The 226,962-nt window shown below is 61.0% G+C and carries 228 protein-coding genes, 1 tRNA gene and 4 pseudogenes (2 of these 233 cut by a window edge); 105 read left to right on the plus strand and 128 right to left on the minus strand.

Features of this window, described 5'->3' with window-relative positions:
* Positions 1–758, minus strand: partial view of a glycosyltransferase family 2 protein gene (locus JI748_RS14595; protein WP_201632216.1) — the 5' portion only. The gene continues 94 nt to the left of window position 1, outside the view; the window shows 758 of its 852 coding nt (coding positions 1–758); it begins with the start codon at positions 756–758; its stop codon lies beyond the left edge, outside the window.
* 118 nt (positions 759–876) lie between these two features.
* Here JI748_RS14595 and JI748_RS14600 point away from each other — a divergent pair, with 118 nt between their 5' ends.
* The 3 genes from JI748_RS14600 (at position 877) to trmB (ending at position 2,488) form a co-directional block, all read left to right on the plus strand.
* Entirely contained in the window at positions 877–1,296 is a 420-nt protein-coding gene (locus tag JI748_RS14600; RefSeq protein ID WP_201632219.1) for an Hsp20 family protein, read from the plus strand.
* A gap of 44 nt (positions 1,297–1,340) precedes the next feature.
* A complete protein-coding gene (locus JI748_RS14605) occupies positions 1,341–1,622 on the plus strand; it encodes a DUF1150 family protein (RefSeq protein WP_164533045.1) in 282 nt (93 codons plus the stop codon).
* A 161-nt stretch (positions 1,623–1,783) separates the two neighbouring features.
* Positions 1,784–2,488: a tRNA (guanosine(46)-N7)-methyltransferase TrmB gene (trmB, locus tag JI748_RS14610; protein WP_201632222.1), complete on the plus strand. Its 705-nt coding sequence runs from the start codon at positions 1,784–1,786 to the stop codon at positions 2,486–2,488.
* Here trmB and JI748_RS14615 read toward each other — a convergent pair.
* Positions 2,475–3,731, minus strand: a complete 1,257-nt coding sequence (locus JI748_RS14615) for a sensor domain-containing diguanylate cyclase (RefSeq protein WP_201632225.1) — start codon at positions 3,729–3,731, stop codon at positions 2,475–2,477. The genes trmB and JI748_RS14615 overlap by 14 nt on opposite strands.
* Before the next feature lie 233 nt (positions 3,732–3,964).
* On the opposite strand from JI748_RS14615, the gene rimP reads away from it, so the two are divergent.
* The 6 genes from rimP to JI748_RS14645 all read left to right on the plus strand — a co-directional run bounded on the left by rimP (position 3,965) and on the right by JI748_RS14645 (position 11,146).
* Positions 3,965–4,618, plus strand: a complete 654-nt coding sequence (gene rimP, locus JI748_RS14620; RefSeq protein WP_201632229.1) for a ribosome maturation factor RimP — start codon at positions 3,965–3,967, stop codon at positions 4,616–4,618.
* Positions 4,619–6,220, plus strand: coding sequence for a transcription termination factor NusA (gene nusA / locus JI748_RS14625; protein ID WP_201632231.1), 1,602 nt, complete (start codon positions 4,619–4,621; stop codon positions 6,218–6,220).
* Between the two features lie 44 nt (positions 6,221–6,264).
* Positions 6,265–6,936 carry an RNA-binding protein gene (locus JI748_RS14630; protein ID WP_201632234.1) on the plus strand — a complete coding sequence of 224 codons (672 nt, stop codon included), beginning with the start codon at positions 6,265–6,267 and terminating at the stop codon, positions 6,934–6,936.
* Positions 6,937–6,941: 5 nt separating this feature from the next.
* Positions 6,942–9,815 (plus strand): translation initiation factor IF-2, encoded by a 2,874-nt coding sequence (gene infB / locus JI748_RS14635; protein WP_201632237.1) that lies wholly within the window; start codon positions 6,942–6,944, stop codon positions 9,813–9,815.
* A 66-nt stretch (positions 9,816–9,881) separates the two neighbouring features.
* A complete protein-coding gene (locus tag JI748_RS14640; RefSeq protein ID WP_201632240.1) occupies positions 9,882–10,502 on the plus strand; it encodes an HAD-IA family hydrolase in 621 nt (206 codons plus the stop codon).
* An 80-nt stretch (positions 10,503–10,582) separates the two neighbouring features.
* On the plus strand, positions 10,583–11,146 hold the full coding sequence (locus tag JI748_RS14645) for a DJ-1/PfpI family protein (protein ID WP_201632242.1): 564 nt from the start codon (positions 10,583–10,585) through the stop codon (positions 11,144–11,146).
* A 3-nt stretch (positions 11,147–11,149) separates the two neighbouring features.
* Here JI748_RS14645 and JI748_RS14650 read toward each other — a convergent pair whose 3' ends face one another.
* From JI748_RS14650 to JI748_RS14660, 3 genes are all read right to left on the minus strand, one after another.
* Complete coding sequence (locus JI748_RS14650; RefSeq protein WP_201632245.1) at positions 11,150–11,506, minus strand: DUF4189 domain-containing protein; 357 nt, start codon at positions 11,504–11,506, stop codon at positions 11,150–11,152.
* A 196-nt stretch (positions 11,507–11,702) separates the two neighbouring features.
* Positions 11,703–12,350 (minus strand): L,D-transpeptidase, encoded by a 648-nt coding sequence (locus JI748_RS14655; protein ID WP_407644925.1) that lies wholly within the window; start codon positions 12,348–12,350, stop codon positions 11,703–11,705.
* Positions 12,351–12,500: 150 nt separating this feature from the next.
* A complete protein-coding gene (locus tag JI748_RS14660; protein ID WP_201632258.1) occupies positions 12,501–13,088 on the minus strand; it encodes an alpha/beta hydrolase in 588 nt (195 codons plus the stop codon).
* 66 nt (positions 13,089–13,154) lie between these two features.
* Between JI748_RS14660 and JI748_RS14665 the strand changes: the two genes are divergently transcribed.
* On the plus strand, positions 13,155–13,718 hold the full coding sequence (locus JI748_RS14665; RefSeq protein ID WP_201632261.1) for a hypothetical protein: 564 nt from the start codon (positions 13,155–13,157) through the stop codon (positions 13,716–13,718).
* A 54-nt stretch (positions 13,719–13,772) separates the two neighbouring features.
* Here JI748_RS14665 and pnp read toward each other — a convergent pair whose 3' ends face one another.
* The 4 genes from pnp to JI748_RS14685 all read right to left on the minus strand — a co-directional run bounded on the left by pnp (position 13,773) and on the right by JI748_RS14685 (position 18,584).
* Positions 13,773–15,911, minus strand: coding sequence for a polyribonucleotide nucleotidyltransferase (gene pnp, locus JI748_RS14670; RefSeq protein ID WP_201632264.1), 2,139 nt, complete (start codon positions 15,909–15,911; stop codon positions 13,773–13,775).
* A gap of 283 nt (positions 15,912–16,194) precedes the next feature.
* Complete coding sequence (rpsO, locus tag JI748_RS14675) at positions 16,195–16,464, minus strand: 30S ribosomal protein S15 (protein WP_201632271.1); 270 nt, start codon at positions 16,462–16,464, stop codon at positions 16,195–16,197.
* Positions 16,465–16,619: 155 nt separating this feature from the next.
* Positions 16,620–18,338: a sensor histidine kinase gene (locus JI748_RS14680; RefSeq protein ID WP_201632274.1), complete on the minus strand. Its 1,719-nt coding sequence runs from the start codon at positions 18,336–18,338 to the stop codon at positions 16,620–16,622.
* A gap of 51 nt (positions 18,339–18,389) precedes the next feature.
* A complete protein-coding gene (locus JI748_RS14685) occupies positions 18,390–18,584 on the minus strand; it encodes a hypothetical protein (protein WP_201632288.1) in 195 nt (64 codons plus the stop codon).
* Positions 18,585–18,673: 89 nt separating this feature from the next.
* Here JI748_RS14685 and miaB point away from each other — a divergent pair, with 89 nt between their 5' ends.
* Positions 18,674–20,083: a tRNA (N6-isopentenyl adenosine(37)-C2)-methylthiotransferase MiaB gene (gene miaB / locus JI748_RS14690; RefSeq protein WP_201632291.1), complete on the plus strand. Its 1,410-nt coding sequence runs from the start codon at positions 18,674–18,676 to the stop codon at positions 20,081–20,083.
* Positions 20,084–20,210: 127 nt separating this feature from the next.
* On the plus strand, positions 20,211–20,522 hold the full coding sequence (locus JI748_RS14695; protein WP_201632294.1) for a hypothetical protein: 312 nt from the start codon (positions 20,211–20,213) through the stop codon (positions 20,520–20,522).
* Between the two features lie 72 nt (positions 20,523–20,594).
* On the opposite strand, the gene JI748_RS14700 is transcribed toward JI748_RS14695, so the two are convergent.
* Both JI748_RS14700 and JI748_RS14705 read right to left on the minus strand, forming a co-directional pair.
* Positions 20,595–20,679, minus strand: a tRNA-Leu gene (locus tag JI748_RS14700).
* 58 nt (positions 20,680–20,737) lie between these two features.
* Positions 20,738–21,100, minus strand: a complete 363-nt coding sequence (locus tag JI748_RS14705; protein ID WP_201632297.1) for a GFA family protein — start codon at positions 21,098–21,100, stop codon at positions 20,738–20,740.
* A 124-nt stretch (positions 21,101–21,224) separates the two neighbouring features.
* Between JI748_RS14705 and JI748_RS14710 the strand changes: the two genes are divergently transcribed.
* Positions 21,225–22,232: a complex I NDUFA9 subunit family protein gene (locus tag JI748_RS14710; protein WP_201632299.1), complete on the plus strand. Its 1,008-nt coding sequence runs from the start codon at positions 21,225–21,227 to the stop codon at positions 22,230–22,232.
* A 217-nt stretch (positions 22,233–22,449) separates the two neighbouring features.
* On the plus strand, positions 22,450–23,190 hold the full coding sequence (locus tag JI748_RS14715) for a PadR family transcriptional regulator (RefSeq protein WP_233280544.1): 741 nt from the start codon (positions 22,450–22,452) through the stop codon (positions 23,188–23,190).
* A gap of 107 nt (positions 23,191–23,297) precedes the next feature.
* Here JI748_RS14715 and JI748_RS14720 read toward each other — a convergent pair whose 3' ends face one another.
* Positions 23,298–23,984, minus strand: coding sequence for a TetR/AcrR family transcriptional regulator (locus tag JI748_RS14720; RefSeq protein ID WP_201632302.1), 687 nt, complete (start codon positions 23,982–23,984; stop codon positions 23,298–23,300).
* 243 nt (positions 23,985–24,227) lie between these two features.
* Between JI748_RS14720 and JI748_RS14725 the strand changes: the two genes are divergently transcribed.
* From JI748_RS14725 to JI748_RS14735, 3 genes are read left to right on the plus strand one after another with little or no spacing between them, the layout of a single operon-like run.
* Complete coding sequence (locus JI748_RS14725) at positions 24,228–25,352, plus strand: Gfo/Idh/MocA family protein (RefSeq protein WP_201637393.1); 1,125 nt, start codon at positions 24,228–24,230, stop codon at positions 25,350–25,352.
* Positions 25,353–25,361: 9 nt separating this feature from the next.
* Positions 25,362–26,531: a dihydrodipicolinate synthase family protein gene (locus JI748_RS14730; RefSeq protein WP_201632305.1), complete on the plus strand. Its 1,170-nt coding sequence runs from the start codon at positions 25,362–25,364 to the stop codon at positions 26,529–26,531.
* Complete coding sequence (locus JI748_RS14735) at positions 26,528–27,352, plus strand: sugar phosphate isomerase/epimerase family protein (protein ID WP_201632308.1); 825 nt, start codon at positions 26,528–26,530, stop codon at positions 27,350–27,352. The genes JI748_RS14730 and JI748_RS14735 overlap by 4 nt, the downstream gene beginning before the upstream one ends.
* A 65-nt stretch (positions 27,353–27,417) precedes the next feature.
* Here the strand turns inward: JI748_RS14735 and JI748_RS14740 are convergent, their stop codons facing one another.
* The 13 genes from JI748_RS14740 to JI748_RS14800 form a co-directional block, all read right to left on the minus strand.
* Positions 27,418–27,801 (minus strand): DUF2147 domain-containing protein, encoded by a 384-nt coding sequence (locus tag JI748_RS14740; protein WP_201632311.1) that lies wholly within the window; start codon positions 27,799–27,801, stop codon positions 27,418–27,420.
* A gap of 95 nt (positions 27,802–27,896) precedes the next feature.
* Entirely contained in the window at positions 27,897–29,093 is a 1,197-nt protein-coding gene (locus JI748_RS14745; protein ID WP_201632314.1) for a class I SAM-dependent RNA methyltransferase, read from the minus strand.
* A gap of 152 nt (positions 29,094–29,245) precedes the next feature.
* Positions 29,246–29,812 (minus strand): NifU family protein, encoded by a 567-nt coding sequence (locus JI748_RS14750; protein WP_164533014.1) that lies wholly within the window; start codon positions 29,810–29,812, stop codon positions 29,246–29,248.
* A 244-nt stretch (positions 29,813–30,056) separates the two neighbouring features.
* On the minus strand, positions 30,057–30,530 hold the full coding sequence (locus JI748_RS14755; protein ID WP_164533013.1) for a universal stress protein: 474 nt from the start codon (positions 30,528–30,530) through the stop codon (positions 30,057–30,059).
* A gap of 9 nt (positions 30,531–30,539) precedes the next feature.
* On the minus strand, positions 30,540–31,571 hold the full coding sequence (gene trpS / locus JI748_RS14760) for a tryptophan--tRNA ligase (RefSeq protein WP_201632317.1): 1,032 nt from the start codon (positions 31,569–31,571) through the stop codon (positions 30,540–30,542).
* 146 nt (positions 31,572–31,717) lie between these two features.
* A complete protein-coding gene (gene murJ, locus JI748_RS14765) occupies positions 31,718–33,280 on the minus strand; it encodes a murein biosynthesis integral membrane protein MurJ (protein WP_201632319.1) in 1,563 nt (520 codons plus the stop codon).
* 126 nt (positions 33,281–33,406) lie between these two features.
* Complete coding sequence (locus JI748_RS14770; RefSeq protein WP_201637395.1) at positions 33,407–36,208, minus strand: [protein-PII] uridylyltransferase; 2,802 nt, start codon at positions 36,206–36,208, stop codon at positions 33,407–33,409.
* Complete coding sequence (gene mutS, locus JI748_RS14775; protein WP_233280545.1) at positions 36,189–38,888, minus strand: DNA mismatch repair protein MutS; 2,700 nt, start codon at positions 38,886–38,888, stop codon at positions 36,189–36,191. Before mutS ends, JI748_RS14770 begins: the two co-directional genes overlap by 20 nt.
* An 82-nt stretch (positions 38,889–38,970) precedes the next feature.
* Entirely contained in the window at positions 38,971–39,792 is an 822-nt protein-coding gene (locus JI748_RS14780) for a DUF2189 domain-containing protein (protein WP_201632322.1), read from the minus strand.
* A 141-nt stretch (positions 39,793–39,933) separates the two neighbouring features.
* On the minus strand, positions 39,934–41,577 hold the full coding sequence (locus tag JI748_RS14785) for a glycoside hydrolase family 43 protein (RefSeq protein WP_201632325.1): 1,644 nt from the start codon (positions 41,575–41,577) through the stop codon (positions 39,934–39,936).
* Between the two features lie 170 nt (positions 41,578–41,747).
* Complete coding sequence (gene xylA / locus JI748_RS14790) at positions 41,748–43,055, minus strand: xylose isomerase (RefSeq protein WP_201632328.1); 1,308 nt, start codon at positions 43,053–43,055, stop codon at positions 41,748–41,750.
* Positions 43,052–44,512 (minus strand): xylulokinase, encoded by a 1,461-nt coding sequence (xylB, locus tag JI748_RS14795; protein WP_201632331.1) that lies wholly within the window; start codon positions 44,510–44,512, stop codon positions 43,052–43,054. The genes xylA and xylB overlap by 4 nt, the downstream gene beginning before the upstream one ends.
* Before the next feature lie 159 nt (positions 44,513–44,671).
* Entirely contained in the window at positions 44,672–45,715 is a 1,044-nt protein-coding gene (locus JI748_RS14800) for a LacI family DNA-binding transcriptional regulator (protein WP_201632334.1), read from the minus strand.
* Between the two features lie 119 nt (positions 45,716–45,834).
* On the opposite strand from JI748_RS14800, the gene JI748_RS14805 reads away from it, so the two are divergent.
* Together JI748_RS14805 and JI748_RS14810 are read left to right on the plus strand one after the other, a co-directional pair.
* On the plus strand, positions 45,835–46,845 hold the full coding sequence (locus JI748_RS14805; protein ID WP_201632337.1) for an aldose epimerase family protein: 1,011 nt from the start codon (positions 45,835–45,837) through the stop codon (positions 46,843–46,845).
* A 41-nt stretch (positions 46,846–46,886) separates the two neighbouring features.
* Positions 46,887–47,591, plus strand: a complete 705-nt coding sequence (locus JI748_RS14810; RefSeq protein WP_201632340.1) for a helix-turn-helix transcriptional regulator — start codon at positions 46,887–46,889, stop codon at positions 47,589–47,591.
* Positions 47,592–47,641: 50 nt separating this feature from the next.
* Here the strand turns inward: JI748_RS14810 and JI748_RS14815 are convergent, their stop codons facing one another.
* The 4 genes and pseudogenes from JI748_RS14815 to JI748_RS14830 all read right to left on the minus strand — a co-directional run bounded on the left by JI748_RS14815 (position 47,642) and on the right by JI748_RS14830 (position 51,942).
* Entirely contained in the window at positions 47,642–48,283 is a 642-nt protein-coding gene (locus tag JI748_RS14815; protein ID WP_201632343.1) for a DUF1294 domain-containing protein, read from the minus strand.
* 57 nt (positions 48,284–48,340) lie between these two features.
* Complete coding sequence (locus tag JI748_RS14820; protein ID WP_201632346.1) at positions 48,341–48,793, minus strand: NUDIX domain-containing protein; 453 nt, start codon at positions 48,791–48,793, stop codon at positions 48,341–48,343.
* A pseudogene (locus tag JI748_RS14825) lies at positions 48,790–49,416 on the minus strand (ATP-binding protein); the annotation flags it as partial. The gene JI748_RS14820 and the pseudogene JI748_RS14825, both read right to left, overlap by 4 nt.
* Positions 49,417–49,683: 267 nt before the next feature.
* Positions 49,684–51,942 (minus strand): UvrD-helicase domain-containing protein, encoded by a 2,259-nt coding sequence (locus JI748_RS14830; protein ID WP_201632351.1) that lies wholly within the window; start codon positions 51,940–51,942, stop codon positions 49,684–49,686.
* A 108-nt stretch (positions 51,943–52,050) separates the two neighbouring features.
* On the opposite strand from JI748_RS14830, the gene JI748_RS17520 reads away from it, so the two are divergent.
* The gene (locus tag JI748_RS17520) at positions 52,051–52,179 is read left to right on the plus strand and encodes a hypothetical protein (RefSeq protein WP_267911596.1); all 129 of its coding nucleotides are present in this window, start codon (positions 52,051–52,053) and stop codon (positions 52,177–52,179) included.
* A gap of 51 nt (positions 52,180–52,230) precedes the next feature.
* Here JI748_RS17520 and JI748_RS14835 read toward each other — a convergent pair whose 3' ends face one another.
* From JI748_RS14835 to JI748_RS14865, 7 genes are all read right to left on the minus strand, one after another.
* The gene (locus JI748_RS14835; protein ID WP_201632354.1) at positions 52,231–54,108 is read right to left on the minus strand and encodes a hypothetical protein; all 1,878 of its coding nucleotides are present in this window, start codon (positions 54,106–54,108) and stop codon (positions 52,231–52,233) included.
* Between the two features lie 158 nt (positions 54,109–54,266).
* Positions 54,267–56,165: a TniQ family protein gene (locus tag JI748_RS14840; RefSeq protein WP_201632357.1), complete on the minus strand. Its 1,899-nt coding sequence runs from the start codon at positions 56,163–56,165 to the stop codon at positions 54,267–54,269.
* Positions 56,162–57,118, minus strand: a complete 957-nt coding sequence (locus JI748_RS14845) for an ATP-binding protein (protein ID WP_201632360.1) — start codon at positions 57,116–57,118, stop codon at positions 56,162–56,164. The genes JI748_RS14840 and JI748_RS14845 overlap by 4 nt, the downstream gene beginning before the upstream one ends.
* A gap of 53 nt (positions 57,119–57,171) precedes the next feature.
* A complete protein-coding gene (locus JI748_RS14850) occupies positions 57,172–59,517 on the minus strand; it encodes a hypothetical protein (protein WP_201632362.1) in 2,346 nt (781 codons plus the stop codon).
* Between the two features lie 89 nt (positions 59,518–59,606).
* On the minus strand, positions 59,607–60,131 hold the full coding sequence (locus tag JI748_RS14855) for a TnsA endonuclease N-terminal domain-containing protein (RefSeq protein ID WP_201632365.1): 525 nt from the start codon (positions 60,129–60,131) through the stop codon (positions 59,607–59,609).
* 526 nt (positions 60,132–60,657) lie between these two features.
* The gene (locus tag JI748_RS14860) at positions 60,658–60,882 is read right to left on the minus strand and encodes a hypothetical protein (RefSeq protein ID WP_201632368.1); all 225 of its coding nucleotides are present in this window, start codon (positions 60,880–60,882) and stop codon (positions 60,658–60,660) included.
* Positions 60,875–62,836, minus strand: coding sequence for an AAA family ATPase (locus JI748_RS14865; RefSeq protein ID WP_201632385.1), 1,962 nt, complete (start codon positions 62,834–62,836; stop codon positions 60,875–60,877). Before JI748_RS14865 ends, JI748_RS14860 begins: the two co-directional genes overlap by 8 nt.
* A 367-nt stretch (positions 62,837–63,203) precedes the next feature.
* Here JI748_RS14865 and JI748_RS14870 point away from each other — a divergent pair, with 367 nt between their 5' ends.
* The 3 genes from JI748_RS14870 (at position 63,204) to JI748_RS14880 (ending at position 70,833) form a co-directional block, all read left to right on the plus strand.
* Positions 63,204–64,169 (plus strand): hypothetical protein, encoded by a 966-nt coding sequence (locus JI748_RS14870; RefSeq protein ID WP_201632387.1) that lies wholly within the window; start codon positions 63,204–63,206, stop codon positions 64,167–64,169.
* Positions 64,170–64,184: 15 nt separating this feature from the next.
* A complete protein-coding gene (locus JI748_RS14875) occupies positions 64,185–64,535 on the plus strand; it encodes a hypothetical protein (RefSeq protein WP_201632389.1) in 351 nt (116 codons plus the stop codon).
* A gap of 298 nt (positions 64,536–64,833) precedes the next feature.
* Positions 64,834–70,833 carry a DUF4011 domain-containing protein gene (locus JI748_RS14880; protein WP_201632391.1) on the plus strand — a complete coding sequence of 2,000 codons (6,000 nt, stop codon included), beginning with the start codon at positions 64,834–64,836 and terminating at the stop codon, positions 70,831–70,833.
* A 465-nt stretch (positions 70,834–71,298) separates the two neighbouring features.
* Here the strand turns inward: JI748_RS14880 and JI748_RS14885 are convergent, their stop codons facing one another.
* The 7 genes from JI748_RS14885 to JI748_RS14915 form a co-directional block, all read right to left on the minus strand.
* Positions 71,299–71,676, minus strand: coding sequence for a DUF6527 family protein (locus JI748_RS14885; RefSeq protein WP_201632394.1), 378 nt, complete (start codon positions 71,674–71,676; stop codon positions 71,299–71,301).
* Between the two features lie 2 nt (positions 71,677–71,678).
* Positions 71,679–73,073 carry a ThiF family adenylyltransferase gene (locus JI748_RS14890; protein ID WP_201632397.1) on the minus strand — a complete coding sequence of 465 codons (1,395 nt, stop codon included), beginning with the start codon at positions 73,071–73,073 and terminating at the stop codon, positions 71,679–71,681.
* Between the two features lies 1 nt (position 73,074).
* Entirely contained in the window at positions 73,075–73,941 is an 867-nt protein-coding gene (locus JI748_RS14895; RefSeq protein ID WP_201632399.1) for a multiubiquitin domain-containing protein, read from the minus strand.
* Between the two features lie 86 nt (positions 73,942–74,027).
* The gene (locus JI748_RS14900) at positions 74,028–77,432 is read right to left on the minus strand and encodes an ATP-dependent helicase (RefSeq protein ID WP_201632402.1); all 3,405 of its coding nucleotides are present in this window, start codon (positions 77,430–77,432) and stop codon (positions 74,028–74,030) included.
* A gap of 1 nt (position 77,433) precedes the next feature.
* Positions 77,434–77,982, minus strand: coding sequence for a hypothetical protein (locus JI748_RS14905; protein ID WP_201632405.1), 549 nt, complete (start codon positions 77,980–77,982; stop codon positions 77,434–77,436).
* Complete coding sequence (locus tag JI748_RS14910) at positions 77,979–78,773, minus strand: RNA polymerase sigma factor (RefSeq protein WP_201632407.1); 795 nt, start codon at positions 78,771–78,773, stop codon at positions 77,979–77,981. The genes JI748_RS14905 and JI748_RS14910 overlap by 4 nt, the downstream gene beginning before the upstream one ends.
* Before the next feature lie 197 nt (positions 78,774–78,970).
* On the minus strand, positions 78,971–79,219 hold the full coding sequence (locus JI748_RS14915; RefSeq protein ID WP_201632410.1) for a hypothetical protein: 249 nt from the start codon (positions 79,217–79,219) through the stop codon (positions 78,971–78,973).
* 176 nt (positions 79,220–79,395) lie between these two features.
* Between JI748_RS14915 and JI748_RS14920 the strand changes: the two genes are divergently transcribed.
* On the plus strand, positions 79,396–80,019 hold the full coding sequence (locus JI748_RS14920; RefSeq protein WP_201632413.1) for a hypothetical protein: 624 nt from the start codon (positions 79,396–79,398) through the stop codon (positions 80,017–80,019).
* A gap of 8 nt (positions 80,020–80,027) precedes the next feature.
* On the opposite strand, the pseudogene JI748_RS14925 reads toward JI748_RS14920, so the two are convergent.
* A pseudogene (locus JI748_RS14925) lies at positions 80,028–80,225 on the minus strand (hypothetical protein); the annotation flags it as partial.
* A gap of 134 nt (positions 80,226–80,359) precedes the next feature.
* Complete coding sequence (locus JI748_RS14930; protein ID WP_201632416.1) at positions 80,360–80,665, minus strand: hypothetical protein; 306 nt, start codon at positions 80,663–80,665, stop codon at positions 80,360–80,362.
* A gap of 135 nt (positions 80,666–80,800) precedes the next feature.
* Between JI748_RS14930 and JI748_RS14935 the strand changes: the two genes are divergently transcribed.
* Genes JI748_RS14935 through JI748_RS14945 form a run of 3 tightly spaced genes read left to right on the plus strand, consistent with a single transcriptional unit; the run spans position 80,801 to position 84,171 of the window.
* The gene (locus tag JI748_RS14935) at positions 80,801–82,360 is read left to right on the plus strand and encodes a recombinase family protein (RefSeq protein ID WP_267911597.1); all 1,560 of its coding nucleotides are present in this window, start codon (positions 80,801–80,803) and stop codon (positions 82,358–82,360) included.
* The gene (locus JI748_RS14940; RefSeq protein WP_233280546.1) at positions 82,361–83,257 is read left to right on the plus strand and encodes a plasmid partitioning protein RepB C-terminal domain-containing protein; all 897 of its coding nucleotides are present in this window, start codon (positions 82,361–82,363) and stop codon (positions 83,255–83,257) included. It begins immediately after the preceding gene.
* On the plus strand, positions 83,254–84,171 hold the full coding sequence (locus JI748_RS14945; protein ID WP_201632419.1) for a plasmid partitioning protein RepB C-terminal domain-containing protein: 918 nt from the start codon (positions 83,254–83,256) through the stop codon (positions 84,169–84,171). The genes JI748_RS14940 and JI748_RS14945 overlap by 4 nt, the downstream gene beginning before the upstream one ends.
* 13 nt (positions 84,172–84,184) lie before the next feature.
* Here the strand turns inward: JI748_RS14945 and JI748_RS14950 are convergent, their stop codons facing one another.
* The 6 genes from JI748_RS14950 to JI748_RS14975 form a co-directional block, all read right to left on the minus strand.
* Positions 84,185–84,745 carry a hypothetical protein gene (locus JI748_RS14950; protein ID WP_201632422.1) on the minus strand — a complete coding sequence of 187 codons (561 nt, stop codon included), beginning with the start codon at positions 84,743–84,745 and terminating at the stop codon, positions 84,185–84,187.
* Positions 84,732–84,989, minus strand: a complete 258-nt coding sequence (locus JI748_RS14955; protein ID WP_201632425.1) for a hypothetical protein — start codon at positions 84,987–84,989, stop codon at positions 84,732–84,734. The genes JI748_RS14950 and JI748_RS14955 overlap by 14 nt, the downstream gene beginning before the upstream one ends.
* Positions 84,983–85,507, minus strand: a complete 525-nt coding sequence (locus tag JI748_RS14960) for a thermonuclease family protein (RefSeq protein WP_201632428.1) — start codon at positions 85,505–85,507, stop codon at positions 84,983–84,985. The genes JI748_RS14955 and JI748_RS14960 overlap by 7 nt, the downstream gene beginning before the upstream one ends.
* A 67-nt stretch (positions 85,508–85,574) precedes the next feature.
* Positions 85,575–86,522 (minus strand): toll/interleukin-1 receptor domain-containing protein, encoded by a 948-nt coding sequence (locus JI748_RS14965; RefSeq protein WP_201632431.1) that lies wholly within the window; start codon positions 86,520–86,522, stop codon positions 85,575–85,577.
* A 75-nt stretch (positions 86,523–86,597) separates the two neighbouring features.
* Complete coding sequence (locus tag JI748_RS14970) at positions 86,598–87,842, minus strand: PDDEXK-like family protein (protein WP_201632434.1); 1,245 nt, start codon at positions 87,840–87,842, stop codon at positions 86,598–86,600.
* Positions 87,839–88,426, minus strand: a complete 588-nt coding sequence (locus tag JI748_RS14975) for a metallophosphoesterase (protein WP_201632437.1) — start codon at positions 88,424–88,426, stop codon at positions 87,839–87,841. Before JI748_RS14975 ends, JI748_RS14970 begins: the two co-directional genes overlap by 4 nt.
* Positions 88,427–88,516: 90 nt before the next feature.
* On the opposite strand from JI748_RS14975, the gene JI748_RS14980 reads away from it, so the two are divergent.
* On the plus strand, positions 88,517–88,813 hold the full coding sequence (locus JI748_RS14980) for a hypothetical protein (RefSeq protein ID WP_201632440.1): 297 nt from the start codon (positions 88,517–88,519) through the stop codon (positions 88,811–88,813).
* Between the two features lie 52 nt (positions 88,814–88,865).
* Here the strand turns inward: JI748_RS14980 and JI748_RS14985 are convergent.
* Positions 88,866–89,156, minus strand: a pseudogene (locus JI748_RS14985) (ATP-binding protein); the annotation flags it as partial.
* A 512-nt stretch (positions 89,157–89,668) separates the two neighbouring features.
* On the opposite strand from JI748_RS14985, the gene JI748_RS14990 reads away from it, so the two are divergent.
* From JI748_RS14990 to JI748_RS15005, 4 genes are all read left to right on the plus strand, one after another.
* On the plus strand, positions 89,669–90,196 hold the full coding sequence (locus tag JI748_RS14990) for a hypothetical protein (RefSeq protein WP_201632443.1): 528 nt from the start codon (positions 89,669–89,671) through the stop codon (positions 90,194–90,196).
* 109 nt (positions 90,197–90,305) lie between these two features.
* Positions 90,306–90,764, plus strand: a complete 459-nt coding sequence (locus JI748_RS14995; protein WP_201632446.1) for a hypothetical protein — start codon at positions 90,306–90,308, stop codon at positions 90,762–90,764.
* A 79-nt stretch (positions 90,765–90,843) separates the two neighbouring features.
* Positions 90,844–92,556, plus strand: a complete 1,713-nt coding sequence (locus JI748_RS15000) for a recombinase family protein (protein ID WP_201632448.1) — start codon at positions 90,844–90,846, stop codon at positions 92,554–92,556.
* A gap of 922 nt (positions 92,557–93,478) precedes the next feature.
* The gene (locus JI748_RS15005; RefSeq protein WP_201632450.1) at positions 93,479–93,808 is read left to right on the plus strand and encodes a hypothetical protein; all 330 of its coding nucleotides are present in this window, start codon (positions 93,479–93,481) and stop codon (positions 93,806–93,808) included.
* Between the two features lie 180 nt (positions 93,809–93,988).
* Here JI748_RS15005 and JI748_RS15010 read toward each other — a convergent pair whose 3' ends face one another.
* The 3 genes from JI748_RS15010 to JI748_RS15015 are packed head-to-tail and all read right to left on the minus strand — an operon-like array spanning position 93,989 to position 94,940.
* Positions 93,989–94,408, minus strand: coding sequence for a class I SAM-dependent methyltransferase (locus JI748_RS15010; protein ID WP_325166880.1), 420 nt, complete (start codon positions 94,406–94,408; stop codon positions 93,989–93,991).
* Between the two features lie 26 nt (positions 94,409–94,434).
* Positions 94,435–94,617, minus strand: coding sequence for a hypothetical protein (locus JI748_RS17575; protein WP_325166881.1), 183 nt, complete (start codon positions 94,615–94,617; stop codon positions 94,435–94,437).
* Positions 94,617–94,940 carry an ArsR/SmtB family transcription factor gene (locus JI748_RS15015; RefSeq protein ID WP_201632453.1) on the minus strand — a complete coding sequence of 108 codons (324 nt, stop codon included), beginning with the start codon at positions 94,938–94,940 and terminating at the stop codon, positions 94,617–94,619. Before JI748_RS15015 ends, JI748_RS17575 begins: the two co-directional genes overlap by 1 nt.
* A gap of 109 nt (positions 94,941–95,049) precedes the next feature.
* Here JI748_RS15015 and JI748_RS15020 point away from each other — a divergent pair, with 109 nt between their 5' ends.
* The 5 genes from JI748_RS15020 (at position 95,050) to JI748_RS15040 (ending at position 97,976) form a co-directional block, all read left to right on the plus strand.
* Positions 95,050–95,373, plus strand: coding sequence for a YeeE/YedE family protein (locus JI748_RS15020; protein ID WP_325166882.1), 324 nt, complete (start codon positions 95,050–95,052; stop codon positions 95,371–95,373).
* Between the two features lie 104 nt (positions 95,374–95,477).
* A complete protein-coding gene (locus tag JI748_RS15025; protein WP_201632456.1) occupies positions 95,478–95,915 on the plus strand; it encodes a YeeE/YedE family protein in 438 nt (145 codons plus the stop codon).
* 17 nt (positions 95,916–95,932) lie between these two features.
* Positions 95,933–96,847, plus strand: a complete 915-nt coding sequence (locus tag JI748_RS15030; RefSeq protein WP_201632459.1) for an MBL fold metallo-hydrolase — start codon at positions 95,933–95,935, stop codon at positions 96,845–96,847.
* Positions 96,848–96,850: 3 nt separating this feature from the next.
* The gene (locus tag JI748_RS15035; RefSeq protein ID WP_201632462.1) at positions 96,851–97,174 is read left to right on the plus strand and encodes a TIGR01244 family sulfur transferase; all 324 of its coding nucleotides are present in this window, start codon (positions 96,851–96,853) and stop codon (positions 97,172–97,174) included.
* Between the two features lie 13 nt (positions 97,175–97,187).
* Positions 97,188–97,976 (plus strand): sulfite exporter TauE/SafE family protein, encoded by a 789-nt coding sequence (locus JI748_RS15040; RefSeq protein ID WP_201637403.1) that lies wholly within the window; start codon positions 97,188–97,190, stop codon positions 97,974–97,976.
* Between the two features lie 59 nt (positions 97,977–98,035).
* On the opposite strand, the gene JI748_RS15045 is transcribed toward JI748_RS15040, so the two are convergent.
* From JI748_RS15045 to JI748_RS15070, 6 genes are all read right to left on the minus strand, one after another.
* The gene (locus JI748_RS15045; protein WP_201632464.1) at positions 98,036–98,704 is read right to left on the minus strand and encodes an MBL fold metallo-hydrolase; all 669 of its coding nucleotides are present in this window, start codon (positions 98,702–98,704) and stop codon (positions 98,036–98,038) included.
* Positions 98,705–98,779: 75 nt separating this feature from the next.
* Positions 98,780–99,220, minus strand: a complete 441-nt coding sequence (locus JI748_RS15050; RefSeq protein WP_201632467.1) for a CHRD domain-containing protein — start codon at positions 99,218–99,220, stop codon at positions 98,780–98,782.
* Positions 99,221–99,305: 85 nt separating this feature from the next.
* The gene (locus tag JI748_RS15055; RefSeq protein WP_201632470.1) at positions 99,306–100,457 is read right to left on the minus strand and encodes a TDT family transporter; all 1,152 of its coding nucleotides are present in this window, start codon (positions 100,455–100,457) and stop codon (positions 99,306–99,308) included.
* 122 nt (positions 100,458–100,579) lie between these two features.
* Positions 100,580–101,113, minus strand: coding sequence for a uracil-DNA glycosylase (locus JI748_RS15060; RefSeq protein ID WP_201632473.1), 534 nt, complete (start codon positions 101,111–101,113; stop codon positions 100,580–100,582).
* 17 nt (positions 101,114–101,130) lie between these two features.
* Positions 101,131–101,538, minus strand: coding sequence for a hypothetical protein (locus tag JI748_RS15065; protein WP_201632476.1), 408 nt, complete (start codon positions 101,536–101,538; stop codon positions 101,131–101,133).
* An 89-nt stretch (positions 101,539–101,627) separates the two neighbouring features.
* Positions 101,628–102,485 carry a LysR family transcriptional regulator gene (locus tag JI748_RS15070; protein ID WP_201632478.1) on the minus strand — a complete coding sequence of 286 codons (858 nt, stop codon included), beginning with the start codon at positions 102,483–102,485 and terminating at the stop codon, positions 101,628–101,630.
* A 144-nt stretch (positions 102,486–102,629) separates the two neighbouring features.
* On the opposite strand from JI748_RS15070, the gene JI748_RS15075 reads away from it, so the two are divergent.
* From JI748_RS15075 to JI748_RS15090, 4 genes are all read left to right on the plus strand, one after another.
* Entirely contained in the window at positions 102,630–103,055 is a 426-nt protein-coding gene (locus tag JI748_RS15075) for a nuclear transport factor 2 family protein (protein WP_201632481.1), read from the plus strand.
* A 57-nt stretch (positions 103,056–103,112) separates the two neighbouring features.
* Positions 103,113–103,619 carry a sigma-70 family RNA polymerase sigma factor gene (locus tag JI748_RS15080; protein WP_407644926.1) on the plus strand — a complete coding sequence of 169 codons (507 nt, stop codon included), beginning with the start codon at positions 103,113–103,115 and terminating at the stop codon, positions 103,617–103,619.
* Positions 103,619–104,374: an anti-sigma factor family protein gene (locus tag JI748_RS15085; protein WP_201637407.1), complete on the plus strand. Its 756-nt coding sequence runs from the start codon at positions 103,619–103,621 to the stop codon at positions 104,372–104,374. Before JI748_RS15080 ends, JI748_RS15085 begins: the two co-directional genes overlap by 1 nt.
* A 61-nt stretch (positions 104,375–104,435) precedes the next feature.
* Positions 104,436–105,011, plus strand: coding sequence for a thioredoxin domain-containing protein (locus JI748_RS15090; protein WP_201632483.1), 576 nt, complete (start codon positions 104,436–104,438; stop codon positions 105,009–105,011).
* A gap of 61 nt (positions 105,012–105,072) precedes the next feature.
* On the opposite strand, the gene JI748_RS15095 is transcribed toward JI748_RS15090, so the two are convergent.
* The 5 genes from JI748_RS15095 to JI748_RS15115 form a co-directional block, all read right to left on the minus strand.
* Entirely contained in the window at positions 105,073–105,222 is a 150-nt protein-coding gene (locus JI748_RS15095; protein WP_201632485.1) for a hypothetical protein, read from the minus strand.
* Positions 105,223–105,314: 92 nt separating this feature from the next.
* On the minus strand, positions 105,315–106,091 hold the full coding sequence (locus JI748_RS15100; RefSeq protein WP_201632488.1) for a substrate-binding domain-containing protein: 777 nt from the start codon (positions 106,089–106,091) through the stop codon (positions 105,315–105,317).
* Positions 106,092–106,392: 301 nt separating this feature from the next.
* Entirely contained in the window at positions 106,393–106,827 is a 435-nt protein-coding gene (locus JI748_RS15105) for a DUF2270 domain-containing protein (RefSeq protein ID WP_233280547.1), read from the minus strand.
* A gap of 578 nt (positions 106,828–107,405) precedes the next feature.
* Entirely contained in the window at positions 107,406–107,864 is a 459-nt protein-coding gene (locus JI748_RS15110) for an RrF2 family transcriptional regulator (RefSeq protein WP_201632491.1), read from the minus strand.
* 51 nt (positions 107,865–107,915) lie between these two features.
* Complete coding sequence (locus JI748_RS15115) at positions 107,916–109,097, minus strand: hypothetical protein (RefSeq protein WP_233280548.1); 1,182 nt, start codon at positions 109,095–109,097, stop codon at positions 107,916–107,918.
* 67 nt (positions 109,098–109,164) lie between these two features.
* Here JI748_RS15115 and JI748_RS15120 point away from each other — a divergent pair, with 67 nt between their 5' ends.
* Complete coding sequence (locus tag JI748_RS15120) at positions 109,165–109,701, plus strand: DUF305 domain-containing protein (RefSeq protein ID WP_210338810.1); 537 nt, start codon at positions 109,165–109,167, stop codon at positions 109,699–109,701.
* 33 nt (positions 109,702–109,734) lie between these two features.
* Positions 109,735–110,184, plus strand: coding sequence for a universal stress protein (locus tag JI748_RS15125; protein ID WP_201632496.1), 450 nt, complete (start codon positions 109,735–109,737; stop codon positions 110,182–110,184).
* A gap of 494 nt (positions 110,185–110,678) precedes the next feature.
* On the opposite strand, the gene JI748_RS15130 is transcribed toward JI748_RS15125, so the two are convergent.
* Positions 110,679–111,437 (minus strand): LysR family transcriptional regulator substrate-binding protein, encoded by a 759-nt coding sequence (locus tag JI748_RS15130; protein ID WP_233280549.1) that lies wholly within the window; start codon positions 111,435–111,437, stop codon positions 110,679–110,681.
* Between the two features lie 47 nt (positions 111,438–111,484).
* Between JI748_RS15130 and JI748_RS15135 the strand changes: the two genes are divergently transcribed.
* Both JI748_RS15135 and JI748_RS15140 read left to right on the plus strand, forming a co-directional pair.
* Complete coding sequence (locus tag JI748_RS15135; RefSeq protein ID WP_233280550.1) at positions 111,485–112,204, plus strand: hypothetical protein; 720 nt, start codon at positions 111,485–111,487, stop codon at positions 112,202–112,204.
* Positions 112,205–112,804: 600 nt separating this feature from the next.
* Positions 112,805–113,761 carry a tyrosine-type recombinase/integrase gene (locus JI748_RS15140; RefSeq protein WP_201632499.1) on the plus strand — a complete coding sequence of 319 codons (957 nt, stop codon included), beginning with the start codon at positions 112,805–112,807 and terminating at the stop codon, positions 113,759–113,761.
* 529 nt (positions 113,762–114,290) lie between these two features.
* Here the strand turns inward: JI748_RS15140 and JI748_RS15145 are convergent.
* Positions 114,291–117,386 carry a DEAD/DEAH box helicase gene (locus JI748_RS15145; protein ID WP_201632501.1) on the minus strand — a complete coding sequence of 1,032 codons (3,096 nt, stop codon included), beginning with the start codon at positions 117,384–117,386 and terminating at the stop codon, positions 114,291–114,293.
* A gap of 197 nt (positions 117,387–117,583) precedes the next feature.
* On the opposite strand from JI748_RS15145, the gene JI748_RS15150 reads away from it, so the two are divergent.
* The 3 genes from JI748_RS15150 to JI748_RS15160 all read left to right on the plus strand — a co-directional run bounded on the left by JI748_RS15150 (position 117,584) and on the right by JI748_RS15160 (position 122,812).
* Positions 117,584–117,958 carry a hypothetical protein gene (locus JI748_RS15150; protein ID WP_201632504.1) on the plus strand — a complete coding sequence of 125 codons (375 nt, stop codon included), beginning with the start codon at positions 117,584–117,586 and terminating at the stop codon, positions 117,956–117,958.
* Positions 117,951–121,574: a DEAD/DEAH box helicase gene (locus JI748_RS15155; protein ID WP_201632507.1), complete on the plus strand. Its 3,624-nt coding sequence runs from the start codon at positions 117,951–117,953 to the stop codon at positions 121,572–121,574. The genes JI748_RS15150 and JI748_RS15155 overlap by 8 nt, the downstream gene beginning before the upstream one ends.
* Positions 121,575–121,888: 314 nt before the next feature.
* Positions 121,889–122,812: a DUF4238 domain-containing protein gene (locus tag JI748_RS15160; protein ID WP_201632509.1), complete on the plus strand. Its 924-nt coding sequence runs from the start codon at positions 121,889–121,891 to the stop codon at positions 122,810–122,812.
* Positions 122,813–123,202: 390 nt separating this feature from the next.
* Here JI748_RS15160 and JI748_RS15165 read toward each other — a convergent pair whose 3' ends face one another.
* Positions 123,203–123,958 (minus strand): hypothetical protein, encoded by a 756-nt coding sequence (locus JI748_RS15165; protein ID WP_201632512.1) that lies wholly within the window; start codon positions 123,956–123,958, stop codon positions 123,203–123,205.
* A 100-nt stretch (positions 123,959–124,058) separates the two neighbouring features.
* Between JI748_RS15165 and JI748_RS15170 the strand changes: the two genes are divergently transcribed.
* On the plus strand, positions 124,059–124,403 hold the full coding sequence (locus JI748_RS15170) for a helix-turn-helix domain-containing protein (protein ID WP_201632515.1): 345 nt from the start codon (positions 124,059–124,061) through the stop codon (positions 124,401–124,403).
* A gap of 126 nt (positions 124,404–124,529) precedes the next feature.
* Here JI748_RS15170 and JI748_RS15175 read toward each other — a convergent pair.
* Positions 124,530–125,174 (minus strand): annotated as a pseudogene (locus JI748_RS15175) (magnesium chelatase domain-containing protein); the annotation flags it as partial.
* 163 nt (positions 125,175–125,337) lie between these two features.
* Between JI748_RS15175 and JI748_RS15180 the strand changes: the two are divergent.
* From JI748_RS15180 to JI748_RS15195, 4 genes are all read left to right on the plus strand, one after another.
* Positions 125,338–126,189, plus strand: a complete 852-nt coding sequence (locus JI748_RS15180; RefSeq protein WP_407644927.1) for a glycoside hydrolase family 25 protein — start codon at positions 125,338–125,340, stop codon at positions 126,187–126,189.
* A gap of 84 nt (positions 126,190–126,273) precedes the next feature.
* Positions 126,274–127,266 carry an SPFH domain-containing protein gene (locus JI748_RS15185; protein ID WP_201632520.1) on the plus strand — a complete coding sequence of 331 codons (993 nt, stop codon included), beginning with the start codon at positions 126,274–126,276 and terminating at the stop codon, positions 127,264–127,266.
* A gap of 7 nt (positions 127,267–127,273) precedes the next feature.
* Entirely contained in the window at positions 127,274–127,723 is a 450-nt protein-coding gene (locus tag JI748_RS15190; RefSeq protein WP_201632523.1) for an NfeD family protein, read from the plus strand.
* Positions 127,724–127,822: 99 nt separating this feature from the next.
* Positions 127,823–129,082 carry an outer membrane beta-barrel protein gene (locus JI748_RS15195; protein ID WP_201632525.1) on the plus strand — a complete coding sequence of 420 codons (1,260 nt, stop codon included), beginning with the start codon at positions 127,823–127,825 and terminating at the stop codon, positions 129,080–129,082.
* Here the strand turns inward: JI748_RS15195 and galU are convergent.
* On the minus strand, positions 129,079–129,963 hold the full coding sequence (gene galU, locus JI748_RS15200) for a UTP--glucose-1-phosphate uridylyltransferase GalU (protein ID WP_201632528.1): 885 nt from the start codon (positions 129,961–129,963) through the stop codon (positions 129,079–129,081). The two genes, JI748_RS15195 and galU, sit on opposite strands and share 4 nt — an antisense overlap.
* A 96-nt stretch (positions 129,964–130,059) precedes the next feature.
* Here galU and galE point away from each other — a divergent pair, with 96 nt between their 5' ends.
* From galE to JI748_RS15215, 3 genes are all read left to right on the plus strand, one after another.
* Positions 130,060–131,043: a UDP-glucose 4-epimerase GalE gene (galE, locus tag JI748_RS15205; protein ID WP_201632531.1), complete on the plus strand. Its 984-nt coding sequence runs from the start codon at positions 130,060–130,062 to the stop codon at positions 131,041–131,043.
* A gap of 2 nt (positions 131,044–131,045) precedes the next feature.
* Positions 131,046–132,242, plus strand: coding sequence for a lytic murein transglycosylase (locus JI748_RS15210; RefSeq protein ID WP_201632534.1), 1,197 nt, complete (start codon positions 131,046–131,048; stop codon positions 132,240–132,242).
* Between the two features lie 73 nt (positions 132,243–132,315).
* Positions 132,316–133,518 carry an SGNH/GDSL hydrolase family protein gene (locus tag JI748_RS15215; RefSeq protein ID WP_201632536.1) on the plus strand — a complete coding sequence of 401 codons (1,203 nt, stop codon included), beginning with the start codon at positions 132,316–132,318 and terminating at the stop codon, positions 133,516–133,518.
* Between the two features lie 18 nt (positions 133,519–133,536).
* On the opposite strand, the gene JI748_RS15220 is transcribed toward JI748_RS15215, so the two are convergent.
* From JI748_RS15220 to rph, 7 genes are all read right to left on the minus strand, one after another.
* Positions 133,537–134,166 carry a MarC family protein gene (locus JI748_RS15220; protein ID WP_201632539.1) on the minus strand — a complete coding sequence of 210 codons (630 nt, stop codon included), beginning with the start codon at positions 134,164–134,166 and terminating at the stop codon, positions 133,537–133,539.
* Positions 134,163–135,107, minus strand: a complete 945-nt coding sequence (gene gshB, locus JI748_RS15225) for a glutathione synthase (RefSeq protein WP_201632542.1) — start codon at positions 135,105–135,107, stop codon at positions 134,163–134,165. The genes JI748_RS15220 and gshB overlap by 4 nt, the downstream gene beginning before the upstream one ends.
* A 4-nt stretch (positions 135,108–135,111) precedes the next feature.
* Positions 135,112–135,501 carry a YraN family protein gene (locus JI748_RS15230; RefSeq protein ID WP_201632545.1) on the minus strand — a complete coding sequence of 130 codons (390 nt, stop codon included), beginning with the start codon at positions 135,499–135,501 and terminating at the stop codon, positions 135,112–135,114.
* Positions 135,470–136,348 carry a 16S rRNA (cytidine(1402)-2'-O)-methyltransferase gene (rsmI, locus tag JI748_RS15235; protein WP_201632548.1) on the minus strand — a complete coding sequence of 293 codons (879 nt, stop codon included), beginning with the start codon at positions 136,346–136,348 and terminating at the stop codon, positions 135,470–135,472. The genes JI748_RS15230 and rsmI overlap by 32 nt, the downstream gene beginning before the upstream one ends.
* 13 nt (positions 136,349–136,361) lie before the next feature.
* Positions 136,362–137,516, minus strand: coding sequence for a radical SAM family heme chaperone HemW (hemW, locus tag JI748_RS15240; RefSeq protein WP_201632551.1), 1,155 nt, complete (start codon positions 137,514–137,516; stop codon positions 136,362–136,364).
* Positions 137,509–138,153, minus strand: a complete 645-nt coding sequence (gene rdgB, locus JI748_RS15245; protein ID WP_201632554.1) for an RdgB/HAM1 family non-canonical purine NTP pyrophosphatase — start codon at positions 138,151–138,153, stop codon at positions 137,509–137,511. Before rdgB ends, hemW begins: the two co-directional genes overlap by 8 nt.
* 211 nt (positions 138,154–138,364) lie before the next feature.
* A complete protein-coding gene (gene rph / locus JI748_RS15250) occupies positions 138,365–139,081 on the minus strand; it encodes a ribonuclease PH (protein ID WP_201632558.1) in 717 nt (238 codons plus the stop codon).
* Positions 139,082–139,220: 139 nt separating this feature from the next.
* On the opposite strand from rph, the gene hrcA reads away from it, so the two are divergent.
* Positions 139,221–140,306 (plus strand): heat-inducible transcriptional repressor HrcA, encoded by a 1,086-nt coding sequence (gene hrcA / locus JI748_RS15255; protein WP_201632561.1) that lies wholly within the window; start codon positions 139,221–139,223, stop codon positions 140,304–140,306.
* 63 nt (positions 140,307–140,369) lie between these two features.
* Positions 140,370–140,951: a nucleotide exchange factor GrpE gene (gene grpE / locus JI748_RS15260; RefSeq protein WP_164532993.1), complete on the plus strand. Its 582-nt coding sequence runs from the start codon at positions 140,370–140,372 to the stop codon at positions 140,949–140,951.
* Between the two features lie 183 nt (positions 140,952–141,134).
* Here the strand turns inward: grpE and pncA are convergent, their stop codons facing one another.
* Entirely contained in the window at positions 141,135–141,767 is a 633-nt protein-coding gene (gene pncA / locus JI748_RS15265) for a bifunctional nicotinamidase/pyrazinamidase (RefSeq protein ID WP_201632563.1), read from the minus strand.
* The gene (gene pabB, locus JI748_RS15270) at positions 141,764–143,521 is read right to left on the minus strand and encodes an aminodeoxychorismate synthase component I (RefSeq protein ID WP_201632566.1); all 1,758 of its coding nucleotides are present in this window, start codon (positions 143,519–143,521) and stop codon (positions 141,764–141,766) included. The genes pncA and pabB overlap by 4 nt, the downstream gene beginning before the upstream one ends.
* A gap of 147 nt (positions 143,522–143,668) precedes the next feature.
* Between pabB and JI748_RS15275 the strand changes: the two genes are divergently transcribed.
* From JI748_RS15275 to dnaJ, 5 genes are all read left to right on the plus strand, one after another.
* Positions 143,669–143,998: a hypothetical protein gene (locus JI748_RS15275; RefSeq protein WP_201632569.1), complete on the plus strand. Its 330-nt coding sequence runs from the start codon at positions 143,669–143,671 to the stop codon at positions 143,996–143,998.
* A gap of 221 nt (positions 143,999–144,219) precedes the next feature.
* Positions 144,220–146,133 (plus strand): molecular chaperone DnaK, encoded by a 1,914-nt coding sequence (gene dnaK / locus JI748_RS15280; protein WP_201632583.1) that lies wholly within the window; start codon positions 144,220–144,222, stop codon positions 146,131–146,133.
* 87 nt (positions 146,134–146,220) lie between these two features.
* Positions 146,221–146,469, plus strand: coding sequence for a BrnT family toxin (locus JI748_RS15285; RefSeq protein ID WP_201632586.1), 249 nt, complete (start codon positions 146,221–146,223; stop codon positions 146,467–146,469).
* Positions 146,466–146,750: a BrnA antitoxin family protein gene (locus JI748_RS15290; RefSeq protein WP_201632589.1), complete on the plus strand. Its 285-nt coding sequence runs from the start codon at positions 146,466–146,468 to the stop codon at positions 146,748–146,750. Before JI748_RS15285 ends, JI748_RS15290 begins: the two co-directional genes overlap by 4 nt.
* 270 nt (positions 146,751–147,020) lie before the next feature.
* Positions 147,021–148,154: a molecular chaperone DnaJ gene (gene dnaJ, locus JI748_RS15295; RefSeq protein ID WP_211200722.1), complete on the plus strand. Its 1,134-nt coding sequence runs from the start codon at positions 147,021–147,023 to the stop codon at positions 148,152–148,154.
* Positions 148,155–148,262: 108 nt separating this feature from the next.
* On the opposite strand, the gene JI748_RS15300 is transcribed toward dnaJ, so the two are convergent.
* On the minus strand, positions 148,263–148,670 hold the full coding sequence (locus JI748_RS15300; protein ID WP_201632592.1) for a VOC family protein: 408 nt from the start codon (positions 148,668–148,670) through the stop codon (positions 148,263–148,265).
* A gap of 94 nt (positions 148,671–148,764) precedes the next feature.
* Here JI748_RS15300 and JI748_RS15305 point away from each other — a divergent pair, with 94 nt between their 5' ends.
* From JI748_RS15305 to pyrF, 3 genes are read left to right on the plus strand one after another with little or no spacing between them, the layout of a single operon-like run.
* The gene (locus JI748_RS15305; protein ID WP_201632595.1) at positions 148,765–149,310 is read left to right on the plus strand and encodes an NADPH-dependent FMN reductase; all 546 of its coding nucleotides are present in this window, start codon (positions 148,765–148,767) and stop codon (positions 149,308–149,310) included.
* Positions 149,311–149,313: 3 nt separating this feature from the next.
* On the plus strand, positions 149,314–149,952 hold the full coding sequence (locus tag JI748_RS15310) for a histidine phosphatase family protein (RefSeq protein ID WP_201632598.1): 639 nt from the start codon (positions 149,314–149,316) through the stop codon (positions 149,950–149,952).
* Between the two features lie 33 nt (positions 149,953–149,985).
* Complete coding sequence (gene pyrF, locus JI748_RS15315) at positions 149,986–150,687, plus strand: orotidine-5'-phosphate decarboxylase (protein ID WP_201632601.1); 702 nt, start codon at positions 149,986–149,988, stop codon at positions 150,685–150,687.
* 114 nt (positions 150,688–150,801) lie between these two features.
* On the opposite strand, the gene JI748_RS15320 is transcribed toward pyrF, so the two are convergent.
* Complete coding sequence (locus JI748_RS15320; protein ID WP_201632604.1) at positions 150,802–151,806, minus strand: adenosine kinase; 1,005 nt, start codon at positions 151,804–151,806, stop codon at positions 150,802–150,804.
* A 62-nt stretch (positions 151,807–151,868) separates the two neighbouring features.
* The gene (locus JI748_RS15325) at positions 151,869–152,429 is read right to left on the minus strand and encodes a TetR/AcrR family transcriptional regulator (protein WP_201632608.1); all 561 of its coding nucleotides are present in this window, start codon (positions 152,427–152,429) and stop codon (positions 151,869–151,871) included.
* Between the two features lie 54 nt (positions 152,430–152,483).
* Here JI748_RS15325 and JI748_RS15330 point away from each other — a divergent pair, with 54 nt between their 5' ends.
* Positions 152,484–152,924 (plus strand): DUF2214 family protein, encoded by a 441-nt coding sequence (locus JI748_RS15330; protein ID WP_201632611.1) that lies wholly within the window; start codon positions 152,484–152,486, stop codon positions 152,922–152,924.
* On the opposite strand, the gene nth is transcribed toward JI748_RS15330, so the two are convergent.
* Positions 152,921–153,619, minus strand: a complete 699-nt coding sequence (nth, locus tag JI748_RS15335) for an endonuclease III (RefSeq protein WP_201632614.1) — start codon at positions 153,617–153,619, stop codon at positions 152,921–152,923. The two genes, JI748_RS15330 and nth, sit on opposite strands and share 4 nt — an antisense overlap.
* A gap of 37 nt (positions 153,620–153,656) precedes the next feature.
* Between nth and JI748_RS15340 the strand changes: the two genes are divergently transcribed.
* Together JI748_RS15340 and JI748_RS15345 are read left to right on the plus strand one after the other, a co-directional pair.
* The gene (locus tag JI748_RS15340) at positions 153,657–154,148 is read left to right on the plus strand and encodes a DUF2244 domain-containing protein (RefSeq protein ID WP_201632617.1); all 492 of its coding nucleotides are present in this window, start codon (positions 153,657–153,659) and stop codon (positions 154,146–154,148) included.
* A 71-nt stretch (positions 154,149–154,219) separates the two neighbouring features.
* Positions 154,220–155,086 carry a methylated-DNA--[protein]-cysteine S-methyltransferase gene (locus JI748_RS15345; RefSeq protein ID WP_201632619.1) on the plus strand — a complete coding sequence of 289 codons (867 nt, stop codon included), beginning with the start codon at positions 154,220–154,222 and terminating at the stop codon, positions 155,084–155,086.
* Positions 155,087–155,236: 150 nt separating this feature from the next.
* On the opposite strand, the gene JI748_RS15350 is transcribed toward JI748_RS15345, so the two are convergent.
* Entirely contained in the window at positions 155,237–155,851 is a 615-nt protein-coding gene (locus JI748_RS15350; RefSeq protein WP_201632622.1) for a 2,3-bisphosphoglycerate-dependent phosphoglycerate mutase, read from the minus strand.
* A 73-nt stretch (positions 155,852–155,924) separates the two neighbouring features.
* Positions 155,925–156,740, minus strand: a complete 816-nt coding sequence (dapB, locus tag JI748_RS15355; protein WP_201632625.1) for a 4-hydroxy-tetrahydrodipicolinate reductase — start codon at positions 156,738–156,740, stop codon at positions 155,925–155,927.
* Between the two features lie 114 nt (positions 156,741–156,854).
* Between dapB and JI748_RS15360 the strand changes: the two genes are divergently transcribed.
* Complete coding sequence (locus JI748_RS15360) at positions 156,855–157,205, plus strand: VOC family protein (RefSeq protein ID WP_201632628.1); 351 nt, start codon at positions 156,855–156,857, stop codon at positions 157,203–157,205.
* 106 nt (positions 157,206–157,311) lie between these two features.
* On the opposite strand, the gene coaA is transcribed toward JI748_RS15360, so the two are convergent.
* From coaA to hisB, 7 genes are all read right to left on the minus strand, one after another.
* Entirely contained in the window at positions 157,312–158,262 is a 951-nt protein-coding gene (coaA, locus tag JI748_RS15365; protein ID WP_201632631.1) for a type I pantothenate kinase, read from the minus strand.
* Positions 158,262–158,579: a phosphoribosyl-ATP diphosphatase gene (locus JI748_RS15370; RefSeq protein ID WP_201632634.1), complete on the minus strand. Its 318-nt coding sequence runs from the start codon at positions 158,577–158,579 to the stop codon at positions 158,262–158,264. The genes coaA and JI748_RS15370 overlap by 1 nt, the downstream gene beginning before the upstream one ends.
* Entirely contained in the window at positions 158,576–159,382 is an 807-nt protein-coding gene (gene hisF, locus JI748_RS15375) for an imidazole glycerol phosphate synthase subunit HisF (RefSeq protein ID WP_201632637.1), read from the minus strand. The genes JI748_RS15370 and hisF overlap by 4 nt, the downstream gene beginning before the upstream one ends.
* Entirely contained in the window at positions 159,379–159,693 is a 315-nt protein-coding gene (locus JI748_RS15380; RefSeq protein ID WP_201632639.1) for a hypothetical protein, read from the minus strand. Before JI748_RS15380 ends, hisF begins: the two co-directional genes overlap by 4 nt.
* Positions 159,690–160,418 (minus strand): 1-(5-phosphoribosyl)-5-[(5-phosphoribosylamino)methylideneamino]imidazole-4-carboxamide isomerase, encoded by a 729-nt coding sequence (hisA, locus tag JI748_RS15385; RefSeq protein ID WP_201632642.1) that lies wholly within the window; start codon positions 160,416–160,418, stop codon positions 159,690–159,692. The genes JI748_RS15380 and hisA overlap by 4 nt, the downstream gene beginning before the upstream one ends.
* Before the next feature lie 142 nt (positions 160,419–160,560).
* Positions 160,561–161,214 (minus strand): imidazole glycerol phosphate synthase subunit HisH, encoded by a 654-nt coding sequence (hisH, locus tag JI748_RS15390; protein WP_201632645.1) that lies wholly within the window; start codon positions 161,212–161,214, stop codon positions 160,561–160,563.
* Between the two features lie 169 nt (positions 161,215–161,383).
* Positions 161,384–161,971 (minus strand): imidazoleglycerol-phosphate dehydratase HisB, encoded by a 588-nt coding sequence (hisB, locus tag JI748_RS15395; RefSeq protein WP_201632648.1) that lies wholly within the window; start codon positions 161,969–161,971, stop codon positions 161,384–161,386.
* A 242-nt stretch (positions 161,972–162,213) separates the two neighbouring features.
* Here hisB and hslV point away from each other — a divergent pair, with 242 nt between their 5' ends.
* Together hslV and hslU are read left to right on the plus strand one after the other, a co-directional pair.
* Positions 162,214–162,768 carry an ATP-dependent protease subunit HslV gene (hslV, locus tag JI748_RS15400; protein ID WP_201632651.1) on the plus strand — a complete coding sequence of 185 codons (555 nt, stop codon included), beginning with the start codon at positions 162,214–162,216 and terminating at the stop codon, positions 162,766–162,768.
* A gap of 60 nt (positions 162,769–162,828) precedes the next feature.
* On the plus strand, positions 162,829–164,139 hold the full coding sequence (gene hslU / locus JI748_RS15405) for an ATP-dependent protease ATPase subunit HslU (protein WP_201632654.1): 1,311 nt from the start codon (positions 162,829–162,831) through the stop codon (positions 164,137–164,139).
* Between the two features lie 134 nt (positions 164,140–164,273).
* Here the strand turns inward: hslU and JI748_RS15410 are convergent, their stop codons facing one another.
* The 3 genes from JI748_RS15410 to JI748_RS15420 are packed head-to-tail and all read right to left on the minus strand — an operon-like array spanning position 164,274 to position 165,967.
* Positions 164,274–164,642: a helix-turn-helix domain-containing protein gene (locus JI748_RS15410; RefSeq protein ID WP_201632656.1), complete on the minus strand. Its 369-nt coding sequence runs from the start codon at positions 164,640–164,642 to the stop codon at positions 164,274–164,276.
* Positions 164,639–165,220, minus strand: coding sequence for a Smr/MutS family protein (locus JI748_RS15415; protein WP_201632659.1), 582 nt, complete (start codon positions 165,218–165,220; stop codon positions 164,639–164,641). Before JI748_RS15415 ends, JI748_RS15410 begins: the two co-directional genes overlap by 4 nt.
* A gap of 24 nt (positions 165,221–165,244) precedes the next feature.
* Positions 165,245–165,967: a Tim44/TimA family putative adaptor protein gene (locus JI748_RS15420; protein ID WP_201632662.1), complete on the minus strand. Its 723-nt coding sequence runs from the start codon at positions 165,965–165,967 to the stop codon at positions 165,245–165,247.
* 166 nt (positions 165,968–166,133) lie between these two features.
* On the opposite strand from JI748_RS15420, the gene JI748_RS15425 reads away from it, so the two are divergent.
* Both JI748_RS15425 and secB read left to right on the plus strand, forming a co-directional pair.
* Positions 166,134–166,592 (plus strand): FxsA family protein, encoded by a 459-nt coding sequence (locus tag JI748_RS15425; protein ID WP_233280552.1) that lies wholly within the window; start codon positions 166,134–166,136, stop codon positions 166,590–166,592.
* Between the two features lie 85 nt (positions 166,593–166,677).
* Positions 166,678–167,196 carry a protein-export chaperone SecB gene (gene secB, locus JI748_RS15430; protein ID WP_201632665.1) on the plus strand — a complete coding sequence of 173 codons (519 nt, stop codon included), beginning with the start codon at positions 166,678–166,680 and terminating at the stop codon, positions 167,194–167,196.
* A 201-nt stretch (positions 167,197–167,397) separates the two neighbouring features.
* Here the strand turns inward: secB and dnaQ are convergent, their stop codons facing one another.
* Genes dnaQ through JI748_RS15450 form a run of 4 tightly spaced genes read right to left on the minus strand, consistent with a single transcriptional unit; the run spans position 167,398 to position 170,141 of the window.
* On the minus strand, positions 167,398–168,105 hold the full coding sequence (gene dnaQ, locus JI748_RS15435; RefSeq protein WP_201637419.1) for a DNA polymerase III subunit epsilon: 708 nt from the start codon (positions 168,103–168,105) through the stop codon (positions 167,398–167,400).
* Complete coding sequence (gene coaE / locus JI748_RS15440; RefSeq protein WP_201632667.1) at positions 168,105–168,701, minus strand: dephospho-CoA kinase; 597 nt, start codon at positions 168,699–168,701, stop codon at positions 168,105–168,107. The genes dnaQ and coaE overlap by 1 nt, the downstream gene beginning before the upstream one ends.
* 3 nt (positions 168,702–168,704) lie before the next feature.
* Positions 168,705–169,535: a shikimate dehydrogenase gene (locus tag JI748_RS15445; RefSeq protein ID WP_201632670.1), complete on the minus strand. Its 831-nt coding sequence runs from the start codon at positions 169,533–169,535 to the stop codon at positions 168,705–168,707.
* Between the two features lie 9 nt (positions 169,536–169,544).
* The gene (locus JI748_RS15450; RefSeq protein ID WP_201637421.1) at positions 169,545–170,141 is read right to left on the minus strand and encodes a Maf family protein; all 597 of its coding nucleotides are present in this window, start codon (positions 170,139–170,141) and stop codon (positions 169,545–169,547) included.
* Between the two features lie 440 nt (positions 170,142–170,581).
* Here JI748_RS15450 and hemE point away from each other — a divergent pair, with 440 nt between their 5' ends.
* The 8 genes from hemE (at position 170,582) to JI748_RS15490 (ending at position 179,106) form a co-directional block, all read left to right on the plus strand.
* Positions 170,582–171,616, plus strand: a complete 1,035-nt coding sequence (gene hemE / locus JI748_RS15455) for a uroporphyrinogen decarboxylase (protein ID WP_201632673.1) — start codon at positions 170,582–170,584, stop codon at positions 171,614–171,616.
* A gap of 18 nt (positions 171,617–171,634) precedes the next feature.
* Positions 171,635–172,060: a protoporphyrinogen oxidase HemJ gene (hemJ, locus tag JI748_RS15460; RefSeq protein WP_201632675.1), complete on the plus strand. Its 426-nt coding sequence runs from the start codon at positions 171,635–171,637 to the stop codon at positions 172,058–172,060.
* Between the two features lie 178 nt (positions 172,061–172,238).
* Positions 172,239–173,504, plus strand: a complete 1,266-nt coding sequence (gene rho / locus JI748_RS15465; RefSeq protein WP_164532960.1) for a transcription termination factor Rho — start codon at positions 172,239–172,241, stop codon at positions 173,502–173,504.
* A gap of 39 nt (positions 173,505–173,543) precedes the next feature.
* Complete coding sequence (gene mnmE, locus JI748_RS15470; protein WP_233280696.1) at positions 173,544–174,815, plus strand: tRNA uridine-5-carboxymethylaminomethyl(34) synthesis GTPase MnmE; 1,272 nt, start codon at positions 173,544–173,546, stop codon at positions 174,813–174,815.
* Positions 174,816–174,897: 82 nt separating this feature from the next.
* Positions 174,898–176,760: a tRNA uridine-5-carboxymethylaminomethyl(34) synthesis enzyme MnmG gene (gene mnmG / locus JI748_RS15475; RefSeq protein ID WP_201632681.1), complete on the plus strand. Its 1,863-nt coding sequence runs from the start codon at positions 174,898–174,900 to the stop codon at positions 176,758–176,760.
* A complete protein-coding gene (rsmG, locus tag JI748_RS15480) occupies positions 176,760–177,401 on the plus strand; it encodes a 16S rRNA (guanine(527)-N(7))-methyltransferase RsmG (protein ID WP_201632684.1) in 642 nt (213 codons plus the stop codon). The genes mnmG and rsmG overlap by 1 nt, the downstream gene beginning before the upstream one ends.
* A 19-nt stretch (positions 177,402–177,420) precedes the next feature.
* Positions 177,421–178,221, plus strand: coding sequence for a ParA family protein (locus JI748_RS15485; protein ID WP_201632687.1), 801 nt, complete (start codon positions 177,421–177,423; stop codon positions 178,219–178,221).
* Between the two features lie 9 nt (positions 178,222–178,230).
* Positions 178,231–179,106, plus strand: coding sequence for a ParB/RepB/Spo0J family partition protein (locus JI748_RS15490; RefSeq protein ID WP_201632690.1), 876 nt, complete (start codon positions 178,231–178,233; stop codon positions 179,104–179,106).
* Here the strand turns inward: JI748_RS15490 and holA are convergent, their stop codons facing one another.
* Together holA and leuS are read right to left on the minus strand one after the other, a co-directional pair.
* On the minus strand, positions 179,107–180,129 hold the full coding sequence (gene holA, locus JI748_RS15495; RefSeq protein WP_201632693.1) for a DNA polymerase III subunit delta: 1,023 nt from the start codon (positions 180,127–180,129) through the stop codon (positions 179,107–179,109). It lies immediately after the preceding gene.
* The gene (gene leuS / locus JI748_RS15500) at positions 180,126–182,717 is read right to left on the minus strand and encodes a leucine--tRNA ligase (protein WP_201632695.1); all 2,592 of its coding nucleotides are present in this window, start codon (positions 182,715–182,717) and stop codon (positions 180,126–180,128) included. The genes holA and leuS overlap by 4 nt, the downstream gene beginning before the upstream one ends.
* 129 nt (positions 182,718–182,846) lie before the next feature.
* On the opposite strand from leuS, the gene JI748_RS15505 reads away from it, so the two are divergent.
* The 3 genes from JI748_RS15505 to JI748_RS15515 all read left to right on the plus strand — a co-directional run bounded on the left by JI748_RS15505 (position 182,847) and on the right by JI748_RS15515 (position 184,908).
* Entirely contained in the window at positions 182,847–183,533 is a 687-nt protein-coding gene (locus JI748_RS15505) for a YggS family pyridoxal phosphate-dependent enzyme (protein WP_201632698.1), read from the plus strand.
* Between the two features lie 137 nt (positions 183,534–183,670).
* Positions 183,671–184,354, plus strand: coding sequence for a response regulator transcription factor (locus JI748_RS15510; protein ID WP_201632701.1), 684 nt, complete (start codon positions 183,671–183,673; stop codon positions 184,352–184,354).
* Between the two features lie 101 nt (positions 184,355–184,455).
* On the plus strand, positions 184,456–184,908 hold the full coding sequence (locus JI748_RS15515; protein ID WP_201632704.1) for a Crp/Fnr family transcriptional regulator: 453 nt from the start codon (positions 184,456–184,458) through the stop codon (positions 184,906–184,908).
* Positions 184,909–185,048: 140 nt separating this feature from the next.
* Here JI748_RS15515 and JI748_RS15520 read toward each other — a convergent pair whose 3' ends face one another.
* The 5 genes from JI748_RS15520 to JI748_RS15540 all read right to left on the minus strand — a co-directional run bounded on the left by JI748_RS15520 (position 185,049) and on the right by JI748_RS15540 (position 188,694).
* Positions 185,049–185,861 carry an exodeoxyribonuclease III gene (locus tag JI748_RS15520; protein ID WP_201632706.1) on the minus strand — a complete coding sequence of 271 codons (813 nt, stop codon included), beginning with the start codon at positions 185,859–185,861 and terminating at the stop codon, positions 185,049–185,051.
* A 136-nt stretch (positions 185,862–185,997) separates the two neighbouring features.
* Positions 185,998–186,558 carry a 50S ribosomal protein L19 gene (gene rplS / locus JI748_RS15525; protein WP_201632709.1) on the minus strand — a complete coding sequence of 187 codons (561 nt, stop codon included), beginning with the start codon at positions 186,556–186,558 and terminating at the stop codon, positions 185,998–186,000.
* 232 nt (positions 186,559–186,790) lie between these two features.
* Positions 186,791–187,513 (minus strand): tRNA (guanosine(37)-N1)-methyltransferase TrmD, encoded by a 723-nt coding sequence (gene trmD / locus JI748_RS15530; RefSeq protein ID WP_201632711.1) that lies wholly within the window; start codon positions 187,511–187,513, stop codon positions 186,791–186,793.
* Positions 187,510–188,046: a ribosome maturation factor RimM gene (gene rimM / locus JI748_RS15535; protein ID WP_201632714.1), complete on the minus strand. Its 537-nt coding sequence runs from the start codon at positions 188,044–188,046 to the stop codon at positions 187,510–187,512. Before rimM ends, trmD begins: the two co-directional genes overlap by 4 nt.
* Positions 188,047–188,100: 54 nt before the next feature.
* Positions 188,101–188,694, minus strand: a complete 594-nt coding sequence (locus tag JI748_RS15540; protein WP_201632718.1) for a DUF4893 domain-containing protein — start codon at positions 188,692–188,694, stop codon at positions 188,101–188,103.
* 74 nt (positions 188,695–188,768) lie between these two features.
* Here JI748_RS15540 and JI748_RS15545 point away from each other — a divergent pair, with 74 nt between their 5' ends.
* Complete coding sequence (locus tag JI748_RS15545; RefSeq protein ID WP_201632721.1) at positions 188,769–189,149, plus strand: hypothetical protein; 381 nt, start codon at positions 188,769–188,771, stop codon at positions 189,147–189,149.
* Positions 189,150–189,170: 21 nt separating this feature from the next.
* Here the strand turns inward: JI748_RS15545 and JI748_RS15550 are convergent, their stop codons facing one another.
* The 7 genes from JI748_RS15550 to htpX form a co-directional block, all read right to left on the minus strand.
* Positions 189,171–189,608, minus strand: a complete 438-nt coding sequence (locus JI748_RS15550) for a metallopeptidase family protein (RefSeq protein WP_233280553.1) — start codon at positions 189,606–189,608, stop codon at positions 189,171–189,173.
* Positions 189,599–191,005 carry a 3-isopropylmalate dehydratase large subunit gene (gene leuC / locus JI748_RS15555; protein ID WP_164532946.1) on the minus strand — a complete coding sequence of 469 codons (1,407 nt, stop codon included), beginning with the start codon at positions 191,003–191,005 and terminating at the stop codon, positions 189,599–189,601. The genes JI748_RS15550 and leuC overlap by 10 nt, the downstream gene beginning before the upstream one ends.
* Before the next feature lie 92 nt (positions 191,006–191,097).
* Positions 191,098–192,453 carry a lipopolysaccharide biosynthesis protein gene (locus JI748_RS15560; RefSeq protein ID WP_201632724.1) on the minus strand — a complete coding sequence of 452 codons (1,356 nt, stop codon included), beginning with the start codon at positions 192,451–192,453 and terminating at the stop codon, positions 191,098–191,100.
* A gap of 94 nt (positions 192,454–192,547) precedes the next feature.
* Positions 192,548–194,131: a bifunctional phosphoribosylaminoimidazolecarboxamide formyltransferase/IMP cyclohydrolase gene (gene purH, locus JI748_RS15565; RefSeq protein ID WP_201632727.1), complete on the minus strand. Its 1,584-nt coding sequence runs from the start codon at positions 194,129–194,131 to the stop codon at positions 192,548–192,550.
* 65 nt (positions 194,132–194,196) lie between these two features.
* On the minus strand, positions 194,197–195,801 hold the full coding sequence (locus JI748_RS15570) for a heparinase II/III family protein (RefSeq protein WP_201632730.1): 1,605 nt from the start codon (positions 195,799–195,801) through the stop codon (positions 194,197–194,199).
* Positions 195,802–195,952: 151 nt separating this feature from the next.
* On the minus strand, positions 195,953–197,254 hold the full coding sequence (locus JI748_RS15575) for an RsmB/NOP family class I SAM-dependent RNA methyltransferase (RefSeq protein WP_201632733.1): 1,302 nt from the start codon (positions 197,252–197,254) through the stop codon (positions 195,953–195,955).
* A 6-nt stretch (positions 197,255–197,260) separates the two neighbouring features.
* Complete coding sequence (gene htpX / locus JI748_RS15580; RefSeq protein WP_201632736.1) at positions 197,261–198,244, minus strand: zinc metalloprotease HtpX; 984 nt, start codon at positions 198,242–198,244, stop codon at positions 197,261–197,263.
* Positions 198,245–198,341: 97 nt separating this feature from the next.
* Here htpX and JI748_RS15585 point away from each other — a divergent pair, with 97 nt between their 5' ends.
* The gene (locus JI748_RS15585) at positions 198,342–198,530 is read left to right on the plus strand and encodes a DUF1674 domain-containing protein (RefSeq protein WP_164532936.1); all 189 of its coding nucleotides are present in this window, start codon (positions 198,342–198,344) and stop codon (positions 198,528–198,530) included.
* A 141-nt stretch (positions 198,531–198,671) separates the two neighbouring features.
* Here the strand turns inward: JI748_RS15585 and JI748_RS15590 are convergent, their stop codons facing one another.
* The 6 genes from JI748_RS15590 to ccmA form a co-directional block, all read right to left on the minus strand.
* Positions 198,672–198,821 carry a Flp family type IVb pilin gene (locus JI748_RS15590; RefSeq protein WP_201632739.1) on the minus strand — a complete coding sequence of 50 codons (150 nt, stop codon included), beginning with the start codon at positions 198,819–198,821 and terminating at the stop codon, positions 198,672–198,674.
* A 61-nt stretch (positions 198,822–198,882) separates the two neighbouring features.
* The gene (locus tag JI748_RS15595) at positions 198,883–199,416 is read right to left on the minus strand and encodes a DsbE family thiol:disulfide interchange protein (RefSeq protein ID WP_201632742.1); all 534 of its coding nucleotides are present in this window, start codon (positions 199,414–199,416) and stop codon (positions 198,883–198,885) included.
* Positions 199,416–199,562, minus strand: a complete 147-nt coding sequence (gene ccmD / locus JI748_RS15600; protein ID WP_233280554.1) for a heme exporter protein CcmD — start codon at positions 199,560–199,562, stop codon at positions 199,416–199,418. The genes JI748_RS15595 and ccmD overlap by 1 nt, the downstream gene beginning before the upstream one ends.
* Positions 199,559–200,320, minus strand: coding sequence for a heme ABC transporter permease (locus JI748_RS15605; protein WP_201632745.1), 762 nt, complete (start codon positions 200,318–200,320; stop codon positions 199,559–199,561). The genes ccmD and JI748_RS15605 overlap by 4 nt, the downstream gene beginning before the upstream one ends.
* A 35-nt stretch (positions 200,321–200,355) precedes the next feature.
* Positions 200,356–201,021, minus strand: coding sequence for a heme exporter protein CcmB (gene ccmB / locus JI748_RS15610; protein ID WP_201632747.1), 666 nt, complete (start codon positions 201,019–201,021; stop codon positions 200,356–200,358).
* Positions 201,018–201,644 (minus strand): heme ABC exporter ATP-binding protein CcmA, encoded by a 627-nt coding sequence (ccmA, locus tag JI748_RS15615; protein ID WP_201632750.1) that lies wholly within the window; start codon positions 201,642–201,644, stop codon positions 201,018–201,020. Before ccmA ends, ccmB begins: the two co-directional genes overlap by 4 nt.
* A 157-nt stretch (positions 201,645–201,801) precedes the next feature.
* Here ccmA and acnA point away from each other — a divergent pair, with 157 nt between their 5' ends.
* The 3 genes from acnA to JI748_RS15630 all read left to right on the plus strand — a co-directional run bounded on the left by acnA (position 201,802) and on the right by JI748_RS15630 (position 205,984).
* Positions 201,802–204,489 (plus strand): aconitate hydratase AcnA, encoded by a 2,688-nt coding sequence (gene acnA / locus JI748_RS15620; RefSeq protein ID WP_201632753.1) that lies wholly within the window; start codon positions 201,802–201,804, stop codon positions 204,487–204,489.
* Between the two features lie 137 nt (positions 204,490–204,626).
* Positions 204,627–205,361 (plus strand): DUF1223 domain-containing protein, encoded by a 735-nt coding sequence (locus JI748_RS15625; protein ID WP_201632756.1) that lies wholly within the window; start codon positions 204,627–204,629, stop codon positions 205,359–205,361.
* 236 nt (positions 205,362–205,597) lie between these two features.
* Positions 205,598–205,984, plus strand: a complete 387-nt coding sequence (locus JI748_RS15630; protein WP_201637427.1) for a DUF2794 domain-containing protein — start codon at positions 205,598–205,600, stop codon at positions 205,982–205,984.
* A 108-nt stretch (positions 205,985–206,092) separates the two neighbouring features.
* On the opposite strand, the gene JI748_RS15635 is transcribed toward JI748_RS15630, so the two are convergent.
* Complete coding sequence (locus JI748_RS15635) at positions 206,093–206,590, minus strand: GNAT family N-acetyltransferase (RefSeq protein WP_201632759.1); 498 nt, start codon at positions 206,588–206,590, stop codon at positions 206,093–206,095.
* Positions 206,591–206,664: 74 nt separating this feature from the next.
* Complete coding sequence (locus JI748_RS15640) at positions 206,665–207,390, minus strand: Bax inhibitor-1/YccA family protein (protein ID WP_164532928.1); 726 nt, start codon at positions 207,388–207,390, stop codon at positions 206,665–206,667.
* Between the two features lie 201 nt (positions 207,391–207,591).
* Between JI748_RS15640 and thpR the strand changes: the two genes are divergently transcribed.
* From thpR to JI748_RS15670, 7 genes are all read left to right on the plus strand, one after another.
* Positions 207,592–208,131, plus strand: coding sequence for an RNA 2',3'-cyclic phosphodiesterase (gene thpR / locus JI748_RS15645; RefSeq protein ID WP_201632762.1), 540 nt, complete (start codon positions 207,592–207,594; stop codon positions 208,129–208,131).
* A 207-nt stretch (positions 208,132–208,338) separates the two neighbouring features.
* Positions 208,339–208,860 (plus strand): invasion associated locus B family protein, encoded by a 522-nt coding sequence (locus JI748_RS15650; RefSeq protein WP_201632765.1) that lies wholly within the window; start codon positions 208,339–208,341, stop codon positions 208,858–208,860.
* Positions 208,861–208,943: 83 nt separating this feature from the next.
* Entirely contained in the window at positions 208,944–209,447 is a 504-nt protein-coding gene (locus JI748_RS15655; protein WP_201632768.1) for an invasion associated locus B family protein, read from the plus strand.
* A gap of 1 nt (position 209,448) precedes the next feature.
* A complete protein-coding gene (locus JI748_RS15660) occupies positions 209,449–209,673 on the plus strand; it encodes an amino acid transporter (RefSeq protein ID WP_233280557.1) in 225 nt (74 codons plus the stop codon).
* Positions 209,670–209,792 carry a hypothetical protein gene (locus JI748_RS17525; protein ID WP_267911598.1) on the plus strand — a complete coding sequence of 41 codons (123 nt, stop codon included), beginning with the start codon at positions 209,670–209,672 and terminating at the stop codon, positions 209,790–209,792. The genes JI748_RS15660 and JI748_RS17525 overlap by 4 nt, the downstream gene beginning before the upstream one ends.
* Positions 209,793–209,967: 175 nt before the next feature.
* Positions 209,968–211,176 (plus strand): 23S rRNA (adenine(2503)-C(2))-methyltransferase RlmN, encoded by a 1,209-nt coding sequence (gene rlmN, locus JI748_RS15665; RefSeq protein ID WP_201632781.1) that lies wholly within the window; start codon positions 209,968–209,970, stop codon positions 211,174–211,176.
* Between the two features lie 29 nt (positions 211,177–211,205).
* Positions 211,206–211,550 (plus strand): restriction endonuclease, encoded by a 345-nt coding sequence (locus tag JI748_RS15670; RefSeq protein WP_201637431.1) that lies wholly within the window; start codon positions 211,206–211,208, stop codon positions 211,548–211,550.
* 107 nt (positions 211,551–211,657) lie between these two features.
* Here the strand turns inward: JI748_RS15670 and JI748_RS15675 are convergent, their stop codons facing one another.
* Positions 211,658–212,506 (minus strand): 23S rRNA (adenine(2030)-N(6))-methyltransferase RlmJ, encoded by an 849-nt coding sequence (locus JI748_RS15675; protein ID WP_201632784.1) that lies wholly within the window; start codon positions 212,504–212,506, stop codon positions 211,658–211,660.
* A complete protein-coding gene (locus JI748_RS15680) occupies positions 212,503–213,147 on the minus strand; it encodes a LysE family translocator (protein WP_201632786.1) in 645 nt (214 codons plus the stop codon). The genes JI748_RS15675 and JI748_RS15680 overlap by 4 nt, the downstream gene beginning before the upstream one ends.
* Before the next feature lie 109 nt (positions 213,148–213,256).
* Here JI748_RS15680 and JI748_RS15685 point away from each other — a divergent pair, with 109 nt between their 5' ends.
* The 7 genes from JI748_RS15685 to JI748_RS15715 all read left to right on the plus strand — a co-directional run bounded on the left by JI748_RS15685 (position 213,257) and on the right by JI748_RS15715 (position 222,715).
* A complete protein-coding gene (locus tag JI748_RS15685; protein WP_201632788.1) occupies positions 213,257–214,480 on the plus strand; it encodes an argininosuccinate synthase in 1,224 nt (407 codons plus the stop codon).
* A complete protein-coding gene (locus JI748_RS15690) occupies positions 214,481–215,065 on the plus strand; it encodes a chloramphenicol phosphotransferase CPT family protein (RefSeq protein ID WP_201632790.1) in 585 nt (194 codons plus the stop codon). It begins immediately after the preceding gene.
* An 87-nt stretch (positions 215,066–215,152) separates the two neighbouring features.
* Positions 215,153–217,279: a putative bifunctional diguanylate cyclase/phosphodiesterase gene (locus JI748_RS15695; RefSeq protein WP_201632793.1), complete on the plus strand. Its 2,127-nt coding sequence runs from the start codon at positions 215,153–215,155 to the stop codon at positions 217,277–217,279.
* Positions 217,280–217,503: 224 nt separating this feature from the next.
* Complete coding sequence (gene typA, locus JI748_RS15700) at positions 217,504–219,318, plus strand: translational GTPase TypA (RefSeq protein ID WP_164532919.1); 1,815 nt, start codon at positions 217,504–217,506, stop codon at positions 219,316–219,318.
* Positions 219,319–219,462: 144 nt separating this feature from the next.
* Complete coding sequence (locus JI748_RS15705; RefSeq protein WP_201632796.1) at positions 219,463–220,071, plus strand: DedA family protein; 609 nt, start codon at positions 219,463–219,465, stop codon at positions 220,069–220,071.
* Between the two features lie 67 nt (positions 220,072–220,138).
* Positions 220,139–220,441, plus strand: a complete 303-nt coding sequence (locus tag JI748_RS15710; protein WP_164532917.1) for a YggT family protein — start codon at positions 220,139–220,141, stop codon at positions 220,439–220,441.
* A gap of 159 nt (positions 220,442–220,600) precedes the next feature.
* Positions 220,601–222,715 carry a sodium-translocating pyrophosphatase gene (locus JI748_RS15715; protein WP_201632798.1) on the plus strand — a complete coding sequence of 705 codons (2,115 nt, stop codon included), beginning with the start codon at positions 220,601–220,603 and terminating at the stop codon, positions 222,713–222,715.
* A gap of 82 nt (positions 222,716–222,797) precedes the next feature.
* On the opposite strand, the gene JI748_RS15720 is transcribed toward JI748_RS15715, so the two are convergent.
* Entirely contained in the window at positions 222,798–223,793 is a 996-nt protein-coding gene (locus tag JI748_RS15720; RefSeq protein ID WP_201632801.1) for a DUF2806 domain-containing protein, read from the minus strand.
* Between the two features lie 59 nt (positions 223,794–223,852).
* Positions 223,853–224,284, minus strand: coding sequence for a MarR family winged helix-turn-helix transcriptional regulator (locus tag JI748_RS15725; RefSeq protein WP_201632803.1), 432 nt, complete (start codon positions 224,282–224,284; stop codon positions 223,853–223,855).
* 78 nt (positions 224,285–224,362) lie between these two features.
* Here JI748_RS15725 and JI748_RS15730 point away from each other — a divergent pair, with 78 nt between their 5' ends.
* Complete coding sequence (locus JI748_RS15730; RefSeq protein ID WP_201632806.1) at positions 224,363–224,896, plus strand: cytochrome b; 534 nt, start codon at positions 224,363–224,365, stop codon at positions 224,894–224,896.
* Between the two features lie 178 nt (positions 224,897–225,074).
* On the opposite strand, the gene JI748_RS15735 is transcribed toward JI748_RS15730, so the two are convergent.
* Positions 225,075–226,451: a serine hydrolase gene (locus JI748_RS15735; RefSeq protein ID WP_201632809.1), complete on the minus strand. Its 1,377-nt coding sequence runs from the start codon at positions 226,449–226,451 to the stop codon at positions 225,075–225,077.
* 71 nt (positions 226,452–226,522) lie between these two features.
* Positions 226,523–226,962: the 3' portion of an inorganic diphosphatase gene (gene ppa / locus JI748_RS15740; protein ID WP_201632812.1), read on the minus strand. 94 nt of this gene lie beyond the right edge of the window; only the last 440 of its 534 coding nucleotides appear in the window; its start codon lies off the right edge, out of view; the stop codon is at positions 226,523–226,525.

Genomic DNA, 226,962 nt, shown 5'->3' on the forward strand with positions numbered 1-226,962 from the left:
TCCGCCGCCAGAGAAACGCGCAAAAATCCGGCGACCCCGGCAACGTCATCTGCGCTTAGCCCATAATATCCTGCCTCCAGCCGATCGAGGATCGCCGTCTTGGCATGGATCATCGCCGCCGCGGTTTCGGCGCCATTGCTGAGCGATCCATCGCGTTTGACATAGTCATGCAGCGGCGTGCCGAGATGAAAGCTCTGCGGCACGGTACGGAACAGCTGCAGCAGGAAGTCGAGGTCGTTCATGTTGCGGATAGTGGGGTCATAGCGGCCGTCGGCCCGTCGGCGATCCCAGACCACCATGGAGTCCATGGAAAGATTAACCCACTTGTGCTCGCCTGCCGTGAGCTTGCGGTCCGGTCCGTCACCCACGAAACGCAAATGTGAAAAGCCGGTCGTGACCACGTCGAGCGCGGTGGTGACGATGCCGAATTCGTCCAGAGCGTCCACCGCCCGTTCGAGCTTTTGCCCTTTCAGCCGATCATCCGCATCAAGGATCGCCGCATAGGGCGTCGCCAGCTGTTCGAGCGCTACATTGCGCGTCTGCGAGGCCCCGCTGCCGATGCGGCCGGTGGTCGCAAAGACCTGCCGCTTGTCGCCCAGACCCTGCTGATCGAGGAAGCTAGCATAGTCAAAGCCGTCGTCGGCGATGATCCAGTGCTGCCAATCGCCATGCGTCTGCTCGAGCACGCTGCGCACCGTCTCGGGCAGCGTCTCCTGCGCCTTGAATGCTGGGGTGATGATGGCGACCGTCTTACCCATGGTGCAACGCTCCTCAGCCTTGAAATCATGGGTTTTCAGCCCATATCCTGCTCGTGCCAGCGATGCCATTGTTAGGGTCGCGGGTGCAAGACGTTGCTTGAGTTCAAGGACGCCCATCATGTCGCGTATCTCGGTGTTTTCCGCACCATTTCTTCTCGGCTTCGACACGTTCGAAGAACGCATCGACCGCTTGGCCCGTACCGCCGACAGCTACCCGCCCTATAACATCGAGCGCACGGTTTCCGCCGATGGTGCCGAGCGGTTCCTGATCTCGATTGCGGTCGCCGGTTTCGCCTCGAGCGAGCTCGATGTGACGGTGGAAGACAATGGCCTTCAGGTGCGCGGCAAGCAGCGGGACGATCCCTCTCGCAACTATCTGCACCGCGGCATTGCCGCCCGGCAATTCCAGCGATCCTTCCTCCTCGCCGAAGGCATGGAAGTCCGTGATGCAACTTTGAGCCATGGCATGCTCGTTATTACCCTTGAGCGTCCGCAAGCGCCCAAGATCGCCCGCAAGATAGATATTCGATCGCTCTAGCGATCAGCCCCCGCGGCCAGGCAAAACAGGAAAGGGCCAAGAAAATGATGGATAAGAGAAACGACGCCGCGATCGATACTGCCAATCCGCTCAAGGATATGACCCGCGCCCAGTTCGCGGCCCTTGGCGGTGACGCCGTGGCCTATGTGAAGTCGGTGGATGGCATCCTGCTGTCCGGCCTTATCGAGGACGCCCAGTTCGATGCCGCAACGCTTTATCACCTGGTGATGTCCGCCGATGGCACGCCGCTCATGGTGGCGGACACGCAGGCCGCGGTCACCGAATGGCTGGGCGACCAGAACATCGGCGTCGCAACGCTGCACTAGGTACCCAGCACCGAGCCTCCCCCGCACTTCGGGGGAGGAGTGCTGCCAAAGATCGGTTTGCCTGGCATCTGATCGGCACTGCGCAGATTGCCGCTACCACCTACCCTCTTTTGCCTGCTATCTGCGCAGCAAACACAGCTGGCGAAGATTGTTATTCTGCGATGACCGACCATCAACTCCCAAAAACCCGCTTCGGTGAGCCTCGGGCCTTTTTCGGCCGCCGCTCCGGCAAGACGTTGCATGGGGGGCAAAAGGCTCTGGTCGAAGATGTGCTGCCGGCGGTGGAAATCGAGCTTGCCGGCAAGCTCGATCCCAAACAGCTCTTTCCCAATGCCGAGCGCATCGTCATCGAAATCGGCTATGGCGGGGGCGAGCACCTGGCGCGCAAGGCGAGCGAGGAAAAGCAAACCGGCTTTATCGGCTGCGAGGTGTTTACCGGCGGCATCGGCAAGATGGTGCAGGCCATCGCGGCAGCCGAGCTCACCAATGTGCGGCTTTTCACCGATGATGCTTTGAAGCTCTTGATGGCCCTGCCTGACGCCTCTGTCGATGCGGCGTACCTGCTTTATCCCGATCCTTGGCCGAAAACCCGCCACCACAAGCGGCGGTTCGTTTCCCCGACGACGCTTGCCGAACTGGCGCGGGTGATCCGCCCGGGGGGTACGTTCTTTTTCGCCAGCGATATCGAGGACTATGCCGACTGGACGCTCGCCCACATCGTGCGGGCGCCCGATTTCCTCTTCAATGCCGATCGTCCGGGCGCCTGGCACGAGCCGTATCCCGGCTGGCAGCCGACGCGTTATGAGCAGAAGGCGCGGCGCGAGGGGCGGATGGTCAGCTTCTACTTTGGCTTCAAGCGGCTCTGAAGCTCAGTTCGAGGCTGGTCGGGCGCCGCGACACGACAGTCGCGTCCCACTTAAAGCCGGAGGAGCGGATCTCCAGCGTCACCGCGTCTGGAATATCGGCCGAGTTGAAGACCTGGACTTCTGCGCCGCCGTCCCAGAGGGCGCGGACGGTACAGTCGATCACCGATTTTTTGTCGTTGAACACCAGCCGCCCAGCCTTGAGCACCCGACGGCGGTCGATATGCCGCGTGGTGGCCGTGGTCGCCCCGCGCCACAGCATCGAAACATTGCGACCGGCGCCTTTGGCTTCGTAGAGCGCCTCGTCGGCCTTGACCAGAAGCGCATCAAGATCGTCGGCGCCCGGATCGAGCGTGGCTACGCCAAAGCTGGCCGAAATGGTCATCGGCGGCTTGCTGCCGGGAAAGCGCAGCGTCAGTAGACTATGGCGGAGTTTTTCGGCGACGGCCATGGCCGACGCCGCGTCGGCATCGGGCAGGATCACAGCGAATTCTTCGCCACCCAGGCGGCCCAGGACATCGCTCTGGCGCAGGACGCCGCCAACGGTCTCGGCCACGGCTTTGAGCACCACGTCGCCAGCAGCGTGGCCATAGGTGTCGTTGACCTTCTTGAAGTGATTGATGTCGAAGGCGATGGCGCTGAGCTGGCTGCGGTGGCGGCGCGCCAGCGCCACGAACTTTTGAGCATCTTCCTTGAAGGCGCGGCGCGTGCTGATGCCGGTGAGGCCGTCGGTTGTGGCCAGCCGCCTGAGCTCGAGCTCATTGGTGACGATCTGGGCGAGTTCATAAAGGATCTTCTCTTCGCGCTCGGAGAACTCGCGCGGGTGGCTGTCGATGGCGCAGACCGTGCCGATGTTGAAGCCGTCGTATGTGGTGATGGGGACGCCGGCATAAAAGCGTACCCCGACCTCGCCGGTCACCAGGGGATTGTTGCGAAAGCGCTCGTCCTTGGTGGCATCGGGCACGATCAGCGGGGCGCTCGCGATCAGCGCGTGGCGGCAAAACGTATCTTTGATGGGCAGCTCGTCGACTTTGTTGCCTTCCGCTGCCTTGAACCATTGCCGGTGCCCGTCGATCAGCGACACGACGGAGGTTTCGACACCAAAGATCAGCCGGATCAGCGAGGCGACACGGTCAAAGGCCGGCTCGCGCGGCGTATCAAGCACATCGTAGCGGGCGACGGCCTCGAGCCGCGCCTCGTCGGCGATAGGTGAGACAGGACTTGGCTTTTCGAGCACAGCAGACATGGCGCGTTCGCATCTCGACTGGTGGAAGCCCCCGCACGCGTGCAGCGGCCTTGATATATGACGCCATAGGGCGAAGCTGGGTTTCCGTTTTCGGTCGAGACCCTTTACGAACCCTTGACGGCACGATCTTGCGTTTTGCCGAGGGCGGCGCTATATGGAGGCAACATCGATGCTCTCAATCGAGAGTGGGTGCCCTGACCGGCCCCGCTCTTTTTGCTTATCTGGGATCTCCTATGGCGTTCGATCTTGCTGAAAAGCGCTACATCAAGGAAAGCGGGCTCGAGGCCCGCATCGCCCGGATCGTCGAACCGGTGGCGATCGGCCTCGGCTATTCGCTGGTCCGCATCAAGGTGACGCCGGAAAACGGCACCACGCTGCAGATCATGGCCGAAGACGAAAACGGGCGCTTCACCATCAACGACTGCGAAAACCTCTCCAAGGACCTTTCGCCGGTGCTCGACGTCGAGGATCCGATAGACCGCGAATACCATCTCGAAGTCAGCTCGCCCGGCATTGACCGGCCGCTGGTGCGCAAGCGCGACTACGAGCGCTTTGCCGGCCATGAGGCCAAGATCGAGCTTCACGACATGATCAATGGCCGCAAGCGTTTTCGTGGGCATATCGGCCCGGTCGATGACGAGGGCGTCACCATTATCCTGCCCGATGCGCCGGGTGGCACCGACCCCAACCACAAGCTCAGCTTCGTCAACATCGCCGAAGCCAAGCTGGTGATGACCGACAAGCTCATGGACCAGGCTCGTGCCGACCAGGAGCTGCACCCGATCGACGACGACGAGACCGAAACGGTCGAATATGCCGACGCCGACAATGATGACCTGGTCGAGGAAACCGCGACCAGCGACGATTCCTCCGAGGAGAAGAACTAAATGGCCGTTTCAGCCAATCGCCTTGAGCTGTTGCAGATCGCCGACGCTGTTGCGCGCGAGAAATCGATCGACCGCATGGTCGTGATCGAGGCGATGCAGGACGCCATGGAAAAGGCGGCCAAGGGCCGCTATGGCGCCGAAACCGAAATCAAGGTCGAGATCAATCCGCGCTCGGGCGAAACGCGCATGTGGCGCCTGCTCGAGATCGTCGATGCCGTGGAAGAGCCGAGCCGCCAGGTCGAGCTCAGCTATGCCAAGAGCAAGTCGCCGCAGGCCAAGATCGGCGACTTCCTGACCGAACCGCTGCCACCGATGGAATTTGGCCGTATCGCTGCCCAGTCGGCCAAGCAGGTGATCGTGCAGAAGGTGCGCGATGCCGAACGTGACCGCATGTTCGAAGAATATACCGGCCGCGTCGGCGAGATCGTCAACGGCACCGTCAAGCGCGTCGAATACGGCAATGTGATCGTCGATCTGGGCCGTGGCGAAGCGATTATCCGCCGTGACGAGCTGATCCCGCGCGAACTCTTCCGTTATGGTGATCGCGTGCGTGCCTATATCTATGACGTGCGCCGCGAACAGCGCGGCCCGCAGATTTTCCTCAGCCGCACCCATCCGCAGTTCATGGCAAAACTGTTCATGCAGGAAGTGCCGGAAATCTATGATGGCGTGATCACCATCCGCTCGATCGCCCGCGATCCGGGCTCGCGCGCCAAGATCGCCGTTACCTCCAATGACTCTTCGATCGACCCCGTCGGCGCTTGCGTCGGTATGCGCGGGTCGCGCGTGCAGGCCGTGGTGGCCGAACTGCAGGGCGAAAAGATCGACATCATCCCCTGGACCGACACCATTGCCGATCTCGTGGTTTCTGCCCTGCAGCCGGCCGATGTCGCCAAGGTGGTGCTCGACGAGCAGGCCGAGCGCATCGAAGTCGTGGTGCCGGACGAGCAGCTGTCGCTCGCCATCGGCCGCCGTGGCCAGAATGTGCGCCTCGCTTCGCAGCTGATCGGTTGGGATATCGATATCCTCACCGAGCAGGAAGAATCGGAACGCCGCCAGAAAGAGTTTACCGAACGCTCGGCTCTCTTCATGCAGGCCCTTGACGTTGACGAGATGGTTGCCCAACTACTGGCTTCCGAAGGTTTCTCCACCGTCGAGGAACTGGCCTATATCGAAGCGAACGAAATCGCATCGATTGAAGGCTTCGACGAAGAAACCGCCGGCGAAATCCAGAACCGCGCTGCCGAATACCTGGCAGAGATCGACCGCAAGTTCGACGAAGAGCGCACCGCGCTGGGCGTCGAGGACGAGCTTTACGAGATCGCGGGTTTGAATGCTGCCATGCTGGTGGCTCTGGGCAAGGACGATATCAAGACGGTCGAGGACTTTGCCGGCTGCGCCGCCGACGATCTCGTCGGCTGGACCGAACGCAAGGATGGCGAGACCAAGCGCTTCGACGGCGCCTTCAAGGACTTCCCCGTGTCGCGCGAGGAAGCCGAGGACATGATCATGCAGGCTCGCGTCAAGGCTGGCTGGATCAGCGCCGAAGACATTCCTGCCGATGACGGCGAGGAAGTAGCCGAGGAGGAGGCGGTCTCCTGACCGCCTACCTCTAGGGAGCACCCGGTTTGCCCCGGCGCGCGGACATGATCAGGACTTGTGCCCTCACCCGGACGGAAAAACCGGCTGAGGACCTTGTTCGCTTCGCCGTGGGGCCAGACGATATGCTGGTCCCCGATGTAGATGCGCGGGCCGAAGGGCGCGGTGTGTGGATCACGCTCAGCCATGCGGCAGTGGCCGAGGCGGTCAAGAAAAAGGCCTTTGCCCGGAGCCTTAAGGCGCCGGTAACAGTCGCTGACAATCTGGCCGACCTTACCCGGCTCCGGCTAGAGCAACGGTTGTTGTCGGCCTTGGGCATGGCCAAGAAAGCCGGGCAATTCGTGTCCGGGGCGACCAAGGTCAAGGGCGCGCTCGAGAACATGGACGTTATTGCTCTCCTGACCGCGAGTGATGCGGCCGAGGACGGGCGCAACAAGATGCGAGGGACGCTCAAGGCCCTCAATTATGCGCGGCGCGAACAGGGACTTTCCGGTCCCGACGTGCCGCACTTCGAATTCCTTCAAAGTGCTGAAATGGGTTTGGCACTTGGACTTGAAAATGTGATACATGCTGCCCTAACGAGCGGGGCCGCAGCCCAATCGGCAGTGGAAAAGGCCAAAAGACTGGCCCGATACATTGCCCAACCGATGGATGAAGACACCGACCCCACTGGGGCGTCCGGTGTGCTTTTGTCCGCGGAACAGGACGAAAGACGATAGGAAGCATGGCTGATAACGACGACAAGCGCACTGACGACACCGGCGCCAAGAAGACGCTGACCCTCAAGGGTGGCGCGGGCCTCGGCAACCGCCCAGGCGGGATGTCGCGCGCGCCGTCGCGATCGACGGTGGTCGTGGAGAAGCGCACCCGCATTGTGCCCAAGCCCGCAGGCCAGGCACCATCCGGCGCCAATACGCGGCCAGCCAGCTCGCCTGGCCAGGGCCGGCCACAAGGCCGTCCGATGCAGCAGCAGACCCGCGCACCGCTTGGCCTTTCGGCTGCCGAAGCTGAGGCAAGGCGCCAGGCACTCGCCCTCGCCGGTGCACGCCAGGCTGAAGACAGCCAGCGTTTTGCGCAGGAAGAAGCCCGCCGCATCGAGGAAGACAATCGCCGCCGCCAGGTGCGCGAAGAAGCTGCCCGCCAGGAAGAAGAGCGCCGCCAGGCCGAGGAAGCGCGCAATGCGCCCGAGCCGGTCGTCGAAGCTTCGCCAGAACCTCAGGCCGCTCCTGCCGAGCCGCAGGTACGCGAACCGTTTATTCCGGCAAGCCAGCGCAATCCTGGCCCATCCAGCGTGCGCACCGTTGCCGGCCGTCCGGGCCAGCCGCCGCGTCCGCAGCGCACCAGCAACGAGCGCCCGACCGGCCGTCCCGGCGAAGGCGAGCGTCCAAATCCCAATGCCCGCCCCAACCCCAATGCCCGTCCCGCTGGTTCCACCGGCGTGCGCCCCGCTGGCTCGACGGGCGTTCGTCCCGCCGGTTCGACCGGGGTTCGCCCCTCCGGCACTTCGGGTCGTCCCGCGGGTGGCCGTCCGGCTGGCGCCGGCATGGCGCCGATCGGCAATGTGCCCCCTGCCCCGCCGAGCGAGGCCGATGGCCGCCGCACCCGTACCGGCGCACCTCAGGTTCGTCCGACCACTGAAGCGGAACTCGAAAACGCCCGCCGCGCTTCACGCGCCCAGCCGGAACGGCCGACCCGCCGCACCGGCGATGACAGCGCGCGCGGCCGCCTGACGGTATCGACGGCCACCACCGAGAACGATCGCGATCGCGGTCCGTCTCTGGCCGCCATGCGCCGCCGTCGCGACAAGAAGATGGGCCGCAACCAGCAGGACGCGCCCAAGCTCAGCCGCGAAGTCGTCATCCCGGAAGTCATTACGGTTGCGGAACTCGCCAACCGCATGGCCGAACGCTCCGTCACCGTCATCAAGATGCTGATGCAGCAGGGCCAGATGGCGACCATCAACGACGTGGTCGATGCCGATACCGCCGAACTGATTGCCCAGGAACTAGGCCATACGGTGCGCCGCGTTTCAGATGCCGACGTCGAAGAAGGTCTCTATGACATTCCGGCAGACGACAAGGCCGAGGATCTGACCGATCGTGCGCCGGTCGTGACCATTATGGGTCACGTCGACCACGGCAAGACCTCCCTGCTCGACGCCATCCGCGAAGCCAATGTCGTTTCGGGCGAAGCCGGCGGCATTACCCAGCATATCGGCGCCTATCAGGTCGAAAAGGACGGTGCCAAGATCACCTTCCTTGACACGCCGGGCCACGAAGCGTTCACCGCCATGCGTGCCCGCGGTGCGCAGGCAACCGACATTGCCGTTCTGGTCGTGGCAGCCGACGACGGCGTGATGCCGCAGACGATCGAATCTATCAAGCATGCCAAGGCAGCTGGTGTTCCGATCATCGTGGCCATCAACAAGATGGACAAGCCGGAAGCCAATCCGACCCGCGTTCGCACTGAGCTCTTGCAGCACGAAGTGTTCGTGGAATCGATGGGCGGCGAAGTGCTCGACGTCGAGGTGTCGGCCAAGACCCACAATGGCCTCGATAAGCTGCTCGAAACCATCCAGCTCCAGGCCGAAGTGCTTGAGCTCAAGGTGGCCCGCGACGGCCGTGCCGAAGGTCTCGTCATCGAAGCCAAGCTCGACAAGGGCCGTGGTGCGGTGGCAACGGTTCTCGTGCAGCGCGGTACGCTCAAGATCGGTGACATCCTTGTCGCGGGCACCGAGTTTGCCCGTGTGCGTGCGCTGATCAACGACAAGGGCGAGCAGGTCAAGGAAGCCGGTCCGTCCGTGCCGGTGGAAGTGCTCGGCTTTAACGGCGTGCCATCGGCAGGCGACCGCTTCTCGGTGGTCGAGAACGATGCGCGTGCCCGCGAAGTCACCGAGTATCGTCAGCGCGCGATCCGCGAAAAGACCGCTGGTGGTGGTGCAACGAGCCTCGAGCAAATGATGAACCAGCTCAAGGTCGCTGGTATTTCCAAGTTCCCGCTCGTCATCAAGGGTGACGTTCAGGGTTCGGTGGAAGCCATCGTTTCCTCGCTCAACAAGCTCTCAACCGACGAAGTTTCGGCGCAGATCCTGATGGCAGGCGTGGGCGGCATCACCGAGTCCGACGTGACGCTGGCTGCGGCCTCGAACGCCATCGTCATCGGCTTCAACGTCCGTGCCAACAAGCAGGCATCGGATCTTGCGACCCGCGACGGCATCGAAATCCGCTACTACAACATCATCTACGATCTTGTGGATGACGTGAAGAACGCCATGTCGGGCCTGCTCAAGCCCGAGCGCCGCGAAACCTTCATCGGCTACGCGACCATCAAGGAAGTGTTCCAGATCACCAAGGTCGGCAAGGTTGCCGGTTGCCAGGTCACCGAAGGCATCGTGGAACGCGGCGCCGGTGTGCGCCTCCTCCGCGACAACGTCGTCATCCACGAAGGCAAGCTCAAGACGCTCAAGCGCTTCAAGGATGAAGTCAAGGAAGTCCAGGTTGGCCAGGAATGCGGCATGGCCTTCGAGAACTACGAAGACATCCGCGCCGGCGACCAGATCGAATGCTTCCGCGTCGAAACGGTGCAGCGCACGCTCTAACGCGCGGCGCCAACAAGTTAAAAGGGGCGTGGCGCAAGCTGCGCCCCTTTTGTTTGGGATGAAGCGATGAAGGTAGTGCTGCTCGATGTCGATGGCGTCCTGGTCACAGGCGGGGACCAATACGGCAAGCATCTGATCCCGGACCTCGAACGCGACTTCGGCATCCCGCCGCGGCGGCTCAAGCGCGAGTTCTTCGAGCGCTCCTGGCCCGACATCGTCACTGGCAAGAAGCCGCTCTTGCCTGAGCTTGGGCGCGTATTGGGGCGCATTGCTCCGACGGTCGACCCTGAGGCGCTGCTCGCTCACTGGCTAGGCTATGAGGCGCATGTGGACGAAGGATTGCTGAGCGACATTGCCGTCCTGCGAGCCAGGGGAACAGCGGTTTATCTCGCAACCAACCAAGAGCACCATCGCGCGCGCTATCTGCTGGAGGAACTCGGCCTGGCCGGTCATGTCGACGGCATGTTCTATTCGGCTGCTTTGGGCCACCGAAAGCCCGATCGCGGCTTCTTCCGCGCGGTGCAGCGGACCCTCCCTCCCGCTGGGGAAGACATCGTCTTTGTCGATGATAGCAAGACCAACGTCACTGCCGCTCGACGTTTCGGCTGGCGCGCTATCCACTGGGTCGAAGGCATGACGCTCGAGGAAGAGCTATTGCGGGCGGAGCGGGTACCAAGGCCCGGCTAAGCCTTTCTCCGCCGCTGGCATATTGCTGACACCAATTGGCTGGAGCCTAGGACACTGTGCTGGAGACGAGGAGAGAGCCAATGAAACCGATCACGATCATCCTGACCGACGGCTATTCCGACTGGGAGATTGCGCCCTTGGCCGGTGCCGGCCGCGCCTTCTTTGGTGCCGATATTCGCTTTGCGTCCCCTCGGGGTGGCGCAGTGACCTCTGTAGCTGGCTTGCCGATCTCGGACACGATCGCCCTTACGCCGCCCGATGATGGTGTGGTCGTGGTTTGCGGCGGATCGGCGTGGGAGGGCGCTACGGCTCCCGATATAAGCGACGCATTGCGGCAGAGCCTTGAGAAGGGCTGCGTGGTGGCAGCGATCTGCGGCGGCACGGTGGCGCTGGCCAATGCCGGCCTGCTGGATCAGGTGCGGCATACCTCCAATGGCGCAGACTACCTTCCCGGCCTATCCAAAGCCTACCGCGGCACTTCCAATTACGTCGACCAGCCACAGGCCCTGCGCGACGGCCAGATCATCACCGCCCCTGCCCCCGCTCCCGCGAGCTTTGCCTTTGAGGTGCTTGCCGCTGCCGGTCTCCCGGAGGATGCAGCCCGGCAGATCAAGGACATGCTCGGACAAGAGCACCAGCGCTGAGATCTACTTGCTGCAGACCCACCGGCGGACCGTACAGCCACCGTCATAGCGCGAGCAAGAGTTGAGGGCGCGGGTCTGGGCTTCGGCCCGGCCGGCAGACCAGCCCGTGCCCCAACCGCCGTGCCTGCCTACTGCCAAGGCACCGCAGGCGTTCTGAAAGTCTATGGCGATGCGGCAGTCATAGGCATATTCCTCGCAGTTGGCCATGGCGACATCCTGCGCGTCCACCTTGCTGCTGTAGTTGCGGCTATAGCCGATGGCCTGCGTCTCGGGCGAGTAGGCAATAGCGCCATATTCGGCAGCCAGCGCCGGAAAGCTCGTCATCAGGCACAGTGCAACAAGTGTCAGAAGTCGGATCATCCAAAAGCCCCCAAGGCACCGGAGCAAAGCACGGCGCCGAGGGTGCGGCTAGCCCCCTGCCCTTCGCGACTCAAAAGAAAAGACCCGCCTCTTGCGAAGCGGGCCTTGGTGTTGCCGGTGGCGGGTGACTACGGTTGATAAACCGACGCCACAGACAAGAAGGGGAAGCTGGCTGCGGCCAGCTCCAAATCAGTGGTCAGTTGATGACCGTCACGCGCGCTCCTACCGGAACGCGGGCGTAGAGGTCAATGATGTCCTGGTTCATGAGACGTATGCAGCCCGACGACACATTGGTGCCGATCGTATAGGGCTCGGTCGTGCCATGAATGCGGAACAGGGTGTCGTTGCCGTTCTTGTAGAGGTAAAGCGCGCGCGGCCCCAGCGGATTGGTCGGGCCCGGCTCCATGCCACCGGCATATGGGCCATAGCGGTCCGGTTCGCGGCGGATCATCGACTGGGTCGGGGTCCAGCGCGGCCAGGCAGCCTTGCGGCCGATCGTGGCGTCGCCACGGAACACCAGGGCTTCGTCCTTGCCGACGCCGACGCCGTAGCGCAGCGCGCGGTTGTTTTCCATGACGAGGTAGAGGTAGTGCGCCGGGGTATCGACCACGAGCGTGCCCGGACGCTCGGAGGTGAAATACTCCACTTCCTGGCGCCACCACTTGGGGTCCACGCGACGCAGATCCATCGCCTCAACGATATAGGGCTCGTTGGTCAACGTGCCATACATGGCCTGATAGTATGGATCGATGGTGGGCTCCTGCACGACCGGCTGGCGGGTTGTGGTGCAGGCGGAAAGCACGGTGGCGGAGGCGCCAAGCAGGAACAGGCGACGGGAAATCAACGCGGATACCTCAAAGACGGCAAGACGGGAGAAGGGCTGGTAGCGGCGAACCGCCTTGCCTTACGCAATACGCTTCTCGCTCTTAACGTGGCACCAATTGTGGCAGTTCCTCGCCACAATGTGATGCTCACGCCAACTGTTGCAGAGACGCTACAGTTTTGCGCTGACGAGGTCGTGAACAGCCTGCAACACAGCGGCCGCCGCATCAGCGGCTTCATGATCAGCCCCTTGCAGCGATTGGATTTCCACCCGCGGGAGAATATCGGCGTGGTGCTGCGCGTGATCGGCCGGAACCACTTCGTCGGCGCTGCCCTGCAGCAGGATAACTCGACCGACATTCGCAAGGTTCTGGATGTCGCCGCGATCCAGCGCAAATTCAGCCACATTCCAGTCGGCCGCGCTCCAGAACGGCACCGCAAGTAGCACCACACCAAGCAGGCCAGGTGGATTACCGTGGCGGGCAAGCGCTTGAAGCAGAGTCGACCCGCCCAGTGAGTGGCCGAGGGTGACGAACTCGCCCTCCACACTGGCAAGGGCCTCGGCTGTTGCCGCGATCCAGGGCGCAGCACTGGGTGCGTCGGGCTCCGGCATGGGAGGCGCCAGCAGCGTCCATCCGGCAGGCATCGTGGCGCGAAGGTTCGCGAGAAAGCGGGAGCTGCCTTCGCCCAGCCCCTGGGCTCCGGCGCTGTGGATAAAGAGGATCGTGGCCATCACCATCTCCTTGTTGCGCCACGACATTTCCGTCGCCCGCCGGGCGGGGATTGGCTAGCGTGGCGCAAACCGATTCAGGCTTGCGGGAGTGCCATGGAACAGAACGCCGATATTCCCATCTATGTCCAGATCATTTCCGGCACGATCCTGAGCGTTGCCCTGGTCAATCTCCTTACGGGCGCGGTGCGCTTTGTGCAGGAGCCGAGGACCCATAAGTTCAACGCGCTGCACGGGCTCTGGATCGTCTTCCTGCTGCTGTCGATCTTCATCTTCTGGTGGCAAGAGGGCCTTGCCTATAGCAGCGTGGTCTGGACCTTCGAGCTTTACCTCTTTCAGATCGTTTATTGCTCAACCTTCCTCTTCATGACCGCGATGCTGCTGCCGGAATCGGTGGAGGAATACGGCACCCACTACGATTACCTGATCACCAGGCGCGCCTGGTTCTACGGTTCGCTGATCGTGACCTTCTTGCTCGATATCGGCAATGTCACGATCAAGATGGGCTGGAACGAGGTGGTTGGCGACCCGGTCTATATGACGATGAATTCTATCGCGGTGCTGCTGCTGCTCGGCGGCATTCTGACGGTCAATCGATGGGTGCATCTGGCCATCGCCATCGTCTTCCTTGCGGTAACGATCTGGACCATTGTTGGATAGAAAAAGGCCCGGATCGCTCCGGGCCTTTTGTTTTCTCGAGACTGAAGCTTCGCCTTATTCGGCGGCCGCTTCTTCCTTGGTGATTTCCTTGCCGGTTGCCTGATCGACGACCTTCATGGAAAGGCGGACCTTGCCGCGCTCGTCAAAGCCGAGGAGCTTGACCCAGACCTTGTCGCCTTCCTTGACCACGTCGGTGGTCTTGGCAACGCGCTGGTCGGCCAACTGGCTGATATGGACGAGACCGTCCTTGGCACCGAAGAAGTTCACGAAGGCGCCGAAATCGGCGGTCTTGACCACGGTGCCCTGATAGATGGCGCCGACTTCGGCTTCGTCGGTGATCGAGCGGATCCACTTGATGGCCGCTTCGATCTGCGAACCGTCGGAGGACGAAACCTTTACGGTGCCGTCGTCTTCGATGTTGATCTTGGCGCCGGTCTTTTCGACGATCTCGCGGATCACCTTGCCGCCGGTGCCGATCACTTCGCGAATCTTGTCGGTCGGGATCTTGAGCGTTTCGATGCGGGGCGCGAACTCGCCCACTTCGCCACGCGATGCCGACAGGGCCTTGGCCATTTCGCCCAGGATGTGGATACGACCGCCCTTGGCCTGCTCGAGGGCGATCTTCATGATCTCCTCGGTAATGCCGGCAATCTTGATGTCCATCTGCAGCGAGGTCACGCCTTCTTCGGTGCCTGCCACCTTGAAGTCCATGTCGCCAAGGTGATCCTCGTCGCCAAGAATGTCCGAGAGAACGGCGAACTTTTCGCCTTCAAGGATCAGGCCCATGGCGATACCGGCCACCGGGCGCTTCATCGGCACGCCGGCATCCATCAGTGCCAGCGAGGTGCCGCAGACGGTTGCCATCGACGAAGAACCATTCGACTCAGTGATCTCCGACACGACGCGAACCGTGTAGGGGAACTCTTCCATCGAGGGACGGATCGGGTTGATGGCGCGCCAGGCGAGCTTGCCGTGGCCGATTTCGCGGCGACCGGGCGAGCCCATTCGGCCAGCTTCACCGACCGAATAGGGCGGGAAGTTGTAGTGCAGGAGGAAGTTCTGCTTGTAGGTGCCTTCGAGCGAATCGATGAACTGCTCGTCATCGGCAGTGCCGAGGGTGGCAACCACCAGCGCCTGGGTTTCGCCACGGGTGAAGATGGCAGAACCATGGGTGCGCGGCAGAACGCCGACTTCGGCGAGGATCGGGCGAACGGTCGAGAGATCACGGCCGTCGATGCGCGAGCCGGTATCCAGAATGTTCCAGCGCACGATCTTGGCCTGGAGATTGTGGACCACTTCGCCAAGCGCTTCCTTGGAAACGTCGCCGGCCTCGATCTTGGCGGCAAATGCTTCCTTGACCTTGGTGTTGGCGGCGGCAACGGCGGCGTAGCGATCAGCCTTGTCGGTGATCTGGTAGGCAGCGCGGAGGTCGGCTTCGGCAATGCCGAGCACTTCCTGCTCGAGCGCGGAGAAATCGGGCGGCGTGAATTCGCGCGGTTCCTTGGCGGCCAGTTCTGCGAGCTGGATGATGGCTTCGATCACCTGTGCCGAGGCCTTGTGACCGAACATCACGGCGCCGAGCATGACTTCCTCGGAAAGCTCCTGGGCTTCCGATTCCACCATCAGGACGGCGTCCTGGGTGCCGGCCATGACGAGGTCGAGCTTGGAGTCAGCGCGACGATCGACGGGGAGGTTGAGGACGTATTCGCCATTGACGTAACCGACGCGGGCAGCGCCGATCGGGCCCATGAAGGGGACGCCCGAAATGGTCAGCGCAGCGGAAGCTGCGACCATGGCGAGCACGTCGGGATTGTTCTCCATGTCATGCTGGAGAACGGTAACGACGACCTGGGTCTCGTTGCGATAGCCATCGGGGAACAGCGGACGGATCGGACGGTCGATGAGGCGCGAGGTCAGCGTCTCGTTCTCGGTCGGACGGCCTTCGCGCTTGAAGTAGCCGCCCGGGATCTTGCCGGCGGCAAAATACTTTTCCTGGTAGTTGACGGTCAGCGGGAAGAAGTCCTGGCCGGGCTTGGCGGACTTGGCGCTGACGACGGTCGCCAGCAGCACGGTTTCGCCCAGGGTGGCGAGCACGGCGCCATCGGCCTGGCGGGCGATCTTGCCGGTCTCAAGGGTCAGCGGCTGGCCGCCCCAGTTGAGTTCGACCTTGTGGTGATCAAAATTGATCGACATGGAATTGTCTTTCCATTCTGCCGGCGGAGCGGGAACGCGGGGCTAGGCGACACCCACGAACTCAACCGGTGTGTCCGCACCCGCGCCGCACCCCATGTGCGCCCGCAGGCTCAAAATCAGACACTTGTTTCATCTTGGCGCGGACGAAACATGGACAAGACAACGAGCCTCTCCACGGCGGAAGAAGCCGATAATCCTGCCATGCTCCGGCACGGCCGGCCTAGGCGTGCCTTTCAAGGAAAGGCAAACGGCGCGGAAGCGAACTCCCGCGCCGGATATCGAATTAGCGGCGCAGGCCGAGCTTTTCGATCAGGGTCTTGTAGCGAGCGTCGTCGGCCTTCTTGAGGTAGTCGAGGAGGCGGCGGCGGGTCGAAACAAGCTTGAGCAGGCCGCGGCGGGAATGGTTATCCTTGCCGTGATCCTTGAAGTGCTCGGTGAGATTGGCAATACGTTCGGACAGGATCGCAACTTGGACTTCCGGCGAGCCGGTATCGTTAGCCTTGGTGGCGTATTCCTGGATCAGTTCATTCTTGCGTTCTGCAGTGATCGACATCGATCTATCCTTTCGAAAGGGAGGATGGGCCGCCCCAGCCGGGATGTCGTCCAGGTGGGGCCAAATGAAGCAGAAGCCCGGTCTCACGAGAAACCAGGCGCCGGCTGGCGTCGATATAGGTCAAAGCGCACCGGAATGCCAGACTTATCGCCCGATTATGGCTTTTCGTCGGGCCGCTCGGCAGCAAAGGCAGGATCCAGCGCCGAAAGGGGCACATGGAAGGTCCACTCGACCCCATCAGGATGGGCTTCGCGTTGCACCTGCGCACCCAGAGCTCCGCCAACCATGGTGCGAAGGACGATCGTGCCGAAGCCGGTGCGGCCGGTTTCGATCACCAGCGGACCCGCAACGCTCTCACGCCAGTTCAGCACGAGCTCATCGCCTTGAACATGCCAGGTCAAGGCCAACGTGCCGTCCGACACCGAGAAAGCACCGTGGCGGGTGGCATTGGTTGCCAATTCGTGCAGCGCCATGCCCAGGATCTGCGCGCCCTGCGGATTGATGCGGAGGTCCGGGCCTTCGACCCGGGCGCGGTTCTCATTCACGCCCGGCAGAAACGGCGCCAGCTGTAGCTCCACAAGGTCGCGCAGCATGACGCCTGCACGGCCATTGGCGAGCAGGAGATCGGTCGAGCGCGCCAGTCCCATGATGCGCTTTTCAAGCGCTGCGACATAGCTGCGCACATCGGTCGCGCCGCGGGCGGTCTGCTTGGCCATCGCATTGATGACCGCCATCTGGTTCTTGGAGCGATGCGCCAGTTCGCGCATCAGGAAGCGATTGTCGCGCTCAGCAGTCTTGCGCTGCTCGCTGGCCTCCGCCAGAGCCTTGGAAATCTCGGCGATCTCGGTGACCGGATATGTCCGCGGATAGATCATTTCACCCCGTCCCAACCGTGCAGCATCGAGCCGCAAGCCCTGGACGCTCTCCCCGATCCGGGTGGCGATCAGCGTGGCGACAAGTGCTGCCACCAGCGCGATGGCGATACCCCAGGCTCCCAGCTGCAGGATGGAGTCGCCCAATGGCTTTTGGATCCGGTCCGCTTCTGCCCAGGCGACGACGCGCCACCCTGTGAGATTGGAGCGCCATTCCGAGGTGACGACCTTTTCGCCGTTGAGTTCTTCGCTGACCCATTCCCCTGATGGCAGATCGATGCCCTGGCGCAATGACAGATTGGTGTTGGGCTCAAGACCGGTATCGGCGGTGGCGACGATCACATTGTTTCGCGCATCCACCAGCGCGGCATGCCAGCCGCCGGGCAATTGCCGCGATTGCAGCGCCGGGAGCAGGTCCTGGGTGTTTTGCGTCAGCGCCAGGAGCCTGACCGCGGGATTGTTTTCGATCGGCAGCCAGACGTTGAACACCGTTGTCTGCGCCGTGCGGCCAAAGAAGACGCCGGAAATGGTGGGAAGTTTTCGGGTGACCGCCTTGGCTGCCGTTTCAGGATCGGAGGTTTGCCCATCGGTTTGCCCGAAAGGGACGCGGGTATTGAGAAGCTGCCTCAGATCGGCATCCACGGCAATCAAGTGGGCGCCAGTGCCGATAAGCGCCATCTCACCCCGCCGATGCAGCTCGGCCAGATTGCCCGCGTCGAGTGCACTCGTTGTCGACAGAACGCGCAGCGTCGTCACCATGCCCGAGACTTCGCGGTCCACAGTCTGCCCGATGGCCTGCACCGTGGCATTGGTCAGCGCCTGAACCACGTCTTCCTGAGCATCATTGGTGCGGTTGATCAGCACCAGCGCCACGATAAGCGACGGGATCAGGATAACAAGGATCAGCGCGAACAGATAAAGCGCCAGCGGCCGGACGAAAGCATGCTTCGGCCGCTGCGAAGCGCCGTTACCAACCCCGTCGGGGACGGTAGTCTGCGCCATGCTTGCCTCCGGGAATAATCCGCCCAACCCGAAAGCAGGCGGCACTCAACGTCAATACTTGGTGACCGGGTCGCTGGCCGGGAAAGTCTCGTCCACGGACTCGTCGTGCTTGTCCCACTTGTTTGGCTTGTCGGCCATGTCCTCGGTGCCGGCATTGCGCACCTGCTGCGGCGCGTCCTTGGGCCCGGGCTTCTTGCCATTCTTCATGGCTGCGGCGTCGTCGGTCTGCTTGTTCTGGTCGGTCATAGCGGGGTCCTCTCGCCTCTACAACACACCACCCCCTTTGCGGTTGCAGCTTATGGCATCGTGCCGCGGCCTCTGGTAAACAGCGCCGCATGGAACACGAGCAGACCCTGAGCCCAACGCCGCAAAAGCGGGTGTTTATCAAGACCTATGGCTGTCAGATGAACGTCTATGACAGCGATCGCATGGCCGATGCCCTTGCCCCGCATGGCTATGCGCCGACCGGCGACATCGCCCAGGCCGACCTTGTGTTGCTCAATACCTGCCACATCCGCGAAAAGGCTTCGGAAAAGGTTTTTTCCGAGCTGGGACGCCTCAAGGAGCTGCAGGGCGAGCGCCGGGCACTGGGTGGCGACATGATGATCGGCGTTGCCGGCTGTGTTGCGCAGGCCGAAGGAGAAGAGATCGCGCGGCGCGCGCCAGTGGTTGACCTTGTCTTTGGGCCGCAGGCCTATCATCGATTGCCGGACATGCTCCAGCGGGCCGAGGGCCAGCGGCATCTGCATCCGGCGCTCAAGCGCGCGGTAGTCGACACCGACTTTCCCGAAGAAGACAAGTTCGCCCATCTTCCGGCGGCGAAAAAAGACGTGACCGTCGCGCGTGGACTCACGGCATTCCTGACCGTCCAGGAAGGCTGCGACAAGTTCTGCTCGTTCTGCGTCGTCCCCTATACCCGCGGCGCCGAGGTTTCGCGGCCCGTGCATCAGGTGCTCGACGAGGCACGGCGGCTGGTAGAGGCCGGCGTCAAGGAAATCACGCTGCTGGGCCAGAACGTCAACGCCTACCATGGTGTGGATGCCGCCGGGCGCAGTGTCGGCCTTGGTGAGTTGGCATACCTTCTTGCCGAGATGTCCGGCCTTGAGCGCCTGCGCTACACCACCAGCCATCCTCGCGACATGGATGATGCGCTGATCGCCGCGCATCGCGACCTGCCGCTCCTGATGCCCTATCTTCACCTGCCGGTACAGTCGGGCTCCGATCGCATTCTCAAGATGATGAACCGCAAGCATACGGGCGCTGATTACCGGGCGCTGATCGAGCGCATCAAGACGGCGCGTCCGGACATGGCACTGTCGGGCGATTTCATCGTCGGCTTCCCCGGCGAGACGGACCAGGATTTCGAGGACACGCTCGCCATCATCCGCGATGTCGGCTACGCCTCGGCCTATTCCTTTAAATACTCGACCCGCCCCGGTACGCCAGGCGCCAATCTCGGCGACCAGGTTGCCGAAGAGGTCAAGACCGAGCGGCTTTACCGCCTTCAGGAGCTGGTCACCAATCAGACCAACGACTTCCACGCATCCTGTGTCGGCCGCACATTGCCCGTCCTGATCGAGCGCTTGGGCCGGATGCCAGGCCAGGTCGGCGGCCGCTCACCCTACCTCCAGGCGGTCCATCTCGAAGGCTCGGCCGACCTCATCGGCAGTATTCAGATGGTCGAAATCATCGGCACCAGCACAAATTCGCTGGTCGGCAGGCTCGCATTAGCCGCAGCGGCATAACCTGCCGCGTTAACCTTTCAGGTTAAGGTAACTACGGGGAAAGGCTTTTAGAACTCGGCACTTAGCGCAATATCCACAGCTAACCCATCCCTGAAATCTTAACGGGCCGGCAAACGTGGAGATTATTATGGCAGTTCGAGCTAAAGCAGACCTCAAGATCGTCGATACTGAACACCAGGAAGCACTCGCAGCAGTGATGGACGCCGCAAAGCAGGCGGCACCCATGATCCAGCGTCTCGCGACGCATCGGGACCGGTTCGATCTGGCGATAAAGGAACTCGAAAGCGAGCGCTTCGAGATCATTTCGCGCCGTGACCACCTTCGCCGCCAGCTTGAGGCGGTGGAAAGCGGCTTTGCGCTTCACCTCGAAGACATCGATGCAACGCTCAAGATGTATGAGGGCGGCATGAACTCCCTGGGCCTGCCGCAGACCCCATAATTGCTGCGCAATTACGGTGATCGGCACCCAAAGAAAAACCCCGCGATCTGACGATCACGGGGTTTTTGAAACTGGTGCCCAGAAAAGGACTCGAACCTTCACACCTTGCGGTACACGGACCTGAACCGTGCGCGTCTACCAATTCCGCCATCTGGGCGACGGGCGTGTACCTAGGGTGCGCCCACCGGCTTGTCAATGCGCTTTCGGCCAGCAGATCAGAAGTTTGCACCATCCCAGTGCTTGATCGTGGCGCGGTCGATCGGCGGTGCATCCTCAAGGCAGGCGACGTTGATCATCACCATGGAATTGCCCTTGCCGTCGCCTCCACGGGCAAAGCTTTCGATGCCGCAGGTTTTGCAGAACAGGTGATCTATCATTTCGGTGTTGAAGCGGTATAGCGTCAGGTTATCCTCGCCCGAATGAAGCGCGAAGTCGCTTTCCGGCATGGACTGCATGATCCAGCCCAGCCTCCGGCAGCGCGAGCAATTGCAATCGGCAACGCCGCTCAGGTCGGTCGACGCAGTGTAGCGGACGGCGCCGCAATGGCACTGGCCCTGATAGTCACGCTTTTCGGTCATAGGTCAGATCTCCTGTTGAACAAAAGAAGAACATCTGAGACCAAGAGTCAAGCCGCCATGGCTCGACAGGGGCGCGCCGCTTGGGATAAAAGCGGGCCGAACAGACGTTGACCTGGAGCCCACCATGGATCGCACCACGCCCAAACTTGTCACCATTTTCGGTGGCTCGGGATTTGTCGGCAATCACCTGGTGCAGCTTCTGGCGCGGAACGGTTGTCGCATTCGCGTAGCCGTGCGCCGGCCCGATCTTGCTGGCGAAGTGCGCATGTTCGGCGGCGTGGGGCAGATCGTTCCGGTACAAGCCAATCTGCGCAACGAAGATTCGATCCGTCGCGCCGTACAGGGCGCCGATATCGTCATCAACCTCGTTGGTGTTGGCCAGGAAGCAGGCAAGCAGAGTTTCCGCGCCGTGCACCTGAATGGCGCCGCCGCTGTGGCTCGTGCGGCTAAGGCCGCCGGTGCCTCGGCCCTGGTTCACATGTCGGCGCTCGGCGTCGACAAAGCCAAAGAGGTCAGTGCCTATGCAGCCAGCAAGCTGGCCGGCGAACAGGCTGTTCTCGATGCCTTTCCGGGCGCTGTGATCATGCGGCCTTCGCTGATGTTTGGCCAGGGTGATGGCTTCTTCAATCTCATGGGCACGCTCGCCCGCATTTCTCCTGTGATGCCGCTGATCGGCGGTCAGACGAAGTTCCAGCCAGTGTTCGTCGGCGACGTTGCCGAGGCCTTTGCCAAGGCAGCAGAGGGTGAAGTTCCCACTGGCCGCGTTTATGAACTGGGTGGCCCCACGGTCGAAACACACAAGGCCCTGATGCAGCGCATCATGCGCGAAGCCGGCCGCAACCGCTTTCTGCTGCCCATGCCCAAGCCGCTCGCCAAGTTCGTTGCGGCAGTGCTTGGAATCTTGCCAATCAAGCCGTTGATCACCGGCGATCAGGTGGAGCTGCTTGGCGTCGATAACATCGTTTCGCCCGAAGCCATCGGCGAGCAGCGCAGTTTCGAGGCTTTCGCCATCACGCCCAAGAGCATGGACGAAGTGCTCCCCACCTATATGTGGCGCTTCCGCCGCCACGGTCAGTTCGATCGCGAGAATGCGGCGCCTGACGCTGGCGTGAACCCCACCATCGCCAGCTAAGGCCGAGGCACCAGCGGCTTCGCTCCCGCCGCGCGTCACCCTTGGGCTTAACCCAAGAACCCTGCCCGTCTTCCGCAACGGCTATGTCCAACGTTCTCGAGTCGAGCCCAGAGCGACGGCACCTCGCTGTCAAAAAACTCCCAAGATATATCTTGAAACCGATCTCTGCCACGACGATCTCCTGTTCAAGGGTTTGACGACATATCAGGAGACATAAATGGCACACGACAAAGACGATCTGGATTGGAAGCGTTTTGAACAGATGGCGCGGCGCGGCTGGGGCCGCATGGCCCGCATGGCTGGCGATGAGTTCGGCAATCTGGGCAATTGGGGCGGCAACCTGCGCGTCGGCCGCATGCTTGCCTCGGGCGACCTGCGCCTTGTCGCGCTTTACCTTATCGAGCAGCAGCCTCGGCACGGTTACGACCTGATCAAGGCTGTCGAGGAGCGTTCCAACGGCGTCTACTCGCCAAGCCCCGGGATCGTTTATCCGGCGCTGACCTATCTCGAAGAGGCCGGTTACGTCACCTCTTCCGCCGACGGCAACAAGAAGCTTTATGCCATCACCGATGAGGGCAGGGAGCATCTGGCGGACAATCGGGACGCCGTTGCCCGGACGCTCGACTTTTTGGCCCGCACCGGAGATCAGATGAACCGCTTCCGCGAGTTTGTCCGCGCCGATTGGCCGTTTGGCGGCGAAGGCCGTCCGGAAGACGGCAATGTGCCGCCCAATTGGGGTGAAGCTGGTCCGCATCGTGGCGGCCGGCGTCATGAGCATGAGCCGGACAGGCCGATGCATGATGCGGTGCCGGAGCTTGAAGCTGCTCGCAAGACCCTAAAGGACGCGATCAAGAAGGCCCGCCGAAGTAGCCAGGAGCAGCAGCGCCAAGCCGCCGAAATTCTCCGCCGCGCCGCAGCGGAAGTCGTCGCTCTGGGTGATGACGAGGTGGATCTCTAGGTCCGGAGGACCCCCACCTAGCCTCCCCCTGAAGAATGGGGAGGAACTCGATGCAGTCTAGCCGCAGTCCGCTCTTCCCCCGTCTTCCGGGGGAGGCTGGGTGGGGGTTACTTCCCCCGTCCTGTGCGCAGATAGTCGAGCACCATCTGCACCGCATGAGCCTCGCGCTCCTGCACCATGCCGACGCTGGTGAGGTCGCGCTCAAAGATCACCGACAGTGTCGCCGTGTTGCTGACGTAGAAAAATCCGAGCGCCGCAACGGAAATGTAAAGCTGCACCGGATCGACATCGCGGCGAAAAATGCCGGCTTCTGCTCCGCGTTCGATGATCGCCGCGATTTGCCCAACCAATGGCGAATGCAGCGCCTTGATGTCCGGCAGAGTCTTCAAAAATCTGGCGTTCTCGATGTTTTCTGTGCCCAAGAGCCGCGGAAACCAGGGATTGGCCAGAAAATGCCGGAAGGTGAAACGCACCAGCCGGTCCATCGCCTGTACCGGATCATATTGGTCCAGCGACAACGCCCGTTCGCCGCGCCTGATCTCCTGATAAGCATCGAGCAGAACTGCCCGGTAGAGATCCTCCTTGTTGCCGAAATAGTGGTACAGCAGGCGCTTGTTGGCCCCTGCCCGCTCGGCAATGGCATCGACACGGGCCCCCTCAAATCCTCGATCAGCGAATTCCACGCGCGCAGCGGCAAGGATCGACGCGCTGGTCTTGGCCGAATTGCGGGCTCGCTTGGGCGCTTCAGTTTGTGGCAGCGCCACGGCGAGCGCCGGGGGCGATGGATCGGACACGTTGAGAAAACCGCGAGGCTGGAGGTGGCGAGATGATGCTGCAGATAACAACAACAAGCCAGCCCGTAAAGAAGGGCCCGATTGCGCCTCTGTGAGGCAAGCCACAAGTAACTGCCCAGTGGCGCCGCCGGTGGACCAATCCGCTCCATCGCCCGCTTGACGCACGCCATCCGCCTCGGCTAGCAAGTAACCAGACAGTTACACTGGGAGGTTGGATTGGCAGAGCAGCGCATCGGCATCATCATGCACGGCGTCACTGGTCGCATGGGCTATAACCAGCACCTGGTGCGCTCCATTCTCGCCATCCGGGACCAAGGCGGCATCGCGCTAACGAACGGCGACCGCCTCCAGGTCGACCCGATCATTGTGGGCCGCGACCGCGACAAAATCTCGGCGCTCGCCCAGAAACACAACATCACCCGCTGGGGCACTGATCTTGATGCAGCGCTCGCCAATCCCCAAGACACGATCTTTTTTGATGCCGGGACGACGCTGATGCGGGCAAGCCTTCTCGAAAAGGCGCTGGCCGCCGGCAAGAACGTTTACTGCGAAAAACCGACCTCGGACGATCTCGAAGTCGCTGTCAACCTCGCCAAAACTGCCCGCGCCTCGGGCCTCAAGCACGGCGTGGTGCAGGACAAGCTGTTCCTGCCGGGGCTCATGAAGATCAAGATGCTCAAGGAGTCGGGCTTTTTCGGCGACCTCCTCTCGGTGCGTGGCGAGTTCGGCTATTGGGTGTTCGAAGGGGACTGGCAGAAAGCCCAGCGGCCCTCATGGAACTACCGCAAGGCAGATGGCGGCGGCATCATCCTCGATATGCTCTGCCACTGGCGCTATGTGCTGGACAATCTCTTCGGTGAAGTGAAGGCTGTCTCATGTCTGGGCGCCACCCACATTCCGGAACGCGTCGACGAAAAGGGCAATCGCTTCAAGGCCGACACCGATGATGCGGCCTATGCTACTTTCGAGCTCGAAGGCGGTGTGGTCGCGCAGATCAATTCGAGCTGGACCACGCGCGTCCGTCGCGACGATCTTGTCACCTTCCATGTCGATGGCACCCATGGCTCGGCTGTCGCCGGGCTGCACAAGTGCTGGACGCAGCACCGCGTCAATACGCCCAAGCCGGTGTGGAACCCCGATCAGCCGCAGACCATGAACTTCTTCAACGATTGGGAAGAGGTCCCTGACAATTGGCCCGCCGACAACGGCTTCAAGGTGCAGTGGGAGATGTTTCTCCGCCACGTCACCGAAGACGCGCCGTGGGAATACGGCCTCGAGGCGGGCGCCAAGGGCGTGCAACTCGCTGAACTCGGGTTGCAAAGCTGGGCAGAGCGGCGCTGGCTCGATGTGCCGAAGCTCCAATTCTGAGGCGGCTCGATGACCACCATCAACCTGCCCAATCCCGACCGCTCGATCACTCCCTACACAATCACCAGCGACCCGATCCCCTTCGTCAAATTCATGGCTGCCGACTTTCCGCGCACTGCGTTCGCCGCCGCCCATGTTGTTGCCGATCCGCTGGCCAACAACGATCCGTGGCTCACTCCCGCCATCGATTGGGACACGACGCTTCAGTTTCGTCATCGCCTCTGGGACCTTGGCCTCGGCGTTGCCGAAGCGATGGATACGGCCCAGCGCGGTATGGGGCTCGGCTGGAGTGAGGCGCAAGAACTGATCCGCCGGTCGCAGTCCGAGGCGCGGACACGCGGTGACGCGCTGATCGCCTATGGTGCCGGAACCGATCACCTCCCGCCATCTCCGGACGTCAAGATCGATGACATTATCCAGGCCTATGAGGAACAGGTGAGCTTTGTGGAGGCGCAGGGCGGAAGGGTAATCCTGATGGCCTCACGCGCGCTGGCCTTTGCCGCGAACTCGCCCGACGATTACGCCCGCGTCTATGGCCACATTCTTCGTCAGGTGCGGCAGCCGGTAATCATGCATTGGCTGGGCGAGATGTTTGATCCCGCGCTCGCGGGCTATTGGGGCAAGGGCACGCATGAAGAGGCCATGGACGTCTGCCTCGACGTCATTGCCGCCAATGCCAACAAGGTCGACGGCATCAAGATTTCACTGTTATCGGCGGAAAAAGAAATCGCCATGCGCCGCCGCCTGCCGGCCAGTGTCAAAATGTATACCGGCGACGACTTCAATTATGCCGAGCTGATCGCCGGGGACAAGGAGGGTTACTCCCACGCCCTCCTCGGCATTTTCGATGCCATCGCGCCGGCAGCGTCAGCAGGGCTTGCTGCTCTTGGGCGCGGCAACACACAAGAATTCTTCGACATGCTCGAACCCACCGTGCCGCTTAGCCGTCACATCTTTGCGGCGCCGACCCGGTTCTACAAAACTGGGGTCGTGTTCCTCGCCTATCTTAATGGGCTGCAAGATCATTTTCAGATGATCGGTGGTCAGCAATCCACACGGTCGGTGCAGCACTTGGCCGACCTGTTCCGCCTTGCCGACAAGGCGCGGGTGCTGGCTGATCCTGATCTGGCGGCAGACCGTATGCGCGCCGTGCTGCAGGTAAACGGGGTTCCAGCATGAGCGAACGCGCTATTTCCCTCAACCTTGCCACCACGCGCCAGGTCTGGGGTTTCGCCGAGGCCGTGGACGGGTGTCTGCGGGCCGGCATCACTGCGATTTCGCCCTGGCGTGACCAGATTGCCGCGATCGGTCTTGATGAAGCGGTCCGGATTGTTCGCGAAAACAAATTGCAGGTTACCGGCGTCTGCCGAGGCGGCATGTTCCCCGCCGAGACCGGGGAGGGCCGGCAAAAGCAGATCGACGACAATCTTCGCGCCATCGACGAAGCCGCGGCTCTGAATGCAGATTGCTTGGTGCTTGTGGTCGGGGGCCTGCCGGGCTCGTCAAGGGACCTGCCCGGCGCGCGGCAGATGGTTGCGGATGGCATTGCCGCCATGCTGCCCCACGCTCAAGCTTCAGGAGTGCGCCTTGCCATCGAGCCGCTCCACCCCATGTATGCGGCTGACCGCGCTTGCGTGAACACCATCGATCAGGCGCTCGACCTTTGCGAGCAACTCGGCGAAACGGTCGGCGTTGCCATCGACGTCTATCATGTCTGGTGGGACCCCAAGCTGGCCCAGGCCATCGCGCGGGCCGGTCGCATGAAGCGCATCTTTGCCCATCACATCTGCGACTGGCTGGTGCCGACCAAAGACATGCTGCTCGATCGCGGCATGATGGGAGACGGGGTCATCGACCTGCCCGCCATTCGAAAGATGATTGAAGATGCGGGGTTTTATGGTCCGCAGGAAGTCGAGATCTTTTCCCAAGACAACTGGTGGAAGCGGCCGGGCGACGAAGTGCTGCAGGTGATCAAGGAGCGGGTGGCGACGGCTTGCTGAGATCACTACCGGCGCGCAAAAAAGCCCCGGATTCGCATCCGGGGCTTTTTCATTCTACAGGCCGCTTAGCTGCGGGTGTAGTCGATGCTGTTGCAGAGGATGCCCTGGCAGCCGGTGATCTTGAGGGTGTCCGGACCGGTCAGCTCAACGATGGCCTTGGCGTTGCCGCCATTGAGGGCAATGTTGCCTTCCCACTTATTGGTGCCGGTTGGCGTCCCCTGGACAACCTGCTGGTTGACGAAGGCCAGGTTTTCTTCCGTGCGCGAGTCACCCTGAATGTCGTTCAGCGTGCCGCAAAGGTTGGTGTTGCCTTCGCCGCAAAGCGAGAAGGTGAAGCTGGTGCCCCAGCGATCAACCCAGGTACCTTCGGGGGAGGCAGCATCCTGAGCGAAGGTCGGAACGGCGAACAGAGCTGCAAGCGAGGCAGCGGCAAAGATGGTCTTGATCATGGCGGTTCTCTGATTTGGCGGCACATGGAATCCCAAGCGCCGGATTTCGTTAGCCCTGCCGACCAAACGCCCGGATGGGGCGAGGGTTGCGCGGGTTACCGCGTAAACGTTGCGGCCAGCTCGATGTGGGTCGACCACGCGAACTGATCCACCGCAATTAAGCTCTCCAGCCTGAACCCGGCCTGAACGAGAATGAGGGCGTCGCGCGCAAAGGTTTTCGGGTCGCAGGCGACATAGACAACCCGCTTGACCTTGGAGAGCGCAATCTCCCGCACCTGCGCCTCGGCGCCGGCGCGCGGTGGGTCGAGAACCACGGCGTCGAAGCCGAGTTCGAAGCGCGTGAGCGGGTCGCGGAAGAGGTCGCGCGGTTTGGCGGTAATGGCCTTGAGCCCCTTGGCGAAGCGGGTAGCCTTGGCCAGTGCTGCGGTTGCTGCCTTGTCGCTGTCGGCGGCATGGACCTGCGCCTTTTCAGCCAGGCGCAGCGCGAAGGGTCCGATACCACAGAACAGATCGGCTACGGTTTTGCTTTTGCCGACGGCCGAGGTGACGTAGTCGGCAAGCACCTGCTCTGCTTCCGCCGTCGCCTGGAGGAAACTGCCGATCGGCAGGTCGACTTCGGCCTTTCCCATGCTCACGGTGGGCTGCTGGCGCTGCGCGATCATCTCGCCATCGAGCGCCAGCCGGGCGAGGCCCAACTGATTAACCAGCGATACCAGCTTTTCGACGCGAGTGCCTTTGGGTGCCTTGCGGATGGCGACGTCGACGCCGGCATTGGTGGCGGTCAAGCTGATGTCGCATTCGCCCACGGCGGCACCAAGCGCGCGGGCAATATCAGGCGCGCGGCTCTGTAGGGCAGGGACGAGGATCGGGCAGGCCTCGATATTCAAAACATCATGGCTGCGGATGCGCATATAGCCGGCGGCATCTTTCCGGGCATGCAGCGTTGCGCGGCGGCGGCCTGCGCCATGGGCAAGAACGAAGCGCTCGACCTTGGCGTCGAGCCCGGCATAGCGGAGCGGGGTCCCGACCAGTTCGGTCTTGAAGGCGATGTAGGCGTCTGCGCCCAGATGCTGCAACTGGCAGCCACCGCATGTGCCGAAATAGGGGCAAAAGGGCTCGATGCGATCGGGGGAGGGGGTCAGCACCTCGAGCAGCGTGCCGCGCTCGCCTTCGGCTTCGATCAAAACGGTTTCGTTCGGAAGCGCGAAAGGCACGAAGACGCGAACGCCATCGAGCGTGGCGATGCCTTCGCCCTTTTGGCCAAGAGCTTCGATCGTGGTGGTCAATGGCATTCGGTGCTCTCGGATAACACAAGGGCCCGACCATTGCTGATCGGGCCCTTGGGCTTGCTGCTTATTGGAAGGCCACCCGCCATTCAAGCATAGCTTTCATGGCTTTGCCCGCCAAAACAGGCCCACTGGGCCTGTTTTGCCTGCGGCCGCGTTCAAACCTGCTGGACCGCTTCCACGCCCGGCACGAAGTGGCGGAGAAGGTTTTCGATACCGTTCTTGAGCGTTGCAGTCGAGGATGGGCAGCCGGAGCAGGCGCCCTGCATGTGAAGGAAGACGGTACCTTCCTTGAAACCCTTGAAGATAATGTCGCCGCCGTCCATGGCAACCGCCGGACGGACCCGGGTCGCCAGCAATTCCTTGATGACTTCAACCATTTCCTTGTCGTCGTCTTCAAAGAACTCATCGACTTCGCTGAAGTCGACTAGCGGCGCGCTGTCGTCGAGGACGACGGGCTTGCCGGAGAGGAAATGGTCCATGATGACGCCGAGAATCGCCGGCTTGATATGGGCCCAGTTGGTCTCGTCCTTGGTCACCGAAATGAAGTCGGAGCCGAGGAAAACGCCTTCGACGCCGGAGATGGCGAAGAGGCCCATGGCAAGAGGCGAGGTGGCGGCGGCTTCGGGGGTGCGGAAGTCACGCGGCTCGCCCGGCAGTACGTCGCGGCCTGGCAAAAATTTCAGCGTTGCCGGGTTCGGCGTGGCTTCGGTCTGAATGAACATGGGACTTTCCGCGTTAGAATGCTTCTAAAATAGAGTTTTGCACTCAAGATGCAAGGGGCGGTTTGCATGGTAGCCGAGCAAAAACAGCGACCGCAGTAGCCCTCATCCTGAGGTGCGGAGCGTCAGCGCAGCCTCGAAGGACGTGGGCGTGGCACCCAAGCCGCCACTCGCTCAACCTCGTGGTTCGAGGCTACGCTGACGCTTCGCACCTCACCATGAGGGTTCTGGTGCAGTCAGGTTGCAGTCAGCAGATAGCGATGACGTCCTCGTCCGACATGTGCCCGGGCACGATGGTGAGCGGGATCGGAAGCACATTGGCGCGGGCGGCGAAGTGGGTGACCATGGGTCCCGGACCATCGGGCGACTTGGACGCGGCGAGGACGAGAATGGCGATGTCGTTGTCGCGGGCGATCACCGCTTCGATCTCTTCCGGGCCATTGCCCTCGCGCACCACGGTTTCGGTGCGGATGCCGCCGATATCGCGCATGCGGGCGAGCCGGGCATCGAGATTGCGTTCGGCTTCCTCGACCGCTTCGGCGCGCAAAACGTCTTCGACGCCCAAGCCGATAAATTCAGGCGCAGGGATCACGGTCATCAGAACGACGGTGCCCCCGGTGCGCTTGGTGCGGTAGGCGGCAAAGGTCAGGGCGCGGTCGCATTCCTCGGTCTCGTCGATGAGGACGAGGAACTTGCGGCGATATTCGGCTTCGGACACCATCGACATCTCCTAGCGCACGAAGCCGACGATGTTGCGCACGTCGGCCATGATCGGCTGGGCGATGGCGCGGGCGCGATCGGCACCATCGCGCAGGATACGGTCCATTTCGCCGCGATCGGCGACGAGCCGCTTCATTTCATCGGCAATGGGCGAAAGCGAAGCGACGGCAAGATCGGCCAAAGCCGGCTTGAACTTGCCCCAGCCTTGCCCTCCAAATTCGGCCAGCACCTGGTCGACATTCTGGTTCGACAAGGCCGCATAGATGCCGACGAGGTTTTCCGCTTCCGGACGGTTTTCGAGGCCAGCGGCTTCGGAGGGCAGGGGCTCGGCATCGGAGGTGGCGCGCTTGATCTTTTTTGCGATGGCGTCGGCATCGTCCATCATGAAGATCGTGGCAAGGTCCGAGCTTTCCGACTTGCTCATTTTCTTCCCGCCGTCCTTGAGCGACTTGACACGCATGGCGGGACCGGTGGCCAGCGTTTCGGTGATGGGGAAGAACTCGTCTTCGCCGCTCAGCGCCTTGATCTGCTTTTTGAAGTCGTGATTGAATTTCTTGGCGATGTCGCGCGTCAGCTCGAGATGCTGGCGCTGGTCTTCGCCCACCGGCACGGCCGTGGCCTTGTACAGCAGGATGTCGGCGGCCATCAGCGAGGGGTAAGCAAAGAGGCCCAGCGACACCTGTTCGCTGTTTTCGCCGGCCTTGTCCTTGAACTGGGTCATGCGCGCCATCCAGCCCATGCGGGCGACGCAGTTGAAAATCCAGCTCAGCTCGGCGTGTTCGACCACCTGGCTCTGGTTGAAGATGATGGATTTTTTCGGATCGACGCCCGCGGCAATGTAAGCGGCGGCGATCTCGTAGGTCCAGCGCTTCAGATCTTCCGGATCCTGCCAGACGGTGATCGCATGCATGTCGACCACGCAATAGATGGTCTCATGCGTGTCCTGTAGCGGCACGAAGCGGCGAATGGCGCCGAGGTAATTGCCCAGGTGCAGATCGCCCGAAGGCTTGATGCCGGAAAAGACGCGGGGTGTGAAAGTCATGAGAAACCCGAAGTGTTAGTGTGGGACATCTATCTCTGATCACACGCGATGTCATCCCGGCCTTGAGCCGGGATCCATCCTGAGATCTCAAGATGGGCCCCGGCTCAAGGCCGGGGTGACACCCGGTGGGTGGGTAAATTGGGTGCCTACTTTGACCGCAGCAGCCTGCGGAACAGCATGCCGAGGCGTTGGGTGCCGGAGATGTGGGCGAGGGTGAAATAGGTGACGAAGCCAAAGAGCATGATCACGGAAAGGACGCCGAGCTGCTGCCAGAGCGGCACGCCCGCGACGAGGTAGTGGGCGCCGCGATCGGCAAGGATCCAGAGCGCGAAGCCCATGATCAGGCTGATGAGGACGATGGCGAGTTGCGCGAGCCACTGATGCCGCGTGAGGCGGAAATGCCCGCGCAGAGCCAGGGTAATGGCCAGCAGGGCGACGTTGACCCAGGCTGAGGCAGCGGTCGCAATGGCAATGCCGACATGGATCAGGGTGGGGAACAGCCAGACGGAAATGGCGATGTTGACCACGACGCTGACGCCGGCAAAAAGCGTCGGCGTAATCGTGTCTTCGCGGGCGAAAAAGCCTGGTTGCAGAACGCGGATCAGCACATAGGCGGGGAGGCCGGTGGAGAAGGCGACCAGCGCCTGCGCCGTTTGTACCGTGGCGATGGCGTCGAACTGGCCGCGTTCGAAGAGGACGCGGACGATGGGTTCGGCCAGGGCGATCAGGGCGACGGCCGCCGGCATGGTGAGGAGCATGGAGACGAAGAGGGACTGGTCCTGCGAGGCGCGGGCCTCGGCTTCGCGGCCGCCCTTGAGATGGCGGCTGAGTTCGGGGAGCAGGACGGTGCCGATGGCGATGCCGATAATGCCCAGCGGCAGCTGATAGAGACGATCCGCATACGACAGTACGGAGATAGCGTTATCGGCGCCAGAGGCGATGATTGTGCCAACGAAAATGTTGATCTGTGTGATGCCGCCGGCAAGGATTGCCGGAATGGCAAGAACCCAGAAGCGGCGCACTTCGGGATCGAAACGCGGCAGCTGAAAGCGTGGGCGGAACCCGGCGCGATCGATTGCCGACCAGACCAGCCAGAGCTGGGCGACGCCACCGGCCATGGTGGCGATCGCCACCCAGATCGTCGCGTCGGCTGGGCTCATGATCCAGAAGGTGGCGAGCGGGATCATGACCGCGATGTTGACGATGTTGAGCAGCACCGGCGCGAAGGCAGCGGCAAAGAAGCGCCCGAGCGTGTTGAGGATCGCGCCATAAGCCGCCATCAGCGACATGCAGGCGAGATAGGGGAACATGATCCGCGTCAGCAGCACGGTGAGGTCGAACTTTTGCTGATCGTCGACGAAGCCGGGGACGAAGGCCACCATGATCTGCGGCATGAAAATTTCGACGACGATGGTGACGACGATCAGCATGGCGACGAGCCAGCTCATGACGCGGGCGGCAAGGAGCTTCGCCCCGTCCTCGCCCTGTTGCTCCAACGCACCGGAGAACATCGGCACGAAAGCGGTGTTGAAGGCGCCTTCTGCGAAAAGGCGGCGGAAGAGGTTGGGGAAACGGAAAGCGGCAAAAAAGGCGTCGGCGGCAGGGCCGGTGCCGAGCACGGCCGCCATCAGGGCGTCACGGGCAAAGCCGGCGACTCGGGAAACCAGGGTTAGGGAGCCGACGGAGAGGAAGTTGCGGAAGAGGCTCAAGGAAAGACCCCCACCCAACCTCCCCCGTCAGGCGGGGGAGGAGCGGGCCGGTGGTTGCTCGAAGCAATAGCCCAAAGCGAGATGCGGCTCCTCCCCCGACTAACGGGGGAGGTGGGGTAGGGGCTTTCACCCATTCGCCACCCGCTTCTCCTCGACCGGCCTGCGCTCGAAAACCCCCATCAGCGCGTCGTGAATTTTGCGTTGACGCTGTTTCACGTGAATCTTCTGGCCGGTGAGGTCGGTGACGTAGAAAACGTCGACGGCCTTTTCGCCATAGGTGCCGATATGGGCGGAGCCAATGGTGAGGCTGAGGTCTGAGATTTCGCGGGTGAGGGCGTAGAGAAGGCCGATACGGTCGAGGCCCGAGACCTCGATGACGGTGAACTTTTCCGAGATGGCGTTGGACACCGAGACCTGCGCCGGCAGGGCGAAGGGTTTCAGGCGGCGGTTGTGGCGCGATTCCTTGCCAAGGTCGATCAGCACGGAGCGCTTGCCTTGCAGCAATTGCTTGACCGTATCGATGATGCGGGTGGCGCGGACCTTTTCGTCTTCATCGGAGGTGAAGGAGCGACGGAGGCGGAAAGTGTCGATGGCGTAGCCGTCGCGGGTCGAAAAGATCTGCGCGCCGATGATGGAAGCATCCTGCATGGTGCAGGCGCCAGCAATCAGCGACAGGAGCCGCGGGTGGTCGGGGACGTAGAAGCTGACCTCGGTAATGCCCTCGAAGGCCTTGACGCGGATAGAGCCGGCAAAGGCCTGCGCCGTCGAGTCCGCCTGGCGGATCAGGCGCGCATGCTCGGTTTGCAGTTCCGGTTCGGCGCGCAGCCAATAATGGTCGTAGTGGCGGGCGATATAGGTCTCGATGGCGTCCGGCGCCCAGGTGGTGAGCGTGGCGGCGAGCGCCCGGCGTGCCTGCTCCACGCGATCGGACTGGCTGACCTGCGAGTGGCCGCCGGAGAGCAATGGCTCGGTGGCGTAGTAGAGGGCGCGCAGCAGTGAGCCCTTCCAGCCGGTCCAGACGCCGGGACCGACGGCGCGAATATCGCAGGCGGTGAGGATCATCAGCAGCGCCAGGCGTTGCGGCGATTGCACCACATCGGCAAAAGCGATGGCGGTTTCGGGGTCCTGGATGTCGCGGGCTTGGGCGATTTCGGACATCAGCAGGTGATATTCGATCAACCAGGCGACGGTGTCGGTTTCGGCGGCGGAGAGGCCAAAGCGCGGACAGAGCTTGCGGGCAATGCGGGCGCCGGCAATGGAGTGATCCTCCGGACGGCCCTTGGCGATGTCGTGGAGGAAGAGCGCCACATAAAGCAGCCGCGTATCGTTGAGCTGAGGCAGCAATTCATGGGTCAGCGGCAGTTCCTGGCGCATGCCGCCATTGGCAATATCGGCCATGACGCCGACCGAGCGGATCAAATGCTCGTCCACCGTATAGTGGTGGTACATGTTGAACTGCATCAGTGCGACGATCTTGCCGAAATCGGGCACGAACTTGCCGAGCACGCCGCTCTCGTTCATCTGCCGCAGGATGCGCTCGACCGAGAGAGGGCTCGTGAGGATGGCGAGGAAATGCTCGTTGGCCTTGGGATCGTTCTGCAAGTGGTTGTCGATCAGGCGCAGCGAGTCGCGGATGACCTTGATAGCGTCGGGATGGAACAGCAGTTCCTCGCGACCAGCGACCAGGAAGGCGCGGATGATGTTGACCGGGTCGCGCTCGAAGACATCAGGGGTCGCAAGATTGAGCCTTCCGGTGTCGACGATAAAGGCGGTCTCGCCCTTGATCCTGCTTTTGCCGGACCGGAACGGAGCGAGCACGCGGCCGACCAGATCCATGTCCTTGGCGTGGTGGAATTCGAGACTGGCGCAGATGATGCGGGTGAGGTCGCCGACATCCTTGGCGACCAGGAAATAGCGCTTCATGAAGCGCTCGACGCCGAGCATGCCGAGGCGCTGGGCATAGCCCATGCGCGAGGCGAGTTCGGGTTGGACGTCGAAGGTCAGTTTTTCGTCGGCGCGGCCGGTGATGTAGTGGAGGTGGCAGCGCACGGCCCAGAGAAAGTCTTCGGCGCGTGAAAAGAGCTTGTACTCGCCCGGATTGAGCACGCCCTTGCCGACCAGCTCCTGCGAAGTTTTGACCTGGTAGAAGTATTTGCCAATCCAGAACAGCGTGTTGAGGTCGCGCAGACCGCCCTTGCCGTCTTTGATATTGGGTTCGACCACATAGCGGGTATTGCCCATCTGCCGGTGCCGCTCATCGCGCTCGGCCATCTTGGCGGCGATGAATTCGGGGCCGGTCTTGGGCATGATCTCGGTTTCGAAGCGATGCACCAGCTGGTCGAAGAGCGTGCGGTCGCCGGTGAGGAAGCGGGCTTCCAGCGTCGCCGTGCGCACCGTCATGTCGGCACGGGCCATGCGAATACATTCATCGACCGAACGGACGGCATGGCCGACCTTCTGGCCAAGATCCCACAGCATATACAGAATATACTCGGTGACCTGCTCGCCCCACGGCGTCTGCTTATAGGGCAGGATGAAGAGGAGATCGATGTCGGAGCCCGGCGCGAGGGTGCCTCTTCCATAGCCGCCGACGGCCGAAAGCGCGATGGCTTCGGCGCCGGAGGGGTTGGTCACCGGATAGACCCGCGTCGTCGCAAAGCGATGAATGGCGGTGATGATTTCGTCCTGCGCGGCGGAAAGGTTTTGCGCGCAGCGGGTGCCCTTGCCGGTTGCCAAAAGCTCGGCCTCGGCATTCTGGCGCGCCGCGGTCAGCGTTTCGCGGAAATGGGCGAGGACAGCCTGGCGGGCAGAGGTGTCCCTGGCCGAACCCTCGCCCACAAGGGCATCGAGCTCGGCAATGATCTGATCTGCGGTCTTGAGCGCGAACTGCGGCTTTTTGGGCCGTGCCTCAGTTTCGGCGAGCGTCATCACGGATTTTCTTCAAGTGGTAAAGCGCCTCAATGGCCTCACGCGGGGTCATCTCATCCGGCCGGATTGTATCCAGCGCTTCGTGAACAACGTCCTTAGCCTTTTCGGCGGGGGCGGGCCGATGGGCAAAGAGCGGGAGATCGTCTAGCACGCTGGCCTTGTCCTTGGAAGACGCCGTGCCGACCGAGCGCTGCTCGAGCACATCAAGAACTTGTTTAGCCCGGGCGATGACCGGATCGGGGAGGCCGGCGAGCCGCGCCACCTGGATGCCATAGGAGCGATCGGCGGCGCCGGGGCCGACTTCGTGGAGGAAGACGACCTCGCCCTCCCATTCGCGCACCTTCATGGTGACATTGGAAACCCGGCTCAGCGTTTTGGCGAGGCTCGTGAGCTCATGGAAGTGCGTGGCAAAGAGGGCGCGGCAGCCCGTGGTCTCGTGCAGAGCTTCGACGGCGGCCCAGGCGATGGAGAGGCCATCAAAGGTCGCGGTGCCGCGGCCGATTTCGTCCAGGACAACCAAGCTGCGACGCGTCGCACGGTTCAGAATTGCGGCGGTTTCGACCATTTCGACCATGAAGGTCGAGCGGCCATGGGCGATGTCATCGGAAGCGCCGACGCGGGAAAAGAGGCGATCGACGACGCCGATATGGGCGCTTTCGGCGGGGACGTAGCAACCCATTTGCGCGAGGATGGCGATCAGGGCGTTCTGGCGCAGGAAGGTGGATTTACCGCCCATATTGGGGCCGGTGACGAGCCAGAGCGATCCACCGCCTTCCCCTTCGCTGCCGGAAAGATCGGCGTGGTTGGCGACAAAGCTTTGGCCTTCGGTCTTGACCATGAGCTCGACCACGGGGTGACGGCCGCCCATAATCGCGAAGGCGAGGCTGTCATCGACCTGGGGGCGGCAATAGGCGCGGGTGGCGGAGACTTCGGCAAGGGCTGCGGTGACGTCGAGTTCGGCGAGGGCATCGGCGAGGGCCTGCAGCCCGAGCGTTTGCGCCAGGACCGCTTCGCGCAGGCGGGTGAAGATCGAAAGTTCTATGTCGAGCGCGGCGCCGTGGGCCTGGGCGATGCGCCCTTCAAGCTCGGCCAGTTCGGTGGTGGTGAAGCGCATGCAATTGGCAAGCGTCTGGCGATGGATGAAGGTTTCGCGGAAGGGCGCTTCAAGGAGCTTGGCGCCATGGGCGGCGGGCACCTCGACGAAGAAGCCGAGGACGCCGTTATGCTTGATCTTGAGCGATCGCATATCGGTTTCGTCCATCAGCCGCGCCTGGAGGGCGGCGACGACGGCGCGGGTTTCCGAGCCCAGCGCGCGTTCTTCGTCGAGGCGCCCGTCATAGGCCGGGCGGACGAAGCCACCATCACGGGAAAGGAGCGGGAGGTCGTCGTCGAGCGCCGCGGCAAGCTCGGTAGCGAGGTCGCGCGGCGCCGCGGCAAGGGTCGCGGTGAGCTTTTGGAGGTTTTCGGGCAGGTCCGGCTGGCGCCCAAGTTGCTCGGCCAGATCGAGCGCAGCCGCGATCGCCTCGCCGGCACAGGCGAGATCGCGGGGCCCACCGCGTTCTAGCGCCAGCCGGGAAAGAGCACGCGCAAGGTCGGGAGCGGCCTTGAGGTCGGTGCGAAGCCGGGCGCGCAGCAGCGTATCATCGACGAGCCGCGACACGGCATCGAGCCGGCGATTAATGGCCTTGCTGTCGCGCAGGGGCGCGGCGAGGCGGCTGGCAAGAAGGCGGGCGCCGGGAGCGGTGACCGTCAGGTCGATGGCGTGGCGCAGCGAGCCCTTGGATTGACCGCGCTGGGTCTGGAGAATTTCAAGCGAGGAGCGCGTTGCCGCGTCGATCGCCATCGTCGTGCCGGTCGCCTCGGTAACCGGGGGGCGCAAAGGGGCGCGACGGCCTTTTTGCGACTCGCCGACATAACCGACCAGCGCCCCGAGCGCCGCCCGGCTGGCGCGCGACAGCGAGGTCGGATCAAAGAGGTCCGCGGCAAAGGCCTGCCGCAGGAGGGGCATGGCGACTTCGCTATCCACCGTCTCGATGATGGTCGCGATGGGCAACCAGGCGGGCGGATAAAGATGCCGCTCGGTCAACAGAGCGCGCGTCGCGTCGGTGAGCAACAGTTCGGCCGGGTCGATGCGGGCCATTTCGTCGGCGAGTTCGGCGGCAGTGAGGTCGGCGACAAAGGTCTCGCCGGTGGAAATATCGGCCCAGGCGAGGGCAAAATCGGTCTCGCCGTGGCGCACCATGGAGAGTGCTGCAAGGTAATTGGACGACCGCGCATCGAGATGGTCGTCCTCGGTCAGGGTGCCGGGGGTGACCAGCCGGACGACGTCGCGTTTGACGACGGACTTGGAGCCGCGCTTCTTGGCTTCGGCGGGGTCTTCCATCTGCTCGCAGATGGCGACGCGGTGGCCGAGTTTGATCAGCTTGTTGAGGTAGTCGTTGGCGGCGTGGATCGGCACGCCGCACATGCCGATCGGCTGGCCCAGATGGGTGCCGCGCTTGGTGAGAACGATACCCAGGGCAGCGCTTGCGACCTCGGCGTCTTCAAAGAAGAGCTCGTAGAAATCGCCCATGCGATAAAACAGCAGGTAGCCGGGATTGACCGCCTTGATCTCGAAATACTGCGCCATCATCGGCGTCAGGCCCTGCGGCTGGGCGGTATCGATCGGCGTCTGATCCATCAAGCAGAAAGGTCCCGGCGGAAAGCCGAGACCTTATGACCTTCGATTAAAAAAACAACCGCCTGGGCCAAGCTTTGCCCCGCTAGTTGCTGGCCGTGCGGATCACCGATGCCGGTTCGACCAGTTTGCGGTAGAGATGCCAGGTGGCGTGGCCGAAGATCGGGAGAACCACGGCGAGGCCGACAAAGAGCGGCAGCGAGCCAAGGAAGAGGCCGGCACCGACGATCAGGCCCCAGGCGAGCATGGGCACGGGGTTGTGCATCACGGCCCGCATCGAGGTCTCGATGGCGACATAAGCGCCCACGTCGCGATCGAGCAGCAGCGGGAAGGCGATGACGGTGGTGCAGAGCACGACAAGGGCGAAGAGGGCGCCCAGCGCCGAGCCGGCGGCTAGGAGCGTCAGGCCACCGGGTTCGGACGTCACCTGGGTGAGAAGACCGGTTAGCGTACGGGGGGTGGAGGCGCCGAAGAGCGACTCGTAGAGCGCCTGGGCGCCGGTAAGCCAGAGGGTGAACAGGACCAAAAGCATGGCGCCGACGGCAAGAATGGAGCCGATGGCCGGGGAGCGGAAGACGCTCAGTGCCTCGCTCCAGCTCGTGTCCTCCCCCATCTCGCGCCGGCGCGAGATTTCATAAAGCGGGAGGGCGGCGATGGGGCCCAGGAGGGCAAAGCCACCCACCAGAGGATACAGCAGCGGCCAGGTGTGAAAACCTTCCATCCACACCGTCAGCACGATGCCGATGATCGGGTAGATCAGGATCAGCAGAATGTAGTGGCTGGGCTTGGCCCAGAAGTCGGCGGCGCCACGGCGCAGAACGTCGCTGAGGTCGTTGGTGGAAATGGTGCGGATCGCCGGCATGTCGAGCTTATCGCCGACACCGGCCATGATATGCATTCGGGCCATAAAGGTCTCTCCTCGGGTAAGGAGGCCGCAAGACCCGGCGTGGCGCCGATTGTGGCACGTGACGCAGAACCTGCGACCGCTACAAGGAAAAAGCCTACGCCTCGAGCCGGGGATTGTCGCCCCCGGCGCGAGAAATCGTGATCAGGCGGAGTAGCCGCGGCCGGCGACCAGTTCTTCGACTTCGTAGCGATCGCTTGCGTCGTGCTGCGGGCGATAGATGAAGTAGTCGAAATCGGCGGGGCTTGCGGTGCCGTTGAGGTCGTGGGCGGCGACGCCGACAAAGGCGCCGGTGAAGCTGCCATGGGCCTGGTGGCCGCCGCATTCGTCCGAAAGGATCGAGGCGTCGAAGACCGGGCCGATCGGCTGCAGCTCCTGCCCTTCAAGGGCATAGAAGAACTGGAGGGCCCGGCCGCGAATGGTCAAGGCCAGCTTGACCTTGCCCTCATTGGGGATATGCACCGGAGCGGCGGGGAATTTGAGCTTGCCGTCGGGCCAGCTCATTTCCGAAGACATCAGGAGGAGTTCGCGCTGGCCATCGGCATGGGCGGTCACCGCGAGGTAGAAGAAATTGTAGCGGCTGTAATAGGCGGTAAGACCCGCCATGGTGCGCTCGTCGGTCGCCTTGAAATCGACCACAGTCTCGGCGTCGTAGGAAAAGTGGGTCTGGCGGCGAGCAACCAGCGCCTGTTCGAACCAGGAACCAATGGATTCACGGCCAAACAAACGTAGTTTGCCGCCATCGGTCGAAAAAATTCGTTCGGTTTCCGGCGTGCGCAGCCACTGGAAGTCCTTGTGCAGGCCATTTTCGAAGGTGTAGCGCTGCTCGGCCCAGTAGGGAGCGTCGTCGCGGGTGCCGGGCACCTCGACATGAAGGGACGGGACCGGGCCGTTCTTGACGTAAAGCCAATCGTCGTCGGCCCAATAGGCTTCCTGGATCGAAGTTTCGCGACCAAGGACGCAGCGACGTTCCTGCGTGGTCGGGCGGCCGCCCAGATGGACGAGATAGGTCTTGCCGTCCGGCGTTTCGACGAGGTCGCCATGGCCGGCGCGCTGGATGGCGGCGAGCGGCGCGTCCTTGCTGGTCAAAATATGCTTGTCGGGATGGGTCTCGTATTGCCCGTCGAGGGTGCGCGAGCGGGCAAAGGTGCAGGCATGGTCATAGGCCGTGCCGCCTTCGGCGGTGAGGAGGTAATACCAGCCGTTACGCTTATAGATATGCGGGCCTTCGACCAGCTTGAGGTCGGTGCCCTTGTAGATATTGGTGATCGGGCCGACGAGTTTGCAGGCCTCGGGATCGAATTCCTGGATGACGATGCCCGAGAACAGCAGCGGGCGGACGCGGTGGTCCCAGGTCATGTTGACGAACCATTTGCGGCCGTCGTCGTCATGGAACAGCGATGGGTCGAAGCCCGAGGAATTGGTGTAGATCGGGTCCGACCAGGGGCCTTCGATATTTTCGGCCCAGACGATGTAGTTGTGCGCGTCCTTGAACGAGCCGTCCTTGCGCTTGACGTCGGTATAGACCAGCCAGAAGCGCTCGCCGTCATGGGTGAGGTCTGGCGCCCAGACGCCGCAGCTATCCGGATCGCCGCGCATGTCGAGCTGCGTCTTGCGGGTCAGCGGACGGGTGACGAGGTCCCAGTTGGCGAGATCCTTGGAGTGATGGATCTGGACGCCGGGAAACCATTCGAAGGTCGAGGTGGCGATGTAATAATCGTCGCCGACGCGGAGGATGGAGGGGTCCGGGTTGAAACCGGGGAGGATGGGGTTGGTGATTTGTGGCATGAGCGTTGGGCTCCATCGCCCTCTCCCCTTGCGGGAGAGGGTGCCCGAAGGGCGGGTGAGGGGTAGTCTCCACACGCTCAGCGCTCGTGGAGAAATCGCCACCCCTCATCCGTCGGCTACGCCGACACCTTCTCCCGCAAGGGGAGAAGGGAAGAGCGGCTCAATGCTTGTTAGACGTACCGATTAACCAGGTTTTCGAGATATTCCTGGCGACCGGACTTGGGCTGGGGATTGATCCCGTCGGATTCTACGCGGGCTGCGATGTCCGCCAAGCTCAGCTTGCCGCCCAGGATGTCGGCGCCGATGCCGGACTTCCAGCCGGCGTAGCGGTCATCGAGGAGCTTATCGAATTCGCCGTCTTCGATCAGCGCGGCAGCGCCCTTGAGGCCGCGGGCCAGCGTGTCGAGGCCGAGGATGTGGCCATGCAGCAGGTCGGCGGGATCGAGCGACTGGCGGCGCACCTTGGCGTCGAAGTTGAAGCCGCCCTTGCCGAGGCCGCCTTGCTTCAAAATGTAGTAGAAGGCCAGGGCCATTTCGCCCGCATTGTTGGGGAAGTGGTCGGTATCCCAGCCGGACTGGAGGTCATTGCGGTTGGCGTCGACCGAGCCGAGCTGGCCCAGCAACGAGGCGACGGCGAGTTCGTGCTCGAAGCTATGGCCGGCAAGGAAGGCGTGGCCGACTTCGATATTGCACTTTACCTTCTTTTCGAGACCGTACTTCTGCAGGAAGCCGTAGACCGTGGCGACGTCGAAATCGTACTGGTGCTTGGAGGGTTCCTGCGGCTTGGGCTCGATCAGGATCTGGCCGGTGAAGCCGATTTTTTCGGCATGCTCGATCACCAGCGTCAGGAAACGGGCCATCTGGTCCTGTTCCTGGCCGATCTTGGTGTTGAGCAGGGTTTCGTAGCCTTCGCGGCCGCCCCACAGCACGTAGTTTTCGCCGCCCAGTTCATGGGTCAGCTCGAGTACGGTCTTCACCTGGCCGGCGGCATAGGCAAAGACGGCCGGATCGGGATTGGTCGCGGCACCGGCCATGTAGCGGCGGTTGCTGAATAGGTTGGCCGTGCCCCAGAGGAGCTTCTTGCCGGTTTCCTGCATCTTTTGCGCAATGATGTCGCCGATGACGCGGAGGTTCTTGTTGCTCTCTGCCAGCGTTTCGCCTTCGGGCGCCACGTCGACGTCGTGGAAGGCAAAGAAGGGCACGTCGATCAAGTTGAAGAATTCGAAGGCCACTTCGGCCTTAAGCTTGGCGCCTTCAAGACCCTTGTCGAACCAGGGACGATCGAAGGTACGGCCGCCGAACGGGTCGCCGCCTTCCTGCGCCAGCGTGTGCCAATAGGCGATGGCGGGGCGAATATGGTCTTCCATGCGCTTGCCGGCGACCAGTTCGTCCTTGTTGTAGTGGCGGTAGGCCAGCGCATTCTTGCTGGACGTGCCTTCGAACTTGACCTGTTCCAGGCCCTTGAAAAAATCGCTCACGAACGTGCCTCCTCGATGGCGGGGTAGAGTGCGCGGTAGCGCGCATATTGATCGGAATAGGCGGCCGACAGGGATCGGTCGGGCGCAATGGTGGTCTTGATGGGCGGCATGGTCATGACCTCGGCCGGATCGGCGCCGGTTGCGGCACAAAGGCCGAGCCGCGCCGCGCCCAGCGCACCGCCGAAATCGCCGTCCTCGGGAAGGGCGATTTCCATGTCGAGATTGGTGGCCAGCATTTTGAGCCACAGGGCGGATTTCGATCCGCCGCCGACGGCCAGGAGGCGATCGATCCTGGTGCCGGCATCGGCAAGCACGCGCTGGCAATCGCGCATGGCAAAGGTCACGCCTTCCATGACGGCCTGGGCCAGCTGCGCGGTTTCGGTCGATTGGCTGAGGCCGGTAAAGGAGCCGCGCGCGCCGGCATTGTTATGCGGCGTGCGTTCACCCGAAAGGTAGGGCAGGAAGATGGTCTCGCCCGGGCCCTTGAACTGCGCCTCGGCCTCGGCCGAAAGCTCGGCCTGCTTCTTGCCGGTGATGCGGCTCAGCCAATTCAGCGAATCGGTCGCAGAGAGGATGACGCCCATCTGGTGCCAGGTATTGGGGATGGCGTGGCAGAAAGCGTGGACGGCGCCTTCGGTATTGGGGCTGAAGCGGTCGTTGGAGACAAACAGCACGCCGGAGGTGCCCAGCGACACAAAGCCTTCGCCGGGGCGAATGGCGCCGATGCCGCAAGCGGCCGCGGCATTGTCGCCGGCACCGCCTGCAATCACGACCTTGCCCATGCCCCAGCGCGCGGCGAGTTCGGGCTTGAGCTCGGCGGCAATGGCGGAGCCTTCCACGAGGCGCGGCATGTGGGCCCGGGTAAGCCCGGTGACCCCAAGTAGCTCGTCGGACCAGTCGCGCTTCGCCACATCGAGCCAGAGCGTGCCGGCAGCATCCGACATGTCTTCGACGGCCTCGCCGCTCAGCAGCAGGCGCACATAGGCCTTGGGGAGCAGGACACGCTTGAGCTGGCGGTAGATGTCGGGCTCGTGCTTGCGGACCCAGGCGATTTTTGGCGCGGTGAAGCCGGGCATTGCGATGTTGCCAGCGAGGTCGCGCAGGCTGGGGAGTTCCGCTTCCATTTCGAGGCATTCGGCGGCGGAGCGTCCGTCGTTCCACAAAATAGCCGGGCGCAAGACCTGGTCGTTGTCGCCGAGCAGCGTTGCGCCATGCATGTGGCCGGAAAGGCCGATACCCTTGACGGCAGCGAGTTCTGCCGGATGCTTGGCCTTGAGCGCGTCGATGGCGCCGAGCGTGGCGGTCCACCAGTCCTGCGGGTTCTGTTCGGACCAGCCGGGATGCGGGCGAACGGGCTCGACGGCAGGGGCGGAGGCGTCGCCGATGGGCTTGCCTGCCTCGTCGATCAGCAGCGCCTTGACGCCGGACGTGCCGATATCAATGCCGAGAAATGTCATGAGGCACGTACCTCAAGAACCTTCAACACAAACATCGATCATCCTCCCTCGGCCTTTTGGCCGCGCCGCTTTTCGCATGGCTGGCCCATCGCGACGCTCAGGGCGTTCGCAGCTCAGAACAGTCCACCGGACTGTTCTGCCCTAATGGGCCGCTCCTCATTAACGCAGATTGTCGCGCAGGAAAATCCCAATTTCAATGGGGTTTGTTTCGGTGCTGCGGCTGGTGCCGAGGGCCAGGGCGCGGGCGGCGCTGATAGCCTCGCGAATTTCGCCATCGGGGTTTTGATCCAGCACGACATCGATGGCGCCACTGCGGAGGCCGCCGCGCGTTGGGGCGGTCAATTCGTGCGCGATGACGCGAAGATGGCCTGTGCGCCCGGAGCGCTCCAGCGCTTCGACGAGACCGGCATTGCCGGCACCGAGATTGTAGAGGCCGGCAAGATCCGGGTGCTGGTCGAGCAGGCTGGTGACGATGTCGCCGGTTTCGGCGCGCTCGTCGTGTCCTTCGGCCAGGCCGATGATCTCGACACTTTCGAATTCGGCGGCGAGCGCCGATTTGAAGCCTTCGAGCCGCTCGGCATGGTCGCGCAGGTGGAGCGAGCCGGCGACGACCGCGACCTTGCCGCCACCCGGTAGAAAGCGACCGAGAAGGGAGGCTGCGGTGCGGCCGGCTGCGACATTGTCGATGCCGATGAAATTGCGCCGGGCGGAGCCGGGGAGGTCCGAGACCAGGGTCATCACCGCAATGCCGCGGCGATGGGCAGCGTCGACGGCGGCGATGATTTCGGGCTCTTCGCTGGCTACGATCACCGCGCAGTCGCAGGCGCGTGGATCGAGGGCATCGAGGCTTTGGGCGAGGGCCAGGGCATCAAGCGCCCGCATGCGGCGGGTTTCGAGATGCATGCGATCGGCGAGGGCAGGGCCGAAGCGGCGGTCGACGGCAGCGGCGAGGCTGTCCATGAATTCGTTGGAGCCATCGGGGATAAAGAAGATGACGTGGAGATCGCGGGCGCGTGCCATCAGCGACGCATTGAGGTCGCGCGAAAAGCCGAGCTTGCTTATGGCGTCTTCGACCTTTTCCGCCGTTGCGGCGCGCACGCCGGGGCGGCCATTGAGCACCCGGTCGACCGTTGCCAGCGATACGCCGGCGGCTCGCGCAACATCGTGCACGGTGGCCCGGCGCCTTAAGCTTTCTTCGGTCAACCCAGAACCCTCACCATCCTTCGCAAAGACTTGCGGGCGTTGCGCCCCACCGTCAAGTGCGCCGTTGCGAGCGGCGCATGATCGGGCTAGACCTCACGCCGCAATTGGGAGGGAAGAACATGGCTGTTACGGTTTCCGAATTCGGCACGTTCCGGGGCCAGCGGGTCGATCAGTTCCGGCTGGTGAGCGACACCGGGGTCGAGGTCGACATCATCTCCTATGGCGTCGTGGTGCGCGACTGGCGGGTGCCGGTGGCCGGCGGAACGCGCAGCGTGGTCCTCGGCTTCGAAACCTTCGAGCCCTATCCCGAGCATTCGCCGCATTTCGGCTCGATTGCCGGGCGCGTCGCCAATCGCATCAAGGATGCAAGCTTCACGCTCGACGGCGTCAAGCACGAGCTGGTTGCCAATGAGGGATCGCTGACACTGCATGGTGGGCCGGAGGGCTTGGGCCGGCAGGTGTGGAACGGGCAGGTCGATAGCGCCAACAACGCAGTGCGCTTTACCCACCATTCCCCGCATGGCGCCATGGGCTTTCCGGGGAGCGTCAATTTTTCGGCGACCTATACGCTCAAGGGAGACCGCTTGCGGCTCGAGCTCGATGCCACGACCGACCGGCCGACCCCGCTCAGCGTCGTGCAGCACCAGTATTTCAACCTCGGCACGACCGAAACGGTGCTCGATCACACGATCCAGGTGAACTCCTCGGCCTATACCGAAGTCGGCCCGGACCTATGCCCGACCGGCGCAATCCTCCCCTCGCGCGGCACGATCTATGACCTGCGCCAAGGGCGCACCATGCGCGACGCGACGGGGCAGGGCGTGGACTACGATATAGGCATGATGCTCGACAGCGGCCGCAACAAGGCCGAACCGATTGCGACCGTGGTATCGCCCGAGGGCGACCTCACTTTGAAGCTGTGGAGCGACCGTCCGGCAGTCCAGGTCTATAATGGCGTCTGGACCGACGTTGCGGTGCCGGGACTTGGCGGCAAGCGCTATGGCAAGTCGTCCGGCTTCTGCCTCGAGGACCAGATGCTGAGCGATGCGCTGCACAATCCGCATTTCCCCAACATCATCTATTCGCCCGAGCGTCCCTATTCGCATTGGAGCGAGTTCGAGATCGCGTGAGCTGCGCGGAGAGGGAATTTCAAGCGACGCCGGAGTGGAGCATGGACAAGACAGAGCGTCTTTTTTCCATCATGGACGCCCTCCGGCGCCATCGTCGGCCGATCACCGCGGCCGCGCTTGCCGAAGAGCAGAAAGTGTCGGTGCGTACGCTTTACCGCGACATCCAGACGCTGATCGGGCTGGGCGCGCCGATCGATGGCGAAGCGGGCGTCGGCTATATGCTGAAGCCCGGTTTTTTCCTGCCGCCGCTGATGTTCAGCACGGAAGAACTCGAGGCGCTGGTGCTGGGCGCACGCTGGGTCGAGACGCAGCCGGACGATGATCTTGGCGCTGCGGCGCGCAATGCCTTGGCCAAGATCGCCACCGCCTCGCCGGACGATCTGCGTGACCGGATCAGCGACACGGCGCTCTGGCCGATGGCGGTGTGGGGGCGGAGCAAGCGGCCTATTCCGGTTTTGGGCGACATTCGCCGCGCCATGCGTCAGGAGCGGGCGGTGCGGATCGATTACGAGGACGAGCAGGGCCGCTCGACGACCCGGATCATCTGGCCGGTGGGGCTGGCCTTTTATGAGGGCAAGCAGACGATTGCCGCCTTCTGCCTGTTGCGGCAGGCGTTCCGCAGTTTCCGGACCGACCGCATCGGGCAGCTGGTGATCACCGAAGATCGCTATGGCAAGCGCCGTGCGGTGCTGGAGCGGGAATGGCGCGACAGCTGGCGCCATGAGGCGCAGGCGGCCGAGCTTTAGGTTTCACGTGAATCAGGAATTCGGATTCACGTGAAACAGTTATCCACAGGCTAGAGGCCGAGGATTGCGTTTAGGTCGCTAGGATCGATGACGCCCGCGGTGAAGCCGAGCAGGGCGACAAGATGCACTGCAACGATGACGAGGGTGACGCCGACGAAGCTTTCCTTGCGTGTCTTGTGGCGGAAGATTGCTTGGCCGAGCACGCCGCCGATGATGCCGAAGAACAGGTCGACACTGTGCAATCGCTTTTCGGCCGTACGCCAGCTGCCGCTTTCCGCGAAGCGCTTGTCGCTGGCGTAGTTGAGGAAGGAGAGAACACCCATCACTGCGTAGGCGAGGCCAATCGCGAGGGGCAGGCGGTCGTAAGTCAGCGCGGTGGCCAGCAGGGTCATCAGCAAGAAAGCCACAGCGAAGCGCCAATCGAGCCTTTGGGCTTTCGGCGGCAGTCCGCGTTGGTTGACCTCGCGTGTGGCGCGCGGATTGGCGCCGGCAATGCTCACCGAACGTGCCTGCGGTCGTCCATCCTTGCCCCTGGCCGAAACGAAACTGACGCGATCCCCTTTGCGCGGGCGGTTGGCGATGCGACCGATATCGGAGATGTGGACGAAATATCGGGTATTATCTTCTGCGACGATGAAGCCGAAACCGCGTTCATCATTCCATTGCACCAGTTCGCCGCTTAGCTTCATCATGCCCCTCGCCGAGGCGAAAATAGCGGGTGTGCGCTTAAAAAGTGCTGAGCGAAATGGCTAGAAAATAGACTGACGCAGCGGCAGCTTGATGGGCGCTGCAAGGCCACGCTCAAGATCGGCCCAGAAGCCCTGGCGTAGGATTTCGGGAAAGACATGGCCCTGTGGCAAAGCCTCGCGCGCGAACCAGCCTGCTTCGACGATGCTTTCATTTGTCGCGGGATTGTTGCCGGTGTCGATCTCGCCGGACAGGTAGTCGGCAAGAAACCAGAACTGTACGATACGGCCGGTGTTGTCGATGAGTTCATCGATATATGCGAGGGTATGGGCGCGGACGCTGATGCCGGTTTCCTCCCAGGCCTCACGCTCGGCCGCCTGATGCAGCTCTTCGCTGCCCTCGACACCGCCGCCCGGCCCAGACCAGAAATCATGCTTGCCCGGCCGAAAGTGGCGGACGAGAAGAATGTGGCCGTCGCGCAGGGCCAGCACACCGGCGGAGATGCGGTGCTTCATGCCGAGCCGAAGTTGAGGCGATAGCTCAGCGCCTCGGCAATGTGGGGGCGGGCGACTTTTTCGGAGGCCGCGAGATCGGCCAGGGTCCGGGCGACCTTGAGGACGCGATGATAGGCGCGGGCGGAGAGGTTGAAGCGTTCGGCGGCCTGGAGCAGCAGGCTCTGGCTTTCCCGATCGGGCTCGACCATGCGCTCGATCAGGGCGGACGAGGCCGCAGCGTTGGTAAGGATATCGGGGTGACCGGCGGCTTCGTAGCGTTGCCGCTGGCGCTCCCGCGCGGCGGCGACGCGGCTGGCCACGGTGGCGGAGGGCTCGGGCGTAGTGCCAGCCACGATCATGTCGGTGGCGGAGACCGCAGGCACGTCGATGCGGATATCGATGCGATCAAGGAAGGGCCCCGAAATACGCGCCTGGTAGTCTGCGGAACAGGCCGCGCCGCGCTTGCAGGTGTGGCCCGGCGTTCCTGCCATGCCGCATTTGCACGGGTTCATCGCTGCGATCAGCTGGAAGCGGCTGGGATAGGAGACGCGGGCATTGGCGCGCGCAATGACTGTTTCGCCGCTTTCCAGCGGCTGGCGCAGGCTGTCGAGCACGCTGGTGCTGAACACACCAAAGTTCTGCATCGCACCCCTCATAAGCTCTTGAAATCATTGGCTAAAATTTTGACCAATTTTTGCTGACTCAAAGTTGTACCTCTGGAGAAAGCAAAGTTCTGCATCGGGGAACCGCGCAAATGTGGTTAACGCAACCTTACCACGGGCGCTTGGGTCGACCTAGAGGTATTGGGTGGTGCTGCACCTCTTGTCCGTGCGTTTGCGAAACCAGGCCGCCGTCTTTATCGCATCGAATCGGAGGCCGAGCTCCTAAAGGACCGATCGGTTGAGCCGCTATCAGCGGGCGAAACGGCCATTCGCTGTCTTTGCAGGCGAAGTGGCCTCTACGATCTTCTGCTTGTGGTCGCACTTGGGGAAGGCGCTGCAGCTGAGGAATGGACCATATTTGCCGTTCCGGACCTTCATGACGCCCTGATGGCATTTTGGGCAGGGAATGGCGGCTTCGCCATCGATCGCCTCGACGGGAATCTTGTCCATCTTCTGCAGTTCGTTGACGAAGCTCGAAGGCTTGTCGAGGGTCGTGTAGATGCGGATGTCGCGGCTTGCCCTGGTCAATGCCACGTAGAACAGGCGGCGCTCCTCGGCCACCGGAAAGGGATCCGGCGCCGGCATGGCAATCTGGAGGACGGGGTCGTCCTCGAGCTGGCTGGGAAAACCGCGGTTGCCGCCGATCATGTTGACCAAGAAGACGTGCTCGGCCTCAAGCCCCTTCGATCCGTGGACGGTCTTGTAGGAAATGTCCAGGCGGTCGCCGAAGCGCCGCTGCCAGGTGCTCAGCATATAGGGCTCATCGCTGCGGTACCGTCCCAGGATCAGCACCTTGGTCTTCTTGGCGCCAGCGACGGCGGCTTGATGCAGTTGCGCCATCTCGGTGCCGATGTGCTCGGGCATGCCATCGACATCCTTGAAGCCGAATATCCGAATGGGGGTTCCGGTCGCGGTGCTGGTGGTCCTGACCTGTTTCCGAATTTGGGCGGGATTGCGCTGGATGAAGTTGCTCGAGACCGTGGTGATCCTGGGCGGGCACCGGAAGGTAGTACCGAGGGTGAGGCTGGTGGCATTGCCGAACAGCTTCTCGAATTCGGTCATGACGGCGATATCAGAGCCGGCGAATCGGTTGATGCCCTGCCAGTCGTCGCCGACGACGCAGAGATGCGCCCGGCGGCCGGGTCGGTTGGTCAGCGCCTTGAGCATGCGCACGCGGGCCCTGGAGCTGTCCTGGAACTCGTCGGCCAGCACGACGGTGAAGGGACTGGTGTATCGCCCCTGCTCGATGTGCTCGGCCGCCTGGGTCAACATGTCCTCGAAGTCGATGTAGTTGCCCTCGCGGAGCTTTTTGTCCCAGACCTCGGCCATGCGCTCGTAGATGGAGAGGAACAGCTCCAGGCGAGAGGCATCGCCCGGCGAGCTTTCGATATTGGTGTGCAGTTGGGCCATCGTCAGCCCGTTGTTCTTGACGTGCTTCTGAAAGGTCTGGATGAGGCGCACCACGGCCTGACCCGACGTTGCCCGAAACCCGGTCGACTCCCTGTTGGGATCGAACTCCAGCACTTGGCCCCGCTTGACCAGTTCCTGCTCGAGACGCACCAGCGCCAGTTCCACAAGGCGCTCACCTGTTGCGCCACGTCGGCCAGCGCGCATTTCATGCGACATGGTCTCGAAGAGTTCGGTGCCCTTCTCCTTGTGGAGCGCTCGTTTCCAAGTGGCGCTCTGCAGATAAGTGTCGCCGAAGGGAGACCGACCATCTCGGTCGATGGCGAAATGCTCATGGTAGAGGTGGTGGTCGGGATAAAAGAAATCGGGATGGTAGGACGAATGCTGTTCGTCGGCGGTCTCGTGCTCGTATTTCCGTTCGTACTCGAACTTGACGCCCCAGAAGAACAACCAGTCCGCTATGCGACGTTCCTCATCGCTCCTGACGACGGCACCGCTGGCTGTGTTCAGACCCCTCTTGCCGTCCTTATAGCCGTCCGGGTCGGATCCATCGCGACCGCCGCGCATCTCGCGCGCATAAATGGTGCGGAACATGTCCCAGTCGCGAGCGAAACCCTTGTCGCTGGCGATGAGCTCCTTGGCGATATCGGTCATGACCTGGCCCTCTTCGCCCTGGTCGACCCATGGCGCCAAGCGTGGCTTCTGACCGGTTGCAGCACCGATTACGGTCAGTCCGAAGGCGTGGAAGGTCTGGGATGAGATGCCCTCGATGCCAGGGACATCCTTCAGCCGCTCCGCGACGCGCTCTCCCAGCTCCTTGGCCGCGGCGGCATTGAACGCCAGCATCAGGATCTGGTCGGCATCGGCCAGGCCCTCGCCGAGGACATAGCCGGCCTTCGCCACCATGGTGGACGTCTTTCCCGATCCGGCGGCGGCAACCACCATGACGTTGTCGTCCATGCAGATGCAGGCATGGACCTGCTCGGCAGTCAGCGGGTTTTTCTCGACGGTATCGAAGAATGCCTTCTTCTCGATTCGTTTCCTGGCGAGAACGGTTTGGTTGTGCTTGTTGATCTCGGCCAGAACAAGCGCATCGGGCATAGTGCTGCCCAGGGGGCTCAACCAGGAAGATCCTGTCCACGCCGGTGGCGGGAATGTCTCGGCGAGATAGAACGCCGAGCCGCTGGGAACCCATCTGTTTGTATCCAATTGACCGGCGATGTCGCGACGCCATTCCGCAAGTCGATCGCTGAAACCCGGATCGGCAATGGCAGGGCCACGGCTTGGTGCAGGCGCAAACTTCTTGGCATCACCGCCGAATTTGCCGACGACGAATAGGATGATCCCGATGAGGATAAGCCATTCCAAGGAAGTGCATTGCCCCCTGCTCTAAAGCGAATCGAGGACTTCAACCCAGCGATCTGCTGAATTGAAGCTGCCTTGAGACACGCAATTATTATGGTAGTGCGTGGCGTATTTCTCGCGCAGCGCGGCAATGCCAGGAGCGTAGACTTGGCAGAAGCCAGTGAAGAGCACCGTTGACACGTAATCCACCCGATCCTCGTCATACATACCTGACAATGGGCCTACTACTTCGTCTCTGAAGAAAGCAACGCCGGGGTTTGGTTTGCCGACGTAGGACTCTTCCGATCTCATGTCCTGGTACTCGATTGGGTGAAGACCCACATGGTCTAGCAACTCGTCCAGATATTCGGACTTTCCACGCATGCGGTCATACTGTTCGATGAGGAACCAATAGAAGTCCTGCTCCATCGGCAGCCGCTTCGCGATTTCGGGCGCGACCCGCTGGACCAACTGGAGAAGCTCTTCCTCAGTTTCTGGTTTCTTGGAGATCGAAATGCCACCGATGGTCAAGGCAGGGTCATGAACGGCCGGTGCCGCTGGAGGCGATCCGAGTACCTCATCTAGGTCGTCTTGCTTCGCCGCTTTCGTCGAACCGCCCAGAACGATAAGGCGCGCCTCGATCGAGGAGATCGCATCGCTCCATTCCTGAGCATATTGAAGATCGCCCTCTGCAATGCAGACGTCTCGGTATCGCTGAGCGTACTTGAGACGGAGACGGCACATCGCCTTCTCATGAGCCCCATAGATCTTCGCAAGTAGAAGCCCTCGTACTTTGTCGGCATTTCCGATCAGCGCTTCGAAATCGGGGATGATATCTCCATTGAGATAATCCGCCCCGGGTCTGGAGTCGCTGTACTCGTCGAACTTGTCGCTCTCGCCCTGGTACTCGATCGGGGTTATCCCAGTGGCCGCCAGGATACTCTTGTCGAAGTCGCTGCCCTTTGCGAGCAGGTCCGCCTCCTCCATGATATACCGGTAGACGTGGTTCTCCTTGGCGATGACCTTCATGAGATGCTGCGTGATTTGATCGAGCAGAAGGTCGAACTTGCCGTCCTCGGTGAGCAGATCGCTGGCATCGAAACCGCCGATGAGAGGTGGAAGCTCGAGAGCCTTATGACTGCCAGGTGAGATGAACTCCTCGGCCTCCTTGATGATCCCGTTGCATTCCGAGGTCAGGGACATGTGCAGCGCGCCGAAGTCTCTCGTCAGTAGCTGCTCGTGGATCTGATAGAGCATCGACCGGCGCAAGCGGACCATCTGATCCTGCGGGTACGAGCATAGAAAACCGTGCAGAACCACTTCCTGCTGCTGATAAGCATCCAGATCAGGGCACTGCTCCAGCTTGAGATCTATGAATTTCGCCGGATACATCTCGGCGAACTCCGCTACCTCTGGATATAGGGCGAGGTCATCGAACTTAATGATGTTGTCCAGCTCGTTGAAGAAGTGGAATTCGATCATGGGCTCGGCGACGACCCCATAGTCCCATCGAATTTCAGGGATGTTAAAGGAGACGGATAGCAACCTTTGAGCGACGTACTGTGGGCCTTTTTCCTTCAGGTCGGCAATCAGCTTCTCACGCAACCCATTCGTGTAGGACGACGTCATGACGCTGGTTCTGGCGATCTCGAAGTCGAGGATAGGGCCGAACTGCTTGCCCTGCGCGCGGTCCAGCTTCTGAGCCTGCAGTAGATCCTGCAGGGCCTCGTAATGGCGAACGCGCTTCCCCAGCAGGTTGGCTCTGTTCATGTATGGAGATGGGTTGGGACTGGCAGCGATCGACTGAGAATAATAGTTGATAGCCTCGTTCGATCTGAACTCGACAGCAGCCTTCATGCCGAGCTTGAACAGCTTTTCTCCCTGCTCTTTGTTCTCGGCAGATCGTTTTCCCAAACCAAACATCCAGCAGCCCCTAATAGAATTCTGTTTGTTGTCAAGGATCAGAGGGATACATCGAGAATGCAAGCGGCGACGGCGCCTGCACTGCAGATGGATAGAGCTGAGACCATGGCGCGAACGCCATGATCATAAACGCTCGTTATATGCGCGGACTGAACCTGTCAGGCGACCCAGATTTCGGGCCTGTCGGCCGCCGCCCGCTCCACCTTTGCCCTATCATAGATCATCGCCTTGACCGTGCCCTGGTCGAACTCCATGTCGACCCCTGCGTCGAGCAGCCGGTACTTCACCTGCTTGTGGTGGAGGCCATGCGTTTGGCACAGCTCGCCGGCGGTAACGTAGGTCTCCCTGAAGGTCCTGGCGCTCTCGGCGGTCACCACAGGGACCTCGCGCCTAGCGTTGGGGCTGTACTCCATGGTCTGCACCAGCTTCTTCGCATCGATGAGGGGCTGAATGGAACGCTGCCCCAATCCGGGGACCACGGTTTCCACATCGCAGAACCGCAGGTTGATGAACTGGGGCGCATCGGTGCGCACCAGCATCGTGACCTCATCGACATCGAGCAGGATCGCGTTGTATCCGCTCTGGCCGGCACGAAGGCCCTTCCAGCCCAACCGGTTCTCGAAGATCAGCTTCAGCACATCGACGGTGGTGGCGCCGGCCATGTGGCGTGCAGTGCCGATATCGACTTGCCGATCGTTGGGCTCCTCGATCTCGATCGCACCATCGAGCAACCGCATCATCATGGCATCGACATCCTCCTGGGCGAACCGGCTGTGTTCCCATTCGTCGCGAGCAACACCTGTGGCATAGACCAAGGCTCCTGCCTCCACGAGGGCCTCGACTTGACGACGCTCGACGCCGAGCTGCTCCATGGTCTGGGGGATAGTAAGCGCTCCCTTGAGCTTGCTGGCCAAGGTTTCGGCCTGTTCGGCGGGCAGCAGAACACGGTGGTTCCGCAAACCGTCCTTGAGGTCCTTCTTGGCAAGGCCCTTCTTCCGCAGGACCCTTCGGAGGGTGGTCGGATTGACGCCCGATGCCAGCGCCAATGTACGCACGGTGGAGATTATGGCTCGATCCAGGGTCACGCCGAGGACGTCGGTGCCGATCTCCCAAGGCATTGCGGTCATGACGTAGTCCCGCACGATGGCGCGCAGGGGTTCGTAAGCTGGATCGTCCATGGTCGACTGCAGCAACCCGTAGCCGACGCCATAGGTATCGCGCGGTCCGATAATGCCACGCGTGCGCCGCTCGGCGCTGGTCATGCGGCGCAGGAAGCGCACGATGGCGTCCTTGCCTTCCGCGGCGATGCCGAAGCCCTCATCGGCGGCCACCGCCCACTGCTGCTGGGTGATCCTGGAGGTTTGCACCTTGCTCGGATGCAGGGCCGACACACCCAAGGCTTCGCACCACTGGGCCGCGACGTAGAGCGGAAGGGTGTCGAGGAAGTTGCTGCTGTCCTTGACCCCATCGGTGCGGGCGACGAGCCATTGCTCGAAGCGGGACGGACTGGCCGGCAAGGTTTCGGCTGCGATGGTCTCCATGCTGGGCAGCAGTCCCTGCATGGTTTCGGAGAAATCGAAGGGTTGGAAACGCCGGCGGACAGGTTGAGCGTCGACCAGATAGACGTTGTGATGGTGGCATGCCCTGTAATGCAGGATTGTCCATTCGAGCCGCAGCCATGGGCGCCCGTGCTTAGGGCCATCGAATTGCTTCAGGTCCTCGAGAACGCAGTGCGGACAATACCGGAAGAAGGTGCGATTGATTCCCAGCGGGCCGAGCACTTCGCCGGCGACATGGTATTCGCGCTTGCCATCGACGGGCTTGGGGGTGAGGGCCAGCAGGCGCTCGGCATCGACATCGCCAAGGTCGGCCACCATGCGCACCGCAGCTTCAACGCCGTTGTCCACCGCATGGGGCTGGATGCCCATGTGTTGGAACATCTCACCCATCAGACGCCCATTCATGGCGGCAAGGCGTGAGGCGAAACCCGGACCGGTCTCCCTGGGTTCATGGGCATGCCGGAAGCGAAGGGGGTTGAGAATGAAGCGCTCGTTCACGTGTGGTCACCGGCGCTGATCGAGAAGTAACCTGCGTTGATGCCCAGGAAATCATCGGCGTGGAAAGGATTCAGGTCGTCGAGCCCCCTGGTGTTGGAGTGGTCACGATACGCTTTCGCGAAGTGCTCCCGCAGCAATTCCTTGTCACCGGCGAGTAGGGCATGATGGATCCCGGAGATGACGACTTCGCAGATGCGACCGAACTGGTAATTGGCTGCATGGGCAATTCGCTTTGGCATGTCCGTCGCGATCAGGGCAGCGCACTTCATGTCGGCAGCCTCGCAATGCTTCTTGATGATCTCGACGATCAGGTCGATGTCCGCTTCAGGATGAAGAGCTGCCAGAGCCAGACTGAAGTTCCTGCGTTCGGCTTGCTCGTCCTGCACCTTGAGCTCGTTGATCTTGGGCATGCCTGACAGGATGAAGCTGACCGGCCAGGGCTTGTGGTTCATGAGGCCCTTCAGGGCAGAAGCGACCTTATCCGTCGCAGCCCCCTTCGACATGAGGTGCTGGGTCTCGTCGATATGGACCAGGAGGACTTTTGCTTTTTCCAGCTGGCCCGGCAGAAGCTCCCAAACAGTGTTCTCGCGCATAGTTGGCTTTACGTCGTAACCACTCACCGACATGATCTGTCGACCCAGAACACCCAATGTTGCTGGCCCCTGCAGAGAGACCTGCACCCAAGGACGCACCATGCTGACCCCTACCGCCGCGGGCTGCATCACCGGGTGCGCGGCGAGAAGATTTTCAACGATGTCCGTCTTGCCGGCGCCGCTCTGGCCAGTGATGAAGAACGCGTTCCCCTTGCCACGTCGACCATGGCGCTGGTCTGCCATGACATAGCCCAGGAAGCGGTCGAAGCTATTGCGGAGGATCGTGTCCCTCGGGCTTTCGACATAGACCGCATTGACGCAATCGAGCACGTTGCCGGCGGCCTGATGCTTTTCGGGCATGCGGCTGCGCATGAGCGCCAGAAAGTCGTCTTGGGCATCATACTGGTCAAGGCTCAATCGTCGTCTCCCTGGTTGATGCTTCTGCTGGCGGTCTTTGGCAATTGAGCTGGAGGCTGCGGTGTAGGTGGGGTGGACGCCACAGGGGCAAGCGGCTCTGCAACTTGTTCGACAGGTGGATTTGCCAATGCATCGAGCTGCACCTGCTTGGGTGCAGCTTTGGTTCGTGTCGTCTTCGAGGTGGCAACGACCTTGCCCAAAGCGTTTTGGCCGACGGCAACTGGCGCATTGCCGATCACAGGGGCACCGGTCGACTGAGCCCCCGTGACGCGGAACTTTGCCACGACGCGTTCGTACGCCGGCTTGGTCAGAAGGTGAGTGGGCAAACCCGCTCGTTGCGCTGCCTTCTTGCCCTTCTCGGTAAGGGCTTCGTTCCCATCGATGCGGTAGCTGTCGCCGTCCTTCTGCGACTGCTTGACGAAATCGAGCACGGCCTGATTTCCGAGCAGTCGGTTTGATAGCGTCACGCCCTGGAACCGCTCATCTGTCGCCGAAACTTCAAGGAACTCGTCGTGCATCTCCATAGGAAACTTGGCTTGCAAGCCCTTCCTGAGATTGGACGGCACCAGCACGAACACCGTGCCCAAGTCCTCCGGATCGATGATCAAGGTCACCTTGGTTCTGAACCCGCGCTTCATCAGGATTTCGCCTAGTGCTGCGGAATTATAGGAAATGCCGAGATACAGCACGCCCTGGTTGTCCAGGGTGACGCCCTCATGCCGGAAGCCGAAGGCAGCGCGACGCTGGGCCAGAGTGATGGTCGCCGGTGCCCCGTTCTTGGTCAGCCTTTGCCATGCATTAAAGGGCGTTTCGTACGCTAAGCCCCGATGCTTCTTGTTGTGATAGACGTCAACGATGAAGCGGATAATGGCCTTGCGGAATTCGTCCACAGTGAGACTAGCCATCTTCTCGGCATCGTAGTCGGCCTTCTCCACGACGTTGCTGAAGGTTTGGCCGGTGAAGTATCGGCAGCATCGCCTTAGGTAGCGGAAGAAAGCCTCGATAGTACCGCGTTGGCGAGGATCCGGGTCTGGCCGCGTCACATCAAGACCCAACGCTGCTGCCGCCCCTTGGAATTCGCCCTTGAACACCGGACCGCCATCGGTGAACAAATTGTCCGGCTTGCCGAACATAGGCCAATCGCGCTTGGCACCGCCGTACTTGGCCATCTCGGCCTTGTCCTCGGTGATGGACTTGAGCGCGGCTTTGCTGGCCGGCGTGGATGGCGTGCTCTCGGAGACGTTCAACCCGACGATGGACCTGGTTCGACAGTCGATGGCAGCAGTGACAGTGCAACGGACCCGAGCGACGGCCGCGCGCTGCTTCTCATTCATCTTCGACCAGAATTCCGTAGGAGCCAGGATGGCCTGCAGGTCTGCCTCCCAATCGTCCATTTCGACGCGCTCGAGCGGCAGGTCGACTTCGACGCCCTTGCCGACGAGAGAATACTTACGCACCGCACGGTCGACGCCGAGACGCCCTACGTCGACGTAGAATGGGTCGAGGTTCGAGATGCGTCGGTTGACCGTGGCTTGGCTGACCGACGCCGGCGGTCGGTCCTTGTGCTTGGCATTGTACTTTCTGACCGCGATTTCGACCTGGTCGTGGATGTCCTTGCGGGTGGGGCATCCTCGATTGGCATATCCGTCGACGCACTCATCGACGATGGCGGAGAGTTCGGCATCCATTTGCGCGCGGTTGCCGCAGCGATGATACCGCGGCGCGAAGGCCGCCATGCGCTCGCCGGCACGGTTGTAGAGCCGCAACCAGTTCCGGAGGGTTGCGGGGCTCGGATAGTCGAAAGGCTTGTGCTCCTTGGCCGACTCATCCCCACCGGCGTGGCCTACAACCTTCACCGGACGACCGAGTGGCCGTGCCTCCTTGAACTTCTGGATGTACCAGCGGTTCATGAAGTGCATTTCGCTGTCGATGAAGATCTGCATCTCCTTGTCCGTCATCTTGGGCCGGAATGAGGTTGCCGAAGAGATCCGTGCGTTATGGAAGCGAACGCACCATTCGGTCTTCCACATCACCGTGCGGACCTGATCCTCCGAAAGGGCGAGCAGGTTGGAATCGTCTTGGCGCAAGCGCAGCTCGTTGAGGGCCTTGGTGTAATAGGCGGGCTCGACCTTGAAGTTCTTGAGACGCTGGTGCTCTGCGATCTTCTTGTCGGTCAGACGGATCTGATCGTCCAGCAGCAGCCCATCGGCGGTGAGCTGCAGGATATGGGCACCCCCGTCCTCGCCCTGTTCCTCCCAGCGGACATACCGATAGTTGGCCTTGCCGATCCTGATGCGGTCGTATCGGCCGAAGGTCTGGTGCCTGACAGTGATGGCGTTCATCGTAGGAGCCCTTGATTTCGTCCCGGCAACGTGGCGTCCCCACGTACTAGGACGGGTTAACAGGGAGCGGCGCGGCCGCCCCCGATTGCTCAGTTGGTGAAGAGATTGCCAAGGACGGTGTCCCGCCCCAGGCGTTCGTCGGCCGGGATAACCAGCTTGCCGGACTTGATCAGCGCGATGGCTGCTCGGCTGCCCCGCTGTCCGTCGCCGACGATGGCGTCGCAATCGGCTACTCGGACGGAACGACCTGCATTGGCCAGGACACCGGCAAGAGCCGCCTGGGCTTCGTAGTCGTGGTCCTTGCCGCAGCGGATGACCCAGCTGGCATTCCACAGCATGGTTCGGTTGATGCCGTCCTCGCCGAAAATGCGATAGTCGCTAGCGAAAGCGTCGCCCACTTCCTTGGCTGCTGCCTTGAGCAGGTCGTCGAGACCAGTAGAATCCTTGCGGTACTTCACGGCGCAGGCGGAGGTGCTACCATCCTTCCAGATGACCACGAAGTCGAAGTAATGCTTCACCAAGTTCTGTCCGACCGGAATCTCAAGGAGCTGCTGCTCACGGATCTCATGGACATCGGGATGCGCCATGAGAACCTGGAGCCACCAGGATTCCAAGCCGCTCTCGAACCAGACCTTGCGTCGTTGGAACGGATCGATCTTAAAGCCTGTCCTCGATCCGCGCTTGCGGCGGGGAATCTTGCGCTGAGCAACGCTGGGCGCAATAGTGATGGCCCGATCGACACGGGGGCCGACGAGTGGCCTAGACTATCGAGCAATCCTGTCCGGCGGGCGCGATGATGGTGCCCGAGAACGGCTCCAAGCCAGCCATTAGGGCGTCATACGCCTCGAAGAAAAGGTGGTTATCCTGGTACATAGCGGTCTCCATCCGTTGGTGCCGGGCACGACGACGGTCGTGCTGGCGGCCCGCCGGCCTTTGGCCAGGGGCAGGTCTTGTGCGGATGCGGGATGGAGGGTGGTAGAGCTACGCCGAGCGGGAATTCGCCCGATCAGCGTGCAAAGCTGCACCGCGGTCCAGCCGCGCGCCGAGGGGCGATATGTGACGAAGATTGCTCATGGTGCTGTCCATAGCCGTTGGATCCTTCAATTCCGGTAATCCAGTGCAGACGATTTTAACGAATGCTCAGGATGCGGCGTCCTGAGATTTTCGCGAAGGCACCGTTGGGAATGGCAGAACGCCGTCTCCGAGGCCGGGGTCATCGACCCCGGCCTTCCTGGCTGCCTCGATCTGCACGGACCGTGCAATGGCAACGAGGGATCGATGCGCTGCGTCCTCGAACGCTCGTTCGCCCAGTTCGTCGCCCACCCTGAGGAGTCTGGTCAGCACTCGAACGAGAAGATCATCCATTGCCGATCTCCTTCATCTGACGGGCGGCATGGACGCGATCGACGACCTCGAGGAATTTTGCGGGACCGATGTGTCGGTGCTCGATGAGCGCGTTGGCAACCGCTTCGATCAAGTCCACATGCCGCTGCGCCAGGGCGATGGTTTCGGCATAAAGTCGCTTCAGGTCCTGATCGACCACCGCCGTCATCCTGGGGTCCAAGGCCAGGATGTGGTCGACGCCGCCCTCATCGGCTCGATAGACCAAGCCATCGCCCATTCCGAGACCAAGGTGCATCAGTGCGACCTGGCGCGTGGCCACCGCGAGGTCGCTATGCTCGGAACCGCCGGATCCGGTGCCCACCGAAGCCAGCATCACCTGCTCGGCCGCACGACCACCCAACCTTTGCATGACGAGCTTCTCCACGTCCTCCTTGGTCGGCAGTCGGCCATCGTTCTCCACATGGGCGAAGCCGCCCCTGTCGCCACTCAAGACGATCGAGACGCCGAGGATGCGCCCCATGCCATTGACATGGGCGATCACGGCATGACCGGCCTCATGAATCGCGACGCGCCTCATCAGGTCGGGGGAGCGTTCCTCCTCGGGCGCTACCGCCGCAGTGAGGTCGACCATCATCATCGGTCGCTTGGCCGCCCGAGCACGACGACGGGCGGACTTTACGAATTCCACCACGTTGGCGCCGGTCGCTCCCATCGACAAGGAGGCTACCTGGGTCAGGTCCTCATCGGCAAGTTCACCACCAAGATGCTGGCGGAAGATGCCGGCCAACGCAGTTTCATCAGGGCGTTCGATCTCGATGATCCGGTTTAGGCGCCCAGGCCTTACCAGGGCGGCGTCGAGCTTCTCTGGGTGGTTGGTCGCGCCGATGACGATCAGATTCTCGGTGGCGCCCGAGATCGCTCCATCCAATACGGTCAGCAGGTGAGTGATGACAGGCAACCACCAGTCGGCTCCCCTCGGCGAAAGCGTGGCACGATTCGGGACGGCATCGATCTCGTCGAGAAACAGGATGGCCGGCGCCGCTGCCCGCGCTTGGGCAAAAGCCGAGTCGATCTGCTTGATCACCGAGTCCAAGAATCCGGGCGAATTTGCGAACCAACTTCCAACGCTGGTGGCGATGAGCGGAACACCGGCAGATCGTGCCAGGCTCTTCATCAATGTCGTCTTGCCGACGCCGGGCGGACCGGACAGCACTACGTTCGATGAAACTGCCGAGAATGGGATTTCACCGCGGCGCCAGGCATCGAGATCCTGAACCAACTCATTGCACCATTGTCTGGCAGCACCATAGCCGTGGAGATCCTCGAGCAGTGGCGCGTCGTCGACGCTCTGGTCGGGACGCACCTTCCGCAGGGCAGCAGCACGAAGCCGGTCGACACAGGCGCGGGCCGATGAACCGGAGCGAATGCTGGTGGCGATCTCACCGAAATCGAGCACCGAAACAGTACGGTCATCGAGACCGCGCGGCATTCTGCCGGTGACCGACTTGATCACCGCATTGACCACGCGAGCTGTCGGGTGAGGCAGGACCAGGGTCATGTCTGCTGCGGCAACCATGGCGTTGGGCAGCAGCGAGAGCTGTTGGGACACACCGAGGCACCTTCCTCCCATCGCGATTGCCTGGGTCGTTTGATCCTTCGTCACTTCGTCCTGCTGCGCCTGGTACTTGGGTGGCGCAGTCTTGCTGTGGTGGAAATCCCAGTCCGTTCCCATCCGGAAGTACCGATGGAGCGGTGCGACCCAATCGACGGATGGAGCCTGCGCCACCAGGCAGAAGGACTTCGTGTTCCTGATCTGCTCGATGCCGGCCATGCCGATGGCGTTCTCGACCAGGGCTTGCGGCAGCAGGAAATGGGCACCCCGCTTTGCGCCAATCGGCCTATTGCGCAGCTCTTCTGCTTCTGCGGCTTCGAGGACGTCGTTGTCCCAGATGTCTTCGTTGTTTTCGTCGGCCATGTTGAATCTCTTCGCCAGCAGCGGGGCGCAAGAATGCACCCGGCGGGCCGGTCCTCAATGCCCATGCGGGCGTGGTGATATCGGAATTGGTTCAGGCGCTCAGGAAGCGCGTTTGCCCGATATCGATATGAGGGCGAGATGCAAAGGAGCGAGCACGAACGCGCGTTCGGCATGATCGATGGCGATGTGCATGGTCTGCGACATGGCGGGTTCTCGCTGCAATGATGAACAGATAGTGAACCTCTTTCCCCCCGTCAATTCGAAATCGGCCTGAATCAGAAAAATAAATGATGCAACCAGTATCACTTTCGGAGTTGCGGTCGGGTAGGTTTGTGATATCGATAATATCATATAAGTGAGGGTTCGAATGCAGACTGCAAGCTGGGACGACATAGAGAAAGACGTGAAACTGGGGAGCTTCCTCATCACCGTGGCGGCGCAGAGCCTGGTTGGCGATCGTACCGTCGTGTCCAAAGGGATAGGGAAGGCTGCGCTGGGGAGTGCGTACGACCCTACCCGCTCGGCCGCATCTCAGGCAGACGAACTTTCCGACATCGAGCAGTTCGATGCGAAGGACACTCATTTCTGGAAGACGGCGAAGGCGTGTTTCGATTTCGTCCACGACGAAACCCCGCTCGACAAGATCGACACCGGCGACTTCCAGTCCGACACCCTCAATTGGATGACCTACTTCCTCTCGGCCATACCGCGGGACTCCTATGCGACGTCGTTGAGCGAGTACGCCAACCGCTTCCAGGAACGTCGGGACCGCGGCGACGAGGCGCCACTTCCGGGTTTGCACTTGGCGGCTGCCGCAAAGGCCAATCTTGCCGACTACCTTCAAAGCTTTCCTCGAAACTCGAAGCTGGAGTTGGGCTTCGCCCCTTTCGAGATTGCGGCGCTGGCCGGCATGAACATTTCGTCCGTGCGGAACTTCGTCGGGCCAGGAGGCACCAAGCCGATCCGATCGATGCCGTCTGAGTTGAAGCTGGGCGTGTACGGCGATCCGCTCGACACTTTGGAGTGGCTGGCAGGACGCCGAAACTTCAATGCTGGCAGCTTGAGCGCCGATTGGCCGACATGGGCAGCGGAACGCGCCAATACCATCGACGACGTCGGCGCACTGCTCGGCATCTATGCGTGGACCAACAGGATCACCACCGATGTCCTTGCGCAGCGCAGCGGCCTGCCAGTGGAAGTGATCAAGAAGTGGACGCGCGGCGATATCGGCACGATCGACGACGCCGCAGCGCTGGCCGGTGCCGCCGGCATAGATCCTGACATCTACACCGATCTGGTTGTGCGCCACAGCGGCGCCACGGCCCGAATCTGAAAAGGAGACCCTGCAATGTCGACCATCAACAAGAGTCTCAATGCCGACATGCTGCGCGACCCGAGGTGGCAGCCGCATCCGGAGCGCGCCGCCGGCGGCACCAAGTACATCTCCACCTTCCATAACCGGCGCGGCGATGCCATTGCTCTCGATCTAGGGTCGGGTGGGAAGAATGCGGTCTGGGTCGCTGCGCACTTGGCGCCTGGCAGCCTGATCCCGGCAATCGAGCGGGAGCTCTATCCAGCAGACAAGCCTCGGAACTCGAACCTCAACGTGACGGAGTTGAAAGGCAAGGCGTTGATGCGATTGTTCCCGACGTCCTTGAGCCAGGCGCGGCAGCTCGTCGAGCACTTCGCTCAGCTTTGACCCATCCCTGGCCGGGGTGAAGGCTGGCGGCGGGGAAGACCGCATCTTTCTTTGTTTGTTGCACAGCCCCTAGAGGGCCACTTGCCCGGCCATTTCGGTGGCCGGGTCTTTTCTGTTTAGGACAACATGCCAGGGGTTTACGTGCTCGTAATAGCTCGTCGGGAATAGCTTTTGGCTATATTCGCTGTAAGATATTGGAGGGTGAGAGAAATACTGCTTCTTGAGATGCATCAGCTCACGCCCGAATAGATGGAGAACCGACTCTGACTCACGGGTCGGCAGGGCAGGGATTATACGAGTGAGCGGAATTGATCTTGGGGAGCTGGTCCAGACGAGGATCGAGAACCTACGTCCGAAACTGTTAGACCTTGGACGTCGTAATCCGCTGATCTCGACAAAGCTTACGCCGCGCACCAGCACGTTGGTGAGGGCAGTCGATACACTGCCCGAGATTATTCGATACAGCCTTACCAATCAGGTCTCTGTTCGCTTCGCTGCCTTGCCGCCACTAGAGGATGACCCCCTAGACGAGCAGGTGCCACGGTTTCAAGACGCGCTCTCGAGCGCACGTCTTTACGATGAGGATTATCTGCAAGCGCTCGATGCTGTGGATCCGAATGCCGAGGACAGCGCGGATGTCGTTCTGAAGATCGAGCGCGATCTCAAAGACCGGGTCAGGGCGTTGCTCAATATGCCGCCCAGGCAGAAGAAGACCGAACTCTCGCTGCAAGAACACGCGCTCATCAATGGGGTCAAGCCAGGCTGGGACTTGCCTGAGCCGGACAATGCACCGGAAGATGGCTACTCCACTCCCGAGTTGCAGACGCTTCTGCTACCCGAAGACCTCGAGCGGAAGCTGAATGGTCTGATCGAGAAATTCCGCTCCTGGGAGCAGGAAACAGGCATAAACGTCCTGCACGTGGCCTTTGGCTTCCTAGAATGGCGTGAGCCAAATGGGTCGGAGTCTTCGTTCGCTCCGCTGGCACTTCTTCCGGTGAAATTGGAGAAGAAAAAGACCAAGGAAGGCGCTGAGTACTGGCTTCGGTCGGAGGGCGACGAGACCGAAACCAACTTCGTTTTGGGTGAGAAGCTTAGGCGCGAATTCAGTGTTGAACTGCCGAAATACACTGGCGGCTCCATCGAAGAGTACTTCCAGGAGGTTGCAGCAGCCGCGCCATCGACGATGTTCTGGCGAGTGCGCCGGCAGATGGTCGTCGGCATTTTCCCGTCGGCTCGAATGGCGATGTATGTCGACCTGGACACGCAGCGTCGCAGCTTCTCCGACAACGAGGTGGTGGCAAGCCTGTTCGGTGGTTCGGGACCGGGTGGCGATACGCCTTTCGCCGACGAGCACAACGTGGATGACCCGGCGATCGAGGCAAAGGCGCCTTACCTTGTTCTCGACGCCGACTCTTCGCAGTTCAGCACGATCGTCGATGTTGCCGACGGCAAGAATCTCGCTGTCGAGGGCCCTCCAGGAACAGGCAAATCGCAAACCATCGTCAACACCATTGCGAACGCGTTGGCGCAGGGAAAAAAGGTCCTGTTCGTGGCCGAGAAGATGGCCGCCCTGGAAGTCGTGAAATCTCGCCTCGAAGCCATTGGTTTGGGAGAATTTCTGCTTCCGCTTCAGGCGGAGCGCTCTTCTCGTGAACAAGTCGTGGAGTCCGTTCGCGCGCGCATCGAGCTCTACGACACCACCGGACCTCGTGACTACGACAGTCGTCTGGACAAATTCAGAGAGGTGCGGAGGGAGATCGGCGAATACATCGAGGCGATCTCATCGCAGTTCGGGAAGACGGGCCTCAAGGTCTACGACATCCTCGGCAAGGGCATCGCCACCAATGAAGTCCTGCAGAGCGCGCCGAGGAAATTGCAGACTCCAACGTTTCCGAACGTTGAGGGCATGCATGTCGTCCAGATCGAGTCGGCTCTGGATAAGGCGAAATCGCTTGCCGCAGCTTGGCATGAGACTGGAGAGGTCGGCGATTATTGGGCCGGGCTCGAATGCATTCCGGCAGACCGCTTCGTGGCGATGGACCTTGTGCGCATGGCAGAGGACGCTTCAAGGCTCTTCTCTGATTTCGCGTCCAGCCAGCAATCGCTAGTCGAACTTGGCTTCGAGGCTGATCTAACTGGAGAACCCTTGGCGTCGGTTCACGTCATGCTTGAGGAACTGACATCGATTTCCGATCGGGCTGATCCTGAGTTCGTTTGTGCGGTTCTTGACCATCAACGAACAGCCCATCTGCAGGAATTCCTCGCAGAATGTAAGGCGGCCCGCGGCTATCGAGAGGGCCTTGAGCAAGCGGTACACGAACCCGACTTGCCCAGCACGATAGACGCCCTGGGCAAATTGGCGGCCTTCAGCAGCGCAAATGATATAGCTTCTCTGAACGTCGAAGAGCTTGGTGAAGAAGTTTCGCGGCTGAGGAAGGTGCTCTCGGGCCTGTTGGAGGCGCACGGCAAGCTTGCCGAGTTCGTGCGCTATTGGTCGCCGGCTAGTTCGCTGCCAATCGATGTCATTTCCCGCGCGGGCGTGATGGTCAGAGCGACTGATGCTGGCGCTCTTGCCTTGAGGAGCGAGTTGACGGCGGGGCCGGTCGGAGCAGGCCTTCTGGAACAGCTTTGCCGTCACGGCCGTGACCTGCAGACAGAGCGGGAGACCCTCGCCAAGCAGTTGAACACCTCCACAACCCTGGATGCAGCCGAACTGCGCACTCACGCCAACGTCCTTTCAAAGGCAGGGGCATTGGCTTGGGTAACTGCTCCCTTCCGCAATGCCAAACGCGCCTATCTCGGCCTGAGTCAAAGGCCTGACTTCGATAAGGACGAAGCGGCGAGATCGCTCCTGGCTTTGGCGAAATGGAAGGATGACGTCAGAGCATTCAGCGATGACATCCAAGCTCGAAACGTCTTCGGCTTGCAGTTCCGTGGTATCGACACCGATTTCTTCGCGTTCGAGCTGCTGGGCAATTTCTACAAGGCCGTGGACACAGCTTTCCCGGGCCCGGCCTTCAGAGAGATCAGGGCGCTCCTCAAGACTGGCGACCTGGATCTGATCGCAACGATACCCGAAGTCAGTCTCGATGACCGGTCAGTGACATTCGGCCAGCTCGATCAGGAGGTGGCAAACCAGCGCCAGCAGATCGACCGCCTGGACCGCGTCATCACAGAGTTGCAAAGCCTGGTGGGCATCCTGAAGTCCCCTAGCAGCATTTCACCTGCCGCGCTGCCGGCGCTTCTCGAGGAGGCTCGGCAGTCCTCCGACCACCTTCAGCGCCTGGACGCACGGGAGGACATGTCGAAGCTGCTTGGGCAGCGCTTCAAAGGTCATCGCACGACCCGCGAGGTGTTTACCGCCGAGTTGTCGATGATCGATGCTCTGGATCGAGCAACGATTGGTCGAGACGGCGCCGTTGCTGCCGTACGTCAGCGTCGAGTCGCAGCTGCACGGGATGCCGCCAAGTCAGCGATTGACCTCGAGCTCAAGGCCAATGCCGCCTTGTCACTGCTTGTGACCAAGGCGGGTCGGACCCTTGCAGAAGACGTCTCGAAGCTTGGGACAAAGGAGGTTGCGCTCTATCTCGGCGAAGCCGCTCAGGACGAAGCCGGCATCTATGTGCATTCCCGGTTCGGCGTGGCTTGCGACGAAATGGACAAGCTCGGGCTTGGCTGGGTCCTGGATGAACTCGACGAGAACGGCATACCCATGACCGAACTGCCAGCTCTGCTGGAGGCGGTGATCTATCGAGCCATGGCCATGCGGGTCTACGATGTCCATGGGTCAAGGCTTGCGAAATATCCTGGCAAGAAGCTCGACGAGCTCCGGGCCACTCTGGCGCGCTTGGACACCGAGATCATCAAGCTGACCCGTCGGCAGCTTCGGGCCAACATTGCTCGATCTGCGAAACCGCCGGCTGGGAACTACGTTGGTCGAAAATCAGATCTGACGGAAATGGCGCTGCTTCAGAACGAGATGTCGAAGAAGCAGAAATTCCTGCCTGTCAGGGATCTGACCCGACGAGCTGGTCGCGCACTGCTGGAACTGAAACCCTGCTGGATGATGTCGCCTCTAGCCGTGGCTCAATATCTGCCACGCGATGCTGTTTTCGACCTATGCATAATCGATGAGGCGTCGCAGATGCCGCCTGAAGATGCCGTAGGTGCATTGTCGCGATCGAAGCAGGCAATGGTGGTGGGCGATACCAACCAGTTACCGCCAACAAGCTTCTTCCGTAAGATGATCGAGGATGAGGACCTGGATGAAGACGAAACCGTCCTCGATGAATCGATCCTGGAGATGGCCAACGGCGTCTTCCGTCCTGCCCGTCGCTTGCGGTGGCACTACCGGTCAAAGCATTCGGCACTGATCCAGTTCTCTAACCAGCACATCTATGACAACGACCTGATCGTCTTCCCATCACCGGCAGAAGGCCGCGACGACCTCGGTGTCTCGCTGGTCTCGGTCAACGGGAACTACAAGTCAGGGGTCAATCCCGATGAAGCCAAGGCGATGATCGAGGCCACCCTGCGCTTCATGCGGCAATATCCCGATAGATCCCTTGGTCTGGTCACGTTGAATCAGAAGCAGCGCGACCTGCTGCTCGAAGAATGGGCCCATCGCCTGGAGAAGGACGAGACCGCAACTGCCTATGTCGAAGCATGGGAGGAGAAGAACGATGGTCTTGAACGCTTCTTCATCAAGAACCTCGAGAACGTGCAGGGCGACGAGCGCGACGTGATCTTCATCGGCACTGTTTACGGCGCTGAAAAGGCTGGTGGACCGGTCATGCAGCGATTTGGGCCGATTTCAGGCTTGGCCGGCCGCCGCCGTCTCAACGTTCTGTTCTCGCGAGCCAAGCAGCAGATCGTGACCTTCTCATCGATGACCGCGGCGGACATCCGCGCAGAAGAGAGTGCCAATCCCGGTGCTTTCATGCTCAAGCGTTGGCTCGAATATTCTGCAACTGGCATCCTTCATGCCGGCGAGAACAAGAACATGGAGCCAGACTCCGAGTTCGAGGTATTCGTCATCAAGCAGCTGCATTCGATGGGCTTCGTGCCGGTGCCACAGGTAGGCGTTGCTGGCTTCAGGATCGACATCGGGATCAAGCATCCGTCCTGGCCGCATGGTTTCATCATGGGCGTCGAATGCGATGGTGCTGCCTATCATTCCTCGAAATCGGCCCGCGACCGCGACCGTCTGCGCGAGCAGGTCCTAAATGGGCTCGGTTGGAAACTGCACCGCATCTGGTCCACCGACTGGTTCAATGATCCCTCCAAGGAAGCAGGAAGGCTGAGACAGGCGGTCGAAGCGAGACTGGAAGAGCTCAAGAAGAAATCTGCGAGTGAAGCCTCTCGGCTCCAGGATCTGTTCCAGGCGCAGGCCCCGTCTCTCGCTGTTGCGCGAAACGACATCGAAGTTTCGGAGATCGTTCCGGCCGCGCCTGCACCGGCTCAACGGCCGGCAAAGACCACCCCACCTCCCAACGCCGTGGAAGTCGGCGACACGGTGCAGGTCATTTATCTGCAAGGCGATCGCACTGACCGCGAAGTCACTTTGAGCAAATCCAGGAATGCCCCGGAACTGGGCATCGTCCATATCAGCGAACCTCTGGGCATGGCTCTACTGGGCGCCGAAAAGGATGACGAGATAGAGGTCCTCGTTGGAGGCAGCATTCGCTTGGCCAAGGTTGGCGCCATACGAAAGGGCACGAGCGCTTCGTCGATGGAGTCCACCAAGAGCCCCGACATGCTTGTCTCGAGCCCTGTGGCGGCCGGCTCGGCACCAGCTATGCAGCAGGCTGAGCAGGCGGCGCATAGGTTGGATGCATCTACATTTTATGAAGCCAGCTATCGCCGCGTGCTCAAGCCCTACGCCTTGGATTTGATCGACCGGCTCGGTCCGATCACGTTCAGGCACCTCAGCGAGATCATTGCGCGAGCACATGGCTTTCAACGAACGGGTCCCCAGATCAAGCAGCAGGTCTGGGCATCCGTGTCGAAAGACCGGAAGACCTCTCGCGACAGCAATGGCGAGACGACCTTTTGGCCTGCCGGTCAGTCGCCAGTGGAGCTGGTGCCGTTCAGAGGCGCCAAGGTTGGCGACCAGCTAAGAGATTGGGATTTCGTCCCCCAAGCCGAGAAGCTGGGCTTGGCAATGGCTGTGATAAGCAATGGCAGGGGAGACCTTGCTGGACACATGGCCTCTCACATAGGGCTCTCCCGACTGAAGCAGACCACACGAGTGGAGTTGGAATCTCTGCTCAAGGAAGCCAAACAGATGCGGCAATGATGAAGCTGTTCTGACTTGGTCTACACTGATCCACGGGGCAGGCAGAAGCCCGCTTGATGATCTCCGTTCCAAACATTGTTCCCAGCGATTGCAGTGGCTGGGAACAATGTTTTTCAGCAAGGGTCATCCCAAAGCCTCGGCAGGTTGCTGAGATGCTTAACCGAGATGGGCATCGCACGGTCTCGAGCGCCAAGTGGACCCGAGGTTGACCTATTTCCTCTTGGGCCTCTTTTCCATGCCGACCGGAAAACTCGCGACCGTCGGTAGGCCGGCTGCATCCACGAGGTTGGGAAGCAGCGCACCACCGGCCTCCGGCTCAATGACCATTGAGAGTATAGCTGCCAAGCTCTCTCATATCGGCAGAGTGGTGCTTTCGACCGAGAATGACGGCGACTGAAGCCGAACATGATTTGTCTATGACGCTAAATCGGCCCCCAACTCCTTCAGACTCTGGCTGCTTGCCGATCAATGACGCCCGTGCATCGCGCTATTGTCCTTTGGCCGTCCGCCTTGGCACCAATCGATGCAACCACCCTTGATCCAAAAGTGGCAACCGCATTCGTTCAATTGATGGACGGAGGGCAGCAGCGTGGGCCTGCGCCAGAAGTCGATGGCGACGGTCCATTTGGGACGTCGTAAGGGGTTCAGCGACAGGTTGATGGTGCGACCGCATCCGCCCGGGCAGGTGAGGCAGGCCCATTTCTCAACGTCGCCATCGCGCACGACAACGAGTCTGCCTTGGGCGAGGCCAGCGTCGGACGGAAAGGTCGACGCCGTCTCGGCCAGGAAATCGAATTTCATCACGCCCAGGGCCCTGAGCAGTCTTGCCACGATCTTCCTCATCGTTAGCTCACCGCATCGAGGAACGGGACGACGTCGCCGGCGCCGCGAGAACCATCTGCGTTGCAGACTGGGCAGCCCTCCCGGGAGCCATGGGCGGTAAACCGTTCATCCCGTGCATGCCAGCGGCGGACCCGGTTGGGGACCATGCCGTCGTTGCCGTGGAAGCCCGTCAGCGCCGCTATCATTTCGTTGACCGCCGTCGTCGCCATCTCCGTCGTGAAGGTGACCACCGCTGGTGCCGGGTCGCCGCCGCCCATCACATAGGCTTCCGCCTTGCGCTTCTGGAACTCGTCCGGCCGGCTCCGTTCGAGGTCCTCTTCGTTGGCCCGTGCAGCATTGACCACGCCCGAGCAGATCAGGCAGGGACGGCCGGGCAAGACGGTGGTGACGCGTCCATTTAGGTCGTTGCCGTGCGTTTCGCTGGCGGCGACCATCCGGAGGCCGACGTCGATCAGCGGGATGCCGTAGAAGTATGCCAATCGATTGACGAAGATGCGGCCGGAATTGTCGTCGGTGCATCCGAACACGAAGTCGGCCGATTTCAGGGTGTCCCGGACCTCCTCCGACTTCACCCACGCCTGGCTGGTGACCACATGGCAGTCGACGCCCATGGCTTCGATCTCGCGCTTGAGGATGTCGACTTTGAGCATGCCGACGTCATGCCTGCGCGATCCGTGGACCCGGTTGAGGTTGCTCTCGGCAAGAGTGTCGTTGTCGATAAGGGAGATGCGGCCCACGCCCAACCGGGCAAGCAGCAGGGCGACCGGGCTGCCCGTGCCGCCGCAGCCGACGACGCAAACCCGCAACGAGCGCAAGGTCTCGTTGAACCGGTCGCCGAACAGCCGTCGCTGCCGGTCAAGGTGCGGCGCATCGAAGTCATCGCCGTTGGAGGCGTGGCGGAGGAAACGGCCACCAACGATCTGCACCGCATCGGCCAAAGTGTAGCCGTTGGCATCGGTCCACATACGGGCGCAGATCGATCCGTCGCCACCCAAGACAATGCTAACCAGGCCACGAACGCCCTTGAGGCTCGCGGTTCGGGCGAGCTCGCGCTCGTTGCGATCGTCCTGCTCCGAGAAGAAGGCATGGCTGCCGGGATGGGTGTGCACGATCGCAGGCACTTTTCCGGCGATCGTGGCATCACCGAGCAGGCGCATGAACCCTGTGGTGCTCCAGGTGACGTGGACCGGCGACGCGCTGATCCTGTCGGCGGCAGGGATGCCTACGACCCGGTGAGAGATCAGGCGCAGCCGAGGCTGCCCGGTCCAAGGGTCGGTGGCGATGTCGGAGGCGCCCAGCAGCATGTAGGCGGCGGCTTCCGGCGCATCGCGCGCCGGAAGCAAGGGACGCAGGAGGTCCATGTGCTGCTCGAGGACGGTGATGTCGAGGGCCACCATCCTAGGCCGCCTTCGCGAAAGCGAGTTCAGCACGGGCCACCATGGTGCGGATGCCGTCGATGCCGGCCCGCCATTCGGCGTGGCGCGACCAGCGCTGCCAATTCTGGCCACCGAACAGGTGCGGCTGGTCGGCGCAGTTCGCGTAACGACCGGTGGCCTTGAGCTTGATCCACGGCATGGTGAAGAACATGTCGACGCTGGCATCGGGATAGCCCGCCGGCAGCTGGATCATCACGTCCACCACGTCGCGATCGAACTTGCCGGGAGGCAGCGGGAAGTTCTTGATCACGACGCCGGTCGAGCCCGCGTCGGCGATCATTTCGCAAGTCAGGCCATGGTCCTCAATGAACTGGCGGTCGGCGGACGGAAGGGCACCAAGACCCTCCGTGGTCTCGCGGATCACCGTGATGAACCTCTCGATGCCCTTGCCGGACAGATCTACCAGATCGGTGTCGCCGATGGGGCGGTCATGGCCACCGCGCACTTCGAGGTAGATGGTGTAGCGCTCGTCCACGCCGGCGAGGTTCCGGACCGCCTTGCCGCTGATCAGGTTGCGGCCCCAAGACATCTGGCGCTGCTCGATGGTGAAGTTAAAGGCACGGTCGCTCTCGAAGTAGGCGAATACCTCGGTTCCCTTGGCGCGCAGGTCGTAGGTCTCGTCGAGGCGAACGTCCTCGAACTCGCCGTTAGGCAGGATCGCGTAGAGGATGTTGTTCTCGATGTCGCGAACACCCGCTGCCATAAGGATCTGGCGGCCGAGAGGGATAGGATCGGGGACGGAAGCATCCTTGAAGGTCACGCCATCGGTGGTAGTGCGGATGCGGTACGCGGTATTGGCGGCCTCGGCCGCATTAAGTTCAGAAGTCATAATCGTTCTCTCCGTGGGCATGTCGCTCAATTGCGTGCCCTACAGGGAGTTGATCTGAGCCGGTTCGCCGAACCGGTAAGCGATCTTCAAACTTTTTTAACGAGCGTGCCTTCGGGCAGCGTGCCGCAAATGAAAAACGATGGGCATTTCGGGCATGGGCGCCCCGTTCGATCCAGCGGCAGGTCGCCGGCGACGATGGTCGACAGCACGTCATCGACCTCCTGGCGCCGTGCAGCCCATTTCTTGGGTTCGATCTCGATGGTGACAGGCTCGTCCTCGGCCAGGTGCACGATCTGGATGGTCGAGGTGGGGAAGGCATCCTTCGCCGCGAGGAACATCGAGATCGTCGACAGGTCGCTCAATGCCGACTTGACGGTTTGACCCGTCTTCACCCGGCGGACCAGGATGCCGCCCTCTGGCGTCCGAAGCAATTCGTCGACCCGGATGTCGATGCTAGCAGCGGCCGCGGCATGCCTGAGGCCGGGGTCCTCCAGCTTCGTCATGCCCGCACGGCTGGCGATGAGCCGGTCGACCAGCGACTGCGCGATGCCGCGATACTCGGCTGCATAGCCGCTGGCGCTGACGCCTGTTGCCTCCAGCGCCCCGGAGAGCCGCTGGGCGACCTCCTCCGACGAGACCTCGTGCGGCTCCATGGCGACGACCCAGTCCACCACGGCCTGAACGGCATCGTGCATCTTCATGAACGTGGTCTCGGTCCGCTTCCCCCCGACGCCGAGCAGATGGGAGTAGTAGAAGCGCCGTGGGCAGCTGGCGTGCGTCGCCAATCGCGTGGCGGCGAAGGACACGCTACCATCGAACACGATGTCGACCAGCGAGTCGTCGGCCTGGACGAGCTCGATCGCCGGGTCCACGCGGTGGCGCCGCATCGGCGGCACGATGCGGTCGAGGAATTCGGAATGGCCCCACTTCGTCCCACCCTTTTTCATAGTGGGCGTGTAGATCGCCAGCCGATCCTTCGCCCGGGACATGGCAACGTAGAACAGACACTCCTGCTCGTCGACATGCGCTTTGACCCGAAGCTCCTTGCCGGTGCCGGACAGGTCGCGCACCAGGCCGTTCGGGGTCTCGACACCTTGAAACCGGTTCGGCGTGCTCGGAATGGTGGTGTTGTTGGCACCGGGGAAGTGCACCGCGCGGAATTCCAGGCCCTTGGAGCCGTGGATGGTCATCAGCCGAACGGCGTCGAGCTTCTGGGCGGCAGTTGGCAATTGCCGAAGGTCGCGATCGTCGGCGAGCCTGACCAGTCGACGGATGCGATCGAGAAGACTAGAGATTGGTGCACCCGATCCGGGGGCCGGATTGCGCACGAAGTTCATCAACTGCCAGATCGCGATGCTCTTCGCCCGCGACGAGATCGTGGTCTGCGAAGCCAGATCGGCGGCAATGCGGGTGCGGTCGAGCAGGAGGGTCGCGAGCACCTCCGAGGGATAGGACTTCTCATCGAAGCCGTGCAGCGCCACGCCCAGCGCGCCGAGCGCTGCGCGACCCGGTGCCGTCAGGTCGGGAAGCTGCTCCGGCGACGGATTCCAAATCTGGTCGGTCGTGGAGCCGGCGGCCAGGCTCTGGACGACCAGCGACACGTCGCCGATGCTCATTTGGAACTGAGGCATAGCGGCCGCCCTGACGATGCCCATTGCCCGCTTGTCCACCAGGATCGACAGCAGCGAAAGCAGGTCCTTCACCTCGGATCGTTCGAAGATGCTGCCCAAATGCAGCACCGGAATGCCCAAGGTCTCGAGGGCGGCGCCGATCTTGGCCAGTTTGTCGTTGCCAGTGCAGAGGATGGCCTGATCCCGGTAGTCGATGCCGTCCTTCCGGAACGCTTCGATGGCCTCTGCCACCGCTTCGATCTCGTCGGCGGCGTAGTCGACCTGGCAGTGCTCGGGCGGGTGGCCGAGGCGACCCCGCTGCGCAACGAGGCCGGAGTCCTTGCCCTTCGCGACGTTCATCGTAGCGGCAAAGCGGGAGAAGGTCTCGACGATCTCCTCGCCCGAGCGGTAGTTGACGATCAGTCGTCCGCCTTCCGCTCCCGCGAAATCGACGGCGAAATTCCCCAGGTTGACAGACGACGCGCCGCGGAAACGATAGATCGACTGCTTCGCGTCTCCGACCGCCCATAGGTGCTGACCAGTAGGACGAAGCAGCTTAAGCAGCGCCACGCTGCTCCGGTTGACGTCCTGGTACTCGTCGACAAGGATGTGCGCATAGTCCTCGGAAAGGGCGCTGCGGACGTCCTCGTGCTCGGTCAGGAGCTTGACCGGCAATGTAACTAGGTCGCCGAAGTCCAGACGCTGCGACGCGCCCTTCATCTCCTCGTACCGGCGATAGACCCCAGCCACCTCGATCTGCTTCTCGGCCGCGATGCGCAGGTCGTCGTCGCCCCCAGCGGCGGCGAGCATGGCATCTGCGAGGATGGCGTAGTCCTGCGGCGTTGCGAGCTCGTCCTTAGCGCGCGATATGGCCGCCAGAATCCTGTCGAGATTGTCGGTGGGGTCCCAAAGGTTCTTATAGTGCTTCAGCTCGAGGCGAGGCGCTTCGGCCTCCAGGAGACCGATCGCGTCGGCACGATCGATCATCTTGGGATCGTCCGGCAGCCCGAGCAGATCGTGGAACCGGCGCACCAGGTCGAGTCCGAAGGAATGGAAGGTGCCGATCCACATGGCGGCAGCGGCCTCCGGGTCGACTTCGGCGATGCGCTCGAACAGTTCGCCGGCCGCCCTGTTCGAGAAGGTCAGCACCAGGATCCCGCGGGGGTCGACGCCCTTGGAAAGGAGGAACGCCACCCGGCCGACGAGCGTCTGGGTCTTCCCGGTGCCGGGACCTGCTTCGAGAAGATAGGCATTGCCCAAGTGCTCGGCCGCGGCCCTCTGCTGGTCGTTCAACGGGCGTTCGATATTCTCTTTTTGCCTTTCCGCCTCCACCACGGGCAGAAGCAGGGCATCGAGCAGTTGTTGGACTACAACCGCACGCGGCGCGCCGATATGCGTAGCCAGATCGACCGACGTCATCCCGCCATCGATATGGAGGGCTTTCGCAGTCGCACGAGGAAGGAGCAGTTCGCGGGCGAACAGGTCCATCTGGACCTCACGCCTCTGGCGCCGGCTGTAGTCCTCGACACGCTCCGCCCCTACCGGCGGCATCTCCGCGGGTCTGGAGGCATCGACATCCGTCGTCTCGTACCTTTGCGTGCGGTCGCCGAGCTCCACATGACCCACCTCGTGCGCGACCAGGAACGCATCGTCGAACTCGGACCCTGTCGTCTCGTGGGCGATGAGCGGCATGTCGGGATCGTAGATGGCGCGGGCACCGTTCAGCATGGCGCTGCCCTTGTCGACCCGTTGCACCTCCACGCCCGCCCTGGCTGCCGCGGCCAGCGCCAGCTGGTACGGCATGCGGATGTCGGCCCCGCCGGCGATCAGTTCGGCATTGATCTCGGCTCCCCGCCGCCTTGCGACCTCGACGGCGTCCATCTCACGCCTCTTCTAGCAGTTGGGCGATCTCGTCCGGGCTGTGGCCGCATTGCGCCAGCAGCTCCGGCAACGTCAGTTGAGGTCCGACGCTGGGCTTGCCATCCGCTTTGTAGCTCGCTCCGGTCGCGAGCGTGCGCGGCTCACTCAAGTAGGCGGTCAGCTCGTCCACGCTGGTGCTCAAGGCTTCGGCCAGGCGGGAAAGGAAGCGCGACGGGATCGAGGCGATCTGGACCGCGCGGTCTCGGAGCTGCATGACGACCATGGTCCTGACCCCGATGCTGACCGCGACCTCCTTCGTGAAGCCCTTGGCGGTCAGCGGTGCCGTCGAGCTCAACGAATACCTGTTCCAGGATGCCAAGACCAACGGCGATTCCATATCGATGGGCGTGTCGTTCTCGCCGTCCAGCTCGAGTTCGAGCACCAGATCGAGCAGGTCGGTCTGCAGGTCGGGATAGGTCGTCATGTAGCGGTCCAGAGTGGCCTTGTCGTGGCTCGGCTCGATCGCGAATGCGGCCAGGATGTTCTCCACATCTTCAACTGGGCGGGTCATTCTAATTCCTCCAAAGCCTTCTTGAGCTTACCAATGGCCCGTTTCCGCCGATTGCGCACCGTTTGGTCGTTGCAATCGAGCAGACTCGAGATGGTGATGACATCCGGGTCGATGGAGGCATCCTGGTAGCCCTTCCGGGAGAGCAGAATCACGCTTCGTTCTTCTGCAGGTAGTTTGCTGATCGCAGCGTCGAGGGCGGACCGGTAAACCGGATCATCAATTTTTTCGCGATTCTGGGGATCGAACGCGCCCGCTGCCTTTTCCACCTCGGAGGAGATCGCCTCGTCGTCGTCGTACGAGAGCGGTTCATTGCGGCTCTCCTCGCGATCGACCTTGGCGCGGGCGGTCGATCGCAGCGACTTGATGGAATCGGCGAAGTTGACCTCGTAGTAGTCAAGCCCAGCCAAATATCCGTTCCGGTCCTTGGTCAACTTGAGCTCGAACGCGAAAACGACGGATTCCACAATCTTGGCGGCCCGACCGGTAATAGCCTGCTTTCCGTTCACGTAGTGATATGCGCCCGGCACTGTCCCAGCGTACACCACCCGCGCCAGCAGCGCCTTGTACATGAGTTCGAACTGGCGAGTGGAATTGTCTTGCTTTGACTTCCGAACGAAATGGAGAATGCACTCCGGCGGAACAAAGTCGGGATGGGTCGGCGTCGATATCTGCATCCGTTGAATTAGCTGGTCTCGAGGCAGTTGCTCGAGTTGGCCGATCATCGCTTCAACATCGTCCCGACGCTGGTATTGGACGCCGTTCGGATATGTCATCCTGAGCGGTTCTACCAAGAAGTCCCCCTTTCCCCAAGGAATGGAACTAAATATCGTTGGGACCCGCGCTTTCTGCAAGTCATCCAGCGGTATTCTGCTAGTCTATTCATTCGCGTGGCGATTAGTCAGGGCAAGTATTCGCGCTAGATCATGGCGACTGGTAAGGGCATCGATCTCACCCCGTGGCCGTGCAAAAGCGCCTCCATTCTCGTGGGTTATCCGGTCAACAAAAAAATGGTCATGCCACCACCAGAAGCACCGCATTCTGGGCAGGTCATCGCGACCTTGAAGGCGTAATCGACCTCGGCATCGCCATGTGTGGCCATCACCGTGTCGTAGACAATGACATGCTGGTGGCCGCGACCTGCCGAGCAATGGCTGATGAGGACATAGCCGGCATCGCGGAACTGGGACAGGCGGGTGATCGGCTCGATGGGCTTGGGCGGGATGTCGGGGACACGCATCTTCTCGGGCACCTACTCGAAGATCCGCCGGTATGATGCCAACGATGGCAAGGCGAGGCAATGACATCGAGCGGGCCGAAGTTTCGACCGCTGGTTCTATGCATCATCCACCCACATGCTCAGCATCGTCACAGGAGACGGCGATGCATTGGCAAAGACCCCGCAACGGGAACTACATGAGCGACAGTCTGGACGGTCACACTTGGCAGATCAGCCGGCTCGCAAACAATGGCAATGCCTCGCTGGATCTTTTGGTCGACTCGGGGAGTCCGGCGAAGAAAGCCGTGGCGCAATGCGCCAGCATTGCCGAGGCCAGGATTATCGCCACCTGTCTGGAAAATGCCGACGATATCGAACTGCCTGATCTTGCCGAACAGGCTTCCGAGCTTGGCCTGCGCGAGCTTCAGGGCTTCCCCGATGACGTGGCAGACGAGATCATCGGCAATCTGTTGCGGCACGGTCACGACAGTCACCGATACAAGCGACGGGCGCGCAGATGGTTCGGCAATGACGAGGTCACCTATTTGATGACGGTCGATGAGACCAACCACTTCCCGGTCTATGGCTTCCGCATGGGTGACGATCGAATTGTCCGACCCGACTTCGTGTATATGCAGCCGCGCCCACTGAGACAGGCAACGGCCGCTGCCTTTGCATTCGGCCAAATGGAAATCCTGATGATGCGTCGCGAATTGCACGGATCGATCGAGAACTCGCTCAGGGGAGATCAACATCATGACCTAGTCGATCGCTTTGAGGACGGCTACTACGGCGCGCTGGAAAACTCATACAGAATCTGACGGAAGGTCTACGTGGCCTCCCACACCCGATTGAGGATCTTGGCCGCGATCGCGGACTTGTCCTGGGGCAGGAAGCGCCCATAGTGCTGCTGCACCATGGCCGGTGTGTCCTGGATGGCATAGCTCGCCTGCTCACAGCTACCGGTCTGCTTGAGATTATGCGTGGCCGATACATCGCGAACGTTCTGCGGGCGATGAGGCAACAGAACGGATCCCATTTTGCACAATTGGCAATGGCAGGAGCACCAATTCGTTGAACGCTTTGGAGCAGGTTATGTCTGGCTAGCGCCCATGCCAGAGGCGCAACCTCATATGATCGGCATGCGTATCAGACGCACACCTAAACGATTTGGCGGTCCAGCCTTTCGATCGTGGCCGCCAGATGGGCCCGCAGTCGGACGAGTGACATCGAGGTGATCATTGGCCGGCGTCCGCTCAAGACTAGGAAGAGGTCGAACACCTCGTCCGAGTGCTTTGCCAGTTCCACCAGGTGATGCCCGGTGGGGCCGCAGCTCCCCGACAGCCAGTTCTTTGCAGTGCGTTCGCTGGCGCCTGTCCAGTTCATCACGGTCTTGATGCTGCGACGGCTTTGGCCCAGTTCATTGCGCAGCGCTGCTGCGACCATCAGATTGAAATCCCGTTTCATTGCCTGATCTCTCCATGGGCAACCTTCTGCCCACAATAGGCAACACCATCCGCGTCAACCGACGATAAAGTCCTTTGCGAAAACTGGAGGTTTCGTCAGACGTCACTGTGCATGGCGAAGCAGGAGTGTTTCGCCATGCCGGACGATGTTGTGAGTTCCCGCCCCCCCGGCACCCTGCGCCGCGCGGCCGAATACGTCCGGATGTCGACCGAGCATCAGCAGTACTCGACCGAGAACCAGGCCAGGATCATTAAGGAATACGCCCAGCACCGGGGTTTCGAGATCATCAGGACCTATGCCGACGAGGGACGCAGCGGCCTCCGCATGGAAGGTCGCGATGCTTTGAAGCGCTTGATCGCGGATGTCGAGAGTGGCAACGCGGGTTTCGAAGCGATCCTGGTCTACGACGTCAGCCGGTGGGGTCGGTTCCAGGACGCCGACGAAAGCGCCTACTACGAATACATCTGCAAGCGCGCTGGCATAGCCGTGCACTATTGCGGCGAAATGTTCGAGAACGACGGGTCGCCTGTCTCGACCATCGTCAAGGGCGTCAAGCGTGCCATGGCCGGAGAGTACAGCCGAGAGCTATCGGCGAAGGTATGGATCGGGCAGGGCCATTTGATCGAGCTAGGATACCGACAGGGCGGTCCGCCGGGATTCGGCTTCCGAAGAGTGCTGATCGATCAGTCGGGCGCTCACAAGGCGGTCCTGGGCCGCGGAGAGCACAAGAGCATTCAGACAGATCGTGTGGTTCTTGACCTCGGTCCGCCCGAAGAGCTCGAAACCGTTCGCGGCATCTACCGCCTGTTCGTGCACGACAACCGGACCGAGAAGGAAATCGCGCAGGCGCTCAATGCTGAAGGGATTCTCACCGATCTGGGCAGGCCGTGGACTAGAGGCACCGTGCACCAGATACTGATCAATGAGAAGTACCTGGGCAACAACGTCTGGAACCGGGTCTCTTTCAAGCTCAAGAAGAAGCGCGTCAAGAACGATCCCGATATGTGGATTCGCTCGGATGGCGTGTTCCCTGCGATCGTCGATCGAAACATCTTCGATGCCGCGCAGACCATCATCAAGGCTCGATTCATCAAGCTCACCGACGAGGAACTGCTCGACGCATTGCGCGGGTTATGCGACCGGGCCGGCGTGCTGTCCGGCATGACCATCGATGAAGCCGACGAAATGCCATCGAGCAGCGCGTATCGGTCTCGGTTCGGCAGTCTGCTTCGCGCCTATCAGTTGATCGGGTACCGTCCGCGTCGCGATTATCGGTACATCGAGATCAATCGTGCTCTTCGCGCCAAGCACCCCGGCATCGTTTCCGACGTGACCTCCGCGCTTCGGCGGTGGGGATCTTCCGTTTCCACGGATGCCTCGACCGACCTGCTGTCCGTCAATGGCGAGTTCAGTGCTTCCATAGTAATCGCCAAGTGCCAGCGGACATCGGCAGGATCGCATCGCTGGCGCCTTCGCTTCGACCACGGTCTGCTGCCCGACATCACCATCGTGGTGAGGATGGCCGCCAACAATGTAGATGCCCTCGACTACTACCTTCTGCCCAGCATCGATCTGGTTCGCGGCAAGCTGAAGCTGGCCGAGGAGAACGGCCTGGGTATAGACGGATACCGCTTCGAGGATCTCACCGAGTTCTACTCCTTCGTCAGTCCTGTCCATCTCATGGGAGCCGCGTGAATGGCCGTCCAGCATGCTCAGAAGATCGAGATGATACCTATATCGGCGATAACACCGATCAATCCCCGATCGCGGAACAAGAAGCAGCACGGTGAGATCGTCGAGAACATCGACGCAATCGGGTTGAAGCGCCCTATCACGGTCAGTACAAGGCGTGGTCCTGGCGGCGTCCGATATGACCTGGTGTGCGGCGAGGGTCGCCTGGAAGCATTCAAGCTTCTTGGAGCGACCGAAATACCCGCCGTGGTGATCGAGGCCGATGAAAACGACTGCCTCGTCATGAGCCTGGTAGAGAACATCGCTCGACGCAAGCATCGTCCGATCGATCTCATGCAGGAGATCGGAAGCCTGTCCAAGCGGGGTTACACAGACAAGCAGATCGCCGATAAGACCGGCATCAGCCCAAGCTACGCCAACATGTTGACCAAGCTCCTCGAGGACGGCGAGGAGCGGCTGGTTTCGGCAGTTGAAAGCGGGTTGATACCGTTGAGCCTCGCCCTGGACATTGCACGATCCGAGACCGCCGAGGTCCAGAACATGCTGATGGACGCCTATCAGGCTGGCAAGATCAAGGGCAAGAAGCTGGCGTCCATCCGCCGCCTTCTCGACCAGCGCGAACGTCGGCGCAGGAAGATGCCGGATAGCGGTTTCGGTTCCGTCCGAGGATCCCGCCGCATCACGCCAGTCGACCTCATGAAGGTCTATCAGAGGGAGGCCGAGAAGCAGCGCATCTTGGTGAAGAAGTCCGATTTCACCCAGCGCAAGCTGCTGTTCATCGTTGAGGCGCTCAAGGATCTCCTGTCGGAAGCCAGCTTTGTCGATGTTCTCCAGTCCGAGAAATTGGAGTCGATGCCGCGCGCTTTGGCGTCGCGCATCGCGGGGGAAACGGTACAATGACCGCCGGTAGCGGCAAGGCGGTGAAGCTCGCTTTCGAGGCCTCGGGGATCCACCTGAACCTAACTCAGATCGTGCCCTTGAAAACGATGCGACCTGGCACGAAGGAGAGCAAGAAATACGCCCAGATCCTTCGATCGGTGAAGGCGATCGGTCTTGTGGAAGCACCAGTGGTCTCACGCGACCCGAGCAATCCAGGGAAGTTCTTCCTGCTCGATGGCATGCTTCGTATCGAGGCACTCAAAGATCTTGGCATCGACCAGGTAGAATGCCTGATCGCTACTGACGACGAGACGTATACCTACAACAAGCGCATCAACCGACTGGTGCCTGTGCAAGAGCACAATATGGTTGTGAACGCTATCAAAAGAGGTGTGCCTGAGGCTCAGATCGCGGAGGCCCTGGGCTTGGAGGTCACCTCGGTCCGGCGGCGCGCGCGAATGCTCGACGGCATCTGCCCCGAGGCAGTACAACTCCTCACCAATGCGCCGTGCCCGTTCCGGGTCTTCGACATTCTGCGTCAGATGACATCGATCCGTCAGATCGAGGCGGCCGAGCTGATGCTGGGGCAGCAGAACTTCACCGCGGTCTTCGCCAGGGCGCTATTGGTGGCGACGTCGGAGAACCAGCTCGTCCCAGAGGCTAGGACAAAGCCTCAGGAGCCTCAGTCGGCCAAGGAGCAGATTGCTCGATTGGAGCGCGAACTCGTCAGCCTGCAATCCCAGATCAAGTCGGTAGAGGACGATTACGGCATCGACAACCTGCACCTAACGGTCGCGAAGGGGTATGTCGCCAAGCTTCTGGGCAATGCACGGGTGGTGCGCTGGCTGGCGCAGAATCGGCACGAGTATCTTGGTGAGCTTCAGAACGTGGCCGAAATAGAAACGGTGGGCACAGCAGCCATAGCCGCCGAGTAACGCGAACCCGGCCCTATGGTCGAGTCAGATCGCCGTGCTTCCAACTGAGACGGTCGGCCTTTGACCATTCCGAGAACGCATTCGCCACTGCCATACTCAGCTCGGACAAGGGGACAGCATTGGCCAAGCGTCCGGCAGCGGCCAATGCAATGCGCTTCGTCGTCGGCAGCCGGTAAGCTGGGATGACGAAGAATGACCACTGCGAGGGCTCCCTGTGGTCCGCGCTCTCGTCGACAACGGAATGCAGGGCAAGGACGTAGACGTCCGCGTTCCGTCCCGGCGCGTCAACCCATGCATCGTCTCGCCAGACCTGCTTGCGCGGGGCGATGTCCCAGGATGGCCTGGGCCCGCCCTTGGTGACCCAGGTCTGCTTCAAGGCCGATTGTTTCACTTCCAGCCGCACGCCGTCGGCGTTGATGAAGTCGTGCTCGGCATAATCGGCGCTGCACCAGGTCCAGTCCGTCAGCGCACCGGCGATCATGGCTTCGACGATCACGGACCGGTAGACGTTGGTCACCAGCGGCCTGCCGAAGATCGCCGCCGCGGCGGAGGCGATAACCTCATCCTTGGTCACTGCCGTTCTCCTCAATTGCGTCGAGCCACGCGTCCAGCCTCCGCGTGCTGGATGCGTCATCACGAGCACCGCTTCTTGGAGCACGTAGCTCGGCCAGCATCGAGCGGCAGGTCGCCTCGCCTTCATCCGCGGCTTCATCCTCGCGTCGGTGCGACGGGATGCGTTGGAAGTAGGCGAGCTTCTTCTCGAAATGACGGATCAGCTTGTCACGCTTGGGATCGACCGTGGGGACCCGCATCAGCACCAGAACTCGTGGCCATCGGGCCAACGGCGCGCCAGTCCCTCGGAGATCAGGATATCGCCGACGTCGGTGCCGCCGATACGGATGGTGGCAAGGGTTCGGTCGTAGCGATCAGTGCCGAAGGTCTCGACGCTGAAGCTGTTGCTGTTCAACAGGTCGAGGAGGCGAGCGCTGGCGCGCTTGGCCAGGGCTACCTCTTGGGCTCCGCCGCAGATGTCGTCATACGGCTCGGGCGTGTCGTAAGCCTGCAGTCGGAGGTTCATGCCATCGAGCCAGATGGTGTCACCATCGACCACGCAGGTATGGCGCTGCCCGGAACCGCACATGCGGAACTGTACCCGCATCTCGGATGCCACGACGGCTTGGCCGCCGCCTGGCAGGAAAGAGTCGGCGGCGATCCATCCCAGTGTGCAGACGCTGAGCAGCGCGATCACGGCAAGCGCCGGCGTGATCGTGTCCCGCCTGGCAGATTTCGGTGGCCGCGCCGATCGGCGCCTTTGATCGAAACGGATGATGGACATGCCGGCATCCTATCAGATGAGCGTTTCCGGTTGGTTTCGCGGCTGGCACGATTTCGATGGGATAGGTCTACCGGTAACTCAGGGGGCGGATGAACATCGACCAGTAATACTCTGTGGCCTGCTCAGCCGACATTCTCTTGATGTCGTTCTTCCTTTCGAAGTCCGAAATTCCCATGCCCATCATGGCCGAGAAGACGAGCTCCTCACCGGCTGAAGGCGAGAGGATCTCATTGGCAGAATTAGCCGTAGAACGACCCTGCGTGTAACAGATGCTATTGGGCCCAAACATGTCGCCCAGATAGATGCGGCAGTCGCACTTGCTCTTCCCGTCCACGAACAATTCGGCGCGGAAATCGGTGGCAGTGTTGTCGGTGAAATCGGTTTCGATTCGCGCTTCCTCTTGACTGGCCTGCTCCAGCCTCGCCTTAAAACCCTCCCGGATATGGGCGAACCCCTCCTTGGCGAACTTCCTGATCTCCAGCTCGGTCGGCTTGGTCTTCAGCCGCGGCAGTACGGAAGCGGATGGGCGTGGTGTCGCCGGTGAAGCCTCCCCTGGGAACGTCTTCTCGCCGTGCGTCACCGTAGCTCCAGGGAATACCGGTCGCTTCTCTGGCTTGGCCCGCTTGTGGTCGATGCCGTCAAGCAATGTCCGTCGCGCGGCATCCTCATGCAGGTCGTGGATGCGGATCTGCACGATGGTCGGCAGCAACCCAGTCGGCTGGCACTCGCGGACCATCACTGGCACGATCCGGCGATCCTGGCCTTGCGGATCCTTCGCGAACGCCGCCGCCCACTCCGATGCAGCCATCTTCGACCCAAGATAATCTGGCGAGAGCACCAGTACCGTTCGTTCCGCCTTGTCGGCGGCATCCTGCATCTCGAGCACGAAGTTGCTGCCCGGCCGGAAATCCCAAGCCTGTATTTTGGTGGTGAAGCCGGCCTCCTCAAGCACGAAGGCGATCCACTCCGCCCACTGACGATCCTTATGAGTGTAGCTGATGAAGAAGTCGGTCATCGGAGATCCGGTCAGAGGAATCGAGTGCCATCATTCTACCCGCTCCCTCAGACGAGATGGAACTGCTAGTTGATGCTACTGAGAGAGTGCCGGATCCTTTGGCGGCAGGGACAATCCCATTGTTCTCTCTGCCGACACTTTCCGAATTACGGGGTCGAACTCTTTGAAGACTCGCAGCGTGAAATCGGCCATCTTGGAAACGAGGTCCACGTAGACCATTCGGGGCTCGGAATTGAGCGTCATGAGTTCCTCCTCGACGACACTGATGAAACGGCCACTGCCGACGGGCGCCAATCCGGCGATATAGGCATTCCTATCGGGTGTTGTACCAGGCCCCATCATCAGATGGGCCCGGATGGACGTCTCGTCCTTTTTGATCTCCAGCAGCATCAACCGTTTGGTGTTCGTCCAGTCTTTGGCGGTTCTGAAGGCTGCCAAGTCGTCCCAGTCCTCATAGGCATACCTAAGGATTTTCTTGGCGTGTTTGTCTGCGACCACGGATACGCCTGCTGGGGATATGCTCGCAACGAAGGCAGCACCGTCCTCCTTGATCTGATCCAGGACCTCCTGCAGGGGGTCAGGCCTGCGATCCATCAGGTATGCTAGAGCGTCCCCATGTTTGGACCAAAGTTCCCGAGCGGTTCTTTCAAGTTCCTTGTTCCCCAAGTGATGCCTCCTCATCATTGATATGTACGACCGCAGCATCTCATGTGCTTGCGAAGCATGATGTTCACTGGCGTCGGCAAACTCACTGAGTGCGTCTATGAGATCGTGCAGTTTGAACTCGGTCCACGAGGCATCGTTTGGTGCTTCATGGTGCTTCGTTAGGAAGAGGTAATCGTACCTCCACCCTTCGGTACCAGGCCATGTGGCCTCGATGATGGTCCTGTATCGCTGGAGCTGATCGCTGCTCTGCGAGGCGTCAATCTTCAGTTCTATGGCGACTATGCGCTTGGCCTTGGGGAGCAAGATGAGCAAGTCGATATTTCGCCATTCCCTTCTGATCTCGGCATCGTCGAGCGCACTTGCCTCTATGGTGCTCATGGCGTCTTCGATGAGCGCACACTTCAGAAAAGCCCATAGTATGGACGTGCCGAATCCATGGGGTCGAAATGGGTTCAGTATATACCCAAGGTAGTTGCTGTGTCGGATTTCGGCTCGAACCATGCCCACTGCCTCGAACGGGCAGAACTGGCCGAAGCGGCCTTCCAATTGTTGAAAGGCCGGGTCGCTCATGAGTGCGGTTAGCTCATCCATCTCACCTGAAGGTCCCCTGTCTAAGCCGGTGCGCACTGCGCCGGCCGGAACAGCATCGCTCACGAAGTTTCTCCTTCACCTACTTCAACACCGGCGAAATTCAGCTCTGGCAGCCGTTCCATTCTGGTCTTAATTCCGTCAAACGTCATGGGCTGGAACGACTGATGGTCGACACCGCAGTCCCAGCTGCGCCGGCTCGACGGCAGCCGGTCGTGCGTGTGGCCGTGGAAATGGACATCCCCCGAATGAAGGCCGTTCCATTCCCTGAGGGGATAATGGCACAGCACGATCTTGGGCCCGCCCTTGGCGACTACGGTTCGCATGTCGTCGACACTCGCCCAGCCCAAATTGGTGCAGATGTCATCGCCATCATGATTGCCGCGGATCAGTCTCTTGATCCCTTTGAGGCGCTTGAAGATGGCGGCGGCGTCACCGAACGGAACATCTTCTCCGGCGAAATCCCCCAAGTGCCAGACGGTATCGGTGGGCTGCACGAACGTGTTCCACTTGGTGACCAGATCACGGTCGTGCGCGCCGATATCGGCGTAGGGTCGCATGGCCATGTCGAGAATGCCGGTATGTCCGAAATGGGTGTCGCACACGAACCAATGCGTGTGGTCGACCAGGATGGCATCGGCGCTGCTCATGGTTTTCCTCTCAGCTGACCTTGCCCTTGACGCCCGACTTATCCCCCTGCCGGCCGCAGGGCGTAGTCTCCAGGGCCAAAGGAGAATCAGATGCACCAGATTTTGGCAACGGTGGTGGGGGCGGTGTTGGGTGGACTTGGGTTTCTCGCGCGCCGTCTTCTTGAGCGGGATCCACTGGCCACGGTCATCGATCGTCGGCTGCGCTTGGTCTCACTGCATCAGCGCATGAAGGCCGCCCAGCTGACCGAAAACGACCTGGTCCAGATGGAGCGAGGGCTAGCGCAGGATGAATCCAGGGAAATTCGGCCGAAACGGGCCGAGGATCCGGCCGATTCGACGTCGGATACTTACGTTCAGCAGAAACCTTTCAATCAGTACGGATTGTAGCTCAGAGCAGAACATTGGCTTCTAGAGCACAACTTAGGTGTTCTCAACAGCTGGGCTGGAATTCCGGCAGCTCATCGAGAAAGAGCACGCCGTTATGCGCGAGGCTCGCTTCACCGGGCCGCACCTTTAACCCGCCCCCGACCAAGGCCGCCATCGAGGCCGAATGATGCGGCGCGCGGAAGGGGCGGCGATCGGACAGGGCACCGCCGGCAAGTTCGCCCGCGATGGACTGGATCATCGACACGTCCAGCAATTCGCGTGGCGTCAGCGGCGGCAAGATCGAGGGCAGGCGCGCGGCAAGCATGCTTTTGCCCGCGCCGGGCGGGCCGACCATGAGGAAGTTAGAGGGTATTATTACTCCTCGCCTATGCCTGTGACACACGGCTAATACCCTCTAATATGAACAAGTTATATCGTATTGTTTCCGTCAATGTGCAGCAAAACACTAGCAACTTTCCCAAATCTCCAATCAAGATCAGAGCTTCATGTCTTCTATATTTTAACTTCATGTACGCTGAGAACCGCGTGATGGTACGCTCCCTTCCTTACGTCACAATATGAAATGTTGTTAAACCCCAATCTTCCAATTGCCCGCAACGTTACTTGGTAGCGTAAAAATTGTATTATTTCCCAGATTTTTGCGATTTTTCGCTACGTCGAATATTTCGAAAGCATTTCTCAGATCAAATTTCTGAGAATTTCGTTCCAGATTTTATTGTCCGAAATTCCAGAAAAAATGGGCGTGTAAAGAAAAATCTGGGAAATAAAAAGTCTTTCTATTTTTTCCTCCGTCGCTTTACATGGAGCTAAAAAATTATATTTTATCATCATTCAAATAGATAAGGCTGATACGCTATGTTAAACGACAATAAAAACTCCTCTCTGCAAGAAAATATGTCCGCTCTTTGCGCTGATCTGTTTAGAATGCATCTCAGCACGTTTTCAAGCGACACATCTGATGAACTACAATTCCTTTTTGCATTCTCGCTAATCTATAAGAGAGACTTAGCCGAGATGCACAAGTCGGTCCACCTATGTGGTGCCAGGGATGCTGATAAAATCAATGTTGCTGTGAACTCATTTTTCGGGCGAGCGGAGCTTAATTCGGCGCAGCCTGCAACTGTCCGGAAGCGATCAAAGGCCGTGGTGAAAGTCAGCAATCTGTCCTCACTGAGCCCCTCAGGTGTATGTTATCGAACTGGGCTAGTCATTCTGCCGGACGCGTCTCGCAATGCTGACGATGTCGAAGCCTTGTTCAACGAACTCGACCTAGAAGGCGTGCCGGTGGTTTTTCACGGCCCCACCGTCGAACACGCGTTCCAGTGGGTGCTGACAGGCCAGGCTGTTGACCCGGCTCTTCTTGAAGATTTCCTCGACCATTAGACGTCGTGAGGTCAAGCGCACTCTGCGCTTTGTACAATACTCTAGTTCAATTCAAATTGGTTCGTGATCCTAAACGCGTTCACGACTTAAATTGTCACAAGGGAAAAAAATGAGCAGATTGCGTTATAAGGCAGAACGGATACGAGCGCTTGTGGATGATCATCTGAGCCGGTTTAACATACCGCGAAGCTCCAGAGAGCCCCTTTACTGTGATTCTGTGGGATATATCAGCATCACCACAGATAATCCGGGTGAATTGCCTTATTTCGAAGAAATTCGAGCACATATGCTTCACAGAGATTCGTACGAAAAGCTTCGCAACACACTTTTTATTCACGGTGACGTTGGTGCTTATAACGAACGGTTCACGGAAGAAGCAATCTTCGTAGCGCCTGCCGGCCTCAAGGATCTGTTTTTGGAAGAGTTTCATTCAACAGCTGAGCACTTGGGTGTTAGCGAGCAATTCAAAGAGTACGACATTGATGGTCAAGAGGCATTTCTATTCGAAGCGATGTTCCATGATTATGTGGAGTGCCCGCAGGGTTTTCCCAATGTTCACTTCGTTTAAGACTTACGGTTTATGATTTTCATCTTTTCGCTTTGCTAGAGAGGGGTTGGCCGTTACCGTCTGACTTTGAGAGGGATACATGCCACGGACAGCTTATTCTTATATCCGCATGTCAACGCCTAGCCAGATCAAGGGCGACAGCCTGCGGCGGCAGGCGGACTCTTCACTTCGGTACGCTTTGGAGCACAATCTAGATATCGATGAAACACTGGAGCTCAAAGATCTGGGGGTGTCTGCTTACAAGGGCGATAACGCGACCACCGGCGCGCTTTCCCGATTTCTCCAAGCAGTCGACACTGGGAGGGTCTCTCCCGGAAGCGTTCTGCTAGTAGAGTCTCTTGATCGCCTCAGTCGGCAGCGTGTTGGAGCGGCGATGTCGCTGTTCTTAAACATTGTAGAGCGAGGGATAACCATCGTAACTTTGTCTGACGGTCAGATTTACGCTCCAGGAATATCAGACCCTATACCACTACTGCAGTCGTTGCTCATCATGTCACGAGCACACGAAGAATCGCAGCTCAAGGGTCAACGCGTGGCTGCCGCCTGGCAGAGGAAACGAGACACAATCGATCTTGAGAAACTCAGTAAGCAATGTCCGCTTTGGCTTCGGTTGGCAGATGATCGCAAGCAGTTCTTTGTACAAGCTGATAGAGCAGAGATTGTTAGGACCATTTTCGAATGGTCGCTTGAAGGGCTTGGCCGCTACAGCATTGCTAAGCGGCTGAATGGCGATAGCGTTCCGCCCTTTGGCCGAGCAGCGAAATGGCAGGAGTCCTATGTTGAGAAAATACTGAGTAATCGCGCAGTAATTGGTGAATTCCAGCCCCATCGCAAAATTGATGGCCGACGGATTCCACATGGCGCAGCTATCGCTGACTACTTTCCTGCGGTTGTTGAGAGAGACCTTTTCTACGCAGTCCAGGGTGTACGTTTTGAACGCCGTTCCGGTGCTGGTGGGCGCCGAGGTGTCGACCATGCCAACTTGTTTACACATGTTGCAAGATGCGGCGAATGTGGCGATCCGATGAGAATGGTGAACAAGGGGAAAAAGCCCAAGGGTGGCCGATATCTTCGTTGCGCAAGTTCGCTACTTGGCTCTGGATGTACCGCAAAAGCCTGGCCATACGAAGCCTTCGAGAGAGCCTTCCTTAGCTTCTGTGGAGAGATAGACATAGCGTCAGCCGAAGACGCCGCTGACCATCAGGCTGCTAATACAGCGCGACTACAGTCGATTGCAGCAAGCGAAGAGCGCTTGCGGCTTGCAAGAATTCGTAGGGATAACGCTTTCACGCTCCTCGATGGGACCGCGGACGTTGCCTATATCCAAATCAAAATTGAGCAATGCAATGAAGAGGTTCGTCTTCTGACGGGTGAGCTAGAAGCCGCTAGGACTTTGAAAGTATTTATCCCTACGCGAGAAGAGACGGTGAGCTTAGTTGAGCGAGTCAAGGGTGTGCGGCATGGGGGTACTGAATTTCGGTTAAGGGTTGCTACCCGGCTGAAGCAAATTGTCCGGTCGTTACGGCTATACCCAACAGGCATCGATGCCGGGCGTATGTTGAAGCCCTTTAGCAACGCGGATTGGCTAAACGACCCCGTCAGCCGGACTCAAGATTTTGGGATACCAGCTTTTGCGGTGGAGTTTTCGAGCGGTCTGCGGCGTCACGTGGTGGCGGGGATAGATGCTGTTTCACCTTACGCCATAATCACTGAGGCGCCAGGGGTTGGTGATCCACAACTGCTTCGGCTTAAACGAAAAGAATTAGCATTAATGGGGCTCGTTGCCGCCTAAATAGCAACGGACACATAAAACGTTTTCAGAATCCTAGCCCCACCACGCGTGGGTAGGTAAAGTACGTTTGCTCATGCGACAACTCCCTTGAGCGATCCCCGACATTAACATTTTGATCACCCTTGAGCTTTGCTCCGGGGTAGTCGTATCATGGAAATTTAACAGTTGAGAAAAACGTTGAAGCTCAAAAATACTACTCGGTCGAATGTCAAGGCTTCTAACAAACCTAACATCTTGAGCAGTGAACAGGCCCAAGGTCACTATCAACGATGGATCCAAGATCTTTTTACTACATACCGAAACAAAGAGCCCGCGGAACGCTACTCGTCTTTGGACGAGTACCTGAAGCAAAATGCAACATTTATAACGGCCACTTTCCATCAGTGGGGCATAGCGTCAAAGAAGCGAAACATGGAGCTTCGAGGGTCCGATAGCTCTTTGGAACTAGACGCCTTTCATAAGCTATACCGGGACGTAGCTCGGGGTACCTTAGGCAACCACTGGGACAAGAAGGGCAAAGCTATTCGCTGGCCGCTTGCTGTGGTCGCTATCGATCATCCCGAAGCCAAGTACGCAAAGACAACCACAAGTGCGATGACGAACCTTCATTGGCATGCAGTGATGATCTGTCGGTCTCACGATCGCTTGGCTTTTATGAAGGCGCTAGAAGACATTAGGCTGAATTCAGACTTCTACTTCAAAACACTGGTAGACACTTTGGATTTCCGTGGGTGGGATCCGTCGAAGGATGCTAGCTACATCACTAAAGCCCATGTGAAGGCTTTGGATGTCGCGACTCCTGGCACCGATGACCTCTGTATCTACCCAAACCCGTCCGCCACCGGTCGGTTGGGTTGGGGCTACCGTAATAAGCATCTCAGGTCTTCACAGGGCGTAGCGAAGCTTATTGCCGGTCTGAAGCGTGATCAGCACACTGCATGTCGGTATGCTTGGCTTCACGGGTCTGAATACTGAAACTCAAACGATGGAGGACATGATGTCCCGAGACACCCTGAAATGGGGTGGGCAGCTCCCCGATCTTCAAGCTGCAATCGCCCGCATTGGCTTCATAGGCCACTGGGTCGAACAGGATGACAAATGGCGGTTCAACGGCGACGCTGGCGAGGTGATTACCTGGTACCCAAAAACTAAAACTGTCCAGGTACAAGGTACCAATCATCCAAGGGTCCGCGCGCGTGTCTTGACTGGACTCGTCGGTGAGCGCAACACCTTAGATTTTGGCGATGAATGAAGTCGCCTCGCTCACTTTCAAAGTCTGTGTTGGGGTGGATTCCTGCCAGTCCGCTTTGCGGCAGCGAACCGGCAAAGCAGACTGAAAGTCGTTAACCCTTTTATCTTGCAGCAACGGCACAATTCAGTAGCGCCTTACCATCTCGGCAAGCGACGGCAGTAACCGCCCACGCTCCGGCAGCTACGGTGCCGACGGTCGGCGAACAAAGGTGCTGAACTGAAACTTTTGGCTTGTTGACCACGGTGTCAGGTGATCGTGCCAGCGGGTATCGATCAGCTTGAAATCGTCGCCGAGCGTATCAGTAAGGCTATCGGCATCATGTCGCGCTACGGGAAGGCCGCTGCATTTTTCTGGACCATCCAGTGCGAATGTGCCGATGATAACGTGCCCGCCAGGGTCAATTGCGGCCCTCAGACGATCCATGTAGCCCTGCCGCTGGGCTGGCTCGGTCAGGAAGTGGAAGGCGGCGCGGTCATGCCAAACGGCATATTTCTTGGACGGCGTCCAATCGCCGGCATCAGCAACAATCCAGTCAACTTGGTCTGCCAACGAACCAAGGTGCGTTCTCGTCATTTCCAGAGCTGCGGCTGAAAGATCCAAGACCGAGACATCCGTATGGCCAGACGCTAGCAGATGGTCGACAAATCGGGAAGCACCACCCCAATGTCGAGAACTGCCATGGCTGGTGTCGCGCCGATCAGACGCAGTAAATCCATGGAGGGTTGAGGCTCCTCCTGGAACCAACTCACCTGGTCTTCACCCTTGCTGGAGTAGACGGTCTGCCAATGCTCTTGCCGCTCGATCGCCATCAGTTTCCCGTCTCCGGCTTTTGTGTAACTGGCTCGCAAAAGACCTTGTAGAGCGTTGTGAGCACTTGGGTGACCGGTTCGGAAGCCAGTCGATAAAAGATCGTTTGGCCATCGCGCCGCGTTTTGACCAGACCCAGAGCACGAAGCTTGGAGAGGTGCTGCGATAGCGGTGACTGCTCCAGTCCCACGATGCGCGAAAGCTCGCTGACATTGAGCTCCTGTTCCAGGAGATTGCACAGGATCAAAAGGCGTCGCGGATTTGCCATGGCGCCGAGGAGCTTCGCCGCTTCTTCAGCCTGGGGTTCGAGGTCAGCTATGTTCATCAGTCGGGTCGTTCCGTTTTTCACGGTTTACATATTAGAATATTCGAATATACGTATCAATGCCGTTTATTGGCGGCCCAACCCGTCAGCTGTAGCGCAAGATAGGATCATGATCACCACATTCACAGCCCTGGAAACGCTGCTCGGCGGTTCGTTGATCGGTATTGCCGCTGTGGCCCTGATGTCCCTGCACGGCCGGATCGCTGGCATGACAGGCATCTTGACGGGCCTCCTTATGCCCAATGGCAACTGGGATTGGCGACTGGCGTTCCTTGCCGGCGCAATCGCTGCGGCTGCGCTGTTTTTTTGGCTCAGTGGCGTGGACGTAGCGTTGCAAGCTGACTTGCCTGCATGGGCCATTGGTATGGGAGGATTGCTGGTCGGCATCGGCGTCACTTTCGGTGGCGGATGTACCTCGGGTCACGGGGTCTGAGGCATTGCCCGTCTTTCGCTTCGATCCACCGTCGCCACGGTGACCTTCATGCTTGCGACCTTTGTCACCGTCTTCGTCATCCGTCATATGCTGGGAGGACTATAATGGTCCGGATCGTCTCTGCGGCCATGATCGGCCTGGTCTTTGGAACCGGTATTGTCATTTCAGGCATGGCCAATCCTGCCAAGGTCCTGAACTTTTTCGACGTGTTTGGTACATGGGATCCAAGCCTCGCGCTCGTCATGGCATCGGCATTGGCAGTGACACTGGCCGGATACCTATTTGTCTTCCGACGCCTTGCACCCCTCTTCGGGAGCCAGTTTCACTTGCCGACCAAGCGTGATCTCGACCTTCCCCTGATCGCAGGTTCTGCGGTGTTCGGCATCGGCTGGGGCATTGCCGGGTTCTGCCCCGGGGGCGCCATACCAGCCCTCGGCCTCGGTCATACGCAACCAGTGCTGTTTGTTGTCACCATGACGGGCGGCATTCTGGTGGCCAGTTGGCTGAAGACGGTATCAACCCGTCGCCAATCTATTGCCTGATAAGGAAGGAGAGTTTCATGTCCGACCAGCCCATCCCGTTTTCACCTGACTTGACCCTCGTCCCCGAGGTCCTCCCTTTCTTTGACGAGCAAACCAATACCATCAGCTATATCGTCAAAGATCCGCATTCTGACGCCTGCGCGGTGATCGATTCCGTACTCGATTTCGACTATGCGTCCGGTCAAATCACCTATGACGGTGCCGACAGAATTGTCAGTCATGTTCGTGACAATGGCTGGACCCTGGAGTGGCTGATCGAAACGCATGTGCATGCCGATCACCTCTCGGCCGCCCCCTATATCAAGGCACAATTGGGTGGTCAGTTGGGCATAGGCGAGCATATTCGCACCGTGCAGGATACGTTCGGTAAGGTCTTTAACGAAGGCACCGCGTTCCAGCGCGACGGTTCCCAATTCGACCGACTGTTTCGGGATGGAGACAGCTACTCTATCGGCTCGATGACGGCCCACACCTTGTTCACACCCGGGCACACCCCGGCCGATATGGTGCATGTCATCGGCAATGCCGCCTTTGTGGGGGACACTCTGTTCATGCCCGATGGCGGCTCGGCCCGCGCCGATTTTCCTGGCGGCGATGCGCGCACCCTCTACCGATCGATCCAGCGCGTCTTGAGCCTGTCCTCTGAGATGCGCCTGTTCATGTGCCATGACTACGGGCCCAATGGCCGCAACATCCAGTGGGAAACGACCGTTGGCGAACAACGCGCTCATAACATCCACGTCGGTCACGGGACTTCCGAGGATGAGTTCGTGCGTATGCGCGAGGAGCGCGACAGCAAGCTCGCAATGCCCAAGCTGATCATTCCATCCCTGCAGGTGAATATGCGTGCGGGCGGGCTGCCGCCGGCAGAGGACAATGGTCAGACCTATTTGAAAGTGCCGATCAACGGGCTTGTTGGCCCAAAGGATTAGACCATGACCATTCAGAAGATCGACGAGCATTTTTCGCAAAGCCCACAGATCCTGGCCGAGGATATGAAATCCATCTCGGAAGCCGGCTTCAAGGGGATTGTCTGTGCGCGCCCAGACAATGAGGATTCTGGCCAGCCGTCTTTCAAGGACATTGCTGAAGCGGCAAGCCGTTTTGACCTAAAGGCCTTCCATATCCCGATCTCTGGTCGCGCCACCGAGGACCAGATCGACCAGTTCAGGCAGGCCATAGCCAATACGGCTGGCCCGGTTCTCGGCTATTGCCGCTCCGGTGCGCGCGCTGGCAATCTCTATTCCGCATCGCGCTGATCATTGAGCAATGATGGTTCTCGAGCCTTTGCAATATCTGCTCGGCACCCTGTCCGGCGGTCTGGTGGGATTTACCCTGGGCCTGTTCGGCGGCGGCGGCTCCATCCTTGCCGTGCCGCTCATGGTCTATGTCGTGGGTGTTCCGGTCGCCCATATGGCCATTGGAACGAGCGCTTTTGCTGTTGCGGCCAATGCTGCCGCCAATCTGGTTTTTCATGCCCGAAGGGGCAATGTGATCTGGCGATGTGCCCTGATGTACACCGCCGCAGGGATTGCGGGCGCCTTTGCCGGGTCGACGCTGGGCAAGGCGATGGACGGGCAAAAACTTCTGTTCCTGTTTTCCGTTCTCATGCTGGTCGTGGGGGTGTTGATGTTCAGAGGGCGTCGCAACCTTGGCGCCCCGGGCGCAACCTGCAATCGGGAGAAAGCGCCAAAGGTTGTCGCCTATGGTGGGCTGACTGGATTGTTTTCAGGGTTCTTTGGTATCGGCGGCGGCTTTCTGATCGTGCCGGGCCTGGTCGCCTCTACCGGAATGCCGATCCTGAATGCGATCGGCTCCTCATTGGTCGCCGTGACCGCCTTTGGGCTCACAACGGCGGTCAGCTATGCATTGTCCGGGTTTGTCGACTGGCCGCTGGCTGCAGTCTTTGTTGGGGGTGGTGCGCTCGGTGGCCTGATCGGCGCGCGGGTGGCGGGTGCCCTTGCCACGCGAAAAGGGCTGCTTAACATGGCGTTTGCCGCACTCGTCATTGGTGTCGGCTTTTACATCTCGGTCCAGACCATTGGCAGCTTTGCTGCATAGGCGCTGCCGCTGAGACTGGCACAATCCATAAGCCGCCGCGCCTTCTGTATGCCTGTGGGCTACAACGTCACCGTATCGCCGGGATTCTTGAGAGAATGAAACACGATCCCGGCTTTGCGAAACCATTGGTCGAACGTTGCGTGACGCGTATCGACAAAGAAGTCGCGTGCGTATCCATCATGAACCGGAACCACCGATTTTGGTGAGAGCATGCGGACGAACTCGTAAACTTCAGTTTCTGTCAGGAAAGGCGCCATGATCGGCACTATCAAAGCGTCAAGCCCCTTCCATTGATGTAGTCGCTCATCGAAGCTATCAGCGACATGCAATATTCGATCATCGATCAGAAATGCGGTGACTTGAGGGATTTGTTCTTCAAGGATTGGCTGGTGGGGGACTGCGATCGGAAGCAAGCTGATTTCACCTGCATCGACCGGCTGACCGTCCGTGGCCACTTGGACCTTTATGCCCTTTGATCCAAGCGTTGCCGCTACCTCAACGTTGCCGAGCACGCGCAGATTTTGACTGGCGACGAGCTGTCCAACCGCATCGACATCAAGATGGTCGGGATGGGTATGCGTTATGACGATCCAGTCCAAGCGCCCAAAATCGGCTAGCCTGACCCTATCCTCGTTGAACGAGAACTTGCCCGGATCAAACAGCACTCTTGTCCCAGCCTTCTCCAGGAGGAGGCAGGAGTGGACAAATTTGGAAAGATGGATTGCCACGCCGCACTCCTCGGGGTTTCACAACCCGTTTAGGCATCAAATGAGAATGCAGCGCCCCAGGGCGCTGCATTCGGATTACATCGCGCCGGCTTTAACGACCTGACCACGAATTTCACCATCGGGGAATTTTGCGGTGTGCACATTGAAGTACCACATGCCGGCGTCAAGATCGGCGGCCTGCGCCTCGGTCAGAGTAGCCTCGCCCTCAATCGGACTGGCCAGCGGACCGTCGATCGGCACTACGGGCTTCGCATTTTCGCCAACAGCCGCTGGTCCGTGGAAGTGGGCGGCGGTTGCATCACCCGTCAGGCCTTCATAGCTGACCGACCAGGTGAGCTTCATGGTCTCGGTATCGTAGGTAATGTCCGACATGCCAGTTGCCGTTGAATCGGTTGCGGGGACTTCCTCCCCAGCCGTAAGATCGGCCTTGTACTTGACCATTTCCGCGAAGGCTGGAGTTGCGCTCATAAGCGCAATACCGCCCGCCACGATCGCGGCGTAAGAAAGCATCTTCATAATTTTCTCCTCATGCGCGGTGAGCCGCGCGCTTGGACAATCGAGGCAGGGAGCGGTCGTTCCATCACGTTCACTGCCCTCACTATCAGCCGCTCGCCTTCTCGTCTGCAAGACAGGGTGCCATGAAAAGCCTACCCGCCCACGCACCGGCGAAAGTCCTGACCATCACCACCGTCCAGACCACTGCCAAGCTCGCGACCAGCACGCAGCCAAGGATGTGGAGGGCGTCGATAGGGAAGATGCTCTCGAGACGCAGTGTGGCAACGGCATAGACGCCAAGGGGGAAGGTATAGCCCCACCAGCCCAAGTTGAATGGGACGTGGCTGCGGAAATACCGAATGGTGATCATGGCGGCCATTGCCGTCCACCACACGCCATAACCCCAGAACAGCACACCTGTAAGCAGGCTGGTGCCGCCAATTGCCGCTGCATAGTCACCCAGCCCGTTGGCAGCCAGAACCGCCGGGCCGTTCTGGGCAAGTAGCATCATGCCAAGGGCGCCCGTCGCTATGGGGCCAAGGGCCAACCAGCTCGAGGCGGCCATACTGACATGCGGCAGTTTGTGGATCGCCATCCGGAGGACAAGGATCACGATAATGCTCATGGCGAGCGGCACCGAGCAGGCCCATAGCACATAGCTGGTGAGTAGAATGGTGAGTTGTGCCGCGCCATCTCCGACATGCGGCAGCAGCAGGCCTCCACTGGCGGCAGCCACCTCGCAGGCGACAAAGGGCAGTAACCAGATAGCCGTCATCTGCTCCATGGCATGCGCATGCCGTGTAAACATCAGAAACGGGACACCGAGGCCCACCACAAGGGCGATAGCTGCGTCTATCCACCAAAGCGTCTCGGCAATCTGTACTGCGGCGTCGCCCAACGACGGTATTCCAAATAGCAGGAAGCCGTTGATGATGGTGGCAAGACCCATTGGAATGCAGCCCAGAAACATCGACATGCTCGAATGATCGAGAATGCGCCGGGCACCATCGAAGTAAACAATCCAACGGGCCGCGTAGGCCACGCTGAACAGCAGGAACAGACCGATGTTGAATAGCCATAGAGCTTGGCCCGCCTGATGCAGGACCGCGATATCGGGGAACTGGCCAAGGCCAATCGCCAGGATACCTGTGCCCATGGTGGCGGCAAACCAGTTCGGGGTAAATTGACGGATCACTTCGCTTGGATGGTCGAGAGCGGCCAGCAAGCGGGGGCGATTGGCTAAGGTGTCCATGGTCATCAATTGTCTCCTATAGAGGCGACAATACGGGTCTTAGGACGATCACTCCAACGGAACGTTTCTGTCGTTTCAATCGATAAAATCGAACACTCAAATGTCCGCAGCTTTGGCGAGAGTGGCTATCATTCCGGCGGCGATATCGGGCGCCGTGTTGACGTGGGGCTGGGATGCCCGATTGGGAAGATAGGAAAGCGCCCCAAGACAAAGGGGGTCAAAGCATTCGCGGTTCTACCGGCCGGCACGATAGCGCGCAGTCTGGGGAGGTTTTCGAGCAGATCGAGGCTCTGGGCTACGCCTGCTTTGATATCCGGTACCGTAGGCCGTTGTCGTCTGGGCGATAGCCAAGGCACGATATTCCAGAGAATGATGCGGGTACGGACAATGCCCGCCGCCGTCAGGAACCGACGCAAATTGGCAGCCGTGCCGGTAGGATTGTCGATGGAAACGAAACGCACTGGGGAAGTGCTGGGTCCGGGTGTTTCGAGCAGGATCAGGAGTTCTGCTTCAACGCCGCCATCGAAAGGGTCGAAGTGGGGCACGCTTCGTCCATCGCGCTCCAGATTTTCGCGAAACGCTTCAAGAGCCGCCATGTGAGGTGCCGTCAGGAGCGCAAGACGAGGCAACACATTCGCCTCGCCATCCAAAGTGGTTTCCAATCGGAATTTCGGCATCGTCAGTGGGTAATCGCGATGATGACAATCACCGCACCACCGATCGCGAGCCCGATCGGCATAACCGCTGCCTGCAGGAACACCTCCTTGCCCTTCACAAGACCGGTAGCGATATCGACAGAGCCATTCCAGAATTGAGCGAAGCTGCGGCCCGTGGCATGGTCTGGCGTCATGTCACGCCCCATGACGGCGCTACCGACCATCAGCCCGAAAAACATTACGGCAATGAAGGTCACCGCTGTTAATTCCATGAAGCTGCTGTCCGATCCAAAGCCCAGCCAGCAGACCAATAGGAAAAATGCCGTAGCGACCAGCGGCATGGCAACGACCGCGGGATGTACCGAAGTGTCGGGAAGCAGATTGCGGCGTGTGGCCTGGGTTTGTTTTGCATGGGTTGGAAACGTAGCCATTTGGGCCTCCTTGTTTCGTTGCGACAACCATGCGCGTATAAAACCTATCTGATCCAACGCTAATTTCGACATATTCCGTTCGGGAAAATCTATCGATTTACTGCCAGGTCAATCAGGGCATTTGCCGCACGCGTGCGGAAGCGCTCCTTGTGGTGCAGGATGAAAAAGCTGCGCTGTCTGGCAAAGCCGTCCACGACGACCAGCGACCCGGAAGCAATGCGCGACCGGGCTACCGACAGAGAGACCAGCGCGGCACCAAGCCCAGCTTCAACCGCGCCCAACACGGCTTCGTTGCCTGGCAGCATCAGCGCGACTTTGACCGAGACATCCTTCGTCAGGTCATTAAACATGGCCCGCGTTCCCGAGCCTTCTTCGCGGACGATCCAGTCGACGTCCGTCAGAATGGGCGGTGTTGCTTTTGCCCAAGAGTGAGCCGGGGAGATGACGACGACCATCTCATCCTGGGCAAAAACTTGGGCACTCAAGGTTGCCCGATTGACGACACCCTCTACCAGCCCAACTTCGGCTTCACCACTGTCGACGGCATCGGCAACCTGATCGGTATTGGCAAAGCGGACATCTACATCGATATAGGGATACTCTCGTCGGTATTGTGCGAGATGCTCGGGCAGCCAGTAGCTCGCAATGGTCTGACTGGCCATGACTGACAATGTCCCACGTCTGAGACCAGACAGGTCGTCCAGCGCTGCTTCCGCGGCCTTTGCACGATCGAGCACAGCTTTGGCTTCGGGCAGAAATGTGCGTCCGGTTTCGTTGAGGATGATGGCCCTGCCCACGCGATCGAACAGCGTAATGGCGTGGCGGCTTTCCAGAGCCGATATCGCAGAACTGACCGCAGACTGGGTCATGTGCAGCGCTTCAGCGGCGCGGGTAATGTGTTCGCGCTCGGCCACGGCGATGAAGATGCGAAGTTGTTCGAGGGTCAAGGCGAAAGGCTCCGTTCTTTGCAAATACCTTAGACACTCACCGAGATGGGCACATCATCGAGCTGCGAAAATAATCTGAAAGCCGATGGAATAATCGGGAGCGCGCGGGCGTCTCTGGCGCATCGTTTAATCGAGGAGACTCAAATGCCGCGCATTCTCTCACTTGCAACTGCCGCTATAATTGCCTTGTCGACCGCCAGCGCCGCCCTGGCTGGGCCGGCGCTAGACATGGCCCAGACCCGCATCGATGCCATTGCCAAGGGTGACATCGACACTGTCACCGGCGCCTACAGCGCCGACGCCACGCTGGGCTGGGTCGGCGGTCCGCTCGACGGCACCTATAACACTCCCGAGGCCATTGCCGAGGTTTGGACCAAATTTGCCACGGCACAGGGCGAGCAGACCGTTGAAATGGGCGATGCCTGGGAAGCGACAAATCCAAAGGGGTCGACCGTTGCGGTCAATGTAACCTTCAAGGGAGCCATGACGGTTCCCGTGCTTTATGTCCTGACCTATCGCGACGGTAAGCTGGTAGACGAGATTTGGCAGGTCAATCCGCCGGCACAATAAGTCAAGGTCACAGGGGCCGTGCACGACCACACACGGCCCTAGCCGTCTGGAAAAGCCATGCAATCCATGGATGACCGCCTTGAAGCAGAAATACCGGCCTTGCGCCGGTATGCGTTCGCCTTGCTGCGCGACCATGCCGCCGCGGACGACTTGGTGCAGGACTGTCTGGAGCGCGCGATGTCGCGCTGGCATCTAAAGCGCCCTGATGGGCAATTGCGTGCCTGGCTTTTTACCATCATGCGCAACATGCACATATCCGACCTGCGGCGGCAACGTCGCCGTGGCTGGCATGATGACATCGACGACGTCACCGTGCCCGGGACCCGGGCCGGACAGGAAGATGGGCTTGCCGTTCGTGATATCCTTGATGCGCTTGACCGACTGCCCGAAGAGCAGAAGTCGCTGCTGCTGCTCGTCGGCGTTGAAGAAATGACCTATGACACTGCCGCCAAGGTCCTTGGAATTCCCGTGGGCACAGTCATGTCGCGTCTTTCCAGAGGACGCGATCGTTTGCGCGCTATGCTTGACGGCCGGCCGGCGCCAGGCTTGAGAAGGGTCAAGTGATGCCGATCGGGGAAGATGATCTTCAGGCCTACATCGATGGCCGTCTTGATGCTGATAGGCTCACTGTCGTCGAGGCCTATATCGCGGCCAACCCTTCGGAGCGCGCCAAACTCGATGCCATGCGCGCGGATGTTTCGGATTTGCGCAACAGGCTTGCAGCAAAAGCCGACGAACCCATTCCCGCCCATTTGCGTATCAGCGCCATTCGGCAGCGAGCGGCGGGAAAGCGCCAAACAGCCTTCCGTCAAGCCGCTGCCGCCGTCGTGCTTATTGGGGCGGGCGCCTTGGGCGGCTGGCTGATCAAACCTGATCTGGCCACTCGACAGCCGGCTCCCCTCCTGGTGGCGTCAACCGCCACCGATGCCTATCGGACTTTTGTAGTCGAAGTCGTCCATCCGGTGGAAGTCGGCGCCGACGACGAGGCTCACCTGATCAAATGGCTGTCCAATCGCACGGGTGTGGAGCTGCAACCGCCGGACCTGTCTTCTTTTGGCTATACGCTTCTTGGTGGACGCGTTTTGCCAGGCGGTTCGGCTGCCGCAGCGCAATTGATGTACGAGACCCCAGCCGGGGAACGTCTGACGGTATTCCTGCGACCCGGCGCGACGGGTCAAACCGGCTTCACTTTCGAGCAGGAAGGTGAAGTTTCCAATTTCGTATGGGTCGACCGGGGTTTCGATTTCGCCGTTACGGCAAAGCTCGACCGAGCCGCATTACTGCCCATTGCAACTGCCATCTACCAAGATCTGATATAAGGACAAAGGACCACGCATGATTTTCTCCCGGCCTGTTCGCCTCGCGGTAACGACATTTCTGTTGGCTTCAACCTTGGTTGGTCAGGTCTTTTCCCAAGACTTGCTGTCACCGGCTGGCCGACCAGATCGTCCCGCCGGTTCGGCGGATGCCCCGGTGACGCTGATCGAGTATTCCTCGCCGACATGTGGTCACTGCGTGACCTATCACCGCGACGTAGCGCCGGTCATCAAGGCTGATTATGTCGACACCGGCAAGGTGCGCCTGCTGTTCCGCCCCTTTGCACGCAATCCGGTCGACGCAGCCATTTTCATGCTGGCCGAGGCACAGCCGGATGCCAACTATGACCGTGTGGTCGACGCCTTCTACCAGCGTCACGAAGAGCTGGTTTCTGCCCCGAATGTAAAGGCTAAGCTTGCGGAGATTGCTGCATCTGTCGGCATTGAGCAGGCCGCGTTCGAAGCAATACTTGCCGACGAGGGCGCGTTCACCCCAATCCAGGCTCTCGCCACCCAGGCTATCGAGGACTTTGGGCTTGAAGGCACACCGACCTTCTTCGTCAACGACGAGAAGATTGTCGGCGGGATCTCTGCCACCGACATGTCGGCTCTGATCGAAGCCAAGCTCGCCACGAACTAATCCCTTGGAAGCTCATGAAGGCCGAATTTCCTTCTTGAGCTCTACTCTCTTGGATTCGTATTCAGCTTCCGACTTCTTGTAGATGTCCCGCGTCGCTTTGTCGGTGATCGGATCGTTCACCTTTTTTGCGGTTGCGCGACTGCATCACGCCATATGCGAGTGCAGCCAGCAGCAGGACGGCGCCAACCACATAAATGATTTCCTGCGACATTTGTCTTTCCCTTCTGGCCTGTTTTCAGAGTAACCGGTGGCTGCCGCAATGCGTTCCTAACATCGCGACAACCTTGATCGGCCTTTAGTCTGTCAGCGGGTCCAACCCTCGGTGGCCATGAGCTCCTGAGCTTCAGCCGATACCAGAAAATCTAAAAACTCAGCGGCCTCAGGGTCGGCATCCGGCGCCATGGCGACATTAACGTCGCGCCAGATTGAACGCTCAGGCGCGAGCTCAACGGCTTCCAGGACGTCGGGATTGGTGACTGGCCAATTGGGCCAGGTGATCCACGCATCTGCGTCGAGTTCCTTGAAGGCATCGAAGCTGGCGCCGGAGCCGTTCTCGAACGCGACAATGTTGGCTCGGAATGCGGCGACATCTTCAAGGTTGCCGAGGCGACCCGCAATATCCTCCCAAACGCCCGTGCCAGACGTGTTGGCCACGCCGGCGCCTTCGGTCACAACGATCTTGATCCCGTCAGCCAAAAGGTCTTCGAAGTTTTCTATGCCCTTGGGATTACCCGCCGTGATCGCGATGACGGCAGGCCGAATGTAGATGGGCGTCACATCGGCGCTGTCGAACATGGTATAAGTTTCGAGATAGGCGGTCATGGTCTGCTCGGACGTGCCCCACAAAATGTCTGCATCGGCCATCGCCTGTTCGGACCATGTCTTCTCCGGCCCAGCTACGATCTTGACCTCTGCGCCACCCTGGGCCTGCCAAGCATCGGCCACCTTCTGGAATGCGGTATCTGGCCCTCCGGCCCCATAGAGAGTGATAACGCCATCCTGGGCATTACGCGGGGCGTCTTGAGCCGTGGCAGGCACGATAATCGACATTGATGCTATGAGCGCGGCGTGCAGTCGCATGGAAATCTCCTGTTGCAGCTTGAGCTGAACCAAGGAGACGCCGGAAAGATCAGAATCCTTCCATGTCAATCGTTCACCAGTCCGTGAGGTAGAAGCCCAAAATCTTCTATGAGATATTTCAAACGCGCACTTCGTCGCCGCCTCGTTCGCGGGTCGAATAGGTGGCGTAAAGTAGCCCAATGAAGAACACCGCAATGGCGCCGACCATTACCCATCCGGGAACATGCCCTGTCGAAGCCTGAGCTATCAAGGCGGCCAGCGACCGTTGTGGATCGAGATGCACTCCGGTTTGCAAGTCCGGTTATGCTATCTTCAAAATCCACGCCACCAACAGGATGAGATACATCCAGATATAGTTACAGCGTAAGCGACGGCCCATTGCCCGCCAGAATGTTATTCGGAATTTGCGATGACGAAGATCCTGAGCCAGCATTTCCAGCCACGGACCTGGTTCGGTCGTTGTATCAGGTCCAAAGAACTGACCAAAATAATGGCGTTCGAATTGACGGACGCGCATGCGGTACACATCGAAAAAGCGGTACCGACGCGCTTCTGCTCCGAGCAGCAGTGAAACGATGACCATGGCAAACATCACCAAGCCGTGGTGAACACTCGGCGTCGAAAGTGTGACTGAGAGCATGGCGGCTACAACAGTGATTGTCCAATTGGTGGTCAGAGCGAGACGTGAGCGCCGAGCATTCAACCTGCCCATTTCGGCCCGATAGTAATGGACCATAGCCGTCGTCGCCTCCGACGCGGAGATTGGTAACGACGGCGCAGACACCGGTTCCTAAGGCGAGTCATCTGGCGAGGTTTCAATTTTTCCTCGATGGTCAAAGGAAACCACCCAAGTAGGTCACGTTCCAGTTAGCTGTGAGATGTCTGCTTTCGGGAAAATGTGGAACGCCCGCAACGGCCGAAATGGGGTCGCTAGCGGACGAAGGTTGAGCAGGAGGGAATGGCGGCTCACGACCCCATTTCGGTCACGGCGAGCAGCTGGGAAAATTTCCGAAAGCAGACGCTCAGAACGCGCCTGAGCCGGCTTCAGCCCAGGGGCGTGACAGGATTATGGCGCGGCGACCAGCGCAAGCGAAGTCGCCGGTCACCCCTAACGTCCAGTAGATCGCGGCTCAGAGCCATATCTCCACTCCGACCGTAATGACAAGCCGAAGACCACTGCGGTACGCGGGACGATTTTGGGCAGCTGTCCCAACCGCTCGACGTCCACCAATGAAGTTGCGCGGGAGAGTGCCAGCAGATCGGAGACGTGGATCAGAACGGTGCAGCAGATGACCAGACTTCCGACGATCAGGTTTAGCCACATGGGTTCTTCTCCCCGAACGGGTCGAGACTATCAGCAGTACCGGTGCGTTGTGGAGAATGGGCAATATCGGCCAGAGTGGCTTGGTCGGTAACGCGCAGGAACGTCATGAGAGCGGTGTCGAGAACGGGAGCGAGACCACATCCGGGAGCAAGTGAGCAGTCTTGACCCGCCATGCATCCAACCAGTTCGAAGTCAGGTTCCGTGACGCGCACGACCTGGCCGACAGTTATGCTTTCCGCCGGTCGGGAAAGGGCAAGTCCTCCCGAACGCCCCCGGCTCGTCTTGAGTAGGTTCGCCTTGGCGAGACGATGCGCGATCTTGGTGAGATGGTTGATAGGGATGTCGAGGCGCCGGGAGGCTTTCGCTATGGTGGTTCGCTTCCCGGGAGTCTCCCGCGCCAGATCGATCAGGAGCCGGAGCGCGAAGTCGGTGAATTGGGTCAGACGCACGAGATACTCCCTGATGGGAACGGCCCCGCCGAAGCGGGGCCGTCGTCCTGACTACTGCGCGGTGATCTCGGGGACGGCCATGCCGTGCGGATGCTCCGCGTTCGGCATATGCGTCAGCAGTTCGCCGTCGGGCGCGGTGACGACGGGCTGGGCGGCTACGTAGTCGTAGAAAGCGCCGTGCAGGGTCCAGTAGCTGCCGGCGATGATCACCAGAGCGGCGAGTAGGCCTGCAGGAACGCTGCCGATGGCCGGCACCAGGCCCTTGAGCTTGAGGCCCGACGGGGTCGGATCGGCGGCGATCAGGAACAGCGTGCCCATGATCAGCGCGTGGCCGACGAGGTCGATGCGGCCGAAGGGATAGACGGCGGCCGTGAAAATGATGATCAGCGCGATCGCCGACAGCCGGCGGATGAGTGCCGTCCAGAGGAGACCGAAGCCCATGGTGAACTCGGCGACGCCTGCCATCGGGATGAAGGTGTCACGCGGCATGCCGAAGGTCAGGAACGGACGCTCTTCCACCAGCGGGTGGAACCACTCCGCATAGGCGAACTTCTCGAGACTCGACCACATAAGGGCAATGGCCACGCCCCAGCGGAGCACCGCGAAGCGGTATTGGTAGTACTTGCTCTCGGGGAAGGCTGCCAACGCCAAGTAGCCGGCCACGCCCACGCCCAGCGCCAGGTAGTCGAGCAGGTGGAAGAAGTCGTAGTCGCGTAGCGCGATGACCCAAAGCCCGATGATGCCGGCGGCGGCCAGCGGCATGGTCTTACGCGAGAACACCAGTAGGGCGATCAGCAGCTGGAGCCACGATACCCATTCGTTGGGCGTCTGCAGGTCCGGCGTGAGATATACGCCGCCGACCGCGAAGATGGCAACAAAGAAGGCGCCGATGATGGCCCTCATGAAGTCGTCCGAGCGGAGCCACAGGGGACTCGTGAAGCGATCCAGCACTGTACCGATCGTCGTGCCTGCCGGGCTGCGTTCCACCACGACGGTCACCGCGAAAAAGACGAGTACCAGCACGATGCCCATCCAGAACCAGCCGTTGGCCAAGGTCTCGGAGATCGGTGCCGGCGCCGCGCCGACAACATATGGCGCGAACCACTTCACGTGTGCATGCGCCGGCGTCGCGGCGAGGAGGGCCGCCACCGTGGAAACGATGGGGGCACCGACAGCAAGCCGGCCAAGCCGTCCCCATCCCGTTCCCTGCGTACCACTTCTATCGAGAGTCACTTTAAGCTCCATCTGTTGCTGCATCCCTGCAGGTGTGGACACTTAAACATGCACTGCCGATGCATGTTTGATCTGGATCAAGCGCAAATCCTTTTCGTTGGTGCAAGGTTGCCGAAGTGAAGGAAGGACCGAAGAGATGAACTACCTGAGTTGGGCTGCGGCAGCCGTACTCGCCGCGGCATTCGTCGGCGCGCTGGTGGTGCGCGACCAGCCCGCCAACGTCGCGGCGGCCCTGCCGCTTCCGGACATCTGCGGCGACGCGCATGCCGACCACGGCGAAGCCTCCATGCAGGAGCACATCGACATGATGGCGACTTCCGCGGACGAGGGCCATGCCGCCCTGCTGCAGACCATGGAGCCGATGCACTCCGATATGATGCGCGGCATGACAGCGGAAGACTTCCAGACGGCGTTCGTCTGTTCGATGATCCCGCACCATCAGGGAGCGATCGAGATGGCGCAGGTCGCCCAGCAGTTCAGCGACGATCCTTGGATCAGGATGTTCGCGCAGGAGATCATTACCACCCAGCAGGTGGAGATCGCCGAGATGCAGGCGTGGCTGACCCGGGAAGCTGCAGGTGCCGGCGCCGGTCGGACCGAGTAATCATCCATACCCTCGAAGAAAGGACAGGCAGCAATGTTCGCACACATCATGATCGCTTTCGACGGATCGGACCTTGCCGGGAAGGCTTTGGACCTGGGCCTTCAAATGGCGAAGCCGAACGGCTCCAGGGTGACGGTCGTCACTTCCACGGATCCGATCGAGACCGGTCTCGGTACCGGCGGCTTCGGGACGATCGACGCCAAGTCCCTGATCGACAAACTGGAGGTGGCCTACTCTGCGGAGGCCTCCGGCATACTAAAGGCCGCCCGTGCCAAGGCGGTCGCCGCTGGTATCGAGATGAACGATGCCTACGTCCCCGGGATGCGCGCATCCGATGCCATTCTCGAGACGGCAGAAAAGCTTGGATGCGACCTGGTCGTGATGGGCTCACACGGGCGGAGCGGGCTTCAGCGGCTCATACTTGGAAGTCAGGCGGCGGCGGTGTTGGCGGCATCCAAGGTGCCGGTGCTCATCGTGAAATAGGCATGCGGTCGACGCGCCTTCCGCACTCCGCACAGCAGGGGATGCTGATAGATCGCGACCTGACGGCGGAACGGCTCTTTGTGTCGCGCGGGCGCTACGTCCGCTCGCACAGATTACGCCAAAACGGACTGGCAGAAAGTCACCCTAGAGTGGTGGTCTGCGTCTGCTGAAGAGGTCATCAGGGAAATCAAGCGGCTCCTCAAGATTGAAAAGAACCCACCCACTGTTACCCGTGCCAAAGGTCGCCTCACGCGGCGCGGTGGCTTCTTGAAGAGTACGGCCTCGTCACCGACGACTATCACCGCACACAATGGGTGTGGTTCGCTGTGACCTTCACCGCTATCTGGCGCAATTTCTCCAGCGCTAAGTGGCGGATTGCTGGCGAGATCTCGAAGAAAAGTAGAACGGACGTTCGAGCGTGATGCCGCGAAAGTCTGGTCTGAGCCCAAAGTGACGAATGCTGCACGAGGGGCGAATGTCGATTACCGACCTCACTACGCCAGCGTGCGCGTCATCTCACGGATCAGATCATTTGTCTCTGGTCTCGTCGTTTGGTGCCGATATCGAAGGGCCACAACAGTTCTTGATATTTCAAGACCATCGATGGGTTTCGACACCAGGCCCATGTCCGAAGGAATAGCGGTGGCTGGCAGGATCACCGCACCTGACCCTTGCCGAGCAAGTTCAACTAACCAATCCACGCGATTTGACCGATAGGCCGCGTAGAGTTCGTGACCATGATCCGCGCAGGTCCCATGCAAAACATCCCGCATTTCGCAATTTAGGCGGTCAAGCATGTCAGTTTTAGCAAGAGTCGAAAGAGAGATTGCACTTAGTTCAGACAACGGATGCGACTTTGACACCACGACCTTATAGTCCTCTTCATAGAGATGGTCTATACGATAGAGGTCTTCACTGACCTTCTCTGCGGTGACTACAACGTCAAATTCACCATCTCGTAACCCGGCAAGAAGCTCGGAGGTTGACGCAACGATCAATTCTATTTCGGCTTGCGGCAATCGCGTACGAGTACGCTCCATAGCTGCCGAAATCCTGTTGTGGCCAATCGTTTCTCCGACACCGACAGAGATTGGCACCCGCTCCAAGCGCATATGACGGACCGCCTTCGCCTGTCTCGTCTCGTCATGAGCCTTCTGCAATCTTGGCTGCATGAGTTTTCCCAGCGTCGTCAGCCTGCATCCCGCACGGTCCCTGACAAATAGGTCACCTCCAAGCTCGTCTTCAAGTTTCAAAAGTGCATCGAAACCAAACCTGAAGCACTTCAAATCAGGAGACGACCATGAGAACGCAAATCCTTCAGACAGTCGCCGCACTGGCGCTGATCACAACTTCTGCAACTGCACAGGACAACCCAATGGAAAATCATACTGCCAGCTACATTGCCATGCCGGCCGCCGAAGGCCAGACCGGAGCTTTCGCGGAGTTTCTGGCTGGTGCCGCAGCGATCGTGCGGGACACAGAGCCGGGCACCGTCCTTTGGTTTGCTCTGCAAGCCGATGACACGCTCGCAATCTTTGACATCTTCGCAGACGAAGAAGCACGCGACGCTCACTTCTCAGGAGCGGTTGCGGCGGCTTTGAACCAAAACGCCGACGCGCTGGTCGACGGCGGATGGGACGACGGTGTTGTCGCGAATATCAACAACTCCGATGTCCTGTCGGTCAAGGCGCCGGTTGATCTCTCCACGGCAACGACCGCAACTTACATCAAGCTCAAAGCTGCTCCAGGTAAAGGCCCCGAATTGGTAGCCTTGCTGACCGCCGCCGGCCCCATCGTCGCAGAAACTGAACCCAAGACATTGTTCTGGGCGGCGCTGCAGATTGACGAGACCAACTTTGCCATCTTCGACATCTTTGCCGACAACTCTGGCCGCGAAGCGCACTTTGCCGGACAAGTCGCCGGACTCCTGAATGAAAAGGCTTCAGAATTGATCTCAGGTGGATGGGACGACGGTGTGGTGGCAAACGTCCACAATTTCGAAATCCTCGCTACCAAGTAATCTCGAGGTGACTTGAGAAAGAAGTGCCCGGTGCAACCCATCGGGCGCTTTGCTGTTTGAATTTAGATTCACGCCAAAGCGGCCGTGTCGGAACTGGCAAGCGAAGCTTGCACTCGCCTCCGGCTTGGAAAGGGCGGCTATCGGCGGGAACATGTCCGCGCCTTCGCCCAACACGCCGAGTTCGCGGACGACGCGATCTACATCAAGGTCAGCAAAAAACACCCTATTGAGGACGTCGGTAGCCACCAAAGGAGGGAAGTCGGCTGGAATCGGCGTTCCCGGTTTTTACCAAAGTGGCGGACCGGGTGGGATTCGAACATACGCCGAAGTAATCGGCTTGCGCTTGGCTACGCCGTGAGCAATGTCGGCTTTCGGGACGCCGCAAGCGGCAGTCGAACGGCCAGAAAGGGGGCGCATTGCGGTCGAAGTACAGTAGCCTGCTGAACGGCCACTTTCCCGGCTTGGGCGCCCAGAAGCGGTCGGGCAGCTTGCCACCCCATTTTAGACCTCGAATAGGCATTGATGGAGAGCAGCTTTCGACGATACGGCGATATATAAAGTACGTTATATTATACCAGAAATCTGACTTGCTGGTATCATATGGACCTAAATATCGTCGGTGTTGAAACGCCCCCTGGCTTGTTGATTGTAGCCAACAGCGGTCAATGGGCTCATCAGCAAATTCTGGAGTTCTTCGCAACTAACATTACCAACGACAATACGCGTGCATCCTATTTTCGAGCCGCGAGGGAATTCTTCGCCTTCGCTGAGCTACATGAAGTTACCCTTCTTGCGGAGCTCCGCCCAGTGCACGTGGCTGCTTGGGTTCAAACGCTGAAGACCCGATACTCAATTCCTTCCGTGAAGCTCAAACTGACGGCTATCACGATGCTGTTCGACTGGCTGGTGGTCAGGCACGTTCTAGCTGCCAATCCAGCGAAGTCTGTACGTAGCCCCAGGTATTCATATTCGGTGGGCAAGACGCCAGTGCTGACCGCTTCTCAAGCAAGAGAGCTGCTAAACTCCATCGACGTAAGCACAAAGATCGGCATGCGTGACCGGGCCTTGATAGGCCTTATGCTTTACACCTTCGTTCGTATTGGCGCGGCTTTAGCTATGAGGCGGTCTGACGTTCTCTTCCGTCAAACTCGTATGTGGGTGAGAGTTCTGGAGAAGGGCGGCAAGTCGCACGAGATGCCCTGCCATCATGAGCTAGAGCTAATGTTGCAGGAGTATCTGGATGCTAGCAAAGCGGATGAGACTGCCTACCTGTTCCGCAGCGTGGATCGAAGTGGCTTCGGGTACACTGAAGCGCGCTTGCTGTCGGCGAACGCTGACAAGCGCATTAAGAAGCAGGCAGCGATTGCGGGTATCGAAGGTAAAGTGTCGTGCCACTCCTTCCGTGCAACAGGGATAACTACCTACCTCGCCAACCGCGGCACACTCGAGCTGGCTGCAAAGATGGCGGGCCACTCTTCAATTAGAACTACTCAGCTTTATGATCGACGAGGGGATGCGATCGTACAAGCCGAAGTAGAGCGTATTCGTTATGAATGACCTCATCTCTAGACTTTTGGCCTACCATTGGGACCCGCTAGGTTCGGTAGCCAGGGGAGGGTATACGAACGAATATGACAGCTACATTTTATCTTTGATCAAAGTGGCGAGGAACGGGCAAGTGGCTGAGGTGGCCGAAACGCTGCTCGAAATCGAAAGGCTGCAAATGATGTTGAATGGTCAGCCTCAGAAGGCGACTGGAGTTGCACGACTGCTAGTTAGGATATGTTCTAAGCGTCAATAGGCGTGTCTATTTAGGGGCCGGAAACGGCCTGTCCGCTCTCGGTGACCGCACAATGGAAAGCAGCCATTCGGTCCGGGGCGCGCCAACGGCTCAGTTGGGGCCGGTAGCCGACTGTCTGCTCTTGCTCTCCGCGAAACCAAAGCAGCCATCTGCCAGGCCATCGTGCGGACGCTTCGTTGAGGGCAGAAACCTGCCATCTCCGGTAAGCGTGACCACACGAAAATGGATGACATCAATTCCGGTGAAGCTTGAGCCCAATATTGGCCAGATCGAGCAACCATTATCCTAAGGGCTACCCCATAGGCTTAGGCCGATATTGTACGTCTGATGAAGATAGGCCTGCACCGATCCAAGGATTGGTAGATGTTCAATGTTGGCCTTTGCCTTCGAATAGCCTGGTTGGACCAGTGTCATATTGAAACGTGGTACGAGATCTCGCCGGTTGGTCAACCACTCGTCGAGCATCGAACGATCTCCAACTATGAATCGAGTTTGAAGACCCGCCTTCTGCCTGTTCTCCTCTTGTCGACGAAGTCTCTGCAAGAACTTGCTCCGCGGATCGGCCCATCGAACAGCCTTCATGGCCTGGCCGCAAATCTCATAGAGGTCGGCGACACGTGCGCCGGGTGTCTCCTCCGACGAAAACTTGCAATGGTATAACTCCACGTCCAGGAAACGTCCTTGTCTTCGAATGGCAACTACGTCCGCCACCTCCCCTGAAGCATCGCCATCGAAGATAAGATCGTACGAAGGTTCGAAGCGCAGCAACTCGGAAATGGTAGAGTGTTGCACGGTTCCGGCTCTTCTCGACGGACCCTGCGACTCTTGTGTGATGTCGACGCCATCCCAACTGACGCCGCGCATCTTTGTTAGATCGAAAAGTGGCTGCTCGTCCCCCGGCGCGGCCGCGAGATCGGCTTCGATCAGCATGTCGCCGTCTGTGAAGCGTATCGCCGGAGGGTCTTCGCGAAAGAGCTCGAGAATATCCCGTTTGCGCTTTCCCCGCGTGATGGTCACCACTGTACCGGTGCGGCGGCGGAAAGTTGCGACGCCATCTCGAATGTCGGCCTCGAACTCCGCTGACGACCCGGTGCCATGGAGCCGGAACCGCACGGGGCCGCCTGTCTCGAACGCCGAGATCTCAAGATCGCATTCCGATAACGGGATGGAATGCTCGCCGAAGGAGATGTCGGTGCGATCCTCGTCCGATACGGAGAGGCCCTCGGGCCAGTCGATGGATATGGGGATCTTCCCGGCCGGAAAATCGTGCTGACGTTTGGGGCGAAGCACGTTCCGCAGCACCATGTCGGTGTTGATCGATTCATCGGCGATCTTGGGTCCTATTGACTGGCACCACCGGATCCAGTCGTCGGGCGAGACGGTGCCTTCTTGAGACCAGATTTTTCCTTTCGTGGAACAGCCGATGCTTCTCTTTCCCGCCTGGAGTTCATCGATGTCGTCGCCGGCGAAGACGGGTTCGTCGACATATCCGGTACCGAAGAGATTGGTCTTGATCCTTGATCTGTTCTCGACGGTGAGCTCGAGTTGCTCGGTTATGTCGATGCCCGTCGACAACTGAAAGCGGATCGGCTTCACCTGCGTTTCCTTGACTCCCAAATTGGTCAGCATTACCCGCCTGAAACCATGAAGCACGCGGAAGACGGCCTCGCCCTGCAAGAGCTCGACCTCGCTGCCGCATAGAAGTCGGGCGACAGCGACAGCGAGGCCGTCTTCCGGATAGCTCTGCACATAGAGCAATTCTTTCTCTTGGTCCCAGTGCGCCATCACCAGGTTGTAGATGACGTTGGTCGGTTCCTTGATGCGGGTCCAGCGGAGTCCGTCCTCGTGACGGGTGACAGCCATCACAAGTCTCAGTTCGTCATTGACTACAGGGCCCTCGACCAGTCCGACGGAAGAAGTCTCGATCCGTTCCAGTGCCCCGGGGTCCCAACGGTCGCAATTGGTTCTGAAGACGTATGTGCTCAGCTTGGGCGTGACGGTTTCAACGGGAATGACTTCGAAATCCGCATCGAGACCGGTGTAGAGCTCTTCACGCCGCCGCTGATGCTCGATACGGCTTTCGCTCCCGGTTTCCAGAAGAGCGTTCCAGTCGGCGTCCTCCTTGTAGAGCGCGTTGAGCCATTCCTTCGGGTCCTCTAGCGACACCCCTGCCACCACAGTGGCATCGCCGAGCCCTGCTTCCGCGCGCGTGAACCGGCCGATGAACTGCAGGGTGACCGCCTCGCTGCGATGTCGATCATGGAGACCTGCAATCTTGAGACGAGGAAGGTCGAACCCTTCCCCGAGCATGTCAACGCAAACGATGATGCGGAAGCCCCCGTTCCGCAGCCTTCGTACGGCGTCCTCGCGTTGGCTGACAGGCATCTTGCTGTGGACCAGCTCCGCCGCATGCCGTGGCAGATGTTTTTTGTAAAGCGCCAGAAGTGCCTGCGCTCTGTCGATGGTGCTAGTGCGGGCCATGGCGAGATGGTCCAAACCCTTCGACAGGTCCCGATCGAGCGCCTCGCCCACCTTTCGGATGATCGACAGATCGGCTTGGGCAGGATCAGACTCCAATACTGGGAAATAGTGGACGGGACGGAACAGGTGCTGCTCGCGTGCCCTGCGTAGCGGGTAGATAAAGATGAATTTCCCATCTACGCGTTTGTTGTCGTTGCGATACGGCGTGGCGGTGAACTGAAGGATCAGGCGCTTCTGCCGCACGAAGTGAGTTTTGAAGGCTTTCCAAGTCGCCGCCCCTATGTGGTGAGCTTCGTCCACGAAGAGATGTGTGACATGCGAAGCTATGCGGTCCTTCAGCTCGGAGGGCAGTCGGGAGACGGACTGCATCGTAGCAACGACGACCTGTGCGCGGCCGAAGATCGCGTCAATTTCTTCGAGGGAAGTGGGTGCTTTCTTGAGCGTGGCGACAAGGGGATATAGTGCCGTGTCCTTCAACAGCCCGTATCTCTTCAGCACCCCTAGGGTGACGAACTTCTCACTGATCTGAGCCCGCAACTGGTCTGAGGGGACTATCACGAGAAGCTTGTCGATATCCGCCGACACGAAGATACCGAGCATGGTTTCCGTCTTACCAGTCCCGGTAGGCATCACGAGCGTCGATGGGGCGTCGGAGACAACCCAATGGGCCTTGATTGCATGGATGGCACCGATCTGGGGCGGCCGAAAGCCCAGCACGACGCGACGATCGCCTTCGTATTCCTCTTCCCTCAAGGAAAGAGCATCGTCCCAAGTCGCTCGGATGGCATTGTGCAGTTCCGGGAAAACTTCGATGGATATCTTTGCCGGCTCCAAGGGAGCGGGCTTTTGCCAGCGCACCGAGGCCCGTGACAGAACCTCTTGAACGGTTGAGTTTGGCACGACTTCGTCGATGCGAACGATGTGATCGTAATCGGATGGCGGCTTTAGGCCTCGCCGCACGAGGGCGATGCTCGGTCGATCGGTAAGATCGCCGAAGTAGCCCTTTGCGTTTGCATCCAGAGCGACGTTGCGGCTGGAACTAGGTGCATCCGCACCCCGAAACCAAGAAGGCCTACAAGGGCGCTGACGGGAAGACCGTGCGTGACGGCAAAGGTGTCTGGTTCGAAATTAATCGTTCTCTTGATGCGCCCATCGGTCTCAAGCAGCTTCAGCAGATATTGATCGAATGCGCCAAGGACGACTTTGACAAGGTGATCGAGTCCCTCGACCGGATCATGCTGATACAAAATCCGCAGCCAGTTGAGCGCACCGATCTCATCCTGTTGGTAGGCGACGGCCCTGTCGCACGCGGCGCAGGCGATGTTCTCATTCCCTGGGAGGAAATGCCCGCAGAGTATACTGCAGGTCGCGATCTACAGGTGGTCGAAGTGATTATCAATGATGGAGAACAACTGATCGACGCTCTCTACGTGGGTCTCTGGCCTGCGGGCGAAAAAGACAACGATGAGTGACGAAGGTCGCCTTGCGCTAGCCCGCCAAATTCGCGCGATCTTTGGCGAAGATCAGGTTCTGACGCCAATTCAGGCTCGCTCTTTCGTGCGCTCGATACAGAAAACGTGGGATGTTGATCAGCTTCAATGGGCAGAGGGAGAATCCAGCGAAACACTCTCGCAGGCAATACGTCTCGTTCACGCAGCCGGGATTCTTGCGACCGTCGGTGATGATGGCGCTTCAGAAGCAATTCTCGCCTACCGCCGTGCGGGCGAACTGTTCGAGTGGCTTGTACGGGCAGAAGATGAACTGCGCACGACTGTGCCACTGGCGTTGTTCGCCGCAGGTGCCTATCAACTTGGCGGGCTTCCAGCGATGTCGAGTGGGCTGCTGCGCCAGATTACTCATAGGGATGCAGGTTTGCAGCTGTTCGCAACGTTTCTCGCGGCAGACTTCGATGCAGTCCTCGAAAAATGCGCTGCATTTTGGAGCGCGCATCCCGATCTCACTACGCGCGATGCCGGAGCCAAGTTCTTCGCCGATGCCGAAGCAGAGGACTTGACCTGGCTTGCTACCGTCGAACTGGTGCGTTGCCTGGGACTTGCGACGTATTCCCTGCGTCGCGGCGATGACTCCCGTTTTGCAAGCGCCCTTGATCATCTGAAGCGCGTTGAACGCTTTCTGGTTCGAGCTGCGCCGGATGATGTCGCACTTCTAGCATTCTTTCTGCGTGCGGCATGTGAACGGTACGGAACATCTAGTGCGTACAGCTCGATGCGCGCCCTCGGTGCTCTCAGGCCCGCAAGCAGCGGCTACTTGGAACGCTTCGCCCGCAAACAGTATGATCGCGGTCGCGGCTTGCTCTGGTCATCGCAGCAGCAAGGAATGGACCGGCTGCTGAACGAGTCTTCGTTTGCTCTATGCACGCCAACGGGCTCCGGCAAGACACTGATCGCCAATCTCGCGATCGTGAAGGAGCTGCTGCTGATGGCGCCAGCCGATGGGCTGCTCTCCCCCCTCGCTCTCTATCTGGTTCCATCCCGCGCCCTTGCAAGTGAAGTCGAGGCCAAACTCACCGGTGAGCTTGGTCGGGAGTTTGTCGTTACCGGTCTTTATGGTGGTTCGGACTGGGGGATTACCGATGCATGGCTCACGACCGATACACCGACAGTGCTGATCGCAACTGTAGAAAAAGCTGATGCTCTCCTTCGATACCTCGGGCCACTCCTGCTAGCGCGCCTGAGGCTGCTCATCGTCGATGAAGCGCACCAAGTAGTGGTAGAAGGAAACGAACGTGATCGCGAGAGCCTCGCTGGCCATTCCAGCCGCGCGCTTCGTCTCGAAACGCTTGTCTCGCGGATTCTCGCGCGCAAGCCTGACGTCGTCCGCATCGCGTTAACTGCGGTGGCGGGCGGAGCTGCTGGTCCTGTATCGCAATGGATACAGTCAGACGAAGAGGCTGAGCCGGTGGGGAGCTACTATCGTAGTACGCGGCAGGCCGTTGGTGCCTTTGAAATCCGTCCGACCGGCAGCCCGCGCATCACTCTAGATATGCTGAACGATCGCCTGCTGGCGGTGCGTGGTCGCGATGAAAGCCTGTTCATCAACTTGCGCATCCCACGCATGCCGGACGCTCCTGCACGTATCCGCAACAGTCTCAACCATCACACACAGAACGCTATTCTCTGGAACGCACTGCATCTGGTGGACCACGATCGGCGGATTCTGGTCTCACTGCAGCAGAAGCCCGAAGAAACGATCCGCTGGTTCGCTGAGGCGCTCACGCTAAAGGGCTGGCAAGATGCGCCCGGTTTTGTGGCCCCACAGAACGAGCAGGATGCCGCTCTGTTCGCAGAAGCGCGCCTAGTCTGTGTGGATTACTGTGGCTCGGAATCTCACGAGGTCCGCTTGCTCGATCGCGGCATTGCAACAAATCATGGTCAGATGCCTCAGCGGCTCCGCCGTATGATGGTGGCACTGATCGAACGCTCGATCTGCCGGATCACGGTCGCAACCGCCACCCTGACAGAAGGCGTTAACCTGCCGTTCGACATTATATTCCTGCCCCTCTTGAAGCGGACACGTTTAATCAAACGGCCAAGACCTCGACAGGAGGAAATACCGCTCCCGGCTTCGGAGTTCAGAAACCTCTCCGGCCGTGCTGGTCGTCCAGGTGCCGCCAAGGCTATGGAAGGCATGACGCTGGTTGCACTGCCGCTCGGTATTTCATCGACAGCGGCAGGCTCACGCCGCCTTCAGACTCAGCAGATGACAGCGCGCAGAGCTGAGTATGACGATTTGATACAGCGACTTGTTGCTGATGCAGCTAGTGGCGGCGGGCATAATAGTCCGCTCTCGCTTCTCCTTCAGACAATTTATGAAGCGGCATCTCGACTGGACGGTCTTAATGGTGAGGAGGAATTTCTTGACTGGCTTGAAAAAACGGCGCCAACCACTGTTTCTGTCGATGTGGGTACCTCGCAAGATAACGAACGCGCACGACTCGCCGACACGCTCGATGAACTTGACGGCGTCGTCCTCGCTGCCGTTGAGGAAGTCCGCGCGGTAGCCGGCGCAACTATCACGCCGGCCCAGGTGGAAACGCTCTTGGGCGGGATATGGCAACGGACCTTTGCGCTGGTAGCAAGTGGCTACCAAGACTGGATGGAACGCGCCTTCATCCGCCGCGGTGTGGGTGTCGTTGAAAACATTTACCCGGACGCGCCAGAACGGCAGCGCCTCTACAGCTACGGGTTCACACCTCAGATTGGGCGTCGATTTGAGGGTGTCGCCAACACGCTGCTCGAACTTCTAGAAGATGCTGATGCGTATGGAGATCTTCCGTCCGCTCAGCGACTAGCAATCTTCCGCGGACTGGGGCGCGAAGTGGCAGATGATCCTGGCTTTGGATATCTCGTGCGCGACACCGTCACGTCTCGGAACCTGTTCGATAACTGGACGGGTGTTCTTTCGTGGTGGATGGCCGTACCGGGCGCACCGCGCCCCGAACCCAACGATCTGCGAGACTGGCAGATATTTGTAGCGGACAACCTAGAGTTCCGTCTTGGTGTTGCGATCGGTGCTGTCGTGGCCAGACGCTGGACCGAGAAAAGCGAGGATCCGTTTCAAGCACCTACTCTTGCGACATGGAAGGACGTCGCGGCGCTCCCGTGGTTTGCGTTCTGGGCCAAAGAGCTACTTCGCTGGGGAACACTGGAGCCACTCGTCGCTTTCGCACTGTCAACTGGCATGGCAAGGTCACGAGACGAAGCTGAAACCCTGCGCCCGGTGTTCATCGAGTGGCTGCATCAGCAGCCCGGTCTTGAAGCAGCGACGGGGGAAGAGCTGATCGATCCCAACAACTATCTAGCATGGGCGAATAGCAGGCGTCCTCCGGCTGAAGGCGAAAGGGCGCCACGTCACGTGAGCGCCGATCTCACTGGCACTGCTGGTGCCGCGGGGCGATACGCCGTGCTTCCAATCATCCGTGCTGGTGGTCAAGTTGTATGGCTCGATGCCGCTGGTTACGAACTTGCGGTGACTACCGATCCGCAGGACTTTGTAGAGCCGCGACCGTATCGTCACGACTATGACCTAACGACGCATGACGGCGCGCGCGTTCGTCGCATCTTCTAAGAAGGCCAGCACCTCTCGTCGGCGCAGACAGCAACATTGCTGTGACAGCGGCAATAACAGGTTTCGCAACCCCCTTGGTTGCGTGGCGCAGCCCAATGGCTGTTTTGGCGTCAAGCTGAGGTTGGCAGCTCGTTTTCGGACGGACCAATTCCGACCCCCAGGGACGTCGATCATTAGGCGAACGGCGATGGCCGCTTTCGGGAATGCCCCAAAGGTCATCTAGTGGCAGGAATGGGGCGCATGGCCGACCAATCGGCTTGTCGATCCTAATTCCACCGCTTCTATCTGCAATATTGGGCACGTAGACTGAAGTCATGACCAAGTCCGGAACACACAAGGCGCAACACTTCATCCCGCGAAGCTATCTATCCGCATGGTGTGATCCGATGACGCCGGCGCACATGGAACCATATGTCTGGATATTCCAGCAGTACGGCAGCGCCGGCAGGAGACGAGCGCCGTCCAACCTGTTCACGGAAAGCGACATCTACACCATCCGCAACTTGGACGGAGCGCGAGACCTTCGGCTGGAGCATGCGCTCGCAGCGATAGAAAACGGACTGCCGAAACTGATCAAGGAATACGTCGTCGGTTTTCTGCAGATCCCCCAGGATCGGGTGGAGCAACTACTAGCTTTCGTGGCGGCGATGCACGGTAGAACGCCGCAAAGTCGGGAAATACAGCGAGGACTCTGGCGCGAGATGCTGGAGTCGGCCGAGGCGGAGGGGACCAAAGCCTGGTCGGCTCCGAGTACGGGCGGGCAGGGCGGCGACGAGCCGCGCGTTCCCCAAGGGCGCGGTTACACTGACCTTAGTGCGCTTTGGGCGGCGATAGAGTCGCCGATGCGGTACCTTCTGCCCGGGGCTATGCAAGAGGCGCTTCCAGCCCTACGCGACATGAAACTGACTATCTTTTGCACCGAAGAACCTAGGTTCATCACTTCCGACAGCCCGATATCATGGTTCGACCCAACGGTGTCGAAAGAGCACTTTTTGACCCGCAAACGACAGCTGACAGATCCGGGCATCGAAGTCACCTTACCCCTCACGCCGAGGCACGTGGTAATGCTGCATCGTCGCGGGGCTGCCGGCTTTCCTCAAATCAGCTACTTGAAAGCGGACGAGTCCACCGTCACCGCGCTGAACAGGCGCACCCACTTCAACGCCGACAGGTGGCTGGTTTCCTGGCGAGACGGGTTCGATCCAGCCTGGTTGCCTGCTGCTCGATCGCCGATGTGAGCCATTCTGCTTGCGCAATCCCGCGGCCTACGCTCAAGTCCAGGTGAAAGTAGGGCTGAGAAGTTTCGCTGGGGCCTGCGCTCGATAGCGTATCCCGGGTATAGTTGAAACGTCTGGGAATGAAGTTGTTTGGTCGCCGCCGCTTCCCTCAATTGTGTAGGCGGCGATACGCCCCGCAGGCTCGGCCCGCAAAATCTTGATCGTGGAACGAGATCACTAGCTTCTCCACCTACTCGCAGCCTAAACCGTGAAAGTGAAATCTCGAAATCACAGCGGCACGTTTTAACGCAGGTTGACGGCTCTTAGCGTGCGGAGCCGATATCGCCAAACAGCAGCTTCCAGGAAATTTTGAACGCAATCCGCACGGCCGGAGTGGGGCGCTTCCCCGACTCAGAAAGGCTTCGGCGTTGCCTGTCGGTGCTCGTTGATTATGCCACCAACAAATAGCCTAGCTCCGTCGCACATCTCAGTACCCTGAGCAAAACTGATCTGAAACACGACTCGGGCGCTGTCCGCTTGTGAACTCGCCGAGGACCACGCCGTTTCTCGCTGCTGTTGGCTCATTGCTGCTTCAGCTTGTTTGGACGCTAATTCCATCGCCTCAACATCTTTAGCATCGAATTGCGATCCGTACTCGGCGCATAGCGAGACAAGGAGGTAGCCTGTGTAGATCTCAGTTAGCTGCTCTTCTGAAATCGCTGCCATCTTGGTGTCGACAGCGACCTCGAAAGGCCTATCTTTTTCCGCGAAGTCGCAGCCGTCGCATTCGTCCGAACCTTCTGTATCGCTGCCATGCGGATAAAGAGCGTCAACTCTAGCGATAAAGTTTTGGGCGGAAGGGCTAGCCCCGGCATCGTAGAGGCATCCGCTAGCAAAACGTGTGTCCTGAGACTGCATGCATCCCTGCTCGACCTCCCTGATCCACGTCCCCCAATCTTGCTTGATGGCTTCCAGGTCGGGTCCAACTGGCCCAAAAAAGATAGTCTGATGAACGTGGTTTATAAGGTCGAACGCCCCTTGGTTCGAACACAATACTATTTCGAACCGACTTTCAGCTTGGTCGCAGTCAACCAAATCCTCCGGGTCGCTTGCGAATGCCTGCGGGACCAATAAAGAAAACACAAGAGCTGCAAGGAAATGTCGCACTGAACCCTCCATATCCACGATGGTATAAAGGTATCAGTGCGATAATTAAATGGTATTACGTGGCATTTGTCAGTTTCTGTAGTTGGGCCATCGATGGCGGATGGTAAACTCCAAAACGATCGAGCATTTCAAGGACCGGCTAAAAGGCTTTCGCGAGGAAAAGTTCGGTTGGACCCAAGCTGAGCTTGCGGATCGGGCTAGGCTATCAGTTGTGACGATCAGCAAGCTGGAACAAGGTAAGAACCTTCCCACTTTCGAGGTGTTGGTGGGGCTGTGTGAAGCGCTTTCGATCTCGCCCAATGAGTTGATCGGTTGGAAGCCACAAGGATCTGCACCTGGGGCGTCATTGATGTCGGAGCGACTGGCCGTTCTCCTGAAGAGACTGCCGCAATCGCATTCACAAGCTCTGGTAGAATTTGCGGAGAAACTTGCAAAGGGCAGCTAAGCCCCAACGCAATGTTTCATTAGTATTACTTATTTCGCGTATGAAATGCGCCTTGGTTCTTTGAGTTCGGAAAAGCCGAAGCCCAAGGTGCCACCCGGTCTAGGCTATTTTAATACCCTAAACCTTGAGGAGATTGTGGCCGCCGGCAGCGGCGACTTCCAGCGCCCGCCGCGCCACGGCCTGGCCGCGCACGTCCATGAGGTCTGGCAGATCGCCTGCTTCAAGCAGCTGTTTGCCTGGTGCGGGGCGGCCCTGCAGCTGGTGGCCGGTCAGATGATTGACCAAAGCAAGGAGGGAGTCGGCGGCAATGATATCGACGTCTTCGCTGGCCCAGGCAGCCTCCGGCCCGGACAGTTTCGGGCAAACGATGCCCAGCCCACGCCCATGGGCGGAAATCGCAGCTGGCAGGATGCCGCCGACATGGGCGAGGCGGCCGTCGAGGCCCAACTCGCCCAAAGCCAGATAACCGTCCAGCGCGTCCTGCGGAATGGCGCCGATGGCGCTCATCAGGGCGAGAGCGATGGGCAGGTCATAGTGACTGCCTTCCTTGGGCAGGTCGGCCGGCGCCAGGTTGATGGTGATGCGCTTGGGCGGCAGGCCGAGGCCCGAGGCAATCAGCGCCGCGCGGACGCGCTCGCCGCTTTCCCTCACAGCCTTGTCGCCCAGCCCGACGATAACCAAAGCGGGCAGGCCGGGAGCGATATGAGCCTGCACATCGACCGGCACGGCGTCTATGCCCTGAAACGCTACCGTGGCTACGCGGGTGACCATGCCGCCTCCCAAATTCAACAATGATTGGACGCTAGCAGAGCAAGAAAAGAACGTAAAGCGAACATATTAGAGTGCGTTAACCATGCCGCCTCCGAGTTTGGTTACTTTAAGGGCCCATTAACCGCGCCATGTTGATTCAATCCCAGTTTCGTCTTGCTGCAGAGTGCTCGGATTGACCATCGCTTCCCGGCTTGCCCGTTCCCTACCCGCCTTCGCCCGCGGCGCGATCCTTGGTTTGGCCGTTGCGGCTTTGGCGGCCTGCGCCAGCGGTGGCGGACTTTATGGCGCCATTCCCGGTGACAATCGTCCGCATAAGGCCGTCGACCGGGCGAGGACCATGCCGATCCAAGGCATCGACGTGGCGCGCTACCAGGAAAACATCGATTTTCCGGCGGCACGTGCGGCCGGCATCCACTTCGTCTTCATGAAGGCGACCGAAGGGCGGGACTATGTTGACCCATACTTCCGCAGCAATTGGGAGCGCGCCCGCACGTCGGGCATGGCCCATGGCGCTTATCACTTCATGACCTGGTGTTCGCTCGCCTCCGAGCAGGCCGCCTGGTTCATCCAGAACGTGCCGCAGGACCCGAGCGCGCTGCCGCCGGTGCTCGATCTCGAGTGGAACAATCATTCGAGCTGCAAGACCAAGCCGAACCGGGCCGATGCGCTCGAAAAGATCCGCGTCATGCTCGACGCCATGGAACGCCACACCGGCAAGCTGCCGATCATCTATACGGACATGAATTTCCACCGCGACGTGCTCGACGGCGAATATTTCCCCAATGCCTTCTGGCTGCGCTCAACCGCGGCCGAGCCGCATGAGCGCTACAACAACCGCCCCTGGACCTTCTGGCAGTATACGCAGACCGGCGTCGTCCGCGGCATCAAGGGCGAAGTCGATCGCAACGTCTTCTATGGCAACCAGGAAGATTGGCTGCGTTTCCTCTGGACCGGCTGCGATCCGCGCGCCATTGCAGCGCTGCAGCCCACGGGGCGCTGCCTGCCGGCGAAGTAGCCAAGCGACCACCTGATTGCGGGTTTTCATCTCCCGTGCATGCGATAGTGTGCACGGGAGATTTGTTTTTGGAGGGCGGCACCAATGGGTAATGAATTCGGGCTCGATGGACTCAGCATCTCGCTGCTGGTGCTGGGCATCCTTTTTCTTCTGGTGTTGTTTGCCGGCGCCAAGACCGTGCCGCAGGGCTATAATTTTACCATCGAGCGCTTTGGCAAATATACGCGGACTCTCAAGCCCGGCCTCAACCTCATCGTGCCGTTCATCGATGGGATCGGCAAAAAGATCAACGTCATGGAGCAGGTGCTCGACGTGCCCCACCAGGAGGTGATCACCCGCGACAACGCCTCGATCACGGCCAATGGGGTGACTTTCTACCAGATCCTCGATGCGGCTGCGGCGGCCTATGAGGTTTCGGACCTGCAGAACGCCATCCTCAACCTCACCATGACCAATATCCGCACGGTGATGGGTTCGATGGACCTCGACGAGCTCCTCTCCAACCGCGACGAGATCAACCATCGCCTGCTCAAAGTGGTGGACACCGCCGTGTCGCCATGGGGCGTCAAGATCACGCGCATCGAGATCAAGGACATCGATCCGCCAAAGGATCTGGTGGACTCCATGGGAAGGCAGATGAAGGCCGAGCGTGAGAAGCGCGCGGCGATCCTAGAAGCCGAGGGTCGCCGCCAGTCGGCAATTCTCCAGGCCGAGGGTGCCAAGCAGGCGCAAGTGCTGGAAGCGGAAGGCCGCAAGGAAGCTGCCTTCCGCGACGCCGAAGCGCGCGAACGCTCCGCAGAGGCGGAAGCCAAGGCCACCACGATGGTGAGCGAAGCCATCGCCTCGGGAAGCGTGCAGGCGATCAACTATTTCGTCGCCAACAACTATATTGAGGCCCTGGGCAAGATCGCGACCTCGCCGAACCAGAAGGTGCTGATGCTACCGGTCGAGGCCGCCAGCGTCATTGGCTCGATCGGCGGCATTGCCGAGATCGCCCGCGAGACCTTTGGCGGCGCTGAGCCCACGCGCCCGGTCCGGACCGCAAGCCGTCCGCCCAGCGTTGGCCCGGCCGAGTGAGCCTGCCATGGAAGTGATCGGGTTTCTTGCCGAATACGGCCCCTGGAGCTGGATCGTTGCGGGGCTGATCCTTCTGGCGCTGGAACTGGTGGTGCCCGGCGGGTACCTACTGTGGACCGGCATCGCTGGCATCCTCACCGGGTTCATCACGCTGGTGCAGCAGCCACCCTGGCCGTTGCAGTGGCTGATCTTCGGCGTTTTGTCGTTGGTCTCGATCCTCACCTGGGTTCGCTTCACTCGCAACAGACGGGAGGAAAGCGACCGGCCGCTGCTGAATGAGCGGACGCAGCAATTCGTCGGGCAGGAGGCCGTTCTCGACCAGCCGATCACCAATGGCTTTGGCCGCGTGGCACTGGGCGACACGGTTTGGCGCGTGTCGGGTCCGGACCTGCCGGCGGGGCAGCGCGTTCGCATCGTTGGAGCCGACGGAAATGTGTTGCGGGTGGAGCCGCGCTGAGCTCCGGCAAGGCTTCGTTAACCATAAGCTGAAAGGATCGCCGCGAGGCCGAGGAGCCTCGACCGGCGTGATTCCGCCGGGACTTCGGCGGAGCGGCGCGTGACACGGCGACATCTGACATTGCTGACGCTCGCCGCGGCCACCGCGCTGACCGGCACGGCCTTGGCCGATCCGCCCAAGCCGATATCGGAAGAGCGCTTGCGTCCAGGCCTTTATCCGGCAGCCCCGGTTCCGGAAGAATTTGCGGTTGCGCCGCCCGAACCTGGCCATCCGCCCTTCGATCTCGACTGGTCGGTGGGGCTCAAGGGCACTTATACCAGCGCCAATACCGGCAACAGTTTCGTTTCGACCCTCAATCCGCGCTTCACGGCGACCCATGATGGGTTGCGCGCCAATGTAGTGATCGACGGCGCCGCTGAGATCGCCAAACCGTGGCAGCCGCAGGGCGAGATCGACGTGCCGGCGCTGCGGCTGGGCATCACGGCCACGGCGCCGATCGACAGCACGACAACGGCGTTTGCCAATGCCTCTCTGGCCCTCAACCAGCAGTTGCCCACCACGCCGGGCCTCGACCCGCTGATCATCCAGCCGCCGGAAGTGTTTACCGGCACTGCAGGTGTTGGCGTCGATCGCGCTTTCGGCAAGTTTACTCTGGCGGCGCGCGGCACGGCCGAGCGCAATACTTATGGGCCGACGACACGCCGCGACACCGGTGTTACCGACAACACGGCGTCCAATGTGTGGGAACTGGATTCGAGCCTGCGCCTCGGCTTTCAGGCGACGCCGATCATCGAGGTTTTTGCGGAAGCAAGTACAGGTCGGGACTACTTCGACCAGCCATCAGCCCTTGGCGTGCGCAGCGATGCGACAGACATGGCGCTGCGTGGCGGCGTTGCGGGCGAGTGGAACAGCGTGCTCTCCGCCAGCGCTTCGGCCGGGTACGGCTACCATAATTTCGACGATGCGAGCCTGGTCGACGTGGCGACGCAGCTTTATGACGCCAGCATTACCTATCGGCCCGATCCGACGATCAGCCTGACGGCGCGCTACAGTACCAGCATCGAGCCGGTGGGCGCCGATGCGCGCGGCACGGCCCGCATTTCCCAGACGGCGGTGGCCGACGTCTCGTACATTGCCAATTCTTGGCTTCGCCTTCGCGCTTCGGCCGATTGGGGACGTTCGGTGCTGACCGGCAGCACCGAGACCGAACAGCGCTACGGAGCCGGCGCGGGCGCCGACTACAAGATCAATTCGCATACTGCCGTCTCGGCCGATTACAACTATCTCAACCGCGACAACTCCGTCACCGGGGTTGTCAACAGCCACACGGTTAGCCTCGGCGTGACGCTCAAGCGCTAGAGCTGGTCGCTGAGATCGAGGGCGCGCAGTTCCTTGAGGAAGCCGGGGCGGATATCTTCCCGGTCGAGCGCGAAGACGACGTTGGCCGTAAGAAAGCCGAGCTTGGCGCCGCAATCGAAGACCTTGCCCTCGTATTTGACGCCGGTGAACTTTTGCTGGTTCATCAGGTTCTGCATGGCGTCGGTGATCTGGATTTCGCCACCCGCGCCCTTTGTCTGCTCGGCAAGGAGCGAGAAGATTTCGGGCTGGAGGATATAGCGGCCGGAGATGAAGAGGTTGGAGGGAGCGTCCTCGCGCTTGGGCTTTTCCACCATGCCGTCGATGCGGAATCCGGTATCCGGGCCCTCGCCGCGGACGACGACGCCATAGGAGGAGACGTCCTCCCAGGCGCATTCTTCGACGCCGATGACATTGCCGCCGGTTTCTTCATAGGCATCCATCATCTGCCGCAAAACGCCGGGCTTGGCGCGGAAGACCATGTCAGGCAGCAGGAGGGCGAAAGGCTGGTCGCCTACGATGTCGCGGGCGCACCAAACGGCGTGGCCAAGACCCAGGGGTTCCTGCTGGCGGGTAAAGCTCGTGCGGCCGGCCGAAGGGAGGTCCTTGCGCAGCTCGTCGAGCGCGGGGTGCTTGCCGCGGGCTTCAAGCGTTGCTTCGAGCTCGAACTGGCGATCGAAGTGATCCTCGATGACGCCCTTGTTGCGGCCGGTGACGAAAACGAAATGCTCGATGCCGGCTTCGCGTGCCTCGTCTACCGCATATTGGATCAAGGGGCGGTCGACCACGGTCAACATTTCCTTGGGCATGGCCTTGGTCGCTGGAAGAAAGCGGGTGCCGAGGCCTGCAACGGGGAATACGGCGGTACGAACGCGCTTGGACAAAACTCACTCCTGGTGACACGGTGTCGGCGTAAATCTAAATCAACGTCTGCTTTATATCACTGTGCCCTAGCATTTCTCTAACGGAGAGCAATTCCCATGACCGTTCTTGTGACCGGCGGAGCCGGCTATATCGGCAGCCACATGGTCCTCAACCTTGCCGACAGCGGTGAGAAGGTCGTGGTTCTCGACAATCTCGTCACTGGCTTCGACTGGGCGATCGATGGAAGGGCCATCTTCGAGCCGGGCAATGCCGGAGACATGGATCTGGTTCTTCGCCTGATCGAAAAACACGGCATTACCGAAATCGTTCACTTTGCCGGTTCGATCGTAGTGCCTGAATCGGTCAGCAATCCGCTAAAATACTACTCAAACAACACCGCGACTTCCCGCAACCTGATCGAGGCGGCGGTGAAGGGCGGGGTCAAGCATTTCATCTTTTCCTCGACCGCTGCCGTCTATGGCATGACGGGCCTCGCGCCGGTCGTGGAAGATACACCGCTCAATCCGATGTCGCCCTATGGCCGGTCGAAACTGATGACCGAATGGATGCTGGCCGATGTCGCGGCGGCGCATCCGATTACCTATGGGGTCCTGCGCTATTTCAACGTTGCTGGCGGCGATCCGCAAAAGCGCAGCGGGCAATCTACTCCAGCGGCGACGCATCTGATCAAGGTGGCGTGCCAGGTGGCGCTCGGGCAGCGCGAGAAGATGGACATTTTCGGCACCGACTATGAGACGCCAGACGGCACCTGCATCCGCGACTATATCCACGTGACCGACCTCATCGCCGCCCATGCGCTGCTGCTCAAGCACCTGCGCTATCGCGGGGCATCGACGACGATGAACGCGGCCTATAACCAGGGATATTCGGTGCGGCAGGTGGTGGATACCGTCCGCTCGGTTTCCGGCATCAACCTCCGTGCGGACGAGGGCCCGCGCCGTCCGGGCGATCCGGCTTCGGTGACCGCCACGGGCGGGAAGCTGCGGGAGCTGGGCTGGACGCCCGAGCATGACGATCTCAACGAAATCGTGCGCCACGCCTATGACTGGGAACGCCACCTGATGACGCGGAACCGCTGACGATGCGGCGCGCAGGCCTTCTCTGGCTCGTGCTGGCAACGCCCGCCTTGGCGCAGCCAAGCGGCAGCTTTGCCGATTTCGTCGCCGAGTTCCGGGGCGAAGCCTTGGCAAACGGGGTCAGCGCGCAGCTTTACGACAGCATCATGCCGGCGCTGACGCCCGACCCCAATGTGCCCAACCTGGTCGATACCCAGCCCGAGTTCACGACGCCGGTCTGGGACTATATCGACGCGCGGGTTTCCGCTTCGCGCGTCGAGCGGGGCAGGGCAGCTCTCAGCCGCAATAGAGAACTTTTTGCCGCGGTGGGCCAGCGCTACGGCGTAGACCCCTACCTGCTCGGCGCCATTTGGGGCATGGAGACCGATTATGGTGGGGTGCTGGGCAATACGAGCCTGATCCGCCCAATCGTGCGCTCGCTGGCGACCGTCGCCTGGCAACGCCGCAGCCGCTTCGTCGAAGACAAGGCAGATCTTGTTGCTGCGCTCCAGCTTACCGAACGCAACGGTGGCAGCTCGCCGATTGGCTCCTGGGCGGGGGCCATCGGGCACCTGCAGGTTAATCCCAGCAATGTGGTCAAGCACGGAACGGATGGCGATGGCGACGGGCGCGTCGACCTCCACAACTCGCTTGCCGATGCGCTGGCAACCAGCGCCGTGTTCATCCGCAGCCTTGGCTATCAGCCCGGCCAGGATTGGGGCTTTGAAGTTTCGGTTCCGGAAGGCTTCGACTATCTGCTTGCGACGCGCGACCAGCTTCGCCCCATCAGCTTCTTTGCCGAACGCGGCATCGCCCGGGTCTCGGGCAGGCCTTTTGCCGAAACCGGAACGCCGGTTTTCCTTTATGTGCCGGCCGGCAAGACGGGCCCCAAATTCCTGATGACCGCCAATTACCTGGTGCTCAAGGGCTATAATTTTTCCGACAGCTACGCCATGGCTGTGGCGCATCTGACCGACCGGCTGAAAGGCGGCGGCAGCTTTGCGACGCCCTGGCCGCGAAATACCACCTTTCCGGATCTGGCGCAGCGCAAGGCCATTCAGCAGGCGCTTGGTGCCCTCGGCCTTTATAGCGGCGCGGTGGACGGCCGCCTTGGTCCGGTCACGCAGGCAGCCTATGCCCGTTTTCAGGCTGCGCGCGGCGAAGTCGCCGACGGCTTTGTAACCCGGACGGCCTATGAGGCGTTAGCAGCAGCGACGCGGTAACGCATCCATGAGCGGCGTGGTCAGGGGCCATCCGCAATGCTAAAAAACGGGGCTGGATGTGAATGGAACGGTGATGAAGCGCTTCGTCCTGCTCTTTTTGATCGCAATGCTTGCGGTGCTCGACACCGCGCCCGCCTTCGCGCAGGCGCCGGGTGACGACACGCTGGTGGTTGCGCAAGCGCAGACCGGGCGCCGGCGCACGCTGTTCGACCTTTTGTTCGGCGAAGAGCCTGCGCCACCAGCCGCTCCCGTGCCCGAGCCGCGCCGGGCTGTGCCGCGCGCCTCGGCGCCCGCTGCGGCGCCGGTTGCCGCAGCCCCGCCACCGCCGCCGGAGCCCGATGTGACCAAGGACCCCGATGCGACGCGGCTTGCGGTTTTCGGGGATTCCTTGGCGATTGATCTCACCAAGGCGCTGGAGCGCTTTTATGCCGAAGACCCCAATATCGTGGTCATCGGGCAGGGGGTTTCGTCGTCCGGGTTCGTGCGCGACGATTATTTCGACTGGAACCAGACCATCGAGGAACAGATCGCCGCCGACAGTTTCGATCTGGCCGTCGTCATCATCGGCATCAATGACCGGCAGGATATTTCGGCCAATGGCCAAAGCTTTGCGCCGCTGAGCGAAGGCTGGAAAGCGGCTTACCAGGCGCGGCTCAACGACTTCCTCAATCGCCTTCGCGCGGCCCGCAAGCCGGTGGTCTGGGTGGGGCTGCCGCCCATGTCGAAGAGCGATTATTCCGGCGCGATTAGCCAGATCAGTGCCCTGCAAAAACTGGCGGCCTTTTCGGGCGGTGCTGAATTTTTGGATATCTACGACCGCTTCCTTGGTGAGGACGGCAAATATTCTTCGCAAGGTCCGGACGTGAACGGGCAGAATGCCCGCATGCGCAAGGATGACGGCATCCACTTCTCCAATGCCGGTTCCGACAAGCTGGCCTTCTATATCAGCCAGGCGCTGAGCGCCTTTTATCGCGGCGGCACGATCAGCGTGGCGGTCGCCGACCCGCTTGCCGGCACCGAAGCTGCGGCGATGTTGCGACCGCCCTACCAAGGGTTGGGGCAGACAAGGCTGCTCGAAGTTGCCGGCGCGGTGACGCCGATCAGCCGGGCGCCGCAGCGCGCTTCGGACCTGCTTATGGCGACGGGATCGACTGAGGCGGCGCCAGCCTTCAGTCTCGATCAGTTGATGCAGGCGCCCACGGGCCGGGTCGATGCGTTTGGCGTTGGGGTCGATCCTGAGGACGACATGCCGGACGAGCCCGAAGTGCTTCAGTAGCCTTGTTTTATGTTAGCGTCACGCAGCGCCAAGCAGTCCGCTGGCCTTGATGCCGTCGAAGACGAACTGCACCGCGAGCGCGGCCAGCAGGATGCCAACAACGCGGGAAACCACCGAAAGCCCGGTGAGACCCAGGAGACGCTGAATCGGGATCGCGATCAAGAGCGTCAGCCAGGCTAGGGCCAAAATGGTAACGAGAGCCGCAAGCACCATCCAGAATTCGAGGTCAGACTTTGCGCCGGTGGTGAGGAGGATGACGGCGCTGATAGCACCCGGCCCGGCGAGCAGCGGCATGGCTAGGGGAAAGACGGAAATGTCCTGCGCCCGCCGCGCCTCGCGCTCTTCTTCATCCGTCGTGCCGGTGCCACCCGAATGGCGGGCAAACACCATGTCGATGGCGATCAGCAACAAGAGGATGCCGCCAGCCGTACGTAGGGCCGGGATAGTGATGCCGAAGAGATCGAGGATGGCATTGCCGAGCACGGCAAAGAACATCAGGATCGCTAGCGCGATCAGCACGCCGCGGGTGGCAAAGGTTCGCCGTTCGGCCGGCGTATTGTCCTTGGTCAGGGCCGCGAAGATGAAGGCGATGTCGGCTACGCCGACCGTTGCGAACAGCGTGGCGAAGGCAACCAGGAAGGCGTTCATGAACGCCGCTTTTCGATGGCGTCCCAGATCAGGGCGGCGATGTCGGGGCCGTCGAAGCGTTTGATTTCGCGGATGCCGGTGGGGGAGGTGACGTTGATTTCCGTGAGATAGCCGCCTATGACGTCGATGCCGACGAAGATCATGTCGCGCTCCTTGAGCGCAGGCGCGATGCGAGCGCAGATTTCGAGCTCGCGCTCGGTCAGCGGTGAAAGCTCGGGGCGGCCGCCGACATGCATATTGGAGCGGGCTTCGCCTTCGGCCGGGATGCGATTAAGGCCCATGATGGGCTCGCCGTCGATGATGATGATCCGCTTGTCGCCCTTGCGCACGTCGGGCAGGTATTTCTGGATCATGAAGGGTTCGCGGTAATTCTGCTCAAAGAGTTCAAGCAGCGAGGCCAGGTTGTGGTCGCCCTCCTGGAGGAAGAAGACGCCGGCGCCGCCATTGCCGTAAAGCGGCTTGACGATGATGTTGCCGTGCTCCTTGCGGAAGGCGTGAATTTCAGTGCGGTCGCGGGTTACCAGCGTCGGCGGCATCAGCTCGGGAAATTCGGTGACGAGGATTTTTTCCGGCGCATTGCGCACGGCCGCCGGCGGATTGACCACCAGCGTCTTGGGATGGATGCGCTCGAGCAGGTGCGTGAGCGTAATATAGTTCATGTCGAAGGGCGGGTCCTGGCGCATCAGGACCACATCCTGCGTCGAAAGGTCGATGCGCTGTGGCTCGCCCAGGGTGAAATGCTGGCCCTTTTCAGCATCGGTGACAGTGATCGGCTGCACGAGGGCGCTGACCTTGTTGTCGCGCATGGACAGCGTGTCGTGCGTATAATGGAGCAGCGCATGGCCGCGCGCCTGGGCCTCAAGCATCATGGCGAAAGTGGAATCGCCGCGCGGATTGATGGTGGCGACATGGTCCATTTGGACGGCGACTTTGAGCGACATGAGCTTACTCGCTTACGGAAAAGGCGTGCTTGAGATGGCGCGGCCAGCGGCCGGGCGCAAGGAAAATTACATCAAAGCGGCAGTCCTTAATGGCATCCTTGGGATGGCGGGAGAGCCAGTGTTTCGCGGCGCGGGCGATGCGGGACTGGTTGACGACGCCAAGTGCCATGGCTTCGTCGCCGCCCTTTGTCCTTTGTTTCACCTCGACAAAGACCAGGGTACCGGCTTTTTCGGCCACCAGGTCGATCTCGCCGACGGGCGTTTTGTAGCGGCGGGCGCGAATGCTGTAGAGCTTGGCCTGGAGATACCATGCCGCCAGTGCTTCGGCGCGATGGCCTGATCGATGCGCCTGTTGTCGGCGCTCAGTCACGGTCTTTGAGCGCGAGTGCGGCATCGTAGACCTCCTTGCGCTTGAGGCCGAACCGCGCGGCAATGTCATCTACGGCCGCGCGAAGCGGGTGATCTCCCATGGCTTCGGTTAGCGCGGCTTGCCAGTCTTCCGCGGCAGGGGCACTCGGCTCAGCCGCGCCAGCAACGGTGATAACGGCTTCGCCTTTGGTATCGTTTTCGGCGAAGAAAGCGGCGAGTTCAGTAAGGCTGCCACGTCGGGTGCGCTCAAAACGCTTGGTGAGTTCTAGGGAGACGGCGGCTTGGCGGTTGCCCAAAACCTCCGCCATTGCCGTCAGGGTATCTGCGAGCCGGCGTGGGGACTCGTAGAAGACCAGTGTTTCACGTGAAACGGCGTATTTTTTCAGAGCATTGGCTCGGGCACCAGCCTTCGGCGGCAGAAAGCCGTGGAAAGCGAAGGCGTCCGTCGGGAGGCCAGCGACCACTAGAGCCGAGAGAAGGGCAGAAGCGCCGGGGATGGGAAATACGGGGAGGTTCTGCTCGGCCAGCGTGCGGATAAGCGGGAATCCCGGATCAGAGAGAAGCGGCGTGCCGGCATCAGAGATAAGAGCGATCGCAGCCCCGTCGGCGATGCGATTGGCGATGTCTTCGGCCTTGTCGCGCTCGTTGTGCTCGTGGAAGGCGACGCGTTTCACGCGAATGCCGTAGTGATCGAGAAGCTTGGCGGATGTGCGCGTGTCTTCGCACAGAACTGCTTCTGCAGCGGCGAGGGTTTCGATCGCCCTTATGGTTATGTCGCGCAGATTGCCGATCGGGGTCGCGACGACATAGAGGCCGGGAGCCAGGTCCGGCGCCGAAAACTGCGTTCCGGCGATGTAGTAGTCATGGCTCACGCGTCACCTCCGTTCAGGCGGCAAGGTCGGCCACGACTGCATCGAGCACAGGGAAGCCCTTTTCCGTGACGCGGATATTGCCATTGGGCAGGGTTTCCACAAAGCCATAGCCTTTGAGCGCGGCGATCTGGGCCTCGGAAATACCTCGGCCTGAGATCGACATGAAGCGTGCCGGGGAGATGCCTTCCTTCATGCGCAGGCCCATGACGAGGAATTCGTCCCCCTGTTCTTCCCACGTGAGAACGTCGTCGGTGACCATGCCATGGCCCTTGGCATTGACCTTGGCGAGCCAGTCGAAGGGCATCTTTTCGGTGGCGGTAGCGTGGCGCTGGTTGTTGACCAGGAGCCGGCCATGGGCGCCGGGACCGATGCCGGCATATTCGCCATAGCGCCAATAGAGCATATTGTGGCGCGATTCCTGACCAGGTACGGCGTGATTGGAGATTTCGTAGGCGGGCATGCCGGCTGCCTTGGTCAGCTCTTGGGTGAGCTCATAGAAATCGGCGGCCAGATCCTCGTTGGGCATCTGCAACTTGCCGGCATTGAAAAGGTCGAAGTAGCGCGTGCCCTGCTCGATGGTGAGCTGGTAAAGACTCAAGTGCCCGCGCGCCATCCAAATGGCCTCCTTGAGCTCGTCTTCCCAATCTTCCAGCGTTTGCTTCGGACGCGCGTAGATCAGGTCAAAGGAGCTGCGGTCGAAAATCGACTGAGCGATGCGCACGGCGGCGACGGCTTCTTCCACCGTGTGACGCCGACCAAGTTCGGCGAGCGGACCGGGCCGCAGCGATTGAACGCCGAGGGAAACACGGTTGACGCCGGCGGTGCGGAAGCCGCGGAAACGGTCCACTTCCACCGAGGTCGGATTGGCTTCGAGCGTGATTTCAGCCTTGCGGTCGATTTCCCATTCTTCCGCCACGGCATCGATGATGGCGGCTACGGCCTTAGGCGACATCAGCGACGGGGTGCCGCCGCCAAAAAAGATCGACTGCACCAGGCGGCCGGGTGAGAGCGAGGCCATATGGGCGATTTCGCGCTTGTAGCCTTCGACAAAGGCATCCTCGTCGAAAGCACCGCGATGCACATGCGAATTGAAATCGCAGTAGGGGCACTTCGAGGCGCAGAAGGGCCAGTGGATGTAAATGCCGAAGAGGTCGTTGGCGCTAGCCATGCTCGATTTGCTCTTCGATGAACTTGGCGAATGCACGGGCACGATGGCTCAGGCCCTGCTGTCCCGGTGACCAGTTGTTCTTGGTCTCTCGAGTCATTTCCCCGAAGGTCTGGTCGTATCCGTCGGGCATGAACATAGGATCATAGCCATGGCCGATGTCGCCGCGCGGCGGCCAAACGAGGGTGCCGTCGCAACGGCCGACGTAAAGCACGTCGCGGCCATCAGGATGGGCAAGGCACAGGGTGGCGTTGAAGGAGGCGCGGCGCTGGCTGGGTGAATTGGCGCCGATGGCCTGGAGGGCATCCTCGACGCGCTTCATGGCGCGGCCAAAATCGCGCGGCACGCCGGCCCAGTCGGCGGTGTAGACGCCGGGTTCGCCGTTAAGCGCATCGACACAGATGCCTGAATCGTCGGAGAGCGCGAGCATGTTCGCGCCCTTGGCGGCCGCATGGGCCTTGGTGCGGGCGTTTTCGGCAAAGGTGGTGCCGGTTTCCTCGGGTTCGAGCAGGCCAAGTTCGCCAGCGGATACCAGTTCAAGGCCGAAGGGGACAAAGAGCTCGCGGAATTCGGCCAGTTTGCCGGCATTGTGGGTGGCGATGCAAAGACGCGTGCCGGGCTTGAGGCGGGGCAGGGTCATTTTGCCTCCAGCGCGCGTTGAATGTCGTTCCAGATGGCGCAGTTGCGCTCCGAAAAAGACGCCCCCTCATCCGCCCTTCGGGCACCTTCTCCCGCGGGGGGAGAAGGGGAACCCGGTAGGTGGGGAATGCTCGACGCCTCCCCTCTCCCCTTGCGGGAGAGGGTGGATCGGGCGAAGCCCGAGACGGGTGAGGGGTTCTTCAGCCAGCCCATCATGCGGAGAGCGCCTGTTTTTGCAGGACCGACAGCTCGCCGATGCCTTTTTCGGCGAGACTCATCAGCGCTTCGAGCTCGCTGCGATCGAAGGGGGCGCCTTCGGCGGTGCCCTGGATTTCGACGAACTTGCCCGAACCGGTCATGACGAAGTTGGCGTCGGTTTCGGCTTCCACGTCTTCGAGGTAATCGAGATCAAGGAGCGGGGTGCCGCGATAGATGCCGCAGCTGACGGCCGCCACCGAATCCTTGAGCACGACGCCCTTAGTGAGCTTGCGCTCTTCCATCCAGGCAATGGCGTCGGCCAAGGCAACATAGGCTCCGGTAATCGAGGCGGTGCGGGTGCCGCCATCGGCTTCAAGCACGTCACAATCGAGCGTGACCTGGACTTCGCCCAAGGCCTGAAGATCGACCACAGCGCGGAGCGAGCGGCCGATGAGGCGCTGGATTTCCTGGGTGCGGCCGGACTGCTTGCCGGCGGTGGCCTCGCGACGAGTGCGCGAGCCGGTGGCGCGCGGGAGCATGCCATATTCGGCGGTGACCCAGCCCTGACCCTTGCCGCGCAGCCAGCCCGGCACGCTGGTTTCAACCGATGCGGTGACCAGGACCTTGGTATTGCCGAAGGAAACGAGGCAGGAGCCTTCGGCCTTCATGGCAACGTTTCGCTCGATCTTGACGGCTCGCATATCGGTGGGCTGACGTCCGGAAGGGCGCATGGGGAATCCAGAAAATGTGCTGTTAACCGCCTCTTAACCCTCCAGCGTCCCGCTCACAAGCTTTGGCCGCTTGGCGCTTGGCTTCTATGCGCTTAAATGAGGTCTCAAGGTTAAAGGTGACGAGTTTATTCAAACCACGATGACCAGGGCTCCCGAAGATTTTTTGAGCGTGCTCAATGCCCGCAGCCAGGAGATTTTCCGGCGGCTGGTGGAGCGCTATCTCGATACCGGGGTGCCGGTCGGCTCGCGGGATTTGAGCCGGCTGCTGCAGGTGGAACTCTCGCCCGCCTCGGTGCGCAATGTCATGGCCGATCTCGAAGACCTGGGGCTGATCGCGGCGCCGCACACATCGGCCGGGCGGGCGCCAACGCAGCAGGGCCTGCGGTTCTTCGTCGATTCGATGCTCGAAGTAGGGGCGGTGGATGAAGACCATCGCAGCCAGATTTCGCGGCAGATCGAAGGCACGGCCGGGCGGGGCAAGATCGAGGATCTCTTAAGCGAAGCGAGCTCGCTCCTTTCCGGCCTCAGCCAGGGCGCGGGGGTGGTGATCGCCACCAAGGCCGACATGGTGCTCAAGCATATCGAATTCGTGCGGCTCGATGCGACGCGGGCCATGGCCATCCTGGTCGGCCAGGATGGGCAGGTGGAAAACCGCATCCTCGACCTGCCGCCGGGATTTACCGCCAGCGCGCTGCAGCAGGCGAGCAATTACCTGGCCCACTATGTCGTGGGCCGAACCCTCGCCGAAGCGCGGCGGGTGCTCAACGAACGACGCGCCGAGCAGCGGGCCGAACTCGACGAGCTGACGCAAAAGCTGGTGGATGCGGGGATTGCGACGCTGAGCGAGCCGGGCGGCAATGGCTCGCCCACCGTCATCGTGCGCGGCCGCGGCAATCTCATCAACGATACCATGGCCAGCGACGAACTGCTGCGCATGCGGCAGCTGTTCGACGAACTTGAAAGCAAGGATGGACTGCTGGAGCTTTTGGGCGACGCCGAGCGCGGGCAGGGGGTCCGCATCTTTATCGGCTCGGAGAACAAGCTGTTTTCGCTGTCGGGCTCGTCGGTGATTCTGTCGCCCTATAAGGATGCCAACGATCGGGTCGTGGGCGTGCTTGGGGTGATTGGGCCGACGCGGCTCAACTATGCGCGGATCGTGCCGGTGGTGGATTACACGGCCAATGTCATTTCACAGATGATGGCGCGTGGGCGGCCGAAGGCTTGAAGTTTGAGCCTGTCTGGCCGATATGGCGGGCAGAACCCTTAATCGTTTACGGAAGAAGACAAGATGAGCGACGAAAACGCCGCCCAGGGCGAAACGCCGGACCTCGACCTGCCGGAAACCGAAACCGCGGAAGTCGATCCCGTCGAAGCGCTGCAGGCTGAAAATGCCGAGCTCAAGGACCGGGTGCTGCGCACCGTCGCCGAGATGGAAAACCTGCGCAAGCGCACCGAGCGCGATGTTTCCGACACCCGCTCTTATGCAATTGCCGGCTTTGCGCGCGACATGCTCTCGGCCACCGACGCGCTGAGCCGGGCCCTGCTGGTGATCCCGCAGGAAACCCGCGACACGGCAGAAGGCACGCTCAAGAGCCTTATCGAAGGGCTGGAACTGGCCGAACGCGAGATGCAGCGCCTTTTGGGCAAGCATGGCGTCAAGCCGATCGAAGCGGCCGGCCAGAAGTTCGACCCCAACAAGCACCAGGCCATGTTCGAAGTGCCGAACCCCAATGTGCCGGAAGGCACGGTGGTGCAGGTGGTGCAGCAGGGTTTTGCGATTGGCGAACGGGTATTGCGTCCGGCCATGGTCGGGGTCGCCAAGGGCGGCAGTGCCGGTGGCGGGGACGAGGGCGTCGACAAGAGCGCTTGAAGTTGAAGGGGGCGTCCGGTGGGCGCCCTTTTTGTTCGCTGGGTTTGGGTTTGGGGCCCACCCCCACCCGGCCTCCTCCTTCAGGAGGGGGAGGGGTGGGCTGGTGGCATTCACATATCTAGTCCCGCCCACCGCTTTGGCTCCTCCCCCGCCTTACGGGGGAGGTGGGGTGGGGGTTTGTTTCTAACCGAGGATCTCGCGGCTCTGCACGCGCTCGACGCCGGCGTCCGTCATGTCAGTCCAGGCCTGCTCGAGCGATCCGTTCGAATCAATGGCACGCGTTGCGTCCTCGATGACCGTGACGTCGAACCCGCCTGCGGCTGCATCGAGTGCGGTCCAGGCGACGCAGAAGTCGGTGGCGAGGCCGACCACGAAGAGGCGCCCGATGTCGCGTTCGTTGAGATAGCCGGCAAGGCCGGTCAGGGTTTCCCGATCGGCTTCCTGGAAGCCCGAATAGCTATCGATTCCGCGATTATAGCCCTTGCGGATGATGAGCTGCGCCTGTGGCACGTCGAGGTCACGGCTAATTTCGGCGCCATGGGTGTTCCAGACGCAGTGGTCGGGCCAGAGCACCTGCGTGCCGTAGTCGAGTTCGACGGTCTCGAACGGCGTTTTGCCTTCGTGCTGGCTGGCAAAGGAGACGTGATCGGCCGGGTGCCAATCCTGGGTCAGCACCACATGCTTGAACTTTTTGGCGAGCTGGTTGATCAGCGGCACGATCTCGTCGCCGCCAGCGACGGCAAGGCTGCCATTGGGCAGGAAATCGTATTGCACATCGACGATCAGCAGCACGTCTTCAGGTTCGATCTCGATCATGGATGGTCCTTTATCCAGTGGGCGGGGATCAGCCCGCGGACGGAATTGCCGAGATAGATTGCCTCGGCATGGCCTAGATCGGCAAGCGTCAGTACGCGCTCAACAACCTCGCCGCGCGCGATCAACTCGGCGCGGAGGGTGCCCGGCAAGAGACCGGAGGAAAGTGGCGGAGTCGTGAGCTGGCCATCCAGCTCGACGAAAAGATTGGTGAACGAGCCTTCGGTCAGCTCGCCCCGCTCATTGGTGAAGACGAGCTCGTCGAGGCCGAATTCATCATGAGCGCGCTGGCGCGGCTGGTCGTAAAAGAGGCGATTAGTGGTCTTGTGCGCGAGCCACAGCATGCCGGAATCGAGTGGTTCTGGATGGATGGCGAAACGGAACGTGGCCGGGCTTGGGGGGAGGGGAACGGCGGTGAGCGCAAGGCCTGCATCCGAGAGCGTCAGGCGGACGCGCATGGCTTGGATCCAGGTTTTCGCTTCATCGAGCAGGTACGCTTCGGCGCCGCTGGCATCGAGGGCGAAATAGGCGGCGGAGTGCCGAAGTCTCGCAAGGTGGCGATCAAGGAGAAGGTAGCCGTCTTCCGGGGTCCACTTGAAGGTCTCGATCAAGGTGACGGGCAGGGCGGGGTTGGCGAGGAAGGTTAGCTTGAGCAAAGCTTCGGCATATTCGTCTTCGGCCATGCTATCGGCGACGATGCCACCCCCAATGCCGATCTCGCCGACACCGTTGCGGATCGTTGCGGTGCGGATGGCGACGTTGAAGGCAAAATCGTTGTTGGGGGCAATATAGCCGATGGAACCGGTATAAAGGCCGCGCGGACCGGCTTCGACTTCGTGGATGATCTCCATTGCCCGCAATTTCGGCGCCCCGGTGATCGAGCCGCAGGGGAAGAGATTTTCGAGCACTTCCGCAATGCCGACACCGGGCTTTTTCCGCGCCTCTATGCCCGAAGTCATGGTGTGCAGGCTCGAAAAGGTCTCGACGGTGAACAGGTCGGTGACTTCGACCGAGCCGGTTTCGGCAATGCGGCCGAGATCGTTGCGCAGCAAGTCGACGATCATCAGGTTTTCGGCACGGTTCTTTTCGTCAGCGGCCAGCGCGGCACGCCCGGCCTGATCCTCGGCACGCGTCTTGCCGCGGCGCAACGTGCCCTTCATCGGCCGCGCCTTGAGCACGTCACCAGCGCCGGAAACAAAAAGTTCCGGCGAACGGGACAGGACCCAGTGGTCACCGGCATGGATCAGCGCGCCATAGGCGGTCTTCTGGCTCTGCGCCAGCGTGCGGTAAAGCCCGACCGGGTCGCCCCGGAGCTCAAAACCAGCCTTGAAGGTAAGGTTGACCTGATAGGTGTCGCCGGCCTCGATCAGCGTTTTTACCCGGTCGAAAGCCATGCGGTATTGCGCCAGCGTTTGCGAAGGCTGGATATCTGACGCGCTGCCTGCATTCGCTTGCGCAAGCAAGGCCGTCACATCGACCGAGACCGGTGCGCGGTAAAGCCCGAACCAGAGCAGCGGGGTCTCGCTTCGCTCCGGCAGCAGTGCACCGAGTCGTTCCTCGAACAGGAAGCCCACTTCGTATGCCAGGTATCCGGCCGCCCAGAGTCCCTCTTGTCCTGCACTCTCGAGCCGAACCAGTGCCGCCCGGGCTTCGGCGGCAGTGTGCGCGACCAGAGTCTCGACCGGCTCGGCAAAGAGCAGGTTCTGCCCCTTGGGCGAGAGATTGTCGTGGAGCAGCACGGTGCCGGGGGTCAACATGCGCCGGTTCTAGAGCAAACCAGCCATGGGCGTGAACTATTTTAAGTTGTGATGCGGCAGGGCGCGAATCACCCCTTGGCGGATAAATGCGCCAATGGCAGATAATGGCCATCCGGGCGGCTCTCGCTCGGCCTGAGGGCAATTTTCATGAACAAGTTCCTGCTGGGTGGCCTTGCCGCCCTTGCGCTGGTCGGCGTCGTTCCGGCCATGGCGCAAACCGTGGAATTCACGGTGATCAACAATAGCTCGGTGGACCTCCACTATTTCTATACGACCCCGAGCAACGACAACAATTGGGGCGAGGATCTCCTGGGGGATACTGGCATCCTAGAAGCCGGCTACCAGGCGACCGCCACGATCGGCGATGGTTCGGACCAATGCCTTTATGATTTCCGCTTCGTCATGTCGGACGGCTCGGAACTGGTCGAGCCCGCCATCGATATTTGCGAGCTGGGCAGCTACACGATCAACGACTGACGATCTTGCGCCGCCTGTCCGCGGGCGGCGCTCCCGCTTCCTGCACGGCCAAATTTCTCGCCTCCCTCGCGCTTGAAGCCCTTCGCGCACCCCCCTATATACGCCCCAGGCCTCGCAAGGGGCACATCCTAAACCTACGAGGGACCCGGTCGTTCGCGGCCAGAAGCTGCTTTCGCTGAAAGGGCTTCGCGGTGGGTTCGCTAAAAGAGAGGCTAGAAACAATGGCTAAAGTTATCGGTATCGACCTCGGTACGACCAACTCCTGCGTCGCCGTCATGGACGGCAGCAATCCCAAGGTCATCGAGAATGCGGAAGGCGCGCGCACCACGCCCTCCATGGTCGCCTTTTCCAAGGATGGCGAACGTCTCGTCGGCCAGCCGGCCAAGCGCCAGGCCGTGACCAATCCGGAAAATACCCTGTTTGCGGTCAAGCGCCTGATCGGCCGCCGCTATGACGACAAGGTCGTGGCCAAGGACAAGAACCTTGTGCCCTTCAAGATCGTCGCTGCCGACAATGGCGACGCATGGGTCGAAGCTTCGGGCGACAAGTATTCGCCTTCGCAGGTCTCGGCCATGGTTCTTCAGAAGATGAAGGAAACCGCTGAAGCCTATCTCGGCGAAAACGTCACCCAGGCGGTGATCACCGTTCCGGCCTATTTCAACGACTCGCAGCGCCAGGCCACCAAGGATGCTGGCAAGATCGCCGGCCTCGACGTGCTGCGCATCATCAACGAGCCGACCGCTGCTGCGCTGGCCTATGGCCTCGACAAGAAGAATTCGGGCACCATCGCGGTCTATGACCTTGGTGGCGGTACCTTCGACGTCTCGATTCTCGAGATCGGCGACGGCGTTTTCGAAGTGAAGTCGACCAATGGCGACACCTTCCTCGGTGGCGAAGACTTCGACATGCGTCTGGTCGATTACCTCGCCGACGAGTTCAAGAAAGAGCAGGGAATCGACCTGCGCAACGACAAGCTTGCTCTGCAGCGCCTCAAGGAAGCTGCCGAAAAGGCAAAGATTGAACTTTCGAGCTCGACCCAGACCGAAATCAACCTGCCCTTCATCACTGCAGACGCTTCGGGCCCGAAGCATCTGACGCTCAAGCTCAGCCGTTCCAAGCTCGAATCGCTGGTCGATGACCTGATCCAGCGCACCATCGACCCGTGCAAGCAGGCCATGAAGGATGCCGGCGTTTCGGCATCGCAGATCGACGAAGTGGTGCTGGTCGGCGGCATGAGCCGCATGCCCAAGGTCCAGGAAGCGGTCAAGCAGCTGTTCGGCAAGGAGCCGCACAAGGGCGTCAACCCGGACGAAGTCGTGGCCCTGGGCGCTGCCATCCAGGGCGGCGTCTTGCAGGGCGACGTCAAGGACGTGCTGCTGCTCGACGTGACCCCGCTGTCGCTCGGTATCGAAACGCTAGGTGGCGTCTTCACCCGTCTGATCGATCGCAACACCACGATCCCGACCAAGAAGAGCCAGACCTTCTCGACCGCCGAAGATAACCAGAATGCGGTGACCATCCGCGTCTTCCAGGGCGAGCGTGAAATGGCAGCCGACAATAAGCTGCTTGGCAACTTCGACCTCGCCGGCATTCCGCCCGCACCGCGCGGAGTGCCGCAGATCGAAGTGACCTTCGACATCGACGCCAACGGCATCGTCAATGTCTCGGCCAAGGACAAGGGCACCGGCAAGGAGCAGCAGATTCGCATCCAGGCCTCCGGTGGTCTTTCGGACGCCGACATCGAAAAGATGGTCAAGGACGCCGAAGCCAATGCCGAAGCCGACAAGCGCAAGCGCGAAGCGGTGGAAGCCCGGAACCAGGGCGAGTCGCTAATCCATTCAACCGAAAAGTCGCTCAAGGATTATGGCGATAAGGTATCGTCCGAAGACAAGTCGGCAATCGAAACCGCGATCACCGACCTTCGTTCGGTGCTTGAAGGCGACGATGCCGAAGCGATCAAGACCAAGACTGCAACCCTTGCCGAAGCCTCGATGAAGCTGGGCGAAGCCATGTACAAGGCATCGCAGGCAGAGGCAGAAGCGAAGGCCAACGGTTCGATGGACGATGATGACGACGACGTCGTCGATGCCGACTTCGAAGAAGTCAAAGGCGACGACGACAAGAAGTCGGCCTAAAGCGCCAAACGAATGACAAGGGCCCGGTGGAAACACCGGGCTTTTTTTGTTTGTTGATCGCGATGAATAATCGTGTACGGTAATTCGATGCTGATCACCTTCGACGAGACAAAACGTCAGTCCAACCTGATCAAGCATGGCCTCGATTTCGCAGATCTCACCCTCGAGTTCTTTGAATCTGCGGTGATCTTCGATGCTGCGCAGGACCGACTTAAAGCTCTTGGCACTTTTGCCGGCGAAATCGTCGTCGCCGTCGTGTTCAAACCCTTGGGCAGTGAAGCACTGACAATCATCTCGATGCGACCCGCCAGCCGCAAGGAAAGGAGCCTTTTATGACCAAGTTCTCTTCCAAACGTCCCCTGACCGACGCCGAGGAAGCTGAAATCCAAGCCATGATCGCCGGCGATCCCGATAATCCGGAAATCAGCGATGATGAGGCAAAGAACCCGATGAGCTTCTCCGAGGCACTGGCTCGCGGCCCGGGTCGGCCCCGGTTGGCCAATGCCAAAGAGCCGGTCACGCTTCGGCTCGACCCTCAGGTTATCGACAGCTTCAAGAAAGGTGGAGACGACTGGCGTGCCCGCATGGCGGAAGCCATTACCAAGGCTGCCGGTTAACGGCTTAATCTGCTCCACCTTCAAGTGGTGTGGCCCGGCCACTCGAGCATAGCTCTCATGGCCTTCTCGCCTGAGATCGCTCCACCGCAGCGATCTCGCCCGTCGGGGCGAGTCGAAGTTTCACGTGAATCGTTGATCCTCCGACCTCCCCTTGCTAATACCCGCGCGCCTGCCCATATGCGGGTCACCATGCCGGTGCTGCCGGCCGTTGTTTTTACCCATTCCAGCGCGACGACACTGTTTCCGGCGCGACGCAGGAGATTTTCGATCTTGGCTAAACGCGATTTCTACGAGGTGCTCGGCTGCCAGAAAGGCGCCGACGAGGCCACCCTCAAGAGCGCTTATCGCAAGCTCGCGATGCAGTTCCACCCGGACCGCAACCCCGGCAATGCCGAGGCGGAAGGCAAGTTCAAGGAAATCAACGAGGCCTACGATACGCTCAAGGACGGCCAGAAGCGCGCCGCCTATGACCGCTTCGGCCATGCCGCCTTCGAAAATGGCGGTGGCCGCGGGCCTGGAGGGTTCGGACCGGAATTCTCATCCTCGATGTCGGACATTTTCGAAGACATCTTTGGCGACTTTATGGGCGGGGCCGGTGGCGGCCGCCGTGGCGGCGCGGCCAAGACGCGTGGCTCGGACCTGCGCTATAATCTCGAAGTCACGCTCGAAGAAAGTTTTGAGGGCCGGACCGTCGAGATCGACGTGCCGACCCTTGCTACCTGCGAGACCTGCGAAGGCTCTGGCGCAAAGCCCGGCACCGGCACACATACCTGCCGCCAATGCGACGGCCACGGCAAGGTCCGCGCGGCGCAGGGGTTCTTTACCATCGAGCGCACCTGCCCGGTCTGCCAAGGCCGCGGCGAAATGATGGACCAGCCTTGCACCGATTGCGGTGGCCAGGGTCGCCGCCAGCAGAACCGCAAGCTTTCGGTCGACATCCCGCAGGGTATCGAGGACGGTACGCGCATTCGTCTCGCCAATGAAGGGGAAGCGGGATTGCGTGCCGGACCGCCGGGCGATCTTTATATTTTCGTCTCGATCAAGCCGCACCAGCTGTTCCAGCGCGACGGCGCCGATCTTTATGCGCGCGTACCGATTTCCATGACCACGGCCGCACTCGGCGGCGAGTTCGAAGTGCCGACGCTCGATTTTGCGCGGGCCAAGGTCAAGGTGCCGGCCGGCACGCAGCCGGGTCAGCGCGTGCGTCTCAAGGGCAAGGGCATGCCGGTCCTGCGCAGCAAGGATGTCGGCGATCTTTACGTGCAGCTCGACATCGAAACGCCGCAGAATCTGAGCCGCAAGCAGCGCGAGCTGCTGGAGGAATTTGCGCGGCTCGAGACGGAAGAGACCAGCCCGAATTCGGGCGGGTTTTTCGATAAGCTGAAGAAGATGTTCGACGCCTAGCGTACCCCCACCCAACCTCCCCCTTTAGGAGGGGGAGGAGGTCGATCGAGTTTAGCCCCGATGCGGCTCCTCCCCCGACTTACGGGGGAGGTGGGGTGGGGGCTGAGCTTACTCGGTCGGAAAGCTGCTCATGTCCATCCAGACATATTCCCAGGTGTGACCGTCGGGGTCGGCGACGGCGCGGGAATACATGAAGCCCATGTCCTGCTTGTCGCGCGTTTCGCGGCCGCCATTGGCAAGGCCGGCCTCGGCGATCTGGTCGACGGCGTCGCGCGAGTCGCAGGAGAGGGCATAAAGCGCCTGGCGGCCTTCCTTGGCGTCGGGGATCGGCAGATTGGTAAATTGGTTGAACTTGTCGTAGGTCAGGACCATGACATAGATGGTGTCGCTGATGACGATGCATGCGGCGGTGTCATCGGTGAACTGAGGATTGTGGTCGAAGCCCAGCGCCTTGTAATAGGCCATCGAGGCTTGAAGGTCGCGGATCGGCAGATTGACGAAGATCTGGGCAGGCATGATGATTTCCTCTGGTGTACCGCGACTTTAGCATGTCGCTTCTGATCTGACGACGAGGCGGAGGCCGCCACTTCGACATGCTTATGGAGACAAAATGAAGACGGCGCTGACTTTGTCCGGATCGATCCGCAAGGGCTCGTGGAACCGCGTGCTGCAGCAGCATATGGATCGCAAGCTCACCGAAGCCGGCGTCGCGGTCACCAGCATCGATCTCGCCGATTTTCCGATGCCGATTTTCAACGAGGACCTCGAGGCCGATGGCGCTCCGGAAGCCGCGACGCGGTTGGCGGAACTCTGGCGCAGCCATGACATCGTCTTTATCGCCTCGCCCGAATACAATGGCGGCGTTTCTCCGCTTCTGGTCAATACCGTCACCTGGCTCAGCCGGCAGAAGCCGTCGCCGTTCCGCCACGCCGTCTTCGGCATCGGTGGCGTGAGCTCGGGCAAGTATGGAACAATCTGGGGGCTGAGCCACTTACGGGAGTCGCTGACGAAGGTCGGAACCCTGGTGGTGCCGACGCTCTTGGGGATCGGGCCAGCCAATGGGGCATTCGACGCAGATGGCAATCCGACCGAAGCACCGATCATTCGTAAGGTCGAACAGATGATCGACGAACTCACTCATTTCAGCCGAGGCTAGCCTATGCGCGCGATCTACCTCACGCATCCCGAGGTTCGGATCGACGCTGCTGTTCCCGTGCCGCTTTGGGGTCTGTCCGACATAGGACGGGCACGTGCGCAAGGCTTTGTGGCCAAGGGTCTGGTGCCGCGTGGCACTATGGTGTTTTCAAGCCGCGAAACCAAGGCGCTGGAGCTGGCGGAGCTTGTGGCCGATGCTGCCGGTACGCCGGTTTTGGCCGATCACCTGATGGGCGAGAATGATCGCAGCACAACCGGCTTCCTGCCGCCTGCGCTTTTCGAACTCACCGCTAACCGCTTCTTTGCCGAGCCACATCACAGCGTCGACGGCTGGGAGCGCGCGATCGACGCGCAGGCGCGGATCGTCGACACGGTGACGACGGCCATGGCTTCCGTGCCCGCCGGCACCTTCGCGATTTTCTGCGGCCATGGGGCTGTCGGCACCCTCCTCAAATGCCACATCGGCCAGCGGCGGATTTCGCGCGAGGAAGACCAGCGCCGGATCAGCGCGTCCGGGGGTGGCAATGCCTTTTTGTTCGATCTCCAGGCCGGGCAGTTGCTGACCGACTGGCATCCGATGGAAGAGATCGACCGGAGCTGGTTCGCCATGCCCGCGCTTGTCGCAGCGGCGGAATCGGGCTAGGCCCAAGCCATCATCACATCGAGGGGGAAGAGCATGGCTGGCCATTTGATCGTAGGCCTCGACGTTTCGTCACGCGCGCGCGCCGAAGAGATCGTCACCGCCCTGGGCGACAGCGTCTCCTTCTACAAGATCGGCTATCAGTGCTTTTATGGGGCCGACGGGTTCAACCTCGGCAAGGCACTAATCGCGGCGGGCAAGCAGGTGTTTTTCGACCTGAAACTGCTCGACATCGACAACACGGTCGAAAAGGGCGTCGTTGCCTTCGCCGAAACCGGCGCGGCGATGCTGACCGTCCATGCCTATCCCAAGAACATGGCCGCCGCTGCCAAAGGCGCGGCAGGGTCGGGGCTGACCGTTTTGGGCGTCACGGTGCTGACCTCGATGGACGATCAGGACGTCAAGGACGCGGGCTATGAGCGCGATGCTGCAGGGCTCGTCGCTCTCCGCGCCCAGCAGGCGCGCGAGGCAGGCATCGGCGGCGTCGTGGCGTCGCCGCAGGAAGCCGAAATGGTGCGGACCATTGTTGGGCCGAAGCTGGCGATCGTTACGCCCGGCATTCGCCCAGCGGGAGCAGAGCGAGGCGACCAGAAGCGGGTCATGGGCCCGGCAGAAGCCCTGGCATCAGGGGCGAGCCACCTGGTGGTGGCACGGCCGATCGTCGAGGCCGCGGATCCGGCTGCAGCGGCGCGGGCGATCCTGGCGGAGATGGACGGCAAGCGGACGAGTTTTGCGTGAGGGAAGGGGAGACCCCCACCCGGCCTCCCCCATAAGGTGGGGGAGGAGTTCGGCCGGTGGTGGAAACTCGATCGTGCTCCTCCCCCGACTTACGGGGGAGGTTGGGTGGGGGTCTTACCCGACCAGTCCATGCCGCCGCGTCAGATCAGCCAAATCCAGCTGCGGCCTTGCGCCGATGTGGCTGATCACTTCGCTGGCGGCGAGGCAGCCGGTGCGCAAAGCCGATTCCACTGTTTGCCCACGCGCCATGCCGAGCAGAAAACCCGAGGCAAAAAGATCACCGGCCCCGGTGGCGTCGACGACTTTTTCGACCGGATAGGCCGGCACCGAAACGATCTCGCCATTGATCACCGCCATGGCCCCATCGGCGCCCATGGTGATGGCGGCGACTTCGGCGTCCTTGGCGATCTGGCGCACGGCCTCGCCCAGGTCGTCGGTCTGGTACAAAGATTTGAGCTCATGAACATTGGCAAAGACATAGTCCATGGTCTTGGAGCGTATTAGATCGAGGAATTCGGCGCGGTAGCGATCGACGCAGAACGGGTCCGATAAGGTAAAGGCGGCAGCGCGTTCGTTCTTGTGGGCGTAGTGCGCGGCGAGGACGAAGGCCTTCTTGGCTTCGGCCGGGTCCCACAGAAACCCTTCCATATAGGTGATTGCGGCGCCGCCGATCTCGTCGGGCTTGATATCCTGTTCGGTCAGCTGGTGGCAGGCGCCGAGATAGGTGTTCATGGTGCGCTCGCCGTCTTCGGAAACGAAGATCATGCAGCGTGCCGTCAATGCACCGCCCTTGAGGCGGCCGGTCGTATAATGAACGCCCGCAGCGGTGAGGTCGGTTTCGAACACGTCACCCAGCACGTCATCGGCCACCTTGCCGACAAAGGCCGCACGGCCGCCGAGCGAAGCGACGCCGGCGGCGGTATTGGCCGCAGAGCCTCCACCGATCTGCTGCTTGCCCAGGGGCATCTTGCCGTAAAGGTCTTCCGCCCGATCGGTTTCGATCAGGTGCATGATGCCTTCGGTCATGCCTTCGCGTTCGATGAAGCCGGGCTCGGCGGGTGCGATGATATCGACGATCGCGTTGCCGATGGTCAGCACGTCGAAGCGGGTCTGGGTCATTAGGGGATCCGGCATGAGGAAAGGCCGTGAGCCGGTTTAGAGCATGATTGCCGCTGCGGCAACTAAAGCCCGGCGATGATCTGGGCGATCAGGGCCTCGGTGTCCTCTCGCGGGCGAATGGTGATCTGCCCGTCGAGCAGCAGCACCGCCAGGCCATGCACCTTTGCCCATGCTGCCAGAGCCTGGATGCGACCCTTTTCCATGTCGCCATCAATGAAGTGGCGCATGGTATCGAAGGCCGCATCGGCTGCCATGCGCAGGCCGGGCCTGTTTTCGCGCTTCAGCTGCGGCGAGAACATCAGGCGAAAAAGATTGGCGTTTTCGAGCGCAAAGAGCACGTAGGTCTTGCCCATGGCCGCCATCTTGTCGTCGGGCTCGCTGGCGGCAACCTCTTCCATGCGGGCGGCGAAACGCTGAAAGCCGGTGACGGCCAAGGCTTCGAGCAGGGCGGCGCGGCTATCGAAATGACGATAGGGCGCTGCAGGCGACACGCCGACCGCCCGCGCAAGATCGCGCAGGCCGAGCCCGGCCTCACCCTCTCGAGCAAGGATGATAAGCGCGGCTTCGAGCAGAGATTGGCGTAAAGTGCCGTGGTGATACGGGGCATTGGATAATGTTGACATCGTTCACACCATGCTTCACTCATGTAAGCGCTGTCAACTTGAGGCTGTTTAACGATGGACTGGGATTTTGTCCTTGCTTGCACGCACCATCTAGCAGTGTTCACATTGGTGGGGATCTTTGCTGCCGAATTTGCGCTGCTTCGGCCGGGGATCGGCGCAGGCCAGGTCAAGCAGTTGGCCAAAGTTGACGCTGCTTACGGCACCGTTGCTGGTCTCGTCATCGTCGTTGGCATCATCCGCGTCATCTTCGGCGACATGGGCTGGCAATACTATCTCGGCAATCACGCCTTCTGGGGCAAGATGACGGCATTCCTGATCATGGGGCTTCTGACGATCCCGCCCACCATCGCCATTCGCCGCTGGGACAAGACCGGGGCAGGGGCACCGCCGGCCAACGAGGTCGCCGCCAGCCGCAGGTTCGTCCATCTGCAAGCGGGCGTTTTGCTGTTCATCCCGATCTTTGCGGCCGCCATGGCACGGGGCTATGGCAGCTAAGCCAGTGGCAAGGCCTTCTTGGGTGACTTGTTGGGGAACGGCGTCTTGGGCTCGTAAAGGCACCACTCCCTGATCGGGCAGCGCCAGCATTCCGGGGTCCGCGCCTTGCAGATATAGCGACCGTGCAGGATCAGCCAGTGATGCGCGTGGAGCATGAAACGCTCCGGCACGATCTTTAGCAGCTTCTGCTCCACCGCGAGCGGCGTCGGCGCGGGGGCCAGACCCGTGCGGTTGCTGACGCGGAAGAGGTGGGTGTCCACGGCAATGGTCGGCTGCTTGAAGAAGATGTTGAGCACGACATTGGCCGTCTTGCGGCCGACGCCGGGCAGGGCCTCCAACGCCTCGCGCTCGCTCGGAACGTCGCCGCCATGCTTTTCGAGCAGCAGCTGCGACAGCGCGAAGACGTTCTTGGCCTTGCCGCGATAAAGGCCGATGGTGCGGATGTGCTCGGTAATGCCTTCTTCGCCCAGCGCCACCATAGCCGCGGGGGTTGGGGCAAGCTCGAACAAGCGTTTGGTCGCCTTGTTGACGCCGACATCGGTGGCCTGCGCGGAGAGGACCACGGCCACCAGCAGCGTGAAAGCGTTGACATAGTCGAGCTCGCCCTTGGGCTCGGGCTCGATCTCATGAAAGCGGTTGAAGATGGCTTCTGCCGTGGCGCGGCTGAGCTGTTTCACTTTTCTCGGCGCGGCCATGTTCCTGCCTTCGAATCTGTCCTAGTATTTCGATGCAATGACCGCTCCGACGCAAGCCACCTCAACCGCACCGCTATTCTCAGCAACCCTTAAGCCGGAGCGTTCGCTCCATGCTGCGGGCGGCTGGGTCGGTCTGGTGCTGGCCGGCATTGTCGGAACGCCCTTCCTGATTGCCATGCCGGAATTCCTGTTTCCCGGACTTGCCGCTTTCGGGCTCGCGGGTGGCGGACTCGGTGCCATGGGCATTCGCCAGGGCCGGCTGAAGCGGCAAAGCCAGGCCATCTCGGTTTGGCCGGATCAGCTTGAACTGGTCATTACCGGACCTGGCCAGCAAAAGCAGTTGCGGCGCTTCGACAGCAAGGCGGTTCGCATCCGCCTCGTGCGCGACGGCTATGAGCGGACAACGGCGATCTTTCTTCGTCATGCCGAAGAGGAAGTCGAGCTTGGCGGCTTCTTGTCGGTGGACGACAAATCGAGCTTCGCCAAAGCCTTTGGCAGCGCCCTGCGGCAGGCGCGGCGCGCGGTTTGACGCGTCATTTTCGGGTCGCTCCCTGTTATTTCGAGTTCTAGATTGGCCGCATCCAAGACCAAGGTTTGGCCATGAACCAGCTCAGCACGCTCCAGCCCGAAACTGATTACGACACGATCCGCGCCGCCATTCGCTACCTCAGCGAAAACGGCCCGGACGAGGCCGACCTTCCGGCCTTTTCGCGCGCGCTGGGGCTTACCGAGCGGCAGCTGACTGATCTCTTTCGCCGCTGGTGTGGCCTCACGCCGAAAAGCTTTGCCCAGGCTGTGGCGCTCAATCATGCAAAAGGCCTGCTGCAGGGCCAGGCCAGCGTGCTCGACACAACCTATGAAGTGGGCCTGAGCTCTACGTCGCGGCTCCATGATCTTTTCGTCACCTATGAAGCTATGCCGCCTGGGGTGTTCCGTGCCGGAGGCGCCGGGCTCGACATGTTCTGGGGCGTCGGGCCTTCTCCCTTTGGGTTGGCGGTGGTGACCGCCACCGACTACGGCATTTCAGGCCTTGGCTTCGCCGATGGCGAAACCTCGATCGAGGATGCCTTTGCCGATCTTGCCACCCGCTGGCCCAATGCACGATTCACGCGCGACGACGCCCGCGTCGTGCCGCTGGTCGCCCCCATTTTCGAGCCTGGGCGCTGGTCGGCCGAGCATCCGGTGCGCGTGGTGCTGATCGGCACCGATTTCGAGGTCAAGGTCTGGGAAACGCTGCTCAAGATCCCGGTAGGGCGGGCAGCGACCTATAGGAGTGTCGCCAACCATATCGGCCGGCCAACGGCCTCGCGCGCCGTCGGTGCCGCCGTGGGGAAAAACCCCATCAGCTTCGTTGTGCCCTGCCACCGCGTCGTCGGCACGTCGGGTGCCCTTACGGGCTATCACTGGGGCGTGCCGCGCAAGCGGGCGATCCTGGGCTGGGAGGCGGGGGTGATTTCGGCTCGGTGATTAACGTGGAAGGCCCCCTCACCCGGCCTTCGGCCGACCTCTCCCCCAAAGGGAGAGGTGGCCGCTTGTGGCACTCTCGCGGAGCGACACCTCTCCCTTTGGGGGAGAGGTCGACGGCGTAGCCGGCGGGTGAGGGGGCCTTACTACTTTCTAGAGCGTGACCCGCTCTTCCAGCTTCCCATCCGCACCGATCCGATAAACCGTCGGTTCGCCGGTCCCAATTTCGCGGGCGAGGATTTCGTCCGGCGTCAGGCCTTCGATCGACATCACCAGCGCGCGCAACGAATTGCCGTGTGCTGCCACCAGCACCGTCTTGCCGTCGCGAAGCTGTGGTAGGATCTCGGCTTCGTAATAGGGCAGGGTGCGGGCGGCGGTGTCCTTGAGCGATTCGCCGCCCGGAGGCGGGACGTCGAAGGAGCGGCGCCAGATGTGGACCTGTTCCTCGCCCCACTTTTCGCGCGCATCATCCTTGTTTAGGCCGGAGAGATCGCCGTAGTCGCGCTCGTTGAGCGCTACATTGCGGGTGATGGTGACGTTCAAAATGCCCATTTCCTCGAGCATCAGGTCCAGCGTGTGCTGGGCGCGACGCAGGGCGGAGGTGTAGTAAAGGTCCGGGACGATGCCGGCGGACTTGAGCGCCTGGCCGGTGGCGCGGGCTTCGCCCTCACCCTTTTCGGTGAGGTTGGGATTGCGCCAGCCGGTAAAGAGGTTCTTGAGGTTCCAGTCGCTCTGGCCGTGGCGGACGAGGATCAGCGTGCCGGTCATCTTTTTGTTCCTTTGTTATGCCGCATTTTCGGACGGCGAACCGGTGTCCACTTCGCCTGGAAATGCTTGTCAGTCAGTCGTTGAGGCCGAGAACGTCGGCCATGGAATAAAGGCCTGCGGGCTGGTTGGCAGCCCAGAGCGCGGCACGGGTGGCGCCATTGGCATAGATGGTGCGGTCCTGCGCGCGATGGGTCAGCTCGATGCGTTCGGACGGCCCGGCGAGGATCACCGAATGATCGCCGATCACATTGCCGCCGCGCAGGGTGGCAAAGCCGATCGTTCCCGCCTGGCGGGCGCCGGTATGGCCATCTCGGCTGCGCACCGAATTGTCCTTGAGCGAGATGTCGCGGCCGCGTGCCGCCGCTTCGCCCAGGAGCAGAGCAGTGCCGGAAGGGGCGTCGACCTTGAGGTTGTGGTGCATTTCAAGGATTTCGACATCGTAGTCCGCAAGGGCTGCCGCGGCTTTTTCGACGAGCACGGCAAGAGCGACCATGCCCGGGGAAAAATTGCCGGACTTGACGATGCGCGCGCCGTTGCGGCCCGCCTCGGCAATGGCGGCGTCATCGGCTTCCGAACAGCCGGTCGTGCCGATGATGTGGACGAGGCCAAGATTGGCGGCGGTCTGCGCAAGCGCAACGCTAGCCGCAGGTGCGCTGAAATCGATAATTGCGTGAGCGCCCTTCATGACGGCAGGGAGCAGGGCATCGCTGATCGTAACGCCAAGCGGCTCGGCGCCAGCGAGGGTTCCGGCGTCCTTACCGAGCGCACTCGAACCGGGGCGATCGAGTGCGCCGACGAGTTCGAGATCGGGATGGGTGGCGACGGCCCTGAGGTTGGCAGCGCCCATGCGTCCGCCGGCTCCTGCCACGATGATGCGCAATTTGCTCATGCCCTGCCTCCCAAACTCACCCGCCTATAGCAGCGCCGTGCCGCGCCGCCAACCGGGGTGGCACTTGCCCTTCGGTGTGTTACGATTCGCCTCAAGAGCAAAAAGCGGGCACCCATGACGATAACCAATGTGCTGGCCGGCATTGCCGTCGAAGATTTGAGCCTGTCGCTGGTCTGGTACGAATATCTTTTCGGCCGCAGCGCCGATGCGCGAACCATGGCAGATGTCGCCGAATGGAAGCTGCCCGGCGGTGGCTGGGTGCATGTGATGACCGACCAGGATCGCGCTGGAGCCAGCGTCACCATGCTGATCGTCGATGACCTGGTTGAGGAGCTGGGGCGGCTCGAAATGCACGGCATCAAGCCGGTGAGCAAGGCAACGGGGCACTTTTTCAACACGGCGAAGCTTCGGGACCCGGATGGGAACCTGATCGTGCTGAGCCAGCCGCAGCCGGGGACGTATTAGGATAGAGCCCCACCCGGCCTCCCCGTCAGGCGGGGGAGGAGTCGCATCGCGTTCAACCCACGGTCCTGCTCCTCCCCCTTCTGCAGGGGGAGGCTGGGTGGGGGCTCTACAGCCGTCTCAGTCTTACCTCACCGACCCGGTGATTGCCGCCCTTCTTGAGCACAAGATCGGCGCGGCCGCGCGTGGGCAGGACGTTTTCGAGCAGGTTGGGCAAGTTGATGTCGCGCCACACCGTGCGACCAAACTCGCCTGCTTGTTCCTCGCTCATTTCGGCAAAGCGGCGGAAGAAGCTGTTGGGATCGCGGAAGGCGGTTTCGCGCAGGCGGTAGAAGCGCTCGAGAAACCAGCGCTCGAGGTCTTCGTTGTCGGCGTCGATATAGATCGAAAAATCGATGAAGTCGGAGGCGAAGAGGATCGGATTTCCGGTCTTGGGCAATTCACCCGGCTGCAGGATGTTTAGTCCCTCGACGATCAGGATGTCGGGCCGATCGATGGTGATCTCTTCGCCAGGCACCACGTCATAGACCAGGTGCGAATAGACCGGGACGCCGACATTGGCCTTGCCGGACTTGATATCGGCCAGGAAAGCGACGAAGCGGGCGCGATCATAGCTTTCCGGAAAGCCCTTGCGCGACATCAGCCCGCGCTCTTCGAGCACCGCATTGGGGTGGAGGAAGCCATCGGTGGTGACGAGATCGACCTTGGGGTTGGATGGCCAACGGCTGAGCAGCGCCTGGAGAATTCGTGCCGTGGTCGACTTGCCCACCGCCACCGAGCCAGCCACGCCGACAATGAAGGGCACCTTTTCGGAGGGTGAGCCAAGGAAGCGGTTGGAGACGAGATGCAGGCCCTTGGTCGCTTCGACGTAATAGGAGAGGAGGCGCGAGAGCGGCAGGTAGATTTCTTCGGCTTCCGAAAGCGAAATCGGATCGGAGAGCGATCGCAGGCGATCGATATCAGCCTGCGTCAGCGTCATCGGCGTGCCGTCGCGCAGGGCGCTCCATTCGGCCTTGGTGAAGCTGCGATAGGGGTCGAGCACAGCGGGACGCCTTGCCATCAAAGCGTATCCTTACGCGCGGCTTTTTCAGCCAGCCCGGACTGGGCCGTGCGCGTATCGAGTTCGGCCATGACATCGCTCAGAGGCACTCCGGCGGCCTTGAGCACGACCATCAAGTGATAGAGGACGTCGGCGCTTTCCTTGACCAGTTCCACCCGGTCGCCCGTAACGGCGGCAATCACCGCCTCCGTCGCTTCTTCGCCGAGCTTCTGCGAGGCCTTGTTGATGCCGCGGGCGATGAGCTTGGCGGTGTAGCTTTCTTCCGGCGAGGCAGCGGCGCGGAGGGCCACGCGCTGTTCGAGTTCTTCGAGGGTCATTTTACCTCCGGGCTTAGGTCCATGCGCATGGCAATGCCATGCTCGGCCATGTAGCGTTTTGCCTGCGGGATGGTGAAGGTGCCGAAATGGAAGATCGAGGCCGCCAGCACCGCGCTGGCATGGCCTTCCGTCACGCCATCGACCAGGTCCTGCAGCGTGCCGACGCCGCCCGAGGCGATCACCGGCACTTCGACTTCATCGGCGATGGCGCGGGTGAGCTTGAGATCAAAGCCCGACTTGGTGCCGTCGCGGTCCATCGAGGTCACCAGCAATTCGCCGGCGCCGCGCTCGACCATGCGGGCGGCAAATTCCACCGCGTCGATGTCGGTCGGCTTGCGGCCGCCATGGGTAAAAATCTCCCATTCCGAGCGGTTGTCACCGCCCACGGCCTCGGTCAGCCGCTGCTTGGCGTCGACGGAGACGACGATGCACTGATTGCCGAACTTGTCCGCGGCGCGGGCGATGAAATCCGGATCGTTGACGGCGGCCGAGTTGATCGCGACCTTGTCGGCGCCGGCCAGAAGAAGCTTGCGGATATCGTCGATGCTCTTGACCCCGCCGCCCACCGTCACCGGCATGAAGCAATGCTCTGCCGTGCGCGCCACGACGTCGAAAATGGTATCGCGGCCTTCATGGCTCGCGGTGATGTCCAAAAAGGTCAATTCGTCGGCGCCAGCCGCGTCATAGGCCATGGCGGCTTCGACGGGATCGCCGGCATCGATCAGGTCGACGAAATTGACGCCCTTGACCACGCGGCCCCCGGCCACATCGAGGCAGGGAATGATGCGGGTTTTCAAACTCATGGCATCAAAGCCTTTCGCCGCCAGGCAATATAGTGGATCACAAGAAGGACGAACCAGACGATCAGCGCGCCGCCGCCAAGGGGAATGGTGGCGAGCATGAACCAACCCATCATGCCGGTGAAATAAAGCGTCTCGCCCCAGTCGCTGCCCCCGATCATGCAGGAATGGACCGAACCTTCGTCGACGACGCAGCCATTGGCGTCAGCAACGTATGCGGTGAAGAGCACGGACAAAAGCGGAGCCGCGGCGATCAGCACGATGACCACGAAGGTGATCACATAGGCCTTCCAGGGGAAGCGGCCCTTGCTCATGCCGCCCTCAACCGTGCCAATGCTTCACGTGAATCAATGCGGCCGTCGTACAGCGCACGGCCGGAAATGGCGCCTTCAAGCACCGCGGCGTCGGGCTGGGTCAAGCGCTCGATATCGGCCATGGAGGCAAGGCCGCCGGAGGCGATCACCGGGATCGAGGTCGAGCGCGCCAGCTCGAGCGTCGAGTCCCAATTGATGCCGGCCAGAATGCCGTCGCGGTCGATGTCGGTGTAGATGATGGCCGCAACGCCCGCCCCTTCAAAGCGCTTGGCGAGCTCGATGACCGAAAGCTCGGACGTCTCCGCCCAGCCTTCCACCGCGACCATGCCTTTGCGGGCATCGATGCCGACAGCGACTTGGCCCGGCCATTTCTGAGCCGCTTCCTTGACCAGCGCGGGATCGCGCACCGCCACGGTACCGAGAATGACGCGGGCCAGGCCGCGATTAAGCCAAGCTTCGATATGGCCAAGATTGCGAATGCCGCCGCCCAGCTGGACGGGGAAGCTCACCGTCCTGAGGATGGCTTCAACCGCTGCGCCATTGACGCTCTCGCCAGCGAAGGCCCCGTTGAGGTCGACGACGTGGAGATATTCGAAACCCTGGTCCTCAAAACTCTTTGCCTGCGCCGCGGGATCGTCATTGAAGACGGTGGCCTGCTCCATGTCGCCAAGCTTGAGGCGCACGCACTGGCCGTCCTTGAGGTCTATGGCGGGGAAGAGGATCATGGTGCAGTGCTCGCGGGTACAACCCCCACCCGGCCTCCCCCTGCAGAAGGGGGAGGAGCAGGTCGGTGTCTGGTCTTGGATAGTGCCACAAGCGCGATGTGGCTCCTCCCCCGACTTACGGGGGAGGCTGGGTGGGGTCGCTTCATGGCGTCCAACCCAAGAAATTCTCGATAAGCTTCAACCCCAACGCCTGCGACTTTTCCGGGTGGAACTGCGTGCCAAAAATGTTGTCGCGGCCGACACAGGCAGTGAAGTCGCCGCCATAGTTCGTGGTGGCCACGAGGTCGTCCGGCCTGTCGGTCGCCAGGTGATAGGAGTGGACGAAATAGGCATGAAGCCCGTCCGCACCATCCTGGATGCCGTTCATCAAGGCATGCGGCTTGGTGAAGGTGATGGTGTTCCACCCCATATGCGGGATCTTGAGGCTCGGATCGTTCGGCTTGATCTTTTCCACGGGACCCGGGATCCAGCCAAGGCCTGGCGTTATTGCCTTCTCGCGGCCTTCGCTTGCCAGCAATTGCATGCCGACGCAAACGCCCAGGAACGGAGCGCCGCCGCGGATCACCTTTTCATCCAGCGCCTCGACCATGCCGGGCACCGCATCGAGTCCGGCCTTGCAATCGGCAAAGGCGCCGACGCCGGGCAGCATGACGCGATCGGCCTTGAGCACGCGTTCGGGATCGGCGGTGACCTCGATGACGTGACCTTGGCCCAGATCACTGGCAACGCGCTCGAAAGCCTTGGCAGCCGAGCGCAGATTGCCGGCGCCGTAATCGATGATGGCGACAATGCTCATAACCGTGTCCTAGCAATTCCGGGGTGAGGCAAGAGCTGTCCACACCCTCCATGTCATCCCGGCCTTGAGCCGGGATCCATCTTGAGATCTCAGGATGGGCCCCGGCCTGCGCCGGGGTGACATCCCGTGGTTATGGCTGACTTAGTGCAAAAGCCTTGGCAGCGAAAGCCTAGAGCGTGCCCTTGGTGCTCGGCACGCGGTCGGCGGCGCGCGAGTCTATCTCCACGGCATCGCGGAGGGCGCGGGCCACGGCCTTGAACATCGACTCCGCCAGATGGTGGTTGTTGTCGAAATAGAAGTTTTCGATGTGGAGCGTGATGCCGGCATTGATGGCTAGCGCCTGGAAGAATTCGCGGAAAAGCTCGGTGTCGATCTCGCCGATCTTGCCTTGCGAGAACTCGGCCTTGAAGACGAGAAAGGCGCGGCCCGACACGTCGAGCGCGGCGCGGGTGAGCGTACCATCCATCGGCAGATCGCAGGAGGCGTAGCGGCGGATTCCCTTCTTGTCGCCCAGCGCTTCTTTTATTGCCTGGCCCAAGGCAATGCCGACATCTTCCACCGTGTGGTGGAAGTCGATGTGAAGGTCGCCCTTGCAGCGCACATCCATGTCGATCAGCGAGTGACGCGAGAGCTGATCGAGCATGTGATCGAAAAAGCCAACGCCGGTCTTCATGGAATGCACGCCGGTGCCGTCGAGATCGATCGAGACGGCGATCTCGGTCTCGTTGGTCTTGCGGGCGATGGAAGCGGTGCGCATGGGCGGTCTCCGAAAGGTCGGCGGCTCCCTAGCAGATAGGCATGGACGCGTGAAGATTGGGTTAGGGAAGAACCCCCACCCAACCTCCCCCTGCAGAAGGGGGAGGAACTCCGCTGGTGGGAGTGGCACGATCTCACTCCTCCCCCGGCTTACGGGGGAGGTGGGGAGGGGGTGACTTGCCGCGGTTGCAATCGCTCATACCGCTCCTAAATAGTACTCAACAGTTCGGAGTACCTCCCCCAATGAGTGATAGTTCTTTCCCCGGCTGGCACGGGACGACGATCGTTTCCGTGCGCCGTGACAATAAGGTCGTGGTGGCTGGCGATGGCCAGGTTTCCATGGGCCAGACGGTGATGAAGCATGGCGCCAAAAAGGTGCGCCGGCTCGCCGGTGGCAAGGTGATCGGCGGCTTTGCCGGATCGACCGCCGATGCCTTTACCCTGTTCGAGCGCCTCGAAGGCAAGCTCGAGCAATATCCCGATCAGCTGATGCGCGCCGCCGTCGAGCTCGCCAAGGACTGGCGCACCGATCGCTACCTCCGCAAGCTGGAAGCTATGATGATCGTCGCCGATAGCAAGGACACGCTGGTGCTGACCGGCAATGGCGACGTCCTGACCCCTGACCACGGCGTCATCGCCATCGGCTCGGGTGGCAATTATGCACATTCCGCAGCCCTGGCGCTGCACCAGGCGACCGACCTCGATGCCGAGGACGTGGCCCGCCGCGCCATGAAGATCGCCGAAGAAATCTGCGTCTACACCAATGGCAACGTGACCGTCGAAGCGATCGAGATCTAACACCCTGCCGGCCTTTTTGGCGGCAGCAAGAGGATCGGCTTTCGAGCGATCCGAAAGGCAATGAAAGTGACTGAAACCAATTTTTCGCCGCGCGAGATCGTGTCCGAGCTCGACCGCCATATCGTGGGTCAGGCCGATGCCAAGCGCGCCGTGGCGGTGGCCCTGCGCAATCGCTGGCGCCGTCAGCAGCTTGCCCCCGAGCTGCGGCGCGAAGTTTCGCCTAAGAACATTTTGATGATCGGGCCGACCGGTGTCGGCAAGACCGAGATTTCGCGCCGGCTGGCTCGCCTCGCGCAGGCGCCGTTTGTCAAGGTCGAAGCCACCAAGTTTACCGAGGTCGGCTATGTCGGCCGCGACGTCGAGCAGATCGTGCGCGACCTCGTCGAGGCCGGCATTACCGTCCTGCGCGACAAGCGCCGCCGCGATGTGGAAGCGCAGGCCCATCACAATGCCGAAGAGCGCGTGCTCGATGCGTTGGTCGGCACTTCGGCGACGCCATCGACGCGCGACAGTTTCCGCACCAAGCTGCGCAACAACGAACTTGATGACAAGGAAATCGAGCTCGAGATGACCCCGCCCACGCCGCAGGGCATGGATTTTCCGGGCATGCAGGGCGGCGTCGGGATGATCAATCTCTCCGACATGTTCAAGCAGGCCATGGGCGGGCGCGGGGTCAAGCGCAAGATCAAGGTCAAGGATGCCTATGAGCCGCTGATCGCCGAAGAAGCCGACAAGCTGCTCGACCAGGACCAGCTCAAGGCCGAGGCGATCGAGCTCGTCGAAAACCACGGCATCGTCTTTATCGACGAGATCGACAAGGTCGCGGCCCGCGAGGGTGGCGTCCAGGGCGGTCCGTCGCGCGAGGGCGTGCAGCGCGACCTGCTGCCGCTGATCGAAGGTACTACGGTTTCGACCAAGTATGGACCGGTCAAGACCGACCACGTGCTGTTCATCGCCTCAGGCGCCTTCCATGTCAGCAAGCCTTCGGACCTCCTGCCGGAGCTTCAAGGCCGCTTGCCGATCCGGGTGGAGTTGAAGGCGCTCACGCGCGAAGACTTCATCGCCATCCTCAGCGACACCGAGGCCAGCCTCATCAAGCAGTATGTCGCCTTAATGGGCACGGAAGGCGTGACCCTTTCGGTCAGCGCAGACGCCATCGAGGCGATTGCCGATGCCGCCGTTCTAGTCAATTCCACCGTCGAAAACATCGGCGCCCGTCGATTGCAGACGGTGCTTGAGCGGCTGGTGGAAGACATCAGCTTCGACGCTCCTGACCGCGCCGGTCAGACCGTCAACATCGACGCCGCCTTCGTGCGGGAGAAGGTGGGCGTCTTGGCCAAGGATACGGATCTGAGCAAGTTCGTGCTTTAGCTTTCTTCCCTTCTCCCCTTGCGGGAGAAGGTGCCCAAAGGGCGGATGAGGGGTTCTAAACCAAGCTCGGCACCCCTCATCCGTCTCGCGCTTTGCGCGATCCACCTTCTCCCGCAAGGGGAGAAGGGAAGGGCTCAGCGCTTCCGCCCGCTCCGCTTCACCAGCTCATCGCGCAAAAATCGCAAGTCCTCCGGCTCCAGCCGGTCGATATTGTCTCGCAGCCGATTGGTCAGCTCCGTCGCTTCCGGGGTGAGCCCGCCGGTGTCGATCGTGACTTTCGGGTCGCTCATTTCCGCCAGCCGCTGCAGTTCTTCGGCTTCGTCCCAGATAACGTTGAAAAAGGCGATGATGCGGTGGAGCAAAAAGCCCGTCGGCTTGCCGCGGCGGCCATGTTCCAGCGCGGAAAGATAGGCGCTCGAAACGTTGAGCGCGGCGGCCATTTCCTTGAGGGAGATGCCGCGGGCCTCCCGCAGGGCACGAAGCTTGGCGCCGAGGGGGGTCATTGGCGGCGCAGGCGCACATACCAGGCGCCCTCCCCACCATGGCCGCGCGCCGCAAGGCTCCAGCCCGAAATCATATGGGCAAGACCCGGTTCGGACAGCCAGATCGGCAGCATGGTGCGCAAGATGCCGCGCTCGTTCATGGCGGCGATATAGTCGTTGTCGGTCTTGAGCCCCTTGCCGGTAATCACAAGGATCGTCCGATCGCCGCGCGACGCCCGTGCACCGATATAGCGGCGCAGCGCCTCGCGGGCTTCGGTCTGGGTCATGCCATGAAGGTCGATTGTGCCATCGATCTCGATGCGGCCGCGGCGGACTTTTTTGTGGATGGCCGGGTCGACGGCCTTGCCTGGGACCGACAGCATGGGGCTCGGCGCCTGATAGGGCGGGAGGAAAGGCTTGCCGGCCTTGAGCGGCTTGGGCCCGGGCTTGATGGCTGGCTTTGGTTCGGGCTCCGGCAGGGGCAGGGCGCCCTGGCTGAGCTTCAGCAGACCCTTGCGGCGCAGCGGCTCGACGGTGGAGCTGACGCTGGTCCACAAGTGGAAGTCATGCGGCAGGCGCTTGGTGTCGCGCTTGGACATTAAAAAAGCACCCGCCGCAAAAGATCAGTCGAGCTGGCTGGTGGAGACGACTTTCCAGTTCGGATCGCGCGATTTGGGATTGCGCGCAAAGGTCCATTCGTCGGCGATGGTCTGCACCTGGTCGGCATTGCCTTCCACCAGCGTGCCATCCTTGTCGCGCGTTGCCGATACGACTTCGGCATGGAAGCGCACGGTGACGGAAACGTTCTTGCCTTCGTATTCGGCTTCGGAAATCTCGATCTTGGGCAGGCCGACAAAGGTGAAATCGACCTTCTGGCCAGCCGCTTCGCGGTCGCTGATGGCGCGCGCGAAGCTCTCAAAGATGTCCTTGTCGAGAAGGTTCTTGAGCGTCTGGCGATCGCCTTCGGCATAGGCGGTGACGATCATCTCGTAAGCCTGCTTGGCGCCCTCGAGGAAGGATTTGGGCGTAAAGGTCGCGTCGGCTTCCGCCACAGTCTTGAGGCCGGCCTTGAGCGCTTCGTCGCCGCGCGAATGCTGCTCGATCTCGGCTTCGAGCTTGCGGGCGCGGCGCTCATCGTCGAGCTCCGGCTGGGCGCTGCGGGGGCGCATCGGCACTACGGTGTCGTCTTCGGTGCCGGCTTTCTTTTCCACCGGCGTCGAACGGCTGCGGTCGACTGGCGGGCGTTCGGTCCCGGTCCGCGTTCCCAGCACCGAGCGGAGCCGGAACAGCACGAAGACTGCCACGACAATGGCAATCAGGGTGGGCAGATCGAGAAAATCGTCCATTATCTTGGGCACCTTGCGCGACCGCGCTTAATCCAAAAAAATCCGGGCTGGCGCTCGTTCCGCGCCGGGGCTGGCCTATATATAGGGAAAGCTTTAGCCCAAAACCAGTTCACCCATGGGCGAGTTGCATTATGCCGCGCCGACACCCTTAACAAAGGACCGCCCAGTGATCCGACTCTTGCCCCTTGGCTTCCTCCTCTTGCCGCTGGTGGAAATCGCCGTGTTCATTATCGTCGGCCGGGCAATTGGCCTCTTTCCGACGTTGGCCCTGGTGATCGGCGCAGCGCTCTTGGGTGTCGTGCTGTTGCGCCAGCAGGGTCTTGGCGTCCTTTCGCGCATGCGCAGCAACCTTGGTGCCGGCACGCTGCCGGGGCGCGAAATCTTTGATGCCATGCTGATCGGCCTGGCTGCGCTGTTTCTCGTGCTACCGGGTTTCCTCAGCGACATCGTCGCCCTCCTACTTTTGGTGCCGGGCGTGCGCGGCTGGATTTTCTCCTCGCTGGCCCGCCGCGTCACCGTGGTCGATACCGGCGCCTACCGTCGCTATTCGGCCGAGGATGGCCGGTTGCAGCGGCCGACCACGATCGACCTCGACAATGACGACTGGCGCGATGGCCGCCCGTAAGCGGTCAAGCTTGTCGGAAACCGGCAAAAGTGCTAGCCAGCCGGCCAAGATGCTGCCGATAACCCGTTAAAAAGGACCAAGCATAATGGCCGACGATACCCAGGGCGCGACGACGCCGCAGCCCGCCACCGCCCCCAGCATGAACCTTGTGGGTCAGTATATCCGTGACCTGTCGTTCGAAAATCCGGGTGCGCCGGCAACGCTTCTGTCCGGCGGCGGCAATCCGGCCTTCAACGTCTCGATCTCGGTCGGCGTCAAGAAGCAGAACGATGAGATCTACGCGGTCGAGCTGACACTCAACGCCAAGGCCAACCGCGAAGAAACCGTGCTCTTCAATGTCGAGCTGGTTTATGGCGGCATCTTCCGCCTCAAGAACGTGCCGGAAAACCAGCTTTCGCCGCTCTTGATGATCGAATGCCCGCGCCTGATTTTCCCGTTCGCGCGCCAGGTTCTCGCCAGCGTCACCCAGCAAGGCGGCTTCCCGCCGCTGATGATGGAGCCTGTGGATTTCTCCGCAATCTACCGCCAGAACCTCGCCAAGCTCGCGGCCCAGCAGGGCGGTGCGGGTGCCGCAACTCCAGCCGATGGCGAGACGCTGAACTAAGGTTTTGTGGTTTTGAATTGGAAAGCCCCGGTCTTGTGCCGGGGCTTTTGTTTGGGGAAGTTACCCCCTTCCGAGCGGCGCTAGGCTCGTTCCTCGCCAAGCTCTGCTTTGCCTTCTCCTCAAGGGGGAAGGTGTGGCACCGAGTTCGGATATTCACTGTGTCCACCCTCCCCCTCAGAGGGGGGAGGGGGTGCCTTCCCTTTATTCCGCCGCAGCTTTCTCTTCGTATTGCGCCCAGATGGCGCTCTCGCCCATCTTCGCAATAAACGCTTCATGCGCCTCGGCCTCGTTGCGGCTGATGCGGGCGGGCAGGGGCACGGGTCGGGGGCGCACGGCAATGCGCGATTCAGAGAGGCTGATGGTGGTGACTTCCACCTCGGCCACCAGCGCCAGGCTCACCTGCTTGCCGCCGATCAGCTCGAGATAGACTTCGGCCAGGATCTCGCTGTCGAGCAGAGCGCCATGCAGCGTGCGGCGCCCATTGTCGATGCCGTAATGCTTGCAGAGCGCATCGAGGCTGACGCGGGCGCCGGGGTGCTTTTGACGCGCGACCATCACGGTGTCGATCACCGGATTGGAGAGGGTCTTGAACCCCGTGCCGGTCAGCTCATGGTTCAAAAAGCCCATGTCGAATGGCGCGTTGTGGATCACCAGCGTCGCGTCGCCAATGAATTCGAGAAATTCCTGGGCTACCGCTCGGAACACCGGCTTGTCGGCCAAAAATTCATCGCTCAGCCCGTGCACACGGAACGCTTCTTCCGGCATCGCGCGCAACGGATTGATATAGACGTGGAAGGTCTTGCCGGTGGGAATGTGGTTGATCAGCTCGACACAGCCGATTTCCACCAGCCGGTCGCCGCCCTGGGGCGAAAGGCCGGTGGTTTCGGTATCGAGCACGATTTCCCTGATCATTTGATCTTTTGTCTCGCCCTGATGCCGTCCACAAGCTCGGACACCATATCCTCGATCTCGGCGCGCTTGCGCCCGGTGTCGAAGAGATAGGTGGCCCGTGCCTTCTTTTCCGCCTGCGGCATCTGCCGGGCAAGCAGCGTCTCGAGCTTTTCCACGGTCATGCCCGGACGCGCCATGACCCGTTCGCGCTGAATGGCGTCGTCGACATGCGTTACGGCGATGGCATCAAAACCATAGTCATACCCGCTCTCGAACAAGAGCGGCACTTCCACCGCCGCGGCGACCGCTCCAGCCTTCTCGGCTTCAAGGCAAAATTCGGCAATGCGAGCTCGAACCAGCGGATGAACCACCGCTTCAAGACGCTTAAAGCCTGTGGGATCCGAGGCAAGGCGGCGCGTCAGTTCCTGCCGATCCACGACACCGCCTTTGGAAACTCCAGGAAACAGCGTTTCGACTGGCGCCACAGCATCGCCGGCGTAAAGCTCGGCCACCGCCTGGTCTGCAGAAAACACCGGCACATCAGCCTTCGAAAAGGCCTCAAGAAGCGTCGATTTGCCCGTGCCAATCGAACCGGTAACGCCGATCTTCCACATGGGTCAGTGCACCAAGGTCGCTTCGATTTTCTGGCGCAGGGCTGGGGTGACTTCGGGCGTCACGCCGAACCAGGCTGCAAAGCCTGGCACGGCTTGATGCAGCAGCATGCCCAAGCCATCGACCGTTTTCAAACCGTGCGCCTGAGCTTCTGCGAGGAGCGGCGTTACCAGCGGCGTATAAACGATATCGGTCACTAGCGTTGTCTTGGGCAGCAGCGCCATATCTAGCCAGTCGAAGCGGCTTCCATGCATGCCGATCGAGCTGGTGTTGACGACAAGTCCAATTTGCGGCGCTAGGCGAGCAAAGTCATCAAAGCCATGCGCCTCAAACGGTCCGTCGATATCATCGACCAGCGCCTGGGCATTGGCGAGTGTACGATTGAGCACATGAACCTTGCCGCCATCTCGCCGCCGCAACGCCACCAGAACGGCCCGCGCCGCGCCGCCGGCACCGATGATCATGGCGTCGCGTGGTCCATCCGACCAGCCGGGTGCTTCGGCATCGAGATTGCCCAAAAATCCAAGATAGTCGGTATTAGTGCCCTGCACCTTGCCATCGCGAACGATCAGCGTGTTGACGGCGCCGATGGTGCGCGCCAGGTCGTCGACACTGTCGCAGAGCGCAAATACCGCCTCCTTGTGCGGAATGGTGACATTGCCGCCGGCGAACTCGCCCGATCGCAAGCGATCGAAGAATTCCGGAAGATCGGCAGGCGCCACATCGATCGCCTCATAGGTGCCATCGATCCTGTGTTCGTCGAGCCACGTGCCATGGATCAAGGGCGAGCGCGAATGGGCGATTGGGTGCCCGATAACGAAGGCCTTGGTGGTCACGGCAAGATCCTAGGCAGAAAACAGCTCTGGTGCGATATCGCGCAGCGCTGCCAGCAGCGGCAAGAGCGGCAGGCCCAAAATCGTGAAATAATCGCCGCATACAGCTTCAAACAGCCGGATCGATGGTCCCTCCAGCCGGTAGCTGCCGACGGAATGAAGCACCTCCTCCCCTTCGAGCCGCAACACCTGGTCCCGCTCCTCATCCGAAAAGGTCCGCATGGTGAGCTCGGCTGTCTGCACATCGGACCAAAGCACCTTTCCATCTCGCACCAGGGTTACCGCAGCGTGAAGGCGATGGGTCTTGCCGCGGAGCCGATCGAGCTGCCCTGCGGCGTCTGCCATGGTTTCTGGCTTGTGCAACAAGGTCTCGCCCAGCGCCAGGATCTGGTCGGCGCCGATTGCCAGCGCTCCAGAATGGTTAACCGAGACCGCTCGGGCTTTTGCTTGCGCCAGCAGCTGCGCCACCTCCGCAGCGTCAGCGCCACCGCGCAAAGCCTCTGCCTCGAGCGTACGTTCGTCGACGCTTGCCGCATCCACGCTGAACGGCAGTTTTGCTTGTTGGAGCAAACTCTTACGGGTAGGAGAACGGGAAGCAAGGATCAGCATGGTGCCTCGTTTTTCCACACTGCTATCCCCAGCTCAAGGCCAAGGTGTGATCTCGACTCGTAACTTTCGCCTGTCGCCCGACTTGTTCGACCTAGGTAAGAATTCGTTAACACTTTGGCCACAGCCGGTCCCCGGATCGAGGGAAGGATAGGTCTGTGGGAAAGCAGTTCCGGCGGCCAAAAGTTATGAGTCCAGACTCGCACAGGCTGAATCGAATCGTTGACTCGGGAGTCGCCCGGTTAATCTCTCGTTAACTATTTCGTTTTCGATGACCGCGATCGCTCTCGCAAAATGATTCACACCTCGTTAACCAAAGCCCTGCGCGCTCGTGTCACCACTAGGGCGATTGTGGATCATCATGAATTGGCGCAAGACACCGCTATGAAGATAATAAAGCGAAGCAAGAAAGACTCTTATTGGGTTTTGAAGGGGTCTTTTCGATGAGCACCGCGGTTCACAAACCAATGCTCGCGACCGTGCTCGGTGAGCGCCAGGAACGGCCTCCCGTTTGGATCATGCGCCAGGCTGGGCGCTACCTGCCGGAATATCGTGAGACGCGGAAGCAGGCGAAGAACTTCCTCGAGCTTTGCTATACGCCCGAGCTTGCCGTCGAGGTAACGCTGCAGCCGCTGCGGCGCTTTGATCTTGATGCCTCCATTCTCTTTTCCGACATCCTCGTCGTTCCCGATGCCCTGGGCCAACCTGTGCGCTTTGAAACCGGCGAGGGGCCGATCCTTGATCCGGTGGATGAGACCACGATCCATGGGCTTGAGAAGGGAAGGGCTCTCGATCATCTTGCGCCGGTCCTGGAAACGGTGCGGCGGCTACGAGCTGCCATCAAGCCTGAACAGACGCTGATTGGCTTCTGTGGCGCTCCCTGGACCGTGGCGACCTATATGCTGGGCGGCCGCGGCTCGCCGGATCAGTGGGTGGCGCGCAAATTCGCTCTCCAGCATCCGCAAGCCTTCGCCAAGCTCATGGATATCCTGGTCGAGACGAGCGTCGATTACCTCACCGCCCAGTTCGAAGCCGGCGCCGACGTGGTGCAGCTTTTTGAAAGCTGGGCGCTCAACCTCGATGACGCCGCCTTTGCGCTTCAGGTCATGGAGCCGAACCGCCGTATCGTCCAAGGCCTGCGTGCGCGTATCCCCAATGCGCCGGTTATCGGCTTTCCGCGCGGTGCGGCCGGCAACCTGTCGCGCTATGCGGCCTATACCGGCGTAAACGTTCTGGGCATCGACTACGCCACGCCGCTCGATTTCGTCCGCTCGGCTCTGCCGAACACGCTGCCTGTGCAGGGCAATCTCGATCCGCTGCGGCTGGTGGTGGGCGGCAAGGCCATGACCAGCCAGGTCGACAGGATTTTGACCGCTTTTGCCGATCGCCCGCATATCTTCAACCTGGGCCACGGCATCGTGCCGGAAACGCCGATCGCCCATGTCGAGCAGCTGATCGCTCGCGTCAAAGGCCGCTAACGCTCAAGGAGAATCCGGATGGAATGGGTCAAGGCAGGCCATGTGATCGCGGTGATCGCCTGGATGGCGGGCATGCTCTATCTGCCGCGCCTTTTCGTTTATCATTCGGTGGCCGAGATCGGCTCGGACAAGGCCGAAACCTTCAAGATCATGGAGCGGCGCCTTTTGCGCGGCATCATGACCCCGGCGATGATCGCCACCTATGTCTTCGGGCTCTGGATGATCTTTGGCGGCTGGGTGGACTTCGCCACCGCCTATTGGCTTCACGCCAAGCTCTTCTTCGTGCTGCTGCTCACCGCCTGCCATGGCATCCTGGCCAAGCACACACGGCTCTTTGCCCAAGACAAAAACACCAAGCCGCAGCAATTCTTCCGCATCATCAACGAAGTCCCGACCGTGTTGATGATCCTGATCGTCATTCTGGTCGTCGTGAAGCCGTTTTAAGCGACGACCTTCTGCGAAGTTTCACGAGCATCCGGTGCTATCTTGAATATTGGCCCGGATCAGGCTACATGAGCCTCAGGCACCCACCAAAACGCGCGATCGCCCGATTGCAGCTGCGGTGCCTCGAACTCCCCCACTTCATAAGTTCTACGATCTCCCTCAAGGGTCCGTCGCTTCCATGCAGAATATCAAGCTCAGCGAGCTCAAGGCCAAGTCTCCTGGCGAACTTCTGGCCTTTGCCGAGGAACTCGAGGTCGAAAACGCGTCGACCATGCGCAAGCAGGAGTTGATGTTCGCGATCCTCAAGGAACTCGCTGCGCAAGACATCAACATCGTGGGCGAAGGCGTGGTCGAGGTTCTGCCCGACGGCTTTGGCTTCCTGCGCTCACCCGATGCGAACTACTTGCCGGGTCCCGATGACATCTATGTCAGCCCCAGCCAGATCCGCCGCTTTGGCCTGCGCACCGGCGACACCGTGGAAGGCGAAATCCGCTCTCCCAAGGAAGGCGAACGCTATTTCGCTCTTCTCAAAGTAAGCACCATTAACTTTGAAGATCCCGAGGCCGTTCGCCACAAGGTCAACTTCGACAACCTGACGCCGCTCTATCCCGAAGAGCGGTTGCGCATGGAGCTACCGGATCCAACCCTCAAGGACCGTTCGGCCCGTCTACTTGATCTTGTTGCCCCGCTTGGCAAAGGACAGCGCGCACTGATCGTTGCGCCGCCGCGCACTGGTAAGACCGTATTGTTGCAAAATATTGCACAGTCGATCGCGACCAATCATCCAGAATGCTATCTCATCGTCCTATTGATCGACGAGCGTCCGGAAGAAGTGACGGACATGCAGCGCTCCGTGCGCGGCGAAGTTATTTCCTCGACCTTCGATGAACCCGCTTCGCGCCACGTTCAGGTCGCCGAAATGGTCATTGAAAAGGCCAAGCGCCTCGTCGAGCACAAGCGCGATGTGGTCATCCTTCTCGATTCCATCACCCGTCTCGGCCGTGCCTACAACACCGTTGTCCCAAGCTCCGGCAAGGTTCTCACCGGTGGTGTCGACGCTAATGCGCTGCAACGCCCGAAGCGCTTCTTCGGTGCTGCCCGAAATATCGAGGATGGCGGTTCGCTGACCATCATCTCGACGGCGCTTATCGATACCGGCTCGCGCATGGACGAAGTGATCTTCGAAGAATTCAAGGGCACCGGTAACTCCGAAATCATTCTCGACCGCAAGGTCGCCGACAAGCGCATCTTCCCGGCGCTGGACATCACCAAGTCCGGTACCCGCAAGGAAGAGCTCCTGGTCGAAAATGACACGCTCAAGAAGATGTATGTCCTCCGCCGCATACTCAATCCGATGGGGACGATCGACGCGATGGACTTCCTGATGGACAAGGTTCGCCAGACCAAGACCAATTCGGACTTCTTCGACTCGATGAACACGTAAGCCTGCGGAGCGCAATTCATGCAAGCGGGAGACACCATTATGGCGCTCTCCTCTGGAGCGCTTCCGAGTGGCGTAGCCGTGGTTCGGCTTTCCGGACCGCAGGTATGTTCCGCGTTGGACTTCATAGCAGGTGGCGTCCCGCAGCCCAGGAAAATGGCGCTGCGACATATCGGGTCTTCGCAACGGCTTGATCAGGGCCTTGTCGCCTACTTCCCGGCGCCACACAGCTTTACCGGTGAGGACTGCGCCGAACTTCATATGCATGGCTCCTCCGCCACGGTCAAAGCAGTGCTTTCCGAACTCCGCAGCTTCGGCCTGCGCTTGGCTGAGCCTGGCGAGTTCACACGCCGCGCATTTGAAAATGGCAAGCTCGACCTCCTCGAGGTCGAGGGTCTGGGCGACCTCATCAATGCCGATACGGAGAATCAACGTCGACAGGCTTTGGCTCGCTACGATGGCCGCCTTACGGAGGAGGTCGATCGCTGGCGAACCATAATCCTCGATCTTCGCGCGGAGATCGAGGCGCGCCTCGACTTTTCGGATGAGGGCGATGTCACCGAAGATCTGCCGATCCGCTGGCATGAGCAACTAGCAGACCTCGAAGTCGCCATAGCTGGTGCCTTGGCGTCATTGAATAGTGGACGGATCGTCCGGGAAGGTGTGCGCGTAGCCTTAGCCGGGGCACCCAATGCTGGGAAGTCCAGCCTCATCAACGCACTGGCGAAGTCCGATATCGCGATCGTTTCCGATGAGGCAGGAACGACTCGTGACGTTCGTGAAGTTCCTCTCGATATCGGCGGTCAGCTCTTCATCCTCCTGGATCTGGCAGGCCTACGAGAAACGGAGAGCCGCGCGGAAGCCGAAGGCATCCGCCGGGCCGAACAGGCGATTGCCTCTGCCGACATTGTCCTCTGGCTTGTTGCCCCTGACGCTGAAGACGCCACACGCCCCATGACTAGTGGCCGTCTTCTTGAAATTTCAACCAAGGCTGACCTCCGAAATGATGCAAGTTCCGACCTGTCCGTATCCGTAGCAACCGGCAAGGGCCTACTAGAACTCATCGAGCGGCTCAAGGCTCTGGGCGAGCAGATGATCGGAGCCGAACCTTCTCTGGTTAGCCATGAACGAGATCAGGAGAGCCTATCGGCAGCTCTCAAGTTTCTTGCTGAAGTGCATTCGGCACTCCATGATTGGGAACTTGCAGCAGAAAGCTTGCGCGCCGCCTCGACAGTCTTGGAGCGGCTCATCGGACGTGTCGACTCTGAACTTGTGCTAGACCGCTTGTTTGCCAGCTTCTGCATCGGAAAGTGATTCACGTGAAGCACAGCTGTACCGCAGCTGGAATTGATTCACGTGAAACATTGGCCTATGTCAGCCGACTTGGAGAACTGTCATGTCTGACTATGCCGTAATTGTTGTCGGTGGGGGCCATGCTGGCACAGAAGCTGCCGTAGCCTCGGCACGCCTTGGCATTCCAACGGCGCTGATAACGCATCGCTTTGCCACAATTGGCGAAATGAGCTGCAATCCGGCTATTGGCGGCTTGGGCAAAGGGCACCTCGTGCGAGAGATCGATGCACTGGATGGCCTTATGGGTCGCGTCGCGGACGCAGCAGGCATTCAGTTCCGAGTCCTTAACCGCCGCAAAGGACCTGCCGTTCGTGGCCCTCGCGCCCAAGCCGATCGCAGGATTTATCGCGAAGCAATGCAAGCCGCGATCGTGGCCCAGCCAAACCTCGACGTCATCGAAGGCGAAGTCGATGACATCACCGTAGCCGATGGACATGTCAGCGGTGTCGTGCTGCTCGGCGGGCGAAGCATTACCGCTAAGTCTGTTGTGCTAACCACCGGTACTTTCCTGCGAGGTTTGATCCACCGCGGCGACGAAACAGTTCCAGCGGGCCGGTTGGGGGAGAAGCCGGTTCTTGGTCTCTCTACGCGCCTCGAGACCTTAGGTCTTCAGCTTGGTCGTTTGAAGACCGGCACCCCTGCGCGGCTGGACGGCTCAACCATAGACTACGGCGTTCTCGAAGAGCAGCCTGGCGACACGCCTCCTGAGGCGTTTTCGGCGCTGACTACTGCAATCACCAATCCTCAGGTGTCCTGCCACATTACCCGGACCACGGCCGAAACCCACAAAATTATCTCGGATAATCTCCATCGCTCCGCGATGTATTCAGGAAAAATCCAGTCTCGTGGTCCCCGTTACTGCCCTTCGATAGAAGATAAGATCGTCCGTTTCGCGGATCGGGACAGTCATCAGATATTTCTGGAGCCCGAAGGGCTGGATGACACAACCGTCTACCCTAACGGCCTTTCCACATCTCTGCCGGCCGAAGTACAGGAAGCGTTCCTCCGGTCCATGCCTGGACTCGAGAACGTCGCTATTGTCCGTCCGGGCTATGCCATCGAATACGACTACGTAGATCCTCGCGAACTCCGCGCGACGCTTGAAGTAAAGCGCCAGCCCGGCCTTTATCTCGCCGGCCAGATCAACGGTACGACTGGCTATGAAGAAGCTGGAGCACAAGGACTGCTTGCCGGCGCCAATGCTGCTCTAGCGTCGAAGGGTGACGAGCCATTCGTCTTGTCACGCACCGAAAGTTACCTTGGCGTCATGGTAGACGACCTGATCACCAGAGGTGTGAGCGAACCATATCGTATGTTCACCTCGCGCGCTGAATTTCGCCTGCACCTGCGCGCCGACAACGCCGATCAGCGATTGACCCCTATGGCACTGGACCGCGGCCTTGCATCAGAGGCGCGCAGAGAAGTCTTCCACAACAAGACGAGCGCAATCGTCAGTGGACGAAAGATGTTGCAGGAGCTTAGCGCCACGCCGAATGAAGCTCGGAAGGCCGGTCTTGCGGTTAACGAAGACGGCAAGCGACGCTCTGCGTTTGATCTGCTCTCCTATCCAGACATGAGCGTCGACGACCTTGGAAAACTATGGCCCGAAATCCTCGGCCTCTCTCCTGAGGTGCTCGAACAGATTAGTGTCGATGCGCAATACGCTGTCTACCTGGATCGTCAGCGAGCAGACATCGAAAGTGTTCGACGCGACGAGAAGCGCTCCATCCCTGAAGGCCTCGACTACTCGGCTATTCCCGGCCTCTCCATGGAACTCCGGCAAAAGCTGCAGCAGCATCGACCACAAACAATCGCGCAAGCCCAAGGCATTGATAGCATGACGCCTGCTGCCATCACGCTGCTTATGGCGGTCATCCGCCGGGGTAAACTGCGCAAGGCAAGCTGATGGCTTCGGCAATTGCCTCCTACGCACCTTGTCTGTCCAGATCGATCGATGAGGTGGAGCATGATCTGGAATCCTATGCTCAACTGCTTCGCAAATGGCAGCAGGTGCAGAATCTTGTTTCACGTGAAACATTGAGCGATGTCTGGACCAGGCACTTCGGGGACAGCCTTCAAGTCTTGCGACATCTTCTGCCAGACGACGTGAACTTCATGGACTTGGGCAGTGGCGGCGGCTTGCCCGCAATTCCCATGGCTGTTGCGAGCAAGGGAACGAACCGGCGGTTTGTTCTCGTTGAACCGACCGCACGCAAGGTTAGCTTCTTGCGCACGGTGTCGCGTGAGCTTGCTCTCACAACCACGGTTATCGGTTCACGCAGTGACGACATTGATTCACGTGAAACACCTGTTCCAGATGTCATCACTTCCCGTGCACTGGCTGCCTTGCCGCAGTTGGCAGCATGGATGAAGCCCTTTTTTGGTCCGCAAACCCGAGCTTTGCTGCATAAAGGCCGGGAACATGTTGAAGAGCTCAAGGAAACACGTGCGTCCTGGGAATTTGACGTGTTAATACATCCCAGTGATACCGATCCGAGTGGTGTCATTCTCGAGATTTCGAATCTCCGTTCGAAATCAGCGCGTTAGCGGCAACGCGGAGGCTTTTTTGGCACCCCGAATCCTTACTCTGGCCAATCAAAAAGGTGGCGTCGGTAAAACCACGACCGCCATCAACCTCGCAACCGCCTTGGCTGCGATCGGCGAACGGGTACTCATTGTCGACCTCGACCCGCAGGGCAATGCCTCCACCGGTCTCGGCATTTCCCGCACCGACCGCGATGTTTCCGCCTATGACGTTCTCGTAGGCGAAGCGACTGTCGTTGAAGCGGCAATAATGACCAGTGTGCCCAACGTGGCGATCGTTCCTTCGACCATGGACCTTTTGGGTGTGGAGCTGACCATTGCCGGGCAGGCCGATCGAGCTTTCAAGTTGCGCAATGCCTTTAAGCAGATCGATGAACTGCTGATCAACGAACGGCCGATCAGCTACATCCTGATCGATTGCCCGCCATCCTTGAACCTTCTCACCATTAATTCGCTTGTTGCTGCGGACGCCGTCCTGGTGCCGCTCCAATGCGAGTTCTTTGCGCTTGAGGGGCTGAGCCAGCTGCTGCAAACCATTGAGCAGATCCGCTCGACGCTTAACCCGCGCCTTTCTATTCAGGGCGTAGTGATGACTATGTTCGACAAGCGCAACAACCTCTCCGAGCAGGTGCTGGCTGACGTGCGCAGCGAAATGGGCGACCTCGTCTATGACACGGTCATCCCGCGAAATGTGCGCTTGAGCGAGGCGCCATCCTACGGCAAGCCCGCGCTTCTCTATGATCTCAAATGTGCCGGCAGCCAGGCCTATTTGCGCCTGGCGACCGAAGTTATCCGCCGCGAACGGCGGCTCAATGCAGCCTAGGAGCCGGACATGAACGATAAACCAACACGTCTCGGCCGCGGCCTTGCTGCACTCATTGGCGACATGGCAGCTATGGAAGGGGCTCGGGTTACCGAATCCTCAAGTGGCAAGCGCCTGCCGGTCGATTTCATCATCGCCAACCGCTCTAATCCCCGTCGCACCTTCGATCCGGATCAGCTCGAAGAACTAACCAATTCGATCCGCGAAAAGGGCGTGATGTCGCCGCTTCTCGTACGACCAACCGACGATCCGCATGTCTTCGAGCTCATCGCAGGCGAACGTCGCTGGCGTGCGGCGCAGAAGGCTGGCCTCCATGATGTTCCGGTGATCATCCGTGAGGTCGACGACAAGGAAGCTCTTGAGCTCGCGATTATCGAGAACGTTCAACGCGCCGACCTTAACCCGCTTGAAGAAGCCATGGGCTATGGTCAGCTGATGGAGCAGTTCGAGTATACGCAGCAGGATTTGGCGCAAGTGATCGGCAAGAGCCGCTCGCATGTGGCAAACACTTTGCGGCTTTTGAAACTGCCCGAAGATGTTCGTGGCATGGTCGCAGGTGGCACGCTTACCGCTGGTCATGCGCGCACATTGATCACGGCAGACGATCCCGCGGCGCTTGCTCGTCAGATCGTCGATCGTGGTCTTTCTGTCCGTGAAGCCGAGGCCCTCAGCCAGCAGCGTGAAGTTGCTCCCAAACGCAAGCCGGAAAGTGAACCTGCACCGCGCAGTGCCGATACGCTGGCGCTCGAGCGCAAGCTTGCAGATGCGCTGGGCCTGACCGTCGCCCTCAACCACACTGAGCGGGGCGGGCGGGTCGAAATTCGCTACAAGACGCTCGAGCAGCTGGACACGATCTGCGAACGTCTGACCGGCCGGCCCAATTAGCTAGAATGTTGCGGCCATCATGCAGAGGGACAGGGTCGTTCTGCGCAGGATAGCGTCGGCGAAGGCCGGTCGGCGCCGCGTGTCGGACACAGCTTGCAATAAGCGCTCGGATGCTGTTCCAAGTGCCGTTTCGTTCCAGAGACGCAACTGCTGTTCCATCGCGCCGATCCGCGAAAAATGCGGCTTGGGCTTTACCGCTTCGAGCACCGAGCGCGGCGTCTTACCCCCGTCCACGTCCGTGCGCCAGCGGCGCAGGTTGGCGAAATGCGTGGTGAGCATGGATAGCAATTGCTGCGGGTTGACGTTGGCGGCCAGTGCCCGGTTCAGCGCCAGTTCCAGCTTTTCGGTGTGCCCGCCACCTGTCGCATCCAAAATGGCGTCGATCGCCAGTGCTCCGTTGTCAGCGCATAGGAGCAGCACGTCTTCGCGCGTCAGGCTCTTGGATGCCGCAGCATAGAGCGTCAGCTTCTCCAACTCGCGCCGCGTCACCTCGCGATCATTGCCCAGGATCTCGCGTAGGGTCGGCACGACATCCTGGTCGGTGCGAATACCAGCGTGATTGAACGTTTCGCGCATCAGCGCCATCAGCGTTTCGTCGGTGTCGGGATAGCAGGGCAGGGCGCGGCCGAGCTTTGCCGCCTCCACCAGCGCGCGCAGAGCGTCGCGGGGCGGCAAGTTGTCGGCTTCGAGCACGATCGCCGTGCCACCCGGATCGTCGCGCAACTCGGTCAGCGGCATAACCAGCGCTTTGGTGGCGTTGCGCACGCGGATGATGCGCTTGCCGCCAAACAGCGACACCGAACGCGCCTCAAGCAGGAGCTGCGAGGGATCGGCATTGAGCTCCGGCCCATCAAAGATCGTGACATTGGCGGAGCCCGGATCGTCGCCGCTCAAATGGCGGATGAGCCGTTGCGCCGTTTCTCGTACCAGCCCGCCGTCCGGCCCATAAGCGAGGAAAATGCCCTCGCTGAGGTCGGGGCGCACCAGAAAGCGCGCCACTTCATGGGCCTTCAGCGCCGTCATACGACGATGTTGACGATCCGGTCGGGCACGACCACGATCTTCTTGGGCGTCCGGCCTTCCAGCGCCTTCTGCACGGCGTCAAGAGCCATGACGCGGCCTTCGACCTCGGCCGGGACCATGCCCTTAGCGACGGCGATCTCGGCGCGGCGTTTGCCGTTGATCTGGATGGGCATGGTGACCTCATCGTCGACCAGGAGCGCCGGATCGACTTCGGGCCATGGCGCGTCCGCGACCAGGCCGGTTTCACCCAGCACCTGCCAGCAGGTTTCCGCCAGATGCGGCATCATCGGACTGATGAGCTGGATCAGGGTGCGGACACCTTCGCGCATTGCACTGCTGATGTCGGCTGCGCCGGCATCTCGAGCCTTGGCCAGGGCATTGGTGAGTTCGTAGATCTGCGCCACGGCACGATTAAAGCGCAGGCCTTCGATGTCGCGCGCGACGCCATCCGCGGCGCGGTGCGTCGCCCGGCGGACCGCCAAGGCATCCGCGGAGTCACCGCTGCCCTCACCCAAGGCCACCACATCATGCACGAGACGCCAGACGCGCTGCTGGAATCGGCTGGCGCCTTCGACGCCGGCCTCGGTCCATTGCACGTCACGCTCCGGCGGAGAGTCCGAGAGCATGAACCAGCGCGCTGTATCGGCGCCGTAGCTGCCGACGATCTCATCGGGATCGACGACGTTCTTCTTGGACTTGCTCATCTTTTCGACCGAGCCGATTTGGATCGGTGCGCCGGTCGAGATATGACGGGCAGTGCGTGCGTCGCCGGTACTTTCCAGCACGACGTCGGTGGGCGGCACCCAGGCGCCGTCTTCGCCCTTATAGGTTTCGTGCGTCACCATGCCTTGCGTGAAGAGGCCCTTGAAGGGCTCATCCATGCCGACGTGGCCTGTGGCCTTCATGGCGCGGGTGAAGAAGCGCGAATAGAGCAGGTGAAGGATCGCGTGCTCGACGCCACCGATATATTGGTCGACCGGCAGCCAGCGATTGGCGACACCCGGAATGGTCGGCGTTTCCGCCTGCGGTGCGGTGAAGCGGGCGAAATACCAGGAACTATCGACAAAGGTGTCCATGGTGTCGGTTTCACGCCGCGCCGGTGCGCCGCATTGCGGGCAATTGACATGCTTCCAGGTCGGGTGATGGTCGAGTGCGTTGCCGGGCTTGTCGAAGCTTACATCCTCCGGCAGCACGACCGGCAGGTCTTTTTTGGGCACGGGGATGGTGCCGCAGACTTCGCAATGGATCACGGGGATCGGGCAGCCCCAATAGCGCTGGCGGGAAATGCCCCAGTCGCGCAGGCGATAGTTGACCTCAACCTTGCCCTGCGACCGGTTATCGACAGCCCGGACAGCGAAATAATCGGCGATCTGGCGCTTGGCCTCGTCGATGCTGAGCCCGTCGAGGAAACCGGAATTGAAGATCGTGCCGGCGTCCGTATAGGCCTCGGTTCCAACCACGAAGCTTGCCGGATCCTCCCCGGCGGGCAGCACGACCGGCTTTACCGAGAGGCCATATTTGCGCGCAAGGTCGAGATCGCGCTGGTCATGCGCCGGGCAGCCAAAGATAGCGCCGGTGCCATAATCCATGAGGATGAAGTTGGCGACATAGACGGGCAGCGTCTCGCCTTCAATGACCGGGTGCTTCACGCGAAGACCAGTGTTAAAGCCCTGCTTTTCCGCCTTTTCCAGCGTTTCGGTCGCGGTGCCATGGCTGTGGCACTCGGCAACAAAAGCCGCCAGAGCCGAGTTGGCTTCCGCCAGCTCGGTGGTCAATGGGTGGTCGGGCGAGAGACCGACGAAGCTGGCGCCGAAAATAGTGTCCGGGCGGGTGGTAAAAACCTCGATGCTGGCGGTCTCAGTATTTTCGCTCGGCACCAGTTCGAACAGCAGGCGCAGGCCCTCGGATCGGCCAATCCAGTTGCGCTGCATGGTGCGCACCTTCTCTGGCCACTCGGTCAGGCCATCCAGCGCCTCCAACAAATCCTCGGCAAAATTGGAAATCTTGAAGAACCACTGCGTCAGTTCGCGCTGCTCGACCGGCGCGCCGGAGCGCCAGCCCTTGCCGTCGATCACCTGCTCATTGGCCAGCACGGTCATGTCGACCGGGTCCCAATTGACCTTGGACGACTTGCGGGTGACGAGACCGGCTTCGAGCATGTCGATGAACATGGCCTGCTGATGCCGATAATAGTCCGGCGAGCAGGTGGCGATTTCGCGCGTCCAGTCGATGGAAAGACCCATCGACTTGAGCTGCTTTTTCATCGCCTCGATGTTGGAATAGGTCCAGGTGCCCGGATGGGTCTTGCGCTCGATGGCGGCATTCTCGGCTGGCAGGCCGAAAGCGTCCCAGCCCATGGGGTGCAGCACGTTCTTGCCCTTAGCGCGATGGTAGCGCGCCACGACGTCGCCCATGGCATAGTTGCGCACATGGCCCATATGGATGCGGCCGGACGGGTAGGGGAACATTTCGAGGACGTAATAGGGCTCGCGCGGATCGTCATTGGCGGTGACGAAGCTCTGGCGTTCATCCCAGATCTTCTGCCATTTCGGTTCGCTTTCGCGCGGATTGTAGCGTTCGCCGCTCACTGCACATGTCCTTGGAATTCGTGGCAGGCGCGCACGGCAGAAGGCGGCGCAGCTTGCGTTGGGGGGTGTATTTGTTTACCGGACCATCACCAGAAATCCTGTCTTAGGTCAACAGCAACGGGGCTTTCCATGTCCGCTGGCGCTACCGATGCCGCATCAAGACTTGCCGAGATCCGGCAGCGCATTAGGGCGGCGCATCGCCGGTTTGGTCCGCCGCCCGAAACGGTTAACCTCGTGGCCGTGTCCAAGACCTTCTCGGCAGATGAGATCGCTCCATTCCTCGAATCCGGTCAGCGGGTTTTTGGCGAAAATCGGGTTCAGGAAGCCAAGGACAAGTGGCCGGGCTTGCGCGAGCGCTTTCCGGACACGCGCCTTCATCTGATCGGGCCGCTGCAGACCAACAAGGCGCGCGAAGCAGTAGCCTTGTTCGATGTCATCCAGACCGTCGATCGCGAGAAGCTGGCGGCCACGCTGGCGCAGGAGATGACCCGCGCCGGCCGGCAGCTGCAATGCTACGTGCAGGTCAATATCGGCGCCGAGCCGCAAAAGGCCGGTATTGCCGTAGAAGATGCCGTCGCGTTCACCCAGCGCTGCCGCGACGTGCATGGTCTTAACATCGTCGGCCTCATGTGCATCCCACCGGACGGTCAGCCGGCGGGCCCTTATTTTGCTCTTCTCAACAGTCTCGCCAAAGAGGCCGGCGCTGCGAATCTCTCGATGGGAATGAGCGGCGATTTCGAGACGGCGATCGCCATGGGCGCCACGCATGTGCGCGTCGGATCAGCACTTTTTGGCCAGCGACCGACACTGACCTAAGGCCGCGTCCTGCAACTTTTCTTCTCCGGGTTACGTTGCTGGCAATTGAATGACTTCGACGTGACAGGCTGGCCAGAATAGCGCGGCCCCACCATGTGGCCCTTGGTCTGCCGAATGGCAAAAGACCGGAGAAAACAATGAACAAGCGACGCATTCTAGTCGTGGACGACGACACGGAGTTGCGCCAAACGCTGGTCGAGCAGCTTGAAGGCGAACCCGACTTCGACATCCTCCAGGCAGGCAATGCCAATGACGCGCTCAAGGCCGTGCGCGAAAACAATATCGAGCTGACCATACTCGATGTCGGCCTTCCCGACATGGATGGCCGCGATGCCGTTAAACTCATGCGCCAGGAAGGCTATATGAGCCCGGTGCTGATGCTGACCGGCCACGACAGCGACGACGACCAGATCAAAGGTCTGGAGTCGGGTGCCAACGACTACTTGACCAAGCCCTTCCGCTATCCGGTGCTTCTGGCCCGCATCAATTCGGCCCTCCGTCAGCGCGACCAGAGCGAGGATGCGGTTTTCACCATCGGCCAATACAACTTCCAGCCGGCTGCCAAGGTGCTGGAGACCAATGACGGCATCAAGGTTCGATTGACCGACAAGGAAACCTCGATCCTCAAGTATCTCTATCGCCAGGGTCCCAAGACCATCACGCGGGATGTGCTGCTCAAGGAAGTCTGGGGCTACAACAATCGGGTGACCACCCATACGCTCGAAACCCACATCTACCGCCTGCGGCAGAAGATCGAGCGCGATCCCTCCAATGCGCGCCTGCTGGTGACCGAAGACGGTGGCTATCGCTTGGTGCCGTGACCGGGAAAAGGGTTCATTCCCGGCGCGAACTGACTTATAGCTTTTGCGAAAGGCCGCTTGCCCTGCAGGCGGCCTAGCCGCATGGGTCTTGCGACATGAGAATGGACGACGCGGCCGGGGTGCTGGCCCGGGCCGACTTCTTCGATATCTGCGATGACGAAGAACGGCGCATGCTGGGCTTTGCCGGAGATCGCCAGCGCTTTGCTGCAGGCGAAGTCATCTACAAGGCCGGCGACACGCCGATGGGCGCCTATGTGCTTGTTCATGGCACTGTCGAAGCGCGTCACGAGGGTGACGAAGCAAGTGCGCCCTATACGCTGAGCGAACCGGGCAGCGTCATCTCGCCGACGGCCATGATCATCAGCAAGCCGCGGCCGGTAACCTTTTCGGCGCTGACCGATTGCGAACTGCTGTTCGTGCCGCGCTCGGCATTTTTGAAATTGGCGCGCCAGGATCCGGACTTGGCGCAACGCGCTGCCGATCGCATTCAGCAGGATCTGGGCCGCTATATGCACGCGCTTGAGCCGCTGCGGCAGCGCATGAAGGGAGTTTAAGGATACCCCTCACCCGTCTCGGCCTTCGGCCGATCCACCCTCTCCCGCAAGGGGAGAGGGGTGAACCGGCGGTTGTCTAAACGCAATGCCGCCTTCTCCCCTCGCGGGAGAAGGTGCCCGAAGGGCGGATGAGGGGGCCTTTACGGCAGCGCGAAGCGCGCGATCACCGGCACGTGGTCGCTGGGCTGTGGGCTATAGCCCCGATAATCCTTAATGATCTCGGCGCCGATCGATTTTTCCGCCACGTCTGCGGTCGACCAGATGTGGTCGAGCCGGCGGCCCTTGTTGGCGTTTTTCCAGTCGGCACTGCGATAGCTCCACCAGGAATAGAGCTTTTCGTCATAGGGCACGTGCTTGCGCACAAGATCGACCCAGCCATGGCCGCCGGTCAGCAAAGCGTCTAGTCTTTCGGTTTCAGCCGGCGTGTGGCTGACGATCTTGAGCAGTTGCTTGTGGCTCCAGACATCGTTTTCGTGCGGCGCTATGTTGAAATCGCCAGCGATCAGATGACCGCGCTGGAACAGGGGTTCGCCAAACCAGGTCTTGAGCTCATCGAGAAATCCCAGCTTGTGCTTGAACTTGGGATTGATCTCCGGGTCCGGCTCATCACCGCCTGCCGGGATGTAGAAATTGTGCAGCTTGAAGGGCCCATGGCCCAGATCGACCAGCGCCGAGACGTGGCGCGATTCCGGAATGTCGAAGAAGACGCGGCTGGAGATATCAGTCAGCGGGTATTTCGAGACGATAGCGACGCCATGATAGCCCTTCTGCCCGTGCACCGCCTGGTGCGGATAACCGGCTTCGGTGAAGGCATTGCGCGGAAACTGATCGTTGGTGCACTTGATCTCCTGCAGCATCAGCACGTCGGGCTGATACTTGCCGATAAAATCGAGCACCATGGGCAGGCGCAGGCGGACCGAATTGATGTTCCAGGTGACGACGGAAAGGGTCATGGCGGTCCTGCGAATTGGGAGTGCGCCCTTATCGCCAAGCAGGGCGGCAGGGTAAAGCCGAAATGTTCCACGTGAATCCAAGCCAACAAAAAGCCCGGCACGATGGCCGGGCTTTTCAAGAGCATGATCGCGAAAATTATTCGCTCTTGGCTTCGGTTTCGGCAGCGCTTGCAGCAGCGGCGTCTTCGGCGGCCTTGGCTGCGGCTGCAGCTTCTGCATCCTTGGCGGCCTGTTCGGCGGCAAAGGCCTCGGCAGCTGCGATCTTTTCAGCTTCGCGGGCTTCCTTGGCAGCCTGGGCGGCTGTGCGCTCGCCAGCTTCGATCTTCTTGGTGCGCGAATTGGTCGATTCGAAAATACGTGCCGACTTACCGCGACGATCGCGCAGGTAGTAGAGCTTGGCGCGACGAACCTTACCGCGCTTGATCACTTCCACCGAAGAGATGTTCGGGGAGTGCAGCGGGAAAACGCGTTCGACGCCTTCGCCGTAGGAAATCTTGCGCACGGTGAAGCTGGCAGTGATGCCGCCGCCGTTAAGGGCGATCACGACGCCTTCATAGGCCTGGAGGCGTTCTTTTTCGCCTTCGCGGATCTTGACCCACACCTTGACGGTGTCGCCGTGGGTGAAATCGGGGAGTTCACGCTTTGCGGAAAGCGTAGCAACCTGCTCGGCATTGAGCTGTTCGATGATGCTCGACATGATGATCCGTTCGATCTTTTCATAGGAGCGACTTTTTGGGCCCGAAAGAGCCTGTCGCCCGGTCTTGGTTGGTAACGGAGGGTAGTGTTCTTGGTTTTTGTCACGGCCGGTCCGAAACCCCAGGCACGCGAATGGGCGGCTCATAGGGGATTTTGGCCGCGGAGTCTAGTGCGCTCGGTCCAAAGACCTCATCCTGAGCCTGTCGAAGGACGGGGTCGCGAGAGTGGAGGTTTCAGCGCGCACGACCTCGTGGTTCGACAGGCTCACCATGAGGTCTGGCAAGCAGATCCGGCCGCCGCCGTTGCGTCAGCTCCAGTGCCTGCTCGTGCCGCCATTTGGCGATCTTCTTGTGATCGCCTGAGGTCAGCACCGGCGGAATGTCGTGCCCCTCGAACAGCTGCGGCCGCGTGTAATGGGGATACTCGAGGAGACCGTTCTCGAAGCTTTCCTCATCGCGGCTATCGAGTGCGCCGAGCACGCCGGGGATGAGGCGCACGACGGCCTCCAGCAGCACCATCGCGGCCACTTCCCCGCCCGCGAGCACATAGTCGCCGATCGAAATTTCCTCGAGCCCGCGGGTTTCGATGACCCGTTGGTCCACACCCTCGAAACGCCCGCAGACGATCACGGCGCCGGGGCCCACAGCCAGTTCATGCGCCCGCGCCTGGGTCAGCGGCACCCCGCGGGGCGACATCAGGATGCGCGGGCGGGGATCGTGCTGCGGTGCCACCGTGTCGATGGCACGGGCAAGAATGTCGGGTTTCAGCACCATCCCGGCGCCGCCACCCGAAGGCGTGTCGTCGACGGTGCGATGCCGGTCGGTGGCAAAGTCGCGCAGCTGCGTGGCCCTGAGGCTCCACAATCCCTCGCTCATGCCGCGGCCGAGCACCGAAGCGCCCAGAGGCCCGGGGAAAAGCTCGGGAAAGAGCGTGATGATATCGGCCGAAAAACTCAATCCGGCTCTTCCTCGCCCGGGTCCACATCGAGCGGCGGGGAGATCACCAAAAAGCCTTCGGCGATGCGGATCGTCGGCACCACGGCCTTGGTGAAGGGAAAGAGGAAAGTGTCGCCCTTGAGCTCGTCCTGGATTTCGATGAGGTCGCCGGCGCCGTGATTGTGGAGCGCAATGACGCGGCCGATGCTGACGCCGGTATCGAGCCGCGCATCGAGGCCGATCAGGTCGGCGTGGTAGAAATCGTCTTCGTCGTCATGCTCGGGCAATTTGGCGCGCTCCACAAAAAGGGACACACCATTAAGCTTTTCCGCCGCATCGCGATCCCTGATGCCTGCCAGCCGGGCGATCAGGACGTTCTTTTGCAGCCGCGCCACTTCGATGGTGATGGCAAGGCCCGGGCGGTCGGTCGAGAGCGGTCCATAGGATGCGATAGCCTCCGGATCCTGGGTGTGGGAGGTGATGCGCACCTCGCCCTTGATGCCATGTGCAGCGCCGATCGTGCCCAACAGGATCAGACTGGAAGTATCAGCCATCGTGCCATCTCGAAAAAATCTCCCGCGTCCCTTAGCAGGGCCTTGGGCAGTCGCCTAGCGAGAGCGGCGCAGTTCGATGACGTCGAAAGTGGATTCGTGGATCGGGTAGGGCAGTTCGAGCCGGTAGACCTCTTGACCAGCCAGTTTGACCAGACAACCGACCTGGTCGAATTCGGGATCATCGCCGTAGGCGCGCGCCGGATCGTTGTTGTAGTGGATGGCGCCCTGATAAAAGAGCCCACCATCGCTCGGGGTCAGCGTGCCGGTAAAACGCTGCGAGCCGGAGACCTTTTCGATACGGCTGCCGTCCCCGGAGACGTCGCAATCGAAATAGCCGTAGACTGTCAGCGGCAACAGCCCGCCGAGCTTGAGTGTCCGGCATTGGTAAGTGCCGTCAGGAATGGCGCCGAATTCTTCTGTGTCGGGGCTGAACACAGCGGCCACCGCCGCGCGCTCTTTCTCGATCGTCCCCAGCATGGCTTCGGCCAGGCCGCGCACCCGTGACGTTTCATAGTTTTCCATGCGCTCGGCATCGGCGGTGCTGAGATCGACGCCGTCCGGCACGGTGCAAGCGGCTGGCGCAAGGACCGGCAGGGACAGGAAGGCTGCAGCAGCCAGCGTCGGGAGGCGAGAGGCATAGAAGGGCATGAGCTTCTCCTTGGATCGAAGCGGAACCTTGCACCGCAACAAGGCTTTTCCAAGCAAAGCCAAGGAGTGTTTTCATGTCCAAGATTTTGACCGACCATGCCGAGATCCGCCAGTGGACCGAGGCGCGCGGTGGCCACCCGATGCTGATGGATACGCCAGATGGCACGGGCACGCGCACTCTCCTGCAGCTCAGCTTCGGCCAGCATGCGCTCAACGGCACGGGTGACGAAGGCCCCGATCGCTTGACCGGCTGGGAGCTTGCCAGCTGGGACGACTGGTTCGCGGCGCTGGAAGAGGCCGATCTTGCCATCCAGGTGTCGGATGATCCGGCCGGTGGCAATGAAGCGGAGTTTCAGTTCGTATCGCGCAGCGGCGAGGGCGAAACCACCGATGCCGCCAAGAAACCTGCGTCTATCGTGACCGAAGGTCCGGACCCGTCCAATCGCGGTTTCTAGGCTTGTAGCGGAGCGGGCGAACTAGTCCCGCTCTTCCGCCTCAGCTGCCGCTTCGATGGCTTCCATGTCGTCATCGGAAAAGCCGAAATGATGGCCAAGTTCGTGGATCAGCACGTGGGTGATGACTTCACCGAGCGTGTTGTCGTCGTTTTCGGCCCAGTAGTCGAGGATGGCGCGGCGGTAGAGGAAGACCGTGTTCGGCAATTGCCCGGTCTGCGGCACGGCGCCATCTTCGGTGAGCCCAATGCCGACAAAAAGGCCCATCAGCTCGAAGGGGCTCTCCATGCCAAAGCCTTCGAGCACATCGTCTTCGGCATAGTCAGCGACCGAGCAGGTAACATCCGCCGACAGCGACTTGAACGGCTCGGGCAGTTCGGCCAAGGCCTTGCTGGCCATGGCCTCAAAGTCGTCAATGGTCGGCGCAAAAAGCCCCGACCAGTCCGTTCGGCTTAGTGCCACTCGCGGATATCGACGAAGTGGCCGGCGATGGCGGCAGCTGTCGCCATGGCGGGCGAAACGAGATGGGTGCGGCCCTTGAAACCCTGGCGGCCTTCGAAATTGCGGTTGGAGGTCGATGCGCAACGCTCTTCGGGCTTGAGCTTGTCCGGGTTCATGGCAAGGCACATCGAGCAGCCCGGTTCGCGCCACTCGAAACCGGCTTCCTTGAACAACACGTCCAGCCCTTCGGCTTCCGCCTGCTCCTTGACCAGACCCGACCCGGGCACGACCATGGCGGACACATGCGGCGCCACCTTGCGGCCACCGATCACGGCGGCGGCAGCGCGCAGGTCTTCGATGCGGCCATTGGTGCAGGAGCCGACAAAGACGCGGTCGAGCTTGATGTCGGTGATCGGCGTGCCGGGCTTGAGACCCATATAGTCGAGCGCGCGCCACTTCGACGCCCGCTTGGTTTCGTCGGCGATATCGTCCGGGTTTGGCACGGCGCCGGTGATCGAGATCACGTCCTCTGGCGAGGAGCCCCAGGAAACGATCGGCGGCAGCTTGGCGGCGTCGAGGATCACGACCTTGTCGTAATGCGCACCCTCGTCGGTATAGAGCGTCTTCCAATAGTCGAGCGCCATGTCCCAGGCCTGGCCGGTCGGGGCGCGGGGGCGATCCTTTACATAGGCGAAGGTGGTTTCGTCGGGCGCGATGAGGCCGGCGCGGGCGCCTCCTTCGATGGTCATGTTGCAGACCGTCATACGGCCTTCCATCGACAGCGACCGGATGGCTTCGCCGGCAAATTCAATGACATGGCCATTGCCGCCTGCCGTGCCGATCTCGCCGATGATCGCAAGGATGATGTCCTTGGCGGTGACGCCGGGCGGCAGCTGGCCATCGACACGCACCAGCATGTTCTTGGCCTTCTGCTGGATCAGCGTCTGCGTCGCCAGCACATGCTCGACTTCCGAGGTGCCGATGCCGTGCGCCAAAGCGCCGAAAGCGCCGTGGGTGGACGTATGGCTATCGCCGCAAACGATGGTCATGCCGGGAAGGGTGAAACCCTGCTCCGGGCCGACAATGTGGACGATGCCCTGACGGCGATCGAAGGCATCGTAATATTCGATGCCGAATTCGGCAGTATTCTCGGCCAGGGCCGCGATCTGGGTCGCGCTTTCCGGATCCGGATTGGGCAGCGAGCGATCGGTGGTGGGTACGTTGTGGTCGACCACGGCCAAGGTGCGCTCTGGGTGGCGGACCTTGCGGCCATTCATGCGCAGGCCTTCGAACGCCTGCGGGCTCGTCACTTCGTGCACCAGGTGCCGGTCGATATAAAGAAGGCTCGTGCCGTCGGGATTGTTCTGGACCAGATGGTCGTCCCAGATCTTGTCGTAAAGCGTGCGGGCCTTGGTCATTGTCGCGTGTTCCGGGGCAGGAATGGAGTTTGGTCTGGTTCTAATAGGAGCCAAGGCTGAAGGTCAAGCAGAACCGTACTCGTGGGTACGGTTCAGGTTGCCGGTGCATCCTTGGCGCTTTGGATGGCGAAGATACCGAGAAGGCTCGTGTCCAAACCGATGCGCAGGCGGCAATAAACGGCGATGGCCATCTGCGCGAGAATACGCGAGCCCATATTGACCGCAGCCGCTCCGACGACGCCCCATATCGGGATTACGATGATCTGAACCAGGAACCCGACGCCCATGATGCCGCCGAACAGGGCGACATAAGCGCGTTCATGCCCGGTCATCATCATGACGATCTTGGACGGGCCGGTAATGGCGTCGAACAGCAGCCCGAAGGCCAGCAGCAGCAGGACCAGGACGCCTTGCGAATAGGATGGCCCGAATAGCGACAGGATGAAATCGCCGGATACCAGGAACAGCGAAAAGATCACCAGCGAGAACAGGAACCCGGCCCAGGCGCAAAGCGCGGTGATCGCCTGCGCCTTGCGCATGTCGCCAGCATGGAAATGTTCGGCGACCATGGGGGCGATGACCAGCTCGATGGCGAAGGTGAAAAGCGTCATCAGCCCGGCGGTGCGGAAGGCGTTGAAGTAGAGGCCGGATGATTCCAGATCGAGCATCAGGCCGACCAGGATCACATCGGCATTGAGCGTAAAGGTTTCGATCAGCGCGCCTAGCAGGAGCCAGGTGCTGAGCGAGCCCCATTTCTGCCAGTGCGCAGGCACGGGCCGGCGGCGGGGCATGATGGCGTAGCGGCGGCGCTGCGCCACGTACATTTGCAGTGCCAGCGTTCCCATCAACAACGCGGCCGAAAGCGTCAGTGCGTCTGGGCCGCTGAGCACGATGCCAAGCGAAAAAAGACCGATCACCGAGGCGGGCAGCGCCAGGCGCCAGCCGATGTCGCGCGGCAGCAGCGCGGTCCAGAGGGAATTCTGCGCCCGAAGAACCGAGCCATTATACTCTGCCAAAGCCAGTGGCAGGATCAGGAAGGCGGCGCCGAAAAAATGGTTGGCGGTGTCGCCTTCGGCCAAAAACGGCATGTAGATGACTGCAAACAGGCTCAGCAGCGCCGCCAAAACGAGGCTCGCGCCGATGGTGATGGCGGAGCCAGCCGCGACGACCGCACCAGCACTGTCTTCGTCACCGCCAGTGCGTAATTGCGGCCAGAGCCGCAGCACCGCGGTGGATTGCCCGACGCCGGCGAGGATCGCCAATACCGTCGCCAGCGACAGGCCGAAGGCAAAATGGCCGTATTCGCTTTCGGTCATGGTGCGCGACAGCACCACATAGGTCAGATAGGTCAGGCCCGCAGTGGCGACCTTGATGCCGAGCGACCCCACCGAGCGCAGAAAGCCGGTGGAGAGCAGGGCGCTCAGATCGGACGGAACGGCAAGACGCATAAAGGCTCCAGGCGCCAGCAAACAGTTTTGGCGCCCCACCATCGCATGTGCGCGTCAAAAAGGTCTTACCTCGGCCTCCGGCTTCCTACGTGTTTCAGTGCCGGAAATGACGCATCCCGGTCATCACCATGGCAATGCCGGCCGCATCGGCCGCGGCGATCACTTCGTCATCCCGCATCGAGCCGCCCGGCTGGATCACGGCCGTTGCGCCAGCGGCAACCAGCGCCTCGAGGCCATCGGCAAAGGGGAAGAAGGCGTCGGAGGCGACGACCGATCCTTGCGTCAGCGCGCCTTCGAGACCGGCAGCCTGCGCCGCATCGATGGACTTGCGATGGGCGACGCGGGCGGAGTCGACGCGCGACATCTGCCCGGCGCCGATGCCGGCGGTGGCACCATCCTTTACATAGATGATGGCGTTGGATTTGACATGCTTGGCGACCTTGGCGGCGAGCTTGAGGTCGATCAGTTCCTGATCCGTCGGCTCGCGCTTGGTTACGACCTTGAGGTCGCAATCGTCGACATTGCGATTGTCGCGACCCTGGACCAGAAGACCGCCGGCAACGGACTTGACCATCAGCCCCTCGGCTTTGGCGTCGGCGACGCCGCCGGTCAAAAGCAGACGCAGGTTCTTCTTGGCCGCGATGATGTCCTGGGCTTCCTGCGTCGCCGATGGGGCGACGATCACTTCGGTGAAGACCTTGACGATCTCGGTTGCCGTTTCGGCATCAATCTCTCGATTGGTGGCGACGATGCCGCCGAAGGCCGAGACCGGATCTGTGCGCAGGGCATTAAGATAGGCAGTCTTGAGATCGGCAGCGACAGCAACACCGCAGGGATTGGCATGCTTGATGATGGCGACGGCCGCGGTTTCGGTCGGATCGAACTCGCTCACCAGTTCGAACGCTGCATCAGTATCGTTGATATTGTTATAACTCAGCGTCTTGCCCTGCACCTGGGTCGCGGTTGCGACACCCGGGCGATTTTCGCCGGTCTTGTAGAAGGCGGCCCACTGATGCGGGTTTTCGCCATAGCGCATGACTTCGCTCAAGGTACCGGCAAAGCTGCGATAGGTCACGTCCTGAAAGTCGATCTCGCGCGCAAACCAGGCCGAAATAGCGCTGTCATAGGCGGCGGTGCGGGCGTAGGCCTTGGCCGCCAGCCGCTGCCGCAGTTCAAAGGGAATACCGCCATTGCGAATGGCGTCGAGAATTGCCGGATAATCCGCCGGATCGACGACCACCGTCACATAGGCGTGGTTCTTGGCCGCCGAGCGCACCATGGCCGGGCCGCCGATATCGATGTTTTCGATGATCTCGTCATAGCTAGCGCCGGAGGCGACGGTCTTTTCGAACGGGTAGAGGTTGACGGCGACAAGATCGATCGGGCCGATGTCATGGGTGTCCATTGCCGCCTGGTGCTCGGCATTGTCGCGCACCGAAAGGAGGCCGCCATGCACTTTGGGGTGGAGCGTCTTGACGCGGCCATCCATCATTTCGGGAAAACCGGTGAGATCCGAGATTTCGCGAACCGGGAGCCCTGTTTCCGAGATCAGGCGATGGGTGCCGCCGGTGGACACCAGTTCAATGCCGGCTTCGGACAGCCCGCGGGCGAAGTCGGCCATGCCAGATTTATCGAAAACCGAAAGCAGTGCCCGCCCGACCTGAACCGTCTTGCCCATAACTACGTCTCGCGCTTGGAAGTGTTAGCGCTCCGCTAACACAAGGGCCTCCAAACGCCAATCGCTTACTGGTCCTTGGTAAAAATCCACGCGATTTCGCCGCCTTCAACAACGTCGGCTTCGAGCACCAGTTGCCGCGTACGGTGAAAGCCGAGATAGGCGGACTGGCGGACGCTGTCCTCGTCGTGAAAGCGCGCGCCTTCCCAGAGAAAGCTCCAGATCGAGCCGTTTGGCAGCACCAGCCGGGCGATATTTTCGCCCAGGGTCGGCCGCACCTTGATCCCCGGCGCCAGGTGAAACCGAACCGCCAGAACCCCTTGCGGCTTGCCGGTGACAACGATCCGGTCCTGGCCCACAAGGGTCGTACCTTCCGCCAGAAGCGTCAGCCGCCGTTCGATCTCAACGCCAAAGCGTTTCGCATAGCCGAAAGTGGCCATGGACAGCGTGTGCTCGGCGCTTTCGAGCGTCATTGCCCCGGACTTGCCCGCGGGCGGCACCGCGTCTTCGGCATCGATTGTGGCCGAGGAGTGGGCAAGCGCCTGCCGGAACAAGGGCTTGCTTTCCGGCATGTCGGCGGGCGCGGGGCCGCAGGAGCCGACGATCAGCGCCGAGCTATGGCTGAACTCAAAACCTAGTGCCCCGGCATGCGCGTCGCCATCGAACCCCTTCGGCTGCCGGAGACCACTATCGGCAATGACGACGCTCTCGCCAAAACGCACGACGCCATAGCCGCCGATCAGCTTGGAGCGACGCTTATCGGCCGGACCATTGGCCTGGACGGCGACCAGGATATCGTGCGGCAACTGCCCGCAGCCGTTGAAATAAACCGGCTCGCCGCTTGAAAGCGTCAGGGCATCGAGCGCTTCATGCATGCGATCGATGCGGTGGCCGAGCTCGGCCATGACCGGGCTGCCGCGCCGGCCCATGGCGCGGCGCAGGCTCGCCAGCTCCGTCAGCAGCTGCAGCTGCAGTTTCGGATTGCGCGTCAAATGGAGGCCATCGGCATCGAGCTGGCTCGCCAGAACCGCATCGAGCCGCCCTACTGCCGGCTCCACATCGGGCACGTCGGCAGCATTGCAGAGCTCGGCGCCGACAAGGCCGATGGCGGCAAACAGGGTCTCCACCGGATCGGAGGAGAAATTGGCGCGCACACGCAGACTTTGCACCTGCGTGCCGAGGCTGCGCTGGATGGTCTTGGCCTGCTCGAGCGTGGCGCCGTCGAGCACCAGCGTCAGGTGGCGCAGCCAGTTGAGCACCCGCTGGGCGGTAAGGCTCAGGGTCCAGCTATCATGCTCGAACTGACCCTCGCGGCTGATCCAATCGAGCACCAGCGTGCGGGCGAAATACTTCTCGCCGGGATCGCGCACGTCGCGAAAATGCCGGAGCCAGGAAAAGCTATGAAGATTGTTCCACCAATCGGCGTGGTCGACCTCAAGCGAAAATGGCGAAGCGCCCTGCGTCTCGAAAAGTTTCGACGCCAGGAGATAGCGCCCCGACATCATGTCGCGCACGGCGTCCTGGTCGGAGGGGCGGAAGTCGGGCAGGTCGCCGGCAAAGGCATGATCGATCTGGCCGCGCCAGGTCCAGCGCAGGAGCGGCATGGTGACGAGGCCGTCGGCCATGCCAAGGGCCAGCCGGCGGCCGCGGCCGATCAGCCGCCCGCCTACCATGGCTGCGCCGCCCGTAACGGGGCGCGGCCGGATGGTCTCATGCCGGTCAAGTTCACTTATACTGTCCCTCGTGGCGCCGCCTTCCCAGCGAAGCCAAGTGTAAGCCCTTCAACGACAATGCGGATTTTGTGCGCAATGCGTTAGGAAAGGCTTAACCCTTTCGCGTGAATCGCGCCACGAAGAAGCCGTCCATTCCCCCATCACTTTCACCCGGCCGCATGGCGGGGTGAGTGCGGACGAGGCCCTTGGCACTGACGGCGCCGGGAAGACCGGGGAGTTCATCGGCGCGAACCGGGGAAAGTTCGAGCTCCGGCAAGGCGTCGAGCGCCCATTGCACCTGGTCCTCGCCTTCGGCCGCTTCCAGCGAGCAGACGCAATAGATCAGCGTGCCACCGGGTTTCAGCGAGCGCAGGGCGTTGCTGAGCAGCGAACGTTGCAACCGCACACGGCCGGCAATGTCATTGGCAGACCGGTGCCACAGCACTTCCGGATGCCGGCGGAAAGTGCCGGTGGCGGAGCAGGGGGCATCGAGGAGGATGCCGTCGAACAGCGTTTGCGGCGCATAATGGGCAGCGTCGGCCTCCACGACATCCGGCTCATAGCCAAGCCGCGCCATGTTGCTCCGCAGCCGCTCGAGCCGGACGGCATCGCTATCGAGCGCGGTGACCTTGTAGCCGGCTTTGCTCAGCTGCGCCGTCTTGCCGCCCGGCGCGGCGCAAAGATCGAGAACGGTGCTCTCCTCCGGCAGGCGGAGCAGGCGGGCTGGAATGGCGGAGGCCACGTCCTGCACCCACCAGCGGCCTTCGGCATAGCCGGGCAGGGCATCGACCGGGCGGTCTCGGCTTTCCACGCGCACCGTGTCGCCGCTCAGCCGCTCAGCGCCGAGTGCCTCGATCAGCTCCGCGTCATCATCGCGCAGCGTGAGGTCGAGCGGCGCGCCGGCGACCAAGGCATCGGTGAAGTGCTGCACCGCCTCAGCGCCGTAGGCCGCGCGCCATCCATTGCTCAGCTCGGGCGGCAGCAGCATGCGGTCTTCAAGGAGGCCATAGCGCGCGGAATTTCCCTGGGCCTTGCGCAAGACTGCGTTCATCAAGCCCGAAAGATGGCGCGCCTTGGGATCGCGCTTGATGGCTTCGACGGCAAGAAACAGCGCCGAGTGGGCGCCAAGATCGGGAAGGAACACGAGCTGCGCCAGAGACAGGCGCAAGACGGCTTCAAAGCTACCCGATTTTGCCGGCATGCCCTTGTCGAGCAGGTCGCGCATCATGAAGTCGATCTGGCCGTGGCGGCGCAGGGCGGTGGTGATCAGCCGATTGGCGAGCGCACGATCGCGGCCATCGGGCAGCTCGGCCGCAGACAAAGGTGAAAAATGTTCGCCGCCCAAAACGGCACGGAGCCGTTGGGCGGCGGCAAGGCGGAGCTTTAGCCCCGCCGGATCGCTGCGTTGCGCCACGTATATCTATCCCCAGGGACCGCGCGCACCGCCATCGTCTTCGGTGCGCCCCACGGTCGGCACGCGCCAGCCGCCGCCGATATCGCTGCCAACGGAGGGGCTGCGCGGACGGGGCTGGGGCCGGCGGCCCTTATCGTCCACACTCATCTCGGCTGCAAGCTTTTGCAGCGCGGCAATGCGATTGCCGGTATCGGGGTGGGTGGAAAAGAGGTTGTCCATTCGCTGCCCCGACAGGGGGTTGATGATATACATATGCGCCATGGCCGGGTTGCGCTCGGCCGCAACATTGACCTGACGGCCGGCAAGCGTTGCGATCTTGTTGAGCGCCGAAGCCAGCGCCAGCGGATCGCCGGAAATGGCCGCGCCATCGGCATCGGCCTCGTATTCGCGCGTGCGGCTCACCGACATCTGCACGACCATGGCGGCGAGCGGGGCCAGAAACACCATCAACAGCGCACCGATGCCGCCCAGCGGATTGTCGCGATTGTTGCCGCCACCGAAGAACAGCCCGAACTGGGCCAGCGCTGAAATGGCACCTGCCAGCGTCGCGGTGATGGTCATGGTCAGCGTGTCGCGGTTCTTGATGTGCGCCAATTCGTGCGCAACGACGCCGGCGACTTCGCGCGTCTGGAGCTGCCGCAAGAGGCCCGAGGAGACGGCGACGGCGGCATTGTTGGGGTCACGGCCGGTGGCAAAGGCGTTGGGCTGTTCGGACTGGATCACATAGACCGCCGGGGTCGGAATGCCGGCCCGCTTGGAGAGGACATCGACCATGTCATAGAGCTCGGGCGCCTGCGAGCGCTCGACTGGGACGGCATTCTGCATGCGCAGCACCATCTTATCGGAGTTCCAGAAGGCAAAGACGTTGGTCGCGGCGGCAAAAGCCAGCGCCAAGAACATGCCGCTGGTGCCGCCGATAAAATAGCCGACCACCATGAACAGCGCGGTCATGCCGGCCAGAAGAACGAAGGTGCGCATGCCGTTGAACATGGGTTGTGCCCCTTGGGTTGAATCTCTTGACGAACTATGTTGTGCGTCACCGAGTTCCGCGCAAGCGGGCACCCCCAATTGTCATGGAGCGACAGCGATGGACGAGGAAAGCCAGGCCAAGGTGTTGTCCCCCGCAGCGCAGCGAGCGCTGGAGGAAGCCGAACAGCGCCGCCGCGAGATCGATGCCGCGACTGCCATGGCGCCCAAGGAAAAGGGTGGCCGCGGCGGGCTCGAGCCAAGCCGCTACGGCGATTGGGAGATCAAGGGGCTGACGAGCGATTTTTGAGGTGGCTGCTGTGCCGGGGTAGCCCTCATCCTGAGGAGCGAAGCGTCTCGAAGGACGAGGGCGTGGCACCGGGCCTCCACTCGCCCACCTCGTGGTTCGAGGCTGCGCTTCGCTGCGCACCTCACCATGAGGTTCCCCGGCTCACCCCGGCAAAATATCGGTAATATTGAAGCCCGCCGCAGACACGGCAAAGGTCGTCACCACCGTTACGATGGCAGCAATCAGAGCATACTCGACGGCGCTGACGCCGGTCTCGTCTCGCAACAGTTTTCGCAATACGCGCAACAACATAGGCTTACTCGACCGCATAGGTCCAAGATGCACAAGCAATCCTGAACAGGAGGTGAATGGCCTAGCTTTGCGCCTTTGCGATGGCGGGGAGCACTTCGGTCTCGATCGTCTGCGGCGTCAGCGGGCCCACATGCTTGAAGACGATGGTGCCGCTCCGATCGACCAAAAAGGTCTCGGGCACGCCATAGACACCCCAGTCGATGGAGACGCGGCGATCGCGATCGGCGCCGATGGCATCGTAAGGGTTGCCGAGTTCGGCAAGGAAGGCCACGGCATTTTCCGGCGCATCGGAATGGTTGATGCCGAAAAGACGAATGCCGGTTTCAGCTTTTACCGCTTCGAGCAGTGGATGCTCGTCGCGGCAGGGAATGCACCAGGAAGCAAAGACATTGACCAGGGTCGGCGCGCCCTGAAGCGACGCGGTGTCAAAGCCGGGGACATCGATGCCATCCACCGCCGCTAGGCTAAACTGCGGCGCCGGCTTGTCGATCAATACCGAGCGCACAAGGCTCGCGTCCCGGTCGATGGAGGTGGCAAAAACGGCGACCAGCCCGATCAAAGCCAAAAGCGGCAGCGCGAAGAGAAGATAACGCATCAAGGGCGTTTGTCCCCAAGCTCGAGCAGCCGTGCCGCGGTGCGGCGGGCATCTAAAATGGTCCAGCCGATCAGTGCCGCGACGCCGAGAAAGACGCCGCAATAGGCGCCGATGATGAATTCGGCATGCTGGCCCAGTTCGATCATGCGGCATCCCCCCGGGCAGCCTTGCGCTCCAGCGTCATCACCCGGCGGCGCTTGACCTCGGTATGCATGGCCACGAGCTGCAGCGTGATGAAGAGGAAGGTGAAGGCAAAGAACATGACGAAAAGCGGCGTCAGGATCGAGCCCGGCATTCTGGGTCCGTCGGCAGTAAAGACGCTGGCCGGCTGGTGCAGCGTCGACCACCAATCAACGGAAAACTTGATGATCGGCACGTTGACCGCACCAACGAGGGTAAAGATCGCAACGATGCGCGCGGCCTTGAGCTGGTCGTCGAAGGCGCGCCACAGCGCGACGATGCCGAGGTAGATGAAGAGGAGAATGAGGGTCGAGGTCATGCGACCGTCCCATTCCCAGAACGTGCCCCAGGTCGGTCGACCCCAAAGCGAGCCGGTGAAGAGCGCCATCGCGGTGAAGGCAGCGCCAAGCGGCGAGGCGGCTTTCATCGACACGTCGGCCATGGGGTGGCGCCAGACCAGGGTGCCAAGCGCCGAAACCGCCATGGTTCCGTAGACGAACTGGCTGAGCCAGGCGGTGGGCACATGCACATACATGATGCGCACCGTGTCACCCATCTGGTAGTCGGCCGGCGAATTGAAGAAAGCAAAGTAGAGGCCTGCCGCAAACAGTAGCGCCGTCAGGGCAACCAGCGGCCAGATCAGCGGCCGCGTCCACTGGACGAACTGGCCGGGATGGGCCAGCCGGTTCCACCAGCTCATTTTGGGTGTGGTCTCAACCGTCATTTTCGCCGCTAACCCTTGCTTCCCTCGGAAGCGCTCTACTCCTCCCCCCACGCTATCGCAAGCGCGGCAGCAAAGGGAGAGAGTGCCAGCGCCATGAGACTGAGTGCCGCAAGAAAGAGCGTCGCCGCATTGCCTTGGCTCGGTCCTCCCAACGGCGCGATGACGCCGATGCCGAAGATCAGGACCGGCACGCAGAGAGGCGCGATCAGGATCGGCGCCAGGAGACCGCCGCGGCGTATGGCAACGGTCACCGCGGCCCCGAAGGCACCGAATGCCGCTAGGGCAGGGGTGCCGAGAAGCAGTGAGAGCACCGTGCGCCAGAAGGTGTCGAGATCCATGGCGAGGATTACGGCGAGGAAGGGCGAGGCGACGATCAGCGGCAGGGCCGAGGTCAGCCACTGGACGATCACTTTTGCGGCAATCACTGCGGACAGCGGCAGATCGGCAAGGCGATAGAGGGCAAGAGTGCCGTCTTCGAGATCGGGGCGGAACAGGCGGTCCAGCCCCAGGAGCATCGACAAGAATGCCGCGATCCAGACCACGCCCGGCGCAATGCGCGACAGCAGTTCCTGGTCCGGGCCGACGGCAAAGGGCACGATGGCGCCGACGATGATGAAGAACAGGAGCAGGGTTAGAACGTCGCCGCCACCGGCAAAAGCGAGGCGGAGGTCGCGGCGGATGACGCTCAGGAAGCCGGTCATGGCGTGGCTCCCAGCTGCAATGTCGTGAGCGAGGAAACCGCGATATCGTCATGGGTGGCGATGACCGCAAGCCCACCTTCGGCCAGATGGGCGCTCAGCAAATCTGCCAGCAACACGCGTCCATCCGCGTCCAGTGCGGCACTCGGCTCATCGAGCAGCCACAGCGGGCGACGTGACACCAAAAGCCGCGCCAGCACCAGCCGTCGCTGCTGGCCCGCCGACAGGTAGCCGGCATCGAGTTTTGCGGTCTTGCCGAGCCCGACGCGGTCCAGCGCCGCATCCGCAGCCAAGCCGGTATGGCCGTTGAGCGCTGCCCAAAAGCCCAGCGTTTGCCGCACCGTCATCCTGGCTCTCACGGCATTGCGATGGCCGCAATAGTGGAGGGCAGGGCCGTCGTCCGGATCATGACCCTCTATCGTTACCGTGCCCTCGATCGGCGCGAGAAGACCCGCCAGCGTTAGCAGCAGCGTCGATTTGCCGGCCCCGTTCGGCCCCCGCAGCAGGAGCCCCGAGCCACCGGCAACGTCCAGCGCCAGACCGTGCGCCAGCATCGTTTCGCCACGGCCCACGGCAAGCCCTTGGGTGTGCAGCGATAGGGGGGAATAGACTTGCCCTTGGGTCATGACCCCATCTCGTATTGGAGCCAAGGTAGAACTGGCAAGGCCTCCCGCGATTGACTATAAGCCCTTAGAGATTGGAAACATTCCAGAAAACGCATGACTTTCGATCGGCCCCACCGCCCGAAAGCATTGTGTTTCGAGCAGCAAAGGGCGGAGCCAAGTGACTTCTGTAGACAGCTTCAAATCCAAGTCCACATTGACGGTGGGTGGCAAGACCTACACTTACTACTCCATCGCCGAAGCGGAAAAGAACGGCTTGACCGGCGTTTCGCGCCTGCCCGGCTCGATGAAGGTCGTGCTCGAAAACCTCTTGCGCTTTGAAGACAACCGCACCGTTACCAAGGCCGATATTCAGGCCGTCGCCACCTGGCTGGTCGAGCGCACGTCCGACCACGAAATCTCCTACCGCCCGGCCCGCGTCTTGATGCAGGATTTCACCGGCGTTCCCGCCGTCGTCGACCTCGCCGCCATGCGCGACGCCACCGCCAAGCTCGGCGCCAATCCGCAAAAGATCAATCCGCTTGTGCCCGTCGATCTCGTCATTGACCACTCCGTGATGGTCGACAATTTCGGTACGCCGCTGGCCTTCGAGCAGAATGTCGAGCTCGAATATGAACGCAATGGCGAACGTTACGAATTCCTGCGCTGGGGCCAGTCGGCCTTCGACAATTTCCGCGTCGTCCCTCCCGGCACCGGCATCTGCCATCAGGTGAACCTCGAATACCTGGCCCAGACCGTCTGGACCAAGGAAGAGGACGGCGAAACCGTCGCTTATCCCGATACACTCGTGGGCACCGACTCGCACACGACCATGGTCAACGGCATGGCCGTGCTCGGCTGGGGCGTCGGCGGCATCGAAGCCGAGGCTGCCATGCTCGGCCAGCCGATCACCATGCTGATCCCCGAAGTCGTCGGCTTCAAGCTCACCGGCAAGATCAACGAAGGCATCACCGCCACCGATCTCGTGCTGACCGTCACCGAAATGCTGCGCAAGAAGGGCGTGGTCGGCAAGTTCGTCGAGTTCTTCGGCCCCGGCCTTGATTACCTTTCGCTCGAAGACCAGGCGACCATCGCCAACATGGCACCCGAATATGGTGCCACCTGCGGTTATTTCCCGGTCGATGCCGACACTCTGAAGTTCCTCGCCACCACCGGCCGCGATGCCGACCGCGTGGCGCTGGTCGAAGCCTATTCCAAGGCGCAGGGCATGTTCCGCACCACGGACAGCGAAGACCCAACCTTTACGTCCACTCTCGAGCTCGATCTCTCGACCGTCGTGCCCTCGCTCTCGGGTCCCAAGCGCCCGCAAGACCGCGTGGCGCTCAAGGATGTCACCCCGGCCTTCCTCAAAGCGCTGCCTGATCTTTCCGCCGGCCGTGGCGACGACATCGCGCCCTTCACCGACGCTGCGGTCAAGGATGCCGACTATACCATCACCGATGGTTCGGTGGTGATCGCCGCCATCACCTCCTGCACCAATACGTCCAACCCGTCGGTGCTCGTCGCCGCCGGTCTCGTTGCCCGCAAGGCGCGGGCGCTGGGCCTTAATTCCAAGCCCTGGGTCAAGACTTCGCTGGCCCCCGGCTCGCAGGTGGTCACCGACTATCTCACCGCCGCCGGCCTCCAGGACGATCTTGACGCCATCGGCTTCAACCTCGTGGGCTATGGCTGCACCACCTGCATCGGCAATTCCGGCCCGCTGCCGCAGGCCATTTCCGACACCATCAACGAAAAGCGCCTCGTCGCGGCTTCGGTGCTCTCGGGCAACCGCAATTTTGAAGGCCGCGTGAACCCCGACGTGCGCGCCAATTACCTCGCTTCCCCGCCGCTCGTCGTCGCTTATGCGCTGCTCGGCACGCTCAATGTCGACATCACCACCGAGCCGCTCGGCACCGGTTCGAACGGCCAGCCGGTCTATCTCAAGGACATCTGGCCCTCGAACCACGAAATCGCCGAGATCGTGCGCCAGCACGTCAATGCCGACATGTTCCGATCGCGCTATTCGGACGTGTTCAAGGGCGATGAGCACTGGCAGGGCATCGCTGTCGAAGGCAGCGAGACCTATGGCTGGAACGGCGGTTCGACCTATGTGCAGAACCCGCCCTATTTCGAAGACCTGACCATGGAGCCAAAGGCGGTCACCGATATCGTCTCGGCTCGCGTTCTGGCGCTCTTCCTCGACTCGATCACCACCGACCACATTTCCCCGGCCGGTTCGTTCAAGTCGGGCACACCGGCGGGCAAGTACCTCATGGAGCATCAGGTCGCGCCCAAGGACTTCAACTCCTATGGCGCTCGTCGCGGCAATCATGAAGTCATGATGCGCGGCACCTTTGCCAATATCCGCATCAAGAACATGATGCTCGATGGCGTCGAAGGCGGCTACACGCTCGGGCCCGACGGCTCGCAGATGGCGATCTACGACGCGGCCATGGCCTACCAGCAGCAGAATACGCCGCTCGTGATCTTTGCCGGCAAGGAATATGGCACCGGCTCCTCGCGTGACTGGGCCGCCAAGGGCACCAATCTCCTTGGCGTCAAGGCCGTGATCGCGCAGAGCTTTGAGCGTATCCACCGCTCCAACCTCGTCGGCATGGGCGTTATCCCGCTGCAGTTCATGGACGGCGACAGCTGGCAGAGCCTTGGCCTCGATGGCACCGAAACGGTCGACATCCTCAATGTCGAAACCATCGTGCCGCGCGCCGTCGTCAACGTGAAGATCACCCGCGCCGATGGCTCGGTGCGCAATGTCGAAACCCGCTGCCGCATCGATACGGCCAACGAACTCGACTACTTCAAGAATGGCGGCATCCTCCACTACGTGCTGCGCAGCCTCGTCGCCGCGTAAGCAGCGCTTACATGTTTTGAAAACGAAGTGGCGGTCCGCAGGGGCCGCCATTTTCATTTCTGTGATGGAGTTAGGAAAATGGGGTCTCACCCGCTTTTGACTAGCCCGTCTTAACTTCTCCGGCCTACAACATCCCCATGTTTAGCCGCCCCGTTTTTGCCTTAATCGCTGGCGCTTCCGCGCTTCTGCATCCTGCCTCAGCCGGGGCGGAAACGCTTCGGGGCGAGCCCAAGGCCGTGGTCGAGCTTTTTACAAGCCAGGGCTGTTCTTCCTGCCCGCCGGCGGACGCGATGCTGACCAGCCTTGCCGGTCGCGACGATGTGGTGGCCCTGGCCTATCATGTCGACTACTGGGACTATATCGGCTGGCAAGACACCTTTGCCGCCCCCGCCTTTTCCGATCGCCAGCGCGGCTATGCCAAGAGCTGGGGGTCCTCCAGCATCTTTACCCCGCAAATGGTGATCAATGGCGAGGAGGGCGTCGTCGGCTCACGCCGCGACGAAGTACAGGACGCCGTTGCCTCGGCGCAGCTGCCGCTGGCGCTGACCATGGAAAAGCACGGTGACATGCTCAAGATCGGCATTCCCGCCGATGCCGGGCTGGGCGATGCCGGGATCTGGCTGGTCCGCTACCTCGATCGCGCCAAGGTCGATATCGACAGCGGCGAGAATGCGGGCAAGGCCATGGTCTATACGCAGGTGGTCACCGACCGGCAGATGCTGGGCATGTGGGAGGCCAAGACTGGCGCCCAGATCAAGCTGCCGCTTGCCGAGCTTCGCGGCCAGGACAATGGCGGCTTCGCCCTCCTCGTGCAGCAGGAACGCAACGGCATGCCGGGTCCGATCCTGGGTGCTGCCGTCTACGAGTTCTAGCGCAAAAAAGAGCCCGCTCCTTGGGGGCAGGGAGCGGGCGACTTGACTCTATTGGAGGCTGTCGGCAACCGGGTTTCAGGTTTGGGGGCTCAGATGCCCGGCTGCCGATAGATCAAACCTGATCGTTCATTCTGGCGTGATCACGAGCAAAGCGTGACCGAAATGGGGAATTTTCCACCCTTGTTTTCGCCACTGAATGGGTCGATCATGACTGTGTCGTGACAGAGTAGAGGGCCATTTTGCAGGCTCCACCAGATCCATCGAAGGCTAATCTTTCCCTCGTGCATGTGGGTGAACCACAACCGCAACCAGCGCGTCCGGCGCCTCCCGTCGTCGCCTTCGAGCGCCGTGAGCTGATGCTGATCCTTTCGGTCTATGGCCGCAAGGTCGCCTCCGGCGACTGGCGCGACTATGCCATGGACTTCCTCAAGGATCGGGCGCTGTTCTCGATCTATGCTCGCGTTTCCGAACGCCCGCTTTTCGTCGTGGAGAAGAACCCCAAGCTGCGCAATCGGCAGGGCCAGTTCATGGTCACCAACCAGCAGGGCCGCGTCCTCAAACGCGGCCACGACCTCGCGCAGGTGCTGCGCGTGCTCGATCCCGATCTGATGGTGGTCGGCTAGCTAGGCTGCCTCTCCTAGACCTCATCCTGAGCCTGTCGAAGGACGAGGTCGCAGCCACTGAGTGCCCGACCTCGTGGTTCGACAAGCTCACCATGAGGTCTCATCTAATTACAGCGCGCGCTGCAGGTGCACGATGTCGTGCCAGCGGTCGAACTTCAGTCCCACGGCCTCGTAATAGCCGACGCGCTTGAACCCGAACTTTTCGTGGATGGCGATCGAGTTGGCGGTGTCGGCAGTGATCACGGCCAGCATCTGCTTGAAGCCAAAGGCGCGCGACTGCTCCAGCAATTCGGTCAGAAGCGCCTTACCGATGCCGCGGCCCTTTTCCTCGGGATCGAGGTAGATCGAGTCTTCGCAGGTAAAGCGGTACGCCGCCCGGGGACGGTAAAAGCTCGCATAGGCATAGCCCACGGTCCGCCCTTCGCGCTCGGCAATGATCAGCGGGTGGCCGAGCCTTTTGAGTCCCGCATACTTTTCGGCGATCGCTTCCTCGCCCGGCGCTTCGGTGTCGAAGGTAATGGCGGTGTGGTCGACATAGTGCCGGTAGATCGTCGTGATCGCCGGGACGTCGGACCACTGGAAGGGGCGAAGAACAAAATCGGACATGGCAGACCAACAAAAAGACCGCAGCCCTTTTAGGCTGCGGTCCGATTGGTCGTCCAACCAATTTTAGGCCAATATTACTCGCGGTTGCCGAAGAGGCGGAGCAGCATCATGAAGAGGTTGATGAAGTCGAGGTAGAGGCTCAGAGCGCCCATGATGGCGTTCTTGGCCATGACGTCGGCGCCATAGTGCTCCGAATAGCTTTCCTTGATCTTCTGGGTGTCATAGGCGGTCAGACCGGTGAAGATCAGCACGCCCAGTACCGAGATCGCGAAATCGAGCATGGTCGAGCCCATGAAGATGTTCACGATCGAGGCGATGATGATGCCGATGAGGCCCATCATCAGGAAGTTGCCCATGCCGGTGAGGTCACGCTTGGTGGTGTAGCCGTAAAGGCTCATCGCGCCGAACGTTGCGGCCGTGATGAAGAACACCTTGGCGATGGAAGCGCCGGTATAAACGAGGAAGATCGAGCTCAGCGACAGGCCCATGACGGCCGCGAAGGCCCAGAATACGGCTTGCGCGGCAGGCACGGAAAGCTTGTTGATGCCAAAGCTCAGCACCAGGACAAAGCCCAGCGGAGCCAGCATGATCACCCAGGCGAGCGGGCTGCCATAAAGCAGTTCGGCATTGGCCTGGCTCGACAGAGCCCACTGGCTAGTGAAATAGGCGACAAGGCCCGTGACAACGAGGCCGACGCCCATGTAGTTGTAAACGCGCAGCATATAGCTGCGAAGGCCCTCGTCGATGGCCAAGGCCGAGCCGGCCCGCGCACCGAGGGTCTGACGGTCATATTCAGCCATTCTTTGGTTCCCTTTCCCAAATGAACTTGCGGTCTTGTTACCGCCGGTGGGCATTGGCACTGCCACTTGCTGGTGAATATGGGGACGGTATTGCCCAATGACAAGGATTAATGGCCGCCTGCGACACGGTGGACTGGTCCGTTAGGCTCGCTGTGCTAGGCTCAAGCGACGAATCGTGCGCCTGCCGCCAGGGAGGAAACCATGCCCCGGCTCTTTACCGGTCTTGAAATCCCACCCGATCTCGGCTTTGCCCTGTCGCTGAAGCGCGGTGGGCTGACGGGGGCGCGCTGGATCGATCCGGAAAATTACCACATCACCTTGCGCTTCATCGGCGACGTCGATGCACAGACCGCCAATGACGTGGTCGACAGCTTAGACCGGCTTTCCAACTCCCTGCGCTTTGCGGTCCGGCTCACACATCTGGGCAGTTTTGGCGGCGACAAGCCGCGGGCGCTTTTCGCCGGTGTCGAGCCGTCCGAGGCGCTTTCAAGGCTGCAATCGGCGCAGGAACGCGTGCTGCAACGCGCCGGCATCGAGCCCAAAGGCCGGCGCTTTGTGCCCCATGTGACGCTTGCCCGGCTGCGCGGCACGTCGGCCGAAGAACTTGCCCGCTTTATCGCCGAAGCGGCCATGTTCGAGCCGCTGAGCTTCGTCCCGGCCCATTTCGTCCTCTACTCGAGCCGCGAGTCCACGGGCGGCGGACCCTACGTCATCGAAGAGACCTACCCGCTCTCCTCATGATCTCTCACGCCCTTGTTAGCGCTTCCTTTACCGTTCCGGCCGAAACCGGGGACCGACACATGCTTGGTGCCCAAATGCCGCCGCGTTTGGCTTTCATTTGAGGCAAATACGGTCAAGGCCGGCGGGATTTGACGTCTTGGTAACCATGTTGGGGCACTGTGCGGGCAGGCAGTCTCCTAAGCTTTTTATTTAGAGGATGAATTGGCGATGACGACGAAAACCACCGGCCTCCTTTTCGGGCTTGCGGTCGCTTCAGTCATGGCTCTGGCGCCCGCCGCCCAAGCGCAGCAGGCGACCGAGCTTGGCACCTTCAATGCCTGGTCGGCTTATACCGCGACTGATCAGAGCGGGCAGCTTTGCTTCATCATCGGCGAGCCGCAGTCGAGCGAACCCTCCGGCGCCAATCGCGACCCGATCAAGTTCCTGATCGTCCATCGCAAGGGCATGGGCTCCAAGAACGAAGTCCAGACCCAGATCGGCTACCCCTATAACAGTTCTGACGCCAAGGCTTCGGTCGCCATCGACGGCAAGAGCTACACAATGGCTGCGCGCGACTCGACCGCCTGGCTGGCTTCCAATGCCGACGAGCCCGGCTTCGTCCAAGCCTTCAAGGGCGGATCGCAGATGGTGGTGCGCGGCACCTCGCAGCGCGGAACCAATACGGTGGATACCTATTCCCTGTCCGGTGCCACAGCCGCAGTCAACGCCATCGACGCGGCCTGCAAGTAAGGGCTTGTCGCCCACGCCGCAAACGCCATAACTGGGCGCCGGGTCCTGCCCGTCGCCCTTTCTCTATTTAAGAGCTCGCCTCCATGATCCACAAATCGCTCAGCCTCGCACTTCTTCTTGCCGCTGCGGCAGCGCTGCCGGTCCAAGCGCAATCAGCGCGCGTACTTGGAGATTTCCGCGATTGGTCGAGCTATGCCGCCGATGACGGTTCGGGCAACATCTGCTTTGCCATGAGCCGGCCGAAAACGACCGCACCCGAACCGGCTGGCCTGGGCGACGCCTATCTTTATGTCACCGACCGGCCCGGCGAAGACGTTGCTGGCGAGTTCAATGTGGTTGCCGGCTACACCTTCCAGACCGGATCGGTCGCCACGGCCAATGTTGGCGGGCAAACCTTTGCCCTCTTCACCCAGGGCGACGCCGCCTGGCTCGACGATGCAGGGCAGGCTGCAAACCTTGCAGCTGCCATCCGCGCCGGCTCGACGCTTGTCGTCACCGGCACGGCGGCGGACGGCACCAGCGTCACCCAGACCTATTCGCTATCCGGCGCCACCGCCGCGCAGCAAGCCGTCGGCGCCGAATGCTGAGGTGAGCAACAAGCTGGTCCGAAACGAGCAGCGGAAGTTGACGGCGACGTATCTTAATGGCGTCGGCATGGCCGTACTGGGCGTTGGTGGTTTTGCGCCGGTGGTGTCGATGACGCTGAGCGGGCCGACATCGTCGATCGTTCCCGTTCTGGTGTTTGGTTGTATCTTGGCAAGTATCGGCCTACATTTGCTGGCGAGACAAATTCTAGGAGGGTTGGAAGAATGACGGATCCCATGCTCCTGCTCAGCTATGGCGTCTTTTTTGCCGGAGTTGGATTTATCGCCTGGTGGGCGACCACGCTCGATCGGCCGAAAAAGCCTCGCCATCCTGCACCCGGCGAATAACGCAGATCCGCTTCCCGCAGGAACGGCCATTCGAGCACAGCTCTCTTGGCCTTCTTGCCTCTGATCGCTCCCCTGGAGCGATCAGCCCTTCGTGACGGCTCGACGCTTTGCGCTTTCGCGCACCATATGCTATTGGCCTCGTCACTCCCCGATCATCCGGACCTTTGTGCCTGCCATGAGCATTGCGCTGAACCTTGACCATTCGACCGCCCTTCGTCCTGCCTCCTCGGCGCGGCCGTCGCTTATCGGTCTTTCCAAGGCGGACCTGGCGCAGGCGCTGGTGGGCCATGACATGGTCGGCGAAAAAGAGGGTCGGATGCGCGCCAGCCAGCTTTGGAACTGGCTTTACGTCAATGGCGTGACCGACTTCGACCGCATGACCAATGTGGCCAAACCCGTGCGTCAGAAGCTTGCTGATACCTTCATTCTCGACCGGCCCGAAATTGCGTCCGAGCAGATTTCGGTCGATGGCACCCGCAAGTGGCTGTTCCGCTTCCGCGATCCGCAAAACCCCAATATGCCGGCGGTAGAAGTCGAAACCGTCTACATCCCGGAAAGTGACCGCGGGACACTTTGTGTCTCCTCACAGGTCGGCTGCACCCTCACCTGCTCCTTCTGCCACACCGGTACGCAAAAGCTCGTCCGCAACCTGACGGCTGGCGAAATTCTCGGCCAGATCATGATGGCGCGCGAGCGTCTTGGAGATTTCCCGGGCGGTTCGCGACCCGCCGACGGTGGCCTCGTGCCAGGCGGCGAGTCTCGCGCCATCACCAATATCGTGATGATGGGCATGGGCGAGCCGCTCTACAATTACGACAACGTCAAGCAGGCGCTGCTGATCGCTTCGGCCGGCGACGGCATGTCGATTTCCAAGCGCCGCATCACGCTTTCGACCTCTGGCGTCGTGCCCTATATCGAGCCGACCGGCCGCGAGATCGACGTCATGCTCGCCATTTCGCTGCATGCCGTGCGCGACGACCTGCGCGACGTGCTGGTGCCGATCAACAAAAAATGGCCGATCGCCGAGCTTCTTGACGCCTGCCGCAATTATCCGGGTCTTTCCAACGCCCGCCGCATTACCTTCGAATATGTGATGCTCGACGGCATCAATGACAGCGATGCCGAAGCCAAGGAGCTGGTGCGCTTGCTGGCCGGCATCCCCGCCAAGATCAACCTGATTCCGTTCAACCCCTGGCCGGGGTCGAACTACGGCACCTCGCCTTCCTCGCGCATCGAGCGCTTTGCCGATATCGTTAATCGCGCCGGCTATGCCTCGCCGGTTCGTACGCCGCGTGGCCGCGACATTTTTGCCGCCTGCGGCCAGCTCAAGAGCGAGTCCGAACGCTTGAGCAAAAAGGACCGCGAGGCGATCCTGGCGCTGTGAAGCCCTCGCAACGCCGCGTCGACGAGGCCATCGCCGCCGCAGAAGCGGCAGCAGCCCGCCGCGCGCCCGATATCTGCCCGCTCTGCGAACGTCCGATCCCGCCTGATGCGAAATCCAGCCGACATCACCTGACGCCGCGCCTCAAGGGTGGGACGCACAAGGGCACGGTGCGCCTCCACCAGATCTGCCACAGCGCCATCCATGCCCGGTTCTCGGAAACCGAACTGGCCAAACGCCTGGCCGATGTCGAAAGCCTGCGCAGCGATCCCGAACTTGCCGAATTCATCGCCTGGGTCAAAACCAAGCCACCCGGATTTCACGCTCCCACGCGGATGACCAAGGGTCGGCGTACGGCGCGCAAGGATCGGACTTAGCCAACTTATCAGTAGACCTCATCCTGAGCCCGTCGAAGGACGAGGTCGTGGCACGATTTGCGTATCCGACCTCGTGGTTCGACAAGCTCACCATGAGGTCTCAGGGCTCACTCGCCAGCGATCCAGCTCACCGACCAACGGCCGCGATCTTCCTCACCGAGGATTTCTGCCAGCACCGGCAGCACCGTCCGCATTTCTTCTTCCAGCACAAAGGGCGGGTTAACGACGATCATTCCCGTGCCGTGCAGCCGTGCCGGTTGCGAAGCAGGCCGGATGGTCAGCTCGATGCGCAGGATTTTGGGAATGCCGGTTGCCTTGAGCGCTTTCACGAAGACTTCGACTTCGGCCCATTCTTTGATCGGGTACCAGTAGGCATAGATACCACCGGGCCAACGGGCATGCGCTTTCTCGAGGCTCGATACCATGCGGGTGAACTCGCCCTTTTCCTCGAAGGGTGGATCGACCAGCACCAGTCCGCGCTTTTCCTTTGGCGGCAGATGGGTGCCCAGGGCTGCCCAGCCGTCGAGATTGGTGACACGGACCTGAAAGTCGTCGGCAAAGTTTTTCTTGAGTGCCCAGGCGTCGCCCGGATGCAGTTCCAGCGCCATGAGCCGGTCCTGCTCGCGCAGCAGCTGCCGGGTGATCATGGGCGAACCGGGATAGTAGCGCAGCGTGCCATTCGGATTTCGCGCGCGCACCGAGGCCAGATAGGGCTCGAGCAAAGCGGCGGCAGGCTCGGGAAGTTTCACGTGAATCAAACGGCCGATGCCGTCCTGCCACTCGCCCGTACGTTCGGCCTCGTTGCCGAAAAGGTCGTAGATCCCGACACCGGCATGGGTGTCGATCACCCGGAAAGCGGCCTCCTTGCGCATGAGATAGGCAAGAATTCGGGTGAGGATCGTGTGCTTGACGACGTCCGCGAAATTACCGGCGTGGAAGGCGTGACGATAATTCAATGCCGAGCCTGCGCGGTCAGGATGGTGGCGGCGAAGGCGGTGAAGATTGCGGCGAAGCTCCAGTTCAGTGCGCGTTCGACCCAGATCGACCGCTTGAAGGCTGCAGCCAGCCAGTCGGCAGCCAGCACAGTGACGAGACCGAGCGGGATCGAAATCAAGACGAACTCAAAGCCGAGAAAGAACAGTTTGCCGGTGGCGCCCGGATCGTGAGCATCCACGAATTGGGGCAAAAAGGTCATGAAGAAGAGGACGACCTTGGGATTAAGCAGGTTGATCCCAACCCCGGTCGCAAAACTCTGCCGCACCGATGGTACCCTTGGCGCCGCCGCGGCAATGCGCAAACCGCCGCCCTGCGTGATTGCGCCATAGGCAAGCCACAGGAGATAAAGCGCCCCAGCGATCTTGAGCGCCAGAAACAAAGGCGGCGCTGCAACGATCAGAACCGAAATGCCGAAGGCGACGAGCGTCGTGTGCACGACTATGCCCGCCATCGCGCCGAACATTGCCGCCAGCCCATGCGGCCGTCCGTAATTGACGGCGCGGCTGAGCTGCAGCGCCATGTCGGGACCGGGGGTGATGGCGAGGATCACCGTGGCCAGGGCAAAGGCGAGGATGACGGGCAGGTCGGGGACGAAGGGCATGGTTGTGGCTCAAGAATCTTGGGCCGGACAATTGCACCAATGCCCGGTCCTGACTAGGGTGCGCCCGATTTGACGGGCCCTGGCGCCCCTTTGCACAAGCGTGAACACCATGGCGAATGACATCAAGAAGATCGTGCTGGCCTATTCGGGCGGGCTCGACACCTCCATCATGCTGAAATGGCTGCAGGAGCACTACCAGGCCGAGATCGTGACCTTCACGGCCGACCTCGGGCAGGGTGAAGAGCTCGATCCCGCACGCAAGAAGGCGGAGATGTTCGGCATCAAGGACATCCGCATCGTCGACTTGCGCGAAGAATTCGTGCGCGATTTCGTGTTCCCGATGTTCCGCGCCAATGCGCTTTACGAAGGCCAGTACCTTCTCGGCACCTCCATTGCCCGCCCCGTGATCGCGCGCCATCTGGTCGAGATTGCCCGCGAAACCGGCGCCGATGCCATCGCCCATGGCGCCACCGGCAAGGGCAATGACCAGGTTCGCTTTGAGCTCACCGCCAATGCGCTGATGCCTGGCCTCAAGGTCATCGCCCCGTGGCGCGAATGGGACCTCCGCTCGCGCACCCAGCTCCTTACCTATGCCGAGCAGAACCAGATCCCGATCGCCAAGGACAAGCGTGGCGAAGCCCCGTTCTCGGTCGACGCCAATCTGCTGCACACGTCTTCCGAAGGCATGGTGCTGGAAGACCCGGCCGTGCCCTTCCCGGACTATGTCGCCCAGCGCACGACCGACCCGGAAAAGGCGCCGGACCAGGCCGAGATCATCACCATCAGTTTCGAAAAGGGCGATCCGGTCGCCATCGATGGCGAACAGCTGTCGCCGGCAGCGCTTTTGACCAAGCTCAATGAGCTCGGTGGCAAGCATGGCGTCGGCAGGCTCGACCTTGTCGAAAACCGCTTCGTCGGCATGAAGTCGCGCGGCCTCTACGAGACCCCTGGCGGCACGATCCTGCTGGCGGCACACCGTGGCATCGAATCCATCACGCTCGATCGTGGCGAAGCGCATCTTAAGGATGAGCTGATGCCCAAATATGCCGAGCTGATCTATAACGGCTTCTGGTATTCGCCCGAGCGCGAAATGCTGCAGGCCCTGATCGACAAGTCGCAAACCTATGTGTCGGGCGAGGTGCAGGTGAAGCTCTACAAGGGCTCGGCCAACGTCATTTCCCGCTCCTCGCCGCACTCGCTCTACAACATGGACCTTGTGACCTTCGAAGAAGGCGCTGTGGCCTATGATCACCACGACGCGGAAGGCTTCATTCGTCTCAACGGTCTGCGCCTAAAAACCTGGGCGGCGCGTAACGCCAAGGCTCAAGGCTAAGTGCAAAAGCCTGGGCGCGTCGTCATCCTCAATGGGGCGCCGCGCTCGGGCAAGTCGAGCCTGGCTCATGCCTTCCAGGCCAGCGCTCCAGGCCGATGGGTGATCTGGGGCGTTGACGCCTTCAACAAGACCTTGCCGCCTTCGCTGCTTCCGGGCATCGGCTTGCGGCCAGGCGGTGAACGTCCCGATCTCGAACCGGAGGTCGAAAAACTTTACGGCGTCTACTTCGCAGCGCTGCTTGCTTACGCCGAGACAGGCTTCGATGTGGTCGCGGACCTGGGGCTTCACAGCAGCTATTCACGGCCTTTCGATCCCTACATTCTGATGCAACAGAGACTGGCAGGTCCTCGGCTGGTGGTCGTGGGCGTTCTATGCCCGATCGACGTCATCATGGCGCGTCGCAATGCCGATCCGCAGGGTGGGTTCTACGCCGCCGGACAGGGCGTACCTGCGCCGGTAGCCCTCTGGCAGGAGGCAGTTCACGCCGGCAAGACCTACGATCTGGAACTCGACACGAGCGTGCTTTCGCCCGAAGCCGGGGCCGCGCTTATCGGGTCTCGCCTTGCGGCCGCCGAAATCGATTGAACCTTTGCCATTTAATTGCGTGTTAAACCTGTCACACTAGCTTCCAAGCCCAGGCCAGGAACGGCTCTTGGACTGTTGGGGGGTTCAATGCGGTCGGAAGACGCCGGCTCTATGGGTGAGGTTGCCGAGACGCTGCTGCTCGATGCGGCGCTGGAAAACATCCCCTATGGCTTTTGCGTGTGGTCCCCGCAGTTCCGCCTCGTCATGTGGAACAAGCATTACCGGGACTTCTACGGCTTCTCCGAAGACGCCATTCACCGCGGCATGACACTGGAGGATATCGTCCATCTCTCCGTCCGGCTCGGCAACCATCCGGGGCAAACGGCCGAAGCCTTCTACGAGCATTACACGAGCCAGCTGCTCAACAACAAGGCCGGCGCCCGCACCAAGAGCCAGGAACTCGCGGTCGGCAATCGCATCATTGAAACCGCCAATGTTTATTCGGACCAGCTTGGCTGGGTGGTGACCCATGAGGACATCACGGACGAGATCGCACGCGCTGAAATTGTGCAGAAGCGCAAGATGGAACTCGAGCGGCAAAACATCCGGCTCGATGCGGCGGTCAACAATATCTCCATTGGCCTTTGCATGATGGATGCGCTGGGGCGCCTGGTCATCTGCAACGAGCCCTATGCCCGCATCTACAACCTGCCCGTCAACCTGCTGCGCCCGGGCACCCAGCTCGAGGATATTCTGGGTCACCTTTTCGAAGTCGGCATGGAAGCGGGTGGTACCAAGGAGGAATATATCGCCTGGCGCCGCGAGGTGATCGCCCGCCGCGAATTCGGCAAGAACATCCACGAGCTCAATGGCCGCACCATTCTGATGCAGCATCATCCGATGAAGGATGGCGGCTGGGTCTCGACCCATGAGGACATTACCGAGCAGAAACAGGCCGAGGCGCGCATTCAGCATCTCGCCCGCCACGACGCCTTGACCGACCTGCCCAATCGCATCGAATTCCTGGAACAGATGGCCAAGACCGAAGCGGCGCTCGGCCGGGGCGAGATGGCTGCGGTGCTTTATATCGACCTCGACCATTTCAAGGCCGTCAACGATACGCTTGGCCATGCCGTAGGCGACGAGGTGATCAAGCAGGCCGCCGTCCGCCTCTGGGGCACGACGCGCGAAACCGATCTTCTGGCCCGCCTCGGTGGCGATGAATTCGCGCTGCTGCTCCGCCCGATCGATGGCATCGACGCGGCAGCCCGTGTTGCCGATCGCATCGTCAAGGCCATGCGCACGCCCATGAATATCGGCGGCCAGCAGATCGAGATCGGCGCCTCGGTCGGTATCGCCGTAGGCCCGGGAGATGGCACCACCACCGACCAGCTGGTCAAGAACGCCGATCTGGCGCTCTACAAGGCCAAGTCCGAAGGCCGCTCGACCTACCATTTCTTTGAAACCGGCATGGATGCCGAGCTGCAGCAGCGCCGCTCCATCGAGGCCGGCCTGCGCCTTGCGATGAGCCGCAATGAGTTGCGGCTGATGTTCCAGCCCCTGCTCGGGCTCGAAAACAACCGAGTCACCTGCGTCGAGGCCCTTTTGCGCTGGGATCACGACGACCGCACCATTTCGCCGGTCGAGTTCATCCAGGTGGCCGAGGAAACCGGGCTCATCGTGCCGATCGGCGAGTGGGTTCTGCAGCAGGCCTGCCTTGCCGCCGCATCCTGGCCGGGCGATGTGCGCATCGCCATAAACCTCTCGCCGGTGCAGTTCCGGCAGAAAAATCTCGTCGCACAGGTCAAGGCGGCACTGACTGCCGCCAAGCTCGAGCCCACAAGGCTTGAACTTGAAATCACCGAGTCGCTGCTTTTGACGGATAGCGAAAGCACCATCGCCGCGCTGCACGAGCTTCGCGCCATGGGCGTCCGCATCTCGATGGACGATTTCGGCACCGGCTACTCATCGCTAAGCTATTTGCGCAGCTTCCCTTTCGACAAGATCAAGGTGGATCGATCCTTCATGGCCGATATCGCCACAAGGGCCGATAGTCAGGCGATCATCAAGGCCATTATCGGCCTCGGCCAGGCCCTGGGCATGACCACCACAGCCGAAGGCGTCGAAACCGAAGAGCAACTGGCCATCGTGCGCGCCCATGGCGTATCCGAAGTCCAGGGCTTCCTGTTCTCCCCGCCGCTCCAGCCCGCCGCCTTGGCCAACCTGCTCCATTCCGACGCCGCCAAAAAGCAGACGCGCAGGAAGGCGTCGTGAGCCGAAGGTGACGTGCGCGATCATCACGTTCCCAGACGCATTCCCCCTCTGCGCATAGCGATCTTGTGCAAAACGCCCCTCTGCTATATGCAGCCCGCGACCCTGCCGGGCTTGTGCGTATTCGCTCCGGCATATTCATACCGCATGGTTTGTCCTTGCCCGCCCATCCGCAATAGCGCCTGGGGTGGTTTTACGGATCATGCCAATCGAGGCTGATCACACTTATGTCCCTGCGCAATATCGCCATCATTGCTCACGTTGACCACGGCAAGACCACGCTGATCGACGTGCTGCTCAAGCAATCCGGCTCTTTCCGCGAAAACGAACGCGTCGAAGAACGCGCCATGGACAGCAACGACATCGAACGCGAGCGCGGCATCACCATTCTCGCCAAGGTGACCTCGCTGCTCTGGAAAGACACGCGCATCAACATCGTCGACACGCCCGGCCACGCCGACTTCGGCGGTGAAGTCGAGCGCATCCTCTCGATGGTCGATGGCGTGGTGATCCTCGTCGACGCCGCCGAAGGCCCCATGCCGCAGACCAAGTTCGTGCTCGGCAAGGCACTGGCCCAGGGCCTGCGCCCGATCGTTGCCATCAACAAGATCGACAAGGCCGATGAGCGCCACCTCGAAGTGCTCGAAGAAATCTTCGACCTCTTCATCGCCCTCGACGCCTCGCCCGAACAGCTCGATTTCCCGGTCCTCTACGGCTCCGCCAAGCAGGGCTGGATGGCGATGGAGCCCGAAGGCCCCAAGGAAAACCTTGGACCACTGCTCGACAAGGTCATCGAACACGTGCCCGAGCCGCAGGTGGAAGAGGGCGCGTTCCGCATGCTCGTCACCACCATCGAGCGCAACCCCTTCCTCGGCCGCATCCTCACCGGTCGCATCACTTCCGGTTCGGTCAAGGCGAACGATCCGATCCACACGCTCAACCGTGAAGGCAAGGAAGTCGAAAAGGGCCGCGTCTCCAAGGTCCTGGCCTTCCGTGGCCTTGAACGCACCCCGGTCGATATCGGCGAAGCCGGCGACATCGTCGCCATTGCCGGTCTTGTGACCTCAACCGTGGCCGATACGCTGTGCGCCACCTCGGTCACCAAGCCCATCGAAGCCAAGCCGATCGATCCCCCGACCCTGTCGGTAACCTTCCGCATCAATGACGGCCCGCTGGCCGGCCGCGAAGGCGACAAGGTGCAGTCCCGCGTCATCCGCGAACGCCTGATGCGCGAAGCCGAAGGCAATGTTGCCATCCGCGTGACCCCGGGCGACGACAACGACTCGTACGACGTTGCCGGCCGCGGCGAACTTCAGCTCGCTGTCTTGATCGAAAACATGCGCCGTGAAGGCTTCGAACTCACCATTGGTCGCCCCAAGGTGCTGTTCAAGGAAGAGAATGGCGAAACGCTGGAGCCGGTAGAAGAGGTCATCATCGACGTCGATGATGAATTCACCGGCGCTGTCGTCCAGAAGCTTACCGAGCGCAAAGGCGAGCTCACCGACATGCGTCCGTCTGGCGTTGGCCGCACCCGCATCCAGCTCCTGGTCCCGACCCGTTCGCTGATCGGCTACCAGCCGGAACTGCTCTCCGACACGCGCGGCACGGCGATCTTCAACCGCCTGTTCCACTCCTTCGTGCCGTTCAAGGGCGAGCTCCCGGGCCGCCGCACCGGCGTCCTGATCTCCAACGGCACCGGCCAGTCTGTCGCTTTTGCCCTTTGGAACCTCGAAGATCGTGGTCCGATCATGATCGACGCCGGCGTCGACATTTATGAAGGCATGATCATCGGCGAGCATTCCCGCGAGAACGACCTCGAGGTCAACGCGCTCAAGGGCAAGCAGCTCACCAATATCCGCACCACGTCCAAGGACGAAGCAGTGCGCCTGACCACGCCCAAGAAGCTGACGCTGGAACAGAGCCTCGGCTACATCGCCGAAGACGAGTATGTGGAAGTGACCCCCAAGTCGATCCGCCTGCGCAAGATCTGGCTCGACCCCAACGACCGCAAGCGCATGAGCCGCGCCGCCAAGTCGGCCTAAGCTGACTGCCTCCACACGCACGGTGTCATCCCCGCGCAGGCGGGGATCCATCCTGAGATAACCCAACGTTCACCGAACGTGAGTAGACCCCAGGATGGGCCCCGGCCTTCGCCGGGGTGACATTCAGTGCTTGAGGAGCCACGCATGACCGACTGGATCATCCAGACCATTTCCGAACTCGGATATCTGGGCATTTTCCTGGTCATGCTGGCGGAGTCTATCTTTCCGCCGATCCCGTCCGAACTCATCATCCCCTTTGCCGGCTTTGCCGCCGCCAATGGCGATCTCAACCTTTTCGGAGTCATCGCCACGGCGACATTCGGCGCGGTGGTCGGCATGCTGCCCTGGTATTTTGCCGGCCGCTTCTTTGGGCTCGACCGCGTTCGCTATCTGGCTGATCGCTTTGGCCGCGTCATGGCCTTCAATGCCGATGAGATCGACACTGCCGTCCATTGGTTCAAGCGCTTCGGACCCGTCATAGTCCTTTTCGGCCGCCTGATCCCCTTGATCCGCACGCTGATCTCGATCCCCGCCGGCCTCTCACGCATGAGCCTCCCGGTCTTTCTCCTCGCCTCGACGGCTGGCGCGCTGATCTGGAACACCTTCCTGACCTTGGCAGGCTATCTCCTGCACGAGCATTACGAGGTCATCGAGGTCGTGCTCGATCCGCTGAGCTACCTCGTCCTCGGCCTCGTCGTCGTGCTCTACCTCTTCAAGGTCATCACCTGGAAGCCGAGCAAGGCGCGCGCCTGACGCCCGCCCACTTGCCGCAAGCCGCGCCAGACCCTAGATAAGCCGCATTCCCCATCCGGAGACGCCCATGCGCGCCGTGCTTGATATCATCCTGATCCTCCTCCAGCTCTACTGGTGGGTGCTGCTCATCATGATCATCATGAGCTGGCTGATCTCGTTCAACGTCATCAATACGCGCAATCAGTTCGTGGCCGCGGTCTGGCGCGTCCTCAATCAGCTGACCGAGCCGGTGCTCGGGCCGATCCGCCGCTTCATGCCCAATTTCTCGGGCCTCGACCTCTCGCCGCTGATCGCTTTCCTGATCATCTTCTTCCTTCAGTCGATCATCGGCTACTACGCCTATCCGGCCGTGGTGCGCGCCGGCATCTAGGCCTGCGACAAATCACCGCAATAAGCATTGCCTAACCACAAAATCCCAGCCATCCTCGACCCCGGAAGGGGCCCGATGGAGGGCGGGGCGGTTATGGGCGCTTAGACCCAGCCGGCCGGTTGCGGGTCCCTCGGAGGAAACTTTTCGGGGACTTGATCAATGGATCTGGCACTTTGGCTGATCGTCCTGTGCGGCGGCCTGTCTATCGTCTATGGCATTCTGACAACCCAAACCCTGCTCCGCGCCGACGCCGGTTCGGCCCGCATGCAGGAAATCTCGGCGGCCGTGCGTGAGGGCGCCTCGGCCTATCTCAAGCGGCAATATACCACCATCGCCATTGTCGGCGTCGTCATCCTGATTGCCGCCTTCTTCCTGCTCGGGCCCTATGCGGCCGTCGGCTTTTTGATCGGCGCGGTGCTGTCGGGCGCTGCCGGCTTTATCGGCATGAATGTTTCGGTGCGCGCCAATGTGCGCGTCGCCCAGGCCGCCGTCGGTTCGCTCGCCCGTGGCCTCGACCTTGCCTTTAAGTCCGGCGCCGTCACCGGCATGCTTGTGGCCGGCCTCGGTCTTCTCGGCGTCACGCTTTATTTCCTGATCCTCACCGGCATGGGCTTTGACCCGACCAGCCGCACCGTCATCGACGCGCTGGTGGCTTTAAGCTTTGGCGCTTCGCTGATCTCGATCTTCGCCCGCCTCGGCGGCGGTATCTTCACCAAGGGCGCCGATGTTGGCGGCGACATGGTGGGCAAGGTCGAAGCCGGAATTCCCGAAGACGATCCGCGCAATCCCGCGACCATCGCCGATAACGTCGGCGACAATGTCGGCGACTGCGCCGGCATGGCCGCCGACCTGTTCGAGACCTACGTCGTCACCATCGTCGCCACCATGGTGCTCGCGGCCATCATCCTGCCGGACGCCTATAAGTTGATCGGCATGGTGCTGCCGCTGGCGATCGGCGGCGCCTGCGTCGTCACATCGATCATCGGCACCTATTTCGTCAAGCTCGGCGCCGACAACAACATCATGGGCGCGCTTTACAAGGGCGTCATCGCCTCGGGCGTGCTCTCGCTCGTCGTGCTGCTGCCGGTGCTGTGGCTGTTGTTCGGTGACATGAATGTCGCGATCGAGACCGCGTCGAAAACATTTACGCCTTGGTCGCTGTTCTGGTGCGGCGTCACCGGCCTCGTGATTACCGGCCTCATCATCGTCATCACCGAATATTACACCGGCACCAATCGGCGCCCGGTCAATTCCATCGCGGAAGCCTCGGTGACCGGCCATGGCACCAATGTCATCCAGGGCCTCGCCGTCTCGCTTGAGTCCACGGCGCTGCCGGCGCTGGTGATCATCGGCGGCATCATCGTCACCTATTCGCTGGGTGGCCTTTTCGGCATTGCCATCGCCGTGTCGACCATGCTCGCCCTCGCCGGCATCATCGTCGCGCTCGACGCCTTCGGCCCGGTCACCGACAATGCCGGTGGCATCGCCGAAATGGCCGGCCTCCCCAAGGAAGTGCGCCACAATACCGATGCGCTGGATGCGGTCGGCAACACCACCAAGGCCGTGACTAAGGGCTATGCCATTGGCTCGGCGGGCCTCGGCGCCCTGGTGCTCTTTGCCGCCTATACCGAGGATCTCAAACACTATTTTACCGATCTCACGGTCAACTTCGACCTCGCAAACCCGTATGTCGTGGTCGGGCTTCTGTTCGGTGGCCTGCTGCCCTTCCTTTTCGGCGGCATGTCAATGACCGCGGTTGGCCGCGCCGCCCAGGCCGTGGTGGTGGAAGTGCGCCGTCAGTTCAAGGCCGATGTCGGGATCATGGCCGGCACGTCCAAGCCTGACTATGCCCGCGCCGTCGACATGCTGACCCGCGCCGCCATCCGCGAAATGATCGTCCCGTCGCTCTTGCCGGTGCTGTCGCCCATCGTCGTCTACTTCGCCATCCTCTGGATTGCCGGCCAGGCCAATGCCTTTTCGGCCCTGGGCGCCATGCTGATGGGCGTCATCGTGACCGGCCTCTTCGTCGCCATCTCCATGACCGCCGGCGGCGGCGCCTGGGATAATGCTAAGAAGAGTTTTGAGGACGGGTTCACCGACTCGCACGGCGTCGTCCACCACAAGGGCGGCGACGCCCACAAGGCCTCGGTTACCGGCGACACCGTCGGCGACCCCTACAAGGACACAGCCGGCCCCGCCGTTAATCCGATGATCAAGATCACCAATATCGTCGCCCTGCTGTTGCTGGCCGTGCTGGCGAGCTGGGGGGTGTGATTACGGTATTAGCCATCACCACCGGATCTACATGGGTGGTGATGGCTAAATCATTTCAAGTCTGGGGTAGCGGGATTAGGACTTAAGTGTCCGATACCAACCGAAGGCCAAACCCTGCAACTGTGCTCTCCACTTTACTTAGGAAGCCGGCGTTCGGCTGCACGTCCACAATGCTAAGAAGTTCCGCTCCAAGGGGGGAAAACTTCATTCCGCTTCCAAATCGAAATTGCCCTGCCACCAAGGCGTCGTGAACTCGAACAAGGCCGTCACAAATAAGGTATTTCTGCTTACCTATCGAAAGATGTGCGCCCTTGTCTGAGACAGGAAGAAAGGCTTCGTATGCCCATCCCGACTGAGAGAGAACCCCGATGGCGTCTAGGTCACTCCATTGATTGGCATGGGCATAATGCTGTAGCCCAAGATCATTGATCCGAGCATTTTCTGATCCTGCTCGATCTTTCATACTGCCGCTATCAGCAAGAAAGGCCATGCTGTCGACTAATGCGAACGCAGGTTTGTGGCCATCCAACGAACCAATTGCGACTTCTGCTACAGCCTCGATTAAAGCGGCTTCGCTCCTGCTCAAAGTGCTTAAAAAGCTAAGGGCTCTAGCCGAGATATTAGTAGCGCCGGCTGCTTGGCGGGCAAGAACTTTTCCCCAAAGCGTTCGTAAATCATCGACCGATACTCGCTCAGCGTGGCGCCAGAAGTGATCAAGCCAGTCGTCATCGATCTCTGCAGACCTTTGGTCATGACTTGCAATAGGCAGTGATTTGAAAGCCTTGACACTTTCCTCCGCAATCGCCTCACGGTTTATTTGAAATCGTTCTTCTTCTATTCGAAGCCGTAACTCGGTCCTTTGGGACAGACTTAAGTCAAGCTGAGCAGTGCCTGTCCCTAACTTAGACAGTTCATGTTTCCAGGCTGCAAAGGCGTCGATGTCAGCGCGTGTTTCCCGCGACTTTTGCCACGGGTAAAAGGTAGCACCAATACCTTGAGCAATCGCCTTTACGAGTGCGTGTGCCGGCTTCTCTAGGCCAAGTGCATTGGTGGCGACTTCTATATTTATGAGACTCATGTTGCTTAGCTCAGAAATTTGCGCGCCCAATGTATCATAAGTTGAATGACTGAAGACAATTACCCCTGCGCTTCCAGCACGCCGATCATCTTCTTCATCGTCGCAATAAACTGCGTACGCTCCTCGGGCGTCAGCTGTTCCAGCACCAGGGCGTTGATGGTGCGGGCGGCGTCTTCGACTTGCGGGAGTTTTTCGCGCGCCAACGGGGTGAGCGCCACGAGCATCGAGCGGCCGTCATCGGGGTTGGGGCGGCGGGTGATAAGGCCGTCGCGCTCCATGCGATTGAGCGTGCCCGTCATGGTTTCCTGTCGCACCGAGGCGCTTTCGGCGATTTCCTTTTGCGGCCGTTCACCCCCTTCAAGCGCCAGCAGCACCGGCATGTGCGCGGGCGAAAGGCCGGCATGGCTGAGGTGCCGCTCGAGCTCGCGCACGAGGAGGCGCGCCGCCCAATTGGTCAGGTAGCCGATCGAGGTATCACGATTAAGAGCCATTTACATAGGACACTAACTAGTTATATAGTTGCCTATCTATATCGCCTAACCGCCCATCGTCCAAGGGAGTTGCCAAAGATGTCGCTGAAATCCACCGCGCATAGATATGGAAATATGGCCGTCGTCATCCACTGGCTGTCCGCGCTCGCCGTGATCCTGATGCTGATGTCGGGCCTCGCCATGGGCAACAACGACGATCTGGTGCCCCGCGTGTTGCCGTTCCACCTGATCCTCGGCATCGTGGTCGGTGTGTTGACGCTGTTCCGCGTGCTTTGGTGGCTGGTGTTCGACAAGCATCCCGAGCCCGCCGATCCGGTCAATTCCTTGCAGAACCGGCTGGCCCAGGTGGTGCATCTTGGGCTTTACGTCGCCATCCTCGTCATGGTCGCTTCTGGCATTGCCACGGTCGCCCTTACCGGCGCGGCGCCCGCGATCTTCGGCGGCGGTGCCTTGCCCGACTTCGAAGACGTTGCACCCTTCATGACCCACAGCCTCCTCAGCCGCCTGCTGATCGTCCTCGCCATCGGCCATATCGGCGCCGCCCTGTTCCACCAGTTCGTGCGGCGGGATGGATTGATCCGGCGGATGATGCCCTCAGGCTCGTCCCGCTAGGGCAGATCGCTCCAGTGGAGCGATCTGAGATCCTGAGGCCATGAGAGCTAAGCTCGAATGGCGCATGAGGGGCCTACCCCCACCCAACCTCCCCCGTAAGGCGGGGGAGGAGCTCGATCGAGTTAAGCCCACCGGCGCAACTCCTCCCCCGACTTGCGGGGAGGCGGGGTGGGGGCCGTTACTCCCTTACCCCCGGCAGGTCCTGCCCGTTCTGATGCAAGACCACCGACACCGTCCCGTCCTCTTCCGTCACGAAGCTCAGCTGCGCCTCGACGACTTTGTAGAAAAACTCGGTCTCGCTCATCGGAAAAATCTCAAACCGCGGCTGGCCGGTGAGCTGGGCAAAGAGCCGGTTATCTTCCGTCGTGACGCTCAGCACTACGCCGGGCGCCAAAACGTAGTCCCCGGCATAGCTGGGCAACACGGTTGGATCGATCTCGACCGCGGCGCGCGGCACCGGCTGCACGCGCAGCGGCAGCGAGGGATCGAGCAGATGCATGCCGATATCGTTGATGCCGGCCTCGGTCGACATGTTGGAGAGCACGACGACGCCATTGCCGCTGGTGCGCTCGAAGCCGGCAAAGCTCGAAAAGCCGCCGGTGCGGCCATTGTGCCAGACGATCTCGCCCGAGCCGGTGGGGGTGATGAACCAGCCGAGCCCGATGGAGCCGGTGTCGAGCGGGCGCACGCGTTCCAGCATCTTTTCAAAGGCCGGCCTCAGTTCGGTTTCCGTCGCGCCGCTGGCCGCGGCGATGAACTTGGCGAGGTCCGAAGCGGTGGTGATCAGCGCGCCGGCGGGGGCCACGGCGTCGAAATCCCAATAAGGGGCCGGCGTGCCGGAAGCGTCGTGCCCGATGGCCATGCCCTCGGGCTTTTCGGCGCCCAGCGACAGGGTCGAGCTTTCCATGCCGAGCGGAAAGAGAATGCGCTGCTCGACCGTCTTGGCGAAAGGCTCGTCGGTCACGCCCTCGATCACCTCGCCCAAAAGCGCAACGCCCGCATTGGAATATTCGAAACGCTCGCCGATCGGGCCGACGAGCTGTTGCCGGCTCAACCAGTCGAGCAGCTGGGCATCGGTATAGCCGGAATAGGGGTTTTCGAGCCCGGCCGCGGTAATCTCCTCGGGCAGGCCGGAAAGGCCCGACATATGGGTGGCAAGATCAAACGGGGTGATCGGCTTGCCATCGAGATCGGGCACCACCGTGCCCTCGGGGAGGTATTCGGCAATCGGCCTATCGAGGTCGATCTCGCCTTCCAGCGCCAGCTGCGCCAGAAGAAGGCTGGTAAAGACCTTGGTGATCGAGCCGGCTTCGAAGGGCGTGAATTCGTTGACTGGTGCTGGATCGTCGCGGCCGATCGTGCCATGCGACACGAAGCGGACTTCCCCGCCTTCGATCACGGCCACGGCGATGCCGACATTGGCTTCGTCGCGGTCGATACGGTCGGCGAGGATCTGGCTGATCTCGCCATTGGAGGGCATGGCCGCTTCCTGGCTCACGGTCGGGGTCGCCGCAAGGGCAAGAAGCGTCGCGGCGGCAAAGAAGCGTTTGGTCAAAATCGTGGTCTCCCAGGCGTCATGTCAATGGACAACGCCTGGAAGCCCGATTGGCTCGATTACTTCTGGTCTTACGACTGGCCTTGGGCCATCTTGATCGAGTCCTCGATCACCTTGCGCGCATCGGCGAGGTTGCCGATGCGGTCGATCTTGGCCCACTTGCCAGGCTCGAGATCCTTGTAGTGGGTGAAAAAGTGCTTGATGCGCTCGAGCTGGATTTCGGGGAAATCCTCGATGTCCTTGATCCCGTCATACATGCGGGTGAGCTTGGAGACCGGCACGGCGATGATCTTTTCGTCCTGGCCGCCATCGTCCTCCATGAAGAGGACGCCGACCGGGCGCGAGCGCACGACCGAGCCCGGCACCAGCGGACGCGAATTCATGACGATGACGTCGAGCGGATCGCCATCGCCGCATAGCGTATGGGGCACGAAGCCGTAGTTTCCGGGATAGCGCATCGGCGTATAAAGGAAGCGGTCGACGAAAAGCGCTCCCGAGTCCTTGTCGATTT

Origin of the sequence: Devosia rhizoryzae, assembly GCF_016698665.1 — a bacterium.
GTDB lineage: Bacteria > Pseudomonadota > Alphaproteobacteria > Rhizobiales > Devosiaceae > Devosia > Devosia rhizoryzae.

Coding starts and splice junctions, on each gene's coding strand:
- JI748_RS15515 (WP_201632704.1), top strand. CDS start 184,456: ATGGACGACGCGGCCGGGGTGCTGGCCCGGGCCGACTTCTTCGATATC.
- JI748_RS14900 (WP_201632402.1), bottom strand. CDS start 77,432: ATGGACGCCGTCGAGGTCGCAAGGCGGCGGGGAGCCGAGATCAATGCC.
- JI748_RS14815 (WP_201632343.1), bottom strand. CDS start 48,283: ATGATGAAGCTAAGCGGCGAACTGGTGCAATGGAATGATGAACGCGGT.
- JI748_RS14730 (WP_201632305.1), top strand. CDS start 25,362: ATGACCACCATCAACCTGCCCAATCCCGACCGCTCGATCACTCCCTAC.
- JI748_RS14630 (WP_201632234.1), top strand. CDS start 6,265: ATGATCAGGACTTGTGCCCTCACCCGGACGGAAAAACCGGCTGAGGAC.
- JI748_RS15340 (WP_201632617.1), top strand. CDS start 153,657: ATGACCGCTCCGACGCAAGCCACCTCAACCGCACCGCTATTCTCAGCA.
- JI748_RS14605 (WP_164533045.1), top strand. CDS start 1,341: ATGATGGATAAGAGAAACGACGCCGCGATCGATACTGCCAATCCGCTC.
- JI748_RS15050 (WP_201632467.1), bottom strand. CDS start 99,220: ATGAAGATGCTTTCTTACGCCGCGATCGTGGCGGGCGGTATTGCGCTT.
- xylB (WP_201632331.1), bottom strand. CDS start 44,512: ATGACATTTCTCGGCATTGATATCGGCACGTCCGGCGTCAAGGCGCTG.
- pncA (WP_201632563.1), bottom strand. CDS start 141,767: ATGATCGAGATCGAACCTGAAGACGTGCTGCTGATCGTCGATGTGCAA.
- JI748_RS14685 (WP_201632288.1), bottom strand. CDS start 18,584: ATGACCGACCAGAACAAGCAGACCGACGACGCCGCAGCCATGAAGAAT.
- JI748_RS15030 (WP_201632459.1), top strand. CDS start 95,933: ATGTCCGACCAGCCCATCCCGTTTTCACCTGACTTGACCCTCGTCCCC.
- hisH (WP_201632645.1), bottom strand. CDS start 161,214: ATGAGCATTGTCGCCATCATCGATTACGGCGCCGGCAATCTGCGCTCG.
- hemE (WP_201632673.1), top strand. CDS start 170,582: ATGAGCACCGCGGTTCACAAACCAATGCTCGCGACCGTGCTCGGTGAG.
- hslU (WP_201632654.1), top strand. CDS start 162,829: ATGAAAGTGACTGAAACCAATTTTTCGCCGCGCGAGATCGTGTCCGAG.
- JI748_RS14660 (WP_201632258.1), bottom strand. CDS start 13,088: ATGTCGTGGCGCAACAAGGAGATGGTGATGGCCACGATCCTCTTTATC.
- JI748_RS14640 (WP_201632240.1), top strand. CDS start 9,882: ATGAAGGTAGTGCTGCTCGATGTCGATGGCGTCCTGGTCACAGGCGGG.
- JI748_RS15345 (WP_201632619.1), top strand. CDS start 154,220: ATGAACCAGCTCAGCACGCTCCAGCCCGAAACTGATTACGACACGATC.
- JI748_RS15595 (WP_201632742.1), bottom strand. CDS start 199,416: ATGCGTTATCTTCTCTTCGCGCTGCCGCTTTTGGCTTTGATCGGGCTG.
- JI748_RS14845 (WP_201632360.1), bottom strand. CDS start 57,118: ATGCCCGAAAAGCATCAGGCCGCCGGCAACGTGCTCGATTGCGTCAAT.
- JI748_RS15380 (WP_201632639.1), bottom strand. CDS start 159,693: ATGAGCAAGGGCCGCTTCCCCTGGAAGGCCTATGTGATCACCTTCGTG.
- hemW (WP_201632551.1), bottom strand. CDS start 137,516: ATGGCTAGCGCCAACGACCTCTTCGGCATTTACATCCACTGGCCCTTC.
- JI748_RS15040 (WP_201637403.1), top strand. CDS start 97,188: ATGGTTCTCGAGCCTTTGCAATATCTGCTCGGCACCCTGTCCGGCGGT.
- JI748_RS15640 (WP_164532928.1), bottom strand. CDS start 207,390: ATGGCTGAATATGACCGTCAGACCCTCGGTGCGCGGGCCGGCTCGGCC.
- JI748_RS15085 (WP_201637407.1), top strand. CDS start 103,619: ATGCCGATCGGGGAAGATGATCTTCAGGCCTACATCGATGGCCGTCTT.
- rph (WP_201632558.1), bottom strand. CDS start 139,081: ATGCGCCCTTCCGGACGTCAGCCCACCGATATGCGAGCCGTCAAGATC.
- JI748_RS17525 (WP_267911598.1), top strand. CDS start 209,670: ATGACGGATCCCATGCTCCTGCTCAGCTATGGCGTCTTTTTTGCCGGA.
- JI748_RS15210 (WP_201632534.1), top strand. CDS start 131,046: ATGCGGCGCGCAGGCCTTCTCTGGCTCGTGCTGGCAACGCCCGCCTTG.
- JI748_RS17575 (WP_325166881.1), bottom strand. CDS start 94,617: ATGGCGATCGAGCGGCAAGAGCATTGGCAGACCGTCTACTCCAGCAAG.
- JI748_RS14870 (WP_201632387.1), top strand. CDS start 63,204: ATGCAGACTGCAAGCTGGGACGACATAGAGAAAGACGTGAAACTGGGG.
- purH (WP_201632727.1), bottom strand. CDS start 194,131: ATGGGCAAGACGGTTCAGGTCGGGCGGGCACTGCTTTCGGTTTTCGAT.
- holA (WP_201632693.1), bottom strand. CDS start 180,129: ATGACGGCGCTGAAGGCCCATGAAGTGGCGCGCTTTCTGGTGCGCCCC.
- mutS (WP_233280545.1), bottom strand. CDS start 38,888: ATGGATCAGACGCCGATCGATACCGCCCAGCCGCAGGGCCTGACGCCG.
- JI748_RS15000 (WP_201632448.1), top strand. CDS start 90,844: ATGCCACGGACAGCTTATTCTTATATCCGCATGTCAACGCCTAGCCAG.
- JI748_RS15095 (WP_201632485.1), bottom strand. CDS start 105,222: ATGTCGCAGGAAATCATTTATGTGGTTGGCGCCGTCCTGCTGCTGGCT.
- JI748_RS14780 (WP_201632322.1), bottom strand. CDS start 39,792: ATGGCCCGAATGCATATCATGGCCGGTGTCGGCGATAAGCTCGACATG.
- JI748_RS14820 (WP_201632346.1), bottom strand. CDS start 48,793: ATGAAGCACCGCATCTCCGCCGGTGTGCTGGCCCTGCGCGACGGCCAC.
- JI748_RS15300 (WP_201632592.1), bottom strand. CDS start 148,670: ATGCCTGCCCAGATCTTCGTCAATCTGCCGATCCGCGACCTTCAAGCC.
- JI748_RS15230 (WP_201632545.1), bottom strand. CDS start 135,501: ATGCCGCACTCGCGCTCAAAGACCGTGACTGAGCGCCGACAACAGGCG.
- JI748_RS14755 (WP_164533013.1), bottom strand. CDS start 30,530: ATGGTGTCCGAAGCCGAATATCGCCGCAAGTTCCTCGTCCTCATCGAC.
- JI748_RS14875 (WP_201632389.1), top strand. CDS start 64,185: ATGTCGACCATCAACAAGAGTCTCAATGCCGACATGCTGCGCGACCCG.
- rplS (WP_201632709.1), bottom strand. CDS start 186,558: ATGTCGAGCATCATCGAACAGCTCAATGCCGAGCAGGTTGCTACGCTT.
- JI748_RS15490 (WP_201632690.1), top strand. CDS start 178,231: ATGAACGATAAACCAACACGTCTCGGCCGCGGCCTTGCTGCACTCATT.
- JI748_RS14885 (WP_201632394.1), bottom strand. CDS start 71,676: ATGAGGAAGATCGTGGCAAGACTGCTCAGGGCCCTGGGCGTGATGAAA.
- dnaK (WP_201632583.1), top strand. CDS start 144,220: ATGGCTAAAGTTATCGGTATCGACCTCGGTACGACCAACTCCTGCGTC.
- rlmN (WP_201632781.1), top strand. CDS start 209,968: ATGAGCATTGCGCTGAACCTTGACCATTCGACCGCCCTTCGTCCTGCC.
- JI748_RS15105 (WP_233280547.1), bottom strand. CDS start 106,827: ATGGTCCATTACTATCGGGCCGAAATGGGCAGGTTGAATGCTCGGCGC.
- ccmA (WP_201632750.1), bottom strand. CDS start 201,644: ATGACCCAAGGGCAAGTCTATTCCCCCCTATCGCTGCACACCCAAGGG.
- JI748_RS14940 (WP_233280546.1), top strand. CDS start 82,361: ATGGCCGTCCAGCATGCTCAGAAGATCGAGATGATACCTATATCGGCG.
- JI748_RS14705 (WP_201632297.1), bottom strand. CDS start 21,100: ATGACCGAAAAGCGTGACTATCAGGGCCAGTGCCATTGCGGCGCCGTC.
- JI748_RS14740 (WP_201632311.1), bottom strand. CDS start 27,801: ATGATCAAGACCATCTTTGCCGCTGCCTCGCTTGCAGCTCTGTTCGCC.
- JI748_RS15590 (WP_201632739.1), bottom strand. CDS start 198,821: ATGTTGTTGCGCGTATTGCGAAAACTGTTGCGAGACGAGACCGGCGTC.
- JI748_RS15080 (WP_407644926.1), top strand. CDS start 103,113: ATGCAATCCATGGATGACCGCCTTGAAGCAGAAATACCGGCCTTGCGC.
- hisF (WP_201632637.1), bottom strand. CDS start 159,382: ATGAGTTTGAAAACCCGCATCATTCCCTGCCTCGATGTGGCCGGGGGC.
- JI748_RS14750 (WP_164533014.1), bottom strand. CDS start 29,812: ATGTTCATTCAGACCGAAGCCACGCCGAACCCGGCAACGCTGAAATTT.
- JI748_RS14710 (WP_201632299.1), top strand. CDS start 21,225: ATGGATCGCACCACGCCCAAACTTGTCACCATTTTCGGTGGCTCGGGA.
- JI748_RS15545 (WP_201632721.1), top strand. CDS start 188,769: ATGTCCAAGATTTTGACCGACCATGCCGAGATCCGCCAGTGGACCGAG.
- JI748_RS14805 (WP_201632337.1), top strand. CDS start 45,835: ATGGCTGTTACGGTTTCCGAATTCGGCACGTTCCGGGGCCAGCGGGTC.
- JI748_RS15505 (WP_201632698.1), top strand. CDS start 182,847: ATGTCCGCTGGCGCTACCGATGCCGCATCAAGACTTGCCGAGATCCGG.
- JI748_RS15605 (WP_201632745.1), bottom strand. CDS start 200,320: ATGACGGTTGAGACCACACCCAAAATGAGCTGGTGGAACCGGCTGGCC.
- JI748_RS15520 (WP_201632706.1), bottom strand. CDS start 185,861: ATGACCCTTTCCGTCGTCACCTGGAACATCAATTCGGTCCGCCTGCGC.
- JI748_RS15015 (WP_201632453.1), bottom strand. CDS start 94,940: ATGAACATAGCTGACCTCGAACCCCAGGCTGAAGAAGCGGCGAAGCTC.
- hemJ (WP_201632675.1), top strand. CDS start 171,635: ATGGAATGGGTCAAGGCAGGCCATGTGATCGCGGTGATCGCCTGGATG.
- JI748_RS15705 (WP_201632796.1), top strand. CDS start 219,463: ATGACCGACTGGATCATCCAGACCATTTCCGAACTCGGATATCTGGGC.
- JI748_RS14725 (WP_201637393.1), top strand. CDS start 24,228: ATGCACGGCGTCACTGGTCGCATGGGCTATAACCAGCACCTGGTGCGC.
- JI748_RS15635 (WP_201632759.1), bottom strand. CDS start 206,590: ATGTCCGATTTTGTTCTTCGCCCCTTCCAGTGGTCCGACGTCCCGGCG.
- JI748_RS14810 (WP_201632340.1), top strand. CDS start 46,887: ATGGACAAGACAGAGCGTCTTTTTTCCATCATGGACGCCCTCCGGCGC.
- JI748_RS15560 (WP_201632724.1), bottom strand. CDS start 192,453: ATGCGTCTTGCCGTTCCGTCCGATCTGAGCGCCCTGCTCTCCACCGGC.
- htpX (WP_201632736.1), bottom strand. CDS start 198,244: ATGTTCAACGGCATGCGCACCTTCGTTCTTCTGGCCGGCATGACCGCG.
- JI748_RS14895 (WP_201632399.1), bottom strand. CDS start 73,941: ATGACTTCTGAACTTAATGCGGCCGAGGCCGCCAATACCGCGTACCGC.
- JI748_RS15350 (WP_201632622.1), bottom strand. CDS start 155,851: ATGACCGGCACGCTGATCCTCGTCCGCCACGGCCAGAGCGACTGGAAC.
- JI748_RS14715 (WP_233280544.1), top strand. CDS start 22,450: ATGGCACACGACAAAGACGATCTGGATTGGAAGCGTTTTGAACAGATG.
- JI748_RS15305 (WP_201632595.1), top strand. CDS start 148,765: ATGAAGACGGCGCTGACTTTGTCCGGATCGATCCGCAAGGGCTCGTGG.
- JI748_RS15410 (WP_201632656.1), bottom strand. CDS start 164,642: ATGACCCCCCTCGGCGCCAAGCTTCGTGCCCTGCGGGAGGCCCGCGGC.
- JI748_RS15450 (WP_201637421.1), bottom strand. CDS start 170,141: ATGCTGATCCTTGCTTCCCGTTCTCCTACCCGTAAGAGTTTGCTCCAA.
- ccmD (WP_233280554.1), bottom strand. CDS start 199,562: ATGATCGAACTGGGCCAGCATGCCGAATTCATCATCGGCGCCTATTGC.
- JI748_RS14830 (WP_201632351.1), bottom strand. CDS start 51,942: ATGCCCGATGCGCTTGTTCTGGCCGAGATCAACAAGCACAACCAAACC.
- galE (WP_201632531.1), top strand. CDS start 130,060: ATGACCGTTCTTGTGACCGGCGGAGCCGGCTATATCGGCAGCCACATG.
- JI748_RS15680 (WP_201632786.1), bottom strand. CDS start 213,147: ATGCCCTTCGTCCCCGACCTGCCCGTCATCCTCGCCTTTGCCCTGGCC.
- JI748_RS15420 (WP_201632662.1), bottom strand. CDS start 165,967: ATGGACGATTTTCTCGATCTGCCCACCCTGATTGCCATTGTCGTGGCA.
- pabB (WP_201632566.1), bottom strand. CDS start 143,521: ATGTTGACCCCCGGCACCGTGCTGCTCCACGACAATCTCTCGCCCAAG.
- coaE (WP_201632667.1), bottom strand. CDS start 168,701: ATGTGGAAGATCGGCGTTACCGGTTCGATTGGCACGGGCAAATCGACG.
- JI748_RS14650 (WP_201632245.1), bottom strand. CDS start 11,506: ATGATCCGACTTCTGACACTTGTTGCACTGTGCCTGATGACGAGCTTT.
- miaB (WP_201632291.1), top strand. CDS start 18,674: ATGGAACACGAGCAGACCCTGAGCCCAACGCCGCAAAAGCGGGTGTTT.
- thpR (WP_201632762.1), top strand. CDS start 207,592: ATGCCCCGGCTCTTTACCGGTCTTGAAATCCCACCCGATCTCGGCTTT.
- dapB (WP_201632625.1), bottom strand. CDS start 156,740: ATGAGCAAATTGCGCATCATCGTGGCAGGAGCCGGCGGACGCATGGGC.
- JI748_RS15330 (WP_201632611.1), top strand. CDS start 152,484: ATGGACTGGGATTTTGTCCTTGCTTGCACGCACCATCTAGCAGTGTTC.
- JI748_RS14665 (WP_201632261.1), top strand. CDS start 13,155: ATGGAACAGAACGCCGATATTCCCATCTATGTCCAGATCATTTCCGGC.
- rho (WP_164532960.1), top strand. CDS start 172,239: ATGCAGAATATCAAGCTCAGCGAGCTCAAGGCCAAGTCTCCTGGCGAA.
- mnmE (WP_233280696.1), top strand. CDS start 173,544: ATGGCGCTCTCCTCTGGAGCGCTTCCGAGTGGCGTAGCCGTGGTTCGG.
- JI748_RS15160 (WP_201632509.1), top strand. CDS start 121,889: ATGACCAAGTCCGGAACACACAAGGCGCAACACTTCATCCCGCGAAGC.
- JI748_RS15135 (WP_233280550.1), top strand. CDS start 111,485: ATGAGAACGCAAATCCTTCAGACAGTCGCCGCACTGGCGCTGATCACA.
- JI748_RS15725 (WP_201632803.1), bottom strand. CDS start 224,284: ATGGCTCTTAATCGTGATACCTCGATCGGCTACCTGACCAATTGGGCG.
- JI748_RS15100 (WP_201632488.1), bottom strand. CDS start 106,091: ATGCGACTGCACGCCGCGCTCATAGCATCAATGTCGATTATCGTGCCT.
- JI748_RS14745 (WP_201632314.1), bottom strand. CDS start 29,093: ATGCCATTGACCACCACGATCGAAGCTCTTGGCCAAAAGGGCGAAGGC.
- JI748_RS15190 (WP_201632523.1), top strand. CDS start 127,274: ATGGAAGTGATCGGGTTTCTTGCCGAATACGGCCCCTGGAGCTGGATC.
- JI748_RS14995 (WP_201632446.1), top strand. CDS start 90,306: ATGAGCAGATTGCGTTATAAGGCAGAACGGATACGAGCGCTTGTGGAT.
- JI748_RS15285 (WP_201632586.1), top strand. CDS start 146,221: ATGCTGATCACCTTCGACGAGACAAAACGTCAGTCCAACCTGATCAAG.
- JI748_RS14735 (WP_201632308.1), top strand. CDS start 26,528: ATGAGCGAACGCGCTATTTCCCTCAACCTTGCCACCACGCGCCAGGTC.
- JI748_RS15650 (WP_201632765.1), top strand. CDS start 208,339: ATGACGACGAAAACCACCGGCCTCCTTTTCGGGCTTGCGGTCGCTTCA.
- JI748_RS15170 (WP_201632515.1), top strand. CDS start 124,059: ATGGTAAACTCCAAAACGATCGAGCATTTCAAGGACCGGCTAAAAGGC.
- JI748_RS15125 (WP_201632496.1), top strand. CDS start 109,735: ATGTTCGCACACATCATGATCGCTTTCGACGGATCGGACCTTGCCGGG.
- JI748_RS14850 (WP_201632362.1), bottom strand. CDS start 59,517: ATGAACGCCATCACTGTCAGGCACCAGACCTTCGGCCGATACGACCGC.
- JI748_RS15310 (WP_201632598.1), top strand. CDS start 149,314: ATGCGCGCGATCTACCTCACGCATCCCGAGGTTCGGATCGACGCTGCT.
- JI748_RS14905 (WP_201632405.1), bottom strand. CDS start 77,982: ATGACCCGCCCAGTTGAAGATGTGGAGAACATCCTGGCCGCATTCGCG.
- secB (WP_201632665.1), top strand. CDS start 166,678: ATGGCCGACGATACCCAGGGCGCGACGACGCCGCAGCCCGCCACCGCC.
- hrcA (WP_201632561.1), top strand. CDS start 139,221: ATGACCAGGGCTCCCGAAGATTTTTTGAGCGTGCTCAATGCCCGCAGC.
- JI748_RS15290 (WP_201632589.1), top strand. CDS start 146,466: ATGACCAAGTTCTCTTCCAAACGTCCCCTGACCGACGCCGAGGAAGCT.
- JI748_RS14770 (WP_201637395.1), bottom strand. CDS start 36,208: ATGACGCTCGCCGAAACTGAGGCACGGCCCAAAAAGCCGCAGTTCGCG.
- JI748_RS15360 (WP_201632628.1), top strand. CDS start 156,855: ATGACGATAACCAATGTGCTGGCCGGCATTGCCGTCGAAGATTTGAGC.
- JI748_RS14915 (WP_201632410.1), bottom strand. CDS start 79,219: ATGCGTGTCCCCGACATCCCGCCCAAGCCCATCGAGCCGATCACCCGC.
- trpS (WP_201632317.1), bottom strand. CDS start 31,571: ATGACTTTCACACCCCGCGTCTTTTCCGGCATCAAGCCTTCGGGCGAT.
- JI748_RS15065 (WP_201632476.1), bottom strand. CDS start 101,538: ATGGCTACGTTTCCAACCCATGCAAAACAAACCCAGGCCACACGCCGC.
- pnp (WP_201632264.1), bottom strand. CDS start 15,911: ATGTCGATCAATTTTGATCACCACAAGGTCGAACTCAACTGGGGCGGC.
- JI748_RS15185 (WP_201632520.1), top strand. CDS start 126,274: ATGGGTAATGAATTCGGGCTCGATGGACTCAGCATCTCGCTGCTGGTG.
- JI748_RS14980 (WP_201632440.1), top strand. CDS start 88,517: ATGCACCAGATTTTGGCAACGGTGGTGGGGGCGGTGTTGGGTGGACTT.
- JI748_RS15655 (WP_201632768.1), top strand. CDS start 208,944: ATGATCCACAAATCGCTCAGCCTCGCACTTCTTCTTGCCGCTGCGGCA.
- JI748_RS14930 (WP_201632416.1), bottom strand. CDS start 80,665: ATGAAACGGGATTTCAATCTGATGGTCGCAGCAGCGCTGCGCAATGAA.
- JI748_RS14600 (WP_201632219.1), top strand. CDS start 877: ATGTCGCGTATCTCGGTGTTTTCCGCACCATTTCTTCTCGGCTTCGAC.
- coaA (WP_201632631.1), bottom strand. CDS start 158,262: ATGGCAAGGCGTCCCGCTGTGCTCGACCCCTATCGCAGCTTCACCAAG.
- JI748_RS14860 (WP_201632368.1), bottom strand. CDS start 60,882: ATGGATGATCTTCTCGTTCGAGTGCTGACCAGACTCCTCAGGGTGGGC.
- JI748_RS15720 (WP_201632801.1), bottom strand. CDS start 223,793: ATGAGTCTCATAAATATAGAAGTCGCCACCAATGCACTTGGCCTAGAG.
- JI748_RS14920 (WP_201632413.1), top strand. CDS start 79,396: ATGAGCGACAGTCTGGACGGTCACACTTGGCAGATCAGCCGGCTCGCA.
- JI748_RS15075 (WP_201632481.1), top strand. CDS start 102,630: ATGCCGCGCATTCTCTCACTTGCAACTGCCGCTATAATTGCCTTGTCG.
- rimP (WP_201632229.1), top strand. CDS start 3,965: ATGGCGTTCGATCTTGCTGAAAAGCGCTACATCAAGGAAAGCGGGCTC.
- grpE (WP_164532993.1), top strand. CDS start 140,370: ATGAGCGACGAAAACGCCGCCCAGGGCGAAACGCCGGACCTCGACCTG.
- hisA (WP_201632642.1), bottom strand. CDS start 160,418: ATGATCCTCTTCCCCGCCATAGACCTCAAGGACGGCCAGTGCGTGCGC.
- JI748_RS15710 (WP_164532917.1), top strand. CDS start 220,139: ATGCGCGCCGTGCTTGATATCATCCTGATCCTCCTCCAGCTCTACTGG.
- JI748_RS15370 (WP_201632634.1), bottom strand. CDS start 158,579: ATGACCCTCGAAGAACTCGAACAGCGCGTGGCCCTCCGCGCCGCTGCC.
- rimM (WP_201632714.1), bottom strand. CDS start 188,046: ATGGCTGATACTTCCAGTCTGATCCTGTTGGGCACGATCGGCGCTGCA.
- JI748_RS15510 (WP_201632701.1), top strand. CDS start 183,671: ATGAACAAGCGACGCATTCTAGTCGTGGACGACGACACGGAGTTGCGC.
- pyrF (WP_201632601.1), top strand. CDS start 149,986: ATGGCTGGCCATTTGATCGTAGGCCTCGACGTTTCGTCACGCGCGCGC.
- rsmG (WP_201632684.1), top strand. CDS start 176,760: ATGGCTTCGGCAATTGCCTCCTACGCACCTTGTCTGTCCAGATCGATC.
- JI748_RS14890 (WP_201632397.1), bottom strand. CDS start 73,073: ATGGTGGCCCTCGACATCACCGTCCTCGAGCAGCACATGGACCTCCTG.
- nth (WP_201632614.1), bottom strand. CDS start 153,619: ATGGCCGCGCCGAGAAAAGTGAAACAGCTCAGCCGCGCCACGGCAGAA.
- infB (WP_201632237.1), top strand. CDS start 6,942: ATGGCTGATAACGACGACAAGCGCACTGACGACACCGGCGCCAAGAAG.
- hslV (WP_201632651.1), top strand. CDS start 162,214: ATGAGTGATAGTTCTTTCCCCGGCTGGCACGGGACGACGATCGTTTCC.
- hisB (WP_201632648.1), bottom strand. CDS start 161,971: ATGCGCACCGCTTCCATCGCCCGCAAGACCAACGAGACCGAGATCGCC.
- JI748_RS15215 (WP_201632536.1), top strand. CDS start 132,316: ATGAAGCGCTTCGTCCTGCTCTTTTTGATCGCAATGCTTGCGGTGCTC.
- JI748_RS15035 (WP_201632462.1), top strand. CDS start 96,851: ATGACCATTCAGAAGATCGACGAGCATTTTTCGCAAAGCCCACAGATC.
- JI748_RS14990 (WP_201632443.1), top strand. CDS start 89,669: ATGTTAAACGACAATAAAAACTCCTCTCTGCAAGAAAATATGTCCGCT.
- JI748_RS14785 (WP_201632325.1), bottom strand. CDS start 41,577: ATGCCACAAATCACCAACCCCATCCTCCCCGGTTTCAACCCGGACCCC.
- trmB (WP_201632222.1), top strand. CDS start 1,784: ATGACCGACCATCAACTCCCAAAAACCCGCTTCGGTGAGCCTCGGGCC.
- JI748_RS14965 (WP_201632431.1), bottom strand. CDS start 86,522: ATGACCGACTTCTTCATCAGCTACACTCATAAGGATCGTCAGTGGGCG.
- JI748_RS15585 (WP_164532936.1), top strand. CDS start 198,342: ATGGACGAGGAAAGCCAGGCCAAGGTGTTGTCCCCCGCAGCGCAGCGA.
- JI748_RS15715 (WP_201632798.1), top strand. CDS start 220,601: ATGGATCTGGCACTTTGGCTGATCGTCCTGTGCGGCGGCCTGTCTATC.
- gshB (WP_201632542.1), bottom strand. CDS start 135,107: ATGTCGCTCAAAGTCGCCGTCCAAATGGACCATGTCGCCACCATCAAT.
- rpsO (WP_201632271.1), bottom strand. CDS start 16,464: ATGTCGATCACTGCAGAACGCAAGAATGAACTGATCCAGGAATACGCC.
- JI748_RS14680 (WP_201632274.1), bottom strand. CDS start 18,338: ATGGCGCAGACTACCGTCCCCGACGGGGTTGGTAACGGCGCTTCGCAG.
- JI748_RS14960 (WP_201632428.1), bottom strand. CDS start 85,507: ATGTCCATCATCCGTTTCGATCAAAGGCGCCGATCGGCGCGGCCACCG.
- JI748_RS15055 (WP_201632470.1), bottom strand. CDS start 100,457: ATGACCATGGACACCTTAGCCAATCGCCCCCGCTTGCTGGCCGCTCTC.
- JI748_RS14975 (WP_201632437.1), bottom strand. CDS start 88,426: ATGAGCAGCGCCGATGCCATCCTGGTCGACCACACGCATTGGTTCGTG.
- JI748_RS14645 (WP_201632242.1), top strand. CDS start 10,583: ATGAAACCGATCACGATCATCCTGACCGACGGCTATTCCGACTGGGAG.
- JI748_RS15415 (WP_201632659.1), bottom strand. CDS start 165,220: ATGTCCAAGCGCGACACCAAGCGCCTGCCGCATGACTTCCACTTGTGG.
- JI748_RS15155 (WP_201632507.1), top strand. CDS start 117,951: ATGAGTGACGAAGGTCGCCTTGCGCTAGCCCGCCAAATTCGCGCGATC.
- JI748_RS15570 (WP_201632730.1), bottom strand. CDS start 195,801: ATGGTAGGCGGGCGGCTGATCGGCCGCGGCCGCCGGCTGGCCCTTGGC.
- nusA (WP_201632231.1), top strand. CDS start 4,619: ATGGCCGTTTCAGCCAATCGCCTTGAGCTGTTGCAGATCGCCGACGCT.
- typA (WP_164532919.1), top strand. CDS start 217,504: ATGTCCCTGCGCAATATCGCCATCATTGCTCACGTTGACCACGGCAAG.
- JI748_RS15685 (WP_201632788.1), top strand. CDS start 213,257: ATGGCGAATGACATCAAGAAGATCGTGCTGGCCTATTCGGGCGGGCTC.
- JI748_RS14615 (WP_201632225.1), bottom strand. CDS start 3,731: ATGTCTGCTGTGCTCGAAAAGCCAAGTCCTGTCTCACCTATCGCCGAC.
- JI748_RS15730 (WP_201632806.1), top strand. CDS start 224,363: ATGTCGCTGAAATCCACCGCGCATAGATATGGAAATATGGCCGTCGTC.
- JI748_RS14945 (WP_201632419.1), top strand. CDS start 83,254: ATGACCGCCGGTAGCGGCAAGGCGGTGAAGCTCGCTTTCGAGGCCTCG.
- JI748_RS14695 (WP_201632294.1), top strand. CDS start 20,211: ATGGCAGTTCGAGCTAAAGCAGACCTCAAGATCGTCGATACTGAACAC.
- JI748_RS15325 (WP_201632608.1), bottom strand. CDS start 152,429: ATGTCAACATTATCCAATGCCCCGTATCACCACGGCACTTTACGCCAA.
- JI748_RS15320 (WP_201632604.1), bottom strand. CDS start 151,806: ATGACCCAGACCCGCTTCGACGTGCTGACCATCGGCAACGCGATCGTC.
- JI748_RS15540 (WP_201632718.1), bottom strand. CDS start 188,694: ATGCCCTTCTATGCCTCTCGCCTCCCGACGCTGGCTGCTGCAGCCTTC.
- JI748_RS15020 (WP_325166882.1), top strand. CDS start 95,050: ATGATCACCACATTCACAGCCCTGGAAACGCTGCTCGGCGGTTCGTTG.
- mnmG (WP_201632681.1), top strand. CDS start 174,898: ATGTCTGACTATGCCGTAATTGTTGTCGGTGGGGGCCATGCTGGCACA.
- JI748_RS14865 (WP_201632385.1), bottom strand. CDS start 62,836: ATGGCCGACGAAAACAACGAAGACATCTGGGACAACGACGTCCTCGAA.
- JI748_RS15275 (WP_201632569.1), top strand. CDS start 143,669: ATGAACAAGTTCCTGCTGGGTGGCCTTGCCGCCCTTGCGCTGGTCGGC.
- JI748_RS15625 (WP_201632756.1), top strand. CDS start 204,627: ATGTTTAGCCGCCCCGTTTTTGCCTTAATCGCTGGCGCTTCCGCGCTT.
- JI748_RS15695 (WP_201632793.1), top strand. CDS start 215,153: ATGCGGTCGGAAGACGCCGGCTCTATGGGTGAGGTTGCCGAGACGCTG.
- ccmB (WP_201632747.1), bottom strand. CDS start 201,021: ATGACCGGCTTCCTGAGCGTCATCCGCCGCGACCTCCGCCTCGCTTTT.
- JI748_RS14835 (WP_201632354.1), bottom strand. CDS start 54,108: ATGTTTGGTTTGGGAAAACGATCTGCCGAGAACAAAGAGCAGGGAGAA.
- JI748_RS15140 (WP_201632499.1), top strand. CDS start 112,805: ATGGACCTAAATATCGTCGGTGTTGAAACGCCCCCTGGCTTGTTGATT.
- JI748_RS14935 (WP_267911597.1), top strand. CDS start 80,801: ATGCCGGACGATGTTGTGAGTTCCCGCCCCCCCGGCACCCTGCGCCGC.
- leuC (WP_164532946.1), bottom strand. CDS start 191,005: ATGACCAAGGCCCGCACGCTTTACGACAAGATCTGGGACGACCATCTG.
- JI748_RS15220 (WP_201632539.1), bottom strand. CDS start 134,166: ATGAACGCCTTCCTGGTTGCCTTCGCCACGCTGTTCGCAACGGTCGGC.
- rdgB (WP_201632554.1), bottom strand. CDS start 138,153: ATGACCCTGCCCCGCCTCAAGCCCGGCACGCGTCTTTGCATCGCCACC.
- JI748_RS15025 (WP_201632456.1), top strand. CDS start 95,478: ATGGTCCGGATCGTCTCTGCGGCCATGATCGGCCTGGTCTTTGGAACC.